The sequence below is a fragment of the Pseudomonas sp. zfem002 genome (assembly GCF_032621685.1).
GTDB lineage: Bacteria > Pseudomonadota > Gammaproteobacteria > Pseudomonadales > Pseudomonadaceae > Aquipseudomonas > Aquipseudomonas japonica.
Genome location: NZ_JAVYJH010000011.1, coordinates 1 through 188,545, shown reverse-complemented (window position 1 = coordinate 188,545; position 188,545 = coordinate 1). Strand labels below are relative to the sequence as shown.

Below are 188,545 nucleotides of genomic sequence, written 5' to 3'. Positions count from 1 at the left end.
CAGGTTGCTGATTGCGGTAGAGACATGCTGTGGGCGGATGTTAATGCGCTTGGCGATCTCGTCGGCAGTGATGCGGCGCTCCGCCTGGTTGAAGCCAACGGTAAGCCGGGTGATTGCGTGCAGGGTCTTGAACTCGGCCGGCGACAGGTGAACTGCAGCCAGTGCGTCCATCAACTGATTGTCCATCCGGGTAAACCCCCCGGTGTTGCGTAGCGGTATGATATTTGTCATAGTTCCTCTCACATCTGCTGTAACGAAAACGCCGACCTCGACCGTCGGCTTTTTTGTGCCTGTTGCTCAGCCCTTAGGCTGCCCTCACCGATGCAGCCATCACATCAAGGCTCTTCCGGACGTGCTCAATCTCCACCTTGATCTGAGCCTTCTCGAACGAGCTGACGTGCTCGTCCACCAATGCGTTGTGCACGGCGATGGTCAGGTCGGCGACCTCTTTCCCCGCGTTGATCAGGGATGCAGTGAGCGCCTGAGGCTGTGGAGCGACCCTTGCCACGAGGTCGAAGCCGAACTCGGCTGCCAGTGCAGCCAGTGGGCGCATGTCTCCGGTGTGCAGCAAGATCCCGAACAGGTGCTCGATGGTGAGTCGGTGGGCGTCGTTATCCGGGTTTGCGCGCTGGAGCAGGCTCACGTGCGGCACGCCCATCTTTGAGGCCAGCACCTTCGCTTCGCCGTCAAGAACGGCGCTTTGGGTGGCCCGCAGGAAATCTTCCATCCGTAAAACCTCAGGTGTGTTTCCGTAGAAACTGCGCAGCCCTTGCAGGAAAATCTTTGGGCTTGATCGCTTATGTGCTGCGGGTAAAACAGGAGTTCGGCCCTAGGCAGCGGAGACCAACTCCGGCCAGATCACTGTCCAGTCATTAGGGCGCAGCGACTGTCGAGTCAGTGCGCCGCTCGACTCCTTCTCAAGCGAAGAGGCTACGCGGGCGGACGCCTGCTTGTTGCCGTAAGCGATCTGCTTCAGGTAGCCACGGGTGGTCCCGGTTTTCTCGATGTCCGCATCGGTGGCGGTCTTCAGCCACTCCAGCAGCTTGGTGTGCTTGGTTCGCATCACGAATCTCCTCTGTGATGCGTCAATTCTTACCCATAGGTAAGTACAAAGCAATACCCGCAGGCCATTTACCCACAAGTAACGGGAAAGCATATTTGCTCGATGGATATCAACCTAGTTAGAAAGGCCAACCTTCAGCTTCTCATCGACCGCCAATTCGGCCCTGGCAAGCATGGCGCCAAGGCCGAGTTTGCTAGGCGGCTAGATAAGCAAGCTGACTACATCTCGCGCTGCCTTTACCCGCCTGGCAAAAAGGGCGGGAAAGGGGTGGGTGAGGATTTCGCCCGAGAGATCGAGAAGGAATTTCAGATTCCGCAGTACTCGATGGACAAGCCAGGGCTAGGCCTGGATGAATCGGAAACGATAAGCGTCGAAGGCCTGCCCGCCCCGCTAGCCCAGAAGATCAAAAGCTACCGCAGTCTGGTGGATGTGCCCCGCTACGACATTGCGGGATCAATGGGTCCTGGCACGGAGCCGCCTGAGATGAACATGGTTGTTGATCACATGAGCCTGGATGCCAACTGGGTTAGGCAGAACCTGACCTATACCAAGCTTGACAACCTGAAGCTGATCTCCGGTCGCGGCGACAGCATGGCGCCAACCATCCACAAGGGCGATGCAGTGCTCGTTGACGCTGGCATTACAAGCGTTGAAGAGGACGCGATCTACTTCTTCATGATGCGCGGGCAGCTCCAGATCAAGCGCATTCAGCGGGGGCTGGACGGCCTGAAGATCATCTCGGACAACACCCAGTATCCAGCGATTGAAGTGCCAGGCGAGCGTGAAGATGACATCAAGATCCTGGCCCAGATCATCTACTGGTGGACCGGCCGGAGCTTCTAGCCATGCCCCTAACCAAGCCCAACCAAGAACTCCGTCGCGACCTTCAAGGCCTGGCCTCTGACCTGAAGTGGTCATCGGTCGAGCTGATGCGGATTGCTGTTCGCCTGAGTGAAGCCGGTAATGAGGCCGACGCCCAGGCAGTTATCAGGATCTGCCAAGTGATGCAGGCTGGGGAGGATCGGTTGGCGGGGTATGGGGATGAGGTTAAGGTGGGGCTGATTGCGTGTACGAAAAGTGACCCCGCAAGCTAAGGGTGCTGTGGATAGGGCATGGTGTATATTGTGGCGGCACGGGCATGCCGCCTTCAATGAATACATCATACATCAATAATAATTAAGTTTTTACTGAGCGCATAACAATGGATGGATCCACAGGGTTTGTTCCAAGGGAGTTTTCTGGTACAACCAAAATCACTGACAGAGGCATACGAAATCACTTTAGCAAGTCAGTATCCCCTTGGAGACCCCTGGCTGAGCTAATTTGGAACGGGTTTGATGCGAAAGCTAAGCATGTGTCCGTCAACATTGATACAAACAACCTTGGCGGCGTTGAGTCCATAACTGTTCTAGATGATGGTCACGGAATTGATGTCGACGGTAGCGACTCTAGCTTCTTTAACTTTCGTGACTCGAAAAAAAAGAGATCACATGACATTCATGGTGAAAAAGGTATCGGGCGCCTATATTTTCATAAAATATGCAACCGCGCTGATTGGTACACAAAATCTTCCGGGACAGATGCAAAACTTACTGTTCATAGCGCCGCACTGGACAAGGTTGAAGCCTCGACAATTCCGTCAGGCAGCCAACATGCATTACTTTCAAATTTAGTCTCGGGAACTTGTGTAGAGCTGACTAGGTTCTCTGAGCCATACCTTAGTCACGAAAACATCGTCAAATGCCTGTCTCTTGAATTTGGCTGGTACTTAGCAATTAACCCTAGCAAAACCATAACTTTGAATGGAGCAAAGATCCTTCCTCCAGATCATAGTTCAGCAACAACCTCGCTAAACATTGACGGTCAGCTTTTTGAGGTAAAGCTGATTCATTGGGCAGACAAGCCTACTTCGGGAAAGTCATACATTTATTACACCTCCTCCAAAGACAAAGTCGTAGACTACGCCCTCAGCAGCCTCAACCAAAAACCAGGCTATCATACAACTCTCGCAGCACGCTCAGCTTGGTTTGACGCATCCGAAGTCGATAATGATAGCCTAAATCTGTCGTTTGGCACATTGACACAGACCAAGATATGGAAATCTCTGCAAAAGCAAATTAGTGACTTCGGCCAAGAGCACTATAAGAAATTTCTTGTCAGCAAAGCCGACGAGCAGCTAGAACAACTCGAGATAGATGGCGAGTTGCCCAGCTTTGAAGGTGCAAGCAAAGGATATGCAGAGTGGCGATTAGGCCACCTCAAAAATATACTTCGAGTCATTCTAATATCCGACCCAAAAGTATTTAAAGATAGTAATAAAAAACAGAGAAAACTTGTAATAAGATTATTGGACAGGCTCGCCATCTCCAATGAGAATGATGCCATATTCGAGGTTCTCGAAAGCGTACTCGATTTGGATGATTCCTCTATGCGCGTTTTTTCCGATCAAATTAGAACAGCAAAACTGAACAACATCGTTAGCACCATCGAAAAACTTCAGCACCGTGAAGACGCTATATCTAGAATTTCTGAGATCATGCTACACCACTACAAGGACGTTCTTGAAACCCCTGACCTACAGGGTGTAATTGAGGCGAATACGTGGCTCTTTGGAAGCCAATACGAAACCATTGGCGCAGAAGAAACTACCTTTACTAAAATTGCTCAGAATTTACGAGAAAAAGTAAAAGGAATCGACCACGTCTCCGAAGATGATGTTGAAGATGGTGCAACTGTAGCCGGGGCAAATCGACAAACAGATCTTTTTCTGGTTAGGCGCAGCATGCAGCATGACTCAATAAACAATCAGCCTTATTTTAAATGTGTGATCATTGAAATCAAGCGCCCCAGCATTGCGCTCAATAAAAACCACCTACGACAAATTGATGATTACGCAGGAATATTGGCTAAGCATCCGAGCTACCAGGGAATTCAAACCAGATACGAAATAATCCTGCTCGGCCGTAAAATCTCGGCAGTTGATTACGACATTGGAGAAAGACTTGAGCAGCTAGCAGACAGAAACGACCCCGGACTGGTTGGAGCTGGTTTAATCAAAAAGTATGTGAAGACGTGGCAGTCCATCGTCGAAGAGTTTCGTTTGTCGAATCATTATTTACTCAACACACTCCAGAGTCAGCGCGATGTGTTAGAGGAGTCCAGGGCTGAGTTGCTCACCAATCTGCAAGCTGGTGCCCACTGATTCTTGTGCTTAACCCAGCACCAGGATTCTTGTTTCTGCCCTGCCCGCCTCGGCGGGCTTTTTCATGCCTGCGTGATGGCGGAAGGCCAGAGTGGTAGGATGGCGGCTTTCCTCAAGGAGAGAGTCATGCGTCACGCCATTGCTGTCTTTGTAATTTCAGCCTCCATGCTCGCCGGCTGCGCGCCAGTCCCGTCAAAGATTGATAGAATCGCTTACCGGCTGCCAGATCGACCTGTCACCAATCTGTTATCGAGCAGCAATGCACCGGACGGTTATACAGAGGCTGGCGATGGAGCTAGCATTGCCGAGCTGATAAAGAAATCTGGCGGCCGAAAAGGCGAATACGAGTCTAGCCAGCAATATGAGCAGCGGCTACGAGGCATGATTCCCGCGAGGGTCTCACTCACTCGCGCCCTAGATCGAGCCTGGTATACCTACGACGCCGATAGCCAGCTCCTTAGAATCTCCATCGCTCTTGAGGATGGCTCCTACAAGGGCTACAGCGAAAGCCCTGCCATGTCAGCGTACTACCCGGCAATCTTGCTCGGAGGGTCGATAAAATTCACCGGCCAGTACGTAGGTCAAAACGCTTTCGGGGCTTCGGTTCTCGTAGATCAGGTGCTGGCCAAGAAGACCTACGCTGTATTGGGCGCCATTCCGCGCAACGCCACGACGCAAGTATCCTCGATTGCCGGGGAGTTTTTGGTGCCGCGGGAAGACATGTCGGCATTCAGCAAGGATCTTGCAATACGCATTGATGGCAACACAAAGCCACCTTTCTACGTCGAATCGGCAGATCACCAGAAAGCCACCATCACATCAAAGCAGGAAACCATCTCAGCGCTGAGTTTCTTCAGGATCTCACCCTCAAAAATATCCATCTTTAACCTGAAGACTGGAAAGGTTTACTCCGAAAGCCTAACGGCAACCAGCAAGGCCTACTAGCCGAACACATACACGAGCCCGCCTAGCGCGGGCTTTTTTGTGGGCGAACGAAATTATTTACCTTGGGGTATTGACTCGATGTTTTACCTGCAGGTATCTTTTCTCCATCGAGACGGCAAGCTACACAGCCCCTCGGGAGGCCCTCAAGCCGACCGCTCTTTAAAAACCCGAAGATGAGCCGCCAGGCGCCGAGTGAATCCGGCCGTTGAGCCCTGGTGGACAGTACGCAACACAGCAGACTCCCTTGCCCGACATGTCGGCTCGCTGGTCTGTTGAGAGTTACCAAATTCAGCTGCTGCGCCAGGCACGCCGACGCAGCGGCCAGTAAAGACATAGAGATTCGAGCCATCGACCGACGCCAGTAGCGGGTCGTGGCAGGAAGATTTCACTGATGCAGCTTGGCGACAGGCTGCATTGGGAAATCAACCGGGGATATCGATATGCGCTCCATACAGTACCGACTCGCCCACGACTGCCCTCAGTGCGGCGCAAAAGACGCAAAAGACGAATGGGGCGGTGCTCGCATGTGGAGCACCTCATGGGGTCATGGCTTCAGCTGTTGCAGCGAAGAGTGTGGCATCGCGCTTGCGAAAACGGTGATCCCAGACCAAGAGACAAAAGCTGGTAGGAAGCGCCTGAAAGCTCTCTGGGAAAAGCTAGCTAGTCAGGCCGAATACGTTCTCTCTGGCGAGCCGTATCCCGGATACCCGTGGCGGTGATGATTAGGACAACCAGCGCCACGTCAGCCTGACGTTAACTGCCCGATGCCCTGCTCCCCATCGCAGGCTGCATCGGTGGCCACTCTGAACGCGAGTTGATCGCCGCGAATTGTGAGCGTGGGTAGCGTCTCGCCCATTGGTGAGGCGTCCCGACACCCGGTTTGCCCCGGAGAGTGGCCACCGATGCATCCCGCATCAATAGCAGATGAAGCCGACGCTTCGGTTGCCCTGGGTGACCCTTGAAGCCGGAGATCAGCGCCGGCCATCTGCACCCCTTCCCTTCACATACGACCGCATCAGACAGGTGCCAGTACTGCGCTCTCACGGCGCGCAGAGGTTGGTCGCCTGCGCTGGCATCTGCCTCATGCGGTCCTGAGGATCACCCAATGTGCGATTGCAGACAGAAATTCGAGCAAGCCGCAGTAGAGCGGTACCCGGAAATCACCGGAGCCAAGGCGACTTTGCAGGGCTACATGCTTATCCCAGCCGGACGCCAATATGCGGAATGCGAGGTTGTCGGAACCCGCACTACCGCAAAGGGCAAAGAGATCAAAGCCAAGGCCGCCATCAACGTGCTTGGCAACTACTGCATGTTCTGCGGTGAGAAGCATCCGGAGGCAGCATGAGCCAAAACACAGGTGGGCCAGCCTTCCCGGCGCCAGAGGCTGCAAAAACTCTGTTTGGCGAGGGTCAGGCAGATCGTTTCATGGGCATGGAACTGCGCGACTACTTCGCGGCCAAGGCACTAGCAGCAATGATCGGTCAGCCGCACAAAGAGCCGGAGAACTGCGGCGGGAAAGCTGTCCCAAAGCTTGCTGCCTGGGCCTACGAATACGCCGACGCCATGCTAGCCGCCAGGGTGAAGCCATGAGCGGCTGGATCAAGTGCAGCGACAGGCTGCCCGCAGCAGAAGATCGTGAAGTGGCCGTGCTACTTGATGGAAAAGACCCTTGCGTAGCCTGGGCCACCTACTGGAGTGGCGCCCGGACCGACTTTGCAGAGTGGACATTCCCGATTGACGAGCTTGGCCAGGGTCGCCGGGTTACGCACTGGATGCCACTGCCGCCACCACCCACCGAGTAACCCACCACCTGGAGGCGATCATGGCCGTCATAGTCGAGACTGCTGCTGTCTTCCGTGGCGGCGGTCGTCGCTGGTTCACGCTGCGATCCGCATGTGCTGCTGAGGCAAGGGCTTTGCTCAAGAAGCACTGCGATTGCGACTACTGCGAAGACGACATTGGGCGCTATGAGCTTCCGTGCCGACTTCACCATCCTGACCGATACCCGCGAATCATGAAGCGCCTAACGGATGGCTTCATGCGCCGCTACCGAGCGCAGCAACAGAGGAACGACTCATGAACGCAGCCCTTCAACTGCACCGCAACCAGTTCGACTACGACAACCGCGAGCCGGTGCCGCTGGAGGACTGTGAGGCTGAGCGGATCTGGATCGAGAACGCAACGCACGACCTGTTGCGCGGCGCTGATGTGCGATTCCAGCGCGCCGACCAGAAAGCTCAAGGCGTGACCTATGAGCAGTTCGCCACGGCCGTAGACGAGCGCCTGAGCGCACTCCTGATCGAGTCGGTGGAAGGCGCATCGGCACTCGGCCGCATGTACCTTGCCGCCCGGCGCGGATCGATCAACGAATGCAAATCCATCGTCGCCGAGATCCTCAGCGACGACCAGGTGCTACGCGATATCGCCGCCACCCTTCTCTCCCCGCTGGCCGCTGATGGCGTCATCGCTGACGCCGAGGATGCTGAATCATGAGCGCCGACCTCGCCCACGCCCGAATCGGTCTTGAGATAGCCAGGATCGCCAAGTCACACAGCCCGGTTCAGGACCGGACCTTTGTCGAAGGCATGATCGAAATGGGGGCCTATCTGAGCCAGATCACCTATCAGGAATCGGAAAGCTACCGCGAAGCCCTGATCCGCAAGACTGAAAGCCGCGTTGAAGCGCTAAGGAGCGGAGCATGACCGTCATCGCCCGAACCATCCCCGACCTGGTCAAAGCCCTGCATCGTCAGGGCTTTTTTCTGGTGTCCGATCTTCCACCCATCCATCCTGAACTCAGGCGGGGGATGATCGTTGTGAGGCTGCCATGAGAAACCGATTCCCTGGCACCTGCTACCGCTGCGGCGAGCGTGTCGAGAAAGGTGCCGGTCACTTCGAGCGACACAGTGGCGGCTGGCGAACACAACACGCCGACTGCGCAATCAAAGCTCGCTCTGAAAAACAAAGCGCCGGGAGGTTGCCATGAGCGATGTTGAAATTCTTCAACTGGCCGCTAAGGCGATCGGTGGCGTGTACGACCAGCTCACCGAATGCATCACGTTCGACGGTGGGCTCAACTACGAGCAGTGGGAGCCGCTAAGCAATCTGTCGCACGCCCTGAATCTCCGGCACAGGCTGCATCTGAAAACCGGATTCGATGGCAGGTTTTTCGGGTTGTGCGCCTACGCCACCTACCCAACTGGCCCTGACTCCTGCAACTCGATCATGCAGAACGTCGAAGAGGCCGGAGGTAAGCGTGCGGCACTGCGTCGAGCCATTGTCTGCGCCGCTGCTGAGATGGGGAAGGCGAAATCATGACCAGCTACCAGCGCGCACGCCGCCTGTACATCTGGCGCGGCTCCTTCTCTGCCCTCTTTGCCTGTACCGCCTTCATGCTCGCCAGCGCATTGGCGGGCAGCATCACTTCCTGAATCACGTAGCCGAGCACGGCGGCCCTTCGGGATAACCGTACCCCTTCGGGAGCGTAAGCGGCGAGAGCGCGCAACCATCCACCGCAGCCAGGGCCTGGAGCGTACCTCCGTGCCTGGGTGACCTGGCATTTTCCCTTTCAACTGACGGCGCCGGCCAGGCGCGAGGTTTTCCAATGTCCGCAGAACAGAAACTGATCGCGATCGAAGAGATCAGTGAGGCGAACGCCCCGGCCATCTACGTGGCCGGTGGCCTGCAGCAATTCATTGACCTGGTGAAGGCCGAGATCGATGGCGAAGTCCCCGATCTGACCACCCGCAAGGGTCGCGAGCGCATCGCCAGCCTGGCCGCCAAGGTCAGCAAGTCGAAGACGGCCGTCGAGAAGCCCGGTCGCGACTACCTGCGCCGGCTCAAGGAAATGCCGAAGGTGGTCGAGGCCGAGCTGCGCGAGTTCGTGACCACGATGGACGCGCTGCGGGACGAGACGCGCCGGCCGCTTACTGAGTGGGAGCAGGCCGAGGACGCCCGCATCGACCGCCACAATGACCGCCTGGACTGGCTGCGCAACCGTGACGATGGCCTGGATGCTCTGGAGGCGACGGACATCAAGGATCGCATCGCTTCTGTCGAAAAGGTGGTTATAGGGCCTGAGTGGGAAGAGTTTGAAGCTGAAGCCGCTCGCGAGAAGGATAAAGTCCTGAATACCTTGCGTTCCGGCCTGGCCAAGCGCGAGAAGTACGACGCCGAACAGGCCGAACTGGCCCGCCTGCGCCGCGAAGCAGACGAGCGCGCCGAGCAGGACCGCATCCGTGCAGCGCAGGAAGCCGCTGTCGAAGTCGAACGCCAGCGCGTGGCCCTGGAACAGAAGGAGGCGCGCGAAGCCGCAGCACGCCGCGAGCAGGAGTTGCTTGACCAGGCCGCTGAGCAAGAGCGCGAAGCCGAGAATCAGCGCCTCCAGCTCAAGTTGCAGGCCGAGCAAGCCGAGCGCGCCCGGGTTCAGGCTGAAGCCGATCGCGTTGCCACCGAGCAGCGGATGGAGCAAGAACGCCAGGCGGCAGCCCGCCGGCAAGAGCAAGCAGCCGAGCAGGCCCGCCAGGAAGAACGCCGCCGCGCCGATGCCGCTGCCGCCGAGATTGTGCGCCAGCAGGAAGCCCGAGAGCGCGACGTCGCACACCGCCGCAGCATCAACCGCGCCGCTCTGGACGCCTTTGTCGCCGGCGGCATGACCGAGGAATGCGCCAAGCAGGCAATCACCCTGATCGCCGAGCGCAAGATCCCAAACATCACCATCCAGTACTGAGGTCGCCATGAGCCAAGTAGCCAGGGTCGAAACCCAATCCCAGCCGCCGGCAATAGCCGCCGAGTCGGTGACCATCCTGCAGATCATCCAGCAGGTGGCCATGTCCCCAACCGCTGACATCGACAAGATGGAGCGCTTGATGGTCATGCATCAGAACATCCAGGCACAGCAAGCCAAGCAGCAGTACGACGAAGCGCTGGCCGCTATGCAGGAAGAGTTGCCAGTCATTGGTGAGCGTGGCGGCATCAAGGACAAGAACGGAAGGATCCAGAGCACCTACGCGCTTTGGGAAGACATCAACGAGATGATCAAGCCGGTGCTGGCTAAGCACGGCTTCGCCCTTTCCTTCCGAACCCCAAGAAACGAGCGTGGCATCGAGGTTGAGGGCGTGCTGAGTCATCGGGCCGGGCACCGTGAAGCCACCTCCCTTGTGCTGCCCGCCGACACCAGCGGTAGCAAAAACGGCGTCCAGGCCGTGGCATCAAGCGTGAGCTACGGAAAACGCTACACCGCCGGAGCCCTGCTCAACTTCACCACCACCGGCGAGGACGACGACGGCAACGGCGCCGTAGTGACGCCGCGGGTGACCTCGGTACAGGCCGCCCAACTGGCCATGCTACTTGAGCGTTGTAGCGACAAGGCCAAGAAAGCATTCGCCAGCATCCACGGAACTCCGTCGGCGGTAGAAAAGGCCGCGTTCGATCAGGTGCTGGGGATGCTCAGCAAGTCAGTCAAGCAGCACGAGTCAGCGCCACAGGAGGCACAAGATGCAGATCATCACTGATGTTGAGCAAGGGACGCCAGAATGGCTCGCTCTTCGCCTTGGGATCATCACCTGCTCCGAACTGGACTGCCTGCTGGTCGCCGGCAAGGGTGAAGCAGGCTTTGGTGTGGCCGCCTTCACTTATATGGATCAGCTAATCGGCGAGCGGATCACAGAGGAAGCCGCCGAGATCCCATTCCAGACCAAGGCCACGATTCGCGGTCACGAACTGGAGGGAGTCGCCCGCGGCCTGTATGAGGACCGGGAAACCATCAAGACCCGTTCAGTGGGCATCATCCTCAACCACGGCATTGGCTACTCCCCTGACGCGCTGGTCGGAGACCAGGGCCTGACCGAAATCAAGACCAAGCTCCCCAAGTTCCAGGTCAGCGTTATCCTGAGCGGTGAAGTTCCTAAGGAGCACGTCGCCCAGTGCCAGGGAGGCCTGTGGGCGTCAGAGCGCGAGTGGCTGGACTTCATCAGTTACTGGCCAGGCATGCCCCTCTTCGTCAAGCGCGTCTACCGCGACGAAGTGATGATCCGCAAGCTCACCGAGCGAGTGAAAACCTTCTACGAAATCCTCGACGAGCGCATGGACAAAGTGATGCGCGCGGCTGCATAACCTAAGGAATCACGATGCCTACTCTTACCGATATCGGCCGCCTCGGCCGCGACGCTGAGCTGCGCTACACGCCCAACGGCGATCCTGTCTGCAACCTGGCCATAGCCTGCGAGTACGGCCGCAAGGGCCAGGACAACAAGCGCCCGACTCAGTGGGTCGACGCCACGCTCTGGGGCAAGCAGGCCGAGGCCATGGCTCCGTACCTGCTCAAGGGGCAGCAGTTGCACTTCACCATCGATGATGCCCACGTCGAGACCTACACCAAGGGCGACAACTCGCAGGGTGTGAAGCTCACCGGCCGGGTGATCATCATCAAGTTTGCAGGCAGCCCGCCACAGCAGGCGCAGGGCAACCAACAACAGCAGCAGCGCGCCCCACAGCAACAACGGCAGCAGAACCGCCAGCAGGCACCCCAGCAGAACCAGCAAGGCGCCCCGGGCCCAGACTACGACAGCTTCGACGACGATATCCCATTCGCGCCGTTGCATTACCTTTCCGGTGCATAGCCATGAAGGCCACACGGCTACGCCTCACCTACCCCACCTCTTACTACCAGGGCCGGGCATCCCGCCAGGATGGAAAGTGCCGCCTCTCCCAGCCCTACGGAAACATGACCGTCGATGGCGGCTGGTGGCTCGCGGGATGGCATGACGCCGATATGGAGCTCAATCATGAGACTCAAGCGAATGGCCCTCCAACGCCATCAGCGCCGGGCACAGATTCACTTGCCGCCTAGCGGCCTGACAGAACCAAAGGGGGATCCAGGCAATGAGAGCCGACCTACCCGGGCAGTTCGATCTGCCAATTCAGATTGCGCATCAAGCACCTCCGGAACCGGCAGGTAGCAAGGAAGACCTGGCCGAGCGCATCGCGATAGCTCTGGCCAAGTACGACGCGAGCCCGTCCTCGGCGCTCTGGATCGAAATTCAGGCCTGCGCCAAGGCCATCCTAAAGTAACACCGCCCCCAAAATCGCCGAATCCAGCCATGGAGGGCGGCGATCACCCTGGAGAAACAGATGAACCAAGCAAGTCAGCAAGTCATCGCCGCATCCGACCTTCCCGCGCTGGGCCAACCACTGCTCGGTGGCGTCTTCGCTGCCCGCTACTGGCTCAATGGCCAGGAACGCGCCCTGATCCTGCTCTCCGACGAATTCCAGGGAATCTGGGGTGAGTATGGCGTCGAGATCGCCGGCGCCAATAGCTACAGCGACGGCTACGCGAACACCGTCGCCATGGCCGAGGCCGGCAGCGTGATCGCGAAGAAAGTCTTGGCGCTGGACCTGCACATCCCGTCCTGTCTCGAAGGGCAGCTGCTGATGGCAGCCAAGGCTGAGGGCCTGGTGACCCTGCGGCATGATCGCTTCCACTGGCTGAGCACGCAGTACTCAGCCTACTACGCCTACGGCATGGGCTTTGAGACTGGCTGGCTCGTCAACTACGGCGAGGACGGCGAGCGTCTCGTGCGCCCCGTCCGCAGCCTCATTATCCAGTAATTCACCCCTTCATTCCTTTCCCTTGCAGGCGATTCCGGGTTCGTCAGGATGGCGATCAGACCAGAAGCGCGCCGGGAAGCGCCGGCCGCCTGCACCCCATTCAGCACAGAGGTCACCATGCAACTGATCACAGTCAGCAAAGGCGATACCCACCTCAGCACTCCAGATCCAGCTCTCGCGCTCCAGGTCCTGACAGGGCTTAGCGCCCAGCCGGTCAGCGTAGGGCTCTCCTCCGCGCCGCCGCTCGGTGAGCCATGGCCCGGCGAGGGCGGCGTGAATGGCGGTCTGTTCCAAGGTGGACCCAGGCCGTACTACCTGATCATCGCAACCGGCGCCGACGCCGAGGCGAGGCTGGAGTTCGGCAGCTACGGCGAAGAGTTCGACGGCGCAATGAGCCCGCACGACGGTATGACGAACACCGCCGACCTGGTCGAGACCGACAGCACCTACCCGGCCGCCCAGTTCTGCGCGAAGTTCGAGCGGGACGGGCACAAGGACTACTACCTGATTGCGCGGCGCGAAGCGTCTTTCCTCGAGGGCACAGTCCCGCAGACGTTCTCCAAGGGTGCCCACTGGACCAGCTCGCAGTACTCAGCCTACGGCGCCTACTACATGGCCTTTGAGGATGGCTGGCTCAGCCTCAACGTCAAGAGCCTCGAGCGTCTCGTGCGCCCCGTCCGCAGAAAATACTTCTGATACTTCACTTCTTCATTCATGGGCGCCTCGGCGCCCTCGCTTTTCGAGGATGCCAGGATGGCGATGCATACGGATTTGGAGATCCACAAGGTTGCTGAGGAATTGCTCGGGCTTGCGCTCGACCTGGTGCGAAACATCCCGCGCGATTTGAAACAGGTCGTGGGCTCGAAGATTCGTGACGAATGCCTGCAAGTGCTCGTACTGATCGGCCGGACGAACATGAGCCGGGACCGACTCAACCATCTCAATCAACTGCTCGAAAGCGTATGGATGCTGAACTACCTGCTGCGCGCCCTCACCAACAAGGGGTTCATCAGCAAGGGGCAGCACGCCACGGCAATGAAGCTCACGGCCTCAGTCGGCCGTCAGGCCAACGCCTGGAAGAAATCCGCAACCGCGCCCGCTGCTTGAGGGTTAAGGCCCTTCTGCCTGTGCGCTGAATCTGGTCGTGCCGCTGATCTGTGATCACCGCCATGCGCACCACGGAAACCGCCGACTCAGGTCGGAAGGTCCGGCGCAGTTACCGGGCTGAGAAATCGTCCCGGCGACGTAGATAGCACGACAGGTCGCAGTACTCAGCCAACAACGCCTACAACATGGACTTTGAGAATGGCTGGCTCAACAACAACGACAAGAACAACGAGCGTCTCGTGCGCCCCGTCCGCAGATTTACCCGTTGCGAGCTTTACCTTCGAGGAGCTGGCTCTTGCCTATTACGACTGCCGACGGCACAAGCGGAACACCGCAAGCGCCAGACGCTTCGAACAGAACATGGAAGCCAACCTCCTCGACCTATTCGACGAACTCCAGGCAGGAACCTACCGGCCTGGCCGCTCAATATGTTTCGTAGTCACACGGCCAAAGGCCAGAGAGGTATGGGCCGCAGACTTCCGCGACCGCATCGTCCACCACCTGCTGTACAACCGCATCGGACCGCGGATCGAAAGCAGCTTCATAGCGGACAGCTGCGCCTGTATCCCAGGGCGCGGCACGCTGTACGCCGCAAAGCGCCTTGAGGCGAAGGTTCGCAGCCAGACGCAGAACTGGAAGGTGTCGGGCTTCTACCTCAAGTGCGACCTTGCCAACTTCTTCGTGTCGATAGACAAGCGCGTGCTGGCCGACCAGCTAGAACGGCGGATCGCAGATCCGTGGTTTCGCGCCCTGGCACTGCAGGTGCTGTGGCATGACCCGCGCGAAGACTACGAGATACGCAGCCCGCGCCATCTGTTCAATCGCGTGCCGCAGCACAAGCAGCTCACGACGCAGCCGGCGCACCTTGGCCTGCCTATCGGCAACCTGTCGTCGCAGTTCTTCGCGAACGTGTATCTCGATGCGCTCGACCAGTTCTGCAAACACACGCTCAAGGTCCAGCACTACATTCGCTACGTCGACGACTTCGTGCTGCTGCATGAGTCGCCGCAGCAGTTGAACGAATGGCTGTTCCGGATCGAGCAGTTCCTGCCCGGGCTGGGCGTCAGACTCAACCCATCGAAGACCATCCTGCAACCGATCGACCGAGGCGTGGATTTCGTCGGGCACGTGATCAAGCCGTGGCGCCGCACGACGCGAAAGCGGTCAGTTGCCCAAGCGCTGAAGCGGACGGCAGAAGTACCGACTGAAAACCTGCGAGAGACGGCCAACAGCTACTTCGGCCTACTCAGCCAGGCAAGCCACAGCCAGAAAGACCGCGCCGCACTGGCAAACCTCGTCCTTCGCCGAGGGCACGTCGTCAACGGCGAACTCACCAAGACCTTTCCGAAACGCTGAATCGGAGCATCCAATGACCACAGCAATCGACCTATTCGCCGGCCTCGGCGGATGGAGTACCGGCGCGCGCGCCGCAGGCGTTCAGGTTCTCTGGGCGGCAAACCACTGGCCGGTGGCCGTTGAATGGCACAGCGCTAACCACCCCGACACGCAGCACGCCTGCCAAGACTTACACCAAGCGCGTTGGGAGCAGGTGCCGGCACACGACATCCTGCTCGCCTCGCCCTGCTGCCAAGGCCATGCCAAAGCCCGCGGCAAGAAGTCGGGCAACCCTGAGCATGATGCTTCGCGCTCGACGGCCTGGGCGCCGGTATCAGCTCTGGAGTTCCACCGGCCGCAGGCGGCTGTGATCGAGAACGTGCCAGAGTTCACCGACTGGGTGCTCTACCCAGCCTGGCTGCAAGCGGTGCAGGCCTTGGGGTATCAGGCGGCGCCGCACATCGTAGACTGTGCCGACCTGGGCGTACCACAGCACCGAGTGCGCCTGTTCATGGTCCTGACCCGCAGCAAGGCCCCGCTGATGTTGCAGCTGCCGCAGGAACGGCATGTGCCGGCAGCTAGCTTCCTCGACTTCAATAGCGGGCGTTGGTCGCAGATCGAGAAGGCGGGCCGCGCCCAAGCAACGCTCGACCGGGTGAGTAACGGCCGCCAGCGCTTTGGCGACCGGTTCATCATGCCCTACTACGGCAAGGGCTCCGGCACCACAGGCCGCGACATCAACCGGCCGATCGGCACCATAACCACCCTGGACCGCTGGGCCTTGGTCGATGGTGACCGCATGCGGATGCTTAGCGCCAGTGAGGCTCTGGCAGCCATGTCGTTCCCGGCGGACACCCTGCGCCCGGACAATCACCGGCTGACCATGCACATGGCCGGTAATGCGGTGCCGCCGCTGGCCGGCCAACGTGTCCTTGAGGCTTTACTTCAGGCAGCATGAATGGCTACGACTGAACAGCAACCATTGCAATATCTCCGTATGCCCAGATCGCAGATCCCACTATTGCCAGCCAGAAGATGTAGCGCCTGAGCTTATTTAGGGGCTCGATGAAGGACTTGCGTAGCTGATCAATTTTTTTTGAACCAAAGGCAGCCCGAGAGGAAAGCTTCGCAATGGCATTCGCCGTCTGCTCCTGAGCAGCGAACGCAAATATCGCAGTCACCGCACCGCTTCGCATAAACCAATCAGGATTGGTTCGGCTTTCTGGCATCAACAGTCCGAACCAGGCGCCTATCGGTATCACCACAGCGAGAACGGAAAGCAACGCTGCCAAACCAAGTGCCAGCCCTATCGACCAGCGACTGGGCTCTTTCGGCTCTTTAACGACCTTTTCTTCCACTGGCTTGCAATTCCCTACCATCCGAAACGGCGAAATATACGCGCCGAGGTATCCCCATGCCCACAGAAAACCGATCCAGCAATGTAGACATGGTCAGCGTTCCGCGCGAGCCGACCGAAGAAATGATCGTGGCCTTTGCCGAAGCCTGGTACTCGAAGCGCCAGACGATCGACGACCCGGATATGCTGGACGCTTACAAGGCGATGCTCGCCGTAGCGCCAGCCGAGCAGCACCAGGGCGAGCCGGTGGCGTATCAGCGGCGGTGCAAGACCGTGCATGAAGGCTCGCAGTGGCGGCATTGGATTGACTGCACGGAAGAGGATTACCGCAAGACTATCGACAATCCTGGCCCTACTTCGCGCGGGGTGATTCGCGAGGCGCGCAAGCTCTACACCCGCGCAGATGTTGGGGAGGTTGAGCGTCTGCGCGCCGAGTGCAGGGACCTGCGACTCCAGCTACGCGGGGCGGCCCACGTGGCAGATAGGTTGCGGAGATCTTGCCTTGGGCTGAGGCGGCAAGCGCTGGCTGAGCTTCTGGGGTATTTGTCCGGCTATTCCGCCAGCACAGAGCCGGGCGCGCTGGTTGAGCGCGATGAGCTTCCGCCGTTTGCCCTGAAGGTGCTGAAGAAGCTGCGCCGCACGCAGGAATGCTTCGAGGACAGCCAAGGCACCGATATTGGCCGCGATTGGCTCGATGTCCTGGTGAGGCTTGGGCTTATGAACAGAGTTCAGCGCAGCCCAGCATTGTGGGAAATCAGCGATGCTGGTGACGCACTCTTGGAAGCCCGCGCCGCCCTGGAGCGCAAGCCAGCCTGACAGGAGCACATCCGTACTCTTTCTGCTGTAACCCCTCTCCCCTCTATTCAACTGCCGCGATATGGCGGCCAAGGCGAAGCAATGTCTCAAGCAAAGGAACGCCCGATCCTGTTCAGCGGGCCGATGGTCCGCGCGATCCTGGAAGGCCGGAAGACGGTCACCCGACGCCCGATCAAGCCGAGCATGCGTGGCTTTGATGTTTCGTTCGAGCTTCACCAGCAGGACGATGGCTCTTGGCGCCCCATGCACACGTTCGACGAGAGCTGCATGGACGACCAAGGCACCGAGCATCCAATCGTCTGCCCATATGGCCAGCCAGGCGACCGCTTGTGGGTGCGCGAGGCGTGGGCGCACGTCAATGTGGCCCAAGCTCCCGGCGAAAGCTGGGTGGTCTATCGCGAATGCGACAACCGGACCGACTACGGTGGCCCCTGGAAGCCAAGCATCCACATGCGCCGGCGCGACAGCCGCATCCTGCTGGAGATCACCGACGTGCGTGTTGAGCGATTGCAGGACATCAGCGAGGACCAGGCTGAAGCCGAAGGGCCAGATCTGCCAATTGCTGAACACCTTGCTGCCGCTTGGGGCGTGCAGTTTCGGCGCCTTTGGGAGTCGATCAACGGCCATGAAGCCTGGGCCTCCAATCCCTGGGTCTGGGTCGTCGAGTTCAAGAGGATTCAACCATGACCCGCCTCCCCCTCTGCCTCCTGCTGCTGGCCACCGGCGCCAGCGCCCAGGAGAACGTCATCGACGTTCAGCACGACAGCCAGCGCGGCGTCACCTGCTGGATCTTGAACGGTGTCGGGATCAGCTGTATCCCCGACAGCCAGTTGCAGGCCGGCAACGAGCGCCAGCTCTCCCCGCACGAACAAGAAGACAACGGACCAACACCAGCCGGTGCCAATGCGCGCTGGAATGAAGAGAGGTATTCGCTGTGAGCCAGCTATCGAAAACAGTCGAGCTACCGATCAGCTGCGAGGTTGGCGGCAGAACTTGGAAGCTCTTCACCTTCGACTATCAAACCCCGGACGGCACCTTTAGCGGTTACCTGCATGCAATCTCAACAGAGCATGCCGCGGAGTTGTTGATGGACTTGAAAGCCACGGCGACTTTGAAGGGGGAAATGGTGGGGGTGATGCGATGAGTCTTTTCCAATGCTATGCCTGCGGATGTCGCGAGAACACAGCCACCTGTAATTTCTGGTCGCTCATGGAGGGCTCTTGGCGTGGAGCCCAAGCCCAGCCGTGGATGCTGTGCTCGGCGTGCGACCCAGCAATCGGCAAGTGGCATGACCAGCTCGAGCGCCTCTTCCTGCCGAAGGGCGAGTTCCGAACCAATGCTCAGGGCAACCTTGAGCACATTGCCACCGGTAAATCGGTACGCGAATTCCTGGGCGAGGTGTCGCCATGATCGCCCTCGCCTACATTGCCTACCACCTGTATCGGTGGCCGCGATGGACGAAGTGAGACTACACCAGGGCGACTGCCTGGAGGTGATGAAGTCGATTCCGGACGGCAGTGTGGACCTGGTTCTGGCCGACCTGCCCTACGGCACCACGCAGTGCGCCTGGGACGTTGTTATCCCTTTCGAGCCGCTGTGGGAGCAGTACCTGCGCATCGCCAAACCCAATGCCGCCATCGTGCTCTGCGCGGCCCAACCGTTCAGCTCGCTGGTGGTGGCCAGCAACCCGCGAGATTACCGCTACGAATGGATCTGGGAGAAGGGTAACGCCACCGGATTCCTAAATGCGAAGAAGCAGCCACTGCGGGCGCATGAGTCTGCGCAAGTCTTCTATCGGCGCCAGCCCGTGTACAGCCCGCAGATGACAACTGGTCACGAACGGCGCACCGCAAAGAGGAAGACGGTTAACTCCGAGTGCTACGGAAAGGCCCTGTCGCTCACCGAGTATGACTCGACTGATCGCTACCCGCGCTCGGTGCAGTTCTTCTCGAGCGACAAGCAGACTGCCAGCTATCACCCGACCCAGAAGCCGGTCGCCTGGATGCGATTCCTGATCGCCACCTATACCGATCAGGGGGGGGGTAGTGCTGGATAACACGATGGGCAGCGGCACAACCGGCGTTGCATGCATCGAGCTCGGCCGGACGTTCATCGGCATCGAGCAGGACGAAACTCACTTCGGCACCGCCCAGCGGCGGATCGTCGACGCCATCACCGCTCGCGACACCCCGGCAGCGCAGATCGAACTGTTCGAAGCGCGAGCTTAACCCCTCCCCCTACAACTCAAGCCCGCCGACATGCGCGGGCATGGAGAGCTATTGCCATGACAAAAGAAGAACTGGCTGCCCTACCAGAGAAAGTGCGCATTGCTATCGAGGCCGGCAAAGCAGCCGCCGCGGCATACCCCAACGACGGTGGCAGCGCCAATCTCGACCGCGTCGTGATCCCAGCACCCGGCCTGCGCGCCAGCCAACTGCCGACCCTTCCAGGCTACGTACAGAAGCGGACCGGATACCACCAACAGGGGATCCACCTCGACACGCCCTGGCCTGGTCAGGGTAACCAGCACAGTGCTGGGGTGCGGGCCATGCATAGCTCGCTTCAAGCTCAAGGCGTGGACTGCTACGTCTGGCACCAGCTCGATTGACCGACAGCCGCCGTCGGCGGCGTGGAGATCCATATGGAAACCGAGATCCTTTCGGACGAAGAGCTGGCCGAACTTACCGGCTACAAGCCCCGGGCGTGGCAACGCCGCTGGCTCAATGACCGCGGCTGGCATTACGTCGAGAGTCGCGGCGGGCGCCCGCTCGTAGGGCGCCAGTATGCCCGCCAGAAGCTGAGTGGTGCCGTACTTGAAATCGTTCCTGCAACACCGCCGCCACAGCCGCACCCCGCGTGGGTGCCTGACTTTTCTAGGGTGAAGTGAAATGCGACCCCGGAGCACTGAGAACCGCGACTTGCCACCTGGTGTCTACCGCCGCAAGCGCCCAAGAAAACACGGTCCGGCCTGGGTCGGATACTACTACCGAGACCAGAGCGGCAAGGAGATCCCTCTCGGCACCGACCTGACCAAGGCAAAAATGAAGTGGGCCGAGCTTGAGGCCAAGCGGCTTCCGGCCGAGCTGACAACCATGAAGGGCATCTTCGATGAGTACGAGAAGAAGATCATCCCAGGCAAGGCGCCGCGGACCCAGAAAGACAACATCTACGAGCTGAAGCAGCTCCGCGAGGTCTTCGATGAGGCGCCGATCGACGCGATCACACCTTCGATGATTGCCCAGTACCGAGACACCAGGTCAGCAAAGACTCGCGCAAACCGTGAGATCGCACTGCTCTCCCATGTCTTCAATACCGCGCGGGAATGGGGAGTGACAACAAGGGACAACCCATGCCTGGGCGTGCGGAAGAACAAGGAAAAGCCACGGGACTTTTATGCAAACGAAATCGTCTGGAAAGCCGTGTATGAGGAGGCGCCGCAAGAACTGAGAGAGGCAATGGACCTTGCCTACCTGTCCGGACAGCGACCGGCTGATGTGCTGGGCATGAGGAAAGACTTCAGGGAGGGGGTGTATCTGAGAACTACCCAAGGCAAGACGGGCAAGAAGTTGCGGATACTGCTGGAAGTCGACGGCGTACAGAATGCCCTGGGCGACCTGCTGGATCGGATCGAGCACAGGAACAGCCGTCACCTGTCGCCGTACTACATCCTGAACGACGATGGCAAGCGAATGAGCTGGGGGATGCTGCGCAATCGCTGGGCTGACGCGCGAGCGGCGGCGGCTGCAAAAGCCAGGGCCGAGAAAAAGACTGACTTGGCAAGCCAGATCGAGCTATTTCAGTTCAGGGACATCCGTCCAAAGGCAGCGTCTGAGATCGACAACCTGAGCGATGCCAGCACCCTGCTCGGGCACTCTGATGCAGAGATGACCGAGAGGGTTTACCGACGAGTGGGGGCTATCGCCAAACCTTCAAAATGACGAAGTTTCGGAACTACACCTAAAAAGTTTCGGAACTCTCGGGCTTTTCCGCCCAAACTAAAAAGCCCCGCAGACGTTAATCTGCGGGGCTTTGAATAGTGGAGGCCGAGGTCGGAATCGAACCGGCGTAGACGGATTTGCAATCCGGAGCATAACCACTTTGCTACTCGGCCTCATGAGTTTCGGAAATCCTTCGATCTCTCTAACTCTTTGAAAACGTTGAGGTTTTTATTTCTCGTCGCTTTCGATGGACGCCATTATGCGTGCATTCCCCCATGCTGGCAACCCCCTGATTTAAAAAAAGTTTCTGCCCGGAAGCAGGGGCGGTTCCGACATCGCGACCGCCCTGCCCCGCGGGTTGTCGTCAGGCGGCTTCGCGCTGGCCACTGCTGCGGCTGACTTCGAACAGACCGACCAGTTTCTGCAGTTTGTTGGCATTCAGGCGCACGGTCTCGGCGCTGGCGTGGAGGACGTTGACGGTCTGGTGCATCTCCAGCGAAGACTGGTCGACCTCCTTGATGGTCCGCCCGTAATCCAGGCTGCGCTGGTTGAGCTGCTGGATGATGCCGAACATGTTTTCCACGGCCTGGTGCAGTTGCACGTTCTCCGACGACGCCTGTTCGGCAAGGCCGAGGCTCTGGTCGACATTGTTCACCCCATCCTCCATGAAGCCGACGGCCTTGCGGGTTTCGCCCTGCAGGCTCTCGACGGTCAGGCGGATTTCCTCCGCCGCGTTGGAGGTCCGCGCGGCAAGGCTGCGGACTTCGTCGGCGACCACGGCGAAGCCTCGACCATGCTCGCCGGCCCGCGCCGCTTCGATGGCGGCATTGAGCGCCAGCAGATTGGTCTGGTTGGTGATGTCGCTGATCAGGTGGCTGATCTTGCCGATCTCGGCCATGCGACTATCGAGCAGTTGCACGCTGGCGGCGGAGCGTTCGACCACGTCGCGGATCGACTGGGTACCCTGCTGCACCGTGAGGAATTGCTCGCGGGCCCGCTCGACCACTTCGTCCATGGCCTGCTTCATCTGTTCGGCACCGGCGGAGGCCTGCTGGATTTCACCGAGCTGCTCTTCGACGATGACCATCATGCGGTGCACCGCTTCGGCCACTTCCATCGAGGTGCTGCTGGCCTTGCGGCTGCGTCCGAGCATCATCTGGTTGGTGGTGCCGACACTGTGACTGGCCTTGACCACCTGCCCCACCACCGAATCCAGGTGGTCGATGAAGCTGTTGATCCAGCGCCCCATGTCGCCGGTCTCGTCGTGGGCCATGCGCGAGGCATCCAGGCGCTGGCGCAGGTTGCCCTCACCCTCGGCGATGGTCCGGATGACTCCGGTCATTTCGTTGAGACGCGCGGCCAGGCGCTTCGGCCCGAGGGTGCTGAAGACCAGCGCGGCAACCAGCAGGCTGCCAGCCTCGCACAGGTCGATCAGGTGCTGCGGCAGGCCACTGTAGTGCTGCACGGCATAGTTGCAACTGAACAGGCCGAGCATGGTCGCGAGGTAAGGCTTCATCAGGCCGTAGCTGAGCGAGCGGCGGCGGTAGACCTCTTCCAGGTCGGCCTCGCACATCATCCCCCAGCGATCCGGCGAGCCCGGCAACTGGAAGGTCACGCCCTTGCCCACCACCGGGATATGCCGATAGTCGGAGTAGCCCGGATAGGTGACGAACAGGTTCGAGCCGTTGCGGATGGTTTCGCGCACGCCGGGGTGCAGTTGCTGGGTCGCCGGGTCGGTGAAGCGCAGTTCCAGTTCGGTATGGCGCTGCACCTGCACGGTCTTCCACGGCGTATGCACGCCGCTCTTGAGGTTTTCCCCGTGGCTGAAGGTGCCGTCCTCGAACCGCGAGCGCGACAGCGCCACCCCCGGCTGCAGGTTGCGATCGAAGCGCGACTGCACCATGAACAGGTAGTTGTCCCCCGACTCGGCGAAGATGTGCCCGGCCTCGCGCTGGATCAGGTCGCCGAGCACGTCGTTGGGCACCCGCCCGCACAGACAGCCGACGGCCTTGCCACCCACCTTCAGCGGCTGATGGAACATCAGCGTGACTTCGTCATGGAAGCGCGACGAGGAAGGACCGATGGCCAGGGTCAACGGATCGCTGTAGGGGCCATGGAGAAACGGCGCCTTCAGGCCCTCGGCCAGCGCCGCCGGATTGATCGTGCGCGGCTGCTGGCCGCTCCAGGTCGAGGCCAGCAGCTTGCCATTGACATCGACGACGAACAGCTCGGAAAAGTCCTCGGCCTGTTGCAGTTTCTCCTGCAGGGCCTGGACATCGACGGCACTCGGATCACCCAGCCCCTGAGCCAGTTCGGCGAGATGCTCCCACTGCTCCAGGGCCCAGCTGTTGAGCAGCTTGACCCGGGTTTCGGCGATGGCTTCGAAGGTCTGCTCGATGACCGGATAAGCCGAGCGGTTGACCCGACAGGCCCAGCCCATGGCCAATTTGCCGGTCTTGCCGAACCAGGGCAGCCAGCGTCGTTCTTCACCCGACAAGTGCATGGAGTTGCTTGATAGCGACATAGACCTCTCCAACGGCGACATTTCAATGTCTTTCAAGAGGCAACTACCAGGCCAAGAGGAAAGCTAGCTAACGAATTGATCGAGAAAAATGGCTTTTTGCCACGGCGCGCGGCTCAACCCACCCGAAGCAGGATCGCGATCGCCCCAAACCGGGGCGCATCAAGGGCGGCGTTCGCCATTACGGTGCACCGCGCGACCTGTCTAGCTCGCGGCCAAGACCCAGTCCGAGGCACGCCGGCTGTACTCGGTTGGCTGGCTCGCCAGCCGTGGCTCGCGCAGGATGAACAGGCCAAGCTGCGCCGCCCGGGCGATGGCCGCCACCTTGTTCTGCACACCGAGTTTGACGATGGCATTGCGGGTGTGAAAATTCACCGTCGACTCCGACAGGTTCAGGATGTCGGCAACCTCCTCGGCGGTCTTGCCGATGGCCGACCAGCGCAGCACTTCGATTTCCCGGCAGGTCAGGCTCAATGCCGCGATCTTGCGCTTGAGTTCCTCGACCTGGTTCATGTGGATCAGGTTGCACAGCAACAGCACTTGCCCCGCCTTCTCGTACCATTCCTCGGCGCCGATCGGCCCCGTCTGACGGGCCACATCGAGGATGCTGAAGACCCCTTCCGAATGCGAGCCCTGCGACCAGCCATGGCAGAGCCCGAACGTCTGGGCGTCCTCCCACAGGCCCGGGGCGCAGCGGAAGAACTCTTCGTTCCAGGCGATCGGCAGGATCGAGCGTCGACAGTGATCGATGCGTGGATCGACCTCGATGTAATGCCTGGACCGGTAGTTCTGGTTCCAGCCCACCGGCCAGGTGCTCCAGAGCAGTGGTCGCGGATCGAAGCTGGTCCAGCAGGAGAATCCGAAGAAATCGAACCCCAGCTGCACGACCAGGTCGTGCAGGGTAGCGAAGCGAAGATGGGGGGAGACTTCTCGTGCCAAAACATGCAGAACGTCGGCACTGAACGGCATGATGCACCTCTTGTAATAAGCGCTGGTATCCCTCCCAGACGCGCTTTTGGGTGGCAGACAATCCGTGGTAACAAGTTGAGGCTAATGGCCGGAAAAAGCTCCGGCAACAGGCTTTTAGGGTTATATCGAAAGGATGTTTTCTGCCGGAGAAAGGCTCTGCGGCAAGGGTTTCAGCGGTATTGCCGAGCGCTGCCGGCTATCTGCGAGGAGGAACTTTCTTTCGCCCGGCGCTGTCCGCGCGCTGGCGCTGCGGGGGCCTGTTGCACCCGGCAGACCGGGCCTGCGAACAGGCCCGGGTCGCCTCAGACCTTGAACCTGGAAATCATCATGTTCAGCTCCACCGCCAGGCGCGACAGCTCCTGGCTCGCCGCGTTGGTCTGGTTGGCCCCCGCCGACGTCTGCATCGACAGGTCGCGGATATTCACCAGGTTGCGGTCCACTTCCCGCGCCACCGAGGCCTGCTCTTCCGAGGCGCTGGCGATGACCAGGTTGCGTTCGTTGATCGCGGCGATGGCATCGGCGATGACCTTCAGCGCTTCGTCCGCGGCCTGGGCCACCACCAGGGTCTGGCTGGCCTGGCTCTGGCTGCTGTGCATGGTGCTGACCGCGCGGTGGGTCCCGGCCTGCACCCCGCCGATCATCTGCTCGATTTCCTCGGTGGACTGCTGGGTGCGATGGGCCAGGGCGCGGACTTCGTCGGCGACCACGGCGAAACCACGACCCGCCTCGCCGGCGCGCGCGGCCTCGATGGCGGCGTTGAGCGCGAGCAGATTGGTCTGGTCGGCGATGGAACCGATCACGTCGAGCACGCGGCTGATGTCGTTGACATGGTTGGCCAGGTCCTCGACTTCCTGCGCGGTGTCGCCGACATCGCTGACCAGGCTCTGGATCGAGGCCAGCGCCTGATCCACCTGGGCACGGCCATGCTGGGTGGTGTCGTCGGCGCGACGCGAGGCATCGGAGGTGGTCACCGCGTTGCTGGCGACCTCCTCGACGGCGGCGGTCATCTCGTTCACCGCGGTGGCCGCCTGCTCGATCTCGGCGCTCTGCTGCAGCAGGCCGCGGCTGGTGTCGTCGGTCACCGCGTGCAGCTCCTCGGAGGCCGACGCCAGGCGGTCGGAGGACTCGGCAATCTGCCGCAGGGTGACGCGCAGGCGTTCCTGCATGGTGCGCATGGACTCCAGCAGCAGCGCCGGCTCGTCCTTGCCGACCACGTTGATTTCCTGGGTCAGGTCGCCATGGGACACGCGATCGGCCACCACCACCGCTTCATGCAGGGGCAGGACGATGCTGCGGGTCAGCACCGCGGCGATGGCGATCATCGCCAGCAGAATGACCACCAGGGTCACCGCCATGATCACCACCGCGCGGTCGTAGGCTTCGCCGCTGACCTTGCCCGACTCCAGCAGGCCGTCGTAGTTGTAGCGGATCAGGTTGCTCAGGTCGTTCATCATGCTGTCGGCATGGGCGACGATCGGGCCGTTGAGCAGATCGGTGGCCTGGTCCGGATGATCGGCGCGCACCGCATCCAGCAGCTTGCCCTGCTCGACCGCGTACTGCCCGTAGGAGGCGGTGAAGGCCTCGAACAGCTCGCGGTTGCGCGGGCTGCCGATGCTGCCTTCGTAGAACTTCAGGTTGCCGCTGATCTCGCCCTGGCGCTGGGTGATCAACTCCAGGGTGCGCTGGCGTTCCTGCGGGTCGCGCTGCAGGATCGAGCGCAAGGTCAGGGCACGCACCCGGCCCAGCGCCAGGCCGACCTCGGCCAGCGCGTGGCTGCCGGGCTGCCAGTAGCCGGTGATCTTCTTGGTCGAGGAGTCCATTTTCTCGGCTTCGAAAATCGCGACGCCGCCCAACAGCAGTACGAGCACCGCCAGGATTGCAAAGGCAAAACCGGCTCTGGCGCCAATGGAGAGATTTCTGACCCGCATCGAGCGTTCCTCAAATACCGGCCTGGCTATGGTCGTGGTCGAGCCAGGCGGACTAAGCCTTTAGCCTCCGGCAGGGGGAGACCGTATTGCGCACAAGGGGGTGTTCGCCACTACGCGCGGAGGGCCTTCGGGAGGTCCGCGGCGTGGTCATTTTTAGTTGGCTGGAAGCCTGTAAAACCGCAGGGATTGTAGGTTAATAGCGAAATGATGGCAAACCATGCTTGCACAGAATTGGTGCTTTGCTCGGCCGGCCCGCATAACGCCTACAAGCCCCGTCCTGATGGAGTCTCAGCCATGCCTCACAACCCCTCCCCCGCATCCAGGCGCGCCAGCAATGCCTCGCCTCGCTGCCACAAGGCCTCCCGCCGCGCCGGCTTCATCCGCTGGAGATTGCCGTAGAGCAGGGCCATGCGCTGATTGCCGGCGAAGGCCTGACGGTGGCGCATCAAAAAGTGCCAGTACAAGGCATTGAACGGACAGGCATCCTCCTCCACCGCACGGTCCACCCGGTATGCGCAGTTCGCACAATGATCGGACATGCGCTGGATGTACTTGCCGCTGGCGCAATACGGCTTGGAACCGAGAAACCCGCCGTCGGCATGCATCACCATGCCCAGGGTATTGGGCAGCTCCACCCAGTCGTAGGCATCCGTGTACACCGCCAGGTACCACGCGCAGATCTGCGGCGGCGCGATGCCGGCCAGCAGGGCGAAGTTGCCGGTGACCATCAGCCGCTGGATATGGTGCGCATAGCCCAGCTCCAGGGTCTGCCCGATGACCTGGGCCATGCAGCGCATCCGGGTCTGGCCATTCCAGTAGAACCCGGGCAACGGCCGGCGATTGCCCAGCGCATTCAGTTGCGCGTACTCGGGCATGCGTAGCCAGTAGACGCCGCGCACATACTCGCGCCAGCCAATCAGTTGGCGGATGAAACCCTCCGCGGCATTCAGCGGCACCTCCTGGCGCCGCCACGCCTGCTCGACGTCCTCGCACAGCCGCCGCACGTCCAGCAGGCCGATGTTCAGCGCCGCACTGATGCGCGCATGGAACAGGTACGGCTCGCCCTCGGCCATGGCGTCCTGGTAGTCGCCGAACGCCGCCAGGCCATGTTCGAGAAAGTGCTGCCACAGCGCCTCGGCCTCGGCATGGGTCACCGGGTAGTCGAAGCCCTCGACATTGCCGTAGTGATCCTTGAAGCGCTGGCGTACCAGGTCGATGACCTCGGTGGTGATCGCATCCGCCTTGAAGCGCGCGGTAAACGGCCCATGCACCTTGCGCGGCAGCGGCTTGCGGTTGTCCTTGTCGTAGTTCCAGGCACCACCCGCCGGCCCGCCGTCCGGCTCCAGCAGCAGCTGATTGCGCTTGCGCATGCCGTGGTAGAAATTTTCCATGCGCAGCTGCCTGCGCCCTTTCGCCCAGCGCGCGAAGGCCTCGCGGGAACAGAGAAAACGCCGGTCGCGGTGCCAGACCATGGGCAGGTCGCAGGTACGCAGGCTCTGCTCCAGGCGCCATTCGCCGCACTCGGTGACGTGTACCTCCGCAGCCTTGAGCGTGCTGTGCCAGCGCTTGAGTTCGCCGACGATGCTGCCGCTGTTGCCGCGCGTATCCAGGGTCACGTACGCCACCCGCCAGCCACGCGCGCGCAAGGCCTCGGCGAAATGACGCATGGCGCTGAGGACCAGGATGATCTTGCGCGGATGGTGCGGCACATAGCGGGTCTCGTCCTCGACCTCGGCCATCAGCACGACGTCGTGGGCCGGGTCGAGGGCGCGCAGCAGGTCGAGGTCGAAGGACAGCTGGTCGCCCAGCACCAGGCCCAGGCGCGGCGCCTGGCGACGGCTCACCGGGCGCCCTGCGGCAGGCGGCGGAAGAACAGGGTGATCTGCCCGACCTCCACCCCGAGCTTGCTCATGCGGGTGCGGTTGATCAGGGTGTCCTCGTCCATCAGGTACATCCAGTCATCCATGTCCATCACCCAGTTGCGCCCATCCACCGGCAGGTCCAGGCGATAGCGCCAGTGCAGGGCATTGCCGGACACCCGCCCCTCGGCATCGCCGACCACGTCGCCGGCGCGCCCGATCCAGCGGCCGGCGCCTTGCGGGGTCAGGGTCCAGGTGCGGCGCTGGGTGGTGCCGTCGCTGTAGACGAAGTGTTCGTCGAGGATCAGCTTCTCGCCGTCGCGGCGACTGTCGATGCTCACGTGGAAGCGCTTGACCACCTCCCCCGAGCGTTTCTGGAACATGCCCCAGGCCTGCACCGGGCGCGAGAAATAGGCGGCGAGGTCGAGGCGCGGTTGCTGCTCGGCATAGTGGTCGACCTCGACGTTGCCGCAACTGCCGAGCAGCAGGCAGGCAAACAGGATCAGCAAGACGCGCATGGTCATTCTCCTCGGTCGGCGCCGGCACGCCCGAGCAGGGCCTGGCGCAACTGTGGCTCGCGGGCCCGCGGGTCGAGCCAGATGGCGAAGAACGCACGGGCGAAGGCCGCCTCGTCGATCTGCCGACGCAACTCACCGTCGACGTAGAACCGACAGCCCTGCCCCGGCAGGTACACCCCGGTAATGCGCATCCCCGGGCGTACATCGACGAAGGCCTGGCGCATCAGGCCGGCCCAGCGTTCGAGGGTCGCCTCGCTCAGGTCGCCGCCGCCGAGCCGGCGCATCTCGTCGAGACTGGCCTCGACCAGGGTTTCCCGCGACAGCGTGCGGTGATAGGTCAGCTCCAGGGCGAAGGGGGATGCCCAGTCCAGCGGCGCCACCGCACTCCAGGTGCGCGCGCTGTACAGGCGCAGGCCGAACCAGGTGAATTCGCCAGCGCCGACCGCTCGTGCGCCAGGCACCGCGGGACGCCAGTCGGCGGTGGCCGATTGCGCCATCGCCAGCAGCAGCCCCAGCAGCAGACAGGGGGACAGGCGGCCAAGCCAGTGTCTTTCGCCAACCATGAACCTCGACCCTCACACTCTACAGATGTTGTACAAGTATATTTCTTTGTACAACTCAACTCGAAAAAGTTTGCACAACTTTCCCGGCGGTCCTGCCTCAAAGACCAGGAGAGCGGTGCATTCATTTCTCCGGAGGTCGTCATGTCGATACGCACGCCCCTGCTGCTGTCCTGCCTGATGCTGGCCCTGCCCGGCTGCTCCAGTACCGAGCGCGCGGGGGCGCCGCCCGCGACCCAGCAGGTCGACCTCGCGCGCTACCAGGGCACCTGGTACGAACAGGCGCGCTTGCCGATGTTCTTCCAGCGCAACTGCGTGCAGTCGGAGGCGCACTACCGCCTGCGCGACGACGGTCGCGTCGATGTGAACAATCGCTGCAAGGAAAATGACGGCCAATGGAACGAGGCCCACGGCATCGCCGAGGCGCAGGTGCCGGGGCGCACCGACAAGCTGTGGGTGCGCTTCGACAACTGGTTCAGCCGCCTCGCCCCGGGGCTGACCAAGGGCGAGTACTGGGTGCTGTACCACGATGCGCAGTACCGGGTGGCCCTGGTCGGGCATCCGGATCGCGAGTACCTGTGGCTGTTGTCGCGGGAGAAGGAAATCGGCGCGGCGCAGCGCGAGGAACTGCTGCGCATCGCCCACGAGCGCGGCTATGACACCCAGGGGCTGATCTGGCGCCAGAGCGCCGCGCCGGGACAATAGCGGCGCTCGACGGCCCGGCACGCGCTGGTTACCCTTGCGCCCTTTGCACGGGACCGACGAGCGATGACGATCTATCAGGGAAGCTGCCTGTGCGCAGCGGTGCGCTACGAACTGCTGGGCGAGCCGAAGGCGGTCAGTCACTGCCATTGCGGGCAGTGCCGCAAAGGCCATGGTGCCGCGTTCGCCAGCTACGGCAGCGTGCCCCGCAGCGACTTGCGGATTGTCGCCGGTGCCGACCAGCTCAAGGCATTCGCCTCCTCGCCCATCGTGCTGCGCGAGTTCTGCGGACGCTGCGGGTCGAGCCTGTTCTGGTCGCGCGCCAGCGGCGAGCATGCCGACTGGGTGTCGGTGGCGCTGGCGACACTGGACACCCCGTTCGTGCCGCGCAAGGAAAAGCACATCCATGTCGATTCCCGCCTGCCCTGGCCGGGGATTTGAAATCCGTGCCATTGCCCGCCAGAATCGCCGCCCGATTGGCCTGCTGCCGTCCTTGCGAGGTACCCCGTTGAATCCCCAGACCCTGTCCCGCCGCCTGGAGCGCGTGGCGGCCCATGTCCCGGCCGGCGCGCGACTGGCCGATATCGGCTCGGACCACGCCTACCTGCCCGTGGCGCTGATGCAGCGCGGGTTGATTGTCGCGGCGGTGGCGGGCGAGGTGGCGTCGACCCCGTACAACGCGGCACTGCGCAGCGTGCGCGAGCACGGGCTGGAACAGGCGATCGTGGTGCGCCATGCCAGTGGCCTGCGGGCGATCGAGGTGGCGGACGGGATTACCGCGATCACCCTGTGCGGCATGGGCGGCGAGACCATCCGCGACATTCTCCAGGCCGACCGCGCGCGCCTTGGCGGCCACGAGCGCCTGGTGTTGCAGCCCAATGGTGGCGGGCAGCCGTTGCGCCGCTGGTTGATGGACAACGGCTATCGGATCGTGGCGGAAGAGGTGTTGCGGGAGAATCGCTTCGACTACGAGATCGTCGTCGCCGAGCGCAGCGGGCCCATGGTGTACAGCGAGCAGGAGCTGTACTTCGGGCCGTTGCTGCTGCACGAGCGCAGTGCGGCGTTCATCGCCAAGTGGCAGCGGTTGTTGCGCTTGAAGCGCAAGACGCTGGAGGGGTTGTCGCGGGCGCGGCAGGCGGTGGCGCAGGAGAAGTTGCGGGAACTGGCCCAGGAGATTCGCTGGATCAGCGAGTTGCTGGGGTGACCAGGAAAAACGCATCAAGGCCGCCAGGTGCCTGTCTTGGGTCATGCAGCGCCCTCCAGATCGAGCGCCGCCCGCGCGGCGCATCGCGGGCCATCGGAACGCCGCCCGGCCCGCTCCCACATTTGCTGCAACGTGCCATGGCCTGTTGGATTTGAGTTGTCAGCCTTTGTTTTTTCGGCGATGCATCGCGGGGAGGCTGTTGGGCTCGACTCGGTATCGCGTCGAACCAACAAGGCGGTCAACCATGGCCTGTCAGGCATAGGTACGTTGCAACAAATGTGGGAGCGGATTCATCCGCGATGCGCCGCGCGGGCGGCGCTCGATCTCAAGAGCGCTGCAAGACCCCAGACAGGCACCCAGCTAGACAGCAATTTCCTTCGAGCAGACTCACCAAACCTGCCTCCCCAATCGATCTACTGAACGACAACCCGCGAAACAGACAACCAGCCATCAATCTGCCAGCTATATTTCCCAGAACTCTATAACCTCTTTTTTTGTCCCCTTTTTCTGCCCCTGTTTTTCTGCTTATGTACGCTCTTTTGCCGCAGTGCCCCGAGCGCTGCCCAAGCCGACAGGAAGTCTGCCCGATGGCTCGCCGCCGCCTTTTGCGTCGCGGCCATGTTCAAGCGTTACCAACCGGACTACCTGACTTATGCCCGTTGACCTGCAAGCGCTCTACCCCAAGCTGATCCACTTGATGCTGGATACGGTGTTCGTGGTCGACCGGGACGACCAGATCGTCTTCGTCAGCGATGCCTGCCAGGCCTTGCTCGGTTACCGCGCCGACGAGCTGGTCGGCACTTCCATTACTCACTACATGCACCCCGAAGACCTGGCCGCGACCCGCGCGTCCATAGTTCGCGTGATGAACGGACAGCCGCATTTCGACTTCCGCAATCGCTATATCCGCAAGGATGGCGGTGTCGTCTACATCCTCTGGGCCGCGTTCTGGTCGGATGAAGTGGGCGCGCGGATCGGCGTCGCGCGCAACATCACCGCACTGGCCAAGGCCGAGGAAGAGCTGCGTTTCCTCGCTCATCACGACCCATTGACCAAGCTCACCAACCGCTCGCTGTTCAGCGACCGCCTGCACACCGCCCTGCTCGCCGGGCATCGCCACAACAGCCAGTTCGCCCTGCTGTTCCTCGATATCAACGACTTCAAGGGCATCAACGACGACCATGGCCACGGCATGGGCGATCGCGTGCTCTGCACCATCGCCCGGCGCCTGCAAGGCTGCGTGCGCGAAACCGATACCGTGGCGCGGATGGGCGGCGATGAATTCATCGTCCTGCTGACCGAGATCCAGTCGCAGAACGACGTATCGGAAAAGGTCGCGCAGATTCTGGCGGTGATGGCCGAGCCGCTGGGCAGCGACTTCGCCGGCTTGCAGATGCCGACCTGCAGTATTGGCGTGGCCTGTTATCCGACGGATGGGGAAGATGCCGACACCCTGCTCAGTCACGCGGACGGTGATATGTACCGGATCAAGCGGCGGCGGTCGGAGGTGGGATGACGGGCAGCGCTTGATCCCGTCAACAATCATTCCCCCAATCTTGAAGTTCCGGGACATAACCAAGCACTTGCTGAAGTCCTTGCGCGAGCGCGATCACATCTTCAACAGCAGCGTCGGAATACCTGCCGAAATCAAGCAAGGTAGTGTGCGGCCGTTGCGCATCTATGGCTCTTGCCTCCATGAGGAAAAGACCCGGCCCCCTTGCAGGTCTCAAAAAGTCGATAGCAAAGGGTTTGAAAAGCGCGAGATCGACGCCGACCGAAAGAGGCCCACACATCACCCACAACTCATTGCCGTCCCTTGCGAAGGTCAGCATCGAAGTGTGTGCTGTCCCCAGGCGCCGGGCAGCGATGGGAATTCCGGATTTGTTATGTGGTAGCGCTGAACAGAGCGTCGCGCCACCAGGCTTCTTCAGCGCTACAAACACAATTTCTGACATGACGGCTCCAGGCTCGTGCAGGTTGATATCTCAGTTTGCGTTCCGCGAGGTGGGTTGGGCGCCCCCTGCTGCAACTGCTCTCCCAACCTATCAACCTCCTCGCCAATATCCGTCACGAAGGTCTCAGCAGCATCCGGGTGGGCCGCGGAGCGAACAGCGCTTGAGCGGCCTTAGGAATTCGCCCAGCTCATCAGGACAGTGATCGGCTGATCTGCTCCCGGACGACTCAGACGCCCGGAGGTGGCGTCCCGGCTTCGCTCAGCATATAGAGCCGGCACTGCTCGAAAATCCGCTTCGCCAGCTCCGCATCCTCTGCCCACAGCCGTTTATAGGCCCGCAGGCAACCCGAGTGGGGCAGGTTCGGCTGGGTCATCCGCGCGATCAACGCCAGGTCGGATTCGCTGGCCGTCCCCTGCGACTGCGCAAGCAAGGCCGGGCCGAACAGCGCCAGCATGCGCGCGCGGTCGCGGTGCAACTGCTCGCGGTCGTTGAGTCCGAAGAAATCAATGATGATCTGGCCACGCAAGCGCCGCGGTCCGTCGGCCTGGGTGGGGACAGCCACCGTCGCCACGAAGGTGATCAGCTCCTCCGGATCCTCCGCCTGCGCGCCAATCGGATAGCAGAGAAAGGGCTGCTCGCTGCCGAGGCTGGCGATGGACTCCAGCAGCGCGCCACGAGCCGCACCGATCGGGAAGTAGTTGAGCTTGAACGTGGTGTTGCACACCTTGCACGACGCCGCGTAGTTCAGCGGGTCATAGGCCAGCCAGTAGTAGCCTTTCTCGCTGGCGTCACCGGTGGCCACCGGATAGTTCAGCCGCGGGTGACGCTGTGGATCAGGCCAGCCGAGCACCGCGGATTTGGGCCGGAAATGTTCGAGGTCGAACTCGATCGTGCCGTACTGCGGGCTTTCGAACTGGCGCTCGCAGAACACGCACTTGTTCAGTTGCACCTTCATGAACACCGGCTTGACCGTGCTCCAGATCGACGTCTTTTCCTTGAACTGCTGCGCGTCGACCAACTTCTGCGTGCGCTTGCCGGCGTTGCTGGTCCAGCGCGGGTCGGCGGCGTCAATTTCCCGAGCCAGCGCCTCGGGCTCGATCGGGTACTTGATCATTCCTTGCGTTTCCCGCCCTGGCCGGGGGCGCTGTCATCGGCCAGCGGCGCGGCCTGGGTCAGGCGCTCGAGGAAATCCAGGGCCGCCACGGCATCGCCCTCGGCAGCCTTGCGAAACAGCGTCTCGCCCTCGCTCTGGAAGGAGTCCGGCCGGGTCGTCTGCATACCGAAGTAGGACGACAGCAGCAACTGCTCCATGCTCCGGCCGTAGACACTCTCCTGCAGCTGCGCCACGGTCGCCGTGCCATCCTCGGCCGTATCGGTGATGAACACGTTCTCGCGCTTGACCGTACTGGCTACCAGCGGGCTGTGGGACGTGAACACGAACTGCAGTTTCGGGAAGGCGCTGGCCAGCGAAGGGACGACACTGCGTTGCCACTCCGGATGCAGGTGCAGGTCGATTTCGTCGACCAGCACCATGCCCGGAATATCATCGATACGCTTGTCCGGCGGGGCGACATCGCACAGGTGCCCGAGCAGATCGCCAACCCAGCCGACAAAGGCCTTGTAGCCGTCGGACAACGAGCTGAAGGGCGTGGTGATGCCGTCGAAGAGAAACTGGTACTGATCGTCTTCGTCATCGATCTCGCCCTCGAAGACGACATTGGCCGGCAGCACCCTGTTGAGCAACTCAACGACCTCCAGGAAGCGCTGCACATCGCGCCCTTGCAGGCGTGGCAACCACATCTGCAGCGGTCGCAAGGCGACCTGGTCCTCGAACAGCCCTGCGATGCGCTGGTAGCGCAGGCCTCTTGAGCGACGTGCGCTGCCGGGCGAAAAATCGCCCGTTTCCACCCGACGGGTAGCGCCGTAGCCAACAACGAAGAAAGCCGGGGAATAGTCGTCGCCGAGCAGCCTGGAAATCGGCGAATCGGGCGTGCTGTCCAGATGCAGACGGTCCTGACTGCTACGCGGGCCGCGGGGTTCCAGGCGGGCCAGCAGTTCCAGCTTCTTTCTTGCAGACGCGGGAAAGTGCTCGTCGTCAGTGATGACCGCTTCGATCTTGAGCAGGCTCTCCTTGATCGCCTCCTCGTCAGCCCTGGCGCGCCGCACCAGGCGGTACGGGACGAAGCCGGATTCGAGCAGCGCAGGTGCGAGAGCGGCAATCGCCAGCGCGCGCAAGATGGAGGACTTCCCTCCGCCATTGTCGCCGAGCACAAGATTGACGTTCTTCAAGCTCGACACACCCTTGCCCGTACGCCCCGGATATTGCAGGCGAAGGACAGCCTTGCCATAGCATTTGAAGTCGTAGATATGCAGGGATCTGGCGTACAAGGGCGAACCTCTTGGGCATCGGTGGGGTGCGGTTGCGCAGCCATTCTGCTGGGGATGATAGCCAGGTGCAAGGTGGTGGCGGGTGGGGGGTGGGTTGGGACTTCCTTCGCTGGTTTGGATTTGAGGTCGGACCTTTTGATCGGGTCATTGCCGCCCGGGGAACGTTTATCTTTCTATAGCAGATGTAGGAATTTTCCTCGTTTTTGATAGGCTTTTGCCATCAGTCGAGAGGAAATGAAATGCCCGTCGTCATCGTGGAAAACGACACATCGCAGTGGGAAGACCAAACGGGGGCGGTTTATCACTTTCCCAAGCGATACCTGAAGCTGCTCGCTGAGGGAACTGAAGCGATTTACTACAAAGGGCGAATCAAAGATAAAGCTTTTGCCTCTGATCGTTTAAGTGCCACTCCGCATTATTTTGGCACTGCCCGGATCGGCAAAATCTATTCAGATGGAAGGAATGATGAAGGGAACCTTTTTGCACTGATTGAGAACTTCAAGCCGTTTGAGAGCGCTGTCCCCTTCAAAATTGATGGAGAGTATTTGGAGGCTATCGCTGTTCCCCGCCCGAAAAACTATTGGCGTATCGCGGTTAGGCCTATCACCCCTGAGGTTTATGATGCAATCCTCAGCCATGCAACGCTTAAGACCGTTCCAGTCGATGCAACTGCGCTGTATTCCGAGGAAGACCCATTAATCTTTGAGTCAGCCAATGAAGGCAATAAATTAAGCTACTTTGGAACTCGTTACGAGCGCCGGAAAGACCTGAGGGCAAAAGCTATCGCGATCCACGGCCTTGACTGCAAAGCATGTGGGTTTGACTTCGAAAAGGCTTACGGGGAGCACGCAAAGGGGTTTATTCACGTTCATCATGTGGTACCGATTTCGCGCTTTGAAGGGGAGAAAGCGGTGAACCCTGCGACGGACCTCGTCACGTTGTGCGCCAACTGTCATGCGATGGTTCATCGGAAACGGGATATGACGTTGAGTGTTGATGAGTTGAAAGGGATGTTGCGTGGGCGGTGGGTAATTGAGTGTTAAGCACTATTGGGGTATTGAATTGCTCACACTTATCTAGGGTACTTCACAGACCCATAAGACGGCAGTTCAACTTCCCCCGGCTCCACCAAATGATCAATCAAAGACGTCCACGGACGTCTTTTTTTGTGCCTGGAAGTCAGTGAAATCAAGGGTTTACTGCTCTTTTGAGGGCCACAACAGTTTTTTGAGTTCCAGCCCTCTCGGTATTCCCGGTGGTATTCCAGCCTACCTGGGACTAATCTTGGGAATACCAAAAGGTGTCATGGAGCTTCTCCCATGTGCGCTCAAACAGCTCGCCTCTCCGACCGCCAGCTCAAGGCGGTCAAGCCCAAAGACAAGGACTACGTCCTCACGGATGGCGACGGCCTCCAGCTCCGAGTCCGGGTCAACCGCTCGATGCAGTGGAATTTCAACTACAGGCATCCGATCACAAAGAATCGAATCAACATGGCGCTCGGCTCCTATCCCGAGGTCTCTCTAGCGCAAGCTCGGCGGAAAGCGGTTGAAGCTAGGGAAGTACTTGCGCAGGGGATCGATCCCAAAGCTCAGCGCAATGATCTCGCGCAAGCCAAACTAGCCGAGACGGAACATACGTTCGAGAAAGTAGCTAGCGCCTGGTTCGAGCTGAAAAAGGACTCGGTCACGCCGGCCTATGCTGAGGACATCTGGCGCTCACTCACTCTGCACGTTTTCCCGAGCATGAAATCGACTCCGATCTCGGAAGTGAGCGCACCGATGGTGATCAAGATCCTTCGACCCATCGAAGCCAAAGGCAGCTTGGAAACCGTGAAGCGGCTTAGCCAGCGCCTCAACGAGATCATGACTTACGGTGTCAATTCGGGAATGATCTTCGCGAACCCGCTAAGCGGGATTCGGGCGGTGTTCAAGAAACCGAAAAAAGAAAACATGGCGGCGCTTCCACCCGAGGAGCTTCCTGAACTCATGCTGGAAATAGCGAACGCCAGCATCAAACGCACCACCCGCTGCTTGATCGAATGGCAGTTGCACACCATGACTCGCCCCGCTGAGGCGGCGACTACTCGCTGGGCAGACATCGACTTTGAAAGGCGTGTCTGGACCATCCCGCCAGAGCGGATGAAGAAGCGCCGCCCGCACAGCATCCCGTTGAGCGATCAAGCCATGTCATTGCTGGAGATACTGAAGTCCCACAGTGGTCATCGGGAATACGTCTTCCCGGCAGACCGAAACCCTCGTACTCATGCCAATAGCCAGACCGCCAACATGGCGTTGAAACGCATGGGCTTCCAGGACCGCTTGGTCAGCCACGGCATGCGCTCGATGGCCAGCACCATATTGAATGAACATGGGTGGGACCCGGAGCTCATCGAAGTGGCGTTGGCGCACGTCGACAAGGATGAGGTGCGCAGTGCCTACAACCGAGCCGACTACATCGAGCGACGGCGGCCGATGATGGCCTGGTGGAGCGAGTACATTCTGAAGGCGTCGACGGGCAATCTCTCGGCCAGCGCGATGAATGTGGCCAGGGATCGGAACGTAGTACCCATCCGATAGGGCGGCGACAACGGCGACACTGGCGACAGACCGCGTGCAATCTACATCCTTACCGTCTGAGCGGATGGCGACAGTCGCCAACTCGCCTCGATTTTGGCTTCTCTGGCTAAGCCCGTGAGCATGGGGAGGCTTCGCATCCCCATGCTCACGGGCTAACACTAGAAAAGCGACAAACGGCCACTTTGCCACTGACACCCACCGACTTCCAAAGCACGCCAGAGGTGGAATCTGGCGCATTTCCATGTGCCCTTCACCAATTGACCCGAGCCGCGGTGACCGTTAGAACGAAGGTTCAAAGCGCTGCCTTAGGCAGCACCCAGATGACCAGAGCCTTCAAGGTCATGCCGCTAACCCGGTGGTTCAACCCAAAGTGCGATCCGCGCCCGGAGGCTCGCACGGTCATTCGCCAGAATGATGGACGCCCTCTAAACAATCCGCCTAGTGCGGCTGCCCGCTAACCCTTTAGCCCTGCAGCAACGAACCTGCTCGGCCAATGTTTTGCGCCAACCGTTCGCCCGTCTCTTTTTCCAGAAAAGAGACGGGCGCTCCTACCACTGCTGCAGCCCTCATCGTACATGGCTTTGCGGCAATTCCCCTCGTGACAATCGGCGTGACAAACGCCGATATCACCAGCAACAGCGCTGTAGATGATGGTGCCGCAGACCAGGGAATGGACTGCACCTGACTGACAGTCAGGCATGCCCCAGTCATCGCATTGCTACTTGCACATGGCTCAGGATCTCGCGGCACTGGTCTCGTCAGCCAATGCAGCCTCCACCCGCCCACCGGTAACGGTGCTCAGGAGGCCAGATCATGAGATGCCCTAGCTCCTGGTCGTAAGGAGCCGCCAGTCCCGCGTCAGTGGACACCCTCACAGGTCGCAGGGGCCTTGATCCCTGATAACACTCAGCATTCTTGGCGGGATGACGTGAGGGAGAGATCGGTAATTTATGGAGGAAGGCTATGCAACTGCGCGAAGTACAAGGGCCGCCACGCCCCTTGTTGGAACAGCAGATAACGCCCCTACCCTACCCGGTCGCGGCGCTGGGCGATCTATTGGGGCCTGCCGTGGAACGCATGGCCAATGTGATCGGCGTGCCCTGCGCCATGGCCGCGCAATCCGTTCTGGCCACGGCAGCTTTGGCGAGCCAGGCGCACGCCAATGTTCACCTCGACGGCCGAATCTATCCGTTGTCGCTGTACTTGCTGACGGTGGCTTGCTCGGGTGATCGCAAAAGCGCGGTGGACCATGTTGCGCTGCAGGCCGTACGGGACTGGGAAAGACAGCAGTGGATCGCCTATGGCGAACAGCTCAAGGCGCACCGAGCTGCAATGAGCCTCACCGCGAAGTCACCGACCTCGAAAAAGTCAGCACAGCTAGCGCTTGACGCCCAACCTGAACCTGTCCAACCAAGACTGCTCACTGCTGAGCCGACCATTGAGGGCCTGGTGAAAAGCCTGTGCCACGGCTTGCCCAGCATGGGGCTGTTCAGCGATGAAGGCGGGCAGTTTTTGGGCGGCAGCACCATGAGCAAGGACAACATGATCAAGGCGATCACTCACTTGTCGACGCTGTGGGACGGTAGCCCGATTGATCGGTCGCGCGCGATGACTGGAGAAAGTCTGCGTGCCTATGATCGCCGCCTCAGCATGCACTTGATGCTTCAACCCCGCCTGGCAGATCGCTTGCTGCAGGACGCTGATATCAAAGACCAGGGCATCCTGGGACGCTGTCTGATCAGTTGGCCAGAACGTCTGGTTGGACAACGACTGTACAAAGCCATCGACCTGACCCGAGATCCAAAGGTGCACCTGTACCAGCAGCGCATTGCCGCGTTGATGCAGAAGCCTTGGTCACGTCATAAAGACGGCGGCCTCAACCCTGCAACCCTGGAGTTAAGCCCCCGCGCCCGCGAGGCCTGGATTGCCATCCACAACACCATTGAATGCGAGTCTGGGGAATTCGGCGAGCTGGTCGACGTGCAAGCTGCTGCGGGCAAAGCCGCCGCGAACGTTCTACGCATGGCTGGTGTAATGGCGGTGGTTGAAGAATCGACTGCCTTGGAAGAAATGCACATTCTGCGCGCCTCTACGCTGATGGATTACTACCTGGCCGAGAACCAACGACTGACTGAACAGGAGCCTCTGAATAAGCTTCGCGCAGAGGCTGATTGCCTGCTGCGCTGGTTGATAAAGAAGGACTGGCCACCGTTTCGCCTGCGCGACCTTACGCGCAACGGCCCCCGCTTTGCCCGTAAAAGCACGCGGCACACCTTCGAGTTATTGCTGCAACTGGTTGCCCATAACTGGCTGGACAATGACGGGGACATATTCGAGGTGCGCCATGTTCCGACTCAATGACGCCGTGCGCCGCTATCGAGCGCAACATCGCTCGCCGACCGAGTTACGGTGTGTCGCCGCCACTACCACCACTTTGTCGCCACGTGCCAATCCAGATGCGGCAGGGGTTGTCGCCAGTGTCGCCGCTGTCGCCGCTCCAATACCTGAGTCAACCGACCTCGCTCGGCTCATCGAGCAATTGCAAGAAGAAGGGGCTTTGCTGCAACGAAGCGAAAATGCCCTCCTCATCCGCCCAGCACACTGGAGACAGTTGGACACCATCGGCCCCCACTGGAAAGCCCTGCTGCTGCTCCTACAAACCAACGATCAAGGTGAAGACAATGGCGCTGGTCGGTCGGCGTGACGGTCGCAATTTTGGCTACGGTCGCCAACTGAGCTACGCCGGTCGACAGGCACTGGAAGATCTGTTTGCCGGCGGCCACTTCGCCACCGTCAAAGCACACAGCGATCGCTGGCAAGCCTTCGTGCGCTGGTGCCGATCGGAGGGCGGCCCCGGTTACAACGATGCACGCCAGATTGATCGACAAACGCTGGAGGATTACGTCGCATACCTGCGCCAGCAGATCCAGCAAGGCGAACTGTGCATCGCCACCGCGCAAAACCGCCTGAGCAGCGTTAACCGAACCCTCGCCGCGCTGCGCGGTGATCAGGACGTGAGAGTCATCAGCCCGAGCCAGGCGCTGGGACAGCACCGCTCCAACGTACGCACCCGTGCGCCGGACGGCCAAAATTATCAAGACGTACAGCGAGTGGCGCTGTCGCTGGTGGAACACCAATACGAGCGGGTGGCCGCTATCATCATGTTGACCCGGACTACCGGTATGCGCCTGCGCGAAGCGATCCTGGCGGACCTGCCACGCTTGCATCGCGAAGCCGAATCGCTTGGTCGAATCAATATCCAGGACGGCACCAAAGGCGGGCGAAGTGGGGCATCAGCGCCGCGTTGGATCATCGCCAATGAAGATGTCAAAGCATCACTACTGTTAGCGCGCGAAGCGTCGCCGCTCGGAAGCCACAACTTACTGCACCGAGCCGAAAGCTACGCCGCGTTCTTACAACGGACGGTGCTCCCCGCTCGTGAAATTCTATACAAGCACCACTTAAAGGGTTTTCATGAACTCCGAGCGGCATACGCCTGCGAACGGTATGAGTTGCTCACCGGCCACACCGCACCAATCAACGGTGGACACTGCTACTGCATTAATCGCGATCTGGATCAACAGGCACGCCAACAAATCAGCGTGGAGCTAGGGAAACTCCGAACAAGTTACTCATCAGCCGGAAATTGGCGGCTTAGGGATGCCGAAAAGCCCGATTTTCAGCCGCTGATTATTGGATAACCAAGGCAAAGCCTTGGTCATCTGCCGTTACGGGCGCACCTCGCCCGGAGCAGATCCACAGATTCGACAGGGCGAACAGCGTGGTCAGTTGCGCCGTGTTCTTGGCCAAGCCACGGAAGCGGGTTTTCACATAACCGAACTGACGCTTGATTACGCGAAATGGATGTTCCACTTTCGCTCGCGCCTGCGCCTTGACCTTCTCGACCTTGCGTCTGGCTTTGTAAAGCGCGCTGCGTTTACTCAGGTGCTTGTAGGTACTGCGGCGAGCCGCAATCTGCCAGATCACTGGCCTCCCGTCATGCTCAGACCTTTTCTCCACGCCGGTATAACCCGCATCGGCACAGACAACATTTTCATCGCCATGCAGTAGGTGAGCGACCTCCGTTACATCAGCCACATTCGCCGCGGTGCCATGAACGTGATGTACCAGGCCCGATTCAGTATCAGCCCCGATATGTGCCTTCATCCCAAAGAAGTACTGGTTACCTTTCTTCGTCTGATGCATCTCGGGATCGCGCTTGCCTTCCTTGTTCTTGGTCGAGCTGGGCGCATGGATGATGGTGGCATCGACAATTGTGCCCTGGCGCAACGAAAGGCCCTTGTCCCGCAGATAATTATTAATGGTTTCCAGAATGCCCGATGCCAGCTGATGCTTCTCCAGCAGGTGTCGGAAATTCATGATTGTCGTGTCTTCGGGTATTGGAGCGCTGAGAGTCAACCGAGCAAATTGGCGCATCGAAGTGATCTCATACAACGCTTCCTCCATGGCCGGGTCGCTCAACGAAAACCAGTTCTGCAGCAGGTGAACACGCAGCATGGTTTCCAGTGGATACGGCTTGCGGCCACCGCCGGCCTTTGGGTAATGAGGGTTTGCTTGCGCTTACCGGCGTACTCGAAATCGGAAAAACTCATCTGACTCATGGGGTGGAGGCTTGCTCGGGGGGCAGTTGGGCGGAGGGCTATTTCAGCACAGCTCAGATGGTCTGTGCTGACTTGATCGGAGAATCCCTAGGGCACAACCGGATCGATGTAGTTTCCGCGTATATTGGAGGCAGAACGTGTGTGAGCCCTTCGATATCGCGCTGTTCCTAAGAGGTGTGCTGACAGGTTCGAAAGTCACACAAAAACGGCACCTACGCCAAGCGCGACTCATGCAGGCGGCCATTCTACAGCGCTGGCAACGTGATAACCCCTGGACGTGGCAGCTAAAGCATGTGCGCTGGTTTATCACCCAGCACCTAAAAGACCATTCCGAAGCTAGCCGATATTACTATCGCCTCACTGCCTCATTAATCTGGAAACGGAAGCGAAAAAAGGTAAGCGCTGCTGCTCTCGGTCGAAGGGCAATACCCTCCCTTCGTCCACCTGCGCCTGATCAGCCCTAATTTCTAGGGAATCTAAGAAATCATACTGGGTCACTGAATGCGTCTATGTGTTGCCACATCAAGTGCAAAGGCAGTACATTTGCATCACACCATTGCTGAGGTGGCGCTATGTCACGCTTGAAGGACGAAACCCTATCCATTCGCACCTCCGCCGAAATCAAAGGGCTGTTGCGCTTGGCTGCCGAACGTGAACGCCGCTCTGTGGCGTCAATGGTCGAAATTTTGGTATTGGAATATGCACGTAATCATGAATTGGGTGTTGTTTGTCCGGAAAATGCCTCCAATAAATCAGATGCATAACACGGATTTGATCCCTATAGGGAACAGCTACGTTTTTGCATCCATTCAGGTAGGAACTGATTCATGATTACTAGTGAACGCGACATTGAGCAGCTTTTGCTCGCCAAGCTGGGCGATCTCAAATATTCTTATCGACCTGATATTCGTGACCGCGCAGCGCTAGAGAAAAATTTTCGCGAAAAATTTCAACAACTCAATCGAGTCACTTTAACTGATAAAGAATTTTCGCGCCTACTTGAAGAAATAATTTCACCTGACGTATTCAGCACCGCGCAAACCCTGCGAACTCGCAATAGTTTTACGCGAGAGGACGGCACTCCTCTTAATTACACACTCGTCAATATCGAAGACTGGTGCAAGAATAGCTTCGAGGTAGTCAGCCAGCTCCGCATAAATACCGACAACAGTCATCATCGTTTCGATGTTATTCTGCTCATCAACGGCGTTCCGGTGGTTCAAATTGAGCTAAAAACCTTAGGAATTAATCCCCGCCGTGCTATTGAGCAGATTGTCGAGTACAAAAACGACCCTGGCAATGGCTTTAGTCGTACACTACTCTGCTTTATGCAAATATTCGTAGTCAGTAATCGAGACTCAACCTATTACTTCGCCAACAATAACACACGACACTTTAGCTTCAATACGGACGAAAGATTTTTACCAATTTATCAATTTGCCAGCCCTGACAACAAAAAAGTAAATGGACTTGAGCGTTTTTCCGATGCTTTTTTTCCAAAATGCACACTCGGCCATATGATCAGCCGTTATATGGTACTAGTAGCGAGTGAGCAAAAATTGCTCATGATGCGCCCATATCAAATATACGCCGTCAAAAACATTGTAAAGTGCATTGAAGACAACAGTGGCAATGGCTATATCTGGCACACCACAGGCAGCGGGAAAACTCTGACTAGCTTCAAAGCCTCAACCCTACTAAAAGCTAATGCACGAATTGAAAAATGCTTGTTCGTAGTTGACAGAAAAGACCTTGACCGCCAAACCCGCGAAGAGTTTAACCGCTTTCAAGAAGGCTGCGTTGAGAGCAACACAAACACTGGCGAATTAGTTCGCCGCATGCTATCAGACGACGCAGCAGACAAAGTTATTGTCTGCACCATCCAGAAGCTTGGATTAGCGCTCGACGAAGGAAGTAAACGCAGCAAAAGCCTTGAGAAACGAGGCCTGGCGACTTATGCCGATCAGCTGGGCGCATTGCGTGATAAACATATTGTTTTCATTTTTGATGAGTGCCATAGATCGCAGTTCGGCGAAAACCACCAAACAATCAAAGATTTTTTTCCCAAAGCTCAACTTTTCGGGTTCACTGGCACCCCTATCTTTGAAGATAATGCGAGAATAAAGCAAATTAGTGGTGAAACACAGACGCTAAAAACCACTCAGGATCTCTTTCAACAACCACTACACGAGTACACCATAACACACGCAATTGATGACCGTAACGTCTTACGCTTTCATGTAGATTATTACAAACCTGACGGGCAAAGCCATTCGAAGCCAGGTGAGGTTATGACTAAGCGTGCAATTGTCGACGCGATTCTTGCTAAGCACGACGCTGCTACAGGTGGCCGGAAATTCAACGCAATATTGGCAACAGCATCAATCAATGACGCTATTTCCTACCACTCGATATTCAAAGAAGCGCAGACCGAAAAACTGCATAACACCCCTGGGTTTGTTCCGCTCAATATTGCGGCGGTATTCTCACCACCCGGCGATTTAAGTGCTGACGTCAAACAACTACAGGAGGATTTGCCAACAGAACAAGAAAACAACAAACAAGAACCGGACGCCAAGAAAAAATCACTGCAATCAATTATTGCCGACTATAATATACGTTTCAGCACGAACCATCGAATTGAGGAGTTCGACCTCTACTATCAAGATGTGCAGCAGCGAATCAAAGACCAGCAATGGCCAGATGCCGACCTACGCAAGGCCAATCCAAACGCGCCGCAGCATAAAATTGATATTACAATAGTTGTCGACATGCTGCTCACTGGCTTTGACAGTAAGTACCTGAATACTCTTTACGTCGATAAAAATCTCAAACATCACGGCCTGATTCAAGCTTTTAGTCGCACCAACCGAATTTTGAATGACACCAAACCTTTTGGTCATATACTAGACTTTCGCGGTCAACAAGACTCAGTGAACGCTGCCATCGCGCTCTTTTCGGGCGCGAAAGCTGATGAAGCTCGCAAAATATGGCTGGTAGACACGGCTCCTACAGTCATAGAAAAGCTACAGGAAGCTACGGTCGGTCTGAAAAATTTTATGCAGGCATATGGACTGTCAGGGTCACCCGAAGAGATTGCCACTCTTAAAGGCGACGAAGCACGAATCGGTTTTGTAGAAGCGTTCAAGAAAGTTCAAAAACTCCAGACGCAGCTAGACCAATACACCGACCTTACCCCGGAGCAGGAAATAGCTGTCAATAAAATTCTGCCGCGAGACGAACTTGAAGCCTTCCGTGGCCAGTACCTGGAAACGGCAAAGCGTATACGAGACGATCGCGCCAAACCGGGTGATGCTAGGACCGAAAAGCTCGAGCAAGTGGATTTCGAGTTTGTACTCTTCGCCTCTGCCACGATTGATTACGATTACATCATGAAGTTGATAACTGATTACTCGGCTAAGAAGCCTGGCAAGTCAAGTATGAGTCGCGAACAGCTGGTTAGTTTGATCGCAAGCGATGCAAAGTTTATCGACGAACGTATAGACATCACAGAGTACGTCATGACGCTGCTGGCAGGAGAAGGTTTGGATGAACGGGCGATCCGAACCGGCTACCAGCAATTTAAAGCAGTTAAAGCTGTTCGAGAACTGAGCGAAATTGCTGAGAGATATGGCCTAGAGGCAACGACCCTTAATAACTTTGTAAACGACGTACTAGAGCGCCGTATTTTTGATGGCGAGCAACTTACTGAATTACTTGCCCCACTTGAACTTGGATGGAAAGCTCGCACGCAAAAAGAGCTGGCGCTGATGAGTGAGCTACTGCCAATACTAAAGAAGCGCGCCGGTGGGCAAGAGATTTCTGGCCTTCAGGCCTACGAGGACTGATCATTGGAAAAAGATAAAAAGGTAACTGCCATACCTAAACTACGGTTTCCGGAGTTCCGGAATGTCGAGCCTTGGGTAAGAGTACCTCTTAGCGAGTTGCTTCGCGAACGTAAAAAAAGAAACCGCGACCTGAAATTTGGGCCGACGCAAGTCCTGTCAGTATCCGGGGAACATGGATGCGTAAATCAAATCGAACTGCTTGGGCGTTCTTACGCTGGAGCGAGTGTTAAAGAGTATCATGTTGTCGAAAAAAATGATGTCGTCTATACCAAGAGCCCACTGAAGAGAAACCCTTATGGAATTATCAAAGAAAACAAGGGTAATCCAGGAATTGTGTCTACACTTTATGCTGTCTATCAAGTTACCGAAAAAGGCCATGCCGCTTATTTAGATCACCTTTTCTCAAGTGACTATAACCTTAATAGCTTTTTGCAGCCTATCGTAAGAAAAGGAGCAAAAAATGACATGAAGGTTAGTAACTCGGCTGTGCTGACCGGAGAAATTTGGGCTCCTCTAATAACTGAGCAACGAAAGGTTGCCGAATGCCTGAGCTCTCTCGATGGGTTAATCGCTGCACAGAGAGATAAGGTCGAGACATTAAAGGTTTATAGCCGCAGCCTAATGTATCAGCTTTTTCCACGCGACGGAGAAACTGTTCCAAGACTACGTTTTCCTGAGTTTAGCGATGGGCCTGAATGGGAAGAGGAGCAGATTGGCGATCTTTTTGACATGACCAGCGGTGGTACGCCCGACCGTGCTAAAAAAGAATACTGGTCCGGCACCATCCCTTGGATCACCACCTCTTTGGTTGACTTCAACCTTATATTAAAAGCAGATGAGTTCATATCACAAGCCGGCTTAGAAAATTCCTCCGCCAAGGTGTTTCCAAAGAACACCGTATTAATTGCAATGTACGGACAAGGAAAAACCAGAGGTAAGGTTGCCAGGCTAGGTATTTCGGCAGCGACTAACCAAGCGTGCGCAGCTATCTTACCTAACGATAAAATCAACCCTCATTTCACATTCGTCAATCTCAGCGGACGTTATGACGAATTACGAGCATTAAGCAATAGCGGCGGCCAAGAAAACTTAAGTCAAGGGTTAATAAAAGGTCTTTCATTTAGCTATCCAAAGGACATCAACGAACAATTAAAAATTGTTGACTGTTACTCTACACTTGAAAGGTTAGTCGTGGCAGAAAACGAGCAATTGGAAATGCTAAAAATCCATAAAGAAAGTCTATTGCAACGACTTATCCCATCTGTTAAGGATAACTAAATGACGCTTGACGAAATCGCCAAAACACTACGGGATGACCCTGCAAAAATCACCCTAGCTTACGCTTTCAATGCGACCGGAAAAACACAACTGAGCGTGGCATATAAAAATGCAACCAAACAGGAAGACGGCACCCATACAGGTGTCTATTATAATGCCTACAGCGAAGATCTGTTTATCTGGGATAATGATGAAACCAATAGCGGCACCAATGTAAGGCTGACTGTACTGCCAAGCAGCCTTAGCAAATTTCATACTTTGCTCACTGAAGATAATGTTCGAGACAAACTGAAAGCCTACAAACCAAAATTCGGCTTTTCTTTCAACCTGCATGAGGACGACCCAGAGAGAGGGATTGAATCCATTTCTTTTTTCATCCCAAACCCGAATCTGGACGAGCCTCAAAAACTAATTAAATTATCTCGAGGCGAAGAAAGAATATTTGTTTGGTGCTTCTTTCTTGCTCTTTTCGAAGTTGAGGGTTGGGCGGATATTCAGTCGAGCCACTTCTTTATCGACGACCCAGTTTCCAGCCTCGATGATCACAATATTTTCGTAACAGCTGCAACACTTTTTGAGCTTATTGAGAAGCAATTTGAAAAGCGAAAGATAATTATCACCACCCACCACATAGGTCTATTCTCAGTCTTAAGTGACTGGCTGAGCAAGGGTGAAAAAAGCACTAAGTTTAAAAAACACGCCAAGCACTACAACCTCAGCACCAAATCAGGCGAGCTTACACTAGAGAAGTGCGACAAGGATGTATTTCTTTACCATCTGCGCGTACTGCAAGTTCTTTCCAACGCCCACAAAGCTAAAGATATACGTGCATACCACTTCGCAATGCTTCGCCAAGTTTTAGAGAATATCGCTTCCTTCTTAGGTGTTGGACAGTTTAGCTACGTCCTAAATCAAATCGGAATCACTGACTTCAATCGAATCGCAGATATTGTCAATGCGCTATCTCACAAAAAGGTTTACTACTACGAGTCAGATATCGTCGTGGAAGACAACTTGAATATTTTTGACGAGGTCATAAGCAAGCTGTTTGATAAATACAATTTCGTATTACATGCCGATGCAGCTTGAAAAATGAACCACATAAGACCTGACATTACTCATGAGACGAACAACCTTCGCTATCCACGCCCCATAATTTTCTGCCAAAGGTGTATCGATACCCAAAGACCTTTGGATACTTCACTGGCAACAAAAAACAAAAATACATTGAGTTTTCGTATATACTGATCTTATGACTCGTAGGTGCTTTCGACCACCATTACACTTAGTCGAGTATATTTTCAAAACCAATTAGAGTTGGCGGCAAGCTTGCCCTTGGAACAGACACTCCAAACTCAAGATCTCACTCAAGACATTCAAGAAACTAGACAAGCCATGACAGAGCATGATCAAAAGCAACTAGGTAGAACTCTTTGGGCAATCGCTGATCAACTACGCGGTTCGATGAATGCCGACGACTTCCGCGACTACATGTTGTCATTTTTATTCCTTCGTTATCTATCAGACAACTACGAACAAGCAGCAAAGAAGGAATTGGGACCTGATTATCCTGATGTAGCACCAGATGTAATGAAGCGAACCGAAGCAACAACTCCGCTTAAGATATGGTATGAAGAAAACCCAAGCGATGTTGATGAATTCGAGAAACAAATGCGTCGCAAAGTTCACTACGTGATAAAACCAGACTTTTTGTGGGGTAATATTACCCACTTGTCTCGGACCCAGAGTGACAAACTGCTGGACACATTACAACAAGGTTTTAAGCATATTGAAAATGAATCCTTTCAGAGCAATTTTCAAGGTTTGTTCTCCGAAATAAATCTGGCGTCCGACAAACTTGGCCGCCAATATTATGAGCGTAACGGTAAGTTATGTTTAATCATCTCCGAGTTGGCGCGAGGCATGGCGTTATTCTCAACCGATACCGACACGCTAGGTGATGCTTATGAGTATCTAATCGGACAATTTGCGGCGGGCTCAGGCAAGAAAGCCGGGGAATTCTACACACCGCAACAAGTCTCCAATATTCTGTCAGCTATCGTAACACTTGACGGCCAAGCACCAGAAACTGGACCACGTAAAAAACTGGAAAGCGTATTTGACTTTGCTTGTGGCTCGGGATCACTGCTGCTAAATATCCGGCATCGTGTAGTAAATGCGGGTGGTACCATAGGAAAGATTTACGGTCAAGAATATAACGTTACTACCTACAACCTGGCACGCATGAATATGCTTTTGCACGGTGTCAAGGACACGGAGTTTGAGATATACCACGGCGACACCTTAACTAATGCATGGGACTTTCTTCGTGAGGCTAATCCTGCGAAAAAGCCACAATTCGATGCCGTAGTGGCTAATCCACCATTTAGCTATCGGTGGGACCCCACCGATGCAATCAGCGAAGACATGCGTTTCAAGAATCATGGAGTGGCTCCAAAGAGCGCTGCAGATTTTGCGTTTCTACTCCACGGCCTGCACTATCTCAAAGATGACGGCGTGATGGCGATAATTCTTCCACATGGCGTTTTATTCCGTGGAGGTGTAGAAGAACGCATTCGTCGCAAGCTTTTGCAAGATGGACATATAGACACCGTAATTGGTTTGCCAGCAAATCTATTTTATTCAACGGGCATTCCGGTCTGTATTTTGGTGCTAAAAAAATGCAAACGACCAGATGACATATTATTCATCAATGCGGCTGATCACTTTGAGAAAGATCGGCGGCAGAACAAGATGACCGAAGAGCAAATAAACGAGATCATTGAAACTTATAGGCAACGACCTGCGGAGATTCCTCGCTACGCACGCCGAGTGAGCATGCAGGAAATTGAGAAGCATGATTTTAATCTAAATATTTCGCGCTACGTAAGCACATCAGTAGCAGATGAAGAAATAGACCCAAAAACTGTGCATGCAAGACTTTTGAATCTTGAAGAAAACATAAAATCCGCTACGGATGAGCACAACAAATTTCTCAAAGAGCTCGGCTTGCCTCTCCTACCCTCTAATAGCTCCGGAGCAAGCGCCACGTAAGTAGAGAGGACAATTACACATAAAGCTGCCAGCACGTAACTGTTCTATACAGACCAGAACAGGCCCTACTGGCAGCTAATGCAGCATTTATTAAACTTGCACATTTCCACATCCTCTATATCTTCAAACCACCTTCGCCAGACTGCGACACCTATAGATAACTCCCCCTGGCATCGCATTAAGTAAAATAAATTACTGCGCCCTACGATTTTGCTGGACCAGCAACCAACCATATACTTCTCATAACTAAAGACGCACCACTTCAGCACTGACCATTAGTATAACGCTGAGCATTTTAAGAGCTTTATGCTCTACGTTGCACCGTAACAGTTGAGACTGAAAAGTGCATCAACCCCGAGCGATACATCGAAAAATAATCACAACTATGGTATTCCGAATGGTATTCCATAGCTTATTAAATCCGATTAAAAACAAACAAAATCAATTGCTTACCATATCAATTCAGATTACCCCGGCTCGCGAAAACGCCCGCCTATACCCCCTCTCCCCGAACCACCGCGCCCCCAGTCCCCAGTCCCCCTGCCTGCAAGTAGAAACATCGTACGCACAGGGGTAACGATCAACAGCAGCTGCTCCCCAGCCATGGCTAACGCTTTCATGGCCATTTACTTGATAGATTCGATCCCGATCCTTACGAGGGTAAAGCACAATAAGCAACACCCATCGAAAACCCAATCACACAGCATTCCAGCTGGCATTCCAAACAAGCCTTCCGATCAAAAACCGATCAACAAGAATCATTAGACCTGTCAGCACCTTGCACTCACACAGTACTCATACAAATTTTTATTACTATTTCGCTTCCTCACTACCCTGCTGCCAACATCTGTAAACCCTAGGGAAATCAGCGATTTCTCCATAAGCATTTCCGCCTCAACCAAATTACCATAAAACGAGGAATTGCCTACGATATAGTCTAACTTCGCCCCCGACCGCAAAATATTCTTGAGCCCCGAGAAATGCAGATGCATATCCGCAAAGTACTTGAAAACATACTGCGCCATCAGGTCTGAATTCTTATCTCCAGACGCAGCTATCCTGGAAACAATCTCAGTGAGTTGACCAGGAAGACCAGCAACTTCATTCTTCCAGGTTTTTAGTTTGCTTGTTGCGCTACCCCAGGTACCACCGATTGCAGTCCAGTCCAGATCACCTGCTTCCTTGGCATCTTCCAAAAACCCAGTCCAATACATATAGGGACGAAGCTCCCTGATATAGGTCATTCGATTTGGGTAGGGCGGCGATGTCACCACATGATCATAGAGAGAATCTTCCTGGCTGACTGGATTCCGGGAGTCGCACAAAAATATCTTTGACGACCCAACCAACTCGGCCTGCGCGCTTACTATTACATTGTCAAGTATCGCCGAGAAAATTGACTCGATCTGACTGATTTCGTATCGAGTCACCCCGCCTTTGAATGACATGCTCACGTGGTTGAATGCGGCTGAAGACGTTTCAATGATCAGTCTTGAAAACGCGACCCAAAGTAGATTTTCTGGCCCCGTTCCATCAGGTTTTCCACAATGCAGCAAAATAGCGGCATGCAGTGCCGAGATCAAGGGCAGCGTATGACCGCACCACCACCGCTCTATATTAAAGATGTCAGGCTGCCAATTCTTTTCCAGAACAAGCTGCTTGTAGTCCTCAAGAACACGTGGAACGACACGTTGCTGAAGCTCGTGAATCTGGGCAGCCGTGTAAACGGTACATTTGAGATTACCCAGCCAAATCAGAAACGGGTTGATGTCGAACAAGTGCGCATCGAAGCCCAACTCCGCCGCCACGACACCTGTAGTCGCAGTTCCAGAAAAAGGATCCAGTATTTTCGATCCTCGAGCGGTTTCCGAGACCAGTTCCTCGACCAGCTTTACCGAGTACGCAGGCGTCAAGCGCAGCCATCCGTGCCGGCCTAGCTTGGAGTTATATTTGAAAGTGTAATCCGACCGGGTAGGGGTAGGCATGTTCATTCCGGCCTCAGCAGCGCATCCAAAACAATGTTCATTTCTTGCTTGATAACGGCCGAGTTCCTTGCAAAAAAACCAGCTATGTCGTAGCCCAGCACATTTTCAACAAATGCAAACAAAGAAATCAGATCATCACCCAACCCGTTGCCAATCAGCACTCCGGCCCGGCTATTCATGTACCTGTTCATATTGTCTGCATCGATCTGGGCAGAAAATATGGCGAATATCGGCAAATAGCCTTTAGCCCAGGCGGAAGAGGCATTTTCGATATCTGCGTTTTGACGCTTGCTATCTTTGCTTTTGTAACCTTGCCTGACCTCAAATACGACTCCATTCGTTGGAACCTCGGCGTCAATCTTGGCGCAGTAACGACGAACCCAGTCGTTAAGAGCCTCGATCACGGATGGCGTCGTAATCTTGGAAAACTCCAGCCTGCCGTCAAGCGTCAAAACCCTTTTTTCCTGCTTGGGCTTGCCACTCCTGATTACATTCTTGGTAGTTTCGTAGGACCAGGCTGCATAGACAGGAGACTCATACCCAACAGTATCCAGAATTATCTTCCTGAAGAGCCGCTCGCAACCAATCCCGATCTGGCGATAGACGGAAGTCATCCCACCCGCCGCTTTGTGCGCGGCATACATCAGCTCAGAATCCAGTCCAATCCAGGAATAGAACTGATCAGCACCATAAAGGGATTTAAACCCATCAAGACTTACACTATTCTCTTTTCCGCTTTGCCCAAACTTTGGCTTATACAGCTTGCACGTTCTGATCGGACTCAAAAAGATCTCTAGATTATCAGCGTCCGACATTGACCTGCTCCTCAAAAAAATGCGGCAACGATAACACAAAACTCCAGGTGAGGTGCCCACTTCAACAGCGCCCTGGCAGGTCTGTTCGATAAGATCAGCGACAAGCTATCTATAAGGGGAATCGTTCACGACCCAACCTCTAATTCGATCACGGAAAATCCGGGAGACTATTATGTGAGGGCGCGCTGAATAAGCCCCCTAGAGATCCGCCCCCTGACCAGCACGGTGTCATACGCCTTCGACACGGACCTGGGTGGGATCATCGGACCAACGCTGTTCGGTGCACGGGATGCCGAGCCCCTCGCCACAACTCATCGACTGGACCGCCACGAGATCCACAACTGGCATGAATTTCTCATGACGGAATAAATTCCACCAGAATAGGTAGTCAACTACCCACTTTCCCCACCCAACAACGACGTCAGGGGGTCCCATGAGCTGTCTGATCTGCGCCGGAAGCGCCGAATCCATCGAATGTTCCCCTGGCTGGGAAGAGCGCCGCTGCCCGAAATGCGGGTGTTACCGGATGTCCCAATCATTGGTACTGCTGATGATGGACGAAGGGCAGATATTCGATTCCACGAAAATGCGCGAATGGCTGCAAGTTCGTCGTTATTCGGTTCCGGTGCCTTCCATCGATATGAACCAGGCGATCATCGTCCGCTAATCCGCACGTTAATCCGACCTCATGGCTTGCAGATGGCCAGTCGACTGTATCGACTGGCCACACCTCCTACAACAATCCGGCACATATCTCTTCGAGCAGGTGCCAATGCCCCCGGCTCAAGTACCCGGGATGATAAGTCCGCCAAGTCTTCGCCGGCAGCGCAGCATGGGTCAGTTTCGAGAAACGCCGCTGCTGGTGCTCTCCAACTGCCTCCCACTCAAGCCCGGCAAATTCCAGCTCCAGATAACGGTCGTAATCCGGCCCCGTGAAGAAGATCACCGTATCCGGCTTGAGGATCTCGATCTCCCTGGTCAGCAGCCCCGCGGAAATCCGCCAGACACTGTCGGCCTCCTCCCAGGTGCCGTTCTTGACAATGCTCTTCTCGTCGACGGCGGTCTTGAACAGGTTGGTGTACAGCACCTGGGTGTCGAAACCGGTCTCCTCCTCCCCTGTCGCCTGCCTGACCCGACGGTGCGCGCGCCAGAACGGGCTGTTGAAGTTGCCCGGCTGATACCGCGCGAACTCGAAGGCGCGGTAGCCATGCATCATCGCTTCGACGCTGGCGGGTTGCGCAAGAAACTCCTCCAGACGGGTGATCGGCGCGTAGGGCCAGTCGTAGTAGTCACCCGGCTGGAAATCCCAGCCGAGGGTTTCCTGACCAACGATCAGCACCCGCTGCCCCGCGCTCGTCCAGCCTTGCGGGACATCCATGAGGATCAGCGGTTCGATCTTGCCGGAGGGCAGGTCCTGCAAGCCCTGAATGCTGGTCTTGTGCTGCTCGTACAGCGCCCGCAGTTGCTCACGCGGTTTCAGCGTGCGCCATTGCGCAAGAGCGTGGTCTCGCTGGATGGCCCCCGCGGCCTCGAGACGGCCCACCACCTCCGTCGCCCGTTGATGACCGAAACCGGTGATGCGCTGCACCATCGCCACGCCAAAGCTTCCGTGCTGCTCGAGACGCGCCAGCAGTTCCAGGTCTTCCATCGAGTCGTTCCTTCCATAAGGGGATATTTGGGCGGCGGGGATTATCCCGGTAGCGCGACGCTCTTCGCCAGCCCGCAGGCGGTCGATGGCGCTCACCGCCTGGGCCATGCGTTGCGCGGCAACCGGGTTGGCCGAGTGGATGAGGAGGGTGGGCGGCTGGAAGCCATGCAGCGCAACCGCCCGCTCGATCCACAGCAGTACGTCGTAGCCGGTGCCGCGGCTGTCGTCGCCCAGGTCGTGATCGAGGCTCAAGGCTGAGACCCGACCACTTTCGAGGAGTCCGATGACCTCGTCCGGCCAGTACACCCGGGTCCAGCCCGGGGGCGCGGGGCGCAGGTCATCCAGAAAGACTTTCATTGCAGATCCACCTTTTTCGGTTTGGGAATGGGTGGAAACCCTTTGAGGGGTCGATTTGCGTCAGGAATGTGAATTTTTTTTCGCAACACCCGGTTTGGCCGGACACCAGGGGCTGATCTGACGACGGCGGAATTCCCCTCGCCCCTTCTCCGAAACCACTGACGCTCGCGTCAGAAGCATCTGATGTTTTTCCAAGGTTCAAACCTTCAGGGTTGCAGGCTTCCAACCGACACGCCTCGCCGCGTTTTCATTCCGAAAAAACAGGCGGTGCTGATGAGCAAGGAGCCACGCCATGCAAAGCGTCACCCCGCGTTTCACCAACCAAGTCTCCGAGGAGGACTGAGCCATGACCCGTTCGACATTCAATGGCCTCCGCCAGGGTCTGCACGGCGACGAAACCACCACCGGCGCTGTCTGCTACAGCAGCCTGCCCAACTCGACCCAGGGCAACCGCGGTGTACTGCGGGTCGGCGACCAGACCAGCAAATGCCCGCGCTGTGGCCAGCAGGGCTCGATCGTCGAGGGTTGGGCAGGGTTCAAGTGGCATGGCGCGCCGACTGCGCTGCATGGTGCTCAGGTGCAATGTGGTTGTCCCGCGGGCAGCAATCGACTTATCGCCCAGGACCCGCCAGCGCGCTCCGCCCGAATGGCCAGTCCGGCTGCCGCGACGCCCACCGCCCGGGCAACCCCACCCGCCTCGCCTGCTCCAGCGGCATCCCCCGTCGCGCCGGTATCGCCGTTCTCGGCGGAACAGGACGATGAGCCCGCCGAACCTGGCTTCTACATCGTGCCGAAGTCCATCTCCCGTCAGCAGTTGGTCGCTGAGCTGTTCGGCGACTCGCCTTCGCCGGAGGTGATGCGCAAGTTCAATGGCCTGAACGGCAGCCTGGGGGATGGCATCGTCAAGGCGGGGCAGTTGGTGGTGCTGGCCGACCCGCGCAATTACATGTGCATGCGCGAAGAAGCGCATTTGATGCAGGCGGCGGAAGAGGTTGGTGTGGCGTTGGCTGATCTGGAGCCGGACGATGCGGACTTCATGGTGAAATATCGAGGGGAGATTGCAGCGGTCCTCGGGGCGACTTCGACATGGGCGGGTGTTACCGCTGCAGTGCTGGAAAAGCACATGAAAGATATCACCGACATCCTGACCGAGATCCAGAAGCTCCATCAGGACACGTACCGCATCTACGGGCACCTGCGCGTACCAGAGTTCTCCGAAAGAAGAAAACTGCTACTTGCCAAACTGGATGCCACGCTCTTCAAGTCCACCCGAGTGCGGAGTTTCACCGCACTGGGCGACCATCCCAAACTGAAAAAATCCTTGAAGATCTCGACAAAAAGCCTGGTACATCAATGGAACAAGGCCGGAGGACCAGGAAAAATACCTGGTTATTCGAATTATATTGATTCCATGACCAAAGCAAAGGACTACATGAGGAACGGTGGCTTTATTGCAATTGGTATTGGCGGAATATCCTCAGCGCTCATCATCAAGGAAGCTTGCATGTCTGAAAAAGAGGGAGAGTGCGCCAGAGTCGCAATGAAAGAGGGGCCCAAGTTTCTGCTTTCGGCCGCGCTGGGCTACTACTCAGGGAAACTCGCATCTGGTGTGAGTATCTGTTTAGGCCGTAATAACAAGCCATCTGTCACAGGGTATGCTGTATGCACGATAGCTGTAGCAGGCGGAGCATCGTGGATAGGTGCCAGCGTCGGCGGCGAATCTGGTGAATACATGGGAGAGAGTATCCATGAACACTTTCTCCGTGATTGATATTGACACCTGGAGTTCTGGATGGCGCGTTCTATTCCTGACAGGTGCAATGGTGCCCGCCTTGATAGGCATCGGCGTCACCACCTACATCTACAAAAGGCATATGACCAAGATCCTTGCGGCATTCAGCAATAGCTCCTCCATCCAAACAGCCGCTTCACTTGCCAAGACGCAAGGGCCCGTCGCGAAGGGTTTTTTCATCAACTACATCTATAGCTGCATAAGAAACTCACCCAAACTCATAGCATTGGGCTGGGTATCTGCCGACGACATTAAACAATTTCCAGCCAACATAAAAAGACTACTCTTCATTGACTACATATTAGGATGGACATTTCTCATATGGATAGTAGCCGGATGGATTCTTATATCCATTCGCGGACATAGTGGATTATGACCCAACCTACAACATCAGACTTCTTGTGATAATCCTTATTTTGAAGCTCCTGCTCCCGTGAAGCGTTTGCTGCCGAGAAGACTAGCCAGAACGTCTCTCGGCAGCACGCACGTAGGCAAGATAAACGAGTGAACAATATGAAGGATGCCATGCTTGACCATCATTTCTACGACTGGCTTTGACATCTGGATCGCGATGGTTCTGCTGACACTGGTGTTTGGCATACCCGTCACATTCGTCATCGCACTGTCTCATCGTATATACATTACGAGAAAGTACCTAAACGATATGATGGCAGCCATCAAAAGCAGCCCAGACCTGACCATGACTATGGAACGCTACGCATCTCTGGGACTGTCACGAAGGATACTCATCCCAAGCCTGCTACATGGCGCAGTATTCCAAACCAGATTTATCTCTGCAGGACTCGTGTCTCGTAGCGATGCTGAAAATTTTCCCAAGCATTTAAAGAAGACACTCAGAAGGGACAACATCATCCAGAACATCGGGATTATTTGGTTCCTGGTGACATTTCTTATACTTTTGATCAGAAAATACCTAAATTAGCCTATCGCACTCTAGCGACATTTAAGAACAGGACGAGGCGTACATGACCACTTTCTCCGTGATTGCCTTGGGCTCGATCCTTCCACTCACCCCCGGCCCCGCAAGCTGACCTACACCACCTTCAACGCCCCACCACGCCCTCCCCTCACCCCAGCGACTCGACAATCAACTGCGCATCACTACCAACCGCCTCCGCGGTGATGTACTCGCGAATCAGCAAGCGATTCGCCGCGCTGACCGACGCCCAGTTGCCCTGCCACAACTTGTACGCCTGCCAGGAGTAGCCCAGCCGTTTCTCCTTGCTCATGGTCGCCATCGAGCGCCGCACCGCCTTGAGGTACACCTCCCTGATCGAGGTGTTGCCCACTTCGAACAACGACCCCAGGTGGATCAGCCAGTTGGCCAGGTGCTCGTACTGCTCCCACGCCCCGGGAGCCAGGGTGAACTGGCGCTTGCGTTCGAGAAAATCGCCGATCACCGCGACGACCTTCGGGCTCTTCAGGCTGAAGCCCTTGGCCGACAGCGAGGCGATGACCTGGAAGAAGGAATCCTCCAGCTTGATGAACGACTCGACGAACTCATGGCCGTTGTTCATCACGTTGACGATCGACTCCAGCGACTCCTCCACCACCTGCGCAACCCGCTCCACCTGCCCATTGAGGCGGGTGAAGAACTGGTCGACTTCCATCCCGTCGATCACGCGAATGCCAAAGCTGTGGAAGTAGAAGTCCTTGATCACCTGGTCCACCGGCTTTCTCGAGACGAAGAACAGGTTGGAGCCGATGACATGGTTGTTGGCGAAGGTCTTGTAGTCGCTGATGATGCGCTTGAGGTTGGTGTCCGCCAGCGAGTAGCCGAGGATGACCACGGTGTTCTCGTGAAGGATGGTGCTCAACTTGCGCGAGAAGTAGGAGTCGCTGTTCATGAAGCGGAAATAGTCGTCGGAGGTGACCACCAGGTTTTCCGGCGAGTCCACCGAACCATGCACGTGATACACCTTGACCTTGGCCGAAGAACGCGGAATCGGCATGCCCGGGGCGATGCTCTGGACCCGCTCGGCGCCGGCCAGTTGCTCGGACAACTTGTCGTAGTTGGTGGTGATCACCCGGAACGCATGAGTGGCATAGAAGGCTTCGACCGCCGCCACATCGCCCTTGATCTGCAGGGGCTGGATCAGGTCCTTGATGCAGTCGTTGATGTGCAGGCCGACCCGGGTGAGGCGCAAGGCGATGACCTGCGCCGCCTCTTCCAGGCTCAGCGGCGGCACGCCGGCCGCGGGAAACAGCGACGCGCGCAAGGCGGCGCCGTCCGGCAGGCAATCGCAGACCTGCTCCAGCAGGCTCTGCCAGCCCGGCGCGTCGTTCGCCGACACGGCCTTGGAGAAGCCGGTCCCGGTGAACAGGCACAGACGCTGGGTCGCGGCTGCATAAGCGATTTCGAACAGGCTGCTGCTCACGTTCAACTCCTGTAGTGCCTTACCCGCCCAGACGTCCTTGCCGATAGCGCAAAGCCATCCCCGCACGCTGCGCCCGAGCATGCCAGCAGCCCGCGCTCGCAAGCAAGCGACACCCGGCGCGTGGTCGGAGCGGATGTTCCGCAACGGCAGATTTGCGAACGATTCTTAATCACTATACTCTTCGCGTTTTCGCCGCCGCCCTTCCCTTCCGGCTTTCACACATGTGAGGTTCGCCTTGGCTGACGATCTCGACCGCCTGTTTCGTCTCTACCACCGCGACCTGCAGAACATCGCCTACCGCCGTCTGGGCGATCGCGAGCTGGCGGCGGACCTCACCCAGGACACCTTCGTGCGCTACGCCGGCCTCGGTCGGGAACAGCGCAGCGAGGGCATTCTCAACCCACGCTTCTTCCTGATGCGGGTCCTCGGCAACCTGATCATCGACCTCGCCCGCGGGCGCAAGCGCCAGGGCACGCACAGCGCGCTGGCGGACGTGCAGGACGAGTTGCTCGACCCCCGCCCCGGCCCCGAGCGCCTGTTCGAACTGCGCCAGCAACTGCAGCGCCTGCACCTGGCCCTGGGCGAGCTGCCGCACAACTGCCGCCGCGCACTGCTGCTCAACCGTGTCGAAGGCCTCAGTCACCAGGCCATCGCCGAACGCCTGGACGTATCGCCCAGCATGGTCAGCAAGTACATCATGCGTGCCCTGCGCCACTGCGCGCGGCGTCTCGACCTGCTGGAGGACTGAAGGATGGCGACGATCCCCGTGGAAGCACTCGACCGCCCCCTGCCCGGCCTCACCGACGAAGCCCTGCAATGGCTGGTCGACCTGCACAGCGGCACGGCCGGCGACAGCGAGTGGGACGCCTACCAGCGCTGGTGCGAGCGCTCCCCTGCACATCAGCGCGCGGCGCTGGCCGCCGAGAGCCTGTGGGAACGGCTCGGCAGCGCCTTGCAGCGGCCGCCGACGAAACGTCGCAGCACACCGCTACTCGGCCTGCTGCTGGCCCTGGGACTGGCCGGCGGTGCCACCTGGCAAGCCCGCGAGGACGGCTGGCTGGCCGACCAGCGCACCGGCGCCGGCGAGCGCCGCGAGCTGCGTCTGAGCGACGGATCGCAACTGGTGCTGGCACCGCACACCCGCGTCGATGTGAGCATCGATGGCAACCGCCGCACCCTGCACCTGTATGCCGGCGAGCTGTTCGTCCAGGTCGCCGCGGATGCTTCGCGGCCCTTCGAGGTGCAGGCGGCGAACGCCACCCTGCGCGCCCTCGGCACCGGCTTCGATGTGCGCCGTGACGGCGCGCGGGTACGCCTGGTGGTCACCGAGCACAGCGTCGGCGTCCGCCGCGCGGGTGACACGCAGCAGACCGTGGTCAAGGAGGGCCAGAGCATCACCTTCGACGCCGACAGCCTCTCGCCCCCCCGCAACGTCGACAGCGCCAGCCTCACCGCCTGGCGCCGCGACCGCCTGATCTTCGACCGCCAGCCCCTGGGCGAGGTGCTCGACGAACTGTCGCGCTACCACCGCGGCCTGCTCTGGGTGCGCGATCCAGCCTTGCGCCAGTTGCCGGTCACCGGCCTGTTCGACACCCGCGACCTGGAGGCGCAACTGGCGCTGCTGCAACAGTCGCTGCCGATCCGCATTCGCAAGCTGCCGTGGTTGACCGTGGTCGAGCGCGACGAGCAGCACGGCGGCGACTGAAGCGAAAATTTTTCAGGTGTCGCTGTCAGGTTTCCAGCGTCCAGCGTCTTTCCCGTTTGAGAGTGATTTTTAATCAGCTGATTTCAGCGGGGAGAACCATGCAGCAATCCTTCAAGCGCGCCGCCCTCGGCCTGGCCATAAGCACCGCCTGCGGCCTGGCATTCGTCAGCAGTACCCAGGCCCTGGCCGCGGAGTCGGCGCAGCGCGCGACACGCGCCTTCGCCATCCCGGCGGGCCCGGTGGGCACCGCCCTGACCCGCTTCAGCGACCAGAGCGGCCTGCGCCTGGTGGTCGACAGCGAATTGCTGGCCGGGCGCAGCAGCCCGGGCCTGAACGGTCATTTCAGTGTCGCCGAGGGCGTGCAGCGCCTGCTGGCCGGCAGCGGCCTGCGCGCGGCGCTGAGCGGCGACACCCTGCTGATCGAGGCCGTGATCGACGCCGGGCAAGCCATGGAACTGGGCCTGACGCGGATCAGCTCCGAGCAGTTGGGCACCACCACCGAGGGCAGTGGCTCCTACACCACCGGCGCGGTCACCCTGGGCAAGAGCGCGCAGAAGCTCAAGGACATCCCGCAATCGGTCAGCGTGCTGACGCGCCAGCGCATGAACGACCAGAACATCGTCAGCCTCACCCAGGCCCTGGAAAACACCACCGGCCTCAGCGCGATCAAGTCGCCGGGCTCCGGCCTGTTCATCTTCTCCCGCGGCTTCGACATCGAGAGCATCCAGTACGACGGCGTGCCGGTGCCGCGCAACGTCTACTCGCTGGGCAGCTACATCAGCGAGAACATGTCGATCTACGACCGCATGGAAGTCATGCGCGGCGCCGCCGCCCTGCTGCAGGGCGCCAACAGCCCCGGCGGCGCCATCAACATGGTGCGCAAGCGGCCGCAGGCCGAACCGAGCGTGACCCTGACCACCAAGGCCGGCAGCTGGGACCGCTACGGCCTGCAGCTGGACGCCGGCAACGCGCTCAACGCCGAAGGCACGGTGCGCGGTCGCATGGTGGTGGATTACCAGAAAGGCAACTCCTTCACCGACTCGCTGTGGAACTGGGAACAGACCGTCTATGGCGCGCTGGACTTCGACCTGAGCGAGGACACCACCCTGGGCGTCGGCGTGAGCAACAAGAAGACCCACTACCAGCCCCACATGATCGCCCTGCCGCGCAACCGCGACGGCAGCCGCCTCGACGTCGGCCGCTCGACCTACATCGGCGCCGACTGGAACCGCGCCAGCAGCGACCAGACCAGCGTCTACCTCGACCTCGAACACCGCTTCAATGACGCCTGGCGCTTCAAGGCCTCGGCCCTGGGCATGCGCGAGTCCAACGAAGCGGTGTACCAGTTCATCACCGGCGCCATCGGCAGCGGCCCCGCGCCGATCTACGCCGACTACGGCACCGACTTCAGCAACCACAACCTCGGCCTGGACCTGTACGTCGATGGCCAGTTCGAGGGCCTGGGCTTCAAGCAGAGCCTGGTGCTGGGCGCCAACTACTCGAAGTTCACCACCGACGACGCCTACGCCCGCGCCTTCACCCCGGGCGTGGACATCAACCACATCAACCACGATCGTCCGTACCAGACCTTCGACATCATCGCCAACCGCGCCAACCTCACTGAAAGCCAGTACGACGTGCGCCAGAAAGGCATCTACGGCAGCTACCGGATCAACCTGCTCGATCCGCTGACCCTGGTCCTGGGCGGCCGGGTGAGCTGGTATGAAATGAGCTACGACGCCGACAACTACCTGCGCCGCGAAGCCAACGGCGACCCGGTCCATTCGCCGGCGCAGAGCAACGGCAAGGCCACGCCCTTCGTCGGCCTGGTGTATGCGCTGAACGAGCAGTGGTCGGCCTATGCCAGCTACGCCGACGTGTTCATCCCGCAGAGCGAGCGCGGTCTCAACCAGGCGCCGCTCAAGCCCATCACCGGGAGCAACTACGAACTCGGGATCAAGGGCGAGCTGCTCGACGGGCGCCTGAACACCTCGCTGGCGGTGTTCCGCTACCTGCATGAAAACCGCGCGGTGTCCGACCTCGACGGCGGCTTCGCCTGCGATGGCTGGTACTGCTCGGTGGCCAGCGGCAAGGTGCGCAGCCAGGGCATCGAACTGGAGCTCAACGGCGAAGTACTGCCGGGCCTGCAGGTGTCCAGCGGCTACACCTACAACACCACGCGCTTCATGGACGACCCGGAACTCAAGGGCAAGGTGTTCAGCACCCTCACGCCCAAGCACATGCTGCGGGTGTGGGCCGACTATCGCCTGCCGGGTGAGCTGGAAAAGGTCAGCGTCGGCGCCGGCGTCAACAGCCAGAGCAGCACCCTGGGCTTCGACCGCGCCTATGAAGCCAGCGGCTTCTCGATCTGGAGCGCGCGGGTGGCCTACAAGGTCAGCGACCAGGTCAGCGTTGCGGCCAACCTCAACAACCTGTTCGACAAGGACTACGTGATTCCGTCCTATGGCACGCTGACCGGCAACAACTACTTCGGCGATCCGCGCAACGTGATGTTCACCCTGACCTACACCCCGACCTTCTGAGGCGCCGCTGCGCGCCATGGACACGATGGCGGCCAGCCCGTAAGGTGGCGGCCGTCGTGCAACCCACCGGGCAGAGAACCATGAATCGCCGCAAGAAGATCAACCAGTTGCTCAAGGCCCACGCCAAGAAAGCCAGTGCCAAGCTGGCGCCGAAGAGCAAGCCGAAATACATCAGCAAGGCCGACCGGGCAAAGCTGGCGGCCGAGGCCGCGTCCCTCCCCGATCCGACCACGCCGGTTGCGGACGCCGCACAGGCGGGGGCTTCTCCTCAGGACTGAACAGCGAGCGCTGGGTGCCGGTCAGATCGCCTTGTCGCGACAATGCAGCAAGGCATCGCGAATCATCGTGCTCACCAGCGCCGGCATTGGTTGCCAGTACGGGCAGCAGCGCACCTTCTACGGCAGCGTGACCTACAACTGGTAAGCCAGCAGGCCGGGGGCGGCGCCGCCCGCCCCCGGCCACATCCATTGCGACACCCACCATCCTGAACGAGACACGCACCTTGCCGAGCGCGGGGGCGGCATTACATCGTGCGCAGAACCCGCAGGCCAGACGACCCCGCGTCACCTTCCACGGCCCATCCTTTCTGTCCGCAGCACGATCCAGGAGAGCACCGGTCATGAACGACCCGATCAACGTATCGCCCGCGACATTGCGCAAGGTGACCGCGGCGGCGGCCGTGGGCAACTTCGTCGAATGGTTCGACTTCGCCGTCTACGGTTTTCTCGCCACCATCATCGCCCGGCAGTTCTTCGCCAGCGACGACGCCAACGCCGCCTTGCTGCAGACCTTCGCGGTCTTCGCCGTGGCCTTCGCCCTGCGTCCGCTGGGCGGCATCGTGTTCGGCGCGCTGGGCGACCGCCTCGGCCGCAAGCGCGTGCTCTCGGCGACCGTGTTGATGATGGCCGGCGCCACCACCGTGATCGGCCTGCTGCCGACCTACGCCAGCATCGGCCTGCTGGCGCCCGTGCTGCTCACCCTGACCCGCTGTGTCCAGGGCTTTTCCGCGGGCGGCGAGTACGCCGGGGCCTGCGCCTACCTGATGGAACATGCACCGAATCACCGGCGGGCCTGGTATGGCAGTTTTCTTCCGGTATCGACCTTCTCCGCGTTCGCCAGCGCCGCGGTGATCGCCTACCTGCTCGACGCCAGCCTGAGCCCCGAGGCGATGGCCGAATGGGGCTGGCGCGTGCCGTTCCTGGTGGCGGCGCCGCTGGGTGTGGTCGGCCTCTACCTGCGCTGGCGCATGGAGGAAACCCCGGCGTTCCGCCTGGCCATGGCCGAACAGAAAGAGCACGCCCACTCGCCGCTGCGGGAAACCCTGACGCAGCAGAAAGGCGCGATGCTGCGCCTGGGCGCGTTCATTTCCCTGACGGCGCTGTCGTTCTATATGTTCACCACCTACTTCGCCACCTACCTGCAGGTGGTCGGCCACCTGAGCCGGGCGCAGTCGCTGATGGTGTCGACCATCGCCCTGCTGTTCGCCGCCGGCGCCTGCCCGGCGGCGGGCGCCTTCGCCGACCGCTTCGGCCGGCGCCGGACCATCGGCGTGACCTGCCTGTGGGTGATCGTCATGGTGTTCCCGGCCTACTGGCTGGCCAGTTCCGGCAGCGTGGCGGCGGCGGTCGTCGGGGTCATGCTGCTGGCCGTGGGCGCGGTCATGTCCGGGGTGGTCACCGCCGCCCTGCTCTCGGAAACCTTCCCCACCCGCACCCGCTATACCGCCTCGGCGATGACCTACAACGTCGCCTACACGCTGTTCGGCGGCACCGCGCCGCTGATGGCGACCTGGCTGATCGGCCTCAGCGGCAGCAGCCTGGCGCCGGCCTTCTATCTGGTGGTCATCGCCCTGCTGGCGTTGCTCGGCGGGCTGGCGCTGCCGGAGACGTACCGGATTTCGCTGCACGACGAACCTGTCGCGGTGCCGGGCGAGGGACTCGGGGGCGCGCGCAACAGCGTCTGAACAACGGGCAGCACCGTCATTCGAATATGTTGCGGGTACCGGGAAAGGTGTGATGCGGTCCGCTGCCGCGAAACAGCGCGGACTCACCGGGGTTGAAGCCTTCGATGAAGACATCCCGGCCTGCCGGTTCGGCCGCGTCGACGAATATCCGCCGGCGCAGCTCGGGATCGCGCATGCGGGCAGCCGCCGTCGCCGCGGCGGACCAGTATCCGCTGACCCCGGCCGTCTGACGAAACTGCTCGATGACCACCGCTTGCAATCCGTATGAAAACGACCTCAGCACCCGTTTGGCCAATGCCTCGGCCTCGAGCCAGATGCGGGTCCGCTGCTCCATTCGCCGGTCCTCCAGCGAGAGGTGGTCCTGCCATGGAATGCGCAGGGTCTGCGTCTCGTCGTCGTAGTAGCGGGTATTGAGCTTGAAGTAGTCGATCGTCGCCAGCGCAGGGGCGCTGCGACCGATGATCAGCACGCTGGGAACGAGCTGATGCGTCACCGGCCGCGCGTCGTCATCCAGCAGCGTGCGCAGCAGCGGCTGCAGCGAATAGTGCAGCTGGCTTTCCCCGCGCAGGTCGAACACGTTCTCCTCCGTCGGCAACAGCAGCGTACCCGGATCGATCGCGCTGGACGCCTGCTGCGCCTGGTGGCAGTTGTGGTCCAGCAGGTAGAGATGCGGCCAGTCGTCGACGTCGTACGACTCACGGTCAAGACAGGTACCGGCGCGGGCGTTCCAGACCCAGTGCTGGTCCGGCAAGGGGCGCTCGCAGAACGCGCAGAAATGGCCGAAGGCGCTCATCAGCAGGCTCGCTGCCGTATAGCGCCCCCTGACCTGGTCCGGCAGTGGCGGACGTAGCAACGGTCTCATGAGCAGGCCTCCCTCACGGCAAGTGGGTCGTTTCGGTGTTGGGGTAATACAGCGGGACATTGGTGTCGGCAACCAGACGCGATGCGTAGCTCATCCCGGACGGATCGCGGAAATGCTGCAGGACCGTCAACCACACCGAATAGAATGCCGAGCCCGCGGCCCAGCCCGGAATCGGTTGCCAGAGGAAGTCGAAGGTCTTCTGATCCGTTGCAATGCTGAGCTGGCGACAGGCATCCAGGGCATTGAACCAGGCCCGGGTTCGATTCATCTGACGGCGGTCATAGGTCGCCTTTGCGGGGTTGACCAGGTCCTCGTTGAGCAGCAGCAGGTCGATCATGTCGTCTACCCACGGTTTGAGGAGGACCGCCTCCACCCTGACCGCTACCTGGACATTTTGCAGTATCGCCGTACCGTGCTTGATGTCGGCGAGCACTCGATGATTCGGCACGTCGTAAACAAGGAACTTGTTGGCGAAATCCACGCTGTCGGCCACGGAGACTGGCAGCCACTGGTTCGTCGCGACATCCAGGTAGAAAAGGTGTGCCGGCGCATCCTCCCAGCAGGTAGGGTCCAGGTCCGGCCACAGGTAGCGATGCACACGGATTTCATCATAGAGATCCCGTTCCGTGGGCCTCTTCAATTTGCTCCACTGGATGACGTCCGCACGGGCAGGGCTTTGTCGTTTGGCCTTGTTGCAAGGGCTGCAGGACAGCAGAAAACCCCGCCAGTCGGTGGAGAACAGCGGATACAGCGACTTCGGCACGGTGTGCTCGACTTCGACCTGTGCGGGCAGATCGCTGCCGCAGTAGGAGCAATACGCGCCCAGGTCCTGGACCAGCGGCGCGGCGGCAGTCTTGTAGATCGCCGCGACCCGCCCTTCCAGTGCTGCGACCAGGGTCTTCTGTTCAGCCGCGGTAAGCCTGGTGAAGCGCCTGCCACGGGCGATCCCGAGCAACCAGCGCAGGACTTGCGCAAGCGAGACGGTGTAGTTGCCCACCGGCGGTACGGCCCCGGTCATTTTTCTCAGCAACTGGGCGTTGGCCTTGGCAAAGGTGATGGACGCCGGAGGGGCGTAGAGCGAGTTGCTGGAGGGTTTGTTGACCGGTCGCATCTGTTCGCAGCTCCGCACGATGAAGAAGAGTTCCCTGCCCAGCCGCGGGCCAGGCCCTGGCTTTCAGCATCACTTGGCATTCTTCGCACCGCGAAACAGCAACATGCCGCCTCATGAGGGTATAGCCAATGAAACCGGAGCTTGCCTGGGCTGGACAGCTGCCAGCGACGTTGTGGCTGAAGCCAGGATCATTGCGCAAAAGCCCAGCAGGCAGAGGATCCCGAGACCGTAGCACAGGGTTCGCCAGGGTTGCACGCCAGCGAGATAGGCCAGCGTGTGCAGGACCCGGGCGACGGTGAACAGAATGCTCAGGCCGATGCAGGCCGTCGCCGGCGTGTCGAGGACCAGCGCCAGACCGCCGAGGACGAAGAACGCCGGGAGGTTTTCCAGATCGTTGGCCCAGACCCTGGCGGCCCGTCGCACCTGCGGGTGCTCGCGACGCCGGGCGGGGCGGGCGAACACGGCGGCATCCTCCGGGTTGGTGAAGGCCAGCCAGCGCAAGCGGAAATAGCCCTGGTAGCAGGACACCGCGAACATCTTGCAGAACAGCACGACCACGCACAGCGCATACACGGACAAGGCACTGCTCATTGCCGTACCCCCCTCAGCGCCAGGTACAGCAGCGGACCCAGCGACACGAACACCGCGGTCAGCAGCAGCCAGGGCAGCAGCGCCAGGAGCGAGCCGCCACGGGCATGGTGGTCGCGCGCCATCCACACGCAGGCCAGCCCCGCCATCAGGTACAGGTCGATGACCACCTGGGCGGTGTCGGGTCGCGACAGCAGCTCCAGGCCGAAGGCGGCAAGGGACTGCTCGGCGAGCAGCAGCGTCCAGCCGGTATAGAGCGCAAACGGCACCAGCAGTGCCCATGCGATGTAACGAAGCAACATCGTGTCTCTCCCTGGTAGTGTTCGCCGCCACGCTAGTGCTAGGGTGGCCCACCACTCAATGACCTCACAGGTCATGGACGCGGCACGCAAGGACGGCCAGAGTCGACACATGCCCCATTACCCTTTCCACCGTAGCCATTCCCCAGCCCCCGATTCGGCGGGCCAGCGCCTGCGCCAGCTGCGGCGCCAGGCGGGGCTCAGCCAGTTGCAACTGGCGCTGATCGCCGGCGTCTCGCAGCGTCATCTCAGTTGCGTGGAAACCGGCCGCGCCAAGGCTGGCCCGGGCACCCTGCATGCCTTGCTGGCGGCGCTCGGCACCCCGCTGGAACAGTGCAACGAGGTCTTCCTCGCCGCCGGCTATGCACCGCGCTACCAGGCCTCGACACTGGACGCGCCGGCGCTCTCGATGGTGCACGCCGCCATCGGCCACATCCTGCAGGCGAACAACCCGGCGCCGGCGATCGTCATCGACCGCAACTGGGACGTCACCGCGGCCAATGCCAGTGCCGCCGTGCTGTTCGCCCTGGCGGGCGTGAGCGCGGACCCGGCGGCGGGGCTGAACCTGCTGCACACCCTGCTGCATCCCGAAGGCCTGGGCAGTCGCCTGGCCAATGCCGGGGAGATCCGCGCCGTCGCCTGGCAGCGCGCCGCACGGGAGGCCGCCGACAATCCGCGACTGGCCGAGCGCCTGCGCGAACTGCCGGTCCCGGAAGACCCGGGCCTGGCCGCGCAGACCGCGCCGGTGCTGCTGACCCGGGTGAACACCGCCGAGGGCGAGCTGCGCTTCCTGTCCACCTTCACCACCTTCGGCATGCCGCAGGACATCACCGTGGAGTCGCTGCGCATCGAGCACCTGATTCCCGCCGATGACCTGACCTGGCAGCGGATGAGTGCGGCGTTGCAGCAGTGGACGAAGGTTGGCAACAGGCCTGCGCAGACGGCTTGACGCCAATCCGGTGCATGAGATGATCCGCCGTTCAGTCACGCATGGATGCAATGACCCGATGAACACCGCAACCCCCTCTCCCGCCGAAGCCTTGGCCATCGCCGAGACCCTCCTGAGCACCCGCTATCCCGGTGCGGCCTTCGCCTGTGTCGCGGGTTCGATAATGCGCGGCCAGGGCACCTATCTCTCCGACATCGACCTCGTCGTGGTCTACCAGCACCTGGAGGCGGCACGCCGAGAATCCTTCGTGACTCAAGGCGTGCCCGTCGAAGCCTTTGTCCACGATCAGCAGACCCTGGCCTGGTTCATCGACCAGGACGCGGAGCGTAGCCGTCCGAGCCTGCTCAACATGGTTGCCGAAGGCGCTGTCATCGGTCCCGCGCCGGAGCTTGCCCAGGCGCTGAAGCAACGTGTCGCAGAGCGCCTGGCACAAGGCCCGGAGCCCCTGACGCCCGCTGCACTGAACACGCTGCGCTACGAAATCACCGATGCCGTCGATGACCTGCGCGGGACTCGACCCGCCAGTGAAACCCTGGCTATCGCTGCCATGCTGCATGCCAGGCTGGTGGAGCTTGCCTTGCGCGGCAGAGGTCGCTGGTACGGCACGGGCAAATGGGCGCCACGCCTGCTGGGTGAAGTGGATGCCGCTCTGGCCGATCGCTTCGACCAGGCCTTTCGCACGCTGTTCAGCGAGGGCCAGGCCGAGCCCCTGATCGCCCTGGCCGAGGACGAACTGGCTGCGCACGGTGGTTTTCTGTTCGATGGCGATTGCCGCACGGCGCCTGCGGCATGGCGCAGTCCAGCGCGATCATGAGCAGAACTAAACCTGTATGCAAAAAAAACGAGTTTGTCAGCTGAGCGTTTGACCCCGACAATTCCCTGCGCTTTTGCAAGGAATGGCCATGAGTATCGATCGACCCCGATTTACGTTCTTGCAAGCACTTGGAAAGTGCGGCAACGAAGACCCAAGAGCCCATGAATTCAGTCGTGCGCAGTCTTCTGCAACCGCGCACGAATTCCATCATGAATTTGGCTAAAGAATTCCGCCGAACCATTCATTATCAATCGATCAATCGATCGACCTAAAATACTTCCCCATTACAGACATTAAAAATACTGCCGAGCAAGAAAGTCCTGAACAACACCAGGCGCTTGAAGGCAGGGAACGAATTCGGATTCATTTCAAGATTCAGGGTAGCCGATCACCATGAGCAAAGACTTTGCATTTGCCGTCAAAAGCATTTGTTTCGATGAAGACTATCAGCCGTCGAACAACACCCGCACCACCACCAACTTTGCCAACCTGGCACGAGGCAGCAGCCGCCAGGAGAACCTGCGCAATACCCTGCGGATGATCGACAACCGTTTCAATGCCCTGGCGCACTGGGACAACCCCAAGGGCGATCGTTACGCCGTCGAGCTGGAAATCATCTCGGTCGAGATGACCTTCGCTGCTGCACGCAGTGACACGCCCCTGCCGCTGATCGAAATCCTCAAAACGACTATTGTCGATCGCAAGACCGGCGAGCGCATCGAGGGCATTGCCGGCAATAACTTCTCCTCCTATGTGCGCGACTATGACTTCAGCGTCGTATTGCTCGAGCACAACAAGGATCAGCCTGGATTCAGCACGCCCGACAACTTCGGAGCGCTGCACGGCAAACTGTTCAAGTCCTTCGTCGGCTCGACTACCTACAAGGAAAACTTCAAAAAGGCACCGGTCATCTGCCTGAGCGTGTCGAGCAGCAAGCTCTATCACCGGACTGAAAACCAGCACCCGGTGCTGGGTATCGAATACCTGCAGGATGAATATTCATTGACCGATGAATACTTCAATAAGATGGGCCTGAAAGTGCGTTATTTCATGCCGCCCAACAGCGTTGCGCCGTTGGCCTTCTACTTTACCGGCGACCTGCTGGGCGACTACACCAATCTCGAACTGATCAGCACCATCAGCACCATGGACACCTTCCAGAAGATCTACCGTCCCGAGATCTACAACGCCAACTCCGCGGCGGGAAAATCCTATCAGCCAAGTCTGCAGCATCAGGACTACTCACTGACCCGGATCGTCTATGACCGGGAAGAGCGCAGCCGGCTGGCCATCGAGCAGGGCAGGTTCGCCGAGGAACACTTCATCAAGCCCCACCAGGCCCTGCTCGAGCAGTGGTCCGCCAGTTTCGCGCTCTGATCAGGCAAGCACACAAGGTAATCCGTCATGAAAAAACTGCTCCCTACTTCAACTGCCGGCAGCTTGCCCAAACCTTCCTGGCTTGCCCAACCCGAGGCACTCTGGTCGCCGTGGAAACTCCAGGGTGATGAATTGATCGAGGGCAAACAGGACGCCTTGCGCCTGTCGCTGCACGAACAACAGCACGCCGGTATCGACATCGTCAGCGACGGCGAACAGACCCGCCAGCACTTCGTCACCACCTTTATCGAGCACCTCAGCGGCGTCGATTTCGAGAAGCGCGAGACCGTGCGGATTCGTGACCGCTACGATGCCAGCGTGCCGACGGTAGTCGGTGCTGTCTCGCGCCCCAAGCCGGTCTTCGTCGACGATGCCAGATTCTTGCGTGAGCAAACTACGCAACCGATAAAGTGGGCCCTGCCAGGCCCGATGACGATGATCGATACGCTGTATGACGGCCACTACAAGAGCCGCGAAAAGCTGGCCTGGGAATTTGCCAGGATTCTCAATCAGGAAGCCCGGGAACTGGAGGCGGCCGGCGTCGATATCATCCAGTTCGATGAACCCGCGTTCAATGTGTTCTTCGACGAGGTGAACGACTGGGGCGTTGCCACCCTGGAACGGGCAATCGAAGGTCTCAAGTGCGAGACGGCCGTGCATATCTGCTATGGCTATGGCATCAAGGCCAATACCGACTGGAAACAGACCCTGGGCTCGGAGTGGCGTCAGTATGAAAAGGCGTTCCCCAGGCTGCGGGAATCCAGTATCGATATCGTCTCGCTCGAATGTCACAACTCCCGGGTCCCGATGGACCTGATCGAACTCATTCGCGGCAAGAAAGTGATGGTCGGCGCCATCGATGTGGCAAACCACACCATCGAAACGCCGGAAGAAGTCGCCGACACCCTGCGCAAAGCCCTGCAGTTCGTCGATGCCGACAAGCTCTATCCGTGCACCAACTGCGGCATGGCGCCGCTGCCTCGTGGCGTGGCGCGAGGCAAGCTGAAGGCGTTGAGTGCCGGCGCGGAAATCGTTCGCAGAGAGCTGTCGAACTAGGTTCTGTACTTGCCAATAATTGTAGGAGCTGGCTTGCCTGCGATCGGCGGCTCAGCCGTCGTAAATTCAGCATCCACAGGGTGCCAGGCCCACTGAGGATTCAGGGTTTACGACGGCTGCGCCGCCGATCGCAGGCAAGCCAGCTCCTACAGGTTCAGCACCTGCCGAACCTTCATTCAGGATCTCCCCATGGCACTTCCCAACCCGGCCATCGAGCCACTGCGCTTTCGCGAGGCGCTCGGGCACTACGCCTCCGGTATCACGGTCATCACCTCGCACATCGACGACGAACCGATTGGCTTCACCTGCCAGTCGTTCTACAGCGTGTCGATGAGTCCGCCGCTGGTGTCCTTCAGCGTGATGTCCAGTTCGGCCAGCTATCCGAGGATTCGCCAGGCCGGTCGCTTCGCCGTCAACATCCTCTCCGGCGAGCAGATCGGGATTTCCAACCAGTTCGCCCGGCGCGGCACGGACAAGTGGCACGGCGTCGACTGGCAGGATTCACCACTGGGCAATCCGCTGATTGCCGGCAGCCTGCACTGGCTCGATTGCGAAATCCACGCCGAACACGCCGCTGGGGATCACCTGATCGTCATCGGCGAAGTGAAAGCGCTCAACCTGCAGGACGCCGCCGCCGCGCAGCCCTTGCTGTATTTCAGGGGACAGTATTGCAACCTCGCCGCGCCCGGCGCGGTGTGAGCCTGCTGCCGCCCTTCCTTCGCATTCGACTGTAGTTCCGTTCATGATCGATCTGAGACACCTGCGCACCATCGAGGCCCTGCGGGAAACCGACAGCCTGCACGAAGCCGCCGAACGCCTGCACCTGACCCAATCGGCGCTGTCGCACCATTTCCGCGAGATGGAAGAGCGCATCGGCATGCCGGTGTTCGTGCGCAAGTCCAAGCCCGTGCGCTTCACCAATGCCGGCCTCAAGCTGCTGCAACTGGCAGAGCAGGTGCTGCCGCTCATTCGCACGGCGGAGCGCGAGTTGGGCAGGCTGGCGGGCGGCACGGCCGGGCGGCTGCACATCGCGATCGAGTGCCACAGCTGCTACCAGTGGCTGATGCCCTCGGTGGACGAATTTCGCAGCGCCTGGCCCGAGGTCGAACTGGACCTGGCATCGGGGTTTTCCTTCGCGCCATTGCCGGCGCTGGAACGCGGCGATCTCGACCTGGTGGTGACGTCCGACCCCGTGTCCCTGCCAGGGATCACCTATGTGCCGCTGTTCGGTTACGAAGCGATGCTGGCCATCGACAAGCATCATCCCCTGCGCGACAAGGCCTGGCTGGAGCCTGGCGACCTTGCCAGCGAGACCCTGATCACCTACCCGATCGAGCGCAACCGCCTGGATATCTTCACCCGTTTCCTCGACCCGGCCGACATCGAGCCCGCCCAGGTGCGCACCTCGGAACTGACGGTGATGATGATGCAACTGGTGGCCAGCGGCCGCGGCGTGTGCTGCCTGCCGAACTGGGCCGTGCACGAGTACACCTCGCGTGGCTACGTCATCGCCAAGCGCCTGGGCGAGAACGGCCTGCAGGCCAGCCTGTTCGCGGCGGTGCGCAGCGATATGCTCGATGTGCCCTACGTGAGTGATTTCCTGCTTACGGCAAAGGACATTTCCTTCGCCACGCTGGAAGGCGTCAATGCGGTGGCGGGGATCGCGGTCTGATCGATGGGCCCCGCCGCCTGGCTCACGTTCACCTTATCCAAACAACGCCCGCTGCCAATGGTCCTCGCTGATGATGGAGATTTCAGCCCCCGCTTCACGCAACTCGACTGCCTTTTTGATCTTGGTTCCATAGGTACTGTGCAACCACTGCTCGTTACCGACAGTCCCGATCACCAGATAGTGGATCTTCTTGCTCACGCCTGGTCCGATCTGCCCGCCGCGCTCCGTGACCAATGCTTCGCACGCTTTGCGCGGACCGTACGCCATGACGCCAGTAAAAACGAACAACCGACCGTCCCACTCCAGTTCGGGTGCGGGGACACAAAGCGGAAGATTGGCAGGTGCCGTGAAAGCATTGCCCGTTGCGCCTGGCCTGGCCGCACTCAAACCGGCAAAACTGCGAAGGATGGCGAGCAACTCTACCGACTCGTCAGCATCCAGCACGCCATCGGCGAGCATGTCGGACAGGCGACGGTAAAGCAGATTGATTACCGGGTCATCCAGATGGGCAACATTGGTGGAAATCCAGTTTTCCAGAAACTCAGCCTCTTGCTGAGTGATATGCCCATCCGCAACAACGCCAGCTGACAAGCCAATCAGCAAATCGGCCGAACGCCTGTCGATACGCGCTTCATGGTAGAAGCGGCTGTTCTCGAATTCCTTGTGCAGGTCTGTCATTTGATTTCCTTTCCGTAACGCCGCACCAACCCACAGGCGGCTCCATGATTGAAGTGATTGCACGACACAAAATTGATCTGCTCTGCAGCGGGAATCGCCAGGGCGATCGCGGGTCATCCTGACCCCGCCGAGGCCCTGGTCCACCCCGTCAGCCCCCGTTCAAGACCAGCTTCAGTTCCTTCCGGCCCTGGTCACGCCACACCACCACCGAGGCGTTGTAGCCCTTGCGCGTTTTCGAGGCGACTGCGGCGAAGTCATCCGGCGAGGCGATTTCCTGCCCGGACACTTCGAGAATCACGTCCAGCGCCTTGAGGCCCGCGCGTTCGGCCTGTCCGCCCTTGCTCGTCTCCACCACCCAGGCGCCCTTGGCGTCGACCAGGCCCACGGCCTTGGCGTAGTCGGGGCTGAGGCTCGCCAGTTGCATGTCCAGCAGTTGCGGGCTCGCCGCCGGTTGCGCGCGGCTGGCCGTGCCGTGCGCGGGTACCGTGGAGGGCTTGCGTGGGCCGACCTGCACCGGTACGTCGATGAAGCCGTTGCCTCGCCAGACCTTGAGCATCGCGGTCGAGCCCGTGTCCAGCTTGCCGATGGCGACGAGGAACTCTTCAGCGTCGGTCACCGCCGTGGCATCCACCGAAACCACCACGTCGGCGAACTTCAACCCCGCCCGCTCGGCGTTGCCACCCGGCAGCACGCTCTGCACGGAAGCCCCCTGGGCCGGCATGTTCAGGCGTGACGCCTTCACCGGGTCCATGCCGCTGACGGAGGCGCCGATGCGTCCCGCGCCATTGCCATTCCAGGCGGGACAGTCGCGGCTGTCGAAGACCTTGCGCACGGCCACTCGCTTGTACGCGCCCCAGGCCTGGGCTTCCGGGGTGGTGAAGTCCTCCATCGCCCGGCTGTAGACCAACGCCTGGTTGAGGTAGTCGCAGGAGCGGTTCTGATAGCGCGCGGGCGTTTCCTGGGCGATCCACCCCGCCAGCGAGGTTTGTGGCAACCCTGTCGAGGAGACACTGCCCCACTCCGGGGAAGGGTTCGCCAGCACCGCGGCGAAGCTCGCCGGGTCACGTTCCACCGGCGCCGCGGCGGGAGACGCGGGATCGGCCGTGGCCATCGCCTGCGGCACGGCACAGCCCTTTTCGCCGATCACCTGCTGCGCCGCTTCCAGCGCCGGCCGGCCACCCCAGCTGTTGGGATCGCGGGCCACGGAAGCCATGCGCTCCGGCCAGAAGGCGGTGATCTGTGCGCAGGTCTCGCCGCGGTACTGGTTGATGAAGACGTTCTTCATGTCCGCGTCGTGCTGGGCCTTGTACTCGGCCTCGGTCGGACCCGCCGCGGCGGCGGCATACATGATCGGATCGGTGATGATGGAAATCGGGTCCAGCACGCAGCCGCCGAGCAACGCGAAGGTGGAACCCAGCGCCATGGCGCGCGAAACGGCAGCGACGTCATTCATGGAGTTGAACGGTTTCAAGTTGGCGACCCTCCCCAGGGCAAAGTGACATCATCCCTTACCGCTGCTTGTCCAGCATAGAGGGCATGCGCGGAATTTCCCTGTGCACGCGGCACTACGTCGGAAAGGGCTGCACCAGGCATTTTTCGGGCGCCAGAAAACAGATATGGCGTAGTGCCTTTACCTGATTTAGCGTACCCGCCCATTGGCGCCCCGCGGTATCGCGGGGCAATCGCGCGGGATCGAAGGGAGTGTCGTGGCGATGAGTGAGTCACTGGGAATTGCGTTGCGCCTGAGCGCACTGCTGGTAGCCGGCAGCCTGGTCAGCGGTTGCGTGGCACAGGCGGCCCACGCGGTGTTCTCGCCCATGCTGACCGCCGCCAGCGAGAGCCTGCAGACGCCTGAAAGCGTGGGCATCACTCCCGCGACCTGGCGCGGCAAGAGCTGCCAGGACCTCACCGTGATCCATGCCTACATGGCGGATGTCGTGCGCAAGACTGCGGCCTCGGGCGATGCCCACATGGCCAAGGTGCACGGCTGGCAACTCGACGCGATCCAGCAGGTACGCAACGAACAGGGCTGCCTGAACGGCAACGCCACGCTCGCCGCCCCCGCCACACCTGCCACCGCCCCGGCCCCCAGCGCAACAGCGCAGGCCCGCCGCAGCGACGCCGCCAGCAGCCTGGGCCTGACCCTGCAGCCTCCGGGTCCGGAGCTGGTCAAGGCTCTCGGCCTGGAAAGCGGCGACGGCGCCTGGATCGTCAGCGTCGCCCCGGAGAGCGTAGCGGCCAACGCTGGCCTCAAGCCGATGGACGTCATCCTGGAAGTGTCCGGTCAGCACGTCAGCCAGCCCGACGATGTGCTGGCCATTACCGGGAAGATGCGCGCCGGTTACCAGGCCAGCCTGACGGTCTGGCGCAACCGCGCCAGCCAGGAGGTGCCGCTGAGCATTCCGGCCGGACTCGGCACGGCGATCGCGTCCGCGCCCACACCGGCCGCCCCGGCGCAGCCCGAGGCAACCCCAGACCTGGCGGACGCCCGTTACTGCACCGCGGTCATGGCCACCCAGCACACCTATGGTTCCACTGTCAGTCCGGTGAAACAGGTGCCGGGTGCGGCGACCGACATCGAGTCGGCGCTCAAGCGCTACATCGCCAGGGTCCAGCAGGCGCAACCGGGTGCCTGGGCCGATTTCACCCTCAACACCGCGGTGTGCAGACCCGGTGCGGTGGTGTGCAGCGCAGAAGGCAAAGGGCCGAGCGGCAAGACCCAGAATGCCTTCGTCTTCTGTCACACGACCCAGGCCCAGGCGGACACGCAACTGCTCGAGATGCACAAAGGCGATCCCCAGGCAGTGGTCGTCGACTGGCCGTAAGCACAAGCGGGTGGCGTAACCCCCGGGGGTGGTCTAGTGTGCCGTTCAAGAGCCCGTTTCACGGGCTGTTGAGCCCATGCCCGGGGAAACCGTCATGAAGGCCACCCTGATCACTGCGTTGCTGCTGGGCATCCTCGGCGCCCACCTCGCCTTCGCCACCCTCGACGCCTCCCGGGCGCCTGATGGCATCCTCCCCGGCGACCTGCTGGACAAGCAGAACTGCCGCTACTTCGAACAGCAATGCCGAAGAAAGGGCGGACAGGATTGTGCGAACCGGTGTGGCACCATCGCCGCCGACAAGCGCTTCGCCTGGCCCGACCTGGCCAACCCACAGGTGCTGGCTGGCAAATGAAACGGGGCCGCAGAAGCGGCCCCGTCGACGACAGCGAAGCGCATCCGCGATCAGAAGGTACCCTTGAGCGTCACCATGAAGTTGCGTGGCTCACCATAGAAGTTGCCCCACGAAACCGCGCCCACGCTCTGGTAGTACTTCTTGTCGAGCAGGTTGTTGCCATTGAGCGCGACCGACCAGTGCTCGTCGATGCGGTAGCCGATGCGCCCGCTCCAGATGGCGTAGCCGGACTGCACCGACTCCACCGCCGGCCGTACGTTGGCGTCACGCACCGAGACATCGCTCTGCGCGGTGACGCCCGCGCCGACACTGAAGCGCTCCAGCGCACCGGCCAGCTGATAGTCGGACCAGAGGCGGAACAGGTGGCGCGGGAAGTAGCTGACCGTGAACGTCGGCTCCTGCGGATTGGCGTTGGCGCTGTCCAGGTATTTGGTCTGGGTATAGGTGTAGCCCGCCAGCACCTGCAGGCGGTCGATCACCTCGCCGCTGATTTCCGCCTCGAAGCCCTGCGCCCGCACCTTGCCCGCGTCGGTGTAGCAGTAGCCGTCCGACGAGCCCGGGCAGGAGGTGTTGTAGTTGGCCTCGGCGCGATGTTCCTCGATGGTGCGGAACAGGTTGAAGGCGGTATTGACCCGACCGTCCAGCAGCTCACCCTTGATCCCGACCTCGTAGCTGGCGCCGGTCTTCGGCTGCAGCGGGCTGCCGGACTCGTCGGTGTAGGTGCTCTGCGGCTGGAAGATATCGGCGTAGCTGGTATAGACCGACCACTGCTCGTCGAGGTCGTAGATCAGCGCCGCGAACGGCGTGACCTGGCCGTTCTCCTGGCTGCGGTCGTGCTGCCAGTAGTCCCAGGCCTGGGTGTAGGAGTCGCGGCTGTTGCGGTACCAGCTGACCCGGGTGCCGAGCACCGCGGTCAGCGGCTCGGCCAGTTTCAGGCGCAAGGTGGCATAGGTGCCGAACTGGCGGGTGTCCGACTCGGTGGGGTGCGGACCGCCACGGTAGGAGTTCGGCGGGTAGTAGCTGTCCGGCGGCTGCGGCAGGTGGGCGTCGGGGTTGAACGGATCCTGGGACACCCCGAGCAGGCCGCTCATGTTGATCAGCGCCCAGTGGTCGCGGGTCTGCGCCCGGCTGGCATTGGCGCCGACGACCAGTTCGTGCCGCAGGCCGAAGGCATCGAACTTGCCATTCAGGTAGGCATCGAAGCCGTAGTCGCTCTGGTCATAGTCGAACACCCCGGAATACACCCCGGACGGCGCCGTGGTCGCCCCCGGCGTCACGCCGCCGCGGGTCTCCGACAGGGCGTACTTCATGTCCTGGTCGTTGTGGCTCCAGACGCCGGCGAACTTGAACGCCCAGTCCTCGTTCAACTGGTGCGACAGATCGGCGAACAGGGTGGTGCGCTCGCTTTCCCAACTGTTCCAGGATGCGCCGAGGCAGGTGGAGCGGCTGAGCTTGAGGTCGTTGCCGTTGCTGTAGCGCGGCAGGCCGTGCCAGCACGGGGTGGCGTCGAGCCGTTCGTAGGCGACGCCCAGGCCCAGGGTGGTGTCCGCCGTGATGTCGTAGTCGAGGGCGCCATAGAGGATCTGGTCGTCGCGCTGGCCGAGGTCGTAGAAGTACTGGCGGTCCTGCAGCGCGACCACCGCGCGGCCACGCAGGGTGCCCGACTCGTTGAGCGGGCCGCGGTAGTTGTCCCAGGAGCCGGCCGACAGCGTCACGCTGGTGGTCGGCGTCGCCTGGCCACGCTTGCGCACGAAGTTGACCCCGCCAGCCGAACTGCCGGTGCCCTTCATCATCCCCGCCGTGCCCTTGAGCACCTCGACCCGGTCATAGAAGGCCATGTCGCCGGAGAAACTGTTGGCCTGCACGTACTCGCCGCCGACATCCAGCGGCACGCCGTCGTACTGGTACTGCCCCTGCATCATGAAACCGCGCGAGTAGAAATACTTGCCGCCCATGGGCGACTCGTACACGGCGATGCCCGGGGTTTTCTCCATGGCCTGGTCGATGGTGGTGACGTTCTGGTCGTCCATGTACTTGCGCGTGAGCACGGTCACTGACTGCGGGGTTTCGCGCAGCGTATGGGTGCCTTTGCCCAGGGTCAGGGCACGGGCGGCATAGGCCTGGGTGCCTTCGCTGGTGGCGTCCAGGCGCTGGCCGGAAACGCTGGTGGCATCCAGCTCCAGGGCGCCCTGCTCACTCGGCAGCGGGCGCAGCGCATAGCTGCCGTTGCTCTGCGGCACCGCGCGCAGGCCACTGCCCTGGAGCAGCACGGCAAAGCCCTGGGCGACGCTGTAGCGTCCTTGCAGACCGGCGGACTGGCGGCCCTGGATCAGCGCCGCGTCGAACGACAGGGCATTGCCCGAGGCCGAGGCGAAGGCACTGAGCACCGCGGTCAGGCTGCCGGCGGGAATCTGGTAGTTCTGCTCGGCGCTGGCTTCGACGGCGCTGGCCAGGCTCGGCAGCGCGAGGCCGGCCAGGGCGCAGCAGCTCAGGCGAATGGCGATGGCCAGCGGCTGGAGCCGGCGGGCGTGCGGGTACTTCATGGTGTTCCTCCCCAGGAGCTAAGTGTGCGAACGGCACATGTCTGAGGATTGGCCGAGCGGGATGGGCAAACAGTGCAAGTCGCCAATGATTTTTTTTCGCAATCGCCTACGCCTGGGCCGGCAGCACGCTGACCCAGTAGTCGGTGCGACGCACGATGCGCAGGCCGAAACCGCTTTCCAGCGCCGCCAGGGCGCGATCGGTGTCGTCCAGGGGGAAGGCGCCGGAGATCTGCAACCCGGCGATGGACGGGTCGCAGCGCAGCCAGCCGCGTCGGTAGCGCGACAACTCGTCGAGCAGATCGCCCAGCGGACGCTGGATGGCGATCAGGCTGCCGTTGCGCCAGGACGCCACCGAGGCATCGCTGCGCCAGGGATCGCCCAGCCGGACACGGTCGAAACGCACCTGCTGGCCCGCCTCCAGGCGCAGCACCTGCGTACTGTCGGCGGGACGTACCTCCACGGCCTTTTCCAGCACCGCCACCTCGCAGAACTGCGCTTCGGTCTGCACGCTGAAGCGCGTGCCGAGGGCGCGTACCTGACCCTGGGGCGTTTCGACGAGGAACGGACGCCCCAGGGTGTCGGCGGCGGTCTGCACCAGCACCCGGCCGCTGATCAGGCGCAGCAGGCGCAGGTCGGGGTCGAAGCGCACGTCCAGCGCCGAGCGGCTGTCGAGCAGCAACTGGCTGCCATCGGCCAGCAACAGCGGGCGCCGTTCGCCGACGCCGGTGTGATGACTGGCCAGCAGTTCCCTGCCCCACTCGCTGTGCCAGCCGCTGCCACCGACCACGCCGACCCCGGCCAGCACCAGCAACTGCCGCAACACCCGGCGCCGGGACTCCCGGGAACCGTGCAAGGCCGACGCCGCGATGTTGCCCGGCACGCCCTCGACCATGTGCCGTACCGCCTCCACCTGCTCCCAGGCCCGGCGGTGCAACGGATCGGCGTTGTGCCAGTGCTGCCAGCGCTGGCGCTCGGCGTCGCAATCCAGCCCGGAAGACAGCCGCGCATACCACTGCGCCGCGCTGCGCAGGGCCTCGCGCTCCGCGGGTGCCAGCGGCGGCGGCGTCACAGCAGGCCCATCCGCATCAGGCAGCAATGTTCCATGGCCTTGGCCATGTGGTTGTTCACCGTGCGCAGGGAAATCCCCAGGCGCGCGGCGATCTTCGGATAACTCAGGCCCTCGAACTGCGACAGGATGAAGGTCTGGCGCACCGTGTCACCGAGGCTGTCGAGCATGCGGTCGATCTCCATCAGGGTCTCGAGGACGATGGCCTGGGTTTCCTGCGACGGGTAGACCTCCTCGGGCAGCCCGGCCAGGGCCTCCAGGTAGCTCTGCTCCAGGGCGCGGCGGCGGAACAGGTCGATCACCAGGCCCTTGGCCACGGTGCTCAGGTACTGCCGCGGCTGACGGATGTCCAGGGCCTGGCGCGCCCGGATCACCCGCACGAAGGTGTCCTGGACCAGGTCGGCGGCATCGCTGCCGCAGTCCAGGCGCTTGCGCAACCAGCCACGCAGCCAGCTGCTGTGGGTCGCGTAGAGGTCGTGGGTGGCGGCACGCAGGGCGAGGTCGTCGGCGGACATGGGAACAGGTCACTAATGAGAATTAGTTGCAATTTGACCTTTTTGGCGGGGATTTGGCAATGGGACGTTACAACGGCCAGGAGGAAGCCGCTTCAAGTGCACCGCTGGAGTCCCTTCGGAAATGACAAGGGCTGGCCAGATGGCCAGCCCTCGACCTGTGTTCCTGTCTCGGTCAAGCCGCTTTCTGCTTCACCGTGAAGTCCACCTCCAGGCCTGCGCTGGCCAGCAGATTCACCAGAGCATCCAGAGAAAATTTGTCGATCTTGCCGTTCAACAGCTCACTCAGCCGCGGCTGCGTCACATGCAGCCGCCGGGCTGCATCTTTTTGCGGGAGCTCCCAGGACTTCACCGTCCTGGTCAAAACCCGCATGAGTTTGGAGCGCAACCGAAGGTTTTCGGCTTCTTCTGGCGACTCAACCAACGCATCCCACACCGAGGTAGAGCGTTCGTTTGCCATTCAGGGTTCCTCTCTTCTGCATCGGTTCAAATTCATTTGGCGTTCGGATCGGGCTGATCACAGAGGTCGTCAGCCCAGCGATTTGAAACGGGCTTTCGCCACGTCAATATCACACTTTGCCGTCTTTTCAGTGGTCTTTCGAAACGCATGCAGGACATAAAGTGCCTCCGGTCGATTGACGACATAAAACACGCGAAAAGCCCCATCCCTGCATTTGATGCGGATTTCCCGTACCCCGGCACCCACACTTTCCATGGGTTTCCAGTCGAAGGGATCCTCACCGTCCTGAATCAATTCCAGCTGGTATCCTGCACGCTGTCGCGCCACGGGAGGAAACGCCCGTAAATCCTCCTTGCTGCTGCCTACCCATTCAATCGGCTTCTGCTCGCCTTGTATTCCCCATGCCCCCTGGTCCTGACTGACACGAATCGTGAAGCCCATGCCTCCATTGCGCTTTCAAGTGTGATGCGACCGCTCGCCGTTGGCCTCATGACCGAGTGGGCATGGGGTTGCAAAAGCAGCCTCACGAAAATATATCGATTTCGATATAAACTCAAGAAACCATCGCCACCCGCAGAGACGGAGATGTTTCAAGAAGAGCCGTTGATTACAGTCTGGAAGAAATCTCCCAGCAGAGACTCATTCCAATCCAGAGAACCCCATGATGTTTGACAATTATCTTCAGCACTGGCACCTCACCCCCGACGGCCACCCCATCACCACCCGCGGCGCCGACCTCCTCCCTGTGCGCCAGCATGGCCGGCCGGCCATGCTCAAGCTGGCCCACGAAGCCGAGGAACAGGCCGGCGCCCAGTTGATGATCTGGTGGAACGGCGACGGCGCGGCACCCGTGCTGGCCCACGACGAGCGCGCATTGCTGCTGCAGCGCGCCACCGGGCCGGCGTCCCTGACGAAGATGGTCAGGGACGCTGATGACGACCAGGCCACCCGCATTCTGTGCAGCGTGGTAGCCCGTCTGCACACCCCGCGACCAGGACCGCCGCCCCCTCTGGTACCACTGACCCGCTGGTTCGACGCCCTGCTCGACGGCACCCATGACCCCCTGCTGCAAACCTGCGCCGCCACCGCCCGCGAACTGCTCGCCACACCCCGTGACGTCACGGTGCTGCACGGCGACATCCACCACGGCAATGTCCTCGACTTCGGCCCGTCCGGCTGGCTCGCCATCGACCCCAAGGGCCTGTACGGCGAACGCGGTTTCGACTACGCCAATCTCTTCTGCAACCCCGACGGCCGCAGCGCCCTGCGCCACTTCGCGCAACGCCTCGACACGGTCAGCAACGCCAGCGGCATCGAGCGCCGCCGCCTGCTGCAGTGGATCCTCGCCTGGGCCGGGCTCTCGGCCTGCTGGATGGACGAGGACGGCGGCGACCCCACACACCTGCGCGACGTGGCGAAGCTGGCCGCCGCGGCATTGAATCAGGGCGTCCAGTCCACCCGGTGTTCCTCCAGGTAGACATCCACCGCCGCCCCCACCGTCGGCTGGAACACGTCACGACCGATGCGCGCCAGCACTTCCAGGCGCTGCAGCTTGTCCTTCACCGGGTCCTTCACCTCGGCGAAGCGCAGTTCGATACCGTCCGCACGCAGCAACTGCTCCAGTTCGATGAGCATGTCCGCCGAGGTCACGTCCACGCTGGTCACCGGCTCCGCGGCGATGACGATGCGCCGCACCGGCCCCGGCGCCTCGCGCACCGCCTGCAGCACGCAGTTCTGAAACAGCTCGGCATTGGCGAAGAACAGCGGCGCGTCCCAGCGGAACAACACCAGGCCGGGCACCAGGCGCGCCTGGGGATAGCGGCCGATATCGTGATAGCCACGGATGCCGTCGACCCGCCCCAGCACCGCGTAGTGCGGACGCCAGCCGTCCCAGAGGAACTCGATCACCGCGATCACCACCGCCAGGCCGATCCCCGGCACCGCGCCCAGCACCACCACGCCGACGAAGCAGGTGATCGACAGCCAGAACTCCCATTGCTGGATGCGGTAGATGCGCCGCAGGTCCTTGAACTCGAACAGCCCCACGGCCGCCGCGATCACCACCGCGGCGAGGGCGCTGCTCGGCAGATGCCTGAGCAGGTCAGGGGCGAACAGCAGCAACAGGGCAACGCCGATGGCCCCGAACACCCCGGCCAGCTGGGTATGGGCACCGGCGGCCTCGGCCACCGGCGTGCGCGACGAACTGCTGCTGACCGGAATGCCCTGGAACAGCCCGGTGGCCAGGTTGGCCATGCCCAGGCCGATCATTTCCTGGTTGGCATCCACGCGGGTGCGGGTCCTCGCGGCGTAGGTCCGCGACAGCACGCTGGTGTCGGCGAACGACACCAGGGCCACGGCGAAACCGCCGATCAGCACGGCCTGCAGGTCGGCGGCATCGATCAGCGGCAGGACGAAGTCCGGCAGGCCCTGGGGCAGCGAACCCACCACCCGCACGCCGTGCTCGGCCTCCAGGTCGAACCACCACACGGCCAGGGTCGCGACGACCACCGCGATGAGAATCCCCGGCACCCGCTCGAAGCGCTTGAGCAGCAGGATGATCACCAGGCTGCCGGCGCCGATGGCGAAGGCATGGGGGTTGGCCTGGCCGTCGAGCAGCGCGGCGAACAGATGCCAGGTGTCCTGCAGCGGACCGTCGCTTTCCAGGGAAATGCCGAACAGCCTGGGCGTCTGGCTGATCAGCACGGTCAGGGCGATGCCGTTCATGTAGCCGTAGCGGATCGGCTTGGACAGCAGCTCGGTGATGAAGCCCAGGCGCAGTATCCCCGCGCCCAGGCAGACCAGCCCCGAGACCAGGGCCATGGCGCTGGCCAGGAGGATGGCGCGCTGCGCATCGCCGCCGGACAGCGGCAGGACCACGGCGAGGATGATCGCCACCAGCGCCGAGTCGGGCCCGAGCACCAGGATGCGGCTGGGGCCGAACAGCGCATAGGCCAGCAACGGCACGATGGTCGCGTACAGGCCGTAGATGCCCGGCACCCCCGAGGCTTCGGCGTAGGCGATGCCGACCGGGACCAGCATGGCGGTGAGGACCAGGCCGGCGAGCAGGTCCCGCGACAGCCAGGCCGGCGAGTAGCCGCGCAGCAGCTGCAGGCCCGGCAGCCAGCGACGCCAGTCGCGGCGGGACAAGGGGGCGGACGGGTTCGACGACGGCGGTTGCATTGCACTTCCTTGGCGGCACGAAGACGGAGCGGGAAATCTAGCAAGGATCGCTATCCCCCGCACCGCGCTCGGTCAATGTCGGAAGTGGCCGGCCGAGCGGGTACGCCAGCTGATTCGCTGCTGACGCCTGCCGCCCCTACAACGGCGGGCGCTGCTTGTTCACCCACTCCTGCACCGAAGGCCGCTGCCACTGGCGCGCGGCATAGGCCCGCAGGCGCTCCGGCAGCGGATCGCCATTGAGCGCCAGGCGATTGAGCATCACCGCCAGCTCGACATCGGCGATCGACCACTGCCCGGCCAGGTAGTCGCTGCCTTCCGGCAACAGCGCCTCGGCGGCGCCGATCAGCTTGCGCGCGGCGGCCTGGCCCGCGGCGGACAGCGGGCCCAGCTTGACCCCGTAGAACACCACCACGGTGCTGCGCTCCTCGCGGATCGGCACCAGGTCGCTGCGCAGCCAGGCCTGCACCTGGCGCACCCGCGCGCGCTCCTGCGGATCGCTCGGGTACACCGGGTTGCCGGGATGCAGATCCTCCAGGTATTCGGTGATGGCCGAGGATTCGGAGAGCGCGAAGCCGTTGTGCAGCAGGGTCGGCACCCGCTGGGTCAGGGACAGGCGGGCGTAGTCGTCGGCCTGGTTGGCGCCGTCGTCGAGGTCGACCAGGACGGTGTCGAAGTCGAGGCCCTTCTCCCGAAGGGTGACGTACACCGACATGGCATAGGGGCTGGCATGACGGGCATCGACATACAGGTGGAACTGCGGTTGGCTCATGACGCGATCTCCTTGTGCGATGTGCCCACGCTATGAGGTTTGCGCCGGGAAATACAATTCAAGGTTTTCATGGGGGTATTCCGGGGCGGAATAGCGGAATCACACACCCACGCCAGTCGCTCAGATTTGCTCAGATTCGAATCGAGTCCCCATCCTGGTATCCGTGCAAAAGTTCGAGTCTCATATAACTTTTTCCGTGTTCAATCTTCGTACACAGGTGGATATCCGTGGCAACTTTCAAACTGAAACCTACCAGCCCTGCACCTGGCACAGCCTACAAGTTCTACATCAGGAACCGCTCCAAGGTCATTGGCCTCTACTATGACATCGGCTTGATTACGGAGGGCTCGGAAGTGGACTGGAAGTCAGGGACGCCAAGGGGAATAGTGCGTATCGGCGGTTCGATGATCTGCAGTTTCGATCTCAAGCGTTCGAAGCAGCAGATTGCAAACCCGCAGACGGCCATGCCGCAGATGCTGGAAGAACCGACCCTGTCGCTGTTCAATGTGCACAACACGCCGCTGTCCTTGCGATTCTGGAGGAGTGGCATGGAGCAGCACATCAACTTGCTGAAGGACGGCCCCGTGGGAATCTTGAGGGATGAGCCGACACTCAATGAAGCGATATTCCACAGATTCCAGTTCACGCTGAGTTGCGATGAACATGACAACGATACCCAGAACATCTACTGCCAGTTGTACGACTACTGATTCAAGCTGAAGCAGCGCTTGCGCGCCCGTTGGCACGCGCAAGCGCCAGGCTGATTCAGAACTTCAACTGCCACTGCCCCATCACGGCATGGTTGCGGCTGTTGCTGCCCAGCTCGCCGCTGTAGCCGAGGCCCACCGACTGGGTCGCGCTGAGGCCCAGTTCCAGTCCGGCTTCCAGCACCAGGCTGTCGCGATCCAGCGCGCTGCCCTCGACGCTGAAGGCATCGCCACCGGCGATGAACGCCTGGCGGGTGCGGCTATCGACCTCGCCGTACACATGGCGCCAGCCCAGGCTCGCCCGCGGGGTCAGGCTCATGCCGTTGTCCAGTTGTCCCAGATGGGCCACGCGCACGCCGAAGGTGCTGCTGACGTTGTCCTGGGTGTCCTTGTCCACCGCCAGCGCGGCGTCGCCGCCTTTCTCGCGATAGCCGTCGCGGTGATAACGCTGGTAGCCGAGGTTGGCGAACGGCTCGGCGCTGAAGCGGCCGCTGCCCAGGGCATAACCCAGCTCGGCGAAGGCCTGCTGGCTGTCGGCGTCGTAGTCGCCCTTGAGGCGCTCGCTGAAGCCGTTGAAGCCGACATCACGCTTGCTGTCGCCCTCGTGCCCGCTGTAGGCCGCGCCCAGGCGCAGGGCCAGCGGCCCGCTCTGGCGCACGGCATACACACCGGCGTGCCAGCTGTTGACCTGGCCATCCAGGCCGGTCGCGTCCAGACGGGTCCGCGAGTAGCCGCCCAGCACACCCAGGCGCCAGTCGCTGCCCACCGCCCAGTCCAGGCCCATCACCGCGCCACCGGTACGCTGTTCCAGGGCGCTGCCACCGTGGCTGCCATCGACCTTGCCGTAGCTGCCCAGGGCTTGCAGCCACAGGCGCCCGCGGGCATTCGGGTCGTTGAGGTTGCGCACGCCCTGCGGCAGGCCGGTGGCGGCCAGGACCGGGGTTTCTTCCGCGTTCAGCCCGACCAGCAGGCCGGCATTGCTGCCCAGCGACTGCATGGCACCGAGCATGCTGCTGCCGACCTGGGCGCTGCCGCTCAGGGTGGCGCCGGCAAGATTGGCGCTGTGGTTGCCGGAGAGCTGCTCGATGGCGCCGCCGGCGCTGCCGGTGGAGGTGTTGAGCAGGGCGTTGTACAGCCGGCTGTCGCTGCCCAGGCTGCCCAGCGCAGCGGCCGCGGCGCCGCCGTTGGCGGTCTGGGTGTACTGCGCGAAGGCCACGTCGTTGCGGGTGTAGGTCAGGCCCACCGTGGTGCTGCTGTAGCTCAGGGTCGGGGTGAGGAAGGCATAGTCGCTGACCACCTTGGCAAAAGTGCCGTCCACCGCGCCGGCGCTGAGCACGGTGTACTGGCTCTTCCACGGATACTCGCCGGCCGACGGCTGCACGTTGAGGGTGGCGCCGTTGAGGTGCGCGGTACCGGTCACGCGGATCGGCGCGCTGCTGCCGTCGGCGTTGACGCCGTACATCAGGCTGGCACCGCGGCCGAAAGTCAGGTCGCCATTGACCCTGGCCACGCCCAGGCCGGTGTTGGTCAGCAGGCTGCCGTTCACCGTCAGGCCACCCACCGAGCCGCCGCCGGCGTAGACGCCACCGCTTTCCACGCGCATGGCGCCGAGAATGCTGCCCTGGTTGACCAGGGTCGCACCGGCCTGGACGCTGCCGCCCTGGCTGAAATCGTTGGTGCTGCTGAGGGTCCAGCGGCCGCCGCTGACCAGCAGTTTTTCGAAGTTGGCGCTGTTGCCGAAGCTGCCGCTGCCATTCAGGGTCAGGGTGTCGACGCCCTCGCCCGCGTCCACCAGGCCCTGGAACACGCCGCCAGTCAGTACGGTCAGGCTGTCGTTGCCGGCGCCCAGACTCAGGGCCAGGCCGTTGCCGCCGCTGATGCTGCCGCCGTTGATCACGCTGTCGGCGAAATCGCCGATCAGCTTGATGCCGAAACCGCCTTCGCCGGCGATGCGTCCGTAGTTGCTGATGCTGGTGCTGCCCTGGCCCGGGCCTTCGGCGCCATCGTCGACGAGGATGCCGTTGCCGACGCTGCGGATCACCCCTCTGGCGGTGTTGACGATGCTCCCGCCGCCCATGGCGATGCCTTCACTGCCGTTGGGCCGGCCACCGCTGTCGACGCCCTTGGCGCCCAGGCCCTGGATGGTGCCTTCGTTGTAGATGTGGCCGATCAGGTCGATATCGACACCATCGCCGTCGCCGTTGATCTTGCCGTCGGCGATGGCCCCGGTGATCACCCCGCCGGCGTAGTTGAACACCGTGCCGGAGCCGTCGGAGCCGAAGCCCGAACCGTTGCGCCCGGTGACCTCGCCATGGTTGTAGAGGGTCGCGTCGGTCTTCAGGTCGACGCCGTGGCGGTCGGCGCTGATGCTGCCGTAGTTGTAGACGGTGACGCCGGTGGAGGTGCCGATCTTGATGCCGTCGAACTTCTGGTCCTGGCCGTTCTTGTCCTGTGGCGCGGTGTCGGTGTAGATGCGCCCGTAGTTGGTCACCGTGGCGTTGGAGCCGGTCTTGATCGCGTCGTTGCCCACCGAATGGATCACCCCGCTGGCCTGGTTGACCAGGGTGGTGGTGAATTTCGGGTTGTTCAGGGTTTCCAGGTCGATGGCCTGGCCGTCGACGCTGGACTCGATGGTCCCGGCGTTGTCGATCTTCAGGGTGCCGCCCGCGCTCGGGTTGGTCTGCAGGCGCAGGCCGTCGTTGGTCCCCTGGATCAGTGCGCCGGCCTTGTTGCTGATCACCCAGGCGCTGGCGTCCTCGCCCGCGTCCTTGCTGTCGATGCCGCGGGCCACGGTGGAGCGGATCACCCCGGCGTTGCTCACGGTCATCGTCGTGCCGCTGGTTTGCTTGGGCAGGATCACACCGTCGTCCTTGCCGGAGACGATGCTGCCCTTGGCGGAGACGTTGAGGTTGTCACCCTTCTTCAGTTCCAGGGTGTCGCTGGTGGCGCTGCTGATCGAGTAGTCCTTGGCCATCAGGCTAGGGGCGAAGGAGGCACTGGCGAGGGCGACGCAGAGGGCAAGGCGGTGCGGCGTGAAGAGCATGGTTCGGCGGCCGTTGTCGTTATTGAAGGTCGCCGAGTATGGCCAGTCGATATTACGGTTTGATTGACTGGCTCCTACGGGTTTTGCGCGGACATGACGAAGCAGAACTCGCTCCAGCGGGTCGTGCTGCTGATGACCGGATGGGGTAGCCAGACTGCCGCAGCGAACGGCTCTGTTTCGGCGAAAACCGCGCAAGGCTGAAACGAGAGTGGGCCTCCTCCCGCCACGGCATCTAAAGTGCCAAAGGACTGAACAAGGTCAGTCGGCAAAGAGGAGACCCACGGATCGGAGCCTAGTCAACAGACAGGCGTGTCGCCACTCGCCGGGGGTGAAAAAGCGCTCAGGCTCATCGGAGTGTCCCGACATCGAAGGCAAGGAACAGAGTTTTCCGGCCAGCCAGAATATCTAAGCTGATGCCCACCACCGGACCAGGGCCCTGACCATGCAAACCAGCCTGCAGCTTGCGTTTCCTCCGACATCCGCCGCACCCGACTGGCCCACCCTGCACCAGTCCCTGAACGCCTTTGGCTACGCCCGCCTCCCCGCGCTGCTGGATGCCGCCCAATGTCGCGACCTCGCCAGCCTGTACGCCCGAGAGTCGCTGTTCCGCTCGCGCATCGTCATGGCCCGCCACGGCTTCGGCCGCGGTGAATACCAGTATTTCCGCTACCCGCTGCCGGACCTGCTGGAAGACCTGCGGCAATCCTTCTACCCCCCCCTGGCCAGCCTCGCCAACGACTGGCACGCCAGGCTCGGCAACCCGACCCGCTTCCCCGCGACTCTCGCCGCCTTCCTCGCCCAATGCCACACCGCCGGCCAGTGCCGGCCCACGCCGCTGCTCCTGCAGTACCAGGCCGGCGACTACAACTGCCTGCACCAGGACCTCTACGGCGACCTGCACTTTCCATTGCAGATGGCGATCCTGCTGTCCCGCCCGGGCATCGACTTCGCAGGCGGCGAATTCTGCCTGACCGAGTATTCCAGTCGCGAACATCGCGCCGAAGTGGTCCCGCTGGAACAAGGCGACGCGCTCATCTTCGCCGTGGCCGAGCGCCCGCTGCCGGGTCGCCGCAACGGCTCGCGCAAGGTGCTGATGCGCCATGGCGTCAGCCGCGTGCGGGCAGGCCAGCGGCATACCCTGGGGGTGATCTTCCATGATGCCCGCTGACCTGCTCGAACGCCTCGACGAAGACGGTTTCATCCTGCTCCCCGGCTACCTGCGGGACGCACACTTCGGCTCCTGGGGGTTGCTGCGCACCCTGCAGGCGACCTTCTATCCGGCCCTGGCCGAAGTCGCCAACCACTGGCGCACACGATTCGACCAGCCCGGGCGCTACCCGCGGCAGTTCAGCGAGTTCCAGGCGCAATGCCGCGCTGCCGGCCAGGCCTTCGACCCGTCCCGCTTCACTCGCCTGGGCGAGCAGGACTACCTGGCGCTGCGCCACCGTGGCGCCGACGCGCTGGCCTTCCCGCTGCAGATGGCCGCGCTGTTCTGCGCTCCCGGCGAGGACTTCAGCGGCGGCGAACTGCTGCTCAGCGAACAGCGCCCGCGCATGCAATCCCGGCCAGTGGTCGTGCCCCTGCGCCGTGGCGATATCGCCGTCTTCCCCAGCCACCGCCGCCCCGTTGCCGGAGGCAATGGCTACTACCCGATCACCACCCGGCATGCCGTCAGCCGGGTGCGCGGCGGACAGCGGCTCGGGCTGGACCTGTACTTTCACCTGGTCGGGACAGCGTGAGCCGGGCGCCCCGGCCATCGAGGGACATGCCAGGGTTCAAGGTTCCAAACCCTTGACACCTGGATTAAACTCCCGCGCTTTTTTGCGCAAAGGACTGCCCATGCAACGCATCGTCATACTCGGCAACGCCGGCAGCGGCAAATCGACCCTGGCGCGCCAGCTTGGCCAGCGCCTGGGCGTGCCGGTGGTGCATCTGGACCGACTGTTCTGGGAACCGGACTGGATCGAAGCGGACACCACCCTGTTCCGCCAGCGGGTGCGCGAGGCGGTGGCGTCCGACACCTGGGTCTGCGAAGGCAACTACGCGCGCAAGACCTTCGACCTGCGCCTGCCCCGCGCCGACCTGGTGATCTGGCTCGACACACCGCGCCCGACCTGCCTGCGCCGGGTGATCCTGCGCAGCCTGCTGAACCGGCCACGCCCCGACCTGCCGCAGGGTTGTCGCGAGCGCATCGACAAGGCCTTCTTCGAATTCCTCAAGTACGTCTGGACCTTCGACCGCGACTATCGGCCCTTCATCGACCAGGTGCGCCTGGCCGTCGCCGCGCAGGTGCCGGTGATCCACCTGCGCGATGCGCGTGACCGCGCGGCATTCCTCGCCAGCGCCGGGTGTGACCGATCGCTCATTTCCAGCGAATAGGCGTCACCGAGCGGTCATATGGGTCGGCGCTAATGAATTTCACGCCGCATCCAGGGTCTTTGACAGGCTCGTGCCGTCGCAGCGCGGCGCACGGAACATTCGCACTCATGGAGGAGCCTCCCGCATGCTCGGCGCCCTGCTCGACAAAGTCTTCAAGCGCTCCCTCGCCCCCCGGGGCTTCGCCCGCAAGCTGATCGCGGCCGCACGCGACGCGGGCTATCGCGAACCGCTGGACTACCTCGCCGACGAGTTCCGCATCCGCCATGGCGACGGCGCGTACTTCAACCTGCACAACGCCTTCCGCGACTACCAGAACGCCGACAGGCCAGGCAAGGCTGCGGTGCTCGAGGGCTACGTAGCGACCCTGCTGAGGTCGCGGGACAACGCCGCGCGCGGTTTCGACGAGGTCCGCGCGCGGCTGCGCCCGGTAATCCGCAACCTGGCCATGCTTGAGGAAGTGCGCCTGCACCACCTGCGCAGCGACGGCCGCGACGCCGCCTACGACGTGGTGCAGCGCCCGCTGGCCAGGGATTGCGTGGTGCTGCTGGCCATCGACCATCCCGAGTCCACCGCGACCCTGACCAAGGGCCCGGAGACCCATTGGGGCGTGGACATGGACGAGGCCCTGGCGATCGCCCGCGACAACCTGCGCGCGGACACCCCGGAGGCGTTCGAGGAGATCATCCCCGGCCTGTACATCGGCCGCTGGGGCGACGGTTACGACATCAGCCGCGCGCTGCTGCCGGACGTGCTGCAACGCGCGCCGATCAAGGGCCAGCCGGTGTTCATGATTCCCACCAGCGACATCCTGCTGGTGGCCGGCGATTGTGACGAGCCGGCCCTGCGGCAGATGGTCGAGCTGTGCTTCCAGGCCCAGGAAGGCGGTCGGGTCGTCTCCGGCCAGATGCTCACGCTCCAGGACCAGCGCATCGTGCCCTTCGACCCCGCCGACGAGCCATTGCGAGCACGCCTGGCAACCCTGCAGCAGCGGATGCTGCAAGGCGCATATCACACGCAGAAGGAACTCCTCGACAGGCTCCACGCCGAGCGCGCCGAGGACCTGTTCGTCGCCACCTACCTGCTCTACGAACTGGCCGACAGCGGCGGCTGCACCTTCTCCCTGTGCAGCTGGACGCAGAGCGTCACCAGCCTGCTGCCCAGGACCGACCGGGTGGCGCTGGTGGCGCTGGGCGAGGACGGCACGAGCGACACCCGCCTGGTGGCGTGGGCGCAGGTCGAGGCCCATGCCGGTGACTGGCTGGAGCAGGTGCAGGGGTATCCACCCCGGTACCGGACCCTGGGCTTTCCCAGCCGCGAACAGCTGGAGCGGATGGCGCCGCTGGGCTAGGCGCTGGCGCTTGGCTATGCCCGAAACGCTGACTTCCGTAGGAGCTGGCTTGCCTGCGAAAGGACCGCGCAGCGGTCCCCGACAGCGGTGAGGTCTGGGACCGCTGCGCGGTCCTTTCGCGGGCAAGCCGGCTCCTACACGGACCGTGTGAAGCCGATGCACCTTCCTGCCGCCCTGGAATATGCCGATGTCGCTTTCAGCCAAGAACGCGGCAAACCCAGGCAACAGACACCTCGCCGATCGGCCTAGCTTCCCTGGACGGACGCGGTGCGGGATCCGACCGCCGTCCGCAGTGCCATTGCATAACAAGTCCAATAACAAAAGGCCTTCAGGATGAATACTCGTTCCACGAAGCGTGATCGTGCAGAACTGGCGCAGGGCTTCAAGCCGCGCCACGTCACCATGCTGTCCATCGCCGGGGTCATCGGCGCCGGCCTGTTCGTCGGCTCCGGGCATGCCATCGCCGCGGCGGGACCGGCCGCCATCCTCGCCTATGTCATGGCCGGTGCCCTGGTGGTGCTGGTGATGCGCATGCTCGGCGAAATGGCGGTCGCCAGCCCCGACACCGGCTCCTTCTCCACCTACGCCGACCGCGCCATCGGGCGCTGGGCCGGGTTCAGCATCGGCTGGCTGTACTGGTGGTTTTGGGTCCTGGTGATTCCCATCGAAGCCATCGCCGCCGGCGTGGTGCTCAACGCCTGGTTCCCGCAGGTCGACGCCTGGCTGTTCGCCCTCGGCCTGACCGTGGCCCTGACCGCCACCAACCTGGCCAGCGTCGGCAAGTACGGCGAGTTCGAATTCTGGTTCGCCATGCTCAAGATCATCGCCATCGTCGCCTTCATCGGCCTCGGTTTCTTCGCCCTGCTCGGCGGTCTGCCGGGACGCGAAGTCAGCGGTCTGAACCAGCTGCTGCAGACCCAGGGCGGCTTCCTGCCCAATGGCTGGACGGCGATCATCGGCGCCCTGCTGACCACCATGTTCAGCTTCATGGGCACCGAAGCGGTGACCATCGCCGCCTCGGAATCGAGCAACCCCGCCGGCAACATCGCCCGCGCCACCCGTTCGGTGATCTGGCGTATCAGCGTGTTCTACCTGCTGTCGATCTTCGTGATCATCTCCATCGTGCCGTGGAACGATCCGCTGCTGCCGCTGCAGGGCTCCTACCAGCGTGCCCTGGAAATCATGCAGATCCCCTACGCCAAGCTGCTGGTCGATGCCGTGGTACTGGTGGCGGTAGCCAGTTGCCTGAACTCGTCGATCTACATTTCCTCGCGGATGGTCTTCTCCCTGGGCAAGCGCGGCGACGCCCCGGCCCTGCTGCAACGCACCTCGGCCAAGGGCGTACCGCGCGCGGCGGTGATCGCCAGCACCCTGATCGGCATGGTTGCCACCGTGGTCAACTACTTCGCCCCGGCCCACGTGTTCCAGTTTCTCCTGGCCACCTCGGGCTCGATCGCCCTGCTGGTGTACCTGGTGATCGCCTGCTCGCAGCTGCGCATGCGCGGCATTTTGCAGCGCGAGGGCAAGGCGCTGGAATTCCGCATGTGGCTGTTCCCCTGGCTGACCCTGGCGGTGATCGCCTTCATCGTGTTTGCCCTGGGGGTGATGTTCGTGATGCCGGCGCATCGCATGGAGGTCACGGCGACGCTGGCGTTGGCGGGGGCAATTGCGCTGCTGGGGGTGATGCGCGCGCGCAAGGCGGCGCCGGTGGTGGCTGTACGGGCGTAAAGGCTCGCCAGGGAACCGCATCAAGGCCACCAGGCGCTCGCCGTGACAGGTGCAGTGCCCTTGAGATCGAGCGCCGCGCGGGCGGCGCTCGATCTTCAGAGCGCTGCAAGCCTCAAGACAGGCACCTGGCAGCCTCGATGCGGTTCCCCGGCAACGACCCACCTGTGGGCGTTGCCGGGGATTGGCCCTTCAGCCCACCTCGGAAACAGCCACCTCCCCCACCACCAACGGCTCCGGCCTGAACAACGGCTTCTTCATCACCAGCCTCACCCACAGCACCGCGATCAGCGAGATCACCCCGAGCACCACCCCGGCGGTCCCGAAGATCTTCGCGGTCATCTCCGGTGCCGGCGAGGCGTGCCAGATGGCGAACAGCATGCCGGCGATGCCGATGATCTGCGGCAGCGGGTAGAACGGCGTGCGGAACGGCCGCTTCGCATGGGGATAGCGCCGGCGCAGGGCGATCACGTCGATATGCACGACGATATAGGCCAGCAGCCAGGCCAGCGCCGCGGCCAGCAGCAGCAGGCTCACCGCCTCCGGGTTCTGTCCGAGGACAAGGATCGGCAGGCCGGTGATCGCGGCAATGAACAGCACCGCCACCCACGGCGTGCGGGTCCGCGCGCTGAGGCGCTTGAACTGCGGGAACGCCTGGCCGTTCTCGGCCATGCCGTAGAGCATCCGCGGCAGCGCAGCCAGGGACGAGTTGACGGTGCTCGCGGTGGCGGTCACCGCCGCGGCCACCAGCAAGGCCTTGCCGCCTTCACCGAACAGGGCGGTGGCATAGAGGAAGTGCGGCAGCGGGTCGCTCGCCAACTGCTCCCGCGGGATCAGGAGCAAGGCGCCCAGGCAATAGAGGACGATGACGCCGAAGATGATGCTCAGGCCCAGCATCATCGAGCGCGGGATATTGCGTTCCGGCCGCTGGGTTTCCTCCACCAGCGGACAGACGAACTCGGCACCGACAAAGCCCCAGATCGCCATCGCGGCGAGGGTCAGGGCACCAGCGCCCAGCGGGTTCCAGCCCTGGTCCATGGAGGTCTGCAGGCTGCCCTCGGCATGCCCCAGCGCACCGACCCCGAGGGCCAGGAGCATGGCGACCATCACCACCGCGAGCACGGTCTGCAGCTTGGCGAAGACGTCGATGCCGAGCAGGTTGAGACCGGTGAACAGCGCCAGCATGCCGCCGGCCACCACCATCGGCGGCAGCACGCCGGGGTAGACCTTGCCGATGATCAGGTCGAGCAACAGCAGCTCGGCGGACAGGGCGAACATGGCCACCACCATGTAGCCGGAAAAGGTCGCGAGGATCGCCGGAAAATGGCCGATGGCGACTTCCGTGTAGCTGCTCAGGCTGCCGGCGCGGGGCACCATCAGCGCCAGCTCGGAGAACGACATGGCGTAGGTCAGCGCCAGCACATAGGCGATGCCCAGCGGAATGATGAAGCCCAGCCCGGCCATGCCCGCGCCTTGCAGCATCATGACCATCACGCCCTGGGATACCACCAGGCCGATGGCCACCGACAACAGGGCCCCCAGGCCCAGAACCCGGCGCAAGCCGCCGGCAGGCTGCGGCGTCGCCGCCATCACTGAAGCGTTCATTGCAGCATCCTTCTTATCGTTGTTGTGTGCAGCGGTATCGCCCGACGCCGCGCGCACGGCGCCGGGCGGGTGAGTCGGCGGTCAGCGCGCGGCCCAGGCGTTGAAGCGCTCTTCCAGCTCTTCGCCGTGATCGACCCAGAAGCTGGAGTCCACCAGCAGGCCCTGCTCCAGGTTGGCCGGGGCGGTGGGCAACTGCGCCTGGATGTCCATCGGCAGCGCGCCGAGGGTCTGCTTGTTGACCGGGCCGTAGGGGATGTTCGAGGAGAAGGTCTTCTGGGTGTCCGCCTGGCTGGCGAAGACGATGAAGCGCTCGGCCAGGGCCTTGTTCGGCGAGCCCTTGACGATGGCCCAGTGGTCCGGGTCGTAGAGGCCGCCGTTCCAGACGATGCCGAGGTTGGTGCCCTCTTTCTGCGCCACGGCGATGCGTCCGTTATAGGCCGCGGACATCACCACGTCGTTGGCCGCCAGCCATTGCGGCGGCTGGGCCCCGGCTTCCCACCACTGGATCGAGGACTTGATCTGGTCGAGCTTGGCGAAGGCGCGGCTGACCCCGGCAGGGGTGGCGAGCACCTGGTACAGCTCGGCCTTGCTCACGCCGTCGGCAAGCAGCGCGGCTTCCAGGGTGTATTTCGCGCCTTTGCGCAGGCCGCGCTTGCCGGGGTACTTGGTGGTGTCCCAGAAGTCCGCCCAGGACGCCGGCGGCGTGCCGACCTTCGCCGGGTTGTAGGCCATGACCATGGACCAGACATAGCTGGCCACGCCACACTCGCTGACGGTGTTGGCGATGTAGTGCTCGGCATTGCCCAGCAGCGCCGGGTCGAGCCGCTCGAACAGGCCCTCCTCGCAGCCGCGCAGCAGCTCGGGGCTTTCCACCTCGACGATATCCCAGGAGATCTGCCCGACACTGACCATGGCCTTGACCTTGGACAGTTCACCGTTGTAGTCCCCGGCCACCACCTTGCCGGCGCCGCTCTGCTCGAAGGGTTTGAAATAGGCCTGGTCCTGGGCGGCCTTGGTCGCGCCGCCAAAGGAGATGACGGTGAGCTTGTCCGCCGCCGCCATCGTATTGCCCGCCAGCAACGCGGATACCACTGCCAGTGCGCACGCATGCATTTTCAGAGACATCGACACTTCCTCCCTACTTCTCAAGGTAAATGCCGGGGCAACGCGCACGCGCGAGCGGGCACGGGTATGAAACCCCGGCACAGTTGGAACGGACAGGCTTGAAAGGGCAGCTAAAGACGGGTGCGGATTGTTGTTATTGGTCCGCGCGATGGAGGGTCGCGGGTCCGGCACCGGTCGGGTATCGATCGCTCGGGGGCGTCGTTGATTGTTCGTATGGCTTCGATTCTGCGGTGTTTCGTAGAACAGGAAAAATATGAAATATGTTCTGTGAAGGTATGAAAAAGCTTTGTAGTGTCAGTCAGGATCTCGACTGCAGCACCGACCTCATCGCGGGCAACGCCCGCTCCCACAGGGTCCTGCGGTGTACGCGAAACGTGTGGGAGCGGGCGTTGCCCGCGATGAGGCCCTCAAGGGCTCAGAGAATCCCGATCTCCCGCGCCGTGCGGTCCACCGCCCGCCGGGTCTTCTCCACCAGCTCGTCCAGGTCGCCCCGGGTCGCCACCAGCGCCGGCGCCATGATCATCCGGCCCAGGGTCGAGCGGATGATCACACCCTCCTCGAAGCCCAGGGTGCGGCAGCGCCAGGCGATGTCGTTTTCATTGGCGAAGCGTTTGCGCGTGGCCTTGTCCTCGGCGAACTGCAACGCCGCCACCAGCCCGGCGCCCTGCACTTCGCCCACCAGCGGGTGATCGGCGAAGGTCTCGCGCAGCAGTTGCTGCAGGTACGGCCCGGTGTCCTCCTTCACCCGTTCGACGATGCGCTCGTCACGCAGCGCCTTGAGGTTGGCGATGGCCACCGCCGCCGCCACCGGGTGGCCGCCGTAGGTCAGGCCGTGGGCGAATACCCCGCCCTCTTCCACCAGGGTCTCGGCGATGCGCCGGGACAACACCAGCCCACCCATCGGCACGTAACCGGAGGTCAGGCCCTTGGCGATGCTCAGGGTGTCCGGCTCGAAACCGAAGTACTGGTGGGCGAACCACTCGCCGGTGCGGCCGAAGCCGCCGATCACTTCATCGGCGCACAGCAGCACGTCGTACTTGCGGCAGATGCGCTGGATCTCGGCCCAGTACCCGGGCGGCGGGAAGATCATGCCGCCGGCGCCCTGGAACGGCTCGGCAACGAAGGCGGCGACGTTCTCGGCGCCCAGTTCGAGGATCCTGGTCTCCAGCTCGCGGGCCGCCTGCAGGCCGAAGGCCTCCTCGCTCAGCGCACCACCGTGCACGTAGTAGTACGGCTCGCCGATATGGGCGAAGTCCGGCAGCATGCCGCCCATCTCGTGCATGAAGCCCATGCCGCCCAGCGCGGTGCTGCCCAGGGTCGAGCCGTGGTAGCCGTTCCAGCGCCCGATCATGATGCGCTTCTGCGGCTTTCCGACGACCTGCCAGTAGCGGCGCACGGTGCGGATCAGCAGCTCGTTGGCCTCGGAGCCGGAGTTGGTGTAGATGGCATGGCTGTAGTGCGCGGGCAACAGGCTGAAGAGCAGTTCGGACAGCTCGATCACCCGGGGATGGGTGGTCTGGAAGAACAGGTTGTAGTACGGCAGTTCCTCCAACTGACGGGTCGCAGCCGCGGCCAGATCGGCGCGGCCGTAGCCCAGCGCGGTGCACCACAGGCCGGACATGCCGTCCAGGTAGCGCTTGCCCTCGGTGTCCCACAGGTTCAGGCCCTGGCCTTTCTCGATGACCAGCGCGCCCTTCTCGTTCAGCACCTTCTGGTCGAGGAAAGCATGGATATGGTGCGCCGCGTCGAGCTTCTGGTAGGCCTGGGTGGTCTTGCCGTTGTTGTTGTTCATGACCGTCATCGAGGATCTCCGTACCTGGCGGGATGGCGACCTACCGATTGGTAGGCTTGCTGATCAGCATTGTGCGCCAGCCGGCGAAAGGCGGAAACCAGTAAAAATATGCTCGGGGGATAGGCGAAAGCTATGCAGTTCCATGGCCCGCCGTAAATGCAAAACTCGCATACAAATCCATTGAATTTATGCGATCAGTTATTAGAAAAGCACCAAGCGATATTTCACAAATCCCACCCCGCCGCCTTACCTTGCTCGCCACCTTTCCTGTCGACGAAGCCTTGCCATGTCCGCGACCGCCACCTTGCTCAACCACCGCTACGGCGCCGAACACGCCACCCCCGCCCTGGACAACCCGATCATCGAACACCTGCTCAACCACCGCAGCCTGCGCAGCTACGCCGACCGCCCGCTGCCCGCCGGCACCCTGGAAACCCTGGTCGCCGCCGCGCAATCGGCGGCCACCTCGTCCAACCTGCAGGCCTGGAGCGTGATCGAGGTGCGCGACCCGCAGCGCCGCGCACGCCTGGCGGCCCTGGCCAACAACCAGGCGCATATCGTCCAGGCGCCGCTGTTCCTGGTGTGGCTGGCGGACTTCTCCCGCGCCCAGCGCATCGCCGACGCCCAGGACATCCAGCTCCAGGCCCCGGCCTATTTCGACAGCCTGCTGGTGGGCAGCATCGATGCCGCGCTGGCGGCGCAGAACGCCGTGGTCGCCGCCGAAGCCCTGGGCCTGGGCACCGTGTACATCGGCGCCCTGCGCAATGACCTGCAGGCGGTGATCGACGAGCTGCAGCTGCCACCACTGGTGTATCCGGTGTTCGGCCTGTGCGTCGGCTATGCCGCCACGCAGACCGCGATCAAGCCGCGCCTGCCCCAGGCCGTGACGGTGCACCGCGACACCTATCAGGTCGATGCGCAACAGGAGCCGCAACTGATCCGCCAATACGAAGCGCTGGCCGCCGAATTCAGCCAGGCCCAGGGTCTGGACACGCCACCGTGGCGCCAGCTGGTGATCAACCGCCTGAAGGACGAAAGCACCCTGCACGGCCGCGAACGTATCGCCGCGACGCTCAATGCCCAGCGCCTGGCTCTGCGCTGAGGCGGCCCCACTGAATACCCTCGCCCACCCCGAACCGACACCGCTCGCCAGCCCCTTTCAACGCAAGGTGCCGATGATCATCGGCTGCGCGCTGTTCATGGAGCTGCTCGACTCCACCGCCGTGCTCACCGCCCTGCCGCAACTGGCGGTGGACTTCGCCGAGCCCGGCGTGCGCATGAACCTGGTGGTGACCCTGTACCTGCTGGCCGTGGCGATGTTCATCCCGCTCAGCGGCTGGCTCGCCGAGCGTCTGGGGCCGCGGCGGGTGTTCGTCGCGGCGATCGCCCTGTTCATGGTCAGCTCGCTGGCCTGCGCGCTGTCCGCCAGCCTCTGGCAACTGGTGCTGGCGCGCTTCTGCCAGGGCATGGCCGGGGCGCTGATGGTCCCGGTGGGCCAGGTGATCCTGCTGCGCTGGTCGGGCAAGGGCGATCTGCTCCGGGCCATGGCCTACCTGACCATGCCTGCCCTGCTCGGCCCGGTGTTCGGCCCGCCACTGGGCGGCCTGCTGGTGACCTGGCTGTCGTGGCACTGGATCTTCCTGCTCAACCTGCCCATCGGCCTGCTCGGCATCGCCCTGGTGCTGCGCCATGTGCCGGACTATCCCGGGCAGCGCGGGCGGCCCCTGGACCTGCGCGGTTTTCTCCTCGGCAGCCCGGCGCTGGCCTGCCTGGTGCTGGCCTTCGAAAGCCTCGGCCATGGCTCGCTGCGCTGGCAGTGGTCATGCCTGTTGCTGGCGACCGGGGTGCTCTTCGCCCTGGGCTATCTGCACCACGCGCGGCGCAGCAGCGCGCCGCTGCTGGACCTGTCGCTGCTGCGCATTCGCGGGTTCGCCGTGGTCCTGTGCGGCGGCACGCTGTTCCGCCTGGGCAGTGCCGCGCTGCCGTTCCTGCTGGTGCTGCTGTTCCAGCTCGGCTACGGCATGAGCGCGCTGCAGGCCGGCCTGCTGACCTTCGCCGGCGGCGCCGGAGCGCTGTTGATCAAGTTCATTTCCGTGCCCCTGGCGCGGCGTTTCGGCTGCCGTACCCTGCTGATCTGGAACAGCCTGCTGGGCGCAGTCTCCATCGCCGTGTGCGCGCTGTTCAGCGCCGATACCGCCCCCGTGGTGGTGATGTTCCTGCTGTTCATCGGCGGGCTGTCGCGTTCGCTGCAGATGACCGCCGTGGGCGCGCTGACCTACGCCGACATCCCGCCCGAACGCTCGGCCAGCGCGGCGACCCTGTCGGCCACCAGCGTGCAGCTCAGCCTGAGCCTGGCGGTGTGCCTGGCGGCGATGATCCTCGGGCTGATCCAGGGCCTGCGCGGACATGCACAGCCGGAGGCCGGGGATATCCAGCTGACGTTGTTGCTGGTGAGTTCGATGTGCCTGGCGGCGGGGTTGGTGTTCAGGCGATTGGCGAAGGATTGAGAGCGCGTGTAGAGACCGGACACATCTTCCGGCGGCTGGAGGGAAATCGCATTGAGGCCGCCAGGTGCCTGTCTTGAGTGTTGCAGCGCTCTGAAGATCGAGCGCCGCCCGCGCGGCGCATCGCGGATGAATCCGCTCCCACATCGGTTGCAACGTGCCATGGCCTGTGAGAGTTGAGTTGCCAGCCTTTGTCTTGCGGCGATGCATCGCGGGAAGGCTGTTGGGCTCGGCTCGGTACCGCGTCGTGCCGACAAGGCGGACAACCATGGCCTGTCAGGCATAGGTACGTTGCAACAAATGTTGGAGCGGATTCATCCGCGATGCGCCGCGCGGGCGGCGCTCGATCTCACAGGCGCTAAAACACTCAAGACAGGCACCTGGCGGCCTTGATGCGATCCCCCGCAAAGCCTTCAAAGATATGTAGATACCCCTGCCCCTCCAGACACCGCCACTCAACCCAAGCTCCCGGGACTCCGTGAAGCACCCAAAAAAAAGCGCCCGTCAACGGGCGCAAAGTGATCCACCTTCAACCAAAGGAGTTGTGCAGCCAAAGGTGAATTGGGGCCAGCCGAAGTACCGATCAGAGTACCGACAGCGGGTATTCGACGATCAGGCGAACCTCGTCCAGGTCCGATTCGAAAGCCGTGGCACGGGTATTGGCCTGGCGGACGCGCAGCGACAGATCCTTGGCAGCGCCGCTCTGCACCACATACTTGACCTCGATATTGCGCTCCCAGCGTTTCTGCCCGGTGAGCGGATCGCCATTGGCGTCGCGGCGCATGTACACGGCGTTGGCGTTGGAGTAGTCGGCGTCGCTGCCCCTGCCGTAGCGGGTCATGAACGACAGGCCGGGAATCCCGTAGCTGGCCATGTTCAGGTCGTAACGCAGCATCCACGAACGTTCCTTCGGCGAGTTGAAGTCGCTGTACTGGATCGAGTTGTCGAGGAAGATCGAATCGGACTGGCGCAGGTAGTCGAAATCGTCGTCGCCGTTGTTGCGCTGGTGGGTCAGGGCCAGGGTATGGGCGCCGAAGCGCAGGCCGAGCTTGCCGCTCCAGATGGTGTTGTCGAACTCGCCGAGCAGTTGCCTGCCTTCGTCCACGGCGCGGTAGGCGTTGAAGCCGGTGACCAGGTCGAGGTCGTCGGCCAGCGGGTAAGTGAAGCTGGCGCCGGCGTAGTACTGGTTCCAGGCGTCCTTCAGGCGGCTGCCGTAGAGACTGACGCTGAGGTGCTCGGTGACCGCGTAGTCGCCGCCGCCGTAGGCGACCCAGGGCGAATCCACCGCGCCGGCATAGAAGGTCGCGAAGCCATCGCGCTGGTTACTCGACACCGGCTGGCTCATCGAATGCAGGCGCCCGGCCTGCAGGGTGAGGCCCTCGAAACTGGTGTTTTCCGCGGTCACCCCACGAAAACTCTCAGGCAGCAGGCGCGAGTCCCCCGCCGCCACCACCGGCGTGGCCGGGAACACGTCGCCGACCCGTACCACGGTGTCGAGGAAACGCACTTTCGCCGCGCCGCCGAACTTGCTGTATTCGTCGCGGGCTTCGCCATCGCGGTTCACCGGCAGCACGTCGAAGGAACTGCGACCGCCATTGCGACCGCCACCGGTGTCGAGCTTCAGGCCGAGCATGGCGAAGGCATCGACGCCGAAACCGACCGTGCCCTGGGTGAAGCCCGAGGAGAACTTGCCGATGATGCCGTGGGCCCAGGCCTCGGAATAACCGTTGTCACCGGCCTTGCCGTAGGCCGGTGCGGGACCGTCGCGATGGTCGCGGTTGAAATACAGGTTGCGGTTCAGCACGGTCAGTTTGCTGCCCTCGATAAAACCTTCGGCCTGTTCTTCGGCATTGGCGGCGTAACTTGCGGACAACGCGCAGAACGCCACCAGATAACGTGGAAACCTGTAACTCATGCAATGCTCCTTCGAGGTGCGGCAGTTTTTATTATTGAGATACCCGACAGGCGCTGTTGGAAGTTGCTTATGCCTGCGCGGCGCCGGATAAAAGCGCCGCCGCGATAGTTGCAGAGCACGAATAACAGGAAGGTGATTGGACAATTACAAATTCGTCATCCGAAACGTCATCTTGATTACAGAATTGTAATGTTGCCGCCACCGCGCTGATAGCTGCCGCTCATTAGAGTGCCACGACTCTTTTCATCAGGGCCTGGCGGTACGTTCGGCGTTCTCGTCAGGCTATGCGCCCACGAGGACCCGCAAGTGCCCCGATCCCCCGCCCTTTCCCGAACGATCGCCGCGTTCTGCGCGGTGCTGGCAGCGCCGTTCGCCCTGGCCGACAGCCTCAGCCTGCCCCAGGCCATCGCCAACGCCATGGCCCACAACCCGGACATGGCCGCCGCCCGCCAGGAAATCGGCATCGCCGAAGGCGCGCGACGCCAGGCCGGACTGATCCCCAACCCGGAGCTGTCCTGGGAGGTCGAGGACACCCGGCGCGACACCAGCACCACCACCGTGACCCTCAGCCAGCCGCTGGAGCTGGGCGGCAAGCGCGGCGCGCGGATCGAGGTGGCGCGGGTCGGGCAAAGCCTGGCGCAGATGACCCTGGAACAGCAGGTCAACACACTGCGCGCCGAGGTCGTCCAGGCCTTCCATGGCGCCCTGCGCGCGCAGACCGCGGTGGAGCTGGCGCAGCAGTCCCTCGACCTCACCGAGCGTGGCCTGCGGGTGGTCGAAGGCCGCGTGCGCGCGGGCAAGTCGTCGCCGGTGGAGGCCACCCGGGCCGAGGTGCAACTGGCCGAAGCGCGCCTGCAACTGAGCCGGGCGCGAAGCGAAAAGAGCAATGCCTACCGGCAACTGGCCCAGGTCACCGGCAGCGCCGCCGATGGTGTGGAGCGTCTCGATGCGCCCTCGCTGTCGCCGGGCCTGCCGCCTGCCGAAGCGCTGTTGCTCAACCGCCTGCAGGACACCGCCGAACTGCGCCAGGCAGTGGCCCAGATCGAACAGAACGACGCCGCCCTGGGTTCGGAAAAGGCCCAGCGCATCCCCAACCTCACCGTCAGCCTCGGCAGCCAGTACGACCGCGCCGAGCGCGAGCGGGTCAATGTGGTCGGCCTGTCCCTGCCCCTGCCGCTGTTCGACCGCAACCAGGGCAATGTGCTCGCCGCCGCGCGCCGCTCCGACCAGGCCCGCGACCTGCGCAACGCCGTGGAACTGCGCCTGCGCGGGGAAACCCGCACGGCGCTCAACCAGTGGAACACGGCCATGCAGGAAGTCGCGGCCTATGACGGCACCCTCCTGCCCGCCGCGCGCCAGGCCGTGGACACCGCCACCCGCGGTTTCGAGCGCGGCAAGTTCGGCTTCATCGAAGTGCTGGACGCCCAGCGCACCCTGATCGTCGCCCGCGAGCAATACCTCGCCTCACTGGCCATGGCCAGCGAGGCCCGGGGCCGCGTGGAGCGGATCTTCGGCGACCTCGACGCCCTTACCGCCACCCCTTGAATCCGACAGCCCGTCGCTCTGGAGCAACAATGGACAACACACGCAAGATCGCCCTCGCGGTAGCCGCGCTGGCGGCCATCGGCTTTGCCGCGGCCGCCTGGAATGGCAGCGACGCCGGACATGCCGCCGACGATGGTCACGGCCACGGCAAGGCCGCCACCCGCGCCGCCCAGGATGAACATGGCGAGGACGGCCATGACGAGCAGGACCATGGACAACAAGGCCATGCCGACGAAGAAGGCGAGCATGCCGAGGAAGGCAGCCTGCACCTGAGCGCGCAGCAGATCGCCAGCGCCGGCATCGAGTTGGCGACCGCGGCGCCGCGCGAGCTCGGCAGCGTGGTCAGCTTCCCCGGGGAAATCCGCTTCGACGAGGACCGCACCGCCCACGTCGTACCGCGGGTACCGGGGGTAGTGGAAAGCGTGCACGCCAACCTCGGCGAGTCGGTGAAGAAAGGCCAGTTGCTGGCGGTGATCGCCAGCCAGCAGATTTCCGAGCTGCGCAGCGAACAGCAGGCGGCCCAGCGCCGCGTGGAGCTGGCGCGGGTCACCTTCGAACGGGAAAAACAGCTGTGGCAGGAGAAGATCTCCGCCGAGCAGGACTACCTGGCCGCCCGCCAGGCGCTGCAGGAAGCCGAGATCGGCCTGGGCAACGCCCGGCAGAAAGTCGCCGCCCTCGGCGCCTCGGTCACCGCCGCCGGCGGCAACCGCTACGAACTGCGCGCACCGTTCGACGCGGTGGTGGTGGAAAAGCACCTGGCCCTTGGCGAAGTGGTCAGCGAAGCCAGCAACGCCTTCACCCTCTCCGACCTGTCGCGGGTCTGGGCCACCTTCGCCGTGCCACCACGGGACCTGGACAAGGTCGCCAGCGGTCGCCCGGTGCGCGTGTCGTCGCCGGACCTGAACAGCGAAGTCGACGGCACCATCGGCTACGTCGGCAGCCTGCTCGGCGAACAGAACCGCGCCGCCACCGTCCGCGTCACCCTGACCAACCCCGACGGCGCCTGGCGTCCCGGACTGTTCGTCAGCGTCGCGGTGACCACCCGCAGCGCCCCGGCGGCGGTCACCGTTCCCTATGACGCGGTGCAGACGGTCGAGGAACGTCCCTCGGTGTTCGTGCGCAGCGCCGAGGGCTTCGACACCCGCGCGGTGACCCTGGGCCGGCGCGACGGCGACCACGTGGAAATCCTCGACGGCCTGGCGGCCGGCGCCGTGGTCGCCAGCCGCGGCAGCTTCACCCTCAAGTCCGAGCTGGGCAAGGCCTCCGCCGAGCACAGCCACTGATGCGCTTCCACAGGATGACTCCGCATGTTTGAACGTCTGATTCGCTTCGCCATCGAGCAGCGCATCGTGGTGATGATCGCCGTGCTGCTGATGGCCGGCATCGGCATCTACAGCTACCAGAAGCTGCCGATCGACGCGGTGCCGGACATCACCAATGTCCAGGTGCAGATCAACACCTCCGCCCCCGGCTACTCGCCGCTGGAGACCGAGCAACGCATCACCTTCCCGGTGGAGACCGCCATGGCCGGCCTGCCGGGCCTGCAGCAGACCCGCTCGCTGTCGCGTTCGGGGCTGTCCCAGGTCACGGTGATCTTCGCCGATGGCACCGATATCTTCTTCGCCCGCCAGCAGGTCAACGAGCGCCTGCAGGTGGCCAGGGAGCAGTTGCCCGAGGGCGTCGAGGCGCTGATGGGCCCGGTGTCCACCGGCCTCGGCGAGATCTTCCTGTGGACCGTGGAAGCCGAGGACGGCGCGCGCAAGGCCGACGGCACGCCCTACACCGCCACCGACCTGCGCGAGATCCAGGACTGGATCATCAAGCCGCAACTGCGCAACGTGCCGGGCGTGGCCGAGATCAACACCATCGGCGGGCATGCCAAGCAATACCAGATCGCCCCCGATCCCAAGCGCCTGGCCGCCTACCGGCTGACCCTCAACGACCTGGTCGCCGCCCTTGAAAGCAACAACGCCAACGTCGGCGCCGGCTTCATCGAGCGCAGCGGCGAGCAGTTGCTGATCCGCGCGCCGGGCCAGGTGGGCAGCGTCGAGGACATCGCCAATATCGTCATCTCCAGCGTCGACGGCACGCCGATCCGGGTGAGCAACGTCGCCGAGGTCGGTATCGGCCAGGAACTGCGCTCCGGCGCGGCCACCGAGAACGGCCGTGAAGTGGTGCTGGGCACGGTGTTCATGCTGATCGGCGAGAACAGCCGCAGCGTGTCCCAGGCGGTGGCGGCCAGGCTCGAACAGATCAACCGCACCCTGCCCGAAGGCGTGGTCGCGGTCACGGTGTACGACCGCACCCACCTGGTGGAAAAGGCCATCGCCACGGTGAAGAAGAACCTGGTCGAAGGCGCGATCCTGGTGATCGCCATCCTCTTCCTGTTCCTCGGCAATATCCGCGCCGCGCTGATCACCGCCATGGTGATTCCGCTGTCGATGCTGTTCACCTTCACCGGCATGTTCAACAACAAGGTCAGCGCCAACCTGATGAGCCTCGGCGCCCTGGACTTCGGCATCATCGTCGACGGCGCGGTGGTGATCGTCGAGAACGCCATCCGCCGCCTGGCCCATGCCCAGCACCGCCACGGACGCATGCTCAGCCGCAGCGAACGCTTCCAGGAAGTCTTCGCCGCCGCCCGCGAGGCGCGCCGGCCGCTGATCTTCGGCCAGTTGATCATCATGGTGGTGTACCTGCCGATCTTCGCCCTCACCGGGGTCGAGGGAAAGATGTTCCACCCCATGGCCTTCACCGTGGTCATCGCCCTGCTCGGCGCCATGCTGCTGTCGGTGACCTTCGTCCCCGCGGCCATCGCCATGTTCGTCACCGGCAAGGTCAAGGAAGAGGAAGGCGTGGTCATGCGCAAGGCGCGCCTGGGCTATGCCCCGGTGCTGCGCTGGGTCCTGGAGCACCGCAACGCAGCCTTTGCCGCCGCAGTCGCCGCCGTGGTGCTCAGTGGCGCCCTGGCCAGCCGCATGGGCAGCGAGTTCATCCCCAGCCTCAGCGAAGGCGACCTGGCCCTGCAGGCCCTGCGCGTGCCCGGCACCAGCCTGAGCCAGTCGGTGGACATGCAGCAGCGCCTGGAGAAAGCGGTGATGGAGCAGGTGCCGGAAGTGCAGCGGGTGTTCGCCCGCACCGGCACCGCGGAAATCGCCGCCGACCCGATGCCGCCGAACATCTCCGACGCCTACGTGATGCTCAAGCCCAGGGAACAGTGGCGCGATCCCGGCAAGTCCCGCGAGGCGATCATCGCCGCCGTGCAGCAGGCCGCGGCCAGTGTGCCGGGGAGCAACTACGAGCTGTCGCAGCCGATCCAGCTGCGCTTCAACGAGCTGATCTCCGGGGTGCGCAGCGACGTCGCGGTGAAGGTCTTCGGTGACGACATGGACATCCTCAACCGCACCGCGGCGAAGATCGCCACGGCGCTGCAGGGCGTCCAGGGCGCCTCGGAAGTGAAGGTGGAACAGACCACCGGCCTGCCGGTGCTGACCATCAACATCGACCGGGAGAAGGCCGCGCGCTACGGCCTGAACATCGGCGAAGTGCAGGACGCCGTGGCCATCGCCGTGGGTGGACGCCAGGCCGGCACCCTGTACGAAGGCGACCGCCGTTTCGACATGGTGGTGCGCCTGTCCGAAACCCTGCGGACCGACGTGGCGGGCCTGTCCGAGCTGCTGATCCCGGTGCCGGCCAATGCGGCGCTGGGTGCCGAGCGCATCGGTTTCATCCCGCTGTCGCAGGTCGCCAGCCTCGACCTGCAGCTGGGGCCGAACCAGATCAGCCGCGAGAACGGCAAGCGCCTGGTGGTGGTCAGCGCCAACGTGCGCGGTCGCGACCTGGGCTCCTTCGTCGAGGACGCCAGTGCCACGCTGGCCCGCGACGTGCAGGTTCCGGCGGGCTACTGGACCACCTGGGGCGGCCAGTTCGAGCAGCTGCAATCGGCGGCCAAGCGTCTGCAGGTGGTGGTGCCGGTGGCGTTGCTGCTGGTGATGACCCTGCTGTTCCTGATGTTCAACAACCTCAAGGACGGCCTGCTGGTGTTCACCGGGATCCCCTTCGCCCTCACCGGCGGCGTGCTGGCCCTGTGGCTGCGGGATATTCCGCTGTCGATCTCGGCGGGGGTGGGTTTCATCGCCCTGTCGGGGGTGGCGGTGCTCAACGGGCTGGTGATGATTTCCTTCATTCGCAACTTGCGCGAAGAAGGCGCGAGCCTGTCCAGCGCCGTGACCGAGGGCGCCCTGACCCGCCTGCGGCCGGTGCTGATGACCGCGCTGGTGGCGTCCCTCGGCTTCATCCCGATGGCCCTGGCGACCGGCACCGGTGCCGAAGTGCAGCGGCCGCTGGCGACGGTGGTGATCGGCGGGATCCTCTCGTCCACCGCGCTGACGTTGCTGGTGTTGCCGGCGTTGTACCAGTGGGCGCATCGGCGGGATGAGGAAGAGGTGGAATAAGAACAACGCGGGCCTCATCGCGGGCAACGCCCGCTCCCACAGGTGATGCGGAGCACGCTGACCTTGTGGGAGCGGGCGTTGCCCGCGATGAGGCTCTGACAGAATCGAGTAGGAGGCGGATTCACACCCGCCGTCCTCTCACACCACCGTGCGTACGGTTCCGTACACGGCGGTTCAGGTCATGCGACTAAGCCGGTTGATCGTATCCAGTATCGAGACAAGCCCAAGCCGATCCCATAGTTTCTTCGGCAGCGCCTGATTCACATGCGGCGCACCCGAGTTCCACCATGGGCCTCGGCCATTGAAGGCAGATTTGCAAGCACGCTCTCGACTCAGCCCCAGACGCATCAGGTTGTTGGCCCTCGTAGAGGGTTGCTTCCATTGCCGCCAGATGACACAGCGAAGTTTGTGCCTGATCCACCCGTCCAGCTCTTCTAGTGGACGCCTGCTCTGACTGAGCTTGAAGTAACTCGCCCAGCCCCGTACCACGGGGTTCAGCCGCTCGATGATATAGGACACCTTACGGCCTCGCGCCCCGCGCAGCAGTTCCTTGAGTCGACCGCGCAGGCGGCCAAGGCTCATCGTCGCTACTCTCAGCCTAGGCTGTTGATGCCAGCTCATTCCATAGCCCAAGTAGTCGCATTTCCACGCCCTTGCCACTTGGCTCTTCCCCCTGTTCACCGTCAGTTTCAGGCGTTCTTTCAGGAAGCGCTCGACGCTGGCCAGTACTCGCTCGCCTGCCCGCTGACTACGCACATAGATGTTCGCATCATCGGCATAACGCACGAACCGGTGGCCCCGCCGCTCCAATTCACGGTCAAATTCGTCGAGCAGAATGTTCGACAGCAACGGCGAGAGCGGGCCGCCTTGCGGCGTTCCTTCCTGTCGAGGGCTGACGACACCGCCCGACATGGCCCCGGATTCAAGGTAACGGCGGATAAGCCTGAGCACACATTTGTCTTCGACCCGGCGCTCGATACAGGCCATGAGTATGTCGTGGTTGACCCGATCAAAGAACTTTTCCAGATCAAGCTCCACGCACCAGCGATGACCCGCCTCCACATGGGAGCGGGCCGTCTCGACGGCTTGATGAGCGCTTTTGCCCGGGCGAAAGCCGTAGCTGTAGTCCGAGAACAGCGGGTCAAAGATTGGCGTGAGCTGTTGCTGCAAGGCTTGCTGGATCAGGCGATCCACGACGCTGGGGATACCTAGTTGCCGTGTTCCGCCCTGCGGTTTGGGAATTTCGACCGCCCGCACTGCCTGGGGATGGTATTCACTGGCCAGCAGCCTGGCCTTGAGCGTTGGCCAATACTGTTTCACATAGCCAGCCAAGTCAGCGACCGTCATGCCATCGGCACCCGGCGCCCCCTTGTTGCTGACCACACGCTGATACGCACGCCTGAGGTTGGCCGGTGCAAGCACTCGCGCCATCAACGTGTCCGGCTCCGCGTTCGTCCACGCCACAGACGCCGTCGATGCCTGCGCACTGCCAGCCGTCGCCCTCGGATTCTGTCCGGAACTTGAGGTCACAGTTCTCCCTCGGAGAAATTTCTGCTTTTCGACATTCGACGAGACTCTGGCGCCTACTAGCGGCATAACCTGTTCGGCCCTTGGTGGCGTGGTTGACCGCCACTTACTACGGCTTCGGCTGACTTCTGCACGCTCATCCCGTCGCCTCTCGGCGCTCGGTAGCACAACGGCAAACGTGCAGATCTCCCAGGGTAATTCGCGCGACCTTCCTGCTTATGCCTGTCGGATCTACGTCGCAGCGTTCCGTGCAAGTATCGGGCTTTGAAGATGTTGGCCTTCTCACCCCGCTGCGCCGCCTCTATCCGCTTCCTGTTCGTCAGGCCAGCATTTTGCCTCGGGCTTCCTTCAGATTCGCAGTCGCCCGCGATACCCTTGCCTCCGGCTAACACTTCCCCTTGCCGGGTGTGTAGAGGACTTTCACCTCCAAGTCTCCTGCTTTGGCCACCACAGCCAAGCAGGTTGCGCTAACGCGCAACGCGCCATGCCTGGCGCACCAACAAAAAAGCCCGCATCGCTGCGGGCTTTTTCATGTCTGCTCGACTCAGAAGCGGAACACTTCCAGATCGGTACGGATCGGCGAAGCGATCGGGATCTTCGGTTTCTCCGGCTCCTTGCGCACCTGCACCGGCGCAGCCGGTTTCTTCGGTGGCGCTTCCTCGGCGATCGCCGGCTGGTTGGCCAGCGGCTTCACCGCGCTGCTCAGTTGCTCGGCCAGACGCTGCAGCAACTGGCCCTGGGCCTGTACCTGCGACGCCGAAGTACCGCTGTGGGGCTGTTCGAGGTGGACGATACGGTTGTCACGCACTTGACCGCGACGGTCGAGCAAGCGCCACTGCGCATCGAGAATCGCCGGCTGGTTCGCCCCGGAATCCAGGCGCGTGATCGACAGCAGAACCTGCACGTCCGGGTTGAAACCGGTGCTGGCCGGGGCCAGGACCACGCGCTGGCTGTCCAGGCGCCAGGCCAGCTGACGCACCAGCAGTTGATCGATATCGGCGGACAGGCTGCCCGCCCAGCGACCGTCGGTCGCGGCAGTCAGGCTACCGTCGGTCTGGCGCTGCAGCAGGGTTTCCCGTTGCAGGTAGTCGGCGACCGAAACCGGCCCCAGCACCACCGCCATGCCGGCGCTCTGCTTCGGCTGCCCCGGCTCGCCGCTGTCGAGCTGATAGAGCGCGACCGGCTGGTGCATGCTGCACCCCGCCAGGCCCAGGACGCCCGTCAGCAATAGAACAAATGGAAGGCGCAGAAAAGTCATCATCCCATCCAGGCGGCCACCACACGGCACCGCAGTGATACTCAAGAATTCATTCGCGCGCTCGGCTACGCCGGCGCCGCAAGGGGCCTATCATCCGCGAAAATACGCGCTGACTCCAGTATTTACGCCCGGAACGTGTGGGAAAATACCGTTTCCGGGCGTGTAAAACACCTACTCGGGACTGTCGACCAACAACGCATCGACCCGCTGGAAGCCCCGTGGCAGCTTGTTGCCACGGCGTCCGCGTTCGCCCTTGTAGTGTTCCAGGTCCTCACCCTTGAGTGACAGGGTACGCTTGCCGGCTTGCAATACAAGGGTCGCCCCGTCGGAGAGCACTGCCATATCCGTGACATATTCCTCACGGCTGGCAACCCGATCGCCGGGGATGCCGATGATCTTGTTGCCCTTGCCTTTGCCCAACTGCGGCAGGTCACTGATCTTGAACACCAGCAGGCGACCTTCGGTGGTCACCGCCGCCAGCCAGTTCAGCTCGCGATCGGCCACCGGCCGCGGCGCCAGTACCTTGGCGCCGTTGGGCAGGCTGAGCAGCGCCTTGCCGGCCTTGTTCTTGGCCTGCAGGTCTTCGCCCTTGACCACGAAGCCGTAGCCCGCGTCGGAAGCGATGACATACAGCGCCTCGTCGTCCGGCAGCAGCACGCATTCGAAGGACGCCCCCGGTGGCGGGGTCAGCCGGCCCGTCAGCGGTTCGCCCTGCCCCCGCGCCGACGGCAGGGTGTGCGCCGCCACCGAATAGCTGCGCCCGGTGGAGTCGATGAACACGGCGAACTGGTTGGAACGCCCCGCCGCCGCCACCTTGAAGCCGTCACCGGCCTTGTACGACAGGCCGGTGGCGTCGATGTCATGGCCCTTGGCGCAACGCACCCAGCCTTTTTCCGAAAGCACCACGGTGACCGGCTCGGTCGGCATCAGCTCGTTTTCCGACAGGGCCTTGGCCTCGGCCCGCTCGACGATCGGCGAACGCCGTTCGTCGCCATAGGTTTCCGCGTCCTTGAGCAGTTCAGTGCGCACCAGCTTGCGCAGCTTGGTGTCGCTACCCAGCAGGCCCTGCAGCTTGGCCTGCTCCTTGAGCAGCTCTTCCTGCTCGCCGCGGATCTTCATCTCTTCCAGCCGCGCCAATTGGCGCAGACGGGTCTCGAGGATGTACTCGGCCTGGATCTCGGTCAGCTCGAAACGGGCGATCAGCGCCTGTTTCGGCTGCTCCTCGGTACGGATGATGTGGATCACCTCGTCCAGGTTGAGGAATGCCACCAGCAAACCGTCCAGCAGGTGCAGGCGACGCTCGACCTTGTCGAGGCGGAACTTCAGGCGCCGACGCACGGTGGCGATGCGGAATTCCAGCCACTCCAGCAGCAGCGCACGCAGGTTCTTCAGCTGCGGGCGGCCATCGAGACCGATGATGTTGACGTTGACCCGGTAGCTCGACTCCAGGTCGGTGGTGGCGAACAGGTGCTGCATCAGTTCGTCCAGGTCGACCCGGTTGGAGCGGGCGATGATGACGATGCGGCACGGGTTCTCGTGGTCGGACTCGTCACGCAGGTCGGCGACCATCGGCAGTTTCTTGGCCTGCATCTGCGCGGCGATCTGCTCCAGCACCTTGGCCCCGGAGACCTGGTGCGGCAGCGCGGTGACGACGATATCGCCGTCCTCGATGCGATAGACGGCGCGCATGCGGATCGAGCCGCGGCCGCTTTCGTAGATCTTCTGCAGCTCGGCGCGCGGCGTGATGATTTCTGCTTCGGTCGGATAATCCGGGCCCTGGATATGCTCGCAGAGCTGTTCCACCGTGGCTTTCGGCTCATCCAGCAGGCGCACGCAGGCGCTGGCGACTTCGCGCAGGTTGTGCGGCGGTACGTCGGTGGCCATGCCCACGGCGATACCGGTGGTGCCATTGAGAAGGATATTCGGCAAACGCGCCGGCAACACGGCGGGTTCTTCCAGGGTGCCGTCGAAGTTCGGTACCCAGTCCGCGGTGCCCTGGCCCAGCTCGCTGAGCAGCACTTCGGAGTAGCGCGACAAGCGCGCCTCGGTGTAACGCATGGCGGCGAAGGACTTCGGATCGTCCGGTGCACCCCAGTTGCCCTGGCCATCGACCAGGGTGTAGCGGTAGCTGAACGGCTGCGCCATCAGCACCATGGCTTCGTAGCAGGCCGAATCGCCGTGCGGGTGGAACTTGCCGAGCACGTCACCGACGGTACGCGCCGATTTCTTGTGCTTGGCATCGGCATCCAGGCCCAGTTCGCTCATGGCGTAGACGATACGCCGCTGCACCGGTTTCAGACCGTCGCCGACGTGCGGCAAGGCCCGGTCCATGATCACGTACATGGAATAGTTGAGGTAGGCCTGTTCGGTGAAGTCGGCCAGTGACCGACGCTCTACGCCATCGAGGCTCAGATCAAGGGAGTCGCTCATGCGGGCCTCATCAATTCAAGAGCTGGCGCAGCAGCAAGGTGCCGCCGCGCTGGGTGAATTCAAGTCGTTTCAGGGCACTCATGCCCAGTAATACCTGGTCGCCATCGAGTCCGGGCACGACCAGGGCGCGAACGTCGCGCAGCAGGATATCGCCTAACTGCACGCTGTCCAGACGGGTGCGGTAACCCTCGGTGCGGCCATTGGCGGTGCTCAGGGTCACCGCGGCGCCGCGTTCCAGGCCGAAATCGCGGGCCAGGGACTCGGGAATCGCCACGTCGGTGGCACCGGTGTCGAGCAGGAAATGCACGGCCTGGCCGTTGATCAGGCCATCGGCGACGAAATGCCCCTGGCCATTGGCAGCCAGGCGCACTTCGACGAAGCCGTCGCCGTGCTGCGAGGTGACCTGGCTGTTGGGGTTGACCTGCTTGTCCTCCCACGCGCCAAAAAAGCGCGTGGCGAGAAACAGCCCGGCCGCCCAGGCCAGGACCATGAACACCCGCCCGATGCGCTGGCCCGGGGTCTGGCTCATTTCTTCGCGCTCCAGCCGCCTTTCGGCGCGGCGAAACGCCAGACGATCGGGCGGTCTTCGCCATCGGCGCGGGTGCCGCCGTTATTGTCCAGGCCGATCCAGGCACCTTCGGCGTCGATCACCAGCGCCTCGGCCAGACCGTATGGCTGGCTGTAGCGCCGCGAATCGACCAGCGCCTCGGCGGCGAACGACCAGCAACGCTCGACCTGGCCACTCTGCGCATCGCGCCGACAGATGCGATAGGCGTTGCGTTCCAGGGTGAACAGCTTGCCCTCGAACAGCGCCAGATCAGCGAAATCCCGCGAGACATCGCGGGCATTGGGAAATGGCTCGGGTTGCATCTCGGTGCCGGCTTCGCTGAGCACCACGCAGGCCTCGCCGCAGGTCCAGGTGCTTTGCTTGCGGTTGACCAGCAGCAGGCCGCGACGCTCGCGTTCGGCCGCCAGCCACAGGCGATCGCCGGCCGGACTGATGGCGAGCCCTTCGAACAAGGCATTGAAATGCAGGAGCATGCCGCTGGCCCGGGCCTGGCGAATCATGCTCGGATCGATGCGCAGCCAGCTCGGCTCGCCGTCCAGCGGCACCTGCAGCACCGCGGCATGGGCTTCGCTGACGAGGTAGTGGTTGCCCGCGGCGTCGCAGCTCAAACCCTCGAAATCGAGGTCGCCACCGCGGACCAGGGAGGCCACCCACTGCCGCGAACGCAGGCCCAGCGGCAGTCCGGTGTCCGGTACCGGCGGCACCGCCAACGGCACGCCGATCGCCTGCCAGACATGGCTGGCGGTATCGAGCCGGTAGAGCAGGTCGTCGTCGCGGTCGGAGATGGTCCACAGCACACCGTTGCACTGCGCCAGCCCCGACAGGTTGCCGCCGCGCATGCCCTCGACCGGATGCTCGGAGAGCATGCTCAGTTCCGGCCACGGCTCGGCCATGGCCGGCACCGCGAGCAGCGCCAGCAGTGCCGTCAGCAGCGCACGGATCAAGCCATGACCTCGGCCAGGTTGCCGTTGCTTTCCAGCCAGCTCTTGCGGTCGCCCGCGCGCTTCTTGGCCAGGAGCATGTCCATGATTTCCCGGGTCTGCTCGAAGTCGTCGAGGGTCAGCTGGACCAGGCGCCGGGTGTTCGGGTCCATGGTAGTCTCGCGCAGCTGCGGCGGGTTCATCTCGCCGAGGCCCTTGAATCGGGTGACCTGCGGCTTGCCGCGTTTCTTCTCGGCCACCAGGCGGTCGAGGATGCCGTCGCGCTCGGCCTCGTCGAGGGCGTAGTAGATCTCCTTGCCCAGGTCGATGCGGTACAGCGGCGGCATCGCCACGTAGACGTGGCCGGCCTCCACCAGCGGACGGAAATGCTGGACGAACAGCGCGCAGAGCAAGGTGGCGATGTGCAGGCCGTCGGAGTCGGCGTCGGCGAGGATGCAGATCTTGCCGTAGCGCAGCTGGCTGAGGTCGGCGGCACCCGGATCGACGCCGATGGCCACGGCGATGTTGTGCACTTCCTGGCTGGCGAGGACTTCGCCGCCATCCACTTCCCAGGTGTTGAGGATCTTCCCGCGCAGCGGCAGGATCGCCTGGAACTCCTTGTCCCGCGCCTGCTTGGCGGAACCGCCGGCGGAATCACCCTCGACCAGGAACAGCTCGGCGCGCATCGGGTCCTGCCCCGCGCAATCGGCCAGCTTGCCAGGCAGCGCCGGGCCCTGGGTGACGCGCTTGCGCTCGACCTTCTTGCTCGCCTTGAGACGCCGGCCGGCGTTGCTGATGGCCAGTTCGGCCAGTTGCATGCCCATTTCCGGGTGAGCGTTGAGCCACAGGCTGAAGGCATCCTTGACCACCCCGGAGACGAACGCGGCCGCCTCGCGGGACGACAGGCGTTCCTTGGTCTGCCCGGAGAACTGCGGCTCCTGCATCTTCATCGAGAGAACGAAGCTGATGCGCTCCCAGACGTCTTCCGGGGCCAGCTTGACCCCGCGCGGCAGCAGGTTGCGGAACTCGCAGAACTCGCGCATCGCATCCAGCAGGCCCTGGCGCAGGCCGTTGACGTGGGTGCCGCCCTGGGCGGTGGGGATCAGGTTGACGTAGCTTTCCTGGATCGCATCGCCGCCTTCGGGCAGCCACAGCAGCGCCCAGTCGACGGCTTCCTTGTTACCGGCCAGGCTGCCGCAGAACGGCTCGTCCGGCAGGCGCAGGTATTCGCTGACCGAGTCGACCAGGTAGGAACGCAGGCCGTCCTCGTAATGCCACTCGACCTTCTCGCCGCTGCTCTTGTCCTCGAAGGTCACCAACAGGCCCGGGCACAATACGGCCTTGGCCTTGAGCACGTGCTTGAGGCGGCTGACGGAGAATTTCGCCGAGTCGAAGTACTTCGGATCCGGCGAGAAATACACGCTGGTCCCGGTGTTGCGCTTGCCGACCGTGCCGATGACTTCCAGCTCGCTGGCCTTGAAGCCGTCGGCGAAGGTCATCTGGTATTCGTTGCCGTCGCGCTTGACACGCACCCGGACCTGGGTCGACAGGGCGTTGACCACCGAGATGCCGACCCCGTGCAGACCGCCGGAGAACTGGTAGTTCTTGTTGGAGAACTTGCCGCCGGCATGCAGCTTGGTGAGGATCAGCTCGACCCCGGACACGCCCTCTTCCGGGTGGATGTCCACCGGCATGCCGCGACCGTCGTCGCAGACTTCCAGGGAATGGTCGGCATGGAGGATCACCTGCACCGAACGGGCGTGACCGGCCAGGGCTTCGTCGACGCTGTTGTCGATGACCTCCTGGGCCAGGTGGTTGGGGCGGCTGGTGTCGGTGTACATGCCCGGACGCTTGCGTACCGGGTCAAGGCCCGAGAGGACTTCGATGGCGTCTGCGTTATAGGCGCTAGCGCTGGGATTGGCCATGGGTTCTCGTCGTCATTCGTGGGTGAAAATAAGCAATCAAAATACAGAAAAATCCAGGCTTTGATACGCCTGGGCGTCGATGCCTGCGTAGGCCAGCAGGGCCGGCAGGTGCAGGGCGAAGCCCAGGAAGCTGTGGTCACCACCGGCTTCGATGCGCAAGGCGCAGGCCCGGTAGAAGCGCTCGGCACGGCGGTAATCCAGGGTTTCGTCGCCCGTCTGCAGCCACACCTGATAGCGCGCGGGGTCGTTGGGCGCCGGCACTTCCAGTTCGGCCAGGGCATCGACATGGTCGCGGGTCAGCTCCCAGGTTTCGCCGGTGTAGTGGTTGGTCTGGGTGCCCAGGTAGCCGTCGAACAGCTGGTGTGGATTGACCGCCGGGTTGATCAGCAGCGCCTTCAGCCCGTGGCGCTCGGCCAGATGAGTCGCATAGTAGCCGCCGAGGGAACTGCCGACCAGCAAGGGCCGGCCCAGCTCGGCGATATCGGCCTCCAGCTGGGCGATGGCCTGGCGCGGATGATGGTGCAGGGCCGGGACACGCAACTGGCCGGCCAGGCCGATGCGCTCCATGACGGCCTGCAGCTGGCTGGCCTTCATCGAGCTTGGCGCGCTGTTCAAACCATGGATGTAAAGGATCGAGCCCGACATTATCGCCCCCGGATGTCCGTGAACCGCCCACGATGGGCAGGCGCAAAAGCGCGCAGTTTAGCCTGATAACCGGGAAATGCTTCAGCTTTAGAGTTTGCCTGATACTTCAGTAGCCGTTTCCGTAGTCCACGCTGAAGGCAAAATCGCTCAAGCGCGAGACCCCGGTCTCCAGGCGGCCGTCGTCGTGCAGCGCCAGCCAGCGATAGCCGGGCGGCAGTTGGTCGTCGACCTTGAAGTCTTCGCTGCGCGGGGCGAACTGGATGCAGGTCGAGGGCGAGGCGAGCAGGCGCCGGCCGTCCAGTTGCTGGTCCCATTCCTGGTGGATATGCCCCCAGAGCAAGGCTCGCGCTTGTGGATATGGCTTGAGCGTCGCGAACAGCGCTTCGGGGTTGCGCAGGCCGATGGGCGCCATCCAGGCACAGTCGATGGAAACCGGCTGGTGATGGAAGCACACCAGGCAATGCCGTCCGTCGGCGCTGCGCAGCGCCTGATCGAGCAAGTGCAACTGGTCGGCTTCGAGACGCCCGGGCACGCTGCCGGGAATCGACGAATCGAGCATGATCACCCGCCAGTTGCCGATATCGGTGACCGGCTCCAGCAGATCGCTGCCCGCCGCGACACGCTCCATCGGCAGCGGCTCGTCATGATTGCCGGCCAGCCAGCGTGCCGGCGCGCCGAACACTGCGGTCATTTCGCGGAAATGCTGGTAGGAAGCCTCCGAACCGTCCTGGGACAGATCGCCAGTGGCCAGCAGCAGGTCGACCTGCGGCTGCTCGGCGAGCACCAGGTCGATCACCCGTTGCAGGCTGTCACGGGTATTCATGCCCAGCAGCGAACCCTCGCCATCGGCGAACAGATGACTGTCTGAAAGCTGCACCAGACGAACCGGGGCACTGGATGAGGGGATTGCTTGCAGCAAGGGGCCGTCTCCTTGTGGGAATCCTGCACGATTATGGTGGGGAAGAATCGGAGGATCAAACCGGCACCACGACCGCCGTCACATTTCAGCGAACCACTTCCAGTTCGTGACCACAGGCCAGGCAATGGCTCAGCCATTCGCCGAGGAACAGATTGAGCTGGGCCTTCTCGTCCGGCTGGTGCATCGCCGCGTTGGGATAGGGATAGATGCTGCGCAGGCGGCGGGCGTGCTCGGCACTGACCACTTCGGCCATGCGCGCGTCGTGATAGACCTGCACCTCCAGTTGCGGCACCGGCAGCCACGGCAGGCTGTGCTCCTGGCGCACGCGCAGGGTGGTGGTGTACGGGCAGGCGAGGACCACTTCCAGCGCCAGCACGCCAAGCATCTGATCGCCCTGGGTCATGCCGATGCGCCGCGAACTGGTGGCGTTGCGCATGTCCGGCAGCAGGCGCATCAGGCGCGCGTAGTTGGCCTCGCAGGCAGCCTGCAAGCCGACCAGATCGACCCGATATCGCTCGCGTAGAAGATTCACGACCACAGCCCCCTGACTTCATCGCGGTTCAAGGCCAGCCATTGCAGGGCGATGATCGACGCCGCATTGGCTATCTGCCCGTCGCGCACGGCCTGCAGGGCGTCCTCGAATGCCCAGACCCGCACGCGGATGTCTTCGCCCTCTTCCTCCAGGCCATGCAGCCCGCCAGCCCCCACGCTGCTGCAACGCCCGAGATACAGATGGACCCACTCGTCGCTGCCGCCGGGAGACGGAAAATACCGGGTCATCGGCCACAGCGCGGAGAAGGTCAGTCCAGCTTCCTCCTGCGCCTCGCGGTGCGCAACTTCTTCCGGCGCTTCGTCCTTGTCGATCAGACCGGCGACCAGTTCCACCAGCCACGGGTTGGCGACCTTGTCCAGGGCGCCGACGCGGAACTGCTCGATCAACACCACTTCGTCGCGCTGCGGATCGTAGGGCAGGACGCAGACGGCGTCGTGACGGACGAACAGTTCGCGGCTGATCTGGCGACCCATGCCGCCGGCGAACAGCTCGTGGCGCAGATGTACCCGGTCGAGCCGGTAGAAGCCCTGGAAACAGGTCTCGCGGCGGACGATATCGACGGCGGCGGGAACGGTGTTCAACTTGTCTGTCATGGAAATCCTCGATACCTCACTTGCAGCTTCGCGCAATCCTACCCCGCGTACCCTCGGCTTTCACCCTCTTTAAAGTCAACCCGAGGGCTGCGAGGATAGGCACCGCCCGTCTATTCAAGCTTAGTGGCGAACCGAAGGCCGTGCCGACGGTCCAAGGCCGATCACCGATGTTGCAGAAGGATCATCATGACACTTGTCAAACTGACTACCGTGGCTGTCCTGGCCCTTGTCCTGGGGGCGTGCCAGAGCGTTTTCCAGCCCAACCTGCGCAAGCCGCTGGAGGTCAAGCGCGAGGCCTGGGAGCACATCAAGCCCGGTTGCAGCGCCAGCGACTGCCCGCTGGTGAACATCGACACCCTGCACTTCCCGGCCCAGCCGCAACTCGACGGCATCATCGAGCGCAGCCTGCTGCAACTGACCCGCGACAGCCAGGACGCGCCGCTGCCGGCATCGCTCAAGGCCTACGAGGAGAGCTTCCTGCGCTCGGCCGAAAGCCGCCACAGCACCTACCTGCAAGCCAAGGTACGCGAGCAGCATGACGGACTGGTGATCGTCGAACTGTCCAGTTATCGGGATACCGGCGGTGCCCATGGCATGCCGGGACGCGCCTTCATCAACTGGTCGCGACAGCAGGAGAAGGTCCTGACCCTGCAGGACATGCTGGTGCCGGGCCAGGAAGAGACCTTCTGGAAGACCGTGGAGGAGGCCCACCGCGGCTGGCAGATCGCCAATAACCTGGATCAGGACAAGGAGTTCGTGAAGAACTGGCCGTTCCAGAAGACCTCGAACATCGCCCTGACCTACGGCGCGGTAGTGCTCAAGTACGACGTGTACAGCATCGCCCCTTACGCCATGGGCCACGTAGAACTGAAGATCCCCTACCCGCGCCTGAACGGCGTGATCAGGCCGGAACTGTTTCCCGGCCGCGGCTGAAGCCCAGAACCGCGTGCAGCAGCCCTGCCAGCAGCAATGCCGGCAGGGTCGCGCCGACATCCGGGGCGTAGTTGGCCAGCAGGTGATAGGTGACCACGCCACCCGCCCAGGCCAGCACCGCACCGATGTGCAGTGAGGTGACCCGCGCCGGCAAGCGACGAGCGCGCAGCACGAAGTGATCCACCAGCACCACGCCGAACAGCGGCGCGAACACCGAGCCGATCAGCAGCAGGAAGTTCTGGTACTGCGCCAGTGGCGCGAAGCAGGCGATCAGGGTGCAGACCACACCGATCGCCAGGGCCAGGTGCTCCACCTTCAGGCGCAGCAGCAGACCGCTGGACACCGCCGCCGAGTGGATGTCGGCGAAGGCGTTTTCCGATTCGTCGAGCAGGATCAGCAGCAGCGGAATGCCCAGCCCGGCGCCCGCCAGGGCCAGCAGCAGGGCATTGACCTCGCCGCTCGGCGCGAAGGCTAGGGTGTAGGCCACGCCCAGGCTCATCAACCAGAAGTTGCCGATGAAGAAGCCCAGCGCGGTACCGCCGAACACGCGGCTGGCGCGCTGGCCGAAACGCGAGTAGTCGGCGATCAGCGGCAGCCACGACAGCGGCATGGCAATGGCGATGTCGAAGCCCACCGCCAGCGACATCGAACCGTCGCCGGCGCGCGCCCACAGCGCCGCCAGATCGGCCTTGGCGAACAGGTTCCAGGTCAGCCACAGGCAGGCGCCGAGCAGCAACCAGATGCCCCACTTGCGCAGGACGCGACGCACGAAGGTGAGTGGCCCGCTGACGGCCAGCAGGGTCGCCAGGCCGCCGAAGAACAGGGTCCACAGCAGCGGACTGTTCCATGCGCTGGTCTCGCCGAACGCCTGCGCGCCGAGCAGGCTGGCAGCATCGCGCATGACGATGATCTCGAACGAGCCCCAGCCGATCAGTTGCAGCAGGTTCAACACCGCCGGCAGCGCCGCGCCGTGCTTGCCCAGGCTCAGGCGCAGGGCGGCCATGGCCGAGAGACCGGTGTCGCTGCCGATCACCCCCACCGCAGCCAGCAACAGCACCCCGACCAGGGTTCCCATGGCGATCGCCAGGATCGACCCGGCCAGGCCCAGGCCCGGCGCGAGCAAGGCGCCGGTCTGCAGGACCATCAGGCCGATGCCAAGCGAGAACCACAGGGAGAACAGGTCACGGGCACCGAAGATGCGCTGGTGACCGGGGACAGGGGAATCGGGGGAGTAGTGGCTGGGTAGGGACACGACAGTGGTCTCGGCAGGATTTTTGTAGGTTGGGAGATGCCGGGACCGCTTTGCGGTCCTTCGCAGGCAAGCCAGCTCCTACAGAGGGACGCAATGTTCCTGTAGGAGCTGGCTTGCCTGCGAAGGGCCGCAAAGCGGCCCCCTTTACATCACACTTTCTTGTACAACTGGCTGCCTTCCTGGCGGAACCGCTCGGCCTGCTCGCGCATGCCGTCCTCGACCGCCACGTCCACTACGTCGATGCGCTGGTTGGCGGCGTATTCACGCACTTCCTGGGTGATCTTCATCGAGCAGAACTTCGGCCCGCACATCGAGCAGAAATGCGCGACCTTGGCCGAGTCCTTCGGCAGGGTCTCATCATGGAACGAACGCGCGGTGTCCGGATCCAGGCCCAGGTTGAACTGGTCTTCCCAGCGGAACTCGAAGCGCGCCTTGCTCAGGGCATTGTCGCGGATCTGCGCGCCCGGGTGCCCCTTGGCCAGATCGGCGGCATGGGCGGCGATCTTGTAGGTGATGATCCCGGTCTTGACGTCATCCTTGTTCGGCAGGCCGAGGTGCTCCTTCGGCGTGACGTAGCAGAGCATGGCGCAGCCGAACCAGCCGATCATCGCCGCACCGATGCCCGAGGTGATGTGGTCGTAACCCGGGGCGATGTCGGTGGTCAGCGGGCCGAGGGTGTAGAACGGCGCCTCGTCGCAGCATTCCAGCTGCTTGTCCATGTTCTCCTTGATCAACTGCATCGGCACGTGGCCCGGGCCTTCGATCATGCACTGCACGTCATGCTTCCAGGCGATCTTGGTCAGCTCGCCGAGGGTTTCCAGCTCGCCGAACTGCGCTTCGTCGTTGGCGTCGGCGATGGAGCCCGGACGCAGGCCGTCACCCAGCGAGAAGCTGACGTCGTAGGCCTTCATGATTTCGCAGATTTCGTCGAAATGGGTGTAGAGGAAGTTCTCTTTGTGATGCGCCAGGCACCACTTGGCCATGATCGAACCACCGCGGCTGACGATACCGGTGACCCGCTTGGCGGTCAGCGGCACGTAGCGCAGCAGCACGCCGGCGTGGATGGTGAAGTAGTCCACGCCCTGCTCGGCCTGTTCGATCAGGGTGTCGCGGAACAGCTCCCAGGTCAGGTCCTCGGCCACGCCGTTGACCTTCTCCAGCGCCTGGTAGATCGGCACGGTACCGATCGGCACCGGCGAGTTGCGGATGATCCACTCGCGGGTTTCATGGATGTGCTTGCCGGTGGACAGGTCCATGACCGTGTCCGAACCCCAGCGGATGCCCCAGGTCAGCTTAGCCACTTCTTCTTCGATGGACGAACCGAGGGCGCTGTTGCCGATGTTGCCGTTGATCTTCACCAGGAAGTTGCGGCCGATGATCATCGGCTCCAGCTCCACGTGGTTGATGTTGGCCGGAATGATGGCGCGGCCGCGGGCGATTTCCTCGCGGACGAATTCCGCGGTGATTTCCTTCGGAATGCTCGCGCCGAAGCTGTGGCCGGCGTGCTGCTGATCGAGCAGGCCGGCGGCGCGGGCTTCCTGGAGCTTCATGTTTTCGCGGATGGCGACGTATTCCATCTCGGCGGTGATGATGCCCTGACGCGCGTAGTGCATCTGGCTGACGTTGGCGCCGGCCTTGGCCCGGCGCGGGTTGCGCACGTGGGCGAAGCGCAGCTTGGTCAGTTCGGCATCGTTCAGGCGCTGCTGGCCGAAGTCGGACGACAGGCCGGCGAGGCGTTCGGTGTCGCCGCGGTCGTCGATCCAGGCCGAACGCACGTCGCCCAGGCCCTTGCGCACGTCGATGACGACATCGGGGTCGGTGTACGGGCCGGACGTGTCATAGACCAGCACCGGGGCGTTGGCCTCGCCACCGAAGTCGGTGGGGGTATCGTCGAGGCTGATTTCCCGCATCGGCACGCGGATGTCGGGGCGCGAACCCTCGACGTAGACCTTGCGCGAACGGGTGAACGGTTGCACGGACTGCTGGTCGACCTGGGCGGACTCGCTCAGGTTGGACGGGTATTTTTCTTGTTTGCTCATCACAGGCTCTCCAGACGGGTTGGATGTCGGAGTGAACCTGATGGGGGCACGGACGCACCGTGGGCGGTGCTGTGCTGGAATGCGGGGTGTCTGGCGGCTGTGAAGCTGACTCGACATTCCCGGACCCGGCACAAGAGGGCTCGCGGGAAGCGAGCAATCTTGTTCCCTACGCAGGCGCTAACCTGATCAGGTTCAACGGGATCCGGAATTTTCCGATCTCAGCCTCAACACAAGGCACCCCGACAAGAACGTGCGCAGTCTAGACCGGAGTGACAATAAACGCCAACAGTCCAAGCACAAGCATGACAAATGGCGCAAATGTCAGATTGTTGCAAAATGCCTGTGGAACTACACTCGCAAGGCTGGATTTACCCTCTTCGTTCAAGGATCGCCCTATGCTGCGCAAACTTTCACTGGCGCTCGCCGTGTCTTGTGCTTCCAACGGATTGGCCTGGGCCGCAGACCCGTCGCTGTCGAACCGCACCGATCTGGTCAGCGTCTATCAGGAGGCGGTGAACAACAACGCCGACCTCGCCGCCGCCCGCGCCGACTACGGCGCCCGCCGCGAAGTGGTGCCCCAGGCCCGCGCCGGCCTGCTGCCGAACCTGTCGGCCGGGGCCGAGATGCTGAGCACCCGGACCAGCATCGACCAGCCCTCGGTAACCTCCAACCGCAGCGGCAACACCTGGCAGGCAACTCTGTCGCAGCCGATCTTCCGTGCCGACCGCTGGTTCCAGCTGCAGGCCGCCGAGGCGGTCAACGAGCAGGCGGCGCTGGAACTGTCGGCCACCGAGCAGAACCTGATCCTGCAGAGTGCGGAGAATTACTTCGCGGTATTGCGCGCCCAGGACAACCTGGCCTCGACCAAGGCCGAGGAAGCGGCGTTCAAGCGCCAGCTCGATCAATCCAACGAACGTTTCGACGTCGGCCTCTCCGACAAGACCGACGTGCTCCAGTCCCAGGCCAGCTACGACACCGCGCGGGCCAACCGGATCATCGCCGAACGCCGCGTGCAGGACGCTTTCCAGGCCCTGGTGACGCTGACCAACCGCGACTACAACTCGCTGCAGGGCGTCGTCCACAGCCTGCCGGTGCAAGTGCCGGCACCGAATGACGCCAAGGCCTGGGTCGACACCGCGACCCAGCAGAACCTCAACCTGCTGGCCACCAACCATGCCGTCCAGGCCGCCGAGGAAACCCTGCGCCAGCGCAAGGCCGGGCACGCGCCGACGGTGGATGCGGTGGCGCGCTACCAGCGCGGCGACAACGACAACTTCGGCCTGACCAACCCCAACCAGTTGCCCCAGGCCTACGGCGGCCCGGTCGAGCAGACCAGCATCGGTCTGCAATTGAACATTCCGCTGTACAGCGGCGGCCTGACCAGCTCGCAGGTGCGCGAGGCCTACCAGCGTCTGAGCCAGACCGAGCAGCAGCGCGAGAGCCTGCGCCGCCAGGTGGTGGAGAACACCCGCAACCTGCACCGCGCGGTGAACACCGACGTGGAACAGGTACAGGCGCGCAAGCAGTCGATCATCTCCAACCAGAGCGCGCTGGAGGCCACGGAAATCGGCTATCAGGTGGGAACGCGCAATATCGTCGACGTGCTGGATGCGCAGCGCCAGCTGTACACCTCGGTGCGCGACTACAACAACACCCGCTACGACTACATTCTCGACAACCTGCGCCTCAAGCAGGCGGCGGGGACGCTGAGCCCGCAGGACCTGCAGGACCTGGGCCGCTGGCTGAAACCGGACTACAACCCGGACAAGGACTTCCTGCCACCGGACCTGGCGGCGGCGGCCAAGGCCAATTTCGAGGCCCGGCCTTAAGGGCCTCGCTCCCACAAGGTCCGCATATACCGCCGGACCTTGTGGGAGCGGGCCGGGCGGCGTTCCGATTGCCCGCGATGAATCCACCCCAGTTAGCGGATCAGACGAGCCAGCCCCTCCAGCAATCGCTGCAAGGCCCCCTGATTGGCCTGCATCACCGCCAACCCCGCATCGCCCATCCTGCGCGCATCCCGCGGCAACTCGATCAGGCGCCGCACTTCGGCCGCCAGCCCCTCGGCATCGTCCACCTCGCGCAAGGCCCCCGCTTCCCGCAACATCGCGCTGATTTCGAGGAAGTTGAACACATGCGGCCCCATGATCACCGGCAATGCCAGCGCTGCCGGTTCCAGGGGGTTGTGCCCGCCGGTGGGCACCAGGCTGCCGCCGACGAAGGCGATATCGGCCAGGGCGTAGAGAAAGAGCAGCTCGCCCATGGTGTCGCCAAGCAGCACGCGGGTCTGCCCATCCAGCGCTGCACCGGACGAGCGCCGCACCGTGGCGAACTGCTCGCTGCACAAGGCATGCACGGCGTCGAAGCGCTCGGGGTGACGCGGCACCAGGATCAGCAAGGCGTCGCCATGGCTCTCCAGCAACTGCCTGTGCGCGGCCAGGATCAGCGCGTCCTCGCCATCATGGGTGCTGGCGGCGATCCACAGCGGGCGCTGCGTGGCGCCCCACTGCGCACGCAGTTCACGGGCGCGGGGCAGCAGTTGTTCGTCCACCTTGAGGTCGAACTTGATCGAGCCGGTCACCTGCACGCACGGCGGGCGCGCGCCCAACTGGCGGAAGCGCTCGGCCTCGGCTTCGGTCTGCACCGCGATCAGGCTCATTTCCTCCAGCATCGGCCGGGTCAGGCCGGCGAAGCGCGCATAACCACGAGCCGAGCGCTCGGACAGCCGGGCGTTGGCCAGGGCCACGGGGATCCCGCGTTTGGCGCACTGGTGGATATGGTTGGGCCACAGCTCGGTTTCCATGATGATCGCCAGCCGCGGCTGCACCCGGTCGAGGAAGCGCCCGGCCGCCCACGGCAGGTCGTAGGGCAGGTAGCAGTGCTGGATGCGCGGCTCGTTGGCGAACATCGCCCGGATCCGCTCGGAACCGGTGGGCGTCATGCAGGTGATGGTGATCGGCAGTTGTGGATAACGCTCCAGCAGGGCGCGGATCATCGGTGCCGCGGCGATGCTCTCGCCCACCGACACCGCGTGCACCCAGATCCCGCCCGGCTTCAGCGGCGGCAGGCCGAAGGCGAAGCGCTCGCCGACACGCTGGCGATAAGCCGGCGCCTTGCGCCCGCGCAGGAACAGGCGCAGCGCAACCAGCGGCAGGCCCAGGTGAAACAGCAGGGTATAGAGGGTTCTGTTCATGGCGCGGGAGTGTACAAGGAAGCTATCGGCATTGCCTCTGTGTTGCCTTCGAGGGCCTCATCGCGGGCAACGCCCGCTCCCACAGGATCCGGCGCTGTATGCGCTCCTTGTAGGCGCGGGCATTGCCCGCGATGAGGCCCGAAAGATCAGCCCATTTCCCGCAGATGCACTGCAAACCGCTCCGCCAACCACCGCGCCGCCGGCCCCAGCGGCTCATCCCGCCGCCAGGCCAGCTCCACCACCAGCGCCGGCGGCCGCCATTCGCAGTCCAGCTCGACCATATGCTGCTGATAGGTCGGGTACTGCACCACATGACGCGGCAACCAGGCCCAACCCAGGCCACGCATCAGCAGTTCGGCCATCACATAGAAGCTGTCCGCCCGCCATACCTGCGGGCTGGCCGGCTCGCCGCCGGCATAACCGCTGTCCCGCGGATTGACCAGCAACTGCCGATGCCGCGCCAGATGCTCGCAACTGACCCGTTCCAGCGCCGCCAGCGGATGCCCCACCGGGCACACCGTGACCATTTCGATACTGCCCAGGGCCCGGCGCTCCAGCGCATCGGGCACGCGCTCATGGTGAAACAGCAACCCCAGGTCGGCCCGGCGCTCCACCAGTTGCCGCGCGACGTCACCCTGGGCGCTGCTGGCCAGTTGCACTTCAAGCAACGGAAAGCGCTGCGACAGCTCTTCCAGGCTGCCGATCACCGGCGGATAGGGCATCGCCTCATCCTGCGCCAGACGCAGGCGCGGCTCTTGCCCGCGCATCAAGGCCGAGGCCCGGCCATCCAGGCGCTCGCACTGGCGCAGCAACTCCCGCGCATCCTCGAGCAAGGCCGCACCCGCCTCGGTCAGTTGCGGCTGCCGCCCGCTGCTGCGCTCGAACAGGGTCAGGCCGAGGTCAGTCTCCAGCAGCGCGATGGCATTGCTCACCGCCGACTGGGCACGACCGTCGGCCCGGGCCACGGCGGAAAACGAACGCCGCTCGGCGACTTCGACGAACAGGCGCACCTGCTCCAGACTCCACTGCGGTTGGACCATGGAACCTATCTCCAAAAGTGATAGGAAATGACTTTACCGCATCTGGCCAATCCCTAGAATGCGCGAGCCATCAGAGGAGTCCGAATCATGAATGCCTACACCTATCTCGCCATCGCCATCTGCGCCGAAGTCATCGCCACCGCCTCGATGAAAGCAGTGAAAGGCCTGAGCACGCCGCTGCCGCTGCTGCTGATGATCTGTGGCTACGCAGTGGCGTTCTGGATGCTGACCCTGGTGGTACGCAGCATTCCGGTGGGCATCGCCTATGCGATCTGGTCCGGCCTGGGCATCGTCCTGATCAGCGTCGCCGCCCTGGTGATCTACGACCAGAAGCTGGATCTGCCGGCGATGCTCGGCATGGCGATGATCGTCGGCGGCGTGGTGGTGATCCAGCTGTTCTCGAAAACCGCCGGGCATTGATGACGCACAACAGGCTGTATACTTGCCCGCCTGTCCAGCTTGTTGAGGTAACTGCATGTCATCGGTCATTTCCACCGACGTCCTGATCGTCGGCGCGGGGGTCGCGGGTCTCTGGCTCAATGCCCGTCTGCGGCGCCTGGGTTACTCGACGGTGCTGGTGGAACGCGCCAGCGTCGGTGGCGGGCAGACCCTCAAATCCCAGGGCATCATCCACGGCGGCGCCAAGTACGCGCTGCACGGTGCCCTGAGCGGCGCCTCGGAAGCCATCGCCGACATGCCGCGGCGCTGGCGCGAGGCCCTGGACGGCAGCGGCGAGCTGGATCTGTCCGGCGTGCGCCTGCTGTCCGACGCCCACTATCTCTGGTCCCCCGGGACGATCGCCGGCAACCTCACCAGCTTCTTCGCCAGCAAGGCGGTGCGTGGCCGCGTCGACCAGGTCAAGGGCGAACAACTGCCGCCAGCCCTGCAGGACCGCGCCTTCAAGGGCAAGGTCTATCGCCTGGCCGAGCTGGTGATCGACGTACCGAGCCTGCTGCAACGCCTGGCCGAACTGGCGGGCGACAGCCTGCTCGCCGGCGAGCGGATCGAGCCGTTGCGCGACGGCGACGAACTGCTCGGCCTGCGCGTCGACGGCCGCGAAATCCGCGCCCAGCGCGTGGTGCTCAGCGCCGGTGGCGGCACCGCCGAGCTGCTCGCCGACCTCGGTCTGAGCCAGCCGGCCATGCAGCGCCGGCCGCTGCACATGGTCATGGCCAAGGGCCCCAGCCTGAAGCCGCTCTACGCCCACTGCCTGGGCGGCGGGCCGAAGCCGCGCATCACCGTGACCACCCACCCGGCCGCCGACGGCCAGTGGGTCTGGTACCTCGGCGGCGACCTCGCCGAAGCCGATGGCGTGGCCCGCGAACCCGAGGCACAGATCGCCGCGGCGAAGAAGGAAGTTGCCAGCCTGCTGCCGTGGGTCGACCTCAGCCAGGTGCGCTGGGCCACCCTGCGGGTCGATCGCGCCGAGCCGGCGCAATCCGGCCTGGTCCGCCCGGACAACGCCTTCCTCGCCGAACAGCAGCGCCTGCTGGTGGGCTGGCCGACCAAGCTGGCCCTGGCGCCGGACTTCGCCGACCGCGTGCTGCAGGCCCTCGACCGCGACGGCATCCGCCCGGGCAACTGCCCCGCCCTGCCCGACCTGCCGAAGCCCGCGCTGGCGCAAGCGGAATGGGAGCGCCTGCTGCCATGACCCTGCCGACCCTGCACAACCTGCATCGACCGCTGGGCAACACTGGCCTGATGGTTTCGCCGCTGGGCCTGGGCACGGTGAAACTGGGCCGCGACCAGGGCGTGAAATACCCCAACGGCTTCACCATCCCCGACGACCAGGCCGCCCGCCTGTTGCTGGCCCAGGCCCGTGAGCTGGGCATCAACCTGATCGACACCGCGCCGGCCTATGGCCGCAGCGAGGAACGCCTCGGCCCGCTGTTGCGCGGCCAGCGCGATCAGTGGGTGATCGTCAGCAAGGTGGGCGAGGAATTCGACGACGGCCAGTCCCGCTTCGATTTCAGCGCCGCCCATACCCGCGCCTCGGTGGAGCGCAGCCTGAAGCGCCTGGAGACCGAGTGCATCGACCTGGTCCTGGTCCACTCCAACGGCGATGACCTGCGCATCCTGGAGCAGGAAGAGGTCTATCGGACCCTTGCCCTGCTCAAGCAGGAAGGCAAGATCCGCGGCTTCGGCTTTTCCGGCAAGACCGCCGAAGGCGGCCTGAAAGCACTGGAGCAGGGCGACTGCGCGATGGTCACCTACAATCTCAACGAGCAGGCCGAGCGCCCGGTGCTGGACTACGCCGCCGCCCATGGCAAGGCGATCCTGGTGAAGAAGGCCCTGGCCAGTGGCCATGCCTGCCTGAGCCCGGGGGTCGATCCGGTGAAGGCCAGCTTCGAGCTGCTGTTTGCCCACCCCGGCGTGAGCAGTGCTATTGTCGGCACCATCAATCCGCTGCACCTGGCTCACAACGTGGCGACCGTCGCCCAGGTACTGCGCCAGCCCTGAGCCGCCGCCGCGGCCGACCCCAACGCAAGAAGGAGCCGACATGCCGCGAACGCTGATCCGCAAGAACCCAAGCAACTTCAAGACCCTGCCCCTCCATGTCGAAGCCGGCCCGGAGGGGTTGAGCTACCAGAGCATCGGCCGCCCGCTGAACTTCGCCCAGACCCTGCAGCGGCGCAAGGCCATCCAGTTGCCCGACCACCAGCGCTTTGCCGTCGAGCTGGCCAACCTCGGGGTCTCGGTGCGCCTGACCCTGTGCTGGCAGCACCGCGATTACTGGGTCCTGGTCCGTCAGCGCCGCCAGGACCGCGGCGACGTGGTGCTCAAGCTGATCTCCGGCTACGTGCCGGCCCAGGAACTCAACCTGCCGCTGCACACCGCGATACAGGAAGTCGCCGAGGAATGCCTGCTGGAAACCCCGGAAGGCTGGCTCGGTGGCCGCTTCAACGACACCTGGCTGCCCGCCCCCTACGCCGCCGCCCTGCATTACCGCGAAGCCCTGCCCTTCATCCTGACCCCGCACTCCGGTGCCGCACGCCCGGTGCGCTGTGGCAACCAGCAACTGATCGAACGGCCGCGGGCTTATGTGCATCTGCCCACGGCTTCGCTGCAACTGATCTACGACCTGCGTCTGCAGGTACCGAAGGAAGCCAAGTCACTGAGTCTGTTCCATGTCGATGAGCGCCTCGAAGGCGACCAACTGGTGGCCCGCCTCAACCGCGCCCGGCCCGACCTGTACCTGATGCCGCTGGAAGATGGCCAACCATTGCCGGAGCTGTATCAGTTGAAGAAAGACCGCCTGGTACCGGCCGGGACCCGGGGTCTGTATCTGGCGGAGAGTTTCGCCCAGCAGGAAGGCTGGGTGGTGAAGGAGGAGCGGATTCGCTGGAAGGACTGGCTGCGCCAGCAAGGGCTGACGCCGAAGAAGCCGGACAGCGGCTTGCAGCGGCTGACCGGGAAAGCGAAGGAGCTGTTGCAGATGGCGCGGGGCGGCTTGTAGGAGCTGGCTTGCCAGCTCCTGCAACCGCGTAGTTTCGGGGATTATCAGTTCTTGCGAATCTTCTCGACGATCGCCGTGGTCGAGCTGTTTTCCACCAGCCCCAGCACCTTCACCGTCCCGCCGTAGGCCTTGACGATATCGGCACCGACCACCTGGTCGACACTGTAGTCACCGCCCTTGACCAGCACATCCGGCTTGACCTGGGTCAGCAGGTTTTCCGGCGTGCCTTCCGGGAAGCTGATCACCCAGTCCACCGCACCGAGGCCGGCGAGCACGGCCATGCGCCGGTCGACGCTGTTGATCGGACGGCCCGGGCCTTTCAGGCGGCTCACCGAGGCATCGTCGTTGACCGCGACGATCAGGCGGTCGCCCTGGGCACGGGCCTGCTCCAGGTAGGTCACATGGCCCGCGTGGAGAATATCGAAGCAGCCGTTGGTGAAGACGATCTTTTCCTTGTGCGCACGGGCGTCGTCGATGGCCAGCAGGAGCTGGTCGAGGCTGAGCACGCCGCGCTCGGAACCTTCCTCGCGCTGGATCGCCCGGCGCAGCTCCGGCGCGCTGATCGCCGCGGTACCCAGCTTGCCGACCACGATGCCGGCGGCCAGGTTGGCCAGCCCGACCGCATGCGGCAGGTCCTCGCCGGCGGCGATGGCCGCGGCCAGGGTGGAAATCACCGTGTCGCCGGCACCGGTCACATCGAACACTTCACGGGCACGGGCCGGCAGGTGCAGGGCCGGATGATCCGGGCGCAGCAGGGTCATGCCGTGCTCGCCGCGGGTCACCAGCAGCGCGCCCAGCTCCAGCTCGCGCATCAGTTGCCCGCCCTTGGCCACCAGCTCGGCCTCGTCGGCGCAGCGCCCGACGATGGTTTCGAATTCGCTGAGGTTCGGGGTGATCAGGCTGGCGCCGCGATAGATGGAGAAATCCTTGCCCTTGGGGTCGGCCAGCACCGGAATGCCGCGCTCGCGGGCGGCCTGGATCAGGCGCTGGTGATTCTTCAGCGCGCCCTTGCCGTAGTCGGACAGGACCAGCACCTTGACCCCCTCCAGCAGGCCGTCGACTTCCGCGCCAAGGGACAGCGGGTCAGTGGCGAACGGTTCCTCGAAATCGATGCGCAGCAACTGCTGGTGGCGACTCATGACCCGCAGCTTGACGATGGTCGGCTGGTGGGCGATGCGCTGGAACACCGAGCGCACGCCGGCCGCCTGCAGGCTGTTGGCCAGGCTTTCGGCCGCCTCGTCCTGGCCGGTGACCCCGACCAGCGCAGCCGGCGCGCCCAGCGCGGCGATGTTCAGGGCCACGTTGGCCGCGCCGCCGGGACGGTCCTCGATCTGCTCGACCTTGACCACCGGAACCGGCGCTTCAGGCGAGATCCTGGAAGTACCGCCATGCCAGTAGCGGTCGAGCATGACATCGCCGACCACCAGTACCGGGGCTTGATCGAAACGCGGCATGGACAACTTCATGGAGAACCCATCAGACAGAATGAACAGGGGCGGGATATTAGCACAGGCGACGCATGTGCCAGATTACAGCGGAAAAGTCCGGGGACACGCCGTCCCCGGACAGGTGTATCAGGTGATGTCGGCCTTGCTCGGCTCGTCCAGCCCCATGGCATGCAGGCGCGCGTAGTAGCCGTTGGCGGCGAGCAGTTGCTCGTGGGTGCCGCGTTCGACGATACGGCCCTGGTCCATGACCAGGATCAGGTCGGCTTTCTCGATGGTCGACAGGCGGTGGGCGATGACCAGGGTGGTCCGCCCCTTCATGACCTGGTCGAGTGCCGCCTGGATATGCCGCTCGGACTCGGTATCCAGCGCCGAGGTCGCCTCGTCGAGGATCAGCAGCGGTGCATTCTTCAACAGCGCCCGGGCGATGGCCAGGCGCTGGCGTTGACCGCCGGAGAGCAGCACGCCGTTCTCGCCGACCTGGGTATCGAAGCCCTGCGGCAACTGATCGACGAAATCCTTGGCGTAGGCCGCGGCGGCGGCAGCTTCGATGTCCGCCCGCGGCGCGCCGGCCAGGTCGCCGTAGGCGATGTTGTTGGCCACGGTATCGCTGAACAGCGTGACGTGCTGGGTCACCTGGGCGATGTGCCGGCGCAGGTTGAGCAGGCGATAGTCCTCGACCTCGACGCCATCCAGGAGGATTTCGCCATGGCTGTGGTGGTAGAAGCGCGGGATCAGGCTGGCCAGGGTCGACTTGCCACTGCCCGAGCGACCAACCAGGGCGACCATCTGTCCGGGCTCGACGGAGAAGCTGATGTCGTCCAGGACCAGGCGCTCGGTGCCCGGGTAGGTGAAGCTGAGGTTGCGCACATCGAGACGACCGGTGACGCTGGCGCGCTCCACGGTGCCCTTGTCCAGCTCGGGCTCGACGTCCAACTGTTCGAAAATGCTCTCGGCACCGGCAACGCCCTTCTGGATCGTCGAGCTGACTTCCGACAGCTGGCGGATCGGCTTGGGCAGCAGGCCGGCCAGGGTGATGTAGGCAACCATGTCGCCCGCCGAGGCATCGCCGCGCAGGTACAGCACGAGGAACATCAGGATGGCCATGGCGGTGTAGATCACCAGCTGCAGCAGCGGCGTATAGATGGCGCCGGTGCGGGTCATGCGCAGCTGCTTGTCGGTGTTGCTCTGGCTGGCATTGAAGAAGCGCTTCTGCTCGTAGACCTCGCCGCCGAAGCTGCGCACCACGCGATAGCCCTGGATGGTCTCGGAGGCGACATGGGTCACGTCGCCCATGGCCACCTGGATCTTCTTGCTCTGCTTGCGGAATTTCTTGCTGGCGCGGCTGACCATGAAGGCGATCAGCGGCAGGATAGCGATCATCACCAGGGTCAGGCGCCAGTTCATCAGCAGCAGCGAGCCGAACAGGAAGACCACCGTCATGCCTTCGCGGATCACCACCTTGATCGCGTCCGTGGCGGCGCCAGTGACCATGGTGACGTTGAAGGTGATGCGGGAAATCAGGTGACCGGAGTTGTGCTTGTCGAAATAGCGGTTGGGCAGGGTCAGCAGGTTGTTGAACAGCTGCACCCGCAGGTCATGGACCAGGCCGAGGGAAACCTTGGCCAGGAAGTAGTTGCCGAGAAAGGAGCCCAGGCCCTGCCAGGCCGCGATCAGGATGATCAGCAGTGGTACCGCCTGGAGCAACTGCAGATCGCGTAGATAGGGTACGTTGGGAAACAGGGCGGCTTCGGGATTGGACAGGCCATCGACGAAATACTTGAGGATGTAGCCCAGCATCGGTTGGGTCGAGGCGAAGATCAGAAAACCCACGATACTCAGCAGAAACAGCCCGATATAGGGCCGAACGTAGCCAAGCAGGCGGAAGTAGATCTTCATGCTCGAAGGGCTGGCGGAGCCACTGGAGTCGGTCATATCACGCAAAGGGAGTGGAAATGGGAGGCCGACTTTAACACAGCTTCATGAGCCGGTATTCGCGGGGCGCCAGGCAACGGGCCAGGTTTCACTGCGCAAAGGCAAAGCCTGGGTTAGTATTGGCCTCCCGCACATCACGACCAGCGTACCGTATGCATCTGAGCAGCATTCATAACAGTGCCAATCGTCTCTTTGACGCTATCTCCCTTTGGGTCCTGCCGGTCGGCTATTTTCTCCTGCTGAGTTCGCTGTTTTTCCTTCCGGATCGCAGTGTTCATCACAAGCTGTACTACACCCTGTTCAGCATCCCGACACTGATAGCACTGTGCGTACGCCCAGGGGAGCTCAAAACCCTGATGCGCGAGCCGATCATCCTGCTGTTTACGCTGTTCGCGTTGTTCGCCGCGCTCAGCCTCGCCTGGAGCAGTTCGGACGAGGCCGCGGGCAGCCTGGTCAAGCGTCCCTTGCATACGTTCATGCTGTTCGCCGGAACCTGCCTGCTGCTGCGCTACCGCTACGAAATGGTCAAACCCATTCTCCTCGGCGCAGCGCTGCTGGCGCTGGTCGCCTCGATCCGCGAAATGCGTGATTTCGCCCTGACTGTCGCGCCGATGCTCGACACCCATGGTTTCGCCTGGCTTAACACCGCGGGGGTGCGCCTGGTGGGTACGGGAGCTCTCGACAACCCGCTGCTCAGTTCCCACCTGTTCGGCTTCTTCTGCACCTACTGGCTGTGCATGTGCGTCAACAGCAAGAAGCCGCTCGCCCTGAGCCTGTACCTCGTCGCGTTCCTCGTGATGTTCGTGGCGGTGGCCGCCACCGGCTCACGAACACCGCTGGTCGCCCTGACGCTGGTGGTGTGCTGGATCACCCTGCTGCGCTCCAACCGCCTCACCGCTGCGATGCTGCTGGCGGTACTGATCGCCGGCGCCGTCACGGTCGCCTGCGTACCCGAGATGATCACGGCCCGCGGCTCCTCCTCGCGCTTCGACATCTGGAAACTGAGCTGGCATATGTTCCTCCAGCATCCGCTGATCGGACACGGATACGACGCCCCGATGAGCCTCGACGTGGGTATCGGCTACACGCTCAGCGAACCGCACAACTTCGCCCTTGGCGTCCTCTACAACGTCGGCGTGGTCGGTTTCCTGCCGTGGATCGGCATGATCGCCTACGGCCTCTACAGTGGCTGGCGCAACCGTCGACAATGGATCTTCGTCCTGGCCTCGGCGCTCCTCGTCTTCGGCATCGGCGCCGGCCTGACCGAAGGTGGCGGGATCCTTTCGCGGCCGAAAGAGCACTGGTTCCTGCTGTGGATTCCTTTGGCGCTGATCGCCGCCCTGAACATCGCCCGCCGGACAGGCCGATTGTCTGCCGTGGAGCCGCGAAAAATACGTCGGGAAGAGGCCGAACGGCTGATGAGCGACGGCAAGGTCATCGAAGAAGATGGCCTGGGGCCGAAGGTGCTGCGCCTGCGGGACGACAGTTTCCTCAAGTTGTTTCGCCGCCGGCGCTGGTTCACTTCCGGTGCCTTCAACCCCTATTCCCAGCGTTTCGCCAACAATAGCCAGTGCCTCAACGCTCTCGGCGTCAGCGCCCCGCACATCCTCGACCTGCATATCCAGGAAGATGGCTGTCAGGGCGTGCTTTACCAACCACTACCTGGCCGCACCCTGCGTCAGGCGTTCGACGAAACTCGCTCGCCAGGGGCACGCGAGATCCTGGCTTATCGCCTGGGCCGCTTCATCGCGCAACTTCATGAGCGGGGCATATATTTCCGCTCCCTGCATCTGGGCAACGTACTGCTGCTGGAGAACCACGAGTTCGGCCTGATCGACGTGGCCGACATGCGCATCCTGCCCTCCCCCCTGTCCCGCGAGATGCGTCAGCGCAACCTGCGGCACATGCAACGCTATGCCGAGGATCGTCATTGGCTGTTCGAGGAAAATGTCGAAGCATTGCTCAGTGGCTATGCCGACATCGCCTCCGAGCGCAACACGCAATTGATCCGCAAGCGACTTCAGTCAACGGCATAAGAACTGGAAAACGATGATACTCACCGCACTCCTGCTGTCGGTCGCTGCGTATCTCCTCGCGTTGGGAAGTGCAGCGATTCTGGTTCGTGTCCCGATGATCGCCAGCAACCTGAAAACCACCGACGGCCGCTCCACAACCCTCGATGGCCTGCGCGGCTACCTGGCCTTCGGTGTGTTCATCCACCATGCGACCATTGCCTGGCATTTTCTCCAGAGCGGCCAGATCGACATGCCGCCGGAGCGCGTCTTCGCCCAGATCGGTCATGTCGGCGTCGCCCTGTTCTTCATGATTACCGGCTTCCTGTTCTGGGACCGGCTGCTCAAGCAGGGGCGCAATCTCGACTGGCAGGCGTTCGCGATTTCCCGCGTGTTCCGCCTGTATCCGCTGTACCTGCCATTGCTCGCCGCGGTCACCGTGACGGTGTTCTACGTGAAGGACTGGGCATTGCTGGAGACGCCGAGCGAACTGCTCAAGCAGCTGTCCCTGTGGCTGATCTTCGATCGTCCGGACATCAATCAGGTCCTGGGCACCGGAAACCTGATATCCAATGTCACCTGGACCCTGACCTACGAAGTGTATTTCTACCTGTCCCTGCCATTGCTGGGGATGATCTTCATCTATCGTGGCGGCCATGTGAAAACCATCGCCTGCCTGATCGGTCTGTACCTGCTGGCACAGATCGTCGGCTGGGAACATTCGCTGAAGAAGAAGTACCTGCTCAGCTTTGTCGGTGGCATCGGCGCGGCGTACTGGATCCGCAGGCCTTCGCTGGTCGCCTGGGGCCGCAGCCGGATCGCCGCGATCGTCGCGGTGGTGCTGTTGCTGGTGGTGATGACCCTGCTGCACAAGACCTTCGCGGTGTTCCCGCTGCTGCTGCTGAGCCTGTTCTTCTGCGTGGTGGTGTCGGGCAACGACCTGTTCGGCGCACTGGCCCTGCGCAGCGCCCGCTGGATGGGAGAGGTCAGCTACAGCACTTATCTGCTGCACGGTTTCCTGCTCTGGTGGGTGGTCTATCACCTGTACCCGCAGATGGGCCTGGCGCTGGACGACCCGTTGCCGTTCCTGGCAGTGATCGCCGTGTGCTGCGTACTGCTGGTGCTGATCAGCAGCCTGACCTTCCTGCTCTTCGAAAAACCGGGGATCGCCAAGGGCAAGCAGTTGGCGCAAAAGCTGCGTCTCAGACGCGAAACGCGGCAATCCGTCCCGACGGAAAAGGCCTGAACGGCTTCAGCGCTGGCGCGCGTAATCGAGAAAGGCCTGGATATCGTCGTTGCAGAGTTTTTCCAGGGCCTGACGGATTTCCGCCTCAGGCCAATCCCACCAGGCCGCCTGCAACAACTCGGACCGGACCTCTTCGGGAAAGCGCCAGTTGATGACCTTCGCCGGATTGCCACCCACGATCGCGTAAGGCGGCACATCGCGGGTCACCAGGGCACCGGCGGCGACGATAGCGCCGCTGCCGACGGTCACGCCGGAGAGGATGCTGCAATCGGAACACAGCCAGACATCGTTGCCGATCACCACGTCACCGCGGGTACCGTTGAAATCCTTGATATGCGCGGCCTCATCGAGCATTGCCGGGAACGGATAGGTGGTCACCCAGTCGGCGCGATGATGACCGCCGAGAAAGATCTGCACCCCCTCGGCGATGGAACAGTACGCACCGATCTTCAGCGTCGAGCCTTCCTGCCAGTCATGCACCTGCGGTAGTCCGTAGCTGCCGATACCGAACTCATAGTGCGGGTAGCGCGCCTTGAAGCGCGCCCGGCCGCGCTCGATGCGCGGCAGTTTGCGGATGGCGCGCTTGGCGCGCTTCTCGAGAAACCGTGCAATCCAGCCCATCGGCGTTCAGCTCCGTTCCAGTGGCGAGAAGAACAGCCGTCCCAGGCCACGCCAGGTCTTGCGGGTAAAGGCCCGCAGCGGAATCTGCGCCAGCAGTTCGCGGGCCAGCTTGCGGTCGCGATTGGCCACTTTGAGGAACATGGAGTTCAGCGCCTTGAACTTCACTTCCTCATACGCCGGATGGTCACTGAACTTGGCGTAGATGCGCAGGATGCTCTCGATCATGAAGCGGTGGTTCTTGTACGAGTTGGTCGCGTGCTTGCGATAGCGCGCCATCACCACCGGCAGGCCGTCGATGACATAGCCGGCATGGGTGATCTTCAGCTCGATGTACAGGTCTTCAAGGCGGATTTCCGGGTCGAACCCCCCGACCTTCTCCAGCGCCTCGCGACGGAACAGCAAGGTCGGCGCAGGCGGATAGGGCTTGCGCTCAAGAAACATGTCTTCGAAATCCGAGCGGCGGAAGGGAATATCGCGCCGCTGGCGCTTTTCCGGGAACAGCTCGCCATTGGAGTCGATCAGCTCGATGTTGCCGGCGCAGATGCCGACCTCGGGCTTGTCGGCCATGTGCGCGACCTGGATGGCGATGCGCTCGGGCATCATGATGTCGTCCGAGCCAAACGTCGCTATCAGTTCGCCATGGGAGCGGGCAATGCCGTCGTTCAGCGTGCGGGTCAGCCCCTGGTTCTGCTGCACCTTGAAATCGAAGCCGTGGATGGCCTGCAGGCGCTGGATGCGCTCGACGCTGTCGTCCGTGGAGCCATCGTCGATCACCAGCAGCTCGATATGCGGGTAGGTCTGCTCGAGCACGCTCTGGATGCTCTGCTCGATATAGGGTCCATGGTTGTACGAAGCGATGATGACGCTTACCAGGGGTTGCTTGTCGGTCATGCCGGTTCCTTGTTGGCGTTGGCCAGGCCGGACTCGATCAGGTCCAGGTACTGCTGGCGGAATACGTCGATATCGTGGTGGGTACGGAGATAGGTCCAGGTTTCCTCGCCCTTGGCCCGCAGGGCCTGCTCGTCGAGCGCGAGGTAGCTGTCCAGCGCCCGGGTCAGCTGCGCCACGTTGGCTGGCTCCACCGCCAGCCCACCGGCGCCTTCGATCAGCGGCAGCATCGCCGGCACGCTGGAGGCGATCACCGGCAGGCGCCCGCTCATGCCTTCGAGCAGGGCAAGGCCAAGGCCCTCGGCCAGCGACGGCATGGTCCAGATGTCGAACGCGCGCACGTATTGCAGGGCGTTTTCCTTGAAGCCCAGCAGATGCGCCCCCCCGCCCAGACCGGCGGCGTCGATCTGCTCTTGCAGCTTCTGCTGCTCGCGGCCGGCGCCGATGATCGCCAGGTGCGCCTGTGGATACTTGTCCTTGAGCGCGGCGAACGCCTGGATCAGGTGGGTGTGTCCCTTGACCGGCACCAGGCGGCCCAGGGCCCCGACCAGCCGCACATCCTGGGGCAGGCCGAGCAGCTCGCGGGCATGCTCGCGGGAATGCTGCAGGGATTCGGCCTGGGGAATATCGATGGCGTTGGTGATGGCGTGGGTGTTCTGCTCGGTGAACCCGCACTTGCAGTCGATCAGGTACTGCTTCACCGCCGGCGACACCCCGACGAACTGCCAGTGCCCATCGATCAGGCGCTGGGTCTGGCGCCGGCGATAGAACCGGTCGTATTCGCCGAAGCCGTGGGAAATGCCGATGCACAGGGGAATCTTCAGCCAGCGGTTGAGCTGCAGCAGCATGTTGACCGGTTTGAAGCGGTTGCAGATCACCACATCGAAGCCTTCCTTGCGGCAGAAGCGATAGAGCTTCCACAGCGCCAGCAGGCGCATGCCCTTGAGGGCCTTGTCGCTGAACTCGAAGTACACCGAATGATCGGAACGGCTCACCGGCTCGCCGGGACCCGGCCTGCCCTTGAGGAAGGCCATGGTGGTTTCGAAACGTTCGGTCGGCAGGGCCTTGACGATCTGCTCGGCGAGATCGGCGAAGTCATGCCGCTTGATGTTGTAGTCCGGCTGCAGTTGCAGAACCTTGAAACGTCGCTTCATAGGGCTCCCTGGTGAAAACCGTGCTGGTCGAGCATCCAGCTCGACGAAGCGGCCAGACGCTGGACCTCGGCCGGGTCGGGCGTGGGCAGCTTCGACCACTCGTTGCGCTTCCAGCAGACGAAGTGGAAATACGGGAACGCGCGATCGCCATCCCGGTCGTTGGTCAGGCGCCCGTCGCGCCAGAACCAGTGGCGCGGGAAATCACAGCTGCCGTCGTGCCACTTGATCACACCGCCCGGGGTACTGAAGGCCTCGGTGAATTCGCTGCGGCGACGCAACGGGTTGAACTTGCCTACCAGCTCGAACAGCGGCCTGGGGAAGTTCTTGCGCCAGAGGAACAGGCGGCTGAACGCGCCTTCGTCGATGGCGTGGTGCTGATGATCGGTAAAACGCTCGCGCCAGTTGCGGATCTGCTTGAACAGGCCGCGCTGATCGGCGGTGTTGCGCATCAGGCACAGGTGCCCGGCGACACGCCGCTCATGGGTGGAGAACAGGTCGTTGCGGGCCAGGCGCTCGCAGGTGAAATAGGCGCGCAGGTCGCCGTAGATCAGGTCGATATCGCCGAACGCCCAGAAATCGTAACCGTGCAGGCGATCCTCATGGATGTAGCCCAGCGCCGGCTTGATGTCGCACAGCTTGTAGGCCTGCGCCGGGGAAAAATCGATGCCCAGGCGCGCCGACACCAGCCGGCAGTAGTCCTGGTAACCGATCGGCTCGACCCTGACGTTGGGTGGCAGGTTGTCCGGGACGCCACAGTCGCTGAACAGCAACCAGTCGATATCCGGATTGCGTCGGCAACTTTCGAGATAGAACGGCATCCAGAACGGCCATTGCCCGAAATACGGGATGACGAAAAGAATCCGCGGCTTGGATTTGATCACTTGAAGCTCACTGTCTGGTTGATTCAGGGTACTCAGCGCATAGCACGAAAAGTGCCCTGCGCATCGCTCGGCATCATTTCGTACAACGATAAGTCCCTGTTTCTTTATTTTTGTTTCACGACCCAAAGAAGTTCGTGACGGCGTACTGCTTTGCGGAAGAACTCGTTTTCACCGAACGTCGAGCCCCGCCGCCCCGCCAGCAGGCGTTGCAGCACCCTGCGCAGGCGGCGCTTGAACGGCGGCCGCGGCTGCAGGTCATGCATCATACCCAGCGCCATGGCTTTGTCGCACTGGCGCTGGGGATCCAGCGACAGGCTGCACGGCAGCCACAGGTCGTCGCCTTCTGTAACCGGCGGTAGCGCTACCCCGGTACCGGTATCACCCATGGGCCAACGGTCGTTGTCATGCAGGTGATTGGCATAGCCGAGCAGGGTATCCGGCTGCCAGTCGAGGCCCTGCAGCGCTTCGACCACCGCCTGCTGGGCACAGAGATGATCCGGGTGCGGATCGAGCCGCGGATGCGGCAGCACGATGACCTGCGGCCTGGCGGTCGCGATCAGCGTGCGCAGGTCGGCCAGCAGGTTGTTCCAGCTCGGTACGCCATCGTCGCCGGGCAAGGCCAGGCGGTTGAACTGGCGAAACGGCCGGGTATCGCCGGTATCGGCTTCGCAGGAGCCGACAGGCTGCTCGGGAGCGGCCTGCATCGCCGGCAGTTGCAGGCAGAAATAGCCCAACTGCACGCAGCGCGCCTCGGCCACTCCGGCCCAGCGCGGTACAGCGATGCTGTCCCAGGCGCGCAGGCGCCCCTTGAGCCGGGCCGCGGCAGCGGGCGCCAGGCCCATCTGCTGGTAGTGCTCGGCTTCGATCTCGCCTGCGGTCAGGGTGACGATCCAGGTTTCCTCGGCCTGGCTGTACAGGCCATAGGCCGCCAGTTCCGCATCGTCGGCGTGAGGGGCGATGACCATCACCCGCTGACGACGATAGTCGGGGTGCCGGATGATCCACAGCTTCGGCTCGCCGAGCAAGCGGCAGCGATGTCCGCGCAGCGCCAGTCCACCCTCGCCGAGCGCGGCCTCCATGCCGCCGAGGTTGAGATAGCGCAGCCCGTTCACGCCGCGCTCGAAGGTCTGCAGGTCGCGGGCTTCACCGCTGCCGAGGAACACCCCGGGATCGAGGAAGCGGCCCAGCCAGCCACTCTTGAGGCGAACCTGGAGGATCAGGGTTTCACTGCCGTCCAGGTGCAGCGGCTGTTCGCTGTGCAGGCGCCCCGCGCTCAGGCGCACCGGCTGCTCGGCGTCATCCGGGAAGCGATAGCGATAATCCTGCGCCGGCGAGTAGAACAGGTGATCGGCGAACCAGGCTTCGTGGGCGACCCACGCCACCAGCGCGAGCAGCAAGGGTGCCCACCAGGCCACCAGCACGCCGACGGCGACCAGCAGCACCAGGCCGACCAGCAGCGCCACGCGCTTGTTGCGCCGGTGGCGCCGGAGCAACTGCTGCTTGCGATTCACAGCTGGAACACCGGCACGGGGTTGCACCAGCGGTCCTTGTACTCGCGATCCGCGCGGCCAAAGGAGAAGCGCAGCGGTTTGTTGCGCGCCCGCGCGTCTTCCCAGGCGCTCTGGGTGTTAAGGAAGCTGAGCACGCTGCCGGGGCTGAACTCGCGGGTCTCGGGGTCGACGCCGCCATTGATGTACTCGACGCTGATCCACTGCGGGGCTTCGACCCGGTACACCAGCTGGATGGCGATCGGCGCGTCATTGAGAAACACCACCGAGCCGATCAGCAGGGAGCACAGGCGCTCGATCGCCTCGGCCATGCGCTCGGCACCGGTGGCGGGGAAATTCCAGCGGCGCTGGAACAGATCGCAGTACATCGCGGCGATTTCCGCGCTGTCGAAGTCCTGGATCGGCTTCACCACACCACCCGCCTCTTCCAGCAGGCGCAGTTCGCGCCGCTGGTTGTAGCGGAATTTCTTCGACAGCTCTTCCGGCTGGCGGGCCATGGCCAGCGCTTCGGTCTGCGGCTTGAGCCCGACGAAACGGCCCTGGTTGACCTCGGAGAGGTAGCGCGCGGCATGGCGCAGCGGCGCCTGGGCCGTGTCGGCGGCCGGCAGGATGATTTCGGCGTTGCCGAGGTCGAACAGGCCTTTCTTGCCCTTGCGCTTGAGCACGTCCTTGGACAGGGCGAGGAAACGCCCCCAGGTCGGGATCGCCGCCTGGATCTCGCCGGCGTGTTCCCAGGCCAGGTAGCGCACCGGGATATCGGCCATCTGCGCCAGTTGCGCGACCACCAGCGGGTGAGTGGCGACGCTGCCGCCGAAGCGCGACCAGGTCTGTTCGTAGGTGCGTGCGTCGATGACGCTCCAGCCACGCTCGCGCCAGCCTTGAATAGAGTTGAGCATCAGGCCTCCGCGGTCAGTGCGACGACAGCGGGCAAGCGCCAGAAGACCTCGCGTACCGCCTCGTCGGAAAAGCGCTGGCGCAGACGTTCCAGCATGCGGGCGCGACATTCCTGGCGTTGCGCGTCGTCCATCCCGGCGAGCACCTGCAGCGCTTGCGCCAGCCCGGCGGGATCGGCCAGGGGAAACAGCACGCCGACACCCTCGACCACTTCCGGCGCGCCGCCACAGGCGGTCGCCGTTACCGGCACCCCGGCAACCATGGCTTCCAGCAGGACCATGCCGAACGGCTCGTGGTCCGAACTCAGGGCGAAGGCGTCGAACGCCGCGAAATAACGCCGGGCATCGGCCACCTGACCAAGGAAGTCGACCTGCCCGGCGATGCCCAGCTCGGCGGCCAGGGCCTCCAGCTTGGCGGCGAGGCGCCCCTTGCCGAGGATCGTCAGGCGGGCACCCGCCGGCAGCTTCGGCAGGGCCTGGGCGAAGCCGCGCAGCAGGGTCGTCTGGTCCTTGTCCGGGTGCAGGCGGCCGACGTTACCGACGATCCACGCCTGCGGGTCCAGCTTCAGCGCCACGCGCGCCTCGGCGGCGGGCACCAGTTGGCCCTGCAGCGCGTCGATGTCGATGCGGTTGTACAGGGTCTGGATGCGTTCGGCCGGCCACTTTTTCAGCGAGCGGCGCATGTCGTCACGCACCGCGTCGGACACCCCGAGCAGGCTCAGGCGTTTGCTGAACAGGTTGGCCAGCAGTTGGCGGCTGCCGCGCTGGTAGTCACCGAAGGCGTGGTGCACGCCAATGACCGCCAGGCGCGTGGCCAGCAGCGCGATATAGACCGGCTTGAAACGATGGGCGATGCAGAAACTGAAGTCGCGCGCCGCCACGATCTTGCGCAGCGCGGCGATCGCACCCAGCTTCAGGCCACGGATGGCGCTGGAGCTGAATTCGAGAAACAGCACTTCGTCACTGGCACAGCCCTCGGCGACCCGGGGATCGGCCTTGCCGGTGAGAAATACCGTGGTGACCTTGTAGCCGCTGCCGGCGAACAGGCTGGCGTACTGACGGGCACAATCGAGAAAGGGCCCGTCATAACCGTGGCAGAACTGCAGGACGCGCTTGTCAGTCGAGCGTGTCATAGGCTTTCGCGCCGTCCTTCACCACCAGGATGTCTTCCATGATCAGGTACTGAAGGTCGGAACCGAAGAACATGTTCAGGGCGTCGGTCGGCGAGCAGATCATCGGCTCGCCACGGCGGTTCAGCGAGGTGTTCAACGACACACCGTTGCCGGTCAGGACTTCCAGCGCCTTCATCATGTCGTAGTAGCGCGGGTTGTACTCGCGCTTGAGCACCTGGGCACGGGAGGTACCGTCTTCGTGGACCACTTCCGGCACACGGGTCTTCCACTCTTCCGCCACTTCGAAGGTGAAGGTCATGAACGGCGCCGGGTGATCGACCTTGATCATCTGCGGGCCAACGGTGTCCAGCATGGACGGGCAGAATGGCCTCCAGCGCTCGCGGAACTTGATCTGCTCGTTGATCCGGTTGGCCACGCCCGGCACGCTCGGGCAGCCGATGATGGAACGCCCGCCGAGGGCGCGCGGACCGAACTCCATGCGGCCCTGGAACCAGGCCACCGGGTTGCCGTCGACCATGATCCTGGCGATGCGCTCCGGCATGTCGTCGATCTTGCGCCACTTCGGCGCGCTCGGATGACGGGCGCAGGCGGCGATCACGTCTTCGTTGGAGTAGGACGGGCCGAGGTAGACGTGCTCCATCTTCTCCACCGGCACGCCACGGGCGTGGGAGACGTAGGCCGCGGCACCGACCGCGGTCCCGGCGTCGCCGGAAGCCGGCTGGACGAACAGTTCCTTGAGGTCCGGACGGGCGATGATCTTCTGGTTCAGCTTGACGTTCAGCGCACAGCCTCCGGCGAAGGCCAGCTTGCCGGTTTCCTTGAGGATGTCGCCCAGGTAGTGGTCGATCATCTGCAGCGCCAGCTTCTCGAACAGCGCCTGCATGCTCGCGGCGTAGTGGATGTACGGCTCGTCGGCGATGTCGCCTTCGCGCTTCGGCCCCAGCCACTCGATCAGCTTCGGCGAGAAGTAGAAGCCCTTGCCCTTCTCTTTGTAGCGGCGCAGGCCGATGACGTTGGCGTACTCGGTGTTGATCACCAGTTCGCCATTTTCGAAGCTGGCCAGGCGCGAGAAGTCATATTTGCTGGCGTCGCCATACGGCGCCATGCCCATGACCTTGAACTCGCCGTCGAGCATCTCGAAGCCGAGGAACTCGGTGATCGCGCCATACAGGCCGCCCAGCGAGTCCGGATCGTAGAACTCCTTGAGCTTGTGGATCTTGCCGTTTTCGCCGTAGCCGAAGAAGGTGGTGGCGTATTCGCCCTTGCCGTCGATCCCGAGGATCGCGGTCTTCTCCTTGAAGCCCGAGCAGTGATAGGCGCTGGAGGCGTGGGCCAGGTGGTGCTCGACCGGCTCGATCTTGATCTTCTTCGGATCGAAGCCCAGTTGCTCCAGGCACCAGACGATCTTCTTGCGGTAGCGCTTGTAGCGGCGGTTGCCCATCAGGATCGCGTCGAGGGCGCGGTCAGGGGCGTACCAGTAGCGCTTGGCGTAGTGCCAGCGAGCCTTGCCGAACAGGCTGATGGGGGCGAACGGGATCGCGACTACATCGACGTCGGACGGCTTGATGCCGGCCTGTTCGAGGCAGAACTTCGCCGATTCGTAGGGCATGCGGTTCTTTGCATGTTTATCGCGCACGAAGCGCTCTTCTTCAGCGGCGGCGATCAGCTTGCCGTCGATGTACAGGGCCGCGGAAGGATCATGGCTAAGGGCGCCGGACAGGCCAAGAATCGTCAATGCCAAGGGTCTAGCCTCTTCATTCGGTAAAAATGCGCCCCGGCCTCATGGGCGGGCGGCGGCGAAAGGGCGGGATTATAGCGCAAAGCGGGTGGGCAATTGGAGGGGCGGTGGAGGCCCGGAATTGCGAGGGAATGATCAAATTTTGTTGATCTTGAAGGCCTCATCGCTGGCAAACCAGCGATGAGGCCCGCGAGCCCGCTACATCACTCGGCGATCAGCCAATCCATCCGCCAGCTACCCCCGGTCTGCCCCAGGCACTCGGCCAGCCACGGCAGGAACGCGCGCAGCTCCTCCTCCAGCCCCCACGGCGGGTTGGCGATGGCCAGGCCGGAGCCATTCAGGCAATCCGGGGTGTCCTGCGGATGCACATACAGCTCGACCCGCAGCAGCTTCGGCGCGCCGGTGCTGGTCAGGTCCTGGTAGAAGCGCACCAGCTGGCGCTGGTCCTTGATCGGGTACCAGATCGCCGCGACGGTCTGGCGCATGCGCCCGATCGCCTCTTTCATCGCGGTGGTGCAGCGTTTCAGTTCGTCGGGCTTTTCGAACGGCGGGTCGATCAGCATCACCGCGCGCTTCTCCTGCACTGGCAGCAGCGCCCGCGGCACGTGCCAGCCCTCACCCAGGTGCACGGCGACCCGCGGGTCCTTCTTCATGTTGTCCTTGAGCAGGCGCCCGTCTTCCGGGTGCTTCTCGTTGAGCAGCACGCGGTCCTGCTGGCGCGCCATGCGCCGCGCCAGCTCCGGCGAGCCCGGGTAGTAGCGCAGCTCGCCATCGGCATTCAGGCGCCGCACGATGCGCAGGTAGTCCGCGGTGATCTCCGGCAGGTCGTCGCGCCCCCAGAGCCGGCCAATGCCCTCGATCCACTCGCCGGTGCGGGTCGCCTGGTCACCCTGCAGGTCGTACAGGCCAAGGCCGGCATGGGTGTCGATATAGGCGAACGGCTGTTCCTTGCGCGACATCAGCGCAATGAGGCGGGTCAGCACGATGTGCTTGAAGACGTCGGCGTGGTTGCCGGCGTGGAAGGCGTGACGATAGTTCATGGCAACTCCTGAGGGGCCGGGAAGTTTACCCGTTCAGGCGCGCGCCGTCAGGTTGCGCCCGCCGAAACGACAACGGCCCGCTTCTTGGAAAGAAGCGGGCCGTTTCAGACGACACTGACGCCGGTTACTTGTTGGCGTGGTAGTCCGCGTCGGCTTTCTCGAAGCGCGCGACCATGCTGGACGACGCACGACCGGCCTTGCTCACCAGCACGATGGCGATGGTGGCGAAGATGAAGCCCGGGATGATCTCGTACAGGCTGGTGCCCGAGTAGTTCTTCCACAGGATCACGGTCAGGGCACCAACCACGATGCCGGCCAGCGCGCCGTTGCGGGTCATACCTTTCCACAGCACGGACAGCAGCACCACCGGACCGAAGGCGGCACCGAAGCCGGCCCAGGCATAGGCCACCAGGCCCAGTACGCGGTTTTCCGGGTTGGCGGCCAGGGCGATGGCGATCAGGGCGACGGCCAGGACCATCAGGCGGCCGACCCAGACCAGCTCACCCTGCGAAGCGTTCTTGCGCAGGAAGGTCTTGTAGAAGTCTTCGGTCAGGGCACTGGAGCAAACCAGCAGCTGGCAGCTCAGGGTACTCATCACCGCCGCTAGGATGGCCGACAGCAGGACACCGGCGATCCATGGGTTGAACAGGATCTTGGCCAGCTCGATGAACACGCGCTCGTGGTTCTCGGTGACCGGACCTGCCACTTCAGGATGCGCCGAGAAGTAGGCGATGCCGAAGAAGCCCACGGCACAGGTACCGGCCAGGCACAGGATCATCCAGGTCATGGAGATGCGGCGGGCGTTGGCGATCGACTTCACCGAGTCGGCGGCCATGAAACGCGCCAGGATGTGCGGCTGGCCGAAGTAGCCCAGGCCCCAGCCCATCAGCGAAATGATGCCGATGAAGGAGGCGTTGCGGAACATGTCGAAGTTGGCCGGGTTCTGCGCCTCGATGGCGAGGAAGGTGGTATCCACGCCGCCGGTGGCCAGCAGGACGAAGATCGGCGTCAGCAGCAGGGCGAAGATCATCAGGCCGGCCTGCACGGTATCGGTCCAGCTCACCGCCAGGAAACCGCCGACGAAGGTGTAGGCAATGGTCGCGGCAGCACCGGCCCACAGCGCGGTTTCGTACGGCATGCCGAAGGTGCTTTCGAACAGACGGGCGCCGGCGACGATGCCGGAAGCGCAATAGATGGTGAAGAACACCAGGATCACTACCGCGGAGATGATCCGCAGCAGACCGCTATGGTCTTCGAAACGGCTGGCGAAGTAGTCCGGCAGGGTCAGCGCATCGCCGTTGTGCTCGGTCTGTACCCGCAGGCGACCGGCGACGAACAGCCAGTTCAGGTAGGCACCGACGGTCAGGCCGATGGCAATCCAGGCCTCCGACAGACCCGACATGTAGATGGCGCCCGGCAGGCCCATCAACAGCCAGCCGCTCATGTCCGAAGCACCGGCGGACAACGCCGTTACCACGCTGCCGAGACTGCGGCCGCCGAGAATGTAGTCGGAAAGGTTCTTGGTGGAGCGATAGGCCATGAAGCCGATCAGCACCATTGCCGCGATGTAGATCACGAAGGTGATCGTGATGGGGTTACTAGCAGTCATGTATTGCGCCCTGGCGTTTGTTTTTATGTAGCGACAGCCTCAGTCGAGGTTGCACCCAGGCCGCGAATCCTATTCAACAACTCAAATGAGGTGCAACCATTTTTACAAAGGCAGTTGCACCTTGAATGAAATTTCTCACAACAACGGCTTTTTGCTCCCTTTCGGCGCAAAAAAGTCGGTTTTCATAAGCAAATGCACCATAAAAAGCCGTTTCCGTCGTAGGGTTTTAGAATGGCTGACGAGTTGCACCTCCGCTCGGAAAATTTTGGGTTGCACTAGGTTGCACCCGGAAACGCGCACAGCTAATCTTGGCGCCAGCTTAGCCACGGCCCAGTGGCAATAAAGAGGATAAGAAATGGCGACGACCACCCTTGGGGTCAAACTCGACGACCCGACCCGTGAGCGACTCAAAGCAGCTGCGCAGTCCATCGACCGCACGCCGCACTGGTTGATCAAACAGGCGATCTTCAATTACCTGGAGAAGCTGGAGGGTGGCGCTACCCTGACCGAACTCAACGGTCAGCCCGGCAACCTGGCCGATGACGCGGGCGACGTGCAGCCCGACCACAGCCATCAGTGCTTCCTCGAATTCGCCGAAAGCATCCTCCCGCAATCGGTCCTGCGTTCCGCCATCACCGCCGCCTACCGCCGTCCCGAGCAGGAAGTGGTGCCGATGTTGCTGGAACAGGCCCGCCTGCCCGCCGCCCAGGCCGAAGCCACCAACAAGCTGGCCGCCGGCATCGCGGAAAAACTGCGCAACCAGAAGAGCGCCAGCGGTCGCGCCGGCATCGTCCAGGGCCTGCTGCAGGAGTTCTCCCTGTCGTCCCAGGAAGGCGTGGCCCTGATGTGCCTGGCCGAAGCCCTGCTGCGCATCCCCGACAAGGGCACCCGCGACGCCCTGATCCGCGACAAGATCAGCACCGGCAACTGGCAGCCGCACCTGGGCAACAGCCCGTCGCTGTTCGTCAACGCCGCCACCTGGGGCCTGCTGCTGACCGGCAAGCTGGTCTCCACGCACAACGAATCCGGCCTTACCTCGTCCCTCAGCCGCATCATCGGCAAGAGCGGCGAGCCGATGATCCGCAAGGGCGTCGACATGGCCATGCGCCTGATGGGCGAGCAGTTCGTCACCGGCGAGACCATCGCCGAAGCCCTGGCCAATGCGAGCAAGTTCGAAGCCAAGGGCTTCCGCTATTCCTACGACATGCTCGGCGAAGCCGCACTGACCGAGCACGACGCACAGAAGTACCTGGCGTCCTACGAGCAGGCCATCCACTCCATCGGCAAAGCCTCCCATGGCCGCGGCATCTATGAAGGCCCGGGCATCTCGATCAAGCTCTCCGCCCTGCACCCGCGCTACAGCCGCGCCCAGTACGAGCGCGTGATGGACGAGCTGTACCCGCGCCTGCTGTCGCTGACCCTGCTGGCCAAGCAGTACGACATCGGTCTGAACATCGACGCCGAGGAAGCCGACCGCCTGGAGCTGTCCCTCGACCTGCTCGAGCGCCTGTGCTTCGAACCGCAACTGAGCGGCTGGAACGGTATCGGCTTCGTCATCCAGGCCTACCAGAAACGCTGCCCGTATGTGATCGACTACGTCATCGACCTGGCCCGTCGCAGCCGTCACCGCCTGATGATCCGCCTGGTGAAGGGCGCCTACTGGGACAGCGAGATCAAGCGCGCGCAGATCGAAGGCCTGGAAGGCTATCCGGTCTACACCCGCAAGGTGTACACCGACGTTTCCTACATCGCCTGTGCACGCAAGCTGCTGTCGGTGCCGGAAGTCATCTACCCGCAGTTCGCCACCCACAACGCCCACACCCTGTCGGCCATCTATCAGATCGCCGGCCAGAACTATTACCCGGGCCAGTACGAATTCCAGTGCCTGCACGGCATGGGCGAGCCGCTGTACGAGCAGGTCGTGGGCAAGGTCGCCGATGGCAAGCTGAACCGTCCGTGCCGCGTGTACGCGCCGGTCGGTACCCATGAAACCCTGCTGGCCTACCTGGTCCGTCGTCTCCTGGAGAACGGCGCCAACACCTCGTTCGTCAACCGTATTGCCGACCACTCGATCTCGATCCAGGAACTGGTCGCCGACCCGGTCGCCACCATCGAGCGCATGGCCACCCAGGAAGGCAGCGTCGGCCTGCCGCATCCGCGCATCCCGATGCCGCGCGACCTGTATGGCAGCGAGCGGGCCAACTCGGCCGGTATCGACATGGCCAACGAGCATCGCCTGGCCTCGCTGTCCTGCGCCCTACTGGCCACCGCGCACACTGACTGGAAGGCCGCGCCGCTGCTCGGTTGCGCCGCCAGCCAGGAAGCTGCCACGCCTGTACTGAACCCGGCGGATCACCGCGATGTGGTCGGTCATGTCCAGGAAGCCACCGTCGGCGACGTCGACAACGCCATCCAGTGCGCGCTGAACGCCGCACCGATCTGGCAGGCCACGCCGCCGGCCGAGCGCGCCGCGATCCTCGAACGCGCCGCCGACCTGATGGAAGCCGAGATCCAGCCGCTGATGGGCCTGCTGGTCCGCGAAGCGGGCAAGACCTACGCCAACGCCATCGCCGAAGTCCGCGAAGCCGTCGATTTCCTGCGCTACTACGCGGTGCAGGCCCGCAACGATTTCAGCAACAACGCACACCGTCCGCTCGGCCCGGTGGTCTGCATCAGCCCGTGGAACTTCCCGCTGGCGATCTTCAGCGGCCAGGTTGCCGCGGCCCTCGCCGCCGGCAACCCGGTCCTGGCCAAGCCGGCCGAACAGACCCCGCTGATCGCCGCCCAGGCCGTGCGCCTGATGCTCGAAGCCGGCATTCCGGAGGGTGTGGTGCAACTGCTGCCGGGCCGCGGTGAAACCGTCGGTGCCCGCCTGGTCGGTGACGAGCGCGTCAAGGGCGTGATGTTCACCGGATCCACCGAAGTCGCCCGCCTGCTGCAACGCAATATCGCCGGACGCCTGGATGCCCAGGGTCGCCCGATCCCGCTGATCGCCGAAACCGGCGGACAGAACGCCATGATCGTCGACTCCTCGGCACTGACCGAGCAGGTGGTGATCGACGTGGTCTCGTCCGCCTTCGACAGCGCCGGCCAGCGTTGCTCGGCCCTGCGCGTGCTGTGCCTGCAGGAAGATTCCGCCGACCGCGTCATCGAAATGCTCAAGGGCGCCATGGCCGAAAGCCGCCTGGGCAACCCGGAGCGTCTGTCCGTGGACATCGGCCCGGTGATCGACGCCGAAGCCAAGGCCGGCATCGAGAAGCACATCCAGGGCATGCGCGAGAAAGGTCGCTCGGTCTACCAGGTTGCCCTGGCCAACAGCGACGAATGCAAGCGCGGCACCTTCGTCATGCCGACCCTGATCGAGCTGGAGAGCTTCGACGAGCTCAAGCGCGAGATCTTCGGTCCGGTGCTGCACGTGCTGCGCTACAACCGCAAGGACATGGACCAGCTGATCGAGCAGATCAATGCCTCCGGCTATGGCCTGACCCTCGGCGTGCATACCCGCATCGACGAGACCATCGCCAAGGTCATCGACAACGTCCATGCCGGTAACGTCTACGTCAACCGCAACATCGTCGGCGCCGTGGTCGGGGTGCAGCCATTCGGTGGCGAAGGCCTGTCCGGCACCGGTCCGAAAGCCGGTGGCCCGCTGTACCTGTACCGCCTGCTGTCGACCCGTCCGGCCGATGCCATCGAGCAATCGTTCCAGCGCAGCGACGCCGGCAACGCGCCGGACAGCCGCCTGCGTGAAGCCCTGCTCAAGCCGCTGGAGGCGTTCAAGGCCTGGGCTGCGAAGAACCAGCAGAACGAACTGCAGCAGACCTGCGAACAGTTCGCCCGCCAATCGCAGAGCGGCATCACCCGTCTGCTGGCCGGCCCGACCGGCGAGCGCAACAGCTACACCATCCTGCCGCGCGAGCACGTGCTGTGCCTCGCCGACAGCGAAGCCGACCTGCTGACTCAACTGGCCGCGGTGCTGGCGGTGGGCAGTTCGGCGGTGATCCTCGACGGCGAGCCAGGCAAGACCCTGCGCGCGCGCCTGCCGAAGGAAGTCCAGGCGCGGATCAAGCTGGTGGCCGACTGGAACAAGGACGACGTACTGTTCGACGCCGTCCTGCACCACGGCGACTCCGACCAGCTGCGCGGCGTGTGCGAGCAGATCGCCAAGCGTCCGGGCGCCATCGTCGGCGTGCATGGCCTGTCCTCGGGTGAAACCGCGGTGGCCCTGGAACGTCTGGTGATCGAGCGGGCACTGAGCGTGAACACCGCTGCGGCGGGGGGGAACGCGAGCCTGATGACGATCGGCTGATAGTCGCCGGGAAATGAAACGGGGCGGGTTTTGCGGATTCCTTTGGGAATGTCGCGAAACCCGCCCCGTTTCAGTTCTGCCCGAACCCGCGTAGGAGCGTGGCTTGCCCGCGAAGGAGTGCAAAACGGCCGCCAACCGCAACCTGTAACGGGAACCGCGCCGGTTTCAGCGGCCGTTCGCGGGCACGCTGCGTCCTACGAGGCTGCCACCCACCCCAGCGTAACTATCGAAATCCATAACCAGTTCACCACCGTGAACTGCGCATTCCCGCCACCTTGTGGATCACCCTCGCAAAAATTGATCGCCCGCTGAACCTCGCCCAGCGCCAGAAGGAACAGGGCGATCATCATCAGCAAAGCGTCAATCCACTCCGGAATGGGCAACGACACCATCCACAGGTGGGCACCAAGCCCCCACGTCAGCAATATCCCGCACGCCAGCCACCAGGGCGACCACTCGTAGTTTCGCCCCGAAGCACGAATGCGCCGATCCACCCTGTTCAACAGCGAGTACACAAAGAACTCGGGCCACAGAATGCGCGGCAGCAGCATGATCTCGCCAGTGGCCTTGCGGTAGAGCTCCCAGTTGCGCAGATACCAGAACAGGCAATACAGGCCGCAGGTGAACAGCGTCATGATGATCAGCTTGGGCACGGCAACGACGAAGAAAGCGGGCGTCGTTTCTGCCCTTGCAGGGGAAAAGGTGCTTGTGGACATGTTGGGTGACCGTCTGTTTGGGACAGCCATGAAACCGTTCTGGGCGGGCTCAGCGCTGTCGGCCCGCTCCCGAGAAAGGGCGCGAGTATTCCGACATGGCAGACATGATGGGACTACAAAGCTGAACGCGGTGTTTTCAACATTCGCCAAAGGCTTCGGGTTTTCGCGATTTCCGAAGACAAAAGAAGCGCACCCATCAACCAGGAGCTGTAACCAGGCGAAAACCTGGCCCACACCAACAACAGGGAAAACGATGGAAGAACGAAAACCAGGCGGAACGGAATTTGCGCAAGACTCAAGTAGATTCCGGCGCGCCGCTCTTTCAACAAGAGAACGGCGCTGAAAATTACCGATACATGCACAACAACAGCCAAAACGGCAAGGGCGTAATGCCCCCAGCCAAAGTCATCTACGAGCGTCAAGGCACCCAACACATCGGAAACATAGGGTATTCGACCGCGGCCAAGGCTCCGGCTTATAAAATCAACAACAAGAAAAGCATCCAGAGCTCCCCAAAACAGCCAAGGCGATTTGAATACAGGCCAATCCAGAATTTTCAATCTCTACTCTCACGATCGACAGGGTTTATTGTCAATCAACGTCGTGCTCATGGCGCCCAACGACACCAGCAAACCCGAAACACTCGGTAAAGGCAGCTTTAAATTATCCTGAAGGCGTAAAAAAGAAAGATCAGAAAAACTATTGCACCCAGCAAAACCAGAATACCCGGCAACATCCAAAACCAGTCGACACCTGTCAGGCGGTTATTACCCGTGGCATGGGGATCAGACTCGTGAAGATTGATGACCCTCTGGATTCTAGCCATCAGCCAGAGCTGGGCGAAATACAGAAAAACTGCAAGTAACTGGAAAGCATTAAGAAGATATACTGCATATAATCCAAAAGTACTCATCACCCAATCCAGCGCACTTTCCAAAGGCAATAAATTACAATAAAAAATGGAGTACACAACGGAGGTTATTACACCAACAACCAACAGTCTCGGGGACCATTCAACGCTCGCAGATTGCGAGCGAAGCCCTCTATCAACCCGTTCAAGAAGCGCATGCAGAAAAAATAGATAAAAAATGGCTCGCAGCAAAGGAATTACCGGTTCCCCAGTAACCCTTCGATAATTTTTCCAGTTCCGATAATTCCAATACCAGAAATACAGACCCATGCTGAAGATCAGCATGACAATCATCTTTTTGACCGAAACCACATAAAATTTTGGCTCAGGTGCTTTCTCCGCCAGTGAGGCCACTGGGGAAGTACTTCGAGTAGACATGGGAAGGGCCTTATGTAATGGACCGACCATGAAATACCCATGGAATTTAAAAATATGTAGTCTAATTCCGACTGTTAGCACGGACATTTCAGATAACTCAGCCATCTCGCCCCTGAAGCGCTGTAGTCCTTCCCTTCTGCCGCACCATCACTAAAACCTATTTCCCTGTGCGGCCCTTCCCCCACTTGCCTAGACTCGCCCCATCCCGAATCAAAGGACCGCCGCCATGACCGAGACCCTGCTCAGCGCCCGCAACCTGGTGTTCGAACTCTACGAAGTGCTGGACGCCGAAGCCCTGACCCGCCGCGAGCGTTTCGCCGAGCACAGCCGCGAAACCTTCGACGCGGCGCTGTCCACCGCGCGCAGCATCGCCGAGAAGTATTTCGCCCCGCACAACCGCAAGGGCGACGAGAACGAGCCGCGCTACGAGAACGGCGAAGCGGTGTTGATTCCGGAAGTGAAGCCCGCCGTGGACGCCTTCCTCGAAGCCGGATTCCTCAACGCCAACCGCGACTTCGACGTGGGCGGCATGCAGCTGCCGACCCTGCTGTCCCAGGCCTGCTTCGCCCACTTCCAGGCGGCCAACGCCGGGACCACGGCCTATCCGTTCCTGACCATGGGCGCGGCCAATCTGATCGAGAGTTTCGGCAGCGAGGAACAGCAGCGCCTGTTCCTGCAGCCGATGATCGACGGACGCTTCTTCGGCACCATGGCCCTGACCGAGCCCCACGCCGGCTCGTCCCTGGCCGATATCCGCACCCGCGCCGAACCCGCCGCCGATGGCAGCTACCGCCTGCGCGGCAACAAGATCTTCATTTCCGGCGGCGACCATCCGCTGTCGGAAAACATCGTGCACATGGTCCTGGCCAAACTGCCGGACGCGCCGCCCGGGGTGAAGGGCATTTCCCTGTTCATCGTGCCCAAGTTCCTGGTCAATGCGGATGGCAGCCTCGGTGCGCGCAACGATGTGACCCTGGCCGGGCTGTTCCACAAGATGGGCTGGCGCGGCACCACCTCGACCGCGCTGAACTTCGGCGATAACGGCGAGTGCATCGGCTATCTGGTAGGCAAGCCGCACCAGGGCCTGGCCTGCATGTTCCAGATGATGAACGAGGCGCGCATCGGCGTCGGCATGGGCGCGGTGATGCTCGGCTACGCCGGTTACCTGTACTCGCTCGACTACGCGCGCCAGCGTCCGCAAGGTCGCCTGCCGGACAACAAGGACCCGTCCACCGCCGCCGTGCCGATCATTGCCCACAGCGATGTCAAGCGCATGCTCCTGACGCAGAAAGCCTATGTCGAGGGCGCCTTCGACCTCGGCCTGTACGCCGCGCGGCTGTTCGACGACACCCAGACCGCCGAGACGCCGCAGGCGCGCCAGCAGGCCCACGAACTGCTCGACCTGCTCACGCCGATCGTCAAGTCCTGGCCCTCGGAGTTCTGCCTCAAGGCCAACGAACTGGCGATCCAGATCCTCGGCGGCCATGGCTACACCCGTGAATACCCGGTGGAGCAGTACTACCGCGACAACCGCCTGAACCCGATCCACGAAGGCACCCACGGCATCCAGTCCCTCGACCTGCTCGGGCGCAAGCTGGCGCAGAACGGCGGTGCCGGGCTCAAGCAACTGGTGCGGCTGATCGCCGGGACCTGCGAGCGCGCCCATCGTTTCCCCGGCCTGGACGCCCTGCGCCAGCCGCTGGAGCAGTTGCTAACCCGCCTGCAAGCGGTGACCCTCGGCCTGCTCGGCGACATGGCCAGCGGCAAGGTCAACGCAGCCCTGGCCAACTCGGCGCTGTACATGAAGGCCTTCGGTCACTGCGTGATCGGCTGGCGCTGGCTGGAGCAGGCGATCCGCGCCGAGGAAGGGCTGGCCGGGGCCAGCGAAGCGGATCGCGATTTCTACCGCGGCAAGCTGCAGGCGGCGCGATTCTTCCTCACCTGGGAAGTACCACCCTGCCATAATGACATCACGCTGCTCGAAGCACGGGACGACACCTGCCCGGGCATGCATGAGGAGTGGTTCTGAATCAGGGCCACCGTCATCCGGAGGCCCGTTCATGTTCGATTCCACCGCGTCGCTGCGCCAGCGCTTTTCCAGCCTGCGCAGCGGCGGCGAGTTTTTCTCCCTGCGCCATGTGCGCCAGTCCCATCAGCACCTGTCGGTGCGCAAGAACGTCGCCGAGCCGCCGAGCCTCGGTCGCGACGAAGGCGCCATGCTCACCGTGCGGGTCAGCGGCGTCGAGGCCTACGCGGCCACCGCCGATCTGTCCCAGGCCGGTCTGCAGCAGGCCCTGGACCGCGCCGAGGCGCTGGCCCGGCAGATCGCCGGGTATTCCCTGCTGGACCTGCGCGACCAGCCCGTCGCCACGGCCCGCGCCGACTACTGTTCGCCCGATCTGGAGCAGGCCTTCCCGTCCCTCGCCGAGTGCTACGAACTGCTCGAGCGGGAGTCGAACTCGGTGCCGCAGGATCCGCGCCTGGTCAACTGGCAGGCGAGCCTCGGCCTGAGCAACGTCGAGCAGATCTACTTCAACAGCGCCGGTGCGCAATTGCGCCAGGCCCAGCGTTTCGTCTACCCGGGCCTGGCCGTGACCGCCTTCGCCGACGGCGACAGCCAGACCCGCACCCTCGGCCGCGACAATTTCGGCCAGCAGGGCAGTCTCGGCGTGCTCCAGCGCTGCGGCCTGATCGGCGCCGGGGTGCGTATCGCCGACGAGGCCCTGCAACTGCTGCTGGCGCCCAACACGCCGAGCGGAACCCGCGACCTGCTGCTGATGCCGGACCAGATGATGCTGCAGATCCACGAATCCATCGGCCACCCGCTGGAGATGGACCGCATCCTCGGCGACGAGCGCAATTTCGCCGGCACCAGCTTCGTCAAGGCCGAGGACTTCGGCCATCTGCAATACGGTTCGACGCTGCTCAACGTGACCTTCGACCCGACCCTGCGCGAAGAACTGGCCAGCTACGGCCATGACGACGACGGCACGCCGGCGACCAAGCAGTTCCTGATCCGCGACGGCCTGCTGGTGCGTCCGCTGGGCGGTGCGCTGTCGCAGTTCCGCTCGGGGCTGGACGGGGTCGCCAACAGCCGCGCCTGCAACTGGAACCGCGCGCCCATCGACCGCATGGCCAACCTCAACGTCGAGCCGGGGGACCAGTCCCTGGATCAACTGATCGGCGGCATCGAGCACGGCATCCTGATGCGCACCAACCGTTCCTGGTCCATCGACGACGCGCGCAACAAGTTCCAGTTCGGCTGCGAGTGGGGCCAGTTGATCGAGAACGGCGAGCTCAAGGGCGTGGTGAAGAATCCCAATTACCGCGGCATCTCCGCCAACTTCTGGCGCAACCTCAGCGCGGTCGGCGATGCCGGCACCTTCCAGGTCCTCGGCACGCCGAACTGCGGCAAGGGCGAGCCGAACCAGGTGGTGCGGGTCGGGCATGCGGCGCCGGCCTGTGTGTTCAGCCAGATCGACGTATTCGGAGGGGATGCCTGATGGCCGACCAATTCCTGCCCGCTTTCCAGACCCTGGTTGCCTGGCTGCGCGGCAATGTCCGGGCACCCGAGCACTTCACCCTGAGCTTCGCCGGGGAGCATTCGCAGTTCGTGCGTTTCAACCATGCCAAGGTGCGCCAGGCGGGCGAGGTACGGCAGTCGAGAGTGACCCTGCGGCTGATCGCCGACGGGTGCCAGGCCGACCTGGACCTGACCCTGAGCGGCGATGCCGAAACCGACCTGCCGCGCCTGGGCGAAGCGCTGGAACAATTGCGCCAGACCTTGCCGTTGATTCCCGCCGATCCCTATCTGCTGCTCAATGACAGTGTCTGGACGAGCGAGCATCGCCAGGACCAGCCGTTGCCCGACTTTTCCCGGGTGCTGGAACAGATCGAGGCCGGTGCCGGCGACCTGGACCTGGTCGGTTTCTATGTCGCCGGGCCGGTGTGCCGCGGCTTCGCCAGCTCGTTCGGGGCCTTCGGCTGGCACCAGGCGAACAGCTTCAGCTTCGACTGGAGCCTGTTCCACGCCAACGGCCAGGCGGTGAAGACCGGCTATGGCGGGCAGGTGTGGGACGAACAGCAGTTCGCCGCGCGCCTGGCCCGGGCTCGCGAGCAGCTCGACTACCTTGGCCGGCCGCTCAAGGTCCTGCCGCCCGGCCAGTACCGCGCCTACATCGCCCCCGGTGCCATGGACGAAATCGTCGACCTGCTCGGCTGGGGCGGCTTCTCGACCCAGGCCATCGCCAACAAGCACAGCCCGCTGCAGCGTCTGCATGCCGGCGAAGCCGCGTTGAGTCCGCTGGTGAGTTTCAGCGAACAGGTCAGCGGCTCGATCTGCCCGGCGTTTTCCAGCGAGGGCTACCCGCGTGACGATGTCGCCCTGGTCGAGGCCGGCGCGGCACGGGACAGCTTGACCAGCGCGCGCAGCGCCGCGGAGTTCCAGCGCCGGGCCAACGGCGCCGAGCCCTGGGAGGCGCCCACCGCACTGAGCATGGGTGGCGGCGAGCTGGCGCTGGACCAGGTGCTGGAACGGCTGGGTACCGGGCTGTACATCAGCAACCTGTGGTACCTGAACTACTCGGACCAGTCAGCCGCGCGGATGACCGGGCTGACCCGCTTCGCCACCTTCTGGGTGGAGGACGGCCAGATCCAGGCACCGGTGAGCACCATGCGCTTCGACGACAGCCTCTACAGCCTGCTGGGCTCGCAACTGGAGGCGCTGACCCGCGAGCGCGAGCTGGTGCTGTCGACGCGCACCTACGGGCAGCGCCAGACCGGGTCGAATCATTTGCCGGGGGCGCTGGTCAAACGCCTCACCCTCACATTGTGAACAAGGGGCCGCGTTGCGGCCCTTCGCGGCGGTTCGGCGCGAAGGCCTGCAAAGCAGGCCCAAAGGCACCCAAGGACATTCCATGCCGGACCGCGCCTCGCTGGACCCCACCACCGCCCGCTGGATCCCCTGGGTGGTGGCCATCGCCTTCTTCATGCAGTCCCTCGACGGCACCATCCTCAACACCGCCTTGCCGGCGATGGCCCGCGACCTGGCGGAAGACCCGCTGCGCATGCAGTCGGTGATCATCGCCTACATGCTCACCGTGGCCCTGCTGATCCCCGCCTCGGGCTGGATCGCCGACCGCTTCGGCACCAAGCGGATCTTCTTCGGCGCGATTCTCCTGTTCAGCCTCGGCTCGCTGCTCTGCGCCCTGGCCGGCAGCCTCGGCATGCTGGTGGCGGCGCGCATCATCCAGGGCCTGGGCGGCGCGCTGATGCTGCCGGTGGGGCGCCTCGTCGTGCTGCGCGCCTACCCGCGCTCGGAACTGGTACGGATCATGAGCTTCATCACCATCCCCGGCCTGCTCGGCCCGCTGATCGGCCCGACCATGGGCGGCTGGCTGGTGGAAATCCTCAGCTGGCACTGGATCTTCCTGCTCAACCTGCCGGTGGGCGCGGTCGGCTGCTACGCGGTGTGGAAGTTCATCCCCGACCTGCGCGGCACCTCGCGCACGCGCTTCGACGGCGTCGGCTTCGTCCTGTTCGGCGCGGCGATGGTGCTGATCACCATCGCCATGGAAGGCCTGGGCGAGCTGCACCTGCCGCACCTGCGGGTGATGTTGCTGCTGTTCGCCGGCATGGCTTGCCTGGCCGCCTACTGGCTGCGCGCGGGCAGCGTCGACAACCCGCTGTTCTCGCCCCGCCTGTTCCGCGTGCGGACCTTCTCCGTGGGCATCCTCGGCAACCTCTTCGCCCGCCTCGGCAGCGGCGCCCTGCCCTTCCTCGTGCCGCTGCTGCTGCAAGTGGCGCTGGGCTATTCGCCAGCCGAAGCGGGGATGAGCATGATTCCCCTGGCCGCTGCGGCGATGCTCGCCAAGTCCATCGCCCGGCCGCTGATCGAGCGTTTCGGCTACCGCACCATCCTCACCGGCAACACCCTGCTGCTGGGGCTCATGCTGGCCAGTCTCGGCCTGGTCGACGAAAGCACGCCGCACGCGGTGCTGCTGGTGCAACTGGGGCTGCTCGGGGCGATCAACTCGATGCAGTTCACCGCGATGAACACCGTGACCCTGATCGACCTCGACGACGCCAGCGCCAGCAGCGGCAACAGCCTGCTGTCGGTGGTCGCGCAACTGTCCCTGAGCCTTGGCGTGGCCTGTGCCGGCGCCCTGCTCGGCGGTTTCACCGCGGCGGGCAGCGCCGACGGCGTGGAAACCACCCTCGGCGCGTTCCAGTTGACCTTCGTCACCATCGGCCTGATGGCGATGCTGGCGGCGGCCATTTTCCTTCAGCTGGCGAAGACAGACGGACGACGTGCCCCTCGTCAGGAAGCGGAGATCGAGCCGTAGGGCGAATGGCCATGGGGCTGGTACACTGCGCGACATTTTGTTTTGCAGGCCCGCCTCGTGACCACCAACGCCACCGCTTTCGCCACCCTGCCGCTGTCCGCCGCCATGCTGGCCAACCTGGACGCCCTCGGCTACACCGAGATGACCCCGATCCAGGCCCAGAGCCTGCCCGTCATCCTCAAGGGCCAGGACCTGATCGCCCAGGCCAAGACCGGCAGCGGCAAGACCGCCGCCTTCGGCATCGGCCTGCTCAACCCGATCAACCCGCGCTACTTCGGCTGCCAGGCGCTGGTGCTGTGCCCGACCCGCGAGCTGGCCGACCAGGTCGCCAAGGAACTGCGCCGCCTGGCCCGCGCCGAGGACAACATCAAGATCCTCACCCTCTGTGGCGGCGTGTCCCTCGGTCCGCAGATCGCCTCGCTGGAGCATGGCGCGCACATCATCGTCGGCACCCCGGGCCGGGTGCAGCAGCACCTGAACAAGGGCACCCTGGTGCTGGACGGGCTCAACACCCTGGTCCTCGACGAAGCCGACCGCATGCTCGACATGGGCTTCTTCGACGCCATCGCCGCTATCGTCGAGCAGACCCCCAAGCGCCGGCAGAGCCTGCTGTTCTCCGCCACCTACCCGGCGGGGATCAAGCAACTGGCCTCGTCGATCATGCGCGACCCGCAGCAGGTCAAGGTCGAGGCGCTGCACAGCGACAGCCAGATCGAGCAGCACTTCTACGAGATCGACGCCGAGGACCGCCTGAGCGCCGTCACCCGGGTGCTCGGGCATTTCCGTCCGCAGTCCTGCGTGGCGTTCTGCTTCACCAAGCAGCAGTGCCAGGAGCTGGTCGACCACCTGAAGAGCAAGGGCATCGCCGCCGAGGCCCTGCACGGCGACCTGGAGCAGCGTGATCGCGACCAGGTCCTGACCCTGTTCGCCAACCGCAGCACCTCGGTGCTGGTGGCCACCGACGTGGCGGCGCGCGGCCTGGATATCGACGCCCTGGACATGGTGATCAACGTCGAACTGGCCCGCGATGCGGAGATTCATGTGCACCGCGTCGGGCGTACCGGCCGGGCCGGCGAGAAGGGCCTGGCGGTGAGCCTGGTGGCTCCGGCCGAGGGCCATCGCGCCCAGGCCATCGAGGCCCTGCAGAAGGCCCCGCTGCGCTGGGAACAGCTGGACGGCCTGAAGAGCAAGGGCGGCGAGCCGCTGGTGCCGCCGATGTCGACCCTGTGCATCGCCGCCGGCCGCAAGGACAAGCTGCGCCCGGGCGACATTCTCGGCGCGCTGACCGGCGATGCCGGGATTGCCGGCAAGCAGGTGGGCAAGATCGCCATCTTCGATTTCCAGGCCTATGTGGCGGTGGAGCGTGGGGTGGCCAAGCAGGCCATGCAGCGGTTGAACAGCGGCAAGATCAAGGGGCGGTCGCTCAAGGTCCGGATCATCTGATATTCAATGACCTCATCGCCAGTGAGCCGGTCACCCAACCTGTGGGAGCCGGCGTTGCCGGCGATGGCGTCAGACCAGACAACACCATTGCCTGTGCCGGCCTCATCGCTGGCAACGCCAGCTCCCACAGGGACCGCGCACGCCAGCAAAAACCTAGCTAGAGAACATTCATGCACCACACCGATGTGATCATCATCGGCGCCGGCGCCGCCGGCCTGATGTGCGCCCGCACCGCCGCCCTGCGCGGGCGTCGGGTCGTGCTGCTGGACCACGCCAACAAACCCGGCAAGAAAATCCTCATGTCCGGCGGCGGCCGCTGCAATTTCACCAATATGTACACGGAACCTGGCAATTTCCTCTCGCAGAACCCGCATTTCTGCAAGTCCGCCCTGGCCCGCTACACCCAGTGGGACTTCATCGAGATGGTCGCCAAGCACGGCGTGCCCTATCACGAGAAGAAACTCGGCCAGCTGTTCTGCGACAACAAGTCCAGCGACATCCTGCAGATGCTCCTCGACGAATGCGACAACGCCGGCGCCACGCTGCGCATGGATACCCGCATCGAAAACATCGAGAAGCTCGAACACGGCTACCTGCTGAGCACCAGCGCCGGCCCGTTCCAGTGCCAGTCGCTGGTGATCGCCACCGGCGGCCTGTCGATCCCCACCCTCGGCGCCAGCGGCTTCGGCTACCAGGTCGCCCGCCAGTTCGGCCACAACGTGCTGCCGACCCGCGCGGGCCTGGTGCCGTTCACCATCACAGACCAGCTCAAGGCCCTCTGCGGCGAGCTGTCCGGCACCTCGGTGGACTGCATCGCCAGCTGCAACGGCACCAGTTTCCGGGAGAACCTGCTGTTCACCCACCGCGGCCTCAGCGGCCCGGCGATCCTGCAGATTTCCTCGTTCTGGGAGGCCGGCGACACCGTCGAGATCAACCTGCTGCCGGACCACGACGCCCTCGCCTGGCTGCAACAGCAACAGGCCGAGCGCCCCAACAGCGAGCTGAAGACCCTGCTCGGCGAAATCTTCACCAAGAAGATGGCCAACCTGCTGGCGGAGACCTGGTTCGTCTCCAAGCCGATGAAGCAGTACACCCCGGCGGAGCTGGCCCAGGTCGCCGACAAGCTGGGCAACTGGCAACTGGTGCCGGCCGGCACCGAGGGCTACCGCACCGCCGAAGTGACCCTGGGCGGCGTGGACACCCGCGAGGTGTCGTCGAAGACCATGGAGTCGCTGAAGAGCCCGGGCCTGTACTTCATCGGCGAAGTGCTGGACGTCAGCGGCCACCTCGGCGGCTTCAATTTCCAGTGGGCCTGGGCCTGCGCTTACGCCGCCGCGCAGTTCGTCTAGAATCAGCGCCCATCACGGAACGCATTTTGCTGGTACGTGACCCGCGCGACGGTTTGCCGTCGCGCTGACCGCTCACTCCAGACCTCGCCCAGCAGGCCCGCCGTCCACCATGTCGTCCTCTTCTTTCAGCCAATCGTTGCGTCGTCTGTGGGCGCTGGACAAATTCAGCTACAGCATCCGGGTCCTGATTGCCCTGACCGGCAGCATGGCGCTGTGCTGGTTCCAGGATCAGATGAACCTGCTGATCCCGCTGTTCCTCGGCATCGTCGCCAGCGCCCTGGCCGAGACCGATGACAGCTGGCAGGGCCGCCTCAACGCGCTGGCGGTGACCCTGGTGTGTTTCACCGTCGCCGCGCTGGCAGTGGAGCTGCTGTTCCCCTATCCGTGGATCTTCGTCATCGCCATGGCCCTGGCGGCGTTCTGCCTGACCATGCTCGGCGCCCTCGGCGAACGCTACGGGGCGATCGCCCAGGCCACCCTGATTCTCTCGGTCTACACCATGATCGGCGTGGACCAGCGCGGTGGCGAGGTGACCGACTTCTGGCACGAGCCGTTGCTGCTGGTGGCCGGCGCGGCCTGGTACGGCCTGCTTTCGGTGCTGTGGCAGGCGTTGTTTTCCAACCAGCCGGTACAGCAGGCCCTAGCCCGGCTGTTCCGTGAACTGGGCATCTACCTGAAGCTGAAGTCCAACCTGTTCGAGCCGATCCGCGGCCTCGACATCGAGGCTCGGCGCCTGGAGCTGGCGCAGCAGAACGGCAAGGTGGTGGCGGCGTTGAACACCGCCAAGGAAATCATCCTGCACCGGGTCGGCGGTGGCCGGCCCAGCTCCAAGGTCAGTCGCTACCTGAAGCTGTACTTCCTCGCCCAAGACATCCACGAGCGCGCCAGTTCCTCGCACTACCCCTACAACGCCCTGACCGAGGCGTTCTTCCACAGCGACGTGCTGTTCCGCTGCCAGCGCCTGCTGCGCCAGCAGGGCAAGGCCTGCCATGAGCTGTCGGGGTCGATCCAGATGCGCCAGCCGTTCGTCTACAACAGCGGTTTCGCCGAGGCCCTGGAAGACCTGCACGCCTCGCTGGAACACCTGCGCATCCAGAGCAACCCGGCCTGGCGCGGCCTGCTGCGCTCGCTGCGCGCCCTGGCGGCCAACCTGGCGACCCTCGACCGCCTGCTCAGCGACGCCAGCAACCCCGACAGCCTGGCCGACAACACCGACCCGAGCCTGCTCGACCGTTCGCCACGCAACCTGGCGGACGTGTGGAATCGCCTGCGCCAGCAACTGACGCCTACCTCGCTGATCTTCCGCCACGCCCTGCGCCTGCCGCTGGCCCTGGCGGTCGGCTACGGCATGGTGCACCTGATCCACCCGACCCAGGGCTACTGGATCATCCTCACCACCCTGTTCGTCTGCCAGCCCAACTACGGCGCAACGCGGCGCAAACTGGTGCAGCGGATCATCGGTACCGCCATCGGCCTGACGGTCGGCTGGGCGCTGTTCGACCTGTTCCCCAACGCGCTCATCCAGTCGCTGTTCGCGGTGGCCGCCGGGGTGGTGTTCTTCGTCAACCGCACCACCCGCTACACCCTCGCCACCGCGGCGATCACCCTGATGGTGCTGTTCTGCTTCAACCAGATCGGCGACGGCTACGGGCTGTTCCTGCCACGCCTGTTCGATACCCTGGTGGGCAGCCTGATCGCCATCTCCGCGGTGTTCCTGTTCCTCCCGGACTGGCAGGGCCGACGCCTGAACAAGGTGCTGGCCAACACCCTCACCTGCAACAGTGTCTACCTGCGCCAGATCATGCAGCAGTACGCCCAAGGCAAGCGCGACGACCTCGCCTACCGCCTGGCCCGGCGCAACGCGCACAACGCCGACGCGGCGCTGTCCACTACCCTGGCCAACATGCTCATGGAGCCGGGGCATTTCCGTAAGGAAGCGGATGTCGGCTTCCGCTTCCTGGTGCTGTCACACACCTTGCTCAGCTACCTCTCGGCCCTCGGCGCGCACCGTGAAAGCCCGCTGCCCAGCGAGGCCCGCGAACAACTGATCGACAGCGCCGGGGCGAAGCTGGCCGAGAGCCTGGACGAGATCGCCAGCGGACTGGCCGGCAGGAAGCCGGTGGCGATCCACAGCGACGCCGAGGAAACCCTGGCCGGCGAGCTGGAGCAGATGCCCGAGGAGATGGACGAGAACCTGCGGACGGTGCAGACCCAGCTGGCGCTGATCGCCCGTCACCTTGGTCCGCTGCGCACCCTCGCCGCGCACCTGATCAAGGAGCCGCCACCGGCTTGAGGGCATAGCTTTCGAGGATCCGTGCGTAGCTGCCATCGGCCTTCATCGCGCCGATGGCCTGGTCGAAGGCCGCGACGATCTGCTCGTGCCGCGGATGCTTGAGGCTGACCAGGATATGCAGGTCGTTCTCGCTGACCGGCTTGCCGAAGAACTCCACCATGTCCCGGGCCCTGCCGTGTTCCTTCTGCAGGAACCAGCTGGCGACGTATTCGTCCTCCACCGCCAGGGTCACGCGGCCGGCGGCGAGCATGCCGATGGCCACGGAAAAGCTGCGCACCGGGACTTTCTGCAGGCGCGTGTCGCTATCGAAATCGACGGAATAGGCGTAGTCGCGGACCACGGCGATGGGATGCGGGTAGAGGTCGGCCAGGCGCTCGAAGCGAATGGCATCGGTCTTGCGCTTGAGCAGGCGGATGCGGTTGGTGAGGTAGCCGCCGGAGAACTGGCCGATGCGCGTGCGCGAATCGTTGTACCAGGCATTGACCAGCACGTCGTAGCGCCCGTCGCCGATCCCCATCAGCGCCCGCGCCCAGGGTACCTGTTCGAATTCGCTGGCATAGCCGGCGCGCTCCAGCGCCGCCTTGACCAGCGCGGTCGCCAGCCCGCCGCGGTCGAGCGTGGCGTCGGTGAATGGTGGCCAGGCATCGGCGACCAGGCGAAGCTTTTCTGCGTGAACCGGGGTAACTGACAACATTCCAAGCAAACACAAGACTCGGAGCAAGGGCATGCTCAAATCCTATAGCGGAGGCGTTCCGCACTCTGGTTTGACCGCTGGGAATTGCAGTGCCGATAAATCCAATCGCGATGGCCAGATTACACAAACAGCCGTCCGTGTGGCATCAGCAAATAATAGCCAAGTGCCTCTATTCTTGCCGGTTTTGCGGGCACTTTGACTTTCGACGGGAAGTTGCGACGGGCTATGCTCGGCGTCGAGCCCATTGAGAGATTTCCCCATGTCCATCGACTGGATCTGCAAACATCACACCGACCTTGGCAAGGAGCAGCTGTATGCCGTGCTGCAACTGCGCAACCAGGTGTTCGTGCTGGAACAGAAGTGCCCGTATCAGGACCTGGATGGCCAGGACCTGGCCGGGGATACCTGCCACCTGATGGCCTGGCAGGATGACCAGTTGCTCGGTTACCTGCGCCTGCTCGACCCGACCTCCCAGGGCGGCGACGTGGTGATCGGCCGGGTGGTGGTGTCCGAGGCGGGGCGCGGGCACGGCCTGGGTCATGAGCTGGTGGTCCGGGCACTGGAGCAGGCCCGGGAGAACTGGCCGGATGTGCCGGTGTACCTCTCGGCCCAGGCACATCTGCAGGGCTATTACCGCAAGCACGGCTTCGAGGTGGTGGGCGAGGCGTATCTGGAGGACGGGATTCCGCATATCGGCATGCGTCGCGGATAAGCCATGTCCGAAAGTACCGCTGCTGCTTGTGAGAGCTGGCTTGCCAGCTCTCACAAGGCTTGATGCACGCCAGGGAATCGCCGGGTGTCAGGGATAGCCGAGCACTTCGCGGATCGTGCGCAGGTGCTGGATGATCCATTCCTTGTCGATCGCGCCCCAGTCGCGGATCCGATAATGCCCCGCGTGGTTCCGCGCCCCCGCCTGCTGCTCGAACTCGCAGACGATATCCAGGTCGGCCAGCGCCGCGATGGTGTCCTGCGCGGTGCGCCGGGGCATGCCGGTGGCCGCCATCAGGGCCGGGACACTGCTGGCGGTCTGGCTGTCGATCAGCCAGGCGACGTACAGGCGACGGTAGAAACTGCTCTTGGTCTTGCTCACTTCCATGCCAAAGGTTCCTTGACTCACTGATTGCCCGGCAGGTCGCGCCAGGTCAGATAGACACGCAGGTCGAATTCCAGTTGATGGTAGCCGGGCTGCATGTATTCGCAGAGCTGGTAGAAGGCCTTGTTGTGCTCGGCCTCCTTCAGGTGCGCCAGCTCGTGCACCACGATCATCCGCAGAAACTCCGGCGCCGCCTCGCGAAACAGCGAGGCGATGCGGATTTCCTTCTTCGCCTTGAGCTTGCCGCCCTGGACCCGCGACACCGCGGTGTGCAGGCCGAGGGCGCGATGGGTCAGGTCGAGGCGGTTGTCGAACAGCACCTTGTCCAGGTTCGGCGCATTGCGCAGGTGCTCCTGCCTGAGGCCCTGGGCGTAGGTGTACAGGGCCTTGTCGCTCTGTACGTCATGCCGGCCCGGATAGCGCTTGTGCAGGTAGTCGCCCAGCTGACCACGGGCGATCAACTGGCGCACCTGGTCTTGCAGGGCGGGCGGATAGGCTTGCAGGTACTTGAGGACGGTCATGACTACGGTGGACGACAGGACGAAGGCCGCAGTGTACCGAACTACATCGCCCGCCAGTCAAAAAACGCCGGAAAGCGCCCGGCCTCGACGGCGGTGATCGGCCGTGCCACGAGAAAGCCCTGCACGTACTGACAACCGTGCTCACGCAGCCACTCGGCCTGGTCGAGGGTTTCCACGCCCTCGGCGATGACACTGATGTTGTACTGCTGGCACAACTCGATGACGCAGCGCACCAGCGCCACATTGGCTTGCGACTCCGGCAGCAGCGCCACCAGATGGCGGTCGAGCTTGAGGGTATCGATGGGTAGGTCGCGCAGCAGGCGCAGGGAGCAGTCGCCGGCACCGAAGTCGTCCAGCGCCACGCGCACGCCCAGCTCGCGCAGCTTGTGCAACTGACGCAGGGCGGCGTCGAGGTTGTCGGTCAGCGAGGTTTCGGCGATTTCCACTTCCAGCTGGCTGGCCGACAGCCCCGCGCTGGCGATGACCTGGCCGAGTTCATCGACCAGGTTGGGCATGGCGAACTGCACCTTGCTCAGACTGATGCCCAGGGTGACTTCGTCGGGAAAATGCCCACACCAGTCCCGCCGCTGCGCGGCGCCCTGGCTGTAGATCCAGCTGGCCAGGCGGCTGATCAGCCGCGCCTCTTCCAGCAGTGGCAGGAACAGCCCCGGCGGCACGTCGCCGACACTCGGGTGACGCCAGCGCAGGAGCGCCTCGAAGCCACGCAGGCGACCATCGGAGAAGGCCACCTGGGGCTGGAACACCAGGGTGAAATCCTGGTTGTCGACGGCGGCGCGCACGCTGTCCTCCAGCATCAGCCGGGAGCGCGCGCGGCCGTTGAGGTCTTCGTCGTAGTAGCGGTACTGCTGGCGCCCGGCCTGCTTGGCGGCGTACATCGCCGTGTCGGCGGCGCGCAGCAGGTTGTCGAGGTTGGCACCGCAGTCAGGGTAGATGGCGATGCCGATACTGACCCCGAGGATCACTTCCAGCCCGTCGATGTGCTGACGGATCGACATGCGCTCGATGCACTTCTCGGCGAAGCGCGCGGCCTGTTCCGGGTAGTCGAGATCGTCGAGCAGCGCGGTGAACTCGTCGCCGCCCATGCGCGCGAGGATGCCATGGCCGCCCAGGCAGTCCTTCAACTGCTCGGCGACCCAGTGCAGTACCTGATCGCCGGTTTCATGACCGAGGGAATCGTTGACCCGCTTGAAGCCGTCGAGGTCGAGGTACATCAGCGCGTGATGCTTGTCGGAATGCTCGCTGCGCACCAGGGCGCTTTCCGCCGCCTGGTAGAAACCGCGACGGTTGAGCAGGCCGGTGAGCGGATCGGTGACCGCCTGCTGCTCCAGTTGCTGGTGCAGGCTGCGCACCACCGACATGTCCAGCACCGTGACCACCATCGCCCGCTGCTCGCCAGGCAACGCCGCGCAGGACAGCGCCACCGACAGCGCCTGGCCATTGCTGGTGCGCAGCACCGCGTCGTGCAGGCGGTAGATGTCGCGTTCCAAATAAGCCTGGTAGAACGCCGACTCGCGCCACTGCGTGGCCGCCGGCGACAGCACGAACTCCAGCAGGCTGGCGCCCTGCAACTGATCCACCGAGGCGGTGAGCAGACGCGAGATGGCCGGGTTGGCGAAGCGGATGATGCCGTCCTCGGCCACCACGAGAATGCCTTCGGCGGCGTTTTCCAGGACCGAGGCGTTGAACGCGCGAGCGGCCTCCAGGTCGCGGGTCAGGCGCTGCAGGGCGCGGCGGTTGCGCTGCTGGTCGAGCAGGGCCTGCACCTTGGGCTTGAGAATCTGCGGATCGAAGGGTTTGAACAGGTAGTCCACGGCGCCGCTGGCATAGCCCTTGAGCACCGCGGCCTGGCTCTGTTCGTTGGCGGTGAGGAAGATGATCGGCGTCAGCCGGGTGCGTTGGCTGCCACGCATCAGGCGAGCGACTTCGAAGCCGTCCATCTCCGGCATCTGCACATCCAGCAGGACCAGATCGACTTCGTGCTCGAGCAAGGTGCTCAGGGCTTCGATGCCCGAACTCGCGGTCAACACCTGCCAGTCCTGACGAGCCAACAGCGCCCGCATGCTGATCAGGTTCTCCGGGTAGTCATCAACCACCAGTAGCGTCGAGCCGCTCTCTTGTGTGGGGATTTGAGCGCATTCCATGCTGCTTCTCTTGTGGCAACCGCGTCAGTCTTCGGATTGAAATTCTGCCGGGTTTCACTCTAGACCCGAGTGTTACAAATCTAAAGCTGGCACAAGGCCAATATACCGTTCGCCGACTAACGGTCTAATTCGGAAGTGATAGCGAATGCCCCGCCGTCCGTGGCCCGGGCAAAAAAAAGGACCGCATCGCGGTCCCTTTTTCGTCGAACAACCTGAACTCAGTTGACCTTGGCGGCCAGCTCGCCCTTGGCGTAGCGCAGGTACATCTCGTCCAGCGATACCGGCTTGATCTTCGAAGCGTTGCCGGCGGTGCCGAAGGCTTCGTAGCGGGCGATGCAGATGTCACGCATGGCTTCGACGGTCTTGGCGAAGTATTTGCGCGGGTCGAACTCGGACTTGTTCTGCTCCAGGAAGCGACGGATCGCACCGGTGGAAGCCAGACGCAGGTCGGTGTCGATGTTGACCTTGCGCACGCCGTGCTTGATACCTTCGACGATTTCCTCGACCGGCACGCCGTAGGTCTCTTTGATGTCGCCGCCGAACTCGTTGATGATCGCCAGCCAGTCCTGCGGAACCGAGGACGAACCGTGCATCACCAGGTGGGTGTTCGGAATGCGCTGGTGGATCGCCTTGATGCGGTCGATCGCCAGGATGTCGCCGGTAGGCGGCTTGGTGAACTTGTAGGCGCCGTGGCTGGTGCCGATGGCGATGGCCAGGGCATCGACCTGGGTGCGCTTGACGAAGTCGGCGGCCTCTTCAGGGTCGGTCAGCATCTGGCTGTGATCGAGGATGCCCTCGGCGCCAACGCCGTCTTCTTCACCGGCCTGACCGGTTTCCAGGCTGCCCAGGCAACCCAGCTCACCTTCCACGGACACGCCGCAGGCGTGGGCGAATGCCACGGTCTGCTGGGTCACGCGGACGTTGTATTCGTAGTCGGACGGGGTCTTGCCGTCTTCCTTCAGCGAGCCGTCCATCATCACCGAGCTGAAGCCCAGCTGGATCGAACGCTGGCACACGTCAGGGCTGGTGCCGTGGTCCTGGTGCATGCACACCGGGATGTGCGGGAATTCTTCGATGGCAGCCAGGATCAGGTGGCGCAGGAACGGAGCGCCAGCGTATTTGCGGGCACCGGCGGAAGCCTGGACGATCACCGGGGAGTCGGTCTTGTCGGCCGCTTCCATGATGGCGCGCATCTGCTCGAGGTTGTTGACGTTGAAAGCCGGAACGCCGTAACCGAATTCGGCGGCGTGGTCCAGCATCTGGCGCATGCTAATGAGTGCCATTGTGTATCTCTCTCCCGACAAGCGTCGTTATTTCATGCAAGCCTGCCGCAACGGCGGTTTGCTGTTCAAATTGTGTGGGCCGGCGGAGTGCGCCGGCCCGGCCAGTCACGGTGCCTTGCAGCCCCGCCCTATCAGATCGTTGGTCGCCACCCAGTACACCAGGCCCTCATCGCCCCGGGTGTGCAGGGCCAGCACGCCATCGCTGTACAACGCCCCGGAACCCGAAGGCTCGGGCTTGAGCCGGTAGACCTGGTCGCCGCCGCCAAGGCGTACGTCCATGTCGCTGCCGACCTGGCGCCAGAGCACCTGTGCCTTGCTCTCGCAGAGCCAGGTGGTCCATGTGTCGGCCACCGGAGGCTCGGACTTGAAGCCTGCGCATCCCGCGAGTACCGCCATGGCCATCACGGCCAGAACGCCTTTCATTCCATTCCTCCAGCAGACCACAAAGCCGGCGACAGGTTGTCGCGAACCGATCAAGGGCATCCCTTGGCCCGGCGCTGATGTTCGTCGTCGTACTTTTCCAGGCCGTCCGGGCCGAGGCGCTTGTTGATCACCGGCGCGGTCTCGGCCTGCCATTCGGACTGGTAGCAGCCACCCTTCTCGGCGGCGGGGCTGTCGGGAGCGGCATCCGGCGTGCTGGAGCAGGCGCCCAGCGCGGCGGTGACGAGCAGCAGTGACAGTCGCTTGATCATCGCGTCGCTCCCTTTCCCTGATGCCGGACGAATCAGGCCTTGGCCCGCTGTTCCAGCACTTCGACCGCCGGCAGGACCTTGCCCTCGACGAATTCGAGGAAGGCGCCGCCACCGGTAGAAATGTAGGAGATATCGGAGGCCACGCCATATTTGTCGATGGCCGCCAGGGTGTCGCCACCACCGGCGATGGAGAACGCGGCGCTGTCGGCGATGGCCTTGGCCAGGGTCCTGGTGCCGTTGCCGAACTGGTCGAATTCGAACACGCCGACCGGACCGTTCCACAGGATGGTCTGCGACGACTTCAGCAGTTCGGCGAACTGCTCGGCGGTTTTCGGGCCGATGTCGAGGATCATGTCGTCGTCAGCCACATCGGCGACCGCCTTGACGGTAGCCTCGGCGTCTTCGGCGAAGGCCTTGGCCACCACCACGTCGACCGGCAGCGGTACGTTGACCTTGGCCGCGATGGCCTTGGCGGTCTCGACCAGGTCGGCTTCGTACAGCGACTTGCCGACCTTGTGGCCGGCAGCGGCGAGGAAGGTGTTGGCGATGCCGCCACCGACGATCAGCAGGTCGCAGATCTGGCTCAGGCTGTTCAGCACGTCCAGCTTGGTGGACACCTTGGAACCGGCGACGATGGCGGCCATCGGCTTGGCCGGGGCCTTCAGGGCCTTGCCCAGGGCGTCCAGTTCGGCGGCCAGCAGCGGACCGGCCGCGGCGACCTTGGCGAACTTGGCAACACCGTGGGTCGAGCCCTCGGCGCGGTGCGCGGTGCCAAAGGCGTCCATGACGAAGACGTCGCACAGGGCAGCGTATTTCTGCGCCAGCTCGTCGGCGTTCTTCTTCTCGCCCTTGTTGAAGCGCACGTTCTCGAACAGAACGATGTCACCGGCCTGCACCTCGACGCCGTCCAGGTAGTCGGCGACCAGCGGCACTTCACGACCGAGGGCCTTGCTCAGGTAGTCGGCGACCGGCTTGAGGCTGTTCTCGGCGGAGAATTCACCTTCAGTCGGACGACCCAGGTGCGAGCAGACCATCACCGCCGCGCCCTTCTCCAGGGCCAGCTTGATGGTCGGCAGCGAAGCGAGGATGCGCGCATCGCTGGCAACCACACCGTCCTTCACGGGGACGTTGAGGTCTTCGCGGATCAGTACGCGCTTACCTTGCAGGTCGAGGTCGGTCATCTTCAAAACGGTCATGAATGCAGTCCTTCAGGGCTGTTTGCTGGTGGTGCGGTGGGTGTCAACGACGCGCAGAAAGTGATCGGCGACGTCGAGCATACGGTTGGCGAACCCCCATTCGTTGTCGAACCAGGCCAGCAGGTTCACCAGGCGGGGGCCGGAAACACGGGTCTGGCTGGCATCGACGATGGCCGAATGCGGGTCATGGTTGAAATCGCAGCTGGCATGGGGCAACTCGGTATACGCCAGCAGTCCCTGCAGCGGGCCGCGTTCGGCGGCCTCGCGCAGCACCCGGTTGACCTCGGCCGCGGTGGTGTCGCGACGGGTCTGCAGGGTGATGTCCAGGCACGACACGTTGACCGTCGGTACCCGCACGGCTTTGGCCTGGATTCGCCCGACAAGTTCCGGAAGCAGGCGCTCGATACCCCGGGCAAGACCGGTGGACACCGGAATCACCGACTGGAACGCCGAACGGGTGCGGCGCAGGTCCTCGTGGTGATAGGCATCGATCACCGGCTGGTCGTTCATCGCCGAGTGGATGGTGGTGATCGACACGTAGTCGATCCCGAACGCCTGGTCCAGCACGCGCAGCAGCGGCACGCCGCAGTTGGTGGTGCAGGAGGCGTTGGAGACCAGGGTCTCGGCGCCGCTCAGGCAGTCCTGGTTGATGCCGTAGACCACCGTAGCGTCGACATCCGCCTCGCTGGCCATGGGTTGCGAGAACAGCACCCGCGGCGCGCCGGCGTCGAGAAAACGCTGGCCGTCGGCGCGGCTGTTGTAGGCCCCGGAGCATTCCAGCACCAGGTCGACGTCCAGCGCCGCCCAGTCGATGCCCTCGGGCGTGGCGCTGCGCAGGACCTTCACGCAGTCGCCGTTGATATGCAGACAGTCGCCATCGACCTTGACCTCGCCGGGGAAACGCCCGTGGGTGGAGTCGAAGCGAGTCAGGTATTCGAGACTGGCCTGGTCGGCCAGATCGTTCAGCGCGACGATCTCGAAGCCCGCCTTTGCCCCGCGTTCGACCAGTGCGCGCAGGACACAACGACCGATACGGCCGTAACCATTGAGTGCAACTTTGTAGGGACGCGGTTGAGGCATTGGGGGACTCACGGACAGATCCATCGGTACAACCTGCGAAATTCGGTTGTTTCGCTCCGCTCAACGTAGGAGCTGGCTTGTCGTGTGACGAACCACTGCGAAGGACCGCGTAGCGGTCCCCAATGACACCGCAACGGGGACCGCTGCGCGGTCCTTCGCAGGCAAGCCAGCTCCTACAACATCAGTCTTCCAGCAGTTCTTCAGCAGTACCCAGGATGTTCTCCAGGGTGAAACCGAATTCCTCGAACAAGGCGCCGGCCGGGGCCGATTCACCGTAGGTGGTCATGCCGATGATGCGACCTTCCAGGCCGACGTACTTGTACCAGAAGTCGGCATGGGCGGCCTCGATGGCGATACGCGCGCCCACCTGCAGCGGCAGTACCGACTGCTTGTAGGCGGCGTCCTGGGCGTCGAACACGCTGGTGCTCGGCATCGACACGACGCGGACCTTGCGGCCCTGCTCGCTCAGCTTGTCGAACGCCTGGACGGCCAGGCCCACTTCGGAACCGGTGGCGATCAGGATCAGCTCAGGCTCGCCGGCACAGTCCTTCAGGACGTAGCCACCACGGGCGATATCGGCGATCTGCTGGGCGTCGCGGTCCTGATGCTGCAGGTTCTGGCGCGAGAAGATCAGCGCCGAAGGGCCGTCCTTGCGCTCCAGGGCGGCCTTCCAGGACACCGCCGATTCGACGGCGTCGGCCGGACGCCAGGTGTCCAGGTTCGGCGTGCTGCGCAGGCTGCTCAGTTGCTCGATCGGCTGGTGGGTCGGGCCGTCTTCGCCCAGACCGATGGAGTCGTGGGTGTAGACGTGGATCACGCGCTGTTTCATCAGGGCGGACATGCGTACCGCGTTGCGGGCGTATTCCATGAACATCAGGAAGGTCGCGCCGTAAGGCACCAGGCCGCCGTGCAGGGCAACGCCGTTCATGATCGCGGTCATGCCGAACTCGCGCACGCCGTAGAACATGTAGTTGCCGTTGGCATCTTCGGCGCTGACGCCCTTGCAGCCTTTCCACAGGGTCAGGTTGGAACCGGCCAGGTCGGCGGAACCGCCCAGCAGCTCAGGCAGCAGCGGGCCGAAGGCGTTCAGGGTGTTCTGGCTGGCCTTGCGGCTGGCGATGGTTTCGCCCTTGGCGGCGACTTCCTGGATGTAGCCGGCGGCCTTCTCGGCGAAGTCGGCCGGCAGTTCGCCGTTCAGGCGACGCTTCAGCTCGCTGGCCAGTTCCGGGAAGGCGGCGGCGTAGGCGTCGAAACGCTGGTTCCACTCGGCTTCGACCTTGGCGCCGGCTTCGCGGGCGTTCCACTCGGCGTAGATATCGGCGGGGATTTCGAACGGACCGTGGTTCCAGTTCAGTTCCTGGCGAGCCAGGGCGATTTCGTCGTTGCCCAGCGGCGCGCCGTGGCAGTCTTCCTTGCCCTGCTTGTTCGGCGAACCGAAGCCGATGATGGTCTTGCAGCAGATCAGGGTCGGCTGCGCGCTCTTGCGCGCGGTCTCGATGGCGGTCTTGATCTCGTCGGCATCGTGGCCGTTGACGTTGCGGATCACCTGCCAGTTGTAGGCTTCGAAACGCTTCGGCGTGTCGTCGGTGAACCAGCCCTCGACTTCGCCGTCGATGGAGATGCCGTTGTCGTCGTAGAAGGCGATCAGCTTGCCCAGGCCCAGGGTGCCGGCCAGGGACGCGACTTCGTGGGAAATGCCTTCCATCATGCAGCCATCGCCGAGGAACACGTAGGTGTTGTGGTCGACGACGTTGTGGCCTTCACGGTTGAACTGGGCGCCCAGCACCTTCTCGGCGATGGCGAAGCCCACGGCGTTGGCCAGGCCCTGGCCCAGCGGACCGGTGGTGGTCTCGACGCCCGCGGTGTAACCGTACTCCGGGTGACCCGGGGTGCGGCTGTGCAACTGGCGGAAGCTCTTCAGGTCGTCGATCGACAGGTCGTAGCCGGTCAGGTGCAGCAGCGAATAGATCAGCATCGAGCCGTGGCCGTTGGACAGGACGAAACGGTCGCGATCGGCGAAGCTCGGGTTGCTCGGGTTGTGTTTCAGATAATCACGCCACAGAACCTCGGCGATATCCGCCATGCCCATCGGGGCACCGGGATGGCCGCTGTTGGCTTTCTGCACGGCATCCATGCTGAGGGCACGAATGGCGTTGGCACGCTCACGACGGCTGGGCATCGCTTGTCTCCTGGAAACTGAAAAGGAAGTGACGGAAAAAAGGCGGCCATTTTCGCCCAGGCACACCTTCCGGGGCAATCACGGATGGTCGAACTGGAACGATTTTCCTGTGATTGCAGGGCCATTGCGCGGTTTGACCGACGAAACAGCCGAAAAAGCCTGGTTCAGCAGCCGTTTTCGCTCCGCCCATCGCGCAATATCAAAACTTTTTGATATTGGTCTTGCGACGCCGGTTGGCCCTGACTAGACTGCCGGCCCATGAACATTCGCGTACCCGTTCCCGATCAGCAGCAAAGCGAACGCCTGGCCGCCCTGTGCAAGGCCGGCGGCGATCCCCTGCGCCTGAACGTGTTGCGCGCCCTGGCCAACGACTCGTTCGGCGTGCTGGAACTGGCGCAGATCTTCGCCATCGGCCAATCGGGGATGAGCCACCACCTCAAGGTGCTGGCCCAGGCCGAACTGGTGGCGACCCGCCGCGAAGGCAACGCGATCTTCTACCGCCGCGCCCTGCCCGACAGCCTCAGCCTCGGCGGCAAGCTGCACGCCGCGCTGCTCGAAGAGGTGGACGGCCTGCCGCTCCCCGGCGAGATGCAGGCGCGCATCGGCCAGGTCCAGCAGCGCCGCGCGGCCACCAGCCAGGACTTCTTCCTGCGCGTGGAAGAGAAATTCCGCGCCCAGCAGGACCTGATCGCCGGCCTCGCCCAGTACCGCGAGAGCCTCCTGGCCCTGCTCGACAAGCTCAGCTTCGAAAGCGCCGCCACGGCGCTGGAAGTCGGCCCCGGGGACGGCGAATTCCTGCCCGAACTGGCCCGTCGCTTCGCCCGGGTCACCGCGCTGGACAACAGCCCGACCATGCTCGAGCTGGCGCGCCAGGTCTGCCAGCGCGAACGCCTGGCTAACGTAAACCTGCAACTGGCCGATGCCCTCAGTACGACTGAAGCGCAGGCCGATTGCGTGGTGCTGAACATGGTCCTGCACCACTTCAGCGATCCGTCCGCCGCCCTCGCGCAGCTGGCCGGCCGTGTCAAACCAGGCGGCAGCCTGTTGCTTACCGAGTTGTGCAGCCACGACCAGGATTGGGCCCGCGACGCCTGCGGCGACCTCTGGCTGGGCTTTGAGCAGGACGACCTGCTTCGTTGGGCGTGCGCTGCGGGACTGGCTCCCGGAGACAGCCTCTATGTGGGCTTACGTAATGGTTTCCAGATCCAGGTCCGCCATTTCCAGCGACCGACTGGCGACACTCACCATCTTTAAACTCAGGAACCCGTCGAGATGAGCGAATACTCCCTTTTCACCTCCGAGTCCGTATCTGAAGGGCATCCGGACAAAATCGCCGACCAGATTTCCGACGCGGTGCTGGACGCGATCATCGCCCAGGACAAATACGCCCGCGTGGCCTGCGAAACCCTGGTGAAAACCGGTGTCGCCATCATCGCCGGCGAAGTCACCACCTCGGCCTGGGTCGACCTGGAAGACATCGTCCGCAACGTCATCACCGAGATCGGCTACAACAGCTCCGACGTCGGTTTCGACGGCGCCACCTGCGCGGTGATGAACATCATCGGCAAGCAGTCCGTGGACATCGCCCAGGGCGTCGACCGCAGCAAGCCGGAAGACCAGGGCGCCGGTGACCAGGGCCTGATGTTCGGCTACGCCAGCAACGAAACCGACGTGCTGATGCCAGCACCGATCTGCTTCTCCCACCGTCTGGTCGAGCGCCAGGCCGAAGCGCGTAAGTCCGGCCTGCTGCCGTGGCTGCGCCCGGACGCCAAGTCGCAGGTCACCTGCCGCTACGAAGGCGGCAAGGTCGTCGGCATCGACGCCGTGGTGCTGTCGACCCAGCACAACCCCGAGGTCTCGCAGAAAGACCTGCAGGAAGCGGTGATGGAGCTGATCGTCAAGCACACCCTGCCGGCCGAACTGCTGCACAAGGGCACCCAGTTCCACATCAACCCGACCGGCCAGTTCATCATCGGCGGCCCGGTGGGTGACTGCGGCCTGACCGGTCGCAAGATCATCGTCGACAGCTACGGCGGCATGGCCCGTCACGGCGGTGGCGCGTTCTCCGGCAAGGACCCGTCCAAGGTCGACCGTTCGGCCGCCTACGCCGGTCGCTACGTGGCCAAGAACATCGTCGCCGCCGGCCTGGCCGAGCGTTGCGAAATCCAGGTTTCCTACGCCATCGGCGTGGCCCAGCCGACCTCGATCTCGCTGAACACCTTCGGCACCGGCAAGATCTCCGACGAGAAGATCGTCCAGCTGGTGCGCGAGTGCTTCGACCTGCGTCCGTACGCCATCACCACCATGCTCGACCTGCTGCACCCGATGTATCAGGAAACCGCGGCCTACGGTCACTTCGGCCGCACCCCGCAGCAGAAGACCGTCGGCGACGACACCTTCACCACCTTCACCTGGGAACGTACCGACCGCGTTGACGCCCTGCGCGCAGCCGCCGGCCTGTAATACCCGGTAACCGTGGTAGCGAAAGCCCCGGCCAGTGCTCTGGCCGGGGCTTTTTCATGGGCGCAACACACCTTCTGACAAAGCTGAACGGGCAGTTCGCGGGGGCCTTCCTAGGCTGGGATTTCCTCCCCAAGAGCAAGGACGCTCGCCATGTCACGCCTGATTGCCCTGCTGCTTTCCTGCTTCGCCCTGCCCACCCTCGCCGACACCTGCCCCGACTGGCCGGAGGCGACCGCCAACAGCCGGATCTCGGAACTGCGCGAGCGCATCGGCCAGTGGGACCGTTACTACCACAGCCTCGGCCAGTCACCGATCAGCGACGAGCTCTACGACCAGTACCTGAGCCGCCTGCAACGCCTGCGCCTGTGCTTTCCCGGCATCGACGAAGCCATCGGCAACCCGCTGGCCAGTGCCGCCGGGCCGCTGCGCCACCCGGTTGCGCATACAGGGCTGGACAAGCTCGCCGACGAACAGGCGGTGGGCGAATGGCTGACGGGGCGCCAGGGGGTATGGATCCAGCCCAAGGTCGACGGCGTGGCGACCACCCTGGTCTATCGTGGCGGCCGGCTGGTGCAACTGATCAGCCGTGGCGATGGACTGCACGGCCATGACTGGAGCCGGCACATTCCGGCGCTGCCGGTGAACCTGCGCGAGCTGGCCGCAGAGCAGAACCTGATCCTCCAGGGCGAACTGTTCTGGCGCCTGGACGGGCATGTCCAGGCCGAGGCCGGCAGCCGCAACCTGCGCAGCAAGGTCGCCGGCCTCATGGCCCGGCAGCATCTCGACGCCGAGGATGCGGCGGGGCTGGACCTGTTCATCTGGGCCTGGCCACAGGGGCCGGAGGATCCACGCGAGCGCTTCGCCCGCCTCCGCGCCCTCGGCCTGCCCAACACCGAACGCTACAGCCAGCCGGTCGACAGCCTCGACGAGGCCGCGCGCTGGCGCCAGCACTGGTATCGCTCGCCACTGCCGTTCGCCAGCGACGGCGTGGTCCTGCAGCAGAGTCGGCAACCCGCCGCTGCCCGCTGGCAGGCGCGGCCTTCGCACTGGAGCGTGGCCTGGAAGTACCCGTTCGCCCAGGCCCTGGCCGAGGTCCGCGACGTGGAATTCCGCATCGGGCGTACCGGGCGCATCACCCCGCTGATCCAGGTCGAGCCGGTGCGTCTCGACGACCGCACGGTGCGCCAGGTCAGCGCCGGCTCGCTGAAGCGCTGGAGCGAACTGGATATCCAGCCGGGTGACCAGATCGTCCTCAGCCTGGCGGGGCTGACCATCCCGCGTATCGACACGGTGGCGGAGCGCGGCCCGGCGCGCGGCGCACGGGTGGCGCCGGACCCCACCCGCTACCACGCGCTCAGTTGCTGGCAAGCGACCCCGGGTTGCCAGGCCCAGTTTCTCGAACGGCTGAACTGGCTGGCGGGCAAGCAGGGCCTGAACATGACCGGGGTCGGTCCGCAGACCTGGCGCAGGCTGCAGGAGGCCGGGAAGCTGGAGAGCCTGGTCGACTGGATCGAATTGCCGGCCGAAGACCTGGCGCGCCTCGACGGCATCGCCGAGCGCAGCAGCCGACAGCTGTATCGCACCTTCCAGCAGGCCCGCGCGCAGCCTTTCGCGCGCTGGGCCCGCGGCCTGGGCATACCCGCGCCGAAGGCGCTGGACCTGGGCGATTCCTGGGACGCGCTGGCCGCCCGCAGCGTCGAGCACTGGCAGCAGCAAGCCGGGGTCGGAGCGCTGCGCGCGCGGCAACTGGTGGCGTTTTTCCAGGATCCGCAGGTCAGAAGCCTTGCCGCTCGTCTGCGCGAACAGGCGATCGAGGGTTTCTAAATCCCGTGGATCAGGGCAGCATCACAGGTTCTGCCTGCCCGACGACGGAGCCTTACATGAAATCGACTTCCCCGCTTGCCCTGTTCACCGTCTGCGCCCTGCTCGCCGCGCCCGCCCTGGCCGTCGAGGAACAACCCGGCCTGACCGGCTGCGCGGCCAAGCAGCAGAGCATCAGCGCACAGATCGAGCAGGCGCGCAGTCACGGCAACGCCGAGCAGCAGAGCGGACTGGAGACGGCCTTGCGCGAAGTGCAGGCGAACTGCACCGACGCCAGCCTGCGCAAGGAACGCGAGCAGAAAGTGCTGGATGCCCGCCATGAAGTGGCGCAGCGCAAGAAGGACCTGGACAAGGCCATGAAGAAAGGCGACGCGGAGAAGATCAACAAGCGCAAGGACAAGCTGGCGGAAGCGAACAAGGAGCTGCAGGCAGCGCTGCAGGAACTGGAGCAGTAAGCAAACCTTGTGAGAGCTGGCTTGCCAGTTCTCACAAGGTTTTGTGCAGGCCCGGGAACATCAATGGTTACGAAATTCCGTATGACAGGCTTTGCACGCCGCCTCGACCTTGTCCATCGGCCCCTGCACCGTTTCGGCCCGCAAAGGCTGGGCATTGCTCGCCATCACCAGCTCGCTGGTGGCCCCTTCCAACTGCCGCGCCAACGCCTGGAAGCGCGCCTGTTTCTCCCAGACATCCGCCCGCGCGCTGGTATCATCCGTCTCCTTGACCTGTGGGAAGTGTTTCCACGGCTCGTGGGACAACGCATCGAGCTTCACCGCACCGTCGGCGAATTTCTGCCCGTCGAACGCCAGCCGTCCGCGCAGCATGCCGCCCATGTCCTCGCTGGTCTTGAGCATCTGTTTGAAAATCGCCTTGCGCTGACCCAGCGGCGAATTCGGATCGACGCCGCCACAGGCGGTCAGGGTCAGGCAGGCCAGCAGTACGACGGAACAACGTTTGAGCATCATGGTCATCGGCTCACGGAAAAAAAGGCGGCCAGTATCCTCGCCTGACCGGCAAAGACCAATACCCCCATGAAAAACATGGATTGCGCGCAAACCTTTTCGGCGACGCCATCCCCCAAGGAAGTACCCGCATGAACATCCCTCTGCGCCGCCTCGGCTGGAGCCTTTCCCTGTTCGCCCTGCTGGCTGGCTGCAACGGCGGTGCCCCGGAAAAGCCCACGCCGCACCCGATCGCCACCTACACCCACGCCACCTGGAAAGACCTGCCGACGGTCAGCGACAGCGACCTGGTGGCCGGCTTCGAGTCGTGGCGCAGCGCCTGCCAACGGCTGAAAAACGACCCGGTGTGGGCCGCGACCTGCGTTGCCGCTGCCGATGTGCCGGCGGATGCCCGCAAGATCGGCGAATTTCTCGGTGCACAGCTGGAGGTCTACAGCCTGCGCTCGGCGCAGAACAGCGCCACCGGCCTGATCACCGGCTACTACGAGCCGGTCTATCCCGGCAGCGAGAGCCGCACCGAGCAAGCCCATGTGCCGGTCTATGGCATCCCCGACGATCTGATCGTGGTGAACCTCGACAGCGTCTACCCCGAGCTGAAGGGCAAGCGTCTGCGCGGCCGCCTCGAAGGTCGCGTGCTCAAGCCCTACGACACCGCCGAGGTGATCCAGCGCCAGGGCGTCAAGGCGCCGGTACTGGCCTGGCTGACCGACCCGATGGACCTGCAATTCCTGCAGATCCAGGGCTCGGGCCGCATCCAGTTGGAGAATGGTCGGCAACTGCGCCTGGGCTATGCGGACCAGAACGGGCATCCGTACCGTCCGGTCGGGCGCTGGCTGGTGGAGCAGGGTCAGTTGAAGAAAGAAGAGGTGACCATGGGCGCCATCCACGCCTGGGCCCAGGCCAATCCGGCGCGGGTGCCGGAGCTGCTGGCGAGCAACCCGAGCTATGTGTTCTTCAGCACCCGGCCGGACAGCAACGAAGGCCCGCGCGGCTCGCTCAACGTGCCGCTGACCGCGGGTTACAGCGTGGCGATCGACCGCAAGGTGATTCCGCTGGGCAGCCTGTTGTGGCTGAGCACTACCCGTCCGGATGGCAGCCCGGTGGTAAGGCCGGTGGCGGCGCAGGACACCGGTGGCGCGATCACCGGCGAGGTGCGCGCGGACCTGTTCTGGGGCACGGGTGAAGCGGCGGGGAAACTGGCCGGGGACATGAAGCAGCAGGGGCAGATCTGGTTGCTGTGGCCGAAGGGGATGGCGTTGCCTGAAATGCCGCAGACCGAGGCCAGGTAAGAGGTTGTTCGTCAGGGCCTCATCGCTGGCAATGCTCCCACAGGTTCAGGGCCGCAGCTGACCTTGTGGGAGCAACTGTCTTCGAGGACTTTTTTAAAAACGATTCCTCCAGACATAGCTTCGCCAGCAACACAGCTCTCCGGTGTTGCTGGCGAAAACCCCGCTCAATATTTCAGTCCTGGTGCTTTTTCAGGCAGCG

Annotated in this window: 172 protein-coding genes, 1 tRNA gene, 2 pseudogenes and 1 riboswitch; of the genes and pseudogenes, 97 read left to right on the top strand and 78 right to left on the bottom strand. The window is 62.8% G+C overall.

Going from position 1 to position 188,545, the window contains the following annotated elements:
• The 3 genes from RTI28_RS15010 to RTI28_RS15000 form a co-directional block, all read right to left on the bottom strand.
• Positions 1 to 231, bottom strand: a 231-nt coding sequence (locus tag RTI28_RS15010) for a replication protein (protein ID WP_316921159.1), incomplete at its 3' end; no start/stop codon positions are given.
• Between the two features lie 73 nt (positions 232 to 304).
• The gene (locus RTI28_RS15005; RefSeq protein ID WP_316921158.1) at positions 305 to 727 is read right to left on the bottom strand and encodes a phage regulatory CII family protein; all 423 of its coding nucleotides are present in this window, start codon (positions 725 to 727) and stop codon (positions 305 to 307) included.
• 102 nt (positions 728 to 829) lie between these two features.
• Complete coding sequence (locus RTI28_RS15000) at positions 830 to 1,063, bottom strand: YdaS family helix-turn-helix protein (protein ID WP_316921157.1); 234 nt, start codon at positions 1,061 to 1,063, stop codon at positions 830 to 832.
• Positions 1,064 to 1,165: 102 nt separating this feature from the next.
• Here RTI28_RS15000 and RTI28_RS14995 point away from each other — a divergent pair, with 102 nt between their 5' ends.
• From RTI28_RS14995 to RTI28_RS14900, 21 genes are all read left to right on the top strand, one after another.
• The gene (locus RTI28_RS14995; RefSeq protein WP_316921156.1) at positions 1,166 to 1,906 is read left to right on the top strand and encodes a S24 family peptidase; all 741 of its coding nucleotides are present in this window, start codon (positions 1,166 to 1,168) and stop codon (positions 1,904 to 1,906) included.
• Between the two features lie 2 nt (positions 1,907 to 1,908).
• Complete coding sequence (locus RTI28_RS14990) at positions 1,909 to 2,157, top strand: hypothetical protein (RefSeq protein WP_316921155.1); 249 nt, start codon at positions 1,909 to 1,911, stop codon at positions 2,155 to 2,157.
• 107 nt (positions 2,158 to 2,264) lie between these two features.
• Positions 2,265 to 4,265: an ATP-binding protein gene (locus RTI28_RS14985; RefSeq protein ID WP_316921154.1), complete on the top strand. Its 2,001-nt coding sequence runs from the start codon at positions 2,265 to 2,267 to the stop codon at positions 4,263 to 4,265.
• A 126-nt stretch (positions 4,266 to 4,391) separates the two neighbouring features.
• On the top strand, positions 4,392 to 5,210 hold the full coding sequence (locus RTI28_RS14980) for a hypothetical protein (RefSeq protein ID WP_316921153.1): 819 nt from the start codon (positions 4,392 to 4,394) through the stop codon (positions 5,208 to 5,210).
• Positions 5,211 to 6,315: 1,105 nt separating this feature from the next.
• Positions 6,316 to 6,555 (top strand): hypothetical protein, encoded by a 240-nt coding sequence (locus tag RTI28_RS14975; RefSeq protein ID WP_316921152.1) that lies wholly within the window; start codon positions 6,316 to 6,318, stop codon positions 6,553 to 6,555.
• Entirely contained in the window at positions 6,552 to 6,800 is a 249-nt protein-coding gene (locus RTI28_RS14970; protein WP_316921151.1) for a hypothetical protein, read from the top strand. Before RTI28_RS14975 ends, RTI28_RS14970 begins: the two co-directional genes overlap by 4 nt.
• Entirely contained in the window at positions 6,797 to 7,012 is a 216-nt protein-coding gene (locus RTI28_RS30360) for a DUF551 domain-containing protein (RefSeq protein WP_410478990.1), read from the top strand. The genes RTI28_RS14970 and RTI28_RS30360 overlap by 4 nt, the downstream gene beginning before the upstream one ends.
• A gap of 274 nt (positions 7,013 to 7,286) precedes the next feature.
• Entirely contained in the window at positions 7,287 to 7,703 is a 417-nt protein-coding gene (locus RTI28_RS14965) for a hypothetical protein (protein ID WP_316921150.1), read from the top strand.
• Positions 7,700 to 7,912, top strand: a complete 213-nt coding sequence (locus tag RTI28_RS14960) for a hypothetical protein (RefSeq protein ID WP_316921149.1) — start codon at positions 7,700 to 7,702, stop codon at positions 7,910 to 7,912. Before RTI28_RS14965 ends, RTI28_RS14960 begins: the two co-directional genes overlap by 4 nt.
• The gene (locus RTI28_RS14955; protein WP_316921148.1) at positions 7,909 to 8,040 is read left to right on the top strand and encodes a hypothetical protein; all 132 of its coding nucleotides are present in this window, start codon (positions 7,909 to 7,911) and stop codon (positions 8,038 to 8,040) included. The genes RTI28_RS14960 and RTI28_RS14955 overlap by 4 nt, the downstream gene beginning before the upstream one ends.
• 151 nt (positions 8,041 to 8,191) lie before the next feature.
• Complete coding sequence (locus RTI28_RS14950; RefSeq protein WP_316921147.1) at positions 8,192 to 8,527, top strand: hypothetical protein; 336 nt, start codon at positions 8,192 to 8,194, stop codon at positions 8,525 to 8,527.
• A 286-nt stretch (positions 8,528 to 8,813) separates the two neighbouring features.
• Positions 8,814 to 9,938, top strand: coding sequence for a hypothetical protein (locus RTI28_RS14945; RefSeq protein ID WP_316921146.1), 1,125 nt, complete (start codon positions 8,814 to 8,816; stop codon positions 9,936 to 9,938).
• 7 nt (positions 9,939 to 9,945) lie between these two features.
• Positions 9,946 to 10,722 (top strand): ERF family protein, encoded by a 777-nt coding sequence (locus RTI28_RS14940; protein WP_316921145.1) that lies wholly within the window; start codon positions 9,946 to 9,948, stop codon positions 10,720 to 10,722.
• Positions 10,706 to 11,323, top strand: coding sequence for a lambda exonuclease family protein (locus RTI28_RS14935; protein ID WP_316921144.1), 618 nt, complete (start codon positions 10,706 to 10,708; stop codon positions 11,321 to 11,323). The genes RTI28_RS14940 and RTI28_RS14935 overlap by 17 nt, the downstream gene beginning before the upstream one ends.
• 14 nt (positions 11,324 to 11,337) lie before the next feature.
• Positions 11,338 to 11,829, top strand: a complete 492-nt coding sequence (locus tag RTI28_RS14930) for a single-stranded DNA-binding protein (protein ID WP_316921143.1) — start codon at positions 11,338 to 11,340, stop codon at positions 11,827 to 11,829.
• A gap of 262 nt (positions 11,830 to 12,091) precedes the next feature.
• Complete coding sequence (locus tag RTI28_RS14925) at positions 12,092 to 12,280, top strand: hypothetical protein (protein WP_316921142.1); 189 nt, start codon at positions 12,092 to 12,094, stop codon at positions 12,278 to 12,280.
• A 60-nt stretch (positions 12,281 to 12,340) separates the two neighbouring features.
• Positions 12,341 to 12,817: a hypothetical protein gene (locus RTI28_RS14920; protein WP_316921141.1), complete on the top strand. Its 477-nt coding sequence runs from the start codon at positions 12,341 to 12,343 to the stop codon at positions 12,815 to 12,817.
• A gap of 117 nt (positions 12,818 to 12,934) precedes the next feature.
• Positions 12,935 to 13,513, top strand: coding sequence for a DUF1566 domain-containing protein (locus RTI28_RS14915; RefSeq protein ID WP_316921140.1), 579 nt, complete (start codon positions 12,935 to 12,937; stop codon positions 13,511 to 13,513).
• A 57-nt stretch (positions 13,514 to 13,570) separates the two neighbouring features.
• Positions 13,571 to 13,924 (top strand): four helix bundle protein, encoded by a 354-nt coding sequence (locus RTI28_RS14910; RefSeq protein WP_316921139.1) that lies wholly within the window; start codon positions 13,571 to 13,573, stop codon positions 13,922 to 13,924.
• A 198-nt stretch (positions 13,925 to 14,122) separates the two neighbouring features.
• Positions 14,123 to 15,280, top strand: coding sequence for an RNA-directed DNA polymerase (locus RTI28_RS14905; protein WP_316921138.1), 1,158 nt, complete (start codon positions 14,123 to 14,125; stop codon positions 15,278 to 15,280).
• A gap of 13 nt (positions 15,281 to 15,293) precedes the next feature.
• Positions 15,294 to 16,217, top strand: coding sequence for a DNA cytosine methyltransferase (locus RTI28_RS14900; protein ID WP_316921137.1), 924 nt, complete (start codon positions 15,294 to 15,296; stop codon positions 16,215 to 16,217).
• Positions 16,218 to 16,221: 4 nt separating this feature from the next.
• Here RTI28_RS14900 and RTI28_RS14895 read toward each other — a convergent pair whose 3' ends face one another.
• Positions 16,222 to 16,617, bottom strand: coding sequence for a hypothetical protein (locus RTI28_RS14895; RefSeq protein WP_316921136.1), 396 nt, complete (start codon positions 16,615 to 16,617; stop codon positions 16,222 to 16,224).
• Positions 16,618 to 16,673: 56 nt separating this feature from the next.
• Between RTI28_RS14895 and RTI28_RS14890 the strand changes: the two genes are divergently transcribed.
• The 10 genes from RTI28_RS14890 to RTI28_RS14845 all read left to right on the top strand — a co-directional run bounded on the left by RTI28_RS14890 (position 16,674) and on the right by RTI28_RS14845 (position 21,370).
• Positions 16,674 to 17,432, top strand: coding sequence for a hypothetical protein (locus RTI28_RS14890; protein ID WP_316921135.1), 759 nt, complete (start codon positions 16,674 to 16,676; stop codon positions 17,430 to 17,432).
• A gap of 81 nt (positions 17,433 to 17,513) precedes the next feature.
• On the top strand, positions 17,514 to 18,119 hold the full coding sequence (locus tag RTI28_RS14885) for a hypothetical protein (protein WP_316921134.1): 606 nt from the start codon (positions 17,514 to 17,516) through the stop codon (positions 18,117 to 18,119).
• Positions 18,116 to 18,370, top strand: coding sequence for a hypothetical protein (locus RTI28_RS14880; RefSeq protein ID WP_316921133.1), 255 nt, complete (start codon positions 18,116 to 18,118; stop codon positions 18,368 to 18,370). The genes RTI28_RS14885 and RTI28_RS14880 overlap by 4 nt, the downstream gene beginning before the upstream one ends.
• Entirely contained in the window at positions 18,367 to 18,576 is a 210-nt protein-coding gene (locus RTI28_RS14875; RefSeq protein ID WP_316921132.1) for a hypothetical protein, read from the top strand. The genes RTI28_RS14880 and RTI28_RS14875 overlap by 4 nt, the downstream gene beginning before the upstream one ends.
• On the top strand, positions 18,573 to 18,842 hold the full coding sequence (locus tag RTI28_RS14870; RefSeq protein WP_316921131.1) for a hypothetical protein: 270 nt from the start codon (positions 18,573 to 18,575) through the stop codon (positions 18,840 to 18,842). Before RTI28_RS14875 ends, RTI28_RS14870 begins: the two co-directional genes overlap by 4 nt.
• A 43-nt stretch (positions 18,843 to 18,885) precedes the next feature.
• Positions 18,886 to 19,488 carry a DNA methyltransferase gene (locus tag RTI28_RS14865; protein WP_316921130.1) on the top strand — a complete coding sequence of 201 codons (603 nt, stop codon included), beginning with the start codon at positions 18,886 to 18,888 and terminating at the stop codon, positions 19,486 to 19,488.
• A gap of 4 nt (positions 19,489 to 19,492) precedes the next feature.
• A complete protein-coding gene (locus RTI28_RS14860) occupies positions 19,493 to 19,660 on the top strand; it encodes a DNA methyltransferase (protein ID WP_316921129.1) in 168 nt (55 codons plus the stop codon).
• Between the two features lie 56 nt (positions 19,661 to 19,716).
• Positions 19,717 to 20,040: a hypothetical protein gene (locus RTI28_RS14855; RefSeq protein WP_316921128.1), complete on the top strand. Its 324-nt coding sequence runs from the start codon at positions 19,717 to 19,719 to the stop codon at positions 20,038 to 20,040.
• Between the two features lie 33 nt (positions 20,041 to 20,073).
• Entirely contained in the window at positions 20,074 to 20,319 is a 246-nt protein-coding gene (locus RTI28_RS14850) for a DUF4224 domain-containing protein (RefSeq protein ID WP_316921127.1), read from the top strand.
• A 1-nt stretch (position 20,320) separates the two neighbouring features.
• Positions 20,321 to 21,370 (top strand): tyrosine-type recombinase/integrase, encoded by a 1,050-nt coding sequence (locus RTI28_RS14845; RefSeq protein WP_316921126.1) that lies wholly within the window; start codon positions 20,321 to 20,323, stop codon positions 21,368 to 21,370.
• 99 nt (positions 21,371 to 21,469) lie between these two features.
• Here RTI28_RS14845 and RTI28_RS14840 read toward each other — a convergent pair.
• From RTI28_RS14840 to RTI28_RS14810, 8 genes and pseudogenes are all read right to left on the bottom strand, one after another.
• Positions 21,470 to 21,543, bottom strand: a tRNA-Cys gene (locus RTI28_RS14840).
• Between the two features lie 191 nt (positions 21,544 to 21,734).
• Entirely contained in the window at positions 21,735 to 22,385 is a 651-nt protein-coding gene (locus tag RTI28_RS30355) for a methyl-accepting chemotaxis protein (protein WP_410478994.1), read from the bottom strand.
• Between the two features lie 1,710 nt (positions 22,386 to 24,095).
• Positions 24,096 to 24,860 carry an autoinducer binding domain-containing protein gene (locus tag RTI28_RS14830; RefSeq protein WP_316921124.1) on the bottom strand — a complete coding sequence of 255 codons (765 nt, stop codon included), beginning with the start codon at positions 24,858 to 24,860 and terminating at the stop codon, positions 24,096 to 24,098.
• 302 nt (positions 24,861 to 25,162) lie between these two features.
• Positions 25,163 to 26,026 (bottom strand): methyl-accepting chemotaxis protein, encoded by an 864-nt coding sequence (locus tag RTI28_RS30350; RefSeq protein WP_410478993.1) that lies wholly within the window; start codon positions 26,024 to 26,026, stop codon positions 25,163 to 25,165.
• Positions 26,021 to 26,788, bottom strand: a pseudogene (locus tag RTI28_RS30345) (MCP four helix bundle domain-containing protein); the annotation flags it as partial. The gene RTI28_RS30350 and the pseudogene RTI28_RS30345, both read right to left, overlap by 6 nt.
• 299 nt (positions 26,789 to 27,087) lie before the next feature.
• Positions 27,088 to 28,632 carry a cryptochrome/photolyase family protein gene (locus tag RTI28_RS14820; RefSeq protein ID WP_316921122.1) on the bottom strand — a complete coding sequence of 515 codons (1,545 nt, stop codon included), beginning with the start codon at positions 28,630 to 28,632 and terminating at the stop codon, positions 27,088 to 27,090.
• On the bottom strand, positions 28,629 to 29,165 hold the full coding sequence (locus RTI28_RS14815) for a DUF3833 domain-containing protein (protein WP_316921121.1): 537 nt from the start codon (positions 29,163 to 29,165) through the stop codon (positions 28,629 to 28,631). Before RTI28_RS14815 ends, RTI28_RS14820 begins: the two co-directional genes overlap by 4 nt.
• 2 nt (positions 29,166 to 29,167) lie before the next feature.
• The gene (locus RTI28_RS14810; protein WP_316921120.1) at positions 29,168 to 29,728 is read right to left on the bottom strand and encodes a chalcone isomerase family protein; all 561 of its coding nucleotides are present in this window, start codon (positions 29,726 to 29,728) and stop codon (positions 29,168 to 29,170) included.
• A 141-nt stretch (positions 29,729 to 29,869) separates the two neighbouring features.
• Here RTI28_RS14810 and RTI28_RS14805 point away from each other — a divergent pair, with 141 nt between their 5' ends.
• From RTI28_RS14805 to RTI28_RS14790, 4 genes are all read left to right on the top strand, one after another.
• Positions 29,870 to 30,430: a lipocalin family protein gene (locus RTI28_RS14805; RefSeq protein WP_316921119.1), complete on the top strand. Its 561-nt coding sequence runs from the start codon at positions 29,870 to 29,872 to the stop codon at positions 30,428 to 30,430.
• Between the two features lie 63 nt (positions 30,431 to 30,493).
• The gene (locus tag RTI28_RS14800; protein ID WP_316921118.1) at positions 30,494 to 30,868 is read left to right on the top strand and encodes a GFA family protein; all 375 of its coding nucleotides are present in this window, start codon (positions 30,494 to 30,496) and stop codon (positions 30,866 to 30,868) included.
• Positions 30,869 to 30,935: 67 nt separating this feature from the next.
• Positions 30,936 to 31,631: a tRNA (adenine(22)-N(1))-methyltransferase gene (locus RTI28_RS14795; protein WP_316921167.1), complete on the top strand. Its 696-nt coding sequence runs from the start codon at positions 30,936 to 30,938 to the stop codon at positions 31,629 to 31,631.
• 652 nt (positions 31,632 to 32,283) lie between these two features.
• Positions 32,284 to 33,147 (top strand): sensor domain-containing diguanylate cyclase, encoded by an 864-nt coding sequence (locus RTI28_RS14790; RefSeq protein WP_316921117.1) that lies wholly within the window; start codon positions 32,284 to 32,286, stop codon positions 33,145 to 33,147.
• 19 nt (positions 33,148 to 33,166) lie between these two features.
• On the opposite strand, the gene RTI28_RS14785 is transcribed toward RTI28_RS14790, so the two are convergent.
• The 3 genes from RTI28_RS14785 to RTI28_RS14775 all read right to left on the bottom strand — a co-directional run bounded on the left by RTI28_RS14785 (position 33,167) and on the right by RTI28_RS14775 (position 35,974).
• The gene (locus RTI28_RS14785) at positions 33,167 to 33,586 is read right to left on the bottom strand and encodes a hypothetical protein (RefSeq protein ID WP_316921116.1); all 420 of its coding nucleotides are present in this window, start codon (positions 33,584 to 33,586) and stop codon (positions 33,167 to 33,169) included.
• 226 nt (positions 33,587 to 33,812) lie between these two features.
• On the bottom strand, positions 33,813 to 34,700 hold the full coding sequence (locus RTI28_RS14780) for a hypothetical protein (protein ID WP_316921115.1): 888 nt from the start codon (positions 34,698 to 34,700) through the stop codon (positions 33,813 to 33,815).
• Positions 34,697 to 35,974 (bottom strand): AAA family ATPase, encoded by a 1,278-nt coding sequence (locus RTI28_RS14775; protein WP_316921114.1) that lies wholly within the window; start codon positions 35,972 to 35,974, stop codon positions 34,697 to 34,699. Before RTI28_RS14775 ends, RTI28_RS14780 begins: the two co-directional genes overlap by 4 nt.
• A gap of 239 nt (positions 35,975 to 36,213) precedes the next feature.
• On the opposite strand from RTI28_RS14775, the gene RTI28_RS14770 reads away from it, so the two are divergent.
• The 5 genes from RTI28_RS14770 (at position 36,214) to RTI28_RS14750 (ending at position 42,251) form a co-directional block, all read left to right on the top strand.
• A complete protein-coding gene (locus RTI28_RS14770) occupies positions 36,214 to 37,017 on the top strand; it encodes an HNH endonuclease (RefSeq protein ID WP_316921113.1) in 804 nt (267 codons plus the stop codon).
• Between the two features lie 276 nt (positions 37,018 to 37,293).
• A complete protein-coding gene (locus RTI28_RS14765) occupies positions 37,294 to 38,550 on the top strand; it encodes an integrase domain-containing protein (RefSeq protein ID WP_316921112.1) in 1,257 nt (418 codons plus the stop codon).
• Positions 38,551 to 39,513: 963 nt separating this feature from the next.
• Complete coding sequence (locus tag RTI28_RS14760; RefSeq protein WP_316921111.1) at positions 39,514 to 40,911, top strand: YfjI family protein; 1,398 nt, start codon at positions 39,514 to 39,516, stop codon at positions 40,909 to 40,911.
• Positions 40,895 to 41,254 (top strand): hypothetical protein, encoded by a 360-nt coding sequence (locus RTI28_RS14755; protein ID WP_316921110.1) that lies wholly within the window; start codon positions 40,895 to 40,897, stop codon positions 41,252 to 41,254. The genes RTI28_RS14760 and RTI28_RS14755 overlap by 17 nt, the downstream gene beginning before the upstream one ends.
• The gene (locus tag RTI28_RS14750; protein ID WP_316921109.1) at positions 41,232 to 42,251 is read left to right on the top strand and encodes an integrase domain-containing protein; all 1,020 of its coding nucleotides are present in this window, start codon (positions 41,232 to 41,234) and stop codon (positions 42,249 to 42,251) included. The genes RTI28_RS14755 and RTI28_RS14750 overlap by 23 nt, the downstream gene beginning before the upstream one ends.
• Here the strand turns inward: RTI28_RS14750 and RTI28_RS14745 are convergent.
• A pseudogene (locus tag RTI28_RS14745) lies at positions 42,241 to 43,172 on the bottom strand (IS5 family transposase). The gene RTI28_RS14750 and the pseudogene RTI28_RS14745 overlap by 11 nt on opposite strands.
• A 137-nt stretch (positions 43,173 to 43,309) precedes the next feature.
• Here RTI28_RS14745 and RTI28_RS14740 point away from each other — a divergent pair.
• The 6 genes from RTI28_RS14740 to RTI28_RS14715 all read left to right on the top strand — a co-directional run bounded on the left by RTI28_RS14740 (position 43,310) and on the right by RTI28_RS14715 (position 51,352).
• Complete coding sequence (locus tag RTI28_RS14740; RefSeq protein WP_316921108.1) at positions 43,310 to 43,636, top strand: hypothetical protein; 327 nt, start codon at positions 43,310 to 43,312, stop codon at positions 43,634 to 43,636.
• Between the two features lie 108 nt (positions 43,637 to 43,744).
• A complete protein-coding gene (locus RTI28_RS14735) occupies positions 43,745 to 43,936 on the top strand; it encodes a hypothetical protein (RefSeq protein ID WP_316921107.1) in 192 nt (63 codons plus the stop codon).
• Positions 43,937 to 43,999: 63 nt separating this feature from the next.
• A complete protein-coding gene (locus RTI28_RS14730; RefSeq protein WP_316921106.1) occupies positions 44,000 to 47,020 on the top strand; it encodes a type I restriction endonuclease subunit R in 3,021 nt (1,006 codons plus the stop codon).
• Positions 47,021 to 47,023: 3 nt separating this feature from the next.
• Positions 47,024 to 48,298, top strand: coding sequence for a restriction endonuclease subunit S (locus tag RTI28_RS14725; protein ID WP_316921105.1), 1,275 nt, complete (start codon positions 47,024 to 47,026; stop codon positions 48,296 to 48,298).
• Positions 48,299 to 49,387: an AAA family ATPase gene (locus tag RTI28_RS14720; RefSeq protein WP_316921104.1), complete on the top strand. Its 1,089-nt coding sequence runs from the start codon at positions 48,299 to 48,301 to the stop codon at positions 49,385 to 49,387.
• Positions 49,388 to 49,693: 306 nt separating this feature from the next.
• Positions 49,694 to 51,352: a type I restriction-modification system subunit M gene (locus RTI28_RS14715; RefSeq protein ID WP_316921166.1), complete on the top strand. Its 1,659-nt coding sequence runs from the start codon at positions 49,694 to 49,696 to the stop codon at positions 51,350 to 51,352.
• 770 nt (positions 51,353 to 52,122) lie between these two features.
• Here the strand turns inward: RTI28_RS14715 and RTI28_RS14710 are convergent.
• Positions 52,123 to 53,337 carry a hypothetical protein gene (locus RTI28_RS14710; RefSeq protein ID WP_316921103.1) on the bottom strand — a complete coding sequence of 405 codons (1,215 nt, stop codon included), beginning with the start codon at positions 53,335 to 53,337 and terminating at the stop codon, positions 52,123 to 52,125.
• A 2-nt stretch (positions 53,338 to 53,339) separates the two neighbouring features.
• Positions 53,340 to 54,152 carry a hypothetical protein gene (locus RTI28_RS14705; protein WP_316921102.1) on the bottom strand — a complete coding sequence of 271 codons (813 nt, stop codon included), beginning with the start codon at positions 54,150 to 54,152 and terminating at the stop codon, positions 53,340 to 53,342.
• Positions 54,153 to 54,585: 433 nt separating this feature from the next.
• On the opposite strand from RTI28_RS14705, the gene RTI28_RS14695 reads away from it, so the two are divergent.
• The gene (locus tag RTI28_RS14695) at positions 54,586 to 54,819 is read left to right on the top strand and encodes a hypothetical protein (protein WP_141137323.1); all 234 of its coding nucleotides are present in this window, start codon (positions 54,586 to 54,588) and stop codon (positions 54,817 to 54,819) included.
• Between the two features lie 66 nt (positions 54,820 to 54,885).
• On the opposite strand, the gene RTI28_RS14690 is transcribed toward RTI28_RS14695, so the two are convergent.
• The gene (locus RTI28_RS14690; RefSeq protein WP_316921101.1) at positions 54,886 to 56,157 is read right to left on the bottom strand and encodes a cyclic-phosphate processing receiver domain-containing protein; all 1,272 of its coding nucleotides are present in this window, start codon (positions 56,155 to 56,157) and stop codon (positions 54,886 to 54,888) included.
• A 346-nt stretch (positions 56,158 to 56,503) separates the two neighbouring features.
• Here RTI28_RS14690 and RTI28_RS14685 point away from each other — a divergent pair, with 346 nt between their 5' ends.
• The 3 genes from RTI28_RS14685 (at position 56,504) to RTI28_RS14675 (ending at position 58,892) form a co-directional block, all read left to right on the top strand.
• Positions 56,504 to 57,928, top strand: a complete 1,425-nt coding sequence (locus RTI28_RS14685) for a PAAR domain-containing protein (RefSeq protein ID WP_316921100.1) — start codon at positions 56,504 to 56,506, stop codon at positions 57,926 to 57,928.
• The gene (locus RTI28_RS14680) at positions 57,906 to 58,325 is read left to right on the top strand and encodes a hypothetical protein (RefSeq protein ID WP_316921099.1); all 420 of its coding nucleotides are present in this window, start codon (positions 57,906 to 57,908) and stop codon (positions 58,323 to 58,325) included. The genes RTI28_RS14685 and RTI28_RS14680 overlap by 23 nt, the downstream gene beginning before the upstream one ends.
• Positions 58,326 to 58,478: 153 nt before the next feature.
• Positions 58,479 to 58,892, top strand: a complete 414-nt coding sequence (locus RTI28_RS14675) for a hypothetical protein (protein WP_316921098.1) — start codon at positions 58,479 to 58,481, stop codon at positions 58,890 to 58,892.
• Positions 58,893 to 59,037: 145 nt separating this feature from the next.
• On the opposite strand, the gene RTI28_RS14670 is transcribed toward RTI28_RS14675, so the two are convergent.
• A complete protein-coding gene (locus RTI28_RS14670; RefSeq protein WP_316921097.1) occupies positions 59,038 to 60,348 on the bottom strand; it encodes an SIR2 family protein in 1,311 nt (436 codons plus the stop codon).
• 235 nt (positions 60,349 to 60,583) lie between these two features.
• Between RTI28_RS14670 and RTI28_RS14665 the strand changes: the two genes are divergently transcribed.
• The 5 genes from RTI28_RS14665 (at position 60,584) to RTI28_RS14645 (ending at position 66,559) form a co-directional block, all read left to right on the top strand.
• Positions 60,584 to 61,096 carry an RNA polymerase sigma factor gene (locus RTI28_RS14665; RefSeq protein WP_316921096.1) on the top strand — a complete coding sequence of 171 codons (513 nt, stop codon included), beginning with the start codon at positions 60,584 to 60,586 and terminating at the stop codon, positions 61,094 to 61,096.
• Positions 61,097 to 61,099: 3 nt separating this feature from the next.
• Complete coding sequence (locus RTI28_RS14660) at positions 61,100 to 62,053, top strand: FecR family protein (protein WP_316921095.1); 954 nt, start codon at positions 61,100 to 61,102, stop codon at positions 62,051 to 62,053.
• Positions 62,054 to 62,151: 98 nt separating this feature from the next.
• Positions 62,152 to 64,596 carry a TonB-dependent siderophore receptor gene (locus RTI28_RS14655; protein ID WP_316921094.1) on the top strand — a complete coding sequence of 815 codons (2,445 nt, stop codon included), beginning with the start codon at positions 62,152 to 62,154 and terminating at the stop codon, positions 64,594 to 64,596.
• An 80-nt stretch (positions 64,597 to 64,676) separates the two neighbouring features.
• Positions 64,677 to 64,874: a DUF2986 domain-containing protein gene (locus RTI28_RS14650; RefSeq protein ID WP_316921093.1), complete on the top strand. Its 198-nt coding sequence runs from the start codon at positions 64,677 to 64,679 to the stop codon at positions 64,872 to 64,874.
• Between the two features lie 341 nt (positions 64,875 to 65,215).
• Positions 65,216 to 66,559, top strand: a complete 1,344-nt coding sequence (locus RTI28_RS14645) for an MFS transporter (protein WP_316921092.1) — start codon at positions 65,216 to 65,218, stop codon at positions 66,557 to 66,559.
• A 16-nt stretch (positions 66,560 to 66,575) separates the two neighbouring features.
• On the opposite strand, the gene RTI28_RS14640 is transcribed toward RTI28_RS14645, so the two are convergent.
• From RTI28_RS14640 to RTI28_RS14625, 4 genes are all read right to left on the bottom strand, one after another.
• On the bottom strand, positions 66,576 to 67,421 hold the full coding sequence (locus RTI28_RS14640; RefSeq protein WP_316921091.1) for a hypothetical protein: 846 nt from the start codon (positions 67,419 to 67,421) through the stop codon (positions 66,576 to 66,578).
• A 13-nt stretch (positions 67,422 to 67,434) separates the two neighbouring features.
• Positions 67,435 to 68,532: a hypothetical protein gene (locus RTI28_RS14635; RefSeq protein WP_316921090.1), complete on the bottom strand. Its 1,098-nt coding sequence runs from the start codon at positions 68,530 to 68,532 to the stop codon at positions 67,435 to 67,437.
• Between the two features lie 111 nt (positions 68,533 to 68,643).
• Positions 68,644 to 69,123, bottom strand: a complete 480-nt coding sequence (locus tag RTI28_RS14630; protein WP_316921089.1) for an MAPEG family protein — start codon at positions 69,121 to 69,123, stop codon at positions 68,644 to 68,646.
• A complete protein-coding gene (locus RTI28_RS14625; RefSeq protein WP_316921088.1) occupies positions 69,120 to 69,422 on the bottom strand; it encodes a DUF2834 domain-containing protein in 303 nt (100 codons plus the stop codon). Before RTI28_RS14625 ends, RTI28_RS14630 begins: the two co-directional genes overlap by 4 nt.
• A gap of 109 nt (positions 69,423 to 69,531) precedes the next feature.
• Between RTI28_RS14625 and RTI28_RS14620 the strand changes: the two genes are divergently transcribed.
• The 6 genes from RTI28_RS14620 to RTI28_RS14595 all read left to right on the top strand — a co-directional run bounded on the left by RTI28_RS14620 (position 69,532) and on the right by RTI28_RS14595 (position 75,287).
• Positions 69,532 to 70,368, top strand: coding sequence for a helix-turn-helix transcriptional regulator (locus tag RTI28_RS14620; RefSeq protein ID WP_316921087.1), 837 nt, complete (start codon positions 69,532 to 69,534; stop codon positions 70,366 to 70,368).
• A 58-nt stretch (positions 70,369 to 70,426) separates the two neighbouring features.
• Positions 70,427 to 71,182, top strand: coding sequence for a hypothetical protein (locus RTI28_RS14615; RefSeq protein WP_316921086.1), 756 nt, complete (start codon positions 70,427 to 70,429; stop codon positions 71,180 to 71,182).
• A gap of 393 nt (positions 71,183 to 71,575) precedes the next feature.
• Complete coding sequence (locus tag RTI28_RS14610; RefSeq protein WP_316921085.1) at positions 71,576 to 72,559, top strand: DUF1852 domain-containing protein; 984 nt, start codon at positions 71,576 to 71,578, stop codon at positions 72,557 to 72,559.
• A 27-nt stretch (positions 72,560 to 72,586) separates the two neighbouring features.
• Complete coding sequence (locus tag RTI28_RS14605) at positions 72,587 to 73,615, top strand: methionine synthase (RefSeq protein WP_316921084.1); 1,029 nt, start codon at positions 72,587 to 72,589, stop codon at positions 73,613 to 73,615.
• Positions 73,616 to 73,804: 189 nt separating this feature from the next.
• Positions 73,805 to 74,314 carry a flavin reductase family protein gene (locus RTI28_RS14600; protein ID WP_316921083.1) on the top strand — a complete coding sequence of 170 codons (510 nt, stop codon included), beginning with the start codon at positions 73,805 to 73,807 and terminating at the stop codon, positions 74,312 to 74,314.
• A 43-nt stretch (positions 74,315 to 74,357) separates the two neighbouring features.
• Positions 74,358 to 75,287 carry a LysR family transcriptional regulator gene (locus tag RTI28_RS14595; protein WP_316921082.1) on the top strand — a complete coding sequence of 310 codons (930 nt, stop codon included), beginning with the start codon at positions 74,358 to 74,360 and terminating at the stop codon, positions 75,285 to 75,287.
• A gap of 33 nt (positions 75,288 to 75,320) precedes the next feature.
• Here RTI28_RS14595 and RTI28_RS14590 read toward each other — a convergent pair whose 3' ends face one another.
• Together RTI28_RS14590 and RTI28_RS14585 are read right to left on the bottom strand one after the other, a co-directional pair.
• A complete protein-coding gene (locus RTI28_RS14590; protein ID WP_316921081.1) occupies positions 75,321 to 75,965 on the bottom strand; it encodes a BRCT domain-containing protein in 645 nt (214 codons plus the stop codon).
• 148 nt (positions 75,966 to 76,113) lie between these two features.
• The gene (locus tag RTI28_RS14585) at positions 76,114 to 77,418 is read right to left on the bottom strand and encodes a PDZ domain-containing protein (RefSeq protein WP_316921080.1); all 1,305 of its coding nucleotides are present in this window, start codon (positions 77,416 to 77,418) and stop codon (positions 76,114 to 76,116) included.
• Positions 77,419 to 77,677: 259 nt separating this feature from the next.
• On the opposite strand from RTI28_RS14585, the gene RTI28_RS14580 reads away from it, so the two are divergent.
• Positions 77,678 to 78,790 carry a PDZ domain-containing protein gene (locus RTI28_RS14580; protein WP_316921079.1) on the top strand — a complete coding sequence of 371 codons (1,113 nt, stop codon included), beginning with the start codon at positions 77,678 to 77,680 and terminating at the stop codon, positions 78,788 to 78,790.
• A gap of 94 nt (positions 78,791 to 78,884) precedes the next feature.
• Positions 78,885 to 79,142 (top strand): hypothetical protein, encoded by a 258-nt coding sequence (locus RTI28_RS14575; protein ID WP_316921078.1) that lies wholly within the window; start codon positions 78,885 to 78,887, stop codon positions 79,140 to 79,142.
• A gap of 50 nt (positions 79,143 to 79,192) precedes the next feature.
• On the opposite strand, the gene RTI28_RS14570 is transcribed toward RTI28_RS14575, so the two are convergent.
• The 5 genes from RTI28_RS14570 to RTI28_RS14550 all read right to left on the bottom strand — a co-directional run bounded on the left by RTI28_RS14570 (position 79,193) and on the right by RTI28_RS14550 (position 84,164).
• On the bottom strand, positions 79,193 to 81,685 hold the full coding sequence (locus tag RTI28_RS14570; protein WP_316921077.1) for a TonB-dependent siderophore receptor: 2,493 nt from the start codon (positions 81,683 to 81,685) through the stop codon (positions 79,193 to 79,195).
• A 106-nt stretch (positions 81,686 to 81,791) separates the two neighbouring features.
• Positions 81,792 to 82,754, bottom strand: a complete 963-nt coding sequence (locus RTI28_RS14565; protein ID WP_316921076.1) for a FecR domain-containing protein — start codon at positions 82,752 to 82,754, stop codon at positions 81,792 to 81,794.
• Positions 82,751 to 83,266: a sigma-70 family RNA polymerase sigma factor gene (locus RTI28_RS14560; protein ID WP_316921075.1), complete on the bottom strand. Its 516-nt coding sequence runs from the start codon at positions 83,264 to 83,266 to the stop codon at positions 82,751 to 82,753. The genes RTI28_RS14565 and RTI28_RS14560 overlap by 4 nt, the downstream gene beginning before the upstream one ends.
• A gap of 172 nt (positions 83,267 to 83,438) precedes the next feature.
• On the bottom strand, positions 83,439 to 83,723 hold the full coding sequence (locus tag RTI28_RS14555; protein ID WP_316921074.1) for a helix-turn-helix domain-containing protein: 285 nt from the start codon (positions 83,721 to 83,723) through the stop codon (positions 83,439 to 83,441).
• Between the two features lie 69 nt (positions 83,724 to 83,792).
• A complete protein-coding gene (locus RTI28_RS14550; RefSeq protein ID WP_316921073.1) occupies positions 83,793 to 84,164 on the bottom strand; it encodes a type II toxin-antitoxin system RelE/ParE family toxin in 372 nt (123 codons plus the stop codon).
• Positions 84,165 to 84,387: 223 nt separating this feature from the next.
• On the opposite strand from RTI28_RS14550, the gene RTI28_RS14545 reads away from it, so the two are divergent.
• Positions 84,388 to 85,200, top strand: coding sequence for an aminoglycoside phosphotransferase family protein (locus tag RTI28_RS14545; RefSeq protein ID WP_410478992.1), 813 nt, complete (start codon positions 84,388 to 84,390; stop codon positions 85,198 to 85,200).
• Here the strand turns inward: RTI28_RS14545 and RTI28_RS14540 are convergent.
• Both RTI28_RS14540 and yfcF read right to left on the bottom strand, forming a co-directional pair.
• On the bottom strand, positions 85,164 to 86,903 hold the full coding sequence (locus RTI28_RS14540) for a sulfate permease (RefSeq protein ID WP_316921071.1): 1,740 nt from the start codon (positions 86,901 to 86,903) through the stop codon (positions 85,164 to 85,166). The two genes, RTI28_RS14545 and RTI28_RS14540, sit on opposite strands and share 37 nt — an antisense overlap.
• A gap of 136 nt (positions 86,904 to 87,039) precedes the next feature.
• Positions 87,040 to 87,672: a glutathione transferase gene (gene yfcF, locus RTI28_RS14535; RefSeq protein WP_316921070.1), complete on the bottom strand. Its 633-nt coding sequence runs from the start codon at positions 87,670 to 87,672 to the stop codon at positions 87,040 to 87,042.
• A gap of 227 nt (positions 87,673 to 87,899) precedes the next feature.
• On the opposite strand from yfcF, the gene RTI28_RS14530 reads away from it, so the two are divergent.
• Positions 87,900 to 88,382 carry a hypothetical protein gene (locus RTI28_RS14530; protein ID WP_316921069.1) on the top strand — a complete coding sequence of 161 codons (483 nt, stop codon included), beginning with the start codon at positions 87,900 to 87,902 and terminating at the stop codon, positions 88,380 to 88,382.
• A gap of 55 nt (positions 88,383 to 88,437) precedes the next feature.
• On the opposite strand, the gene RTI28_RS14525 is transcribed toward RTI28_RS14530, so the two are convergent.
• Positions 88,438 to 91,422 (bottom strand): autotransporter domain-containing protein, encoded by a 2,985-nt coding sequence (locus tag RTI28_RS14525; RefSeq protein ID WP_316921068.1) that lies wholly within the window; start codon positions 91,420 to 91,422, stop codon positions 88,438 to 88,440.
• 442 nt (positions 91,423 to 91,864) lie between these two features.
• Between RTI28_RS14525 and RTI28_RS14520 the strand changes: the two genes are divergently transcribed.
• The 5 genes from RTI28_RS14520 to gabP all read left to right on the top strand — a co-directional run bounded on the left by RTI28_RS14520 (position 91,865) and on the right by gabP (position 96,877).
• Positions 91,865 to 92,590, top strand: a complete 726-nt coding sequence (locus tag RTI28_RS14520; RefSeq protein WP_316921067.1) for a 2OG-Fe(II) oxygenase — start codon at positions 91,865 to 91,867, stop codon at positions 92,588 to 92,590.
• Positions 92,577 to 93,161 carry a 2OG-Fe(II) oxygenase gene (locus RTI28_RS14515; protein ID WP_316921066.1) on the top strand — a complete coding sequence of 195 codons (585 nt, stop codon included), beginning with the start codon at positions 92,577 to 92,579 and terminating at the stop codon, positions 93,159 to 93,161. The genes RTI28_RS14520 and RTI28_RS14515 overlap by 14 nt, the downstream gene beginning before the upstream one ends.
• Positions 93,162 to 93,261: 100 nt before the next feature.
• Entirely contained in the window at positions 93,262 to 93,801 is a 540-nt protein-coding gene (locus RTI28_RS14510; protein WP_316921065.1) for an AAA family ATPase, read from the top strand.
• Between the two features lie 124 nt (positions 93,802 to 93,925).
• A complete protein-coding gene (locus RTI28_RS14505) occupies positions 93,926 to 95,149 on the top strand; it encodes a hypothetical protein (RefSeq protein WP_316921064.1) in 1,224 nt (407 codons plus the stop codon).
• A gap of 333 nt (positions 95,150 to 95,482) precedes the next feature.
• The gene (gene gabP, locus RTI28_RS14500; protein ID WP_316921063.1) at positions 95,483 to 96,877 is read left to right on the top strand and encodes a GABA permease; all 1,395 of its coding nucleotides are present in this window, start codon (positions 95,483 to 95,485) and stop codon (positions 96,875 to 96,877) included.
• 189 nt (positions 96,878 to 97,066) lie between these two features.
• On the opposite strand, the gene RTI28_RS14495 is transcribed toward gabP, so the two are convergent.
• From RTI28_RS14495 to RTI28_RS14485, 3 genes are all read right to left on the bottom strand, one after another.
• Positions 97,067 to 98,464, bottom strand: a complete 1,398-nt coding sequence (locus tag RTI28_RS14495) for an APC family permease (RefSeq protein WP_316921165.1) — start codon at positions 98,462 to 98,464, stop codon at positions 97,067 to 97,069.
• 96 nt (positions 98,465 to 98,560) lie between these two features.
• Entirely contained in the window at positions 98,561 to 99,541 is a 981-nt protein-coding gene (locus tag RTI28_RS14490) for an ABC transporter substrate-binding protein (RefSeq protein ID WP_401255376.1), read from the bottom strand.
• Between the two features lie 478 nt (positions 99,542 to 100,019).
• Positions 100,020 to 101,396 (bottom strand): aspartate aminotransferase family protein, encoded by a 1,377-nt coding sequence (locus RTI28_RS14485; RefSeq protein WP_316921164.1) that lies wholly within the window; start codon positions 101,394 to 101,396, stop codon positions 100,020 to 100,022.
• Between the two features lie 286 nt (positions 101,397 to 101,682).
• Here RTI28_RS14485 and RTI28_RS14480 point away from each other — a divergent pair, with 286 nt between their 5' ends.
• Entirely contained in the window at positions 101,683 to 102,498 is an 816-nt protein-coding gene (locus RTI28_RS14480) for an NADPH-dependent oxidoreductase (protein ID WP_316921061.1), read from the top strand.
• A 73-nt stretch (positions 102,499 to 102,571) separates the two neighbouring features.
• Entirely contained in the window at positions 102,572 to 103,903 is a 1,332-nt protein-coding gene (locus tag RTI28_RS14475; RefSeq protein WP_316921163.1) for an MFS transporter, read from the top strand.
• Between the two features lie 580 nt (positions 103,904 to 104,483).
• Here the strand turns inward: RTI28_RS14475 and RTI28_RS14470 are convergent.
• The gene (locus tag RTI28_RS14470; protein ID WP_316921060.1) at positions 104,484 to 105,815 is read right to left on the bottom strand and encodes an OprD family porin; all 1,332 of its coding nucleotides are present in this window, start codon (positions 105,813 to 105,815) and stop codon (positions 104,484 to 104,486) included.
• Between the two features lie 306 nt (positions 105,816 to 106,121).
• Here RTI28_RS14470 and RTI28_RS14465 point away from each other — a divergent pair, with 306 nt between their 5' ends.
• From RTI28_RS14465 to RTI28_RS14455, 3 genes are read left to right on the top strand one after another with little or no spacing between them, the layout of a single operon-like run.
• Positions 106,122 to 107,360, top strand: a complete 1,239-nt coding sequence (locus RTI28_RS14465; protein ID WP_410478988.1) for a TolC family protein — start codon at positions 106,122 to 106,124, stop codon at positions 107,358 to 107,360.
• Between the two features lie 29 nt (positions 107,361 to 107,389).
• Positions 107,390 to 108,643, top strand: a complete 1,254-nt coding sequence (locus RTI28_RS14460) for an efflux RND transporter periplasmic adaptor subunit (RefSeq protein ID WP_316921059.1) — start codon at positions 107,390 to 107,392, stop codon at positions 108,641 to 108,643.
• Positions 108,644 to 108,667: 24 nt separating this feature from the next.
• Positions 108,668 to 111,814: a CusA/CzcA family heavy metal efflux RND transporter gene (locus tag RTI28_RS14455; protein ID WP_316921058.1), complete on the top strand. Its 3,147-nt coding sequence runs from the start codon at positions 108,668 to 108,670 to the stop codon at positions 111,812 to 111,814.
• 174 nt (positions 111,815 to 111,988) lie between these two features.
• Here RTI28_RS14455 and ltrA read toward each other — a convergent pair whose 3' ends face one another.
• From ltrA to RTI28_RS14405, 10 genes are all read right to left on the bottom strand, one after another.
• A complete protein-coding gene (ltrA, locus tag RTI28_RS14450; protein ID WP_316921057.1) occupies positions 111,989 to 113,410 on the bottom strand; it encodes a group II intron reverse transcriptase/maturase in 1,422 nt (473 codons plus the stop codon).
• 475 nt (positions 113,411 to 113,885) lie between these two features.
• On the bottom strand, positions 113,886 to 114,599 hold the full coding sequence (locus RTI28_RS14445; protein ID WP_316921056.1) for a PqiC family protein: 714 nt from the start codon (positions 114,597 to 114,599) through the stop codon (positions 113,886 to 113,888).
• Positions 114,600 to 114,770: 171 nt separating this feature from the next.
• On the bottom strand, positions 114,771 to 117,029 hold the full coding sequence (parC, locus tag RTI28_RS14440; protein ID WP_316921055.1) for a DNA topoisomerase IV subunit A: 2,259 nt from the start codon (positions 117,027 to 117,029) through the stop codon (positions 114,771 to 114,773).
• Positions 117,030 to 117,039: 10 nt separating this feature from the next.
• Entirely contained in the window at positions 117,040 to 117,558 is a 519-nt protein-coding gene (locus RTI28_RS14435; RefSeq protein ID WP_316921054.1) for a TIGR02281 family clan AA aspartic protease, read from the bottom strand.
• Positions 117,555 to 118,541 (bottom strand): esterase-like activity of phytase family protein, encoded by a 987-nt coding sequence (locus RTI28_RS14430; RefSeq protein ID WP_316921053.1) that lies wholly within the window; start codon positions 118,539 to 118,541, stop codon positions 117,555 to 117,557. Before RTI28_RS14430 ends, RTI28_RS14435 begins: the two co-directional genes overlap by 4 nt.
• On the bottom strand, positions 118,538 to 120,442 hold the full coding sequence (gene parE, locus RTI28_RS14425; protein ID WP_316921052.1) for a DNA topoisomerase IV subunit B: 1,905 nt from the start codon (positions 120,440 to 120,442) through the stop codon (positions 118,538 to 118,540). Before parE ends, RTI28_RS14430 begins: the two co-directional genes overlap by 4 nt.
• Positions 120,443 to 120,478: 36 nt before the next feature.
• Positions 120,479 to 121,087, bottom strand: a complete 609-nt coding sequence (locus RTI28_RS14420) for a YqiA/YcfP family alpha/beta fold hydrolase (protein ID WP_316921051.1) — start codon at positions 121,085 to 121,087, stop codon at positions 120,479 to 120,481.
• 106 nt (positions 121,088 to 121,193) lie between these two features.
• Entirely contained in the window at positions 121,194 to 121,994 is an 801-nt protein-coding gene (gene cpdA / locus RTI28_RS14415) for a 3',5'-cyclic-AMP phosphodiesterase (protein ID WP_410478991.1), read from the bottom strand.
• Positions 121,995 to 122,091: 97 nt separating this feature from the next.
• Complete coding sequence (locus tag RTI28_RS14410) at positions 122,092 to 122,544, bottom strand: DUF1249 domain-containing protein (RefSeq protein ID WP_316921049.1); 453 nt, start codon at positions 122,542 to 122,544, stop codon at positions 122,092 to 122,094.
• Entirely contained in the window at positions 122,535 to 123,152 is a 618-nt protein-coding gene (locus RTI28_RS14405; RefSeq protein WP_316921048.1) for an NUDIX domain-containing protein, read from the bottom strand. The genes RTI28_RS14410 and RTI28_RS14405 overlap by 10 nt, the downstream gene beginning before the upstream one ends.
• Before the next feature lie 186 nt (positions 123,153 to 123,338).
• Here RTI28_RS14405 and RTI28_RS14400 point away from each other — a divergent pair, with 186 nt between their 5' ends.
• Complete coding sequence (locus RTI28_RS14400; protein ID WP_316921047.1) at positions 123,339 to 124,085, top strand: RsiV family protein; 747 nt, start codon at positions 123,339 to 123,341, stop codon at positions 124,083 to 124,085.
• Here RTI28_RS14400 and cytX read toward each other — a convergent pair.
• Complete coding sequence (gene cytX / locus RTI28_RS14395) at positions 124,054 to 125,337, bottom strand: putative hydroxymethylpyrimidine transporter CytX (RefSeq protein WP_316921046.1); 1,284 nt, start codon at positions 125,335 to 125,337, stop codon at positions 124,054 to 124,056. The genes RTI28_RS14400 and cytX overlap by 32 nt on opposite strands.
• Before the next feature lie 149 nt (positions 125,338 to 125,486).
• Positions 125,487 to 127,376 carry a phosphomethylpyrimidine synthase ThiC gene (gene thiC / locus RTI28_RS14390; protein WP_316921045.1) on the bottom strand — a complete coding sequence of 630 codons (1,890 nt, stop codon included), beginning with the start codon at positions 127,374 to 127,376 and terminating at the stop codon, positions 125,487 to 125,489.
• A 146-nt stretch (positions 127,377 to 127,522) separates the two neighbouring features.
• Positions 127,523 to 127,628: riboswitch (TPP riboswitch) on the bottom strand.
• 143 nt (positions 127,629 to 127,771) lie between these two features.
• Between thiC and RTI28_RS14385 the strand changes: the two genes are divergently transcribed.
• Positions 127,772 to 129,205, top strand: a complete 1,434-nt coding sequence (locus tag RTI28_RS14385) for a TolC family outer membrane protein (protein WP_042120338.1) — start codon at positions 127,772 to 127,774, stop codon at positions 129,203 to 129,205.
• A gap of 92 nt (positions 129,206 to 129,297) precedes the next feature.
• Here RTI28_RS14385 and waaA read toward each other — a convergent pair whose 3' ends face one another.
• Complete coding sequence (gene waaA, locus RTI28_RS14380; RefSeq protein ID WP_316921044.1) at positions 129,298 to 130,569, bottom strand: lipid IV(A) 3-deoxy-D-manno-octulosonic acid transferase; 1,272 nt, start codon at positions 130,567 to 130,569, stop codon at positions 129,298 to 129,300.
• Positions 130,570 to 130,715: 146 nt separating this feature from the next.
• A complete protein-coding gene (locus RTI28_RS14375) occupies positions 130,716 to 131,609 on the bottom strand; it encodes a LysR family transcriptional regulator (RefSeq protein ID WP_316921043.1) in 894 nt (297 codons plus the stop codon).
• An 87-nt stretch (positions 131,610 to 131,696) separates the two neighbouring features.
• Between RTI28_RS14375 and RTI28_RS14370 the strand changes: the two genes are divergently transcribed.
• Genes RTI28_RS14370 through RTI28_RS14355 form a run of 4 tightly spaced genes read left to right on the top strand, consistent with a single transcriptional unit; the run spans position 131,697 to position 135,066 of the window.
• Complete coding sequence (locus tag RTI28_RS14370) at positions 131,697 to 132,029, top strand: DMT family transporter (protein WP_042120342.1); 333 nt, start codon at positions 131,697 to 131,699, stop codon at positions 132,027 to 132,029.
• Positions 132,030 to 132,084: 55 nt separating this feature from the next.
• Positions 132,085 to 133,260 (top strand): NAD(P)/FAD-dependent oxidoreductase, encoded by a 1,176-nt coding sequence (locus tag RTI28_RS14365; RefSeq protein WP_316921042.1) that lies wholly within the window; start codon positions 132,085 to 132,087, stop codon positions 133,258 to 133,260.
• Positions 133,257 to 134,069 (top strand): aldo/keto reductase, encoded by an 813-nt coding sequence (locus RTI28_RS14360; protein WP_316921041.1) that lies wholly within the window; start codon positions 133,257 to 133,259, stop codon positions 134,067 to 134,069. The genes RTI28_RS14365 and RTI28_RS14360 overlap by 4 nt, the downstream gene beginning before the upstream one ends.
• Before the next feature lie 40 nt (positions 134,070 to 134,109).
• Positions 134,110 to 135,066: a metal ABC transporter ATPase gene (locus RTI28_RS14355; RefSeq protein ID WP_316921040.1), complete on the top strand. Its 957-nt coding sequence runs from the start codon at positions 134,110 to 134,112 to the stop codon at positions 135,064 to 135,066.
• A gap of 44 nt (positions 135,067 to 135,110) precedes the next feature.
• Here RTI28_RS14355 and hldE read toward each other — a convergent pair whose 3' ends face one another.
• Together hldE and msbA are read right to left on the bottom strand one after the other, a co-directional pair.
• A complete protein-coding gene (gene hldE, locus RTI28_RS14350; RefSeq protein ID WP_316921039.1) occupies positions 135,111 to 136,532 on the bottom strand; it encodes a bifunctional D-glycero-beta-D-manno-heptose-7-phosphate kinase/D-glycero-beta-D-manno-heptose 1-phosphate adenylyltransferase HldE in 1,422 nt (473 codons plus the stop codon).
• A gap of 108 nt (positions 136,533 to 136,640) precedes the next feature.
• Entirely contained in the window at positions 136,641 to 138,446 is a 1,806-nt protein-coding gene (msbA, locus tag RTI28_RS14345; RefSeq protein ID WP_316921038.1) for a lipid A export permease/ATP-binding protein MsbA, read from the bottom strand.
• A gap of 356 nt (positions 138,447 to 138,802) precedes the next feature.
• Here msbA and RTI28_RS14340 point away from each other — a divergent pair, with 356 nt between their 5' ends.
• A complete protein-coding gene (locus RTI28_RS14340) occupies positions 138,803 to 140,482 on the top strand; it encodes a bifunctional O-antigen ligase/aminoglycoside phosphotransferase family protein (RefSeq protein ID WP_316921037.1) in 1,680 nt (559 codons plus the stop codon).
• A 94-nt stretch (positions 140,483 to 140,576) separates the two neighbouring features.
• Positions 140,577 to 141,704: an acyltransferase gene (locus tag RTI28_RS14335; RefSeq protein ID WP_316921036.1), complete on the top strand. Its 1,128-nt coding sequence runs from the start codon at positions 140,577 to 140,579 to the stop codon at positions 141,702 to 141,704.
• A 6-nt stretch (positions 141,705 to 141,710) separates the two neighbouring features.
• On the opposite strand, the gene RTI28_RS14330 is transcribed toward RTI28_RS14335, so the two are convergent.
• The 10 genes from RTI28_RS14330 to putP all read right to left on the bottom strand — a co-directional run bounded on the left by RTI28_RS14330 (position 141,711) and on the right by putP (position 153,169).
• On the bottom strand, positions 141,711 to 142,325 hold the full coding sequence (locus tag RTI28_RS14330) for a CatB-related O-acetyltransferase (RefSeq protein ID WP_316921035.1): 615 nt from the start codon (positions 142,323 to 142,325) through the stop codon (positions 141,711 to 141,713).
• 6 nt (positions 142,326 to 142,331) lie between these two features.
• Positions 142,332 to 143,216, bottom strand: coding sequence for a glycosyltransferase (locus RTI28_RS14325; protein WP_316921034.1), 885 nt, complete (start codon positions 143,214 to 143,216; stop codon positions 142,332 to 142,334).
• On the bottom strand, positions 143,213 to 144,367 hold the full coding sequence (locus tag RTI28_RS14320; RefSeq protein WP_316921033.1) for a glycosyltransferase family 4 protein: 1,155 nt from the start codon (positions 144,365 to 144,367) through the stop codon (positions 143,213 to 143,215). Before RTI28_RS14320 ends, RTI28_RS14325 begins: the two co-directional genes overlap by 4 nt.
• Positions 144,364 to 145,248, bottom strand: coding sequence for a DUF6625 family protein (locus RTI28_RS14315; RefSeq protein ID WP_316921032.1), 885 nt, complete (start codon positions 145,246 to 145,248; stop codon positions 144,364 to 144,366). The genes RTI28_RS14320 and RTI28_RS14315 overlap by 4 nt, the downstream gene beginning before the upstream one ends.
• Positions 145,249 to 145,352: 104 nt before the next feature.
• Positions 145,353 to 146,759 carry a PIG-L family deacetylase gene (locus RTI28_RS14310; RefSeq protein ID WP_316921031.1) on the bottom strand — a complete coding sequence of 469 codons (1,407 nt, stop codon included), beginning with the start codon at positions 146,757 to 146,759 and terminating at the stop codon, positions 145,353 to 145,355.
• The gene (locus tag RTI28_RS14305; protein ID WP_316921030.1) at positions 146,756 to 147,652 is read right to left on the bottom strand and encodes an antimicrobial resistance protein Mig-14; all 897 of its coding nucleotides are present in this window, start codon (positions 147,650 to 147,652) and stop codon (positions 146,756 to 146,758) included. Before RTI28_RS14305 ends, RTI28_RS14310 begins: the two co-directional genes overlap by 4 nt.
• Entirely contained in the window at positions 147,652 to 148,782 is a 1,131-nt protein-coding gene (locus tag RTI28_RS14300; RefSeq protein WP_316921029.1) for a glycosyltransferase, read from the bottom strand. The genes RTI28_RS14305 and RTI28_RS14300 overlap by 1 nt, the downstream gene beginning before the upstream one ends.
• Positions 148,766 to 150,523: a carbamoyltransferase gene (locus RTI28_RS14295; RefSeq protein WP_316921028.1), complete on the bottom strand. Its 1,758-nt coding sequence runs from the start codon at positions 150,521 to 150,523 to the stop codon at positions 148,766 to 148,768. The genes RTI28_RS14300 and RTI28_RS14295 overlap by 17 nt, the downstream gene beginning before the upstream one ends.
• A 200-nt stretch (positions 150,524 to 150,723) precedes the next feature.
• On the bottom strand, positions 150,724 to 151,560 hold the full coding sequence (locus RTI28_RS14290) for a 23S rRNA (adenine(2030)-N(6))-methyltransferase RlmJ (RefSeq protein WP_316921027.1): 837 nt from the start codon (positions 151,558 to 151,560) through the stop codon (positions 150,724 to 150,726).
• Positions 151,561 to 151,684: 124 nt separating this feature from the next.
• Positions 151,685 to 153,169: a sodium/proline symporter PutP gene (putP, locus tag RTI28_RS14285; RefSeq protein ID WP_316921026.1), complete on the bottom strand. Its 1,485-nt coding sequence runs from the start codon at positions 153,167 to 153,169 to the stop codon at positions 151,685 to 151,687.
• Between the two features lie 355 nt (positions 153,170 to 153,524).
• On the opposite strand from putP, the gene putA reads away from it, so the two are divergent.
• Positions 153,525 to 157,478 carry a trifunctional transcriptional regulator/proline dehydrogenase/L-glutamate gamma-semialdehyde dehydrogenase gene (gene putA / locus RTI28_RS14280; protein ID WP_316921025.1) on the top strand — a complete coding sequence of 1,318 codons (3,954 nt, stop codon included), beginning with the start codon at positions 153,525 to 153,527 and terminating at the stop codon, positions 157,476 to 157,478.
• Positions 157,479 to 157,672: 194 nt separating this feature from the next.
• On the opposite strand, the gene RTI28_RS14275 is transcribed toward putA, so the two are convergent.
• From RTI28_RS14275 to RTI28_RS14265, 3 genes are all read right to left on the bottom strand, one after another.
• A complete protein-coding gene (locus tag RTI28_RS14275) occupies positions 157,673 to 158,194 on the bottom strand; it encodes a hypothetical protein (protein ID WP_316921024.1) in 522 nt (173 codons plus the stop codon).
• A 113-nt stretch (positions 158,195 to 158,307) separates the two neighbouring features.
• On the bottom strand, positions 158,308 to 158,754 hold the full coding sequence (locus RTI28_RS14270) for a hypothetical protein (RefSeq protein ID WP_316921023.1): 447 nt from the start codon (positions 158,752 to 158,754) through the stop codon (positions 158,308 to 158,310).
• Between the two features lie 98 nt (positions 158,755 to 158,852).
• On the bottom strand, positions 158,853 to 159,482 hold the full coding sequence (locus RTI28_RS14265; RefSeq protein ID WP_316921022.1) for a hypothetical protein: 630 nt from the start codon (positions 159,480 to 159,482) through the stop codon (positions 158,853 to 158,855).
• A gap of 226 nt (positions 159,483 to 159,708) precedes the next feature.
• On the opposite strand from RTI28_RS14265, the gene RTI28_RS14260 reads away from it, so the two are divergent.
• The 7 genes from RTI28_RS14260 (at position 159,709) to yccS (ending at position 170,911) form a co-directional block, all read left to right on the top strand.
• A complete protein-coding gene (locus RTI28_RS14260; protein ID WP_316921021.1) occupies positions 159,709 to 161,511 on the top strand; it encodes an acyl-CoA dehydrogenase in 1,803 nt (600 codons plus the stop codon).
• Positions 161,512 to 161,542: 31 nt separating this feature from the next.
• On the top strand, positions 161,543 to 162,985 hold the full coding sequence (locus RTI28_RS14255; RefSeq protein ID WP_316921020.1) for a TldD/PmbA family protein: 1,443 nt from the start codon (positions 161,543 to 161,545) through the stop codon (positions 162,983 to 162,985).
• A complete protein-coding gene (locus RTI28_RS14250; RefSeq protein WP_316921019.1) occupies positions 162,985 to 164,316 on the top strand; it encodes a TldD/PmbA family protein in 1,332 nt (443 codons plus the stop codon). The genes RTI28_RS14255 and RTI28_RS14250 overlap by 1 nt, the downstream gene beginning before the upstream one ends.
• A gap of 82 nt (positions 164,317 to 164,398) precedes the next feature.
• A complete protein-coding gene (mdtD, locus tag RTI28_RS14245) occupies positions 164,399 to 165,826 on the top strand; it encodes a multidrug transporter subunit MdtD (protein WP_316921018.1) in 1,428 nt (475 codons plus the stop codon).
• A 105-nt stretch (positions 165,827 to 165,931) separates the two neighbouring features.
• Positions 165,932 to 167,269, top strand: a complete 1,338-nt coding sequence (gene dbpA, locus RTI28_RS14240; RefSeq protein ID WP_316921161.1) for an ATP-dependent RNA helicase DbpA — start codon at positions 165,932 to 165,934, stop codon at positions 167,267 to 167,269.
• 170 nt (positions 167,270 to 167,439) lie between these two features.
• Positions 167,440 to 168,618, top strand: a complete 1,179-nt coding sequence (locus RTI28_RS14235; RefSeq protein ID WP_316921017.1) for an NAD(P)/FAD-dependent oxidoreductase — start codon at positions 167,440 to 167,442, stop codon at positions 168,616 to 168,618.
• 109 nt (positions 168,619 to 168,727) lie between these two features.
• Positions 168,728 to 170,911 carry a YccS family putative transporter gene (gene yccS / locus RTI28_RS14230; RefSeq protein WP_316921016.1) on the top strand — a complete coding sequence of 728 codons (2,184 nt, stop codon included), beginning with the start codon at positions 168,728 to 168,730 and terminating at the stop codon, positions 170,909 to 170,911.
• On the opposite strand, the gene RTI28_RS14225 is transcribed toward yccS, so the two are convergent.
• A complete protein-coding gene (locus RTI28_RS14225; RefSeq protein WP_316921015.1) occupies positions 170,889 to 171,638 on the bottom strand; it encodes a substrate-binding periplasmic protein in 750 nt (249 codons plus the stop codon). The two genes, yccS and RTI28_RS14225, sit on opposite strands and share 23 nt — an antisense overlap.
• A 226-nt stretch (positions 171,639 to 171,864) precedes the next feature.
• Here RTI28_RS14225 and RTI28_RS14220 point away from each other — a divergent pair, with 226 nt between their 5' ends.
• A complete protein-coding gene (locus RTI28_RS14220; protein ID WP_316921014.1) occupies positions 171,865 to 172,317 on the top strand; it encodes a GNAT family N-acetyltransferase in 453 nt (150 codons plus the stop codon).
• A gap of 87 nt (positions 172,318 to 172,404) precedes the next feature.
• On the opposite strand, the gene RTI28_RS14215 is transcribed toward RTI28_RS14220, so the two are convergent.
• From RTI28_RS14215 to tkt, 9 genes are all read right to left on the bottom strand, one after another.
• Positions 172,405 to 172,701 carry a helix-turn-helix domain-containing protein gene (locus RTI28_RS14215; RefSeq protein WP_042120392.1) on the bottom strand — a complete coding sequence of 99 codons (297 nt, stop codon included), beginning with the start codon at positions 172,699 to 172,701 and terminating at the stop codon, positions 172,405 to 172,407.
• A gap of 17 nt (positions 172,702 to 172,718) precedes the next feature.
• Positions 172,719 to 173,219 (bottom strand): M48 family metallopeptidase, encoded by a 501-nt coding sequence (locus tag RTI28_RS14210; RefSeq protein ID WP_316921013.1) that lies wholly within the window; start codon positions 173,217 to 173,219, stop codon positions 172,719 to 172,721.
• 41 nt (positions 173,220 to 173,260) lie between these two features.
• The gene (locus RTI28_RS14205) at positions 173,261 to 175,381 is read right to left on the bottom strand and encodes a putative bifunctional diguanylate cyclase/phosphodiesterase (RefSeq protein WP_316921012.1); all 2,121 of its coding nucleotides are present in this window, start codon (positions 175,379 to 175,381) and stop codon (positions 173,261 to 173,263) included.
• A 218-nt stretch (positions 175,382 to 175,599) separates the two neighbouring features.
• Positions 175,600 to 176,664 (bottom strand): class II fructose-bisphosphate aldolase, encoded by a 1,065-nt coding sequence (gene fba / locus RTI28_RS14200; RefSeq protein ID WP_316921011.1) that lies wholly within the window; start codon positions 176,662 to 176,664, stop codon positions 175,600 to 175,602.
• Positions 176,665 to 176,769: 105 nt separating this feature from the next.
• Positions 176,770 to 177,087, bottom strand: a complete 318-nt coding sequence (locus tag RTI28_RS14195) for an MliC family protein (RefSeq protein WP_316921010.1) — start codon at positions 177,085 to 177,087, stop codon at positions 176,770 to 176,772.
• Positions 177,088 to 177,137: 50 nt separating this feature from the next.
• Positions 177,138 to 177,356: a hypothetical protein gene (locus RTI28_RS14190; protein WP_316921009.1), complete on the bottom strand. Its 219-nt coding sequence runs from the start codon at positions 177,354 to 177,356 to the stop codon at positions 177,138 to 177,140.
• A gap of 32 nt (positions 177,357 to 177,388) precedes the next feature.
• Positions 177,389 to 178,552, bottom strand: a complete 1,164-nt coding sequence (locus RTI28_RS14185) for a phosphoglycerate kinase (protein WP_042120404.1) — start codon at positions 178,550 to 178,552, stop codon at positions 177,389 to 177,391.
• Between the two features lie 12 nt (positions 178,553 to 178,564).
• Positions 178,565 to 179,632 (bottom strand): erythrose-4-phosphate dehydrogenase, encoded by a 1,068-nt coding sequence (gene epd, locus RTI28_RS14180; protein WP_316921008.1) that lies wholly within the window; start codon positions 179,630 to 179,632, stop codon positions 178,565 to 178,567.
• A gap of 181 nt (positions 179,633 to 179,813) precedes the next feature.
• On the bottom strand, positions 179,814 to 181,811 hold the full coding sequence (tkt, locus tag RTI28_RS14175; protein WP_316921007.1) for a transketolase: 1,998 nt from the start codon (positions 181,809 to 181,811) through the stop codon (positions 179,814 to 179,816).
• Positions 181,812 to 182,069: 258 nt separating this feature from the next.
• Between tkt and RTI28_RS14170 the strand changes: the two genes are divergently transcribed.
• The 4 genes from RTI28_RS14170 to RTI28_RS14155 all read left to right on the top strand — a co-directional run bounded on the left by RTI28_RS14170 (position 182,070) and on the right by RTI28_RS14155 (position 186,550).
• A complete protein-coding gene (locus tag RTI28_RS14170; protein ID WP_316921006.1) occupies positions 182,070 to 183,065 on the top strand; it encodes a metalloregulator ArsR/SmtB family transcription factor in 996 nt (331 codons plus the stop codon).
• Between the two features lie 18 nt (positions 183,066 to 183,083).
• Positions 183,084 to 184,274 (top strand): methionine adenosyltransferase, encoded by a 1,191-nt coding sequence (gene metK, locus RTI28_RS14165; RefSeq protein WP_042120412.1) that lies wholly within the window; start codon positions 183,084 to 183,086, stop codon positions 184,272 to 184,274.
• A 150-nt stretch (positions 184,275 to 184,424) separates the two neighbouring features.
• Positions 184,425 to 186,098 (top strand): NAD-dependent DNA ligase LigB, encoded by a 1,674-nt coding sequence (gene ligB, locus RTI28_RS14160; RefSeq protein WP_316921005.1) that lies wholly within the window; start codon positions 184,425 to 184,427, stop codon positions 186,096 to 186,098.
• A 56-nt stretch (positions 186,099 to 186,154) separates the two neighbouring features.
• Positions 186,155 to 186,550, top strand: a complete 396-nt coding sequence (locus tag RTI28_RS14155; RefSeq protein ID WP_316921004.1) for a DUF1090 domain-containing protein — start codon at positions 186,155 to 186,157, stop codon at positions 186,548 to 186,550.
• 60 nt (positions 186,551 to 186,610) lie between these two features.
• Here RTI28_RS14155 and RTI28_RS14150 read toward each other — a convergent pair whose 3' ends face one another.
• Positions 186,611 to 187,060, bottom strand: a complete 450-nt coding sequence (locus RTI28_RS14150) for a cytochrome c (protein WP_316921160.1) — start codon at positions 187,058 to 187,060, stop codon at positions 186,611 to 186,613.
• A 128-nt stretch (positions 187,061 to 187,188) separates the two neighbouring features.
• On the opposite strand from RTI28_RS14150, the gene RTI28_RS14145 reads away from it, so the two are divergent.
• On the top strand, positions 187,189 to 188,346 hold the full coding sequence (locus RTI28_RS14145) for a murein transglycosylase A (protein ID WP_316921003.1): 1,158 nt from the start codon (positions 187,189 to 187,191) through the stop codon (positions 188,344 to 188,346).
• Positions 188,347 to 188,545: the final 199 nt, after the last annotated feature.

Bases quoted from the DNA above. Each gene is read 5' to 3' on its own strand.
- RTI28_RS15005 (WP_316921158.1), bottom strand. From the start codon at position 727: ATGGAAGATTTCCTGCGGGCCACCCAAAGCGCCGTTCTTGACGGCGAA.
- RTI28_RS15000 (WP_316921157.1), bottom strand. From the start codon at position 1,063: ATGCGAACCAAGCACACCAAGCTGCTGGAGTGGCTGAAGACCGCCACC.
- RTI28_RS14995 (WP_316921156.1), top strand. From the start codon at position 1,166: ATGGATATCAACCTAGTTAGAAAGGCCAACCTTCAGCTTCTCATCGAC.
- RTI28_RS14990 (WP_316921155.1), top strand. From the start codon at position 1,909: ATGCCCCTAACCAAGCCCAACCAAGAACTCCGTCGCGACCTTCAAGGC.
- RTI28_RS14985 (WP_316921154.1), top strand. From the start codon at position 2,265: ATGGATGGATCCACAGGGTTTGTTCCAAGGGAGTTTTCTGGTACAACC.
- RTI28_RS14980 (WP_316921153.1), top strand. From the start codon at position 4,392: ATGCGTCACGCCATTGCTGTCTTTGTAATTTCAGCCTCCATGCTCGCC.
- RTI28_RS14975 (WP_316921152.1), top strand. From the start codon at position 6,316: ATGTGCGATTGCAGACAGAAATTCGAGCAAGCCGCAGTAGAGCGGTAC.
- RTI28_RS14970 (WP_316921151.1), top strand. From the start codon at position 6,552: ATGAGCCAAAACACAGGTGGGCCAGCCTTCCCGGCGCCAGAGGCTGCA.
- RTI28_RS30360 (WP_410478990.1), top strand. From the start codon at position 6,797: ATGAGCGGCTGGATCAAGTGCAGCGACAGGCTGCCCGCAGCAGAAGAT.
- RTI28_RS14965 (WP_316921150.1), top strand. From the start codon at position 7,287: ATGAACGCAGCCCTTCAACTGCACCGCAACCAGTTCGACTACGACAAC.
- RTI28_RS14960 (WP_316921149.1), top strand. From the start codon at position 7,700: ATGAGCGCCGACCTCGCCCACGCCCGAATCGGTCTTGAGATAGCCAGG.
- RTI28_RS14955 (WP_316921148.1), top strand. From the start codon at position 7,909: ATGACCGTCATCGCCCGAACCATCCCCGACCTGGTCAAAGCCCTGCAT.
- RTI28_RS14950 (WP_316921147.1), top strand. From the start codon at position 8,192: ATGAGCGATGTTGAAATTCTTCAACTGGCCGCTAAGGCGATCGGTGGC.
- RTI28_RS14945 (WP_316921146.1), top strand. From the start codon at position 8,814: ATGTCCGCAGAACAGAAACTGATCGCGATCGAAGAGATCAGTGAGGCG.
- RTI28_RS14940 (WP_316921145.1), top strand. From the start codon at position 9,946: ATGAGCCAAGTAGCCAGGGTCGAAACCCAATCCCAGCCGCCGGCAATA.
- RTI28_RS14935 (WP_316921144.1), top strand. From the start codon at position 10,706: ATGCAGATCATCACTGATGTTGAGCAAGGGACGCCAGAATGGCTCGCT.
- RTI28_RS14930 (WP_316921143.1), top strand. From the start codon at position 11,338: ATGCCTACTCTTACCGATATCGGCCGCCTCGGCCGCGACGCTGAGCTG.
- RTI28_RS14925 (WP_316921142.1), top strand. From the start codon at position 12,092: ATGAGAGCCGACCTACCCGGGCAGTTCGATCTGCCAATTCAGATTGCG.
- RTI28_RS14920 (WP_316921141.1), top strand. From the start codon at position 12,341: ATGAACCAAGCAAGTCAGCAAGTCATCGCCGCATCCGACCTTCCCGCG.
- RTI28_RS14915 (WP_316921140.1), top strand. From the start codon at position 12,935: ATGCAACTGATCACAGTCAGCAAAGGCGATACCCACCTCAGCACTCCA.
- RTI28_RS14910 (WP_316921139.1), top strand. From the start codon at position 13,571: ATGGCGATGCATACGGATTTGGAGATCCACAAGGTTGCTGAGGAATTG.
- RTI28_RS14905 (WP_316921138.1), top strand. From the start codon at position 14,123: ATGGCTGGCTCAACAACAACGACAAGAACAACGAGCGTCTCGTGCGCC.
- RTI28_RS14900 (WP_316921137.1), top strand. From the start codon at position 15,294: ATGACCACAGCAATCGACCTATTCGCCGGCCTCGGCGGATGGAGTACC.
- RTI28_RS14890 (WP_316921135.1), top strand. From the start codon at position 16,674: ATGCCCACAGAAAACCGATCCAGCAATGTAGACATGGTCAGCGTTCCG.
- RTI28_RS14885 (WP_316921134.1), top strand. From the start codon at position 17,514: ATGTCTCAAGCAAAGGAACGCCCGATCCTGTTCAGCGGGCCGATGGTC.
- RTI28_RS14880 (WP_316921133.1), top strand. From the start codon at position 18,116: ATGACCCGCCTCCCCCTCTGCCTCCTGCTGCTGGCCACCGGCGCCAGC.
- RTI28_RS14870 (WP_316921131.1), top strand. From the start codon at position 18,573: ATGAGTCTTTTCCAATGCTATGCCTGCGGATGTCGCGAGAACACAGCC.
- RTI28_RS14865 (WP_316921130.1), top strand. From the start codon at position 18,886: ATGGACGAAGTGAGACTACACCAGGGCGACTGCCTGGAGGTGATGAAG.
- RTI28_RS14860 (WP_316921129.1), top strand. From the start codon at position 19,493: ATGGGCAGCGGCACAACCGGCGTTGCATGCATCGAGCTCGGCCGGACG.
- RTI28_RS14855 (WP_316921128.1), top strand. From the start codon at position 19,717: ATGACAAAAGAAGAACTGGCTGCCCTACCAGAGAAAGTGCGCATTGCT.
- RTI28_RS14850 (WP_316921127.1), top strand. From the start codon at position 20,074: ATGGAAACCGAGATCCTTTCGGACGAAGAGCTGGCCGAACTTACCGGC.
- RTI28_RS14845 (WP_316921126.1), top strand. From the start codon at position 20,321: ATGCGACCCCGGAGCACTGAGAACCGCGACTTGCCACCTGGTGTCTAC.
- RTI28_RS30355 (WP_410478994.1), bottom strand. From the start codon at position 22,385: ATGGACGAAGTGGTCGAGCGGGCCCGCGAGCAATTCCTCACGGTGCAG.
- RTI28_RS14830 (WP_316921124.1), bottom strand. From the start codon at position 24,860: ATGCCGTTCAGTGCCGACGTTCTGCATGTTTTGGCACGAGAAGTCTCC.
- RTI28_RS30350 (WP_410478993.1), bottom strand. From the start codon at position 26,026: ATGCAGGAACGCCTGCGCGTCACCCTGCGGCAGATTGCCGAGTCCTCC.
- RTI28_RS14815 (WP_316921121.1), bottom strand. From the start codon at position 29,165: ATGCGCGTCTTGCTGATCCTGTTTGCCTGCCTGCTGCTCGGCAGTTGC.
- RTI28_RS14810 (WP_316921120.1), bottom strand. From the start codon at position 29,728: ATGGTTGGCGAAAGACACTGGCTTGGCCGCCTGTCCCCCTGTCTGCTG.
- RTI28_RS14805 (WP_316921119.1), top strand. From the start codon at position 29,870: ATGTCGATACGCACGCCCCTGCTGCTGTCCTGCCTGATGCTGGCCCTG.
- RTI28_RS14800 (WP_316921118.1), top strand. From the start codon at position 30,494: ATGACGATCTATCAGGGAAGCTGCCTGTGCGCAGCGGTGCGCTACGAA.
- RTI28_RS14790 (WP_316921117.1), top strand. From the start codon at position 32,284: ATGCCCGTTGACCTGCAAGCGCTCTACCCCAAGCTGATCCACTTGATG.
- RTI28_RS14785 (WP_316921116.1), bottom strand. From the start codon at position 33,586: ATGTCAGAAATTGTGTTTGTAGCGCTGAAGAAGCCTGGTGGCGCGACG.
- RTI28_RS14780 (WP_316921115.1), bottom strand. From the start codon at position 34,700: ATGATCAAGTACCCGATCGAGCCCGAGGCGCTGGCTCGGGAAATTGAC.
- RTI28_RS14770 (WP_316921113.1), top strand. From the start codon at position 36,214: ATGCCCGTCGTCATCGTGGAAAACGACACATCGCAGTGGGAAGACCAA.
- RTI28_RS14765 (WP_316921112.1), top strand. From the start codon at position 37,294: ATGTGCGCTCAAACAGCTCGCCTCTCCGACCGCCAGCTCAAGGCGGTC.
- RTI28_RS14760 (WP_316921111.1), top strand. From the start codon at position 39,514: ATGCAACTGCGCGAAGTACAAGGGCCGCCACGCCCCTTGTTGGAACAG.
- RTI28_RS14755 (WP_316921110.1), top strand. From the start codon at position 40,895: ATGTTCCGACTCAATGACGCCGTGCGCCGCTATCGAGCGCAACATCGC.
- RTI28_RS14750 (WP_316921109.1), top strand. From the start codon at position 41,232: ATGGCGCTGGTCGGTCGGCGTGACGGTCGCAATTTTGGCTACGGTCGC.
- RTI28_RS14735 (WP_316921107.1), top strand. From the start codon at position 43,745: ATGTCACGCTTGAAGGACGAAACCCTATCCATTCGCACCTCCGCCGAA.
- RTI28_RS14730 (WP_316921106.1), top strand. From the start codon at position 44,000: ATGATTACTAGTGAACGCGACATTGAGCAGCTTTTGCTCGCCAAGCTG.
- RTI28_RS14720 (WP_316921104.1), top strand. From the start codon at position 48,299: ATGACGCTTGACGAAATCGCCAAAACACTACGGGATGACCCTGCAAAA.
- RTI28_RS14715 (WP_316921166.1), top strand. From the start codon at position 49,694: ATGACAGAGCATGATCAAAAGCAACTAGGTAGAACTCTTTGGGCAATC.
- RTI28_RS14710 (WP_316921103.1), bottom strand. From the start codon at position 53,337: ATGCCTACCCCTACCCGGTCGGATTACACTTTCAAATATAACTCCAAG.
- RTI28_RS14705 (WP_316921102.1), bottom strand. From the start codon at position 54,152: ATGTCGGACGCTGATAATCTAGAGATCTTTTTGAGTCCGATCAGAACG.
- RTI28_RS14695 (WP_141137323.1), top strand. From the start codon at position 54,586: ATGAGCTGTCTGATCTGCGCCGGAAGCGCCGAATCCATCGAATGTTCC.
- RTI28_RS14690 (WP_316921101.1), bottom strand. From the start codon at position 56,157: ATGAAAGTCTTTCTGGATGACCTGCGCCCCGCGCCCCCGGGCTGGACC.
- RTI28_RS14685 (WP_316921100.1), top strand. From the start codon at position 56,504: ATGACCCGTTCGACATTCAATGGCCTCCGCCAGGGTCTGCACGGCGAC.
- RTI28_RS14680 (WP_316921099.1), top strand. From the start codon at position 57,906: ATGAACACTTTCTCCGTGATTGATATTGACACCTGGAGTTCTGGATGG.
- RTI28_RS14660 (WP_316921095.1), top strand. From the start codon at position 61,100: ATGGCGACGATCCCCGTGGAAGCACTCGACCGCCCCCTGCCCGGCCTC.
- RTI28_RS14655 (WP_316921094.1), top strand. From the start codon at position 62,152: ATGCAGCAATCCTTCAAGCGCGCCGCCCTCGGCCTGGCCATAAGCACC.
- RTI28_RS14650 (WP_316921093.1), top strand. From the start codon at position 64,677: ATGAATCGCCGCAAGAAGATCAACCAGTTGCTCAAGGCCCACGCCAAG.
- RTI28_RS14645 (WP_316921092.1), top strand. From the start codon at position 65,216: ATGAACGACCCGATCAACGTATCGCCCGCGACATTGCGCAAGGTGACC.
- RTI28_RS14640 (WP_316921091.1), bottom strand. From the start codon at position 67,421: ATGAGACCGTTGCTACGTCCGCCACTGCCGGACCAGGTCAGGGGGCGC.
- RTI28_RS14635 (WP_316921090.1), bottom strand. From the start codon at position 68,532: ATGCGACCGGTCAACAAACCCTCCAGCAACTCGCTCTACGCCCCTCCG.
- RTI28_RS14630 (WP_316921089.1), bottom strand. From the start codon at position 69,123: ATGAGCAGTGCCTTGTCCGTGTATGCGCTGTGCGTGGTCGTGCTGTTC.
- RTI28_RS14625 (WP_316921088.1), bottom strand. From the start codon at position 69,422: ATGTTGCTTCGTTACATCGCATGGGCACTGCTGGTGCCGTTTGCGCTC.
- RTI28_RS14620 (WP_316921087.1), top strand. From the start codon at position 69,532: ATGCCCCATTACCCTTTCCACCGTAGCCATTCCCCAGCCCCCGATTCG.
- RTI28_RS14615 (WP_316921086.1), top strand. From the start codon at position 70,427: ATGAACACCGCAACCCCCTCTCCCGCCGAAGCCTTGGCCATCGCCGAG.
- RTI28_RS14610 (WP_316921085.1), top strand. From the start codon at position 71,576: ATGAGCAAAGACTTTGCATTTGCCGTCAAAAGCATTTGTTTCGATGAA.
- RTI28_RS14605 (WP_316921084.1), top strand. From the start codon at position 72,587: ATGAAAAAACTGCTCCCTACTTCAACTGCCGGCAGCTTGCCCAAACCT.
- RTI28_RS14600 (WP_316921083.1), top strand. From the start codon at position 73,805: ATGGCACTTCCCAACCCGGCCATCGAGCCACTGCGCTTTCGCGAGGCG.
- RTI28_RS14595 (WP_316921082.1), top strand. From the start codon at position 74,358: ATGATCGATCTGAGACACCTGCGCACCATCGAGGCCCTGCGGGAAACC.
- RTI28_RS14590 (WP_316921081.1), bottom strand. From the start codon at position 75,965: ATGACAGACCTGCACAAGGAATTCGAGAACAGCCGCTTCTACCATGAA.
- RTI28_RS14585 (WP_316921080.1), bottom strand. From the start codon at position 77,418: ATGAATGACGTCGCTGCCGTTTCGCGCGCCATGGCGCTGGGTTCCACC.
- RTI28_RS14580 (WP_316921079.1), top strand. From the start codon at position 77,678: ATGAGTGAGTCACTGGGAATTGCGTTGCGCCTGAGCGCACTGCTGGTA.
- RTI28_RS14575 (WP_316921078.1), top strand. From the start codon at position 78,885: ATGAAGGCCACCCTGATCACTGCGTTGCTGCTGGGCATCCTCGGCGCC.
- RTI28_RS14570 (WP_316921077.1), bottom strand. From the start codon at position 81,685: ATGAAGTACCCGCACGCCCGCCGGCTCCAGCCGCTGGCCATCGCCATT.
- RTI28_RS14560 (WP_316921075.1), bottom strand. From the start codon at position 83,266: ATGTCCGCCGACGACCTCGCCCTGCGTGCCGCCACCCACGACCTCTAC.
- RTI28_RS14555 (WP_316921074.1), bottom strand. From the start codon at position 83,723: ATGGCAAACGAACGCTCTACCTCGGTGTGGGATGCGTTGGTTGAGTCG.
- RTI28_RS14550 (WP_316921073.1), bottom strand. From the start codon at position 84,164: ATGGGCTTCACGATTCGTGTCAGTCAGGACCAGGGGGCATGGGGAATA.
- RTI28_RS14545 (WP_410478992.1), top strand. From the start codon at position 84,388: ATGTTTGACAATTATCTTCAGCACTGGCACCTCACCCCCGACGGCCAC.
- RTI28_RS14540 (WP_316921071.1), bottom strand. From the start codon at position 86,903: ATGCAACCGCCGTCGTCGAACCCGTCCGCCCCCTTGTCCCGCCGCGAC.
- yfcF (WP_316921070.1), bottom strand. From the start codon at position 87,672: ATGAGCCAACCGCAGTTCCACCTGTATGTCGATGCCCGTCATGCCAGC.
- RTI28_RS14525 (WP_316921068.1), bottom strand. From the start codon at position 91,422: ATGCTCTTCACGCCGCACCGCCTTGCCCTCTGCGTCGCCCTCGCCAGT.
- RTI28_RS14520 (WP_316921067.1), top strand. From the start codon at position 91,865: ATGCAAACCAGCCTGCAGCTTGCGTTTCCTCCGACATCCGCCGCACCC.
- RTI28_RS14515 (WP_316921066.1), top strand. From the start codon at position 92,577: ATGATGCCCGCTGACCTGCTCGAACGCCTCGACGAAGACGGTTTCATC.
- RTI28_RS14510 (WP_316921065.1), top strand. From the start codon at position 93,262: ATGCAACGCATCGTCATACTCGGCAACGCCGGCAGCGGCAAATCGACC.
- RTI28_RS14505 (WP_316921064.1), top strand. From the start codon at position 93,926: ATGCTCGGCGCCCTGCTCGACAAAGTCTTCAAGCGCTCCCTCGCCCCC.
- gabP (WP_316921063.1), top strand. From the start codon at position 95,483: ATGAATACTCGTTCCACGAAGCGTGATCGTGCAGAACTGGCGCAGGGC.
- RTI28_RS14495 (WP_316921165.1), bottom strand. From the start codon at position 98,464: ATGGCGGCGACGCCGCAGCCTGCCGGCGGCTTGCGCCGGGTTCTGGGC.
- RTI28_RS14490 (WP_401255376.1), bottom strand. From the start codon at position 99,541: ATGGCGGCGGCGGACAAGCTCACCGTCATCTCCTTTGGCGGCGCGACC.
- RTI28_RS14485 (WP_316921164.1), bottom strand. From the start codon at position 101,396: ATGAACAACAACAACGGCAAGACCACCCAGGCCTACCAGAAGCTCGAC.
- RTI28_RS14480 (WP_316921061.1), top strand. From the start codon at position 101,683: ATGTCCGCGACCGCCACCTTGCTCAACCACCGCTACGGCGCCGAACAC.
- RTI28_RS14475 (WP_316921163.1), top strand. From the start codon at position 102,572: ATGATCATCGGCTGCGCGCTGTTCATGGAGCTGCTCGACTCCACCGCC.
- RTI28_RS14470 (WP_316921060.1), bottom strand. From the start codon at position 105,815: ATGAGTTACAGGTTTCCACGTTATCTGGTGGCGTTCTGCGCGTTGTCC.
- RTI28_RS14460 (WP_316921059.1), top strand. From the start codon at position 107,390: ATGGACAACACACGCAAGATCGCCCTCGCGGTAGCCGCGCTGGCGGCC.
- RTI28_RS14455 (WP_316921058.1), top strand. From the start codon at position 108,668: ATGTTTGAACGTCTGATTCGCTTCGCCATCGAGCAGCGCATCGTGGTG.
- ltrA (WP_316921057.1), bottom strand. From the start codon at position 113,410: ATGCCGCTAGTAGGCGCCAGAGTCTCGTCGAATGTCGAAAAGCAGAAA.
- RTI28_RS14445 (WP_316921056.1), bottom strand. From the start codon at position 114,599: ATGACTTTTCTGCGCCTTCCATTTGTTCTATTGCTGACGGGCGTCCTG.
- parC (WP_316921055.1), bottom strand. From the start codon at position 117,029: ATGAGCGACTCCCTTGATCTGAGCCTCGATGGCGTAGAGCGTCGGTCA.
- RTI28_RS14435 (WP_316921054.1), bottom strand. From the start codon at position 117,558: ATGAGCCAGACCCCGGGCCAGCGCATCGGGCGGGTGTTCATGGTCCTG.
- parE (WP_316921052.1), bottom strand. From the start codon at position 120,442: ATGGCCAATCCCAGCGCTAGCGCCTATAACGCAGACGCCATCGAAGTC.
- RTI28_RS14420 (WP_316921051.1), bottom strand. From the start codon at position 121,087: ATGTCGGGCTCGATCCTTTACATCCATGGTTTGAACAGCGCGCCAAGC.
- RTI28_RS14405 (WP_316921048.1), bottom strand. From the start codon at position 123,152: ATGACAGACAAGTTGAACACCGTTCCCGCCGCCGTCGATATCGTCCGC.
- RTI28_RS14400 (WP_316921047.1), top strand. From the start codon at position 123,339: ATGACACTTGTCAAACTGACTACCGTGGCTGTCCTGGCCCTTGTCCTG.
- thiC (WP_316921045.1), bottom strand. From the start codon at position 127,376: ATGAGCAAACAAGAAAAATACCCGTCCAACCTGAGCGAGTCCGCCCAG.
- RTI28_RS14385 (WP_042120338.1), top strand. From the start codon at position 127,772: ATGCTGCGCAAACTTTCACTGGCGCTCGCCGTGTCTTGTGCTTCCAAC.
- waaA (WP_316921044.1), bottom strand. From the start codon at position 130,569: ATGAACAGAACCCTCTATACCCTGCTGTTTCACCTGGGCCTGCCGCTG.
- RTI28_RS14375 (WP_316921043.1), bottom strand. From the start codon at position 131,609: ATGGTCCAACCGCAGTGGAGTCTGGAGCAGGTGCGCCTGTTCGTCGAA.
- RTI28_RS14370 (WP_042120342.1), top strand. From the start codon at position 131,697: ATGAATGCCTACACCTATCTCGCCATCGCCATCTGCGCCGAAGTCATC.
- RTI28_RS14365 (WP_316921042.1), top strand. From the start codon at position 132,085: ATGTCATCGGTCATTTCCACCGACGTCCTGATCGTCGGCGCGGGGGTC.
- RTI28_RS14360 (WP_316921041.1), top strand. From the start codon at position 133,257: ATGACCCTGCCGACCCTGCACAACCTGCATCGACCGCTGGGCAACACT.
- RTI28_RS14355 (WP_316921040.1), top strand. From the start codon at position 134,110: ATGCCGCGAACGCTGATCCGCAAGAACCCAAGCAACTTCAAGACCCTG.
- hldE (WP_316921039.1), bottom strand. From the start codon at position 136,532: ATGAAGTTGTCCATGCCGCGTTTCGATCAAGCCCCGGTACTGGTGGTC.
- msbA (WP_316921038.1), bottom strand. From the start codon at position 138,446: ATGACCGACTCCAGTGGCTCCGCCAGCCCTTCGAGCATGAAGATCTAC.
- RTI28_RS14340 (WP_316921037.1), top strand. From the start codon at position 138,803: ATGCGCGAGCCGATCATCCTGCTGTTTACGCTGTTCGCGTTGTTCGCC.
- RTI28_RS14335 (WP_316921036.1), top strand. From the start codon at position 140,577: ATGATCGCCAGCAACCTGAAAACCACCGACGGCCGCTCCACAACCCTC.
- RTI28_RS14330 (WP_316921035.1), bottom strand. From the start codon at position 142,325: ATGGGCTGGATTGCACGGTTTCTCGAGAAGCGCGCCAAGCGCGCCATC.
- RTI28_RS14325 (WP_316921034.1), bottom strand. From the start codon at position 143,216: ATGACCGACAAGCAACCCCTGGTAAGCGTCATCATCGCTTCGTACAAC.
- RTI28_RS14320 (WP_316921033.1), bottom strand. From the start codon at position 144,367: ATGAAGCGACGTTTCAAGGTTCTGCAACTGCAGCCGGACTACAACATC.
- RTI28_RS14305 (WP_316921030.1), bottom strand. From the start codon at position 147,652: ATGCTCAACTCTATTCAAGGCTGGCGCGAGCGTGGCTGGAGCGTCATC.
- RTI28_RS14300 (WP_316921029.1), bottom strand. From the start codon at position 148,782: ATGACACGCTCGACTGACAAGCGCGTCCTGCAGTTCTGCCACGGTTAT.
- RTI28_RS14290 (WP_316921027.1), bottom strand. From the start codon at position 151,560: ATGAACTATCGTCACGCCTTCCACGCCGGCAACCACGCCGACGTCTTC.
- putP (WP_316921026.1), bottom strand. From the start codon at position 153,169: ATGACTGCTAGTAACCCCATCACGATCACCTTCGTGATCTACATCGCG.
- putA (WP_316921025.1), top strand. From the start codon at position 153,525: ATGGCGACGACCACCCTTGGGGTCAAACTCGACGACCCGACCCGTGAG.
- RTI28_RS14275 (WP_316921024.1), bottom strand. From the start codon at position 158,194: ATGTCCACAAGCACCTTTTCCCCTGCAAGGGCAGAAACGACGCCCGCT.
- RTI28_RS14265 (WP_316921022.1), bottom strand. From the start codon at position 159,482: ATGTCTACTCGAAGTACTTCCCCAGTGGCCTCACTGGCGGAGAAAGCA.
- RTI28_RS14260 (WP_316921021.1), top strand. From the start codon at position 159,709: ATGACCGAGACCCTGCTCAGCGCCCGCAACCTGGTGTTCGAACTCTAC.
- RTI28_RS14255 (WP_316921020.1), top strand. From the start codon at position 161,543: ATGTTCGATTCCACCGCGTCGCTGCGCCAGCGCTTTTCCAGCCTGCGC.
- RTI28_RS14250 (WP_316921019.1), top strand. From the start codon at position 162,985: ATGGCCGACCAATTCCTGCCCGCTTTCCAGACCCTGGTTGCCTGGCTG.
- mdtD (WP_316921018.1), top strand. From the start codon at position 164,399: ATGCCGGACCGCGCCTCGCTGGACCCCACCACCGCCCGCTGGATCCCC.
- dbpA (WP_316921161.1), top strand. From the start codon at position 165,932: ATGCTGGCCAACCTGGACGCCCTCGGCTACACCGAGATGACCCCGATC.
- RTI28_RS14235 (WP_316921017.1), top strand. From the start codon at position 167,440: ATGCACCACACCGATGTGATCATCATCGGCGCCGGCGCCGCCGGCCTG.
- yccS (WP_316921016.1), top strand. From the start codon at position 168,728: ATGTCGTCCTCTTCTTTCAGCCAATCGTTGCGTCGTCTGTGGGCGCTG.
- RTI28_RS14225 (WP_316921015.1), bottom strand. From the start codon at position 171,638: ATGCCCTTGCTCCGAGTCTTGTGTTTGCTTGGAATGTTGTCAGTTACC.
- RTI28_RS14220 (WP_316921014.1), top strand. From the start codon at position 171,865: ATGTCCATCGACTGGATCTGCAAACATCACACCGACCTTGGCAAGGAG.
- RTI28_RS14215 (WP_042120392.1), bottom strand. From the start codon at position 172,701: ATGGAAGTGAGCAAGACCAAGAGCAGTTTCTACCGTCGCCTGTACGTC.
- RTI28_RS14210 (WP_316921013.1), bottom strand. From the start codon at position 173,219: ATGACCGTCCTCAAGTACCTGCAAGCCTATCCGCCCGCCCTGCAAGAC.
- RTI28_RS14205 (WP_316921012.1), bottom strand. From the start codon at position 175,381: ATGGAATGCGCTCAAATCCCCACACAAGAGAGCGGCTCGACGCTACTG.
- fba (WP_316921011.1), bottom strand. From the start codon at position 176,664: ATGGCACTCATTAGCATGCGCCAGATGCTGGACCACGCCGCCGAATTC.
- RTI28_RS14195 (WP_316921010.1), bottom strand. From the start codon at position 177,087: ATGAAAGGCGTTCTGGCCGTGATGGCCATGGCGGTACTCGCGGGATGC.
- RTI28_RS14190 (WP_316921009.1), bottom strand. From the start codon at position 177,356: ATGATCAAGCGACTGTCACTGCTGCTCGTCACCGCCGCGCTGGGCGCC.
- RTI28_RS14185 (WP_042120404.1), bottom strand. From the start codon at position 178,552: ATGACCGTTTTGAAGATGACCGACCTCGACCTGCAAGGTAAGCGCGTA.
- epd (WP_316921008.1), bottom strand. From the start codon at position 179,632: ATGCCTCAACCGCGTCCCTACAAAGTTGCACTCAATGGTTACGGCCGT.
- tkt (WP_316921007.1), bottom strand. From the start codon at position 181,811: ATGCCCAGCCGTCGTGAGCGTGCCAACGCCATTCGTGCCCTCAGCATG.
- RTI28_RS14170 (WP_316921006.1), top strand. From the start codon at position 182,070: ATGAACATTCGCGTACCCGTTCCCGATCAGCAGCAAAGCGAACGCCTG.
- metK (WP_042120412.1), top strand. From the start codon at position 183,084: ATGAGCGAATACTCCCTTTTCACCTCCGAGTCCGTATCTGAAGGGCAT.
- ligB (WP_316921005.1), top strand. From the start codon at position 184,425: ATGTCACGCCTGATTGCCCTGCTGCTTTCCTGCTTCGCCCTGCCCACC.
- RTI28_RS14155 (WP_316921004.1), top strand. From the start codon at position 186,155: ATGAAATCGACTTCCCCGCTTGCCCTGTTCACCGTCTGCGCCCTGCTC.
- RTI28_RS14150 (WP_316921160.1), bottom strand. From the start codon at position 187,060: ATGATGCTCAAACGTTGTTCCGTCGTACTGCTGGCCTGCCTGACCCTG.
- RTI28_RS14145 (WP_316921003.1), top strand. From the start codon at position 187,189: ATGAACATCCCTCTGCGCCGCCTCGGCTGGAGCCTTTCCCTGTTCGCC.